Below are 230,686 nucleotides of genomic sequence, written 5' to 3'. Positions count from 1 at the left end.
TCGAGTACCGCAAATAACAGTTTTGGTTTCATCGACATTTCGAGATTTTGCGACCATGACCTTTTCCATCATGGCTTTTGAAATACCCATCGCATTGATAGGGTATACAGCTTTATCCGTGCTCAAGCACACAACACGCTTCACTTCATTTTGAATCGAAGCTTCAAGCACGTTATCAGTGCCTATAACATTGGTTTTAACTGCCTCCATAGGATGAAACTCGCAGGAAGGCACCTGCTTTAACGCTGCCGCATGGAAAATATAGTCCACACCACGAGTTGCGTTCAGAACACTCTGATAGTCACGAACATCGCCTATATAGAATTTCAGTTTCGAACTGGCATAGCGCTTGCGCATATCATCTTGTTTTTTCTCATCCCGGCTAAAAATCCGGATCTCTTTGATCTCTGTAGACAGGAATCTTTTTAATACGGCATTCCCAAAGGAACCCGTCCCTCCAGTGATAAGCAGTGTTTTATTTTCGAACATCGCCAAGCCCTTATAAAGTCAAAAAATATGTTCTTGCACAATCATAGCCCATTAGGGACAACCGTTCCATTGTCACTCCTATCGGGTAATGACTCCTGGAGGGTCGCCGACGACTCAAATGCAATGGCCGCAGTCGCAAACCAATAAAAAGCATCCCATTTGAAGAAAAAATGTAGGGATTGATTGCAGACATTGCCGAATATAGGAATATTGAAGGAGCAATCCATGGATACTCGACTTAGCTACTTTTCCGCTGAGCGACAGGAATGCAAGCAAAAAGACCAGCATTGCGCTACCAGACAGACCAAATACTCTAAGCAGTTCCACATAAGTCAGTTCTGTTTTACTGGCGCCCTCTGGCAACATATTCTGCAAAACAGGTGACCACGCATCCGATCACCGCTCAGAAAGCAATAATCTTAGCTCAATGGCAAGAATGATCCAGCAATTTCTGCAGGTATTGTCCATAACCTGTTTTCTTTAATGATTCTGCCTGGGCGCCTAATTGCTCGGCGGTGATCCAACCGCTGTTGTAAGCTATTTCTTCCAGGCAAGCGACTTTCAGACCCTGCCGTTGCTCAATGGTATGAACGAAGTGGCTTGCTTCCAGCAGCGAATCATGAGTGCCAGTATCCAACCAGGCAAAACCCCGGCCAAGCATTTCAACATTCAGGGCGTTTTTTGCTAGGTAGGCGCGGTTCACATCGGTAATTTCCAGTTCACCACGCTCAGAGGGTTTAATGCTCTTTGCAATTTCCACGACTTGGTTGTCGTAGAAGTACAAACCCGTGACCGCGTAGCTGGATTTTGGCTTAAGCGGCTTCTCTTCGATGCTCAAAGCGCGGCCAGATTTATCAAACTCGACAACACCAAAACGTTCCGGATCGGAAACATGGTAACCAAACACCGTAGCGCCCTGTTGTTGGGAGGCGGCGGAGCGCAAATTGTCGGAGAAGTGCTGACCGTAAAAAATATTGTCGCCCAGGATCAGGCAGCATGGATCGTTGCCAATAAATTCCTCACCGATGATAAATGCTTGCGCAAGACCATCAGGGCTCGGTTGCTCTGCGTATGTGAGCTTGATGCCGTAAAGGCTGCCATCACCCAACAGCTTGCGGAAGCATGGCAGATCTTCCGGAGTGGAGATGATTAGAATTTCACGCATCCCGGCAAGCATCAATACGGACAACGGGTAGAAGATCATCGGTTTGTCGTAGATCGGCAGCATCTGCTTCGATACACCAAGCGTCAACGGATGTAAACGAGTGCCCGAACCGCCAGCGAGAATGATGCCTTTACGATTTGTCGTAGTCATTTATTCAGAAATTCCATAAGCATTCGGGTTACGCCACTTTGCCAGTCCGGCAACTGCAGAGAAAAATTGTCACGCAGTTTACGAGTATTCAGTCTCGAATTCAGAGGACGGCGTGCGGGCGTTGGGTACGCCGTGGTTTCTATGGGATCGACAGCTGTGACGGCCAGCTGTTCGGCATTGGCCTTGGCGAATTCGATCACGTAACTCGCGTAGCCATGCCAGGAAACTTCACCGCTGGCCGCCAGGTGGTAAAGGCCGGACAACTCTGGGCGCTGCACCGCTTGCTGAATAGCCAAGGCCGTAACATCCGCAATCAGGTCGGCGCCTGTCGGTGCGCCGATCTGGTCCGCAATGACGTTCAATGTCTCGCGATCCTTGGCGAGTCGCAGCATGGTCTTGGCGAAGTTGTTACCACGAGCGCCGTATACCCAGCTGGTACGGAAAATCAGGTGCTTGCATCCGGAGGCAATTATCGCCTGCTCGCCCGCCAATTTACTGGAGCCGTAATGATTCACGGGAGCGACAGCATCTGTTTCCTGCCATGGGGTTGTGCCCTGCCCGTTAAAGACGTAATCGGTGGAATAGTGAATCAGCCAGGCACTCATGGCCGCGGCTTCTTCAGCCATGACCTGGGTCGCCCGACCGTTCACTGTATCCGCCAATTCGGTTTCCGACTCGGCCTTGTCCACGGCGGTGTAGGCAGCCGCATTGACGATGATGTCAGGGTTGACCTGACGAATCGTCGCGCGCAATGCGTCGAGATCAGACAAGTCGCCGGACAACCCGTCATGCGTTTGCCGATCCAGTGCGATCAGTTCGCCTAATGGCGCCAGGGAACGTTGAAGCTCCCATCCTACCTGGCCATTTTTACCCAATAGAAGGATTTTCATGCTTTGCTCGAGCGATCCGTGTAGTTCTGGTCGATCCACTGCTGGTAGCTGCCGCTCTTGACGTGTTCTACCCATTCGGTATTGCCCAGGTACCATTCAACCGTCTTGCGGATGCCGGTTTCGAAGGTCTCTTCCGGAGTCCAGCCCAGCTCGCGCTGGATTTTTCCGGCATCGATCGCGTAGCGCTGGTCATGCCCGGGACGATCCTGGACGTAGGTGATCAGGCTGGCGTGCGGACGATGCGCGGAAGCTGGACGCAGTTCATCAAGCAATGCGCACAAGATGTGCACCACTTCAATATTTTGCTTTTCGTTATGGCCGCCGATGTTGTACGTCTCACCAATCACGCCTTCGGTAACGACTTTGTACAGTGCGCGGGCATGATCCTCGACGTAAAGCCAGTCACGCACCTGATTGCCTTTACCGTACACAGGGAGCGGTTTGCCTTCCAACGCATTCAGGATGATCAGCGGAATCAATTTCTCTGGGAAATGGCAAGGGCCGTAGTTGTTTGAGCAGTTGGTTACCAGCGTCGGCAAACCGTAGGTGCGCGCCCATGCACGAACCAGGTGATCGGAACTGGCCTTGCTGGCGGAGTACGGTGAACTTGGCTGGTAGGGCGTCGCTTCGGTAAAGAGATCTTCGGGACCTTCCAGATCTCCATACACTTCATCAGTCGAAATGTGATGGAAACGGAAACTGGCTTTACGCGTATCTTCGAGCGCCATCCAGTAGTGCCGCGCGGCTTCCAGCAAGGTGTATGTGCCGATGATATTGGTCTGGATGAACTCGGACGGACCGGAGATGGAACGATCGACATGAGACTCTGCGGCCAGGTGCATGATGGCGTCCGGCTGATGCTCGCGCAAAACCCTATCGACTTGGTCACGGTCACATATATCAACGCGCTCGAACACATACCGGGAGTCTTGGCTGACTCCTGCCAAAGACTCAAGGTTGCCCGCATAAGTGAGCTTATCGACGTTCACGACAGAATCGGAAGTGTTGGAAATGATATGACGGATTACCGCCGAACCAATGAATCCGGCGCCGCCGGTTACTAGAATTTTCACGCGAAAACATACCCTTGAGTTACCGACAGGGCCGCCAACCGAGCACTGTCTAATCCATGAATGCAAAAGCCAGCAATGACCTGAGGCTACTTGCGGAGTCAGTCCGCCCGACCTCGGAACCAGCCGCTTTCGGACAATCGAAGCATTTTACAGCTTAATGACGCTTTTACTAATGGATGTAGACAAGCAGTGGTTAAAGGAAAACACATTTTTCGACATGCGCTGCAGTCAACCAGGATACGTGGAACGCATGGATGTGCGCTTGATAAACCATCCCAGGAAGGGGCCAATCAACATTCCAAGCAGAAGCGCAGAAAGCACCGCCAGTGAAACGGGTACCTGCGGTCCTGACCAGCCAAGGAATAGCAAGGAAATAGACTGCTGGTTCTCGAGCACGAACGCGAGAATCGCCAAGACCAGCAACAGGACGAAGACAGCGAGCACTACACGCTTCAAGTTACGCATTGCCAACTCCTAGAAAAGCAAAGGTTGTCAAACCCCCTCCTCCTCATCCTCATTCACCCGATCCCGCAGCTCCTTCCCCGGCTTGAAATGCGGTACGAACTTGCCATCCAGGCTAACAGACTGACCGGTCTTCGGATTACGCCCTACCCGCGGCGCTCGGTAGTGCAGTGAGAAGCTGCCGAACCCACGGATCTCGATACGATCGCCGGTGGCCAGGCATTGGGACATTTGCTCAAGCATGGTCTTGATGGCCAGCTCCACATCCTTTGATGAGAGCAGCCCTTGATGGGTGACAATTCGTTCGATCAACTCCGACTTCGTCATATTTTTCCCTTCTTTTTCAAGCAGCTAGGTCAGCGCTTCAAAGGTTTTAGCACGCCCGGGCGAATTTGAACAGCCCCATCCTGTACCCTGTTTTTTCTCCTTTATCTGCAGATCACCAGCATCGTCCGCGTGAGAAAGCCCGCAGGATTGAAGCCGAAGAGAAATTCTTCCTCTTCCCTGGCGTCATCGGACCTTGCCACGACTTTGTAGCCTGCACCTTTGCATTCTTTAACTGCGCGCTTTTGACACCTCTCCCATCCCGACCCCAGCCCTGAGCAATCGATCTCGATACCACTGACCCCACGCACGGCATGCGTTCTTGCATGAGTGGTACAACCCGCCAATGCCAGTACCGCCATCACGACAACGAGCCTTTTCATTCACATCCTTATGCCGGGCGCGATGCCCGACCGTCGTTTACCCCAAGCTAAGACTAGCTGCAAATAAGCGATTGATCCTGCTAAGGAAAGAGACAGTTTAACGAGGTAATGTTTCGTGGCTCGAGCGCAGAAGATCACGCCTAAGGGACATGGACCAAATTTCATACACAAAAAAGGGCGACCGAAGTCGCCCTTTTTTTTACAGAAAGTCAGAACTTAGTTCTGTTTTTCCGCTTGTGCAGCACGCAGCAGGTCACCCAGGGTGGTGGCTACTGGAGCGTCACCAGCTACTGGCTTGTCGCGCAGGCTCTGGATAGCTTCTTTCTCGTCTTCAACGTCTTTCGACTTGATCGAGAGCTGGATTACGCGGCTCTTGCGATCAACGCTGATGATCTTGGCTTCTACTTCTTCGCCTTCTTTCAGAACGTTGCGCGCGTCTTCAACGCGGTCACGGCTGATTTCGGAGGCTTTCAGAGTCGCTTCGATATCGTCGGCCAGGGTGATGATGGCGCCTTTGGCGTCAACTTCTTTCACGATGCCCTTAACGATTGCGCCTTTGTCGTTCTCTTGAACGTACTCGGAGAACGGATCGCTTTCCAGTTGCTTGATACCCAGGGAGATGCGCTCGCGCTCTGGGTCAACCGACAGGATAACGGTGTCCAGCTCGTCGCCCTTCTTGAAACGACGAACGGCTTCTTCGCCCACTTCGTTCCAGGAGATGTCGGACAGGTGAACCAGGCCGTCGATGCCGCCGTCCAGACCAATGAAGATACCGAAATCGGTGATCGACTTGATGGTGCCGGAGATTTTATCGCCCTTGTTGAACTGGCCAGAGAAATCTTCCCATGGGTTAGATTTGCACTGCTTGATGCCCAGGGAGATACGACGACGCTCTTCGTCGATGTCCAGAACCATAACTTCCACTTCGTCGCCGACTTGTACGACTTTCGAAGGGTGGATGTTCTTGTTGGTCCAGTCCATTTCGGAAACGTGTACCAGGCCTTCAACGCCTTCTTCCAGCTCAGCGAAGCAGCCGTAGTCGGTCAGGTTGGTTACACGAGCGGTAACGCGAGTGCTTTCTGGGTAACGGGCTTTGATAGCAACCCATGGATCTTCGCCCAGTTGCTTGAGGCCCAGGGAAACACGATTGCGCTCGCGATCGTACTTCAGAACCTTGACATCGATCTCGTCGCCAACGTTGACGATTTCGGAAGGATGCTTGATACGCTTCCAAGCCATGTCGGTAATGTGCAGCAGGCCATCGACGCCACCCAGATCGACGAATGCGCCGTAATCGGTGAGGTTCTTGACGATACCTTTGACTTGTTGGCCTTCCTGCAGGGATTCCAGCAGAGCTTCGCGCTCGGCGGAGTTCTCGGCTTCCAGGACGCTACGACGGGAAACGACAACGTTGTTGCGCTTCTGGTCCAGCTTGATGACCTTGAATTCCAGCTCTTTGCCTTCCAGGTGCGTGGTGTCGCGCACTGGACGGACGTCAACCAGAGAACCTGGCAGGAACGCACGGATGCCGTTAACGTCGACAGTGAAGCCGCCTTTAACCTTACCGTTGATAACGCCCTTGACCACTTCTTCGGCTGCGAAGGCAGCTTCCAGAACAATCCAGCATTCAGCGCGCTTGGCTTTTTCACGGGACAGCTTGGTTTCGCCAAAGCCGTCTTCTACCGAGTCCAGCGCAACGTGAACTTCGTCACCGACGTTGATAGTCAGGTCGCCAGCGTCGTTGTAGAACTGCTCAAGCGGGATGAGTGCTTCAGACTTCAGGCCAGCGTGAACGGTTACCCAGCGAGCTTGGTAATCGATATCAACGATAACACCGGTGATGATGGAGCCTGCCTGAAGGTTCAGGGTTTTTAGGCTTTCTTCAAAGAGTTCCGCAAAGCTTTCGCTCATTTTAATTCCTGTTGATGAGGGCGAAGAATACGCCCATCTCCACACCCCAGACGGTGTGGGTTAGTTTCATTTAAAAGAAGCGCCACAGGACTATGACTGGTCCCCTACGGCCTTCTTTATCACCCGGCGATATCGCGGATGGCGATCTCGCTCATGATGCGTTCCAGCACCTGGTCGATGGATAATTCCGTGGAATCCAGCTGTATGGCGTCAGCCGCCGGCTTGAGCGGGGCTACCGCTCGCTGGGTGTCACGCTCATCGCGTTCACGTATCTCATCTAGCAGACTCGACAGACTAACACCCTCGACTTTGCCCTTCAACTGCAAATATCGACGACGTGCCCGTTCCTCGGCACTGGCGGTCAGGAAAATCTTTAGCGGCGCATCCGGAAAAACCACGGTGCCCATGTCGCGACCATCGGCCACCAGGCCTGGCGCTTCCTGGAAAGCGCGCTGGCGCTGCAGCAGCGCCTCGCGCACCGCGGGCAATGCAGCCACCTGGGAGGCACCCGAGCCGACGCTTTCGGTACGGATCACATCGCTGACTTCGTCACCTTCCAGGATGATGCGCTGCAGCTGACCTTCGGTCGCCGCGATGAACTGCACATCCAGATGAGCGGCCAGTTTCTTCAGCAGCTCTTCATTGGTCAGGTCGACGCCGTGGTTGTGGGCGGCGAATGCCAGCAGGCGGTACAACGCACCGGAATCCAGCAGGTTCCAGCCCAGGCGCCTGGCCAGGATCCCGGCTATGGTGCCTTTGCCCGAGCCGCTTGGCCCATCGATGGTGATGACCGGTGCAATGCTCTTCACGACTGAGCCTCTTGGGCAACGCTGATACCCACCTGCGCGCACAGCGCGAGGAAGTTGGGGAACGAGGTGGCGACGTTGGCGCAGTCATGGATGCGAATCGGTGCAGTGGCGCGCAGTGAGGCAACGCTGAAGGCCATGGCAATCCGGTGGTCGCCGTGACCGTGCACTTCACCGCCACCGATCGAGCCGCCATCGATGATGATGCCATCCGGGGTCGGCTCACACTTGACGCCAAGCGCCAGCAAGCCATCGGCCATGACCTGGATACGGTCCGACTCCTTGACCCGCAGCTCTTCGGCGCCACGCAAAATGGTACGACCCTCGGCGCAGGCAGCCGCGACGAACAATACCGGGAACTCGTCGATCGCCAATGGAACCAGCGCCTCGGGAATCTCGATACCCTTGAGTTTAGCTGCACGTACACGCAGGTCAGCCACCGGCTCACCGCCGACTTCACGCTGGTTTTCCAGGGTGATGTCAGCGCCCATCAGGCGCAGGATGTCGATCACACCGGTGCGGGTCGGGTTGATGCCGACATGCTCCAGTACCAGCTCCGATCCTTCAGCGATGGATGCGGCCACCAGGAAGAACGCCGACGACGAGATGTCGCCCGGCACTTCGATGTGGGTCGCCGTCAGCTTGCTGCCGGACTCGACCGATGCGGTTGCACCGTTGACGCTGACCGGGTAGCCGAAGCCGCGCAGCATGCGCTCGGTATGGTCGCGAGTCGGTGCAGGCTCGGTGACGGTGGTCTTGCCTTCGGCGTACAGACCCGCCAGCAGCAGGCAGGATTTAACCTGGGCACTGGCCATCGGCATGGTGTAGGTCAGGCCCTTGAGCTTGTTGCCACCACGAATGATCATCGGCGGACGGCCTTCAGCGGCGGTCTCGATCACGGCGCCCATTTCACGCAGCGGATTGGCCACGCGATTCATCGGGCGCTTGGACAGCGAAGCGTCGCCGGTCAGCGTGCTGTCGAAGTTCTGCGCCGCCAGCAGGCCGGACAACAGGCGCATCGAGGTGCCGGAGTTGCCCAGGTAGATCGGGCCCGGTGCTGGCTTGAGGCCATGCAGGCCGACACCGTGAATGGTCACACGACCATGGTGCGGGCCTTCGATGACCACGCCCATGTCACGGAACGCCTGCAGGGTCGCCAGGGCGTCTTCACCCTCGAGGAAGCCTTCGACTTCGGTGACGCCTTCGGCCAGGGAGCCCAGCATGATCGAACGGTGGGAAATCGACTTGTCACCTGGTACGCGAATCCGACCGGACAGGCGGCCACCAGGTTGAGCCAGGAAAATCAGATCGTTGGAATTCATAGCGTCCACATAGGCCCGACGGGCCAGGATTTTACTGAAATGCTCGCGGGCAACCCGGGCGCGCGTGAAAACGCCCAACAATTGGTGCCCATCCCCTGCATCGACCGCGTCGCGCAAGGCGTCGAGGTCGCTGCGAAATGTATCGAGTGTGCGCAGGACAGCTTCGCGGTTAGCGAGGAAGATGTCATGCCACATGACCGGGTCGCTCCCGGCGATTCTTGTGAAATCGCGGAAACCGCCCGCAGCGTAACGGAAGATCTCAAGATTTTCATTGCGCTTGGCCAGCGAATCGACCAGGCCGAATGCCAGCAAGTGCGGCAGATGGCTGGTGGCCGCCAACACTTCGTCGTGCCGTTCGACCTGCATGTGCTCGACATCGGCGCCCAGTTCGCGCCACAGGCGATCGACCACGGCCAAGGCTTGCGGATCGGTCTGCTCCAGCGGTGTCAGGATCACTTTGTGACGACGGAACAGGTCGGCATTGGAGGCTTCCACCCCGCTCTGCTCGGAACCGGCGATCGGATGCCCCGGCACGAAACGCGCCGGCATGCCACCAAAGGCTTCGCTCGCCGCGCGTACGACATTGCCCTTGGCGCTGCCGACGTCAGTCAGAATCGCTTGCCCCAGATCCATGCCGGCCAAACGGCCAAGCATTTTTTCCATGGCGAGGATCGGTACGGCCAGCTGGATCACGTCGGCACCCTGGCAAGCAACTGCCAGGTCCTCTTCGCAGCGATCCACCACACCCAGGTCAACCGCCAGCTTGCGCGATTGCGGGTCGAGGTCGACCCCAACCACTTCGCGGCACAGGCCACTTTCGCGCAAACCCTTGGCAAACGAACCGCCGATCAACCCCAGACCGACCACCACCAGGCGTCCGATCATAGGTTCAGCAGATTGCAGTGCAGTGACATCAACCACGGGCCAGAACCTTGGTCAGCGCCTCGAGGAAGCGGCTGTTTTCCGCCGGCAGACCGATGGTGATGCGCAAGTGGTTCGGCATGCCGTAGTTGGCCACCGGACGCACGATCACGCCTTCGCGCAGCAAACCCTGGAACACCGAAGCCGCTTCGCGCCCCAGATCAACGCAGATGAAATTGCCTTTGGACGGAATCCAGCTCAGCCCCAGCTCGCGGAAACCCGCTTCCAGTTGCTGCATGCCCGACTCGTTCAGACGACGACTTTCAGCCAGGTATTCGGCGTCTTGCAGCGCAGCACAAGCAGCGGCCAAGGCCAGGCTGTTGACGTTGAACGGTTGGCGCACGCGGTTCAGCACATCGGCGACCACCGCGGTAGACAAGCCATAGCCAACGCGCAATGCCGCCAAGCCGTAAGCCTTGGAGAACGTGCGCGACACCAGCAGGTTCGGGTAAGCCGCCAGGAAGTCCAGACCGTCCGGCAAGTCGCTGCCTTCGGCGTATTCGATGTAGGCCTCGTCCAGCACCACCAGCACGTGCTCCGGCACATCCTGGAGGAATTCGTCCAGCGCCTCGGTATCGAACCAGGTTCCGGTCGGGTTGTTCGGGTTGGCGATGAACACGACGCGGGTATTGGCGTCGATGGCCGCCAGCATCGCAGGCAGGTCATGCCCCCAATTCTTGGCCGGAATGACTTTGGCCTGGGCGCCGACGGCCTGGGTCACGATCGGGTAGACCGCAAACGCATGCTCGCTGAACACCGCATTCAGGCCCGGTGCCAGGTAGGCGCGGGCGACCAGTTCCAGAATGTCGTTGGAACCATTGCCCAACGTCACCTGGTTCAGCTCGACGCGACACTGTTCGGCCAGCAGGGTCTTGAGTGCAAAGCCGTTGCCGTCGGGATAACGGGTCAGTTCGGCCAGCGCATCACGGATGGCGGCCAGGGCCTTGGGGCTCGCGCCCAGCGGGTTTTCGTTGCTTGCCAGCTTGACGATGCTGGCTGGATCGAGATTCAACTCACGCGCCAGTTCGTCCACGGGCTTGCCCGGAACGTAAGGCGAAAGTTGTTGCACGCCCGGCTGTGCCAGAGCGAGAAAATTGCCACTCATTTGCTACCGCCCCTTAGAGAACTGCTTTCGGGTAGGAACCCAGCACTTTGAGTGCTACTGCTTCCTGACTGATCTTTTCCAGCACACCCTTGATCAGCGGATCACGGTGGTGGCCGACGAAGTCGATGAAGAACACGTAGGTCCATTTACCGCTGCGCGACGGACGGGTCTCGATTCGCGTCAGGTCGATGCCGTTGTCGTGGAACGGCACCAGCAATTCGTGCAGCGCGCCCGGCTTGTTGCTCATCGAGACGATGATCGAGGTCTTGTCGTCGCCGGTCGGCGGCACCTCCTGGTTACCGATCATGAGGAAGCGCGTGGAGTTATCCGGACGGTCCTCGATTTTCTCGGCCAGGCGGGTCAGCCCGTAGAGGCCGGCCGCCATGTCGCCGGCAATCGCCGCCGAGTTCCACTCACCCTTGACCCGCTTGGCCGCTTCGGCGTTGCTGGACACCGCCACGCGCTCGACATTCGGGTAATGGGCGTCCAGCCACTTGCGGCACTGGGCCAGGGACTGGGCGTGGGAGTAGATGCGGCTGATGCTGTCGGTCTTGGTGTTTTCACCGACCAACAGGTGATGGTGAATTCGCAGCTCGACTTCACCACAGATCACCATGTCGTGCTCAAGGAAGCTGTCGAGGGTGTGGTTGACCGCGCCTTCGGTGGAGTTTTCCACCGGGACCACGCCAAAGTTCACCGCACCGGCCGCCACTTCGCGGAACACTTCGTCGATGGCCGCCATCGGCTTGCTGATCACGGCGTGACCGAAGTGCTTCATCGCAGCGGCTTGAGTAAAGGTGCCTTCAGGGCCGAGGTACGCCACTTTCAGCGGCTGCTCGAGGGCCAGGCACGAGGACATGATTTCGCGGAACAGCCGCGCCATCTCTTCGTTGCCCAGCGGCCCCTGGTTGCGCTCCATGACACGCTTGAGCACCTGAGCTTCGCGCTCAGGACGATAGAACACCGGCACTTCGCCTTCGGCCAGCGAGGCCATCTTTACTCGCGCAACTTCCTGGGCGCAGCGTGCACGCTCGCTGATCAGCTCCATGACCTTGGTGTCCAGGGCGTCAATGCGAACGCGCAGTGCCTTGAGTTCTTGCTCAGACATTAGCCGTGTTCCTTCTCGAACTCTGCCATGTACGAAACCAGTGCGTTGACCGCAACGATGTCGACGGCGTTATAGATGGAGGCGCGCATGCCACCCACAGAACGGTGGCCCTTGAGGTTCAGCAAGCCACGCTCGTCGGCGCCAGCCAGGAACGGCTTGTCCAGACGGTCGTCCGCCAGGCGGAACGGTACGTTCATCCACGAGCGGTCCGACTTGTTGATCGGGTTGCTGTAGAGGCCGCTGGCGTCGATGAAGTCGTACAGCGTGCGCTGCTTGACGTCATTGAGTTTGCCGATGGCCTCGACACCGCCCTGCTCCTTGAGCCACTCGAACACCAGGCCGGACAGGTACCAGGCCAGGGTCGGCGGGGTGTTGTACATCGAACCGTTGTCGGCCGCGACCTTGTAGTTGAGCATGGTCGGGCACAGGGAACGGGCGTGACCCAGCAGGTCTTCACGCACGATGTTGACCACAATGCCGCTCGGGCCGATGTTCTTCTGGGCGCCGGCGTAGATCATGCCGAAGCGCGAGACATCCACCGGACGCGAGAGGATGTCCGAAGACATGTCGGCCACCAATGGCACATCACCGGTTTCAGGAATCCACTGGAATTCCAGGCCGCCGATGGTTTCGTTCGGCGCGTAGTGAACGTAGGCCGCGTCCTTGGACAGCTGCCATTCGTTCTGGCCAGGAATGGCGAAATAGTCGTAGGGCTTGGCGGTGGCGGCAACATTGACGTGGCCGAAGCGCGACGCTTCTTCGATGGCTTTCTGCGACCAGATACCGGTGTCGATATAGTCGGCGGTGCCGCTTTCAGGCAACAGGTTCAGAGGAATCTGAGCAAATTGCTGGCTGGCGCCACCTTGCAGGAACAGCACTTTATAGTTCGAGGGGATATTCAGCAGATCACGCAGATCCTGCTCGGCCTTGGTGGCGATGGACACGAACTCATCACTTCGATGGCTCATTTCCATGACCGACAGGCCCTTGCCGTGCCAGTCGAGGAGTTCACCCTGGGCGCGCTGCAGGACGGCTTCGGGAAGCGCCGCAGGACCGGCACAGAAGTTATAGGCTCTCTTGCTCACATCCAATCTCGCTCTGATTTGGTGGTAGTCACGCAATAAATCACAACATCAATCGACACCGGGTCCCTGCCGAAGCAGAAAACCTGTGGGAGCGAGCCTGCTCGCGAATGCATCACCGCGGTGTTTCAGAGGTACCGCGGCGCCTGCATTCGCGAGCAGGCTCGCTCCCACAAGGGATCTCCCTGGATATCGACATTTTCCGTTCGGACAAACAACAAGGGGGCGAATTTTCATCCGCCCCCTGCTTACCCGCTTATTCCTGTGGTTCTTCGTCAGCGGCGGCGTCGAGTTGCTGGTCCTCAACGATGTCGTCGATCACGACATTGCCTTCGAACACAGCACCTTCTTCACCTTCAAGCTCTTCACCCTCGACTTCCGACGGCTCCTGGACCCGCTCCAGACCGACCAGCGTTTCATCGTTGGCCAGCTTGATCAGGGTCACACCCTGGGTGTTACGACCCAGGCTCGACACTTCGTCGACACGGGTACGCACCAGGGTGCCCTGGTCGGAAATCAGCATGATTTCCTCGCCATCGAGCACCTGGACCGCACCGACCAGACGGCCGTTGCGCTCGTTGCTGACCATGGCAATAACGCCCTGGCCGCCACGCTTGTACTCCGGGAACTCGGTGATCGCGGTGCGTTTGCCGTAGCCACGCGCCGAAGCGGTGAGGATCTCGCTGCCTTCTTCCGGGATCAGCATGGAAATCAGCTTCTGCCCTTCCGGCAGACGCATGCCGCGCACACCGCGGGCGGTACGGCCCATGGCGCGAACGTCGGATTCCTTGAAGCGCGTGACCTTGCCACCGTCGGAGAACAGCATGACTTCGCGCTCGCCATCGGTAATGGCCGCGGAAATCAGCACGTCGCCTTCGTCCAGCTCCAGCGCGATCAGGCCGACGCTGCGTTGACGGCTGAAGGATTCCAGCGGGGTCTTCTTCACGGTGCCGTTGGCGGTGGCCATGAAGATAAAGTGACCTTCGGTGTATTCCTCGACCGGCAGCATGGTAGTGATGTATTCACCGTCATCCAGCGGCAACAGGTTGACCAGCGGACGACCACGGGCGGCACGGGACGCTTCCGGGATTTCGTAGGTTTTCAGCCAGTAGACCTTGCCCTTGCTGGAGAACAGCAGCAGCGTGGTGTGACTGTTGGCAACCAGCAGGTGAGCGATGTAGTCCTCATCCTTGACGCCGGTCGCCGATTTGCCTTTACCGCCACGACGCTGAGCCTGGTACGCAGCCAGCGGCTGGGTCTTGGCGTAGCCACCGTGGGAAATGGTCACGACGCGCTCTTCCTCCGGGATCATGTCACCCAGGGTCAGGTCGAGACGGGCATCGAGGATTTCGGTACGACGCACGTCGCCGTATTCGGCACGGATCACTTCCAGCTCTTCGCGGATCACTTCCATCAGGCGCGTGGCGCTGTTGAGGATGCGGATCAGCTCGCCGATCTGGTTGAGGATCTCTTGATACTCGGCCAGCAGTTTTTCGTGTTCCAGACCGGTCAGGCGGTGCAGACGCAGTTCCAGGATGGCTTGCGCCTGTTCTGGCGACAGGAAGTACTTGCCGTCGCGCAGACCGTATTGCGGATCGAGGTTTTCCGGACGGCACGAGTCGGCACCGGCACGCTCCACCATCGCCACCACCGCCGAGGACTCCCAAGGGGTGCTGACCAGCGCTTCCTTGGCTTCCGACGGGGTCGGCGAGGCCTTGATCAGGGCGATGACCGGGTCGATGTTCGACAGGGCAACCGCTTGACCTTCGAGGATGTGTCCACGCTCGCGCGCCTTGCGCAGTTCGAACACGGTACGGCGGGTGACGACTTCGCGACGGTGACGGACGAAGGCTTCCAGCAGGTCCTTGAGGTTCAGGATCCGTGGACGGCCGTCGATCAGCGCGACGATGTTGATGCCGAACACCGCTTGCAGCTGGGTCTGGGCGTAGAGGTTGTTGAGGATCACCTCAGGCACTTCGCCGCGACGGAGTTCGATCACGACGCGCATACCGTCCTTGTCGGACTCGTCGCGCAGCTCGGTGATGCCTTCGAGCTTCTTCTCTTTGACCAGCTCGGCGATCTTCTCGATCAGACGAGCCTTGTTCAGCTGGTAAGGGAGTTCGGTGATGACGATCTGCTGGCGACCACCTACCTTGTCGATGTCTTCGATCATCGAGCGGGCGCGCATGTAAATGCGTCCGCGACCGGTGCGGTAGGCTTCGATGATGCCGGCACGACCATTGATGATCGCGGCGGTCGGGAAGTCCGGACCGGGGATGTACTGCATCAGCTCGTCGACGGTCAGCTCGGGGTTGTCGATGAGCGCCAGGCAACCGTCGATGACTTCACCGAGGTTGTGCGGCGGAATGTTGGTGGCCATGCCCACGGCGATACCGCTGGAGCCGTTGACCAGCAGGTTGGGAATACGGGTCGGCATGACCGCCGGGATCATTTCGGTGCCGTCGTAGTTCGGCACCCAGTCCACGGTTTCTTTATGCAGGTCAGCCAGCAGCTCGTGCGCCAGCTTGGTCATGCGCACTTCGGTGTATCGCATGGCCGCGGCGTTGTCGCCGTCCACCGAACCGAAGTTGCCCTGGCCGTCTACCAGCAGGTAGCGCAGGGAGAATGGCTGCGCCATCCGAACGATGGTGTCGTACACCGCGGTATCACCGTGCGGGTGATACTTACCGATTACGTCACCGACAACACGGGCAGATTTCTTGTACGGCTTGTTGAAGTCGTTGCCCAGCTCGCTCATCGCGAACAGCACGCGCCGGTGCACGGGCTTCAAGCCATCGCGCGCATCCGGCAGTGCCCGCCCGACAATTACGCTCATCGCGTAGTCGAGATAGGACTGCTTCAGCTCGTCTTCGATATTGACCGGGAGGATTTCTTTGGCCAGTTCGCCCATGAGAAGCCTGATTCCTTTTTCTGGTGAAACTTCGTCACATCCATATGGGACGAACGAAGCTCGCCGCTGCAGGCTGAGTGCCGTGCACCGACTTACGACAAATCAACGAGTTATGCCATGGATCTGCGCAGTGAAGGTCGCCCCGCGAGGCAACCTTGGAAACCGCCGAATGTTATCACAAGAGCCGCCACGCACCTATCCCCCTGATGCGCATGGAGCATAGTTAGTTGACCGATGACAGGCTTGAAGGGGGCGAGAGGGGCTTAGAGCCGTGTTGAATGGAGAACCAGGGTCAGATTCGAGCTGTTTTACTGCTTTCAGGACCCCTTCGCGAGCAGGCTCGCTCCCACAGTGGTTCTTCATTGCGCAGCCAATTGCGGTCACACCTCGATTACTGTGGGAGCGAGCCTGCTCGCGAAGGCGATTTAACAGACACCAGAGGTCATCAATGCAGGCGCTTGCGGCACATCAACTGGGTCATCTTCGCCGTATCCGGACGTTCAACGATGCCTTTTTCGGTGACGATCGCATCGATCAGGTCCGCCGGGGTCACATCGAACACCGGGTTGAACGCATCGACATCGGCCCCGAGCCGCTGGCCACCCACCTCCAGTAACTCGCGCCCATCTCGCTCCTCGAGCACAATGTCGTCGCCACTGGCCAGGTTCATGTCGATGGTCGAACTCGGCGCCACCACCATGAAGCGCACGCCATGGTGCATGGCATTGACGGCCAGCTGATAGGTGCCGATCTTGTTGGCCACGTCGCCATTGGCGGTGATGCGGTCCGCGCCGACGATGACCCAGGTGACACCCTTGATCTTCATGATGTGCGCAGCGGCGGAGTCGGCATGAAGGGTCACCGGAATGCCTTCGTTGGCCAGTTCCCATGCCGTCAGTCGCGAGCCTTGCAGCCATGGACGGGTTTCGCCGGCATACACGCGCTCGACCATGCCCTCGATGAAGGCGCCGCGAATCACGCCCAGCGCCGTGCCGAAGCCACCGGTGGCCAGCGCGCCGGTGTTGCAGTGGGTCAGGATCGCCTGGGCGTTGCCCTGGTGCTTGCGGATCAGGTCGACGCCCAGTTGCGCCATGGTCAGGTTGGCTTCGCGGTCGCTTTCGTGAATGGCAAGGGCCTCGGCTTCCAGCACGGACAAGGGGTCCGCGTGCTTTTTCAGGCGCGCCAGGCGCTCGCGCATGCGACCCAGCGCCCAGAACAGGTTGACCGCGGTCGGACGGGAGTCGGCGAGCAGCGCGAAATCCTCTTCCAGCGCTGCCTGCCAGTGGCCGCCCTCGGCAAACCGCGCGCGCGCTGCCAGCACAACGCCATAGGCGGCACTGATACCAATGGCCGGCGCGCCGCGCACCACCATTGAGCGAATGGCCTCGGCCACGCTCGCCGCGCTGGTGCAGGCGATCCAGGTTTCCTCGAACGGCAAAACACGCTGATCCAGCAGGTACAGGGCGCCATCACGCCAATCGATGGCCTTTACCTTCTCAGCAGCCAACAGTCGATCGCGCATCCCACACCCCGCAGTCAGAAACAAAAGCCGCCGATTATAGCGATCCCCCGGCGAAGACGCTCGGGTATACTTCGCCATCCTTTACAAAAGCCCTGGAACCGATCCTCGATGCCGAACACTGCCGTTGCGCTCGATCTGTTGTTGCTGCCGACCTGGCTGGTACCCGTCGAACCCGCTGGCGTCGTGCTCAAGGATCATGGCCTGGGCATCCGTGACGGGCGCATCGCGTTCATCGGTCCTCGCAGCGCCGCCCTGCAGTTTAACGCAACCGAAGTGCGCGAATTGCCGGACACCCTGCTCAGCCCCGGCCTGATCAATGCCCATGGGCATGCGGCAATGACTCTGTTCCGTGGCCTGGCCGACGATCTGCCGCTGATGACCTGGCTGGAAAACCACATCTGGCCGGCCGAAGCCAAGTGGGTCGACGAGGATTTCGTCCGCGACGGCACCGACCTGGCCATCGCCGAGCAGCTCAAGGGCGGCATCACCTGCTTCTCTGACATGTATTTCTTCCCGAAGGTTGTCAGCGAGCGCGTGCACAACAGCGGCATTCGCGCACAAATCGCGATTCCGATCCTCGACTTCCCGATCCCGGGCGCCAGCACGGCGGACGAGGCGATTCGCCAGGGTGTCGAGCTGTTTGGCGACCTCAAGCATCACGAACGCATCAAAATCACCTTCGGCCCCCATGCACCCTACACCGTGGGCGATGAAAACCTGGAAAAAATCCGGGTGATCGCCGAAGAGCTGGACGCGTCGATCCACATGCACGTACATGAAACCGCCTTCGAAGTGCAGCAAGCGCTCGAACAGCAGGGTGAACGGCCGCTGGCCCGCCTGGCGCGCCTGGGCCTGCTGGGGCCGCGCTTCCAGGCGGTGCATATGACCCAGATCAGCGAGGAAGACCTGGCGCTGCTGGTAGAAAGCAACACCCATGTCATTCACTGCCCGGAGTCAAACCTGAAGCTGGCCAGCGGTTTCTGCCCGGTGGAGCGCTTGTGGCAGGCAGGGGTCAACGTGGCCATCGGCACCGACGGCGCCGCCAGCAACAATGACCTGGACCTGCTCGGCGAAACCCGCACCGCCGCCCTGCTGGCCAAGGCCGTCGCGGGCTCGGCCACCGCGCTGGACGCCCACAGTGCCCTGCGCATGGCCACCCTCAACGGTGCCCGCGCACTGGGGATCGAAGCCGAGGTGGGCTCGCTGGAATTGGGCAAGGCCGCCGACATCGTGGCGTTCGACCTCTCGGGCCTGGCCCAGCAACCGATCTACGATCCGGTTTCGCAGCTTATATATGCGTCCAGCCGCGATTGCGTGAAACACCTTTGGGTCGCGGGCAAGCAACTGCTCGACGACCGTCGCCTGACGCGCCTGGATGAACAGCAACTCGTCGCCACCGCCAAGGCCTGGGGCCAGCGCATCAGCGGCCGCAAAGAATCGTAAGCCCCCCGGACCCGACACCGGGGCTACAGGATTTTTCAAGTTTTAGAGGACTTAAACCATGAGCAACGTCGACTACGCCGAAATCGCCAAATTCGAAGCCCTGGCCCATCGCTGGTGGGACCGCGAAAGCGAATTCAAACCGCTGCACGACATCAATCCGCTGCGCGTCAACTGGATTGACGAGCGCGTCAACCTGGCCGGCAAGAAAGTCCTCGACGTCGGTTGCGGCGGCGGCATCCTCAGTGAAGCCATGGCCCAGCGCGGCGCAACCGTGACCGGCATCGACATGGGTGAAGCGCCACTGGCGGTGGCACAACTGCATCAGCTGGAATCGGGCGTGAACGTCGAGTACCGGCAGATCACCGCCGAGGCCCTGGCCGAGGAAATGCCGGAACAGTTCGACGTGGTCACCTGCCTGGAAATGCTCGAGCACGTACCGGACCCGTCCTCGGTGATCCGCGCCTGCTTTCGCATGGTCAAGCCGGGCGGCCAGGTGTTCTTCTCCACTATCAACCGCAACCCGAAGGCTTACCTGTTCGCCATCGTCGGTGCCGAATACATCATGAAGCTGTTGCCACGCGGCACCCATGACTTCAAGAAGTTCATCCGCCCTTCCGAGCTCGGCGCCTGGAGCCGCATGGCCGGCCTGACCGTCAAGGACATCATCGGCCTGACCTACAATCCGTTGACCAAGCATTACAAACTGGCGTCCGACGTGGACGTCAACTACATGATCCAGACCCTGCGCGAGGAGTAAGCCGATGCGTATCAGAGCGGTTCTTTTCGACATGGACGGCACCCTGCTCGACACCGCGCCGGACTTCATTGCGATTTGCCAGGCGATGCGTGCCGACCGTGGTCTGCCGCCGATCAACGACAAGCACATCCGCGACGAAATCTCCGGCGGCGCCAAGGCGATGGTCGCGGCGACCTTCTCCATGGACCCGGAATCACCAGGTTTCGAGGCGTTGCGCCTGGAGTTCCTCGAGCGCTACCTGGTGGGCTGCGCGGTTCACAGCAAACTGTTCGACGGCATGGGCGAACTGCTGGCCGACATCGAGAAGGCCAACCTGATCTGGGGCGTGGTCACCAACAAGCCGCTGCGTTTCGCCGAGCCGATCATGCAGCAGCTGGGGCTGGCCAAGCGCTCGGCACTGCTGATCTGCCCGGATCACGTGAAGAACAGCAAGCCCGACCCGGAGCCATTGATCCTCGCCTGCAAGATGCTCGACCTCGACCCGGCCAGCGTGCTGTTCGTGGGCGATGACCTGCGCGATATCGAATCGGGGCGCGATGCCGGCACCAGGACGGCCGCCGTGACGTTCGGCTACATCCACCCGGACGATAATCCGCGGCATTGGGGGGCGGATGTGGTAGTCGATCATCCGCTGGAGTTGCGCAAGGTGCTTGATAGCGCCCTGTGTGGCTGCTGACCGCTTTTGTAGGAGCGAGCCTGCTCGCGAAAAACGCCCGGACAACGCGATCACTCAGGCAGCACGCGTTATCGTTGACGTCCATCGCGAGCATGCTCGCTCCTACAGGGATCGCGCTTGACCTGAAGAATTTTCGTTGAGGTTTTTTATGTTTGATTATTCCGCCCGCCCCGATCTGCTCAAGGACCGGGTCATCCTGATCACCGGCGCTGGTCGTGGCATTGGTGCTGCCGCCGCCAAAACCTATGCCGCCCATGGCGCCACCGTCCTGTTGCTGGGCAAGACCGAAGCCAACCTGACCCAGGTCTACGACGACATCGAAGCCGCCGGCCATCCGCAACCGGCCGTGATCCCATTCAACCTGGAAACCGCCCTGCCCCATCAATACGATGAGCTGGCTGCAATGATCGAAAGCGAATTCGGCCACCTGGATGGCTTGCTGCACAACGCGTCGATCATCGGTCCGCGCACCCCGATCGAACAGCTGTCCGGCGAAAACTTCATGCGCGTCATGCAGGTCAACGTCAACGCCATGTTCATGTTGACCAGCACCCTGTTACCACTGCTCAAGCTGTCCCAGGATGCCTCGGTGGTGTTCACCTCCAGCAGCGTCGGGCGCAAGGGTCGCGCGTATTGGGGCGCCTACGGTGTCTCGAAATTCGCCACCGAAGGCCTGATGCAAACCCTGGCCGACGAAGTCGACAGCGTTGCGCCGGTCCGCTCCAACAGCATCAACCCGGGGGCCACTCGCACCAGCATGCGCGCGCAGGCATACCCAGGAGAAAACCCGCTGAACAATCCAACGCCAGAGGAGATCATGCCGGCCTACCTCTACCTGATGGGCCCGGACAGTACCGGTATCAACGGCCAGGCATTCAACGCCCAGTAGTACCGTACGTCGCTTTTGTGCCGCGTCGACTTCCCGACGCGGCACTGCAACGAGAGCGCACTTTTAGTCAAACAACCGTCGCACTTTTTCTCTCGCCAATCTTGTCGCTTATCAACATATTGATTCAGAACGATTTTTACTAAAAATCAGGTAAGTGGCACGACTTTCGCTCAGCATTTTCCCGGACTAGCTGTGCAAAAGCGAAGGGTGCGAGGCCAAATTGCAGATTACTAATCTGCGATAAAGCAGATTAAGCTTGTACGAAATGTCCTATGGGACTGACGGACCAGTATGACGCGCAGCCTAGAGCCGCTCGCACCCAGCTTGTAAGACAGCCTTACTGCTCAAGGGCGCACGCCATATGAAATCACCTTCCCAGACCAACGCAATTGACTTTGATAGCGCCAAATTGCAACGCCTGGGCTTTGGTCAGCAGCCACCGATTCTGGAGAGGCCTGTCAGCCTTGCGCAGCTGCGCCAGCAATTGAACCTGCAGCTGCAAACCAGCCTTGAACCGCAACGGATACTTGGGCTGTTCTACCGCGAAATCCAGCGACTCGTACCGCTTGATGCCTTGAGTTACCAGCACAAGAGCAGTGACTTGCGCCTGGAATTCGGCCTGCGAGGCCACCACTCGATCAGCTACAGCCTGAGCCACGAAGGCGAACACCTGGGCGAACTGATCTTTCGCCGCAACCAGCGTTTCAGCGAACAGGAACAGGCCAACCTCGAGTCTCTACTGGCCGCGCTGCTCTACCCGATGCGCAATACCCTGCTGTACCGAGCTGCCACCCAAAGTGCGTTGCGTGATCCGCTGACGGACACCGGCAATCGCATCGCCATGGACCAGACGCTGCGGCGGGAAATCGAGTTGGCACGACGTCACATGCAACCCTTGTCCTTGTTGATGCTGGACATCGATCACTTCAAGCGGATCAACGACACCCATGGCCACAGCGCCGGCGATGACGTGCTCAAGGCGGTAGCCGCCTCGATCAAGAACCAGTTGCGCAACGTCGACATGGTGTTTCGCTACGGTGGCGAAGAGTTCCTGATCCTGCTGTCGAACACCAGCCGGGAAGCGGCGGCCCTGGTCGGCGAACGCCTGCGCAGCGCAGCGCAGACCGAGGATTACCCAGCCGATGGCTGCACGGTTGAGCTGACAGTCAGCCTCGGCTGCTCGACCCTGCTACCCGGAGAATCCGCCGAGAGCCTGTTGCGCAGGGCCGACAGCGCCCTGTACGTCGCCAAGCGCGAGGGGCGTAACCGCTTGACGATGGCGGGGTGATATCCCGATACGCCTTGTAGGAGCCAGAGGTGCGGCGATCCGATTTGCCAGCGAAGGCGGTCTTGAACATTGCGTTGGTCTTTCGGGCCCCATCGTCGGAACGCCGCCCGCAACAAGCCGGCTCCTACAGGGGGAAATGCGTACGGCTCCCGATCAGGCCGGCCGTTAGGCCGCCTCGCTTTTGCTTTGGCTTTTGATTTTCTTGCCATATCGAGAGGCTTCGTTCCGGTTCTGCGCAGTGGGTAACCCGGCATGGATCCCGGGTTAGCCGCGCTGGGCCAAGGATGGCCCATCGCGGCGTGCCCTGTAGGAGCGAGCATGCTCGCGAAAAACCTGAGAGCACCACGGGGTGTCAGGCTCCCCGCGTCATCGTTGACCTCCATCGCGAGCAGGCTCGCTCCTACAGGCTTTTCCAAGTGACTCGCCGTAAGGGTGAAACCATAAGTGGACGTTACCGCAGGAATGGATATGTACGCGGTCAACAAACAACAGGTCGGCTGTCAGGCCGCCATCGCGAGCAGGCTCGCTCCCACAGGGGATCGGGTACATCCGGTGGCGACTGGTCGGCTTTAAGGCCGCCATCGCTGCGACGCGGCGACCCGACAAGCCAGCTTCAGGATTTTCTCTTCGACCTACCGCACCACGCCGCGCAACTCACTCACCATGGCCTGCAACCTGGCCGGCTGCGCCGCTTCAACGGCCACCACCGGCCCCGCCACCAGCGTCACCCGCGACCACAACCGGCGAAACAGCCCCTTGCCCGGATCGCGGCTGAAGAAGCTCCCCCACAACCCCTGCAATGCCAGGGGAATGACCGGCACCGGGGTTTCTTCGAGAATGCGCTTGAGCCCGCCCTTGAACTCGTTGATCTCACCATCGGCGGTCAATTTGCCCTCGGGGAAGATGCACACCAACTCTCCGTTCTTCAGATATTGCGCGATGCGCGTGAAGGCCTTTTCGTAGATCTGGATGTCTTCCTGACGACCCGCGATCGGAATCGTCCCCGCGGTGCGAAAGATGAAATTGAGCACCGGCAAGTCATAGATCTTGTAGTACATCACGAAGCGGATCGGCCGACGCACCGCACCGCCAATCAGCAACGCATCGACGAACGACACGTGATTGCACACCAGCAACGCCGCCCCCTCATCGGGAATCATGTCCAGGTTGCGATGCTCCACGCGGTACATGGAATGGCTGAGCAGCCAGATCATGAAACGCATGGTGAACTCGGGAACGATCCTGAAGATGTAGGTGTTGACGCCGATGTTTAGCAACGACACCACCAGGAACAACTGCGGGATCGAAAGTTTGGCCATGCTCAGCAGGATGATCGAGACGACCGCCGACACCACCATGAACAGCGCGTTGAGAATGTTGTTGGCGGCGATCACCCGGGCCCGTTCGTTCTCGGCGGTGCGTGACTGGATCAGGGCATACAGCGGCACAATGTAGAAACCGCCGAACACCCCCAGGCCGAGGATGTCGAGCAACACCAGCCAGGCGTGGCCAAAACCGAGGATCTCGAGCCAGCCATGGCCCAGGGCATTGTCTGGAATCCCGCCGGAATGCCACCACAGCAACAGGCCGAAAACCGTGAGGCCGAACGAGCCGAACGGCACCAGACCGATTTCGACTTTACGCCCGGAGAGCTTTTCGCAGAGCATCGAACCCACGGCGATACCAACCGAGAACACCGTCAGGATCAAGGTCACGACGGTTTCGTCGCCGTGCATCCATTCCTTGGCATAGGCGGGGATCTGCGTGAGGTAAATCGCCCCGACAAACCAGAACCATGAGTTGCCGACAATCGAACGCGACACCGCCGGGGTCTGTCCAAGGCCCAGTTTCAGCGTGGCCAAGGACTGGCTGAAAATGTTCCAGTTCAGACGCATCTCCGGCGAGGCCGCCGCCGCCCGCGGAATGCTGCGGCTGGCCAGGTAACCGAGTACGGCGATAGCGATGATCGCGGTGGAAACGACCGGCGCGTAATGACTGGAAGACATCATGATGCCGGCGCCGATGGTCCCGGCCAGAATCGCCAGGAAGGTGCCCATTTCCACCAGTCCGTTGCCACCCACCAGTTCGTCTTCATGCAGGGCCTGGGGCAGGATCGAGTACTTCACCGGCCCGAACAGCGCCGAGTGCGTCCCCATGGCGAACAGCGCCAGCAACATCAACCACAGGTGATCGAACAGGAAGCCCACCGCGCCCACCGCCATGATGGCGATCTCCCCGAGCTTGATCAGGCGAATCAGCGCGTCCTTGGCGAACTTCTCGCCGAACTGCCCGGCCAGCGCCGAGAACAGGAAAAACGGCAGGATGAACAGCAGCGCACACAGGTTGACCCAGATCGAACGGTCGCCTTCGATCGACAGCTTGTACAAGATGGCGAGGATCAACGACTGCTTGAAGATGTTGTCGTTGAACGCCCCGAGGGACTGGGTCACGAAGAACGGCAGGAAACGCCGGGTGCGCAGCAAGGTGAACTGTGAAGGGTGACTCATCTTCCATGTGTCCCTGAAGCTTATGAGTGGGTAGCGAGTGGCGTGGATACAGTGCTTGGAATGTCGCACGTCGATCCAGGCCACACATTACCTAATCTTTGCCGGTTATTTCTTTAATCCTGCAATGCACGGCGAGACAAACAGCTCGCCGCGCCAGGCACCTTGCACCGTACGCTTGGCGACGATCAGCCACATCACGATCAGCAGGCTCACCAGCACACAACCAAGGACACTGAAAAACGTCAGGTGCAGTGTGCTGGCCAGTTTCAACGTTGCCAGAGAATAGACGCCCAACGGAAAGGTAAAACCCCACCAGCCGAGATTGAAAGGAATGCCGGCGCGCAGATAACGCAGGGTGATCAGCACGGCCATCAACATCCACCACAGGCCAAAGCCCCATAGCGTGATCCCGGCGACCAGACCCAGCCCCGCAGCAATTTCACCGACGCCCGACAAACCGTTGGCGGCAAAAATGACCGGCGCATCGGCGCCCAACAGCAACATGCCGAGTGCACCGGTACCAATCGGCCCGAGTGCCAGCCAGCTCGAAGCGGCCATGTTTTCGTGGGGCAGTTTATGCAGTGCCATGCGCAGCAGCAGAATCGTCAGGATGCTGAACGCCACCGGCAGGGAAAAGGCCCAGAGCACGTAGCTGGTCACCAGCACCACCAATTGCCCATGGGCATCGGTGAGATGCGGCGCCAGCAAGCCACCGCTGGCGGCCGCCACTTCCGCCGCCACCACCGGCAGCAGCCATACCGCGGTCATCTGATCGATGCTGTGCTCCTGGCGAGTGAACATCAGGAAGGGAATCAGCACCCCGCACGCCACAGACATCGCCACATCCAGCCACCACAAGGCCTCGGCCAGGTGAATCACGCCGTCGCCCCAGCGCGGCAAGCCGAACAGCACAAAGCCGTTGATGATGGTCGCCAGACCCATGGGGATCGTGCCGAAAAACATCGAAACCGTGGAGTGGCCGAAAATCCGCCGCGCCTCATCGAAAAACATCGCCCAGCGCGCCGTGTACAGCACCGTGAACAACAGGAATAGAAAGATATTGAACAGCCAAAGGGCTTCGGCAATGGCGTGCAGAACAGGATTGGCAACGGGCAATTGCACCAGCGCCAGGGCCAGCACCCCGGTGCCCATGGTGGCGGCGAACCAGTTAGGGGTGAACTGGCGGATGACCTCGCGCGGGTGCTGCAAATGGCTGAACGGTTTGAGACCGGGTTTGATGGTGTTGGGGCATGTCATGGCGAACTCCTGTCCTCAAGTGAGGTAGAGCCCATGTTAGATCCGGATCGAATATCGATATAACGGGTAATATCTCTAACTGTTATCTATTTTACAGATGACAACCACGACACCGGAAAGTGTCAATGCGGCGACGGTCGCGCCGCCTATCAGGTTCGAGGTCGAGCCGGTGGCCGTGCGCACCAACGAAGGCGCCAGGGACGCGTAAAAACCACCGAGCGCACAGATCGGGGTGTTGAGGGACAGTGCTCGCCACAAGGTCGAGCGCGCTTGAAGCGGCACGTGCAGTCGCCATGCCGGTGGCAAAGCCTTGCAAGACACCCCGCCACGCCACGACCTTGGTCGACACTGACTAACCCCTGCCATCGTGCGAGACTGTCTGTCCGGGCGGGAGGCCCGGGTGTCTTTGGTTGCCTGGAGTTCCCATGTCGCTGTCCAGCGGGCTGATTGCCGTCGTCGCCCTGGCCTATATGGCCATCATGTTCGCCATCGCCTTTTACGGTGACCATCGCAGCGCGCCCTTGCCGCCGCGGGTGCGAGCCTGGGTGTACAGCCTGTCGCTGGCGGTCTACTGCACCAGCTGGACATTCTTCGGCGCGGTGGGCCAGGCGGCCGAGCAGCTCTGGTCCTTCCTGCCGATCTACCTCGGGCCGATCCTGTTGTTGATCGGCGCGCCGTGGGTCCTGCAAAAAATGGTGATGATCAGCAAGCAGGAGAACATCACCTCCATTGCCGACTTCATTGCCGCCCGCTATGGCAAATCGCAATCCCTGGCGGTGGTGGTGGCACTGATCTGCCTGGTCGGCGTGCTGCCCTACATCGCGTTGCAGCTCAAGGGCATCGTGCTCGGGGTGAACCTGCTGATCGGTGCCGGCGCCGATGCCACGGGGGTTCGCGCGCAAGACACCGCACTGGTGGTGTCCCTGGTACTGGCGCTGTTCACCATCGTCTTCGGCACGCGCAACCTCGACGCCACGGAACACCACCGCGGCATGGTATTGGCGATTGCGTTCGAATCGCTGGTCAAGCTGTTCGCTTTCCTGGCGGTTGGCGCCTACGTGACCTTCGGCCTGTACGACGGCTTCGACGACCTGTTCGACCAGGCCATGCTCGCCCCGCGCCTCGAAGAATACTGGAAGGAAACCATCAACTGGCCATCCATGGTGGTGCAAACCGGCGTGGCGATGATGGCGATCATCTGCCTGCCGCGGCAGTTCCACGTGACCGTGGTCGAGAACATCGACCCGCAGGATCTGCGCCTGGCCAAATGGGTGTTTCCGGCCTACCTCGCCCTGGCGGCCTTGTTCGTCGTGCCGATCGCGCTGGCGGGCCAGATGTTGCTGCCCAGTTCGGTGCTGCCGGACTCCTTCGTCATCAGCCTGCCGTTGGCCCAGGCTCATCCTGCGCTGGCGTTGCTGGCCTTTATCGGCGGCGCATCGGCGGCCACCGGCATGGTAATCGTGGCCAGCGTGGCGCTGTCGACCATGGTCTCCAACGACATGCTGCTGCCCTGGCTGCTGCGCCGCAACAATGCCGAGCGTCCGTTCGAGGTGTTCCGCCAGTGGATGCTGTCGGTGCGCCGGGTCAGCATCGTGGTCATCCTGCTGCTGGCCTACGTCAGTTATCGCCTGCTGGGGTCGACCGCCAGCCTGGCGACCATCGGCCAGATCGCCTTCGCCGCCGTGACGCAACTGGCACCGGCGATGCTCGGCGCGCTGTACTGGAAACAGGCCAACCGCCGCGGCGTGTTCGCCGGCCTCGCCGCCGGTACATTCCTGTGGTTCTACACGCTGATCCTGCCGATTGCCGCCCACAGCCTCGGCTTGTCCCTGAGCAGTTTCCCGGGCCTGGCCTGGCTGCACAGCAACCCTTTGAACCTGCCGATCACCCCGCTGACCCAGGGCGTGGTGCTGTCGCTGGCGGGCAACTTCACGCTGTTCGCCTGGGTCTCGGTACTGTCTCGCACGCGAGTGTCGGAGCACTGGCAGGCCGGTCGCTTCATCGGCCAGGAAATCAGTGCCCGGCCCAGCGCCCGCTCGATGCTCTCGGTACAGATCGACGATCTGCTGCAACTGGCCGCACGCTTTGTCGGTGAAGAACGCGCACGGCAGAGCTTCATCCGTTTTGCCTACCGCCAGGGCAAAGGCTTCAATCCGACCCAGAACGCCGACGATGAGTGGATTGCCCACACCGAACGATTGCTCGCTGGTGTGCTGGGCGCCTCATCGACTCGCGCCGTGGTAAAAGCCGCCATTGAAGGCCGGGAAATGCAGCTGGAGGACGTCGTTCGCATCGCCGACGAGGCCTCGGAAGTCCTGCAATTCAACCGCGCGCTGCTGCAAGGCGCGATCGAGAACATCACCCAGGGCATCAGCGTGGTCGACCAATCGCTGAAACTGGTGGCCTGGAACCGTCGCTACCTGGAGTTGTTCGACTACCCGGACGGCCTGATCAGCGTCGGCCGGCCCATTGCCGACATCATCCGCTACAACGCCGAACGCGGCCTGTGCGGCCCCGGTGAAGCCGAAGTGCACGTCGCGCGTCGCCTGCACTGGATGCGCCAGGGCCGGGCGCATACGTCCGAACGGCTGTTCCCCAACGGCCGGGTGATCGAACTGATCGGCAACCCGATGCCCGGTGGCGGCTTCGTCATGAGTTTCACCGACATCACCGCGTTCCGCGAAGCCGAGCAGGCGTTGACCGAGGCCAACGAGGGCCTGGAACAGCGCGTCACCGAACGCACCCACGAGCTGTCGCAACTCAACGTGGCCCTGACCGAAGCCAAGGGCACCGCCGAGGCCGCGAACCAGTCGAAAACCAGGTTCCTGGCGGCCGTCAGCCATGACCTCATGCAACCGTTGAACGCCGCGCGCCTGTTCTCCGCCGCCCTTAATCACCAGGACGACGGCTTGTCCGCCGAGGCGCAAAAACTGGTCCACCACCTGGACAGTTCGCTACGTTCGGCCGAAGACCTGATCAGCGATTTGCTGGATATTTCCCGCCTGGAAAACGGCAAGATCAACCCGGATGCCAAGCCGTTTGCGCTCAATGAGTTGTTCGCCACCCTGGGTGCCGAATTCAAGGCGCTGGCGCGGGACCAGGGGCTGGAATTTCGCGTCAGGAGCAGTACGTTGCGCATCGACAGCGACATAAAGCTGTTGCGCCGCATCCTGCAGAATTTCCTGACCAACGCTTTCCGCTATGCCAAAGGGCCGGTGCTGCTGGGCGTGCGCCGTCGCCAGGGTGAGGTGTGCCTGGAAGTGTGGGACCGTGGGCCAGGCATTCCGGAAGACAAGCAACAGGTGATCTTCGAAGAATTCAAACGCCTCGACAGCCATCAGACCCGCGCCGAGAAAGGCCTTGGGCTGGGGCTGGCGATCGCCGACGGATTATGTCGCGTGCTGGGGCACAAATTGCGCGTGCGCTCGTGGCCGGGGCGCGGCAGCGTGTTCAGCGTCAGCGTACCCCTGGCCCGCGCGCAAGCCGCGCTGCCGACCAAGGCGGCCGAACTCAATGGCAAGTTGCCCAGCGGCGCCCAGGTACTGTGCATCGACAATGAAGACAGCATCCTGATCGGCATGAACAGTTTGCTCACCCGCTGGGGCTGCCAGGTCTGGACCGCGCGCAACCGCCAGGAATGCATGGCCCTGCTCAGCGATGGGTTGCGCCCGCAATTGGCGCTGGTGGATTACCACCTGGACGATGGCGAAACCGGGACCGAGCTGATGGCCTGGCTGCGCACCCGTCTGGGCGAGCCGGTGCCCGGCGTGGTGATCAGCGCTGACGGTCGACCCGAGACGATGGCCCAGGTGCATGCGGCGGGGTTGGATTATTTGGCTAAGCCGGTGAAACCGGCGGCGTTACGGGCGTTGTTGAGTCGGCATTTGCCGTTGTAATGGTTTGATTTTCGCGGTGGCAGCTATGACGCCATCGCGAGCAAGCTTTGCTCCTACGGGATTGATGTGTGCCGCGAGATCGGCGCGCAGCCTGTAGGAGCAAAGCTTGCTCGCGATGCTTTTCCGGTTATTCCGGCAACTCGACCAGACCATCCACATCCGTCATCGCCCGCTCCAGCAGATCCGCCGGCAAGCTTTTGCTGGCCCTCGCCCCCAGCAACTTGAGCTGCTCGCTGCGGCTGACCAGGTTGCCGCGCCCTTCTGTCAGCTTGTTGCGCGCCGAGCTGTAGGCCTTGTCCAGTTGCTGCAAGCGATTGCCGACTTCGTCCAGATCCTGGATGAACAGCACGAACTTGTCGTACAGCCACCCGGCCCGCTCGGCAATTTCCCGGGCGTTCTGGCTTTGCCGCTCCTGTTTCCACAGGCTGTCGATGACACGCAGGGTCGCCAGCAGCGTGGTCGGGCTGACGATCACGATGTTGCGGTCGAAGGCTTCCTGGAACAGCGTGGGCTCAGCCTGCAACGCGGCGGAAAAAGCCGCTTCGATCGGCACGAACAACAGGACGAAGTCCAGGCTGTGCAAGCCGTCGAGACGTTTGTAGTCCTTGCCGGCCAGGCCCTTGACGTGATTGCGCAACGACAGCACGTGCTGCTTGATGGCGATCTGGCCGATGGCTTCGTCTTCGGCTGCCACGTACTGCTGATAGGCCGTCAGGCTCACCTTGGAATCGACCACCACCTGCTTGTCGCCCGGCAGGTAGATGACCACGTCCGGCTGGAAACGCTCGCCGTCCGGGCCCTTGAGATTGACCTGGGTCTGATACTCGCGCCCCTTCTCAAGCCCCGCATGCTCAAGCACGCGCTCCAGAATCAATTCGCCCCAGTTGCCCTGGGTTTTCTGTCCTTTCAAGGCGCGGGTCAGGTTGGTGGCTTCGTCGCTCAGGCGCAGGTTGAGCTGTTGCAGGCGCTCCAGTTCCTTGGCCAGGGAGAAGCGCTCCCGGGCTTCAGCCTGATAGCTTTCTTCGACGCGCTTTTCAAAAGACTGGATGCGCTCCTTCAATGGATCGAGCAATTGCCCCAGGCGCTGCTGACTGGTTTCGGCAAAACGCTGCTCGCGCTCATCGAAGATTTTCCCCGCCAGCTCGGCGAACTGCGCACGCAGCTCGTCTCGCGAGCTCTGCAGGTCGTTGAGGCGCTGCTGATGGCTTTCCTGTTGCTCACGCAGCTCGGCGTTGAGGGACGCGGCCTGGGCGTCGAGGCGACGCAATTCGGCTTCTTTGCCGGCGCGTTCGATATTCCAGGCGTGGGCAGCATCGCGGGCATCGTCACGCTCGATTTGCAGCAGCTCGACCTCACGGCGCACGGCGGCGAGGTCCGCCTGTTTGGCGGCGTTAGCCTGACCCAGATCAGCGATTTCATCGCGACAGGCCTCGAGCTGCGCATTCAAGCCATCCTGCGCCAGATGCGCCGTGGCCAGGCGCTCTTCCAGCAGCGACGCCTGAGCCTGAGCGGTGCTCGCCCGGCGCTGCAGTTGCCAGGCCAACACCAGCAACGGCAGCGCCGCGCCCGCCAGCCCCAGCAATGCGCTGGTCAAGTCCATAGCCATAGCCACTCCTGCCGTTGAAATAAAGCCTGAAGGTTAACCAAGGCGTCAGGTCTTGGACAGCTCAGTCTTCGATCAAGCCCAGTTCCTGTTGCGCGCGCAAGTCCCCTGCCCGCGCGGCCTGACGCAAGAGATCCTGGCCAATCCGGCGATCCCGGGCATTGCCGCATTCACGGCACATCAGTTGCCCCAGCCGGCTCTGCGCAGCGACGACGCCTTCACGGGCCGGTTGCTTGAGCAAACGTCCGGCGATGTGTTTGACGTTCGGGTTTTCGCCCAGGCGCGGGCTGTCCAGCAACCACTCGGCCACCCGCATCGAAAAGCGCTTGGGTGCGGCAACCGTGGACGATTTGGCGGAGGAGGAAGGAGGTGGTGTACGAAACTTCATAAAGCACTGTGGCAGATCGGAAGGCGCGCCACTCTACTCTCTTTTTCTTACAGGTAAAGCCGAAAAAAACGCGGCACGCCCGTCCTAGAGCAAACGCTCGGGACAATCCACAGAAGCTGTGGATAACTCAGTGGACAACCGCCATTGAACTCGCGCAAAGGCTTGTGGAATGGGGCCTGCAGTCAAACTGACGATTTTTTCACCAGTTAAAAAAAGCGATGTTTTTCATTGACTTAAATTTTGGTTACAGGCACCCACTGCGTTTGAAGGCTGGATGACAGCGCCGTGACAGTCTGCGCAACTAATGTGCACAAGTACCTTCGTGACGGTTATATCACTGCGCTTTTTCGATGCATTTTTCTTGTTTGCTGGGGATAACCCCTCGTCAAACCCGCGCCCCAGGCAGCTTTTAGTGATGACCGCCGGTCGGATTCCGCGCGATGACCGGACAGCCCCCAGGCCGCGTCGAGCAGCTGGCGAACCATGGCCAAGCGAATATTCAATCTTTTTTGACAGCACACTTCCCTTTGCCTGTTCAATCCGTTAGTATCCGCGGCGTTAGTACCAAGCTGAAAGTCAATTCTGGTCGAACAAATCCCCCCGGAGTAGCCTTCCCACAGGAAGCCGCCACCGAAAAAGCGGGATCGACCACCTCGATGGTTTCCAGGTAAATCTTGCGTCGACACAGCCTTTGAATCGCAAAGGGTGTTGCCAGGTACGTTTACTCTGACCGAACCAGCCTGCAAATTGATCAGGATCTTCACCCCGGGCCCAGAACCTTTGCCCTTGATGTGTTGCCTGCCCTCCTAAGTACCTACCTGCCAGCCCAAGCGCGCCAATTATCAGCGCTTCAAACTGGCTGCTTTGTTCCAGTCGGGTTCTTCGTTCGACCAACGGTGGTCGTCGTCACTGGAACGTTTTAATTTTGCACGGCTCTTATCCGTGTCGCTTGTAGGAACACCCAATGACTATGTCTACTCAAATCCACACCCAGGATGCTATCCGCACCCTCACCAACGCTTTTGCACCGATGAACTGCCTGATCATGGCCGCTCGCAAAGGCTGTTTCAGCTTCACCCTGGTCAACGAACACGGCATCGCCCGTCACAGCGAACGCCTGTACCCCGATCAGTACTCCAGCGCCGAACCGCTGCAGGCGGTGATCGAGCGTACGCGTCAGGCACTGGTTGCCTGAGACGCCAGCACGACTGAAACACCAGAAGCCCCGCCCGAAAAGCGGGGCTTTTTGTTGCCCGACGTTTCACGATGCCTAAGTACGGATAGATATAAGGTTTATAACTGGCCGGCGGAAATATTTTAAAAACAGACCTTTACGCGGTGAATATGACACTAGACTTCAACTCAAGCGGCTTTGATCCGCTTCCGGCGAGCCTGAGTCGATTCACCGCTGCCAAAGCCTTTCAGGTTCGCCGCCAATTTGATGTATCGAGGGCTTTATGGGTATCGCTGCCAGCGAACTGTGCCGTTATGTGATCCGTCCGACTCTGATCTACCTTGGACGCCATAGCGCAACCGCCGAATCCCTGCTGCTAGGCATCGCCGCCAGCCAGTCAGCCCTTGGTTCCGCCCTGCACGACCGCCGTGGACACGGCCTGTACCGAATCGCCGAGCCCCGCCACCAGGCACTCTGGGACCACTACCTGGCACTTGATCCGGAACGCGCAAGCCTGGTGCGCGGCCTGGCCAGCCAGCACGCATTCCTCAGCGGCCCGCACGTCGAATTGACCGTCAACCTGCGTTACGCCACTGCCATCGCCTGGCTGCTGGTCGAAGAACAGAACACCCCGCTCCCCGAAGCAGACGACCTGCTGGGCATGGCTCGAATCTGGCGCCAGACCTTCCAGCCCCAAGGACGCCTGAGAGACTTCACCTATGCCTGGCAAACCTGTGTTGCACCGATGAATCTGGTCGCCTGCTGAAACCTCTTGATCCAAAGATCGCGCAACCGTGGCGAATCTGGTCGGATTGTCCTACAAAACCGCTCTAAATCAAGCATTACAGCCTATGGCGCCGGGACGAAAATGTTGGTAATTTTCGCCCCGGTGATCACCAGGAATTCTAACAATGAAAAAAGTAATGCTCAAAACCACCATTAGCCTCGCCGTTGCCTTGGCATCCACCCAGATCTTCGCAAGTGGTTTTGCCCTCAACGAACAAAGCATCAGCGGGATGGGGACAGGTTTTGCCGGGCGATCTTCTTCTGCCGACGATGCATCCACCGTTGTTGGCAACCCTGCCGGCATGTCGCGCCTCAAGCGTGAACAAGTGACCGGTGGTGTTGCATTCATCGACGCGCACACTGACATCAGTGATGCCAGCTCTACGAATGGCGGCACCAACAAGGGTGATATGGTCCCTTTCATGGGCGTACCGATGGGCTATTACGTCAAGCCAATCGATGACCAGTGGGCGGTCGGTTTCGGCGTCTATGCACCGTTCGGCCTGGTGACAGACTACGAGAACGGCTTCGCCGGCCGATACTTTGGCAGCAAGAGCGAAGTACGAATCATCACCCTCCAGCCAACCGTCAGCTACGCCTTCAACGACAAGGTGTCGATCGGTTTCGGCCCGACCATCAACCGTATCGACGGCAAGCTGGAGTCGAACCTGTCACTGAGCCCGAACCCAGCCGCACCGGACGGTGAAGTCAAAATCAAGGGTGACGACACTGCGCTGGGCTACAACATCGGTATTCTGGTTCAAGCCACCGACTCCACTCGCGTCGGCCTGACTTATCACTCGAAAGTGAAGTACAAGCTCGACGGTGACACCAAGGTCAACTACGTCGGTCTCGCTGCCCTGCGTCAGAGCCCGAACCAGAAGTACGACGCTTCGCTGGACATCACCACGCCTGAGTCGGTCGACTTCTCGGTCACTCATCAACTGGACGACCAGTGGACCCTCTACGCAGGCAGCACCTGGACTCGCTGGAGCCGCCTGAAAGAGATCACCGTCGAGAACAGTGGCGTACCTGCTACTTTGAACCCAGCATTCGGCACCATCACCGAAGAGCAGAACTGGCACGACACCTGGGCTCACGCCATCGGCGCCTCTTACCAGTTGAACAAGCAGTGGGTGCTGCGTACCGGCCTGTCGGTTGACCAGGCGCCAACCAACAACGAAAACCGCTCCCCGCGCATCCCGACGGGCGATCGCACGATCTTCAGCCTGGGCGCCGGCTGGAGCCCGACCGACGACCTGACCATCGACGTTGCGTATTCGTACCTGCGTGAAGAGTCGGTCAAGGTCAACGATGACAACGGCCGCCAGGCCTACAGCGCCAAGTATGAAAACTGGGCAAACGGTTTCGGTGTGGGTGCGACCTATCGCTTCTGATGACTTCGGGCGGGCCTGAACCCCTCGCCTGACGCAAAAAAGCCCCGCTCTCTGGCACAGAGGCGGGGTTTTTTTGTAAGCGCTTTTTTTTGGGAGCGAGCCTGCTCGCGATGGACGTCAACGATAACGCGTGAAGCGTGACACCCCGCGGCGCTCTCAAGTCCATCGCGAGCATGCTCGCTCCTACAGTACAGAGAGCGCGGCGCGGTCGGTTTTTCGCGAACGAGCCCCATCCCACAGGTCAGGGCGTGGAGGCCAATGGTGGCGAAGCCAGCGCTTTCTCCACCGCCTCGATGAATTGAGGATCATCGGGCGTTGTCAGGCTGGAGAAACTGGCGATCACCTTCCCTTGGCGATCGACCACGTACTTGTAGAAATTCCATTTCGGCGCACTGCTCTGTTTGGCAAGGACCTGGAACAGGTGCGTTGCATCGTCACCACGGACTTTCTGCGGCTCGGTCATGGTGAAGGTCACGCCGTAGTTCACGTAGCAGACCTTGGCCGTCTCGGCGCCGTCCTTGGACTCCTGCTTGAAGTCATTGGATGGCACACCGATCACCTCCAACCCCTGCTCCTTATAACGCTGATTGAGCGCCTCAAGGCTTTTGAACTGCGGGGCAAAACCACAGAAGCTTGCGGTATTGACCACCACCAGCGGCTTGCCAGCGAAACGCTGGCACAGATCGATGGATTCATTGGCACGCAACTTGGGCAACGAGCCTTGCAGCAGCGTCGGGCACTCTGCCGCCTGAGCCAATCCGGTAAACGCTACCAGTAACGCGGGAACCGCCAGCCAGCGCATCAGCATATCGGTGCTTCCTTGAAAGTTCGTGTGAGATTGAAGTTACTCGCCCTCAGTTGCTGCTAGCAAGCTTCGTTCTAGCACGCCCCCTTCCAGCATGCCGCCCTCTAGCACGCCCCCATGCCCAACTGCATCAACGCCAGGCCTCCCTGATGCCAGCCCCACCAAGCAACGGCCAGCAGCAAGGTGCAGACAGCGACGATCATGACCCGCGGCCAGAGGCTGTTCATGTCGCGCTCAACTGGCTTTGCAGGCGCGCCACCGGCCGCTCACGCACAGGCCAGTTCAGGGCGGCAGCCATCAGGCTCAAGAGAATTGCCACCTGCCAGATCAAGTCGTAGCTCCCGGTCCGGTCATACACCACCCCGCCCAGCCAGCCCCCGAGAAATGACCCGAGCTGGTGAAACAGGAAAACGATCCCACCGAGCATGGACAGATTTCGTACGCCGAACAAGGTGGCAACGGTGCCGTTGGTCAAGGGAACGGTCGACAACCACAGCAAGCCCATGGCCATCCCGAACAAGTAGGCGCTGGTCGTCGTCACCGGCGCCCACAGGAACAGCCCGATCACCACGGCGCGCAGCAGGTACAAAACAGTCAGCAAACGCGGTTTGGACATGCGCCCGCCGAGCCAGCCTGCGGTATAGGTGCCGAAGATGTTGAACAGGCCGATCAGCGCCAGCACCGTGGTGCCCACCGTCGCTGGCAGATGTTGATCCACCAGGTACGCCGGCAGGTGCACGCCAATAAACACCACCTGGAACCCACAGACAAAAAAGCCGAACGCCAGCAGCCAGAATCCCGAATGGGAACAGGCCTCGTGCAGCGCTTCAGAAAGGGTCTGTTCGTGGCCGAGTACCGGCAGCGGCTTGTCCTTGAGTATGCTCACCAATGGCACGATCAGCGCCACCAGCACACCCAGCGCCAGCAAGGCCGCCGACCAGCCGAGCCAGCCGATCAACCCGAGCGTGCCGGGCAGCATGGCGAACTGGCCGAATGAACCGGCGGCGCTGGCGATACCCATGCCCATGCTGCGTTTTTCCGGCGGCACCGCGCGCCCGACCACGCCGAGGATCACCGAGAAGGACGTGCCGGACAGGCCGAGCCCGATCAGCAGGCCGGCGCTCAGGGACAAGGTCACCGCCGAGTCGGAAAGCCCCATGCATACCAACCCCGCCGCGTACAGGACACCGCCGACCAGCACCACTTTCGCCGCGCCAAAGCGGTCGGCCAGGGCACCGGTGAACGGTTGCGCCAGGCCCCAGATCAGGTTCTGCAGGGCGATGGCGAAGGCGAAGACCTCACGCCCCCAGCCGAATTCGGCGCTCATCGGCGCCAGGAACAGCCCGAAGCCGTGTCGCACCCCCAGAGACAACGCCAGGATCAGCGCACTTCCCAGCAAAACCCAACCGCACGTACGCCACATCGAGGTCATTCTTGCTCTCCAGACGCGGGTATATACCCGCTTAAAATCGAACGAACCGGCTTCAAGCCAGTTCGTCCAGCAATTTCAATAACGTTTCACGCTTTTCCGCGCCCAGGCGATCGATCAATCGCTGTTGCGCCGCCTCCCAGGCCGGCAAGGCGGCATTCAGGCGCTCGGCGCCCGCTTCAGTCAGCACGACGATGCGATTGCGCATGTCCTCGCCCTCGACCAGCGTCACCAGGCCTTCACCTTCCAGCACCCGCAAATTGCGCCCAAGGGTGCTGCGATCCAGGCCCATGGCCTCGGCGAGGGTGGAAATACTCGGTTGATCCAGGCGCTGCAGATTGCACAGCAAAGAATACTGGGCAACGTTGATCCCGAAGCCATCGAGAGCGCCGTCGTAATGCCTGCTGACACCACGGGCGGCGCGACGCAGGTTGATGCATAAACATTGGGAATCGAGCATGATGCGTGTATATACCCGCGGTTAGAAGAATGCAAATTTATGTTACAGCAAACCCCTGTAGGAGCGAGCATGCTCGCGATGGAGGCACAAGCACCGAGGGGTATCAGGCAGCCAGCGTTTTCGTTGACGACCATCGCGAGCATGCTCGCTCCTACAGGACGAGCGCCACGCCCACCAGCACTGCCACCTCCAGCAATTCCAGCAACGCCCCCGCGGTGTCACCTGTGGTCCCGCCCAATCGCCGCATCATCACCTGCCTTAACCAGACGAATAGCAGGACCGCCAGCACCACGGCAATAACACCGCCAAGGCCCGCAACCAGGATGCACACCAAGGCACTGGCCGCCAACACCTGCTTGCCCGCCAATCGCGGAAGATGATCGGCCAGGGCCTGACCCAAACCGCCGGAACGCACATAAGGCGTGGTCAGGAACAACCCCAGCAACGCACTGCGGCCGATCAGGGGAACGATGATCAGGGCCAGCGCATGCTGCTGTTCGATCAGCGCAACCAGTGCGGCAAATTTCAGCAGCAATACCAATACCAGCGTGACCACCGCGATCGGCCCGCTGCGCGGATCCTTCATGATCGACAGCGTACGCTCGCGGTCACCGAATCCGCCCAGCCAGGCGTCGGCGCTGTCGGCCAGGCCGTCCAGATGCAGCGCGCCGCTGAGCACGACCCAAACGCTCAGCAGCAGTGCGGCGTGAAGCAATAATGGCGTGCCCAGCAACAGCCCGTTCAGCCCCCACAAAATGCCGCCGAACAGCACACCCACCAGCGGATAAAACAGCAGCGAGCGTCCCAGTTCCTCAGGCGTTGGCATGCCCGGCAGATGAATCGGCAGACTGCTGAGGAATTGCAGGGCGATCCAGAATGGCAACATGCTCAGCGCACTTCCCTTAAGACGCCACCGGGCTCGACCGACAGCGAGAACAGCGCGCCATGAGCCACTTCGACATTGAGCAGCTGCTCGCGTGGCAAGCCCCGGGCGTGAGCCAGCAATAAACGCATGACCCCGCCATGACTGATCAGCAGCACACGTTCTCCGGCGTACGCCCCATGCAAGCGCGCCACCGCCGTCAGCACCCGCGCGGAAAAGTCCGCGACCGGTTCGCCCTCAGGTGGGGTAAACGAGTAAGGATCAGCCCAGAACAAACCCAGGGCCTGGGCGTCGGTTTCCATCAGCGCCGCGGCACTCTGCCCTTCCCAGGCACCGAAGTGCAGTTCCTGCAGGTTTTTGTCCAGCTCGATTGGCAGCCCTGATTGCACCGCCAGTTCTTCGGCGAAGCGCGCACAGCGCTGCAACGGCGAACTGACCAGGCGATCCCAAGGCCCCTGCTCCACCACCGCTTCGCGCATCTGCGCCCAGCCCTTGTCGGTCAACGCGTCGTCGAGGCTGCCGCGCAAGCCCCCGCCGAGTTCGGTTTCACCGTGGCGCAACAGATCCAGATGCAAGATCATGCCGGACGATCCGCCACCGCCGCTTCGGCGAACGTCGCCATCTGCCCGTGCAGGTCGCAGGCCAGACGCAGTAAGGGCACGGCCAACGCGGCGCCACTGCCCTCGCCCAGACGCAACCCGAGGTCCAGCAACGGTTCGGCATTCAGGGTTTCCAGAACATGGCAATGACCCGGCTCGGCACCGCGATGAGCGAACAACAGCCATTGCCGGCACGGCGGATTCAATCGCACCGCCACCAACGCCGCGACACTGCAGATGAACCCGTCCACCAGCACCGCAATGCCTTGCTGGGCGCACGCCAGGTAGGCGCCGACCAATGCCGCGATTTCAAAACCACCGAGATTGAACAGGGTGTGCAGCGCATCGTCACGTTGAGCGCCGTGCAGTGCCAGCGCCCGCTCGATCACTTGCGCTTTATGACTGATACCCGCCGCATCCAGCCCCGTGCCCGGCCCGGTCAGATGCGCCACCGGGCAATCGAGCAAGGCACAGGCCAGGGCGCTGGCCGCCGTGGTGTTGCCGATGCCCATTTCGCCACCGATGAACAGTTGCGCTCCCATCGCGATGGCACGCTGCACGCTGTCGCGACCGGCCTGCAACGCACGTTCGCCTTGCGCCACGGTCATCGCCGGACCCTGGGCAAAATTCGCCGTGCCGGGACCGATGTTCAGGTGTCGCACACCCGCCAGGTTCAACGACGGTGTGATGGTGCCGAGATCGACCACTTCCAGGGAGGCGCCCAATTGCCGCGCCAACACGCTGATTGCCGCACCGCCGCTGACGAAGTTGTGCAGCATCTGCCCGGTGACTTCCTGGGGATAGGCCGATACCCCCTCGGCCACCACACCATGATCACCGGCAAAAATCGCGATCCACAACCGATCAAGACTTGGTTTGACCTGCCCCTGGAGTCCGGCCAGCTGCACCGCCACCGACTCAAGCTGACCGAGGGAGCCGGCCGGTTTGGTCAGTTGCTGTTGACGGGCTTGCGCCTGCTCGACAGCCTGGGCGTCGATCGGTTGGCACGGGGTCAGCCACCAGGATGGGCTCATAACGCAGTTCCTTTCAAAGTCAGGGGCAGGCCGGCGACGGTCAGGATGACGCGCTGACAACGCTCGGCCAGGGCTTGATGCAGCCAACCGGCTTCATCGACATAGCGGCGAGTCAATTCGCCCAGCGGCACGACACCCATTCCGGTCTCGTTGCTGACAAAAATGATTTCACCCGGCAGCGACGCCAGGCATTCGAGCAAGGCTTCGCGCTCGGCGTTCAGGCGTTCGGCATCTTCGAGCATCAGCAGGTTGGTCAGCCACAGCGTCAGGCAATCCACCAGAAGGCAGCGTTCCGCGCTGGCGCTTTCGCGCAGGACGCGGGCCAGTTCCAGCGGCTCTTCGATCAATGCCCAGTCGGCCGGGCGGCGGGCGCGGTGATGGGCGACCCGCTCGTTCATTTCGCCGTCCAGGGGTTGGCTGGTGGCGATGTAGGTCACTTGAAGCTGGCTGTCTGTTGCCAGTTTTTCAGCCAGGCGACTCTTGCCGGAGCGGGCGCCGCCGAGGATCAGTTGGAGCATGGTTCATTCCTTAAAATCTTCAGTGAGACAGCTGGCCTCATCGCGGGCAAGCCTTGCTCCTACAGATGCGGTGGCGTCCTTGTAGGAGCAAGCGGTGCGGCGATCCGACTTGCCCGCGATGACGCCGGAACAGCCACCTCAGAAACCGCAGAGTTCGCGCAACAGCCGGGTATCCAGATGCTTCTCCACCAGATCCGCCAGCCGCTCGATATCCCGCTCGCGCAACCCGTGATAATCCACATCCTGCACCTCCTGCAAACCCGCCCAACGCAACAGCGCACTACACGCTGCCGGGGATTCAAACAGGCCATGCAGATAGGTGCCGAAAATCTGCCCATCAACACTTTTCGCGCCATCGCAGCGGCCATCGTCCAACTGTACCGCGGCGTTTTCCAACGCCGGCCCGGTGGTGACGCCGGCGTGAATTTCATAGCCGCTGACCGGCGCGTCTTCCAGCGCCAGGCGCCCGCGCACATTGCGCAATTGCTTCTCTTCTTCGAGTTGCGTCTCGAACGCCAACAAGCCCAGGCCAGTGCTGGAACCCGGCGCGCCTTCAAGGCCCAACGGATCATGCACCTGCTCACCGAGCATCTGCAGGCCGCCACAAATGCCCAGCACTTTCCCGCCATAGCGCAGGTGTCGCGAGATCGCGGTTTCCCAGCCATTGGCGCGCAGATAGGCCAGATCGCTGCGCACGCTTTTCGAGCCTGGCAGAATGATCAGGTCGGCCGCTGGAATCGCCTGGCCGGGGCCTATGAATTGCAGGTCCACTTGCGGGTGCAGGCGCAGTGGATCGAAATCGGTGTGGTTGCTTATGCGCGGCAACACCGGCACCACCACTTTGAGCACCTGCTCGGCCTTGTCGGCCTGGCGCTGATCGATGCCGTCCTCGGCCTCCAGGTGCAAGTCCATCACGTACGGCAGCACGCCGATCACCGGTTTGCCAGTGCGCGCTTCAAGCCAGTCGAGACCGGGTTGCAGCAGGGCGATGTCACCACGAAAACGGTTGATGATGAAGCCTTTGACCCGCGCCTGCTCTGTGGGCGACAGCAGTTCCAGGGTGCCCACCAGGTGTGCGAAAACCCCGCCCCGATTGATGTCGGCGATCAGCACCACCGGGCAATCCACCGCTTCGGCGAAGCCCATGTTGGCGATGTCGCCAGCGCGCAGATTGATCTCGGCCGGTGAGCCCGCGCCCTCGACCATCACCAGCGGATACGCAGCGCTCAAGCGTTCATGGGAGGCCAGCACCGCTTGCATCGCGATGGTTTTGTAGTCGTGATAGGCCACGGCGTTCATCGTGGTGACCGCACGACCATGGATAATCACCTGGGCGCCGGTATCGCTGTTGGGCTTGAGCAGCACCGGGTTCATGTCGGTGTGGGGTTCAAGAAAGGCAGCCTGGGCTTGCACCGCTTGCGCGCGACCAATTTCGCCACCGTCGGCAGTCACCGCGCTGTTGAGCGCCATGTTCTGCGGCTTGAACGGCACCACGCTGACACCCTGGCGTGTCACCCAGCGGCACAGTGCCGTCACCAGCGTGCTTTTACCCGCGTCGGATGTGGTGCCCTGCACCATCAACGTGGTCATTGGCTTTCCCTGGCGAAGGCGTCGAACGCTGAATCGAGGCGTGTCCAGTCGGCTTCATCGCCAGGCAGGCCGAAACGCAGACTGCTGTTGTGGGTGAACAGGCGCAACAGAATACCGCGCCGGGCCATGAACTCGTGTAGCACTTCGGCGCGCTCGGTGATCAACCATTGGAACAAGGCGCAACCGCCCTGGGGTTCAAAGCCGTACCGCGCCAACAAGGTTGCCAGCCGCTCGCTGGCCTCATCGGCGCGCTCGCGCTGTCGCACATGCCCTTCGGTGTCGCGCAGGCACGCCTGACCCAGCACCCGGGTCGGTCCGCTGACCGCCCACGGCCCCACCTGCTCGGCGAGCAACTTGAGCAACCTGCGCTCAGCCAGGACAAAACCCAGGCGCACCCCGGCCAGGCCGAAAAACTTGCCAAAGGAGCGCAGCACGATCAAACCGACCTGATGGGCAAACGGCGCCACACTCAGGTGCGGCGTGTTGTCCATGAAGGCCTCGTCCACCACCAGCCAGCCACCGCGCTGGGCCAGGCGCGAATGCCAGTCGAGCAGACGGGCGGGCGTCAAGTTCAACCCGGTCGGATTGTTCGGGTTAACCACCACCAGCACGTCGAGGCTATCGACGAAGAAGTCGACCTCCTGCTCCAGCACCTCGCGTACGATGTAGCCATTGCGGCGCCACGCCTCGGCATGTTCGGCATAACAGGGCGACAGTACGCCGACCTTGCCCGCCCGCCGCAAGCGTGGCAGCAACTGGATGGCCATCTGCGAACCGGCTACCGGCAGTGCCTGCAGGGTACCGTAGTAGTCGCAGGCCGCCTGCTCCAGACCGTCATCGGTTTCAGGCAACCGTGCCCAGGCCCGCAGCGGGATGTCCGGCACCGGAAACGGCCAGGGCGCCAGGCCGCTGGACAGGTCAAGCCAATCGGCTTCGTCGATGCCGTATTCGTGCGCCGCCTTGCGCAATCGTCCGCCGTGCTCAAGCATAAAATTCAGACCCCACGCACAGAATCAGCAGCCACAACCATACCCCACGCTGCACCAGTTGCCAGCCGCGGTCGATGGCGTCGGCATCCGCCGGCACGCCCTCGCCCAGCGTCGGGCGCTGATGCAGTTCACCGTGATAAATCGCCGCCCCGCCCAGCTCGACGCCCAACGCACCGGCACCCGCCGCCATCACCGGGCCGGCATTCGGGCTATCCCAGGTCGGCCCCTGGGTGCGCCAACACTTCAACGCCAGCCGGGTTTTGCCCAGTAGCGCATAGGTCAGCGCCACCAGGCGCGCAGGAATGTAATTGAGCACGTCGTCGATCTTCGCCGCCGCCCAGCCGAAACGCTCGAAGCGTTCGTTGCGATAGCCCCACATCGCGTCCAGGGTGTTGCTCAAACGGTAGAGCACCACGCCCGGCGCACCGGCCACGGCAAACCAGAACAGCGCGGCAAACACCGCGTCGCTGCCGTTTTCCAGCACCGATTCGGTGGCGGCACGGGCCACGGCGGTCTCATCCAGATCACTGGTTTTACGGCTGACCAGATAACTCACGCGTTGGCGTGCTTCTTCAAGATTATCGCTGCGCAAGGCCTTGGCCACAGGCGTGACATGCTCGCCGAGGCTGCGCATGCCCAGGGCGCAATAGAGCGCGAGAATCTCGACGATCCAGCCGACGTAAGGTGCCCATGAGAAAGCCGTGGCCAACAGGGTCAGCGGCAATACGGCGATCACCCACGCGGTGACCCCATGGCTGCGCCAGCCGCGGCCGCCGCCATTGAAACGTTGCTCGATGCGCTCGGCAAAACGGCCGAACGCCACCAGCGGATGCCAGCGTTTGGGTTCACCCAGCAGCGCATCCAGCGCCACCGCGGCGACACTCAATAACGCCACACTCATTGACTCACTCCCCAATAATTTTCATACAACAGCTCACTCAGCGGACGCGCCTGCGCCCAGCCTTCGAGTACCAGCATCGGCGCCGGATAGAAGGCCTTGACCGGTCCCAGGCAGAGAATGGCCAAGGGCTTGGCGCCAGGTGGCAGGCCCAGCAGGTCCGCCAGGGCTTGCGGTTCGAACAGCGAGACCCAACCCATGCCCAGCCCTTCGGCGCGGGACGCCAGCCAGAGGTTCTGGATCGCGCAGGACAACGAGGCCAGGTCCATTTCCGGCAGGGTACGACGACCGAAGATATGCCGTTCGCGATCGTCCATCAGCGCGGCGACCAGCACCTCGGCGCAATCGTTGATGCCCTCGACCTTGAGCTGCATGAACTCGTCGGTGCGCTCACCGAGGGCCTCGGCGGTGCGGATGCGTTCTTGCTCCACCAGCAGCTGGATCTGGCTGCGCAAGGCTCGATCGCTGATGCGGATGAAGCGCCAGGGCTGCATCAGGCCCACACTCGGTGCCTGATGCGCGGCTTCGAGCAGGCGCCGCAGCAACTCGGGCTCGACCGCGCCGCCAGCGAAGTGACGCATATCGCGGCGTTCGCCTATGGCGCGGTAGACCGCTGCGCGTTCGGCGTCGGAGAAGGCGTTGTCGGTCATGGCCTCTTCGCGAGCAGGCTCGCTCCCACAGTGGACCGCATTTCTTCAGGCAATTCACTTACCAATGTGGGAGCGAGCCTGCTCGCGAAGGCGTCCGAACGGTCAGGCGCAAACAGCGCGGCAATCGCCGACGGATTGGACGGAAAATAGAAGTGCACATAAGAGGCTGTCATCCGCCCCTCACGATATACCGCCTCTGCCCCTCGCCCGCCGTTAGGACTCAGACCACGGGCAATCGGCTCAAGCTCGGTACTGGTCAGCGAATGATGATAAGTGTGCCCGCGCAATGAGCCTTCCGGCAGCTCCACCGCTTGCAGAGCCAATGCAGCAAGGCGCTTCTGCATTACCGCATCGCCCTTCAACAAGCCCACCAGCTCTGCACGCGTGCCCTCGACATCGGTCAGCGAATCGAGCAAATAAAGCATGCCGCCGCATTCGGCCAGCAAGGGTTTGCCGGCGGCGTGGTGAGCGCGGATTGCAGTCAGCATCGAGGTGTTCTGCGACAGCGCCACGTGGTGCAATTCCGGGTAACCGCCCGGCAGATAGAGGCTATCAGCGTGTGGCAGCGCGGCGTCACGGATCGGCGAGAAAAACCGCAGTTCGGCCCCCATCGCCCGCAACAAATCCAGGCTCGCGCCATAGGTAAAGGCAAACGCTTCATCACGGGCCACGGCAATGCGCACGCCAGCCAGCAAGGGTTCAACAGTCACCACATCTGGCGCGGCGAATTCCACCGCCGGCGGGAGCGCGACCTCACAACTGCTGGCCAGGGCGTCGGCCGCTGCATCGAGGCGCACATCCAGGTCATTCAACTCACTGGCCTGCACCAGGCCAAGGTGGCGGCTCGGCAATTCGATCCCGATCTCCCGGGACAACGCGCCGTACCAGCGCAGGCCTTCGGTCAGGCTGCCTTCGAGCAGTTGTGCGTGGCGCAGGGTGCCCACGCGGTTGGCCAGCACGCCGGCAAACGGCAAGTCCGGCTGATAGCGCGCCAGGCCCAGGGCCAGTGCACCAAAGGTCTGGGCCATGGCGGTGCCGTCGATCACACCGAGCACCGGCACGCCGAAATGCCGCGCCAGATCAGCACTGGACGGCGTACCATCGAACAGCCCCATGACGCCTTCGATCAGGATCAGGTCGGCGTCGCTGGCAGCCTCCCACAACAGGCGGCGACTGTCCTGCTCGCCGACCATCCACATGTCCAGCTGATACACCGGCGCACCGCTGGCGCGTTCGAGGATCATCGGGTCGAGAAAATCCGGGCCGCACTTGAACACGCGAACCTTGCGTCCCTGGTTACGATGCAACCGGGCCAGCGCGGCGGTCACGGTGGTCTTGCCCTGACCGGACGCCGGCGCGGCAATCAGTACTGCCGGGCAATGAAGAGGTTGATTCACAGCTCGACGCCTTTTTGCGCTTTGATACCGGCCTGGAAGGCGTGCTTGATCATGCCCATTTCGGTGACGGTGTCAGCCAGCTCGACCATCTCCGGCTTGGCGCCGCGACCGGTGACCACCACGTGCTGCATGGGCGGGCGCGCCTGCAAATCGCTGAGCACCTGATCGAGATCGAGGTAGCCGTGCTTGAGGGCGATGTTCAGTTCGTCCAGCACCACCAGGCCGATCGATGGATCGCGCAGCAGTTGCTGCGACACCGCCCAGGCCGCTTCGGCAGCCGCGATGTCGCGCTGGCGATCCTGGGTCTCCCAGGTGAAGCCCTCGCCCATCACATGAAAACGCACCTGCTCGGGGACGCGTCGGAAGAACAACTCTTCGCCGGTGCTGTTGCGCCCCTTGATGAACTGCACCACTCCGCACTGCATGCCATGCCCCATGGCGCGCGCGAGCATGCCGAACGCCGAGCTGCTCTTGCCTTTGCCGTTGCCGGTGAGCACCAGCAGCAGTCCGCATTCGTTCGGGGAATTGGCGATGCGTTCGTCGATCACGGCCTTTTTGCGCAGCATGCGCGCCAGATGACGTTCGTCACGATCAGGGGTATCAGACATGGGGAGCTCTCCGTTGAGGCAGGATTAACGGCGGGCAGGCACAAGAATAGATGGCAAGAAGCCTGGCATCGCCCACCGTGATGCCGCTTGGATGGATCAGGCCGGTCTCCGGGCTCATGAGCGGCGTGATGCCGGACTGCGCGCCTTCCCGCGTCACAGATCGACGCAGTGGCTTCAGACGCAGTTTTCACTCATTTACCGTTGCGGGGGCAGCGCCGGGATCGCAGGGCTTCATCGACTGAAGCGCTCACTCACCGGCTTCCCTGTTTCACTCTGTCGACCCAAGTCACAGAGCACCTGAAACAAGCGGCGAAGGTTAGAGGGTTGGGGGTGGAGCGTCAATTGAAGACGCGGTACCGGAACGAATAACTACCACCCATCCATAAAATGACGTCAATCTTGTGTCACACTCACAGCGGCGATATCAAATAGCCACAACCCCACAATACAAGAACAAGGGTGAGTCCCATGCAAGGCATGATCATCAGCAATCCGAAGCTGGAATTCCTGCGTCGGGTACTGGAACGCTGGTTCGTCTGTATCGACCGCTATAACGCCGTGCGCGGCGACAGCGAGACACCCTACTGGCTCGACGAAAAAGCCAACCTCGGCCTGCTTTCCGCCGCCGCATGGATGGCCGAGATGATCACGCTGCAACAATCGCCCACGCGCAAACAGACCGAAGAAGGCGAACGCAACGGCCGCGCCGATCTGTTTATCGCCACGACCGAAGCACGCGCCTGGCTGCAGACCACCCAACGCTGGCCACGGGTCAACAGCCTGAACCTGACCCAGGCCCTGCAAGACATCACCAGCGACGCGAAAAAAATCAGCTACGCCAGCGACCTGAAAATCGGCTGCCTGTTCGTCGCACCGCACAAGAGCCAACAAGGGACCACCCCCGAAGAACTCCAGGACATGGTCGATGACCTGCAAAAGGAGCACTGCTGCGCCGTGGCCTGGTATTTCCCTTATGCCTACCGCAAACTGCGCAATGAAGCCGGCCACTATCACCCCGGTATCGCCGTGCTGCTCAAGGAAGCTCGCGGCTAGGGTTGAACCATCGGGCTGTCACGCTTCTCTATGATTTAAGTCACTTCATTCATAGGGAATGTCAGCAATGCGCACGTCTCAGCTGGTTTTCGTCATCGCGTTAGCGGGAGGGCTCGCCGCCTGTGGCGAAACCGCCCGCTTGCAAGTCAACGACGGCACCGGGCCGTCCCCCAAGCTCCCGGAACCGAACAAGACACTGTTCCCGACGATGAACATCGCCCCGGCCATCGGCTGGGCGGACGGCGCAAAACCCGTCGCGGCCAGCGGCACTCAGGTCGGCGCATTTGCCGAGAACCTCGATCATCCGCGCTGGCTATACGTGCTGCCCAATGGCGACGTGCTGGTCGCCGAAACCAATGCCCCGCCCAAACCCGATGACAACAAAGGCATCAAGGGCTGGATCACCAAGAAAGTCATGGGGCGCGCCGGTGCCGCCGTGCCGAGCCCGAACCGCATCACACTGCTGCGCGACACCAACCACGATGGCATCGCCGAAACCCGCACGGTATTCCTGGAAAACCTCAACTCGCCCTTTGGCATGACCCTGGTCGGCAGTGACCTGTACGTTGCCGACACCGACCGGCTGTTGCGCTTCCACTATGAAAACGGTGACACGGCAATCAAGTCACAACCGATCAAAGTCGTCGACCTGCCGGGGGGCACCCTGAATCACCACTGGACCAAAAACGTCATCGCCAGCAAGGACGGCAGCAAGCTGTACGTCACGGTGGGCTCCAACAGTAACGTCGGCGAAAACGGCATGGACCAGGAGCAAGGGCGCGCGGCGATCTGGGAAGTGGATCGCGCTACCGGTAACCACCGGATCTTCGCTTCAGGCCTGCGCAACCCCAACGGCATGGCCTGGGAGCCACAAAGCGGGGCGCTGTGGACGGCCGTCAACGAGCGAGACGAAATCGGCAGCGACCTCGTGCCGGACTACATCACCTCGGTCAAAGATGGCGGCTTCTATGGCTGGCCATTCAGCTATTACGGCCAGCACATCGACATTCGGGTCGAACCGCAAAACCCCGACCTGGTGGCCAAGGCGATTGCCCCGGACTACGCGGTGGGCCCCCACACCGCCTCACTGGGCCTGACATTCGCCGAAGGCAACAGGTTGCCGGCGCAGTTCAAGGAAGGCGCATTCATCGGCCAACATGGCTCATGGAACCGCAAGCCGCACAGCGGTTACAAAGTGATTTTCGTGCCCTTTAGCAGCGGCAAACCGAGCGGGCAACCGGTGGATGTGCTCACCGGATTCCTCAATGACGAGGAAAAAGCCATGGGCCGGCCGGTGGGTGTGGTGATCGATCAGCAAGGGGATTTGCTGGTGGCCGATGATGTGGGGAACAAGGTGTGGCGGGTGTCGGCGGTTAAATATTGACAACACACCTGTGGGAGCGAGCCTGCTCGCGAAAAGGGCGTGTCAGCCGACATTAATGTGACTGACCCACCGCATTCGCGAGCAGGCTCGCTCCCACAAGGGATTAGCGTTTACGGCAGAGCGTAAGCCCATCCCCCAACGGCAACAGCGACAAATCCACCCGCGCGTCATCCTTCAGGGCAAGATTGAGCGCCTGGATCGCACGGGTATCGGCGCTCTCGGGATTGTCCTCAAGCACCCGACCACTCCACAGCGTGTTATCGAATACCGCCAGGCCACCGGTACGCAACAGGCGTAGTGCGTGTTCCAGGTAGGCCGGGTAATTGGCCTTGTCAGCATCAATGAACACCAGATCGAACTGGCCTGAGTCGTCCAGCCTGCCGAGGGTTTCCAGCGCCGGTGCCAAACGCAGATCGATTCGCCCCGACAGGCCGGCCTCCTGCCAATAGCGGCGCGCGATGGCGTTGTAGTCCCCGGGAATGTCACAGCAGATCAGCGAGCCGTCATCCGGCAATGCCGCTGCCATGCACAGGGCGCTGTAACCGGTGAAGGTGCCGACTTCCAGCACACGTCGGGCACCGGTGAGTTTTACCAGCAAGGCGAGAAACTGCCCCTGCTCCGGTGCCACCTGCCAGCGCGCCATGGGCAGCGCCTGGGTTTCGTCGCGCAAGCGCTTGAGCACCGGCATTTCGCGCAGGGAGACGTCGAGCAGGTACTGATAGAGCGAATCGTCGAGGTTGAGCGTGCGGGCGGTCATGACAACACCCTCTGGCTGCTATGGATTACGCGCCAAATGCTCGGGTTGCAGGACGCGCTTGGCACTCAGGTAGGCTCTCTGCCAATAAGCCTTGGACAAGCTGTCGAGCTTGACCGTGCCACCGGTAGCCGGCGCATGCACGAAGCGCCCTTCACCGACATAAATGCCGGCATGGCTGACCTGGGAACCGCCATTGGTGGCGAAGAAGAGCAGGTCACCGGTTTGCAGGCCTTCCTTGCCGACACTGGCCGCTTGCATGGAAATCATTTCGCGTGTGGTGCGGGGCAGAGCAATACCGGCAACATCACGGTAGACGTAGCCAATCAGCCCACTGCAATCAAAACCGGAGTCCGGCGTGTTGCCGCCCCAGCGATAAGGCGTGCCGACCAGCCCCAACGCGCGAAACAGCACGTCTTGCGCTTCAGGAGAAAATTCCTGGGAGGAACTGAATACGATGGGCGCGCGAACCACCGGCGCAGGTGGCGGTGTACGGCTGGCACAAGCACTGAGCAGCGCTGCGAACAGCATGATTGCGAGGCGGGCCGACATCGTCATAAGCAGAGCATCCTGATCAGGCTGCGGCTTTTCCTGCGGGAGCGCAGAAAAGAAAACCGCCTGCGGTTTACGCAGGCGGTTTGCCATCATTCATTGATCAGAATTTTAGCGCTTATCAGGCAAACTTCAAGTAAGACTTTAAGTTCGCCTTACGAAATGTGCGCTTACTTGCGAGCAGTGACGATTGGCGTCGCTGCGGGAGCCATGGCGAGAGCACGCTTGGCTTCGATGAAGGTCTTGCTCCAGTAGCTGTCACCGAGGTTATCGATGCGCACACCACCGCTTTTGCGGCTGCTGGAATGGATGAACTGGTTGTCACCCAGGTAGATGCCGGCATGACTGACGCGACCGCGACGACCGTTGGTGGCGAAGAACAGCAGATCACCTGGCTCAAGCTTGCTGCGTGAAACCAGCGGCGCGTCGACGTTGATCATTTCGCGAGTGGAGCGTGGCAAGTTCATGCCCGCTTCTTCACGAAACAGATAACCGATGAAACCGCTGCAATCGAAACCGGCTTCGGAGGTACCGCCGAAACGGTAACGGGTACCGATCAGGGACATGCCGCGTTCGAGGATGCTGTCGGCCAGAACCGGAAGCTGGTACGACTTGCCGTCGGCGAAGCTGGCCAGTTCTTTCTCAGTGGCCGCTTCTTCAAGCTCAAGCGCTTGCTTATAGAGAGCGGAAGACTGGACGGTAACGGAATGTTGAACCTGCTGTTGTTGCGCTTGCTCGGACACTGGCGTGTGGGCAGCGCAACCGAACAACAGGGTAACGAGTGCGAGGGGCACGAGGGGTGCAAAGCGATTTAGCATGGGCACGACCGTGGCTGGATAGTTGTCAAGAGCCGAGACTATGCCCGCTATCATCCTCATTTGCAAATTCAATCGAACTTTTTGTGACTTCTTTGTTCCTCGATAACATCTAAGCGCTAAAGCCCATTCTAGACACTTGCGCAGTTTGCGCCCTGCAGGAAAGCGGATTTTCTGACGCTTGAAATATGTCGAACATCGCTGCAGGCCTTGAATTTACAGGGCCTGGCTACCAGCCCAGCGTCTCTTTGAGGAACGGAATGGTCAGCTTGCGCTGCGCTTGAAGAGAGGCCTGGTCGAGTTGTTCGAGCAGTTCGAACAACGCGCTCATGCTGCGGGTACCGCGGGTCAGGATAAAATGCCCGACTTCGTCGGTCAGGTGCAGGCCGCGACGGGAAGCACGCAGTTGCAGGGCGCGCAACTTGTCTTCGTCGGAGAGTGGGCGCATCTGGAATATCAGCGCCAGGGTCAGGCGCGACTTGAGGTCCGCCAGCTTTACCGGCAGCTCGCGTGGCGAAGTCGAGGCGGCAATCAGCAGACGCCGGCCACTGTCACGCAGTCGGTTGAACAGGTGGAACAACGCTTCTTCCCAGTCAGCCTTGCCTGCCACCGCCTGCAAGTCGTCCAGGCAGACCAGTTCGTATTGCTCGAGGTTGTCGAGAATTTCGATACCGCGATCCATCAACTCGGCCAGCGGCAGGTACACCGCCGTTTCGCCCATCTGTTCGAAACGCAGGCATGCGGCCTGCAACAAATGCGTGCGCCCTACCCCGTGCTTGCCCCAAAGATAAATCAGGCTTTCGGTCCAACCGGCGTCGGCTTCGCACAGCCGCTCGACATAGCCGAGTGCAGCGGCATTGGCGCCTGGGTAGTAGTTGATGAAGGTGGCGTCGTCACGCAGACGCACACCTAGGGGCAGCTGAATCGGTTTCATGCTGACTGAACAGTTCCAAAGGAACCGTTAGTGGCCTCTGTGTAAAGTTTGCGAAGTTTATACCCGTGAAGCCGACCGCACAATGCGACAGACCACAAGCAAAATCAAAGGTTTGCGTTAGCGCACCGGTTTTATGGCAGATTCTTTGGCGCCATGGGCAGCCACCGGGTGTCGATCCGGGCTGCCCGTGCCCCCTTCCTAGGGCTCTGGTTCGTCCACGCCACTGTACATACCGGAATCCTTATACAAATCATGCACATGGCGCAGCAGCACCATGATCACCGCCGCCACTGGCAGTGCCAGCAAAACGCCGGTAAAACCAAACAGTTCGCCCCCGGCCAGAATCGCAAAGATCACCGCCACCGGGTGCAGGCCGATGCGGTCCCCCACCAGCAATGGCGTGAGCACCATACCCTCCAGCGCCTGACCGACCATGAATACCGCAACAATACCCATCATGGGATACAAATCGCCGCCAAACTGGAACAGGCCGGCAATCAGTGCCGCGCCGATACCAACGATAAAGCCCATGTACGGCACAATCGCCGCCAGACCGGCAATCATCCCGATCAACAGCCCCAACTCCAGGCCCACCAGCATCAGACCCGCGGCATAAATCACGCCCAACGCGACCATCACCAGCAATTGCCCGCGGACGAAGGCGCCAAGCACCTCATGGCACTCTTCAGCCAGTGACACTGCGCGCTCTTCACGATCGCGCGGCAGCAGGCTGCGGATCTTGGCCATCATCAGGTCCCAGTCCCGCAGCAAATAGAAACTCACCACCGGAATCAGCACCAGGTTCGCCAGCCAGCCAATCAACGCCAGGCCCGACGCCGTCGCCTGACTCAGCACCACGCCAACGATGTCGGTGGTCTGCCCCATGTGCTCGCTGATCGCGGCCTTGAGCTTGTCGAACTTCCAGAAACCCTCCGACAAGCCAAACTTCGATTGCGCCCATGGCAATGCGGTGTGCTGCAGCCAATCGAGCATCTGCGGCGCCAGCTCATACAAACGGAACAACTGCTTGGCAAGCATCGGCACCAACACTAGCAACAGTGTGGTGAAGATCAAGGTGAACAGGGCAAATACCGCAATCACGCCCCAGGTCCGTGATAGCCCGGCCTTTTCCAGCCGATCCACCAAGGGGTCAAACAGATAGGCCAACAGCAACGCCACCAGGAACGGCGTGAGAATTGGATGCAACAGCCAGACAAACGCGCAGAGCAGGAGCACTCCACCCAACCAGAACCAACGCCGCGTATCGGCCATGAACCACTCCATTGCTTCTATATAAAGAGAGAAATCCTACCAGCGGAAACGCAATTGCGGCGTCGGTGCCGGCGCAGGCACAGGCACAGGCGCTATCGCGGGGACCGTACCACCGACTACAGGCTGGACCGGTACCGCTGGCACCGGTGCGGGCGCCGGCTCCACCGCGACCTCCTGCAACCTGGCCAGCGACAATTGCGCGCGCAATTGATCGGTACTGCCGTTGACCCGATAAAGAATCCGGTCGCCGTCGACACTTTTAGGACGACCGCCGAAAGGCTCCAGCAGACGCCCAAGGGTTGCATAGCGCTCCAGATTCATGCCCTGGACTTCCAGCAACTGCGCGGCCGAACCCCCAGGCTTGGCGACAAATCGCGGTGCCAGTCGCTGGTTGACCGCCAGCATCACCGCGTCCGCCAAAGCGGCTTGATCAGCGCCTTGGGCGGTGCCGGCCTCTTTCTGATCGCCCAGCCACAACTGCCACTTGGCTTGCCACTGTCCGCCCTCTTCACGGGCATGGACCGCCAGCAAGGCATCGGCATTGTAACGCTGCGATGCGCTGCGCAGTGCCGACGGATCGGAACTTTCCAGATTCGGCGCGGTGCCGACGATTTGTTCGTTCAGGTCCGCCAGCGGCAAACGCAGGGGCAAACCACGGTGTTGCGCGGCGCGGCGCAGTGGTGTCGCACCGGCCTGACCATCGCCCACCAGGCTCGCGCCCTCGGTGTAGTCGTTCAACCACCAGCCCAGTATCGACGGCCGATTGGCCCCCCACATCGACAACCCGGCCCGGCGCAAGGCCTGCTCGGTGGTGCCCGGGTCGAAATCGACTTTCAACACTTCCGGGGGGCCTGCCTCGAAGCCATACTGGCTGATGATTTGCTGCGGGTCTTTGCGAATCGCCGCCAGCCCGGGATTCTGTGGCGCCTTGGGATCGCCGGTCAGGCGCAATACCAGCGTATCGAGTGCCCGCTGTGTCGCTTCCTCACGCTCTTGCGGTGACTGGCCGTTGACCGGCTCGCGCACTTTATAAAGGCCTTTGACGGTTTCGGCGTGGCTTACCAGGCTGGCCAGGCTGACCAGTGACAAGCAACCCACAAACAAGAATTTACAAAAACCCATGGAAGATTCCTGAGGACAAAAGCGGCTGGAACAGACCGCATGAAGACGATCGGGCAAGGCTGTGACCATCGCCCGACGCAAAACATTCACACGCCCTGGGTAAGTTTTCGCACTGTGATAACGATAGACGGTTAATGACGACAACCTGTGCAGGCGAGCAGGATGTCATTCACATAGGGCAATGGCGGTTTTTTTCGGCCGATATGCCCCCTGCCGTCGGCCTGAGGATGGCCGCTGCCCTTCAAGCCTGATAAAATCGCGCGCCTTCGCAGACCGGCAACAGCCGGGCACCCTCGAATATCGCGTGAGGCAATCACCTTCGTCGATTTCGGCGGTCCCGCTGGACTCGGTCGTTACCCAGAAATCCCCCCTAAAGGCCTGGATCATGAGCAAGCAACCCTCCCTGAGCTACAAGGACGCCGGTGTAGACATCGACGCCGGTGAAGCATTGGTCGAACGCATCAAGAGCGTCGCCAAGCGCACTGCGCGCCCGGAAGTCATGGGCGGCCTGGGCGGTTTCGGCGCCCTCTGCGAAATCCCGGCTGGCTACAAGCAGCCCGTGCTGGTTTCCGGTACTGACGGCGTCGGCACCAAGCTGCGCCTGGCATTGAACCTGAACAAGCACGACAGCATCGGCATCGACCTGGTTGCCATGTGCGTCAACGACCTGGTGGTGTGCGGCGCCGAGCCGCTGTTCTTCCTCGACTACTACGCCACCGGCAAACTCAACGTCGAAACCGCGACCCAGGTCGTGACCGGCATCGGCGCTGGCTGCGAACTGTCCGGCTGCTCCCTGGTGGGCGGCGAAACTGCTGAAATGCCTGGCATGTACGAAGGCGAAGACTACGACCTGGCCGGCTTCTGCGTCGGCGTCGTGGAAAAAGCCGAGATCATCGACGGTTCCAAGGTCGCTGCCGGCGATGCCCTGCTCGCCCTGCCGTCTTCCGGCCCGCACTCCAACGGCTACTCGCTGATCCGCAAGATCATCGAAGTGTCCGGCGCCGACATCGAGAACATCCAGCTCGACGGCAAGCCGCTGACCGACCTGCTGATGGCCCCGACCCGTATCTACGTGAAGCCGCTGCTCAAGCTGATCAAGGACACCGGCGCCGTCAAAGCCATGGCCCACATCACCGGTGGTGGCCTGCTGGACAACATCCCGCGCGTTCTGCCAAAAGGCGCACAAGCGGTGGTTGACGTGGCGAGCTGGACCCGTCCGGCCGTGTTCGACTGGCTGCAAGAGAAAGGCAACGTCGACGAAAACGAAATGCACCGCGTACTGAACTGCGGCGTCGGCATGGTCATCTGCGTCGCTCAAGAGCACGTCGAAACCGCGCTGAACGTGCTGCGCGAAGCCGGCGAGCAGCCTTGGGTCATCGGTCAGATCGCCACCGCTGCCGAAGGCGCAGCGGCGGTTGAACTGAAGAACCTCAAGGCACACTGATGCAAGAGCAGATGTCCCAGACCTGTGATGTCGTGGTGCTGTTGTCCGGCACCGGAAGTAACTTGCAGGCCTTGATCGACAGCACGCGGACCGGCGACAGCCCGGCCCGCGTCGCTGCGGTGATTTCCAACCGCGCCGACGCTTATGGCCTGCAACGCGCCAGGGACGCGGGTATCGACACCCGCACCCTGGATCACAAGGCTTTCGAAGGCCGCGAGGCCTTCGACGCCGCGCTGATCGAACTCATCGACGCCTTCAATCCCAAACTCGTGGTACTGGCCGGATTCATGCGCATTCTCAGCGCCGACTTCGTACGCCACTACGCGGGTCGCCTGCTCAATATCCATCCCTCGCTGCTACCCAAATACAAAGGGTTACACACTCATCAGCGCGCGCTGGAGGCCGGTGACGCCGAACACGGCTGCTCCGTGCACTTCGTCACCGAGGAACTCGATGGCGGACCACTGGTCGTACAAGCAGTAATACCGGTAGAGTTGCACGACTCGCCGCAGAGCCTGGCGCAGCGGGTCCATGTGCAGGAACACCTGATCTACCCCATGGCCGTACGCTGGTTTGCCGAAGGCCGGCTATCCCTCGGCGAACAAGGTGCTTTACTGGATGGACAGTTGCTTGCGCCCAGCGGCCACTTGATTCGAACCTAGGAGATTTTATGCGTCGCGCCCTGCTCTTCGCTTGTGCTCTGCTCGCCGTGCCCTTCGCACAGGCTGCAGACCTTCAACCTTTCTCCGCCAGCTACACCGCCGACTGGAAGCAGTTGCCCATGAGCGGCACGGCTGAACGCAGCCTGACCAAGGAAGCCAACGGCGTCTGGAAGCTCAACTTCAAGGCTTCGATGATGATCGCCAGCCTGTCCGAAGAAAGCACCCTGACCGTCGACAAGGACACTTTGCTGCCACAGTCCTACCACTTCGAGCGTGGCGGCCTGGGCAAAGCCAAGAAAGCCGACCTGGACTTCGACTGGACCGCCAAGAAGGTTACCGGTACCGATCGTGGTGACGCGGTCAATATCCCGCTCAACCGCGGCATGCTCGACAAATCCACCTATCAGCTGGCGCTGCAGCATGACGTGGCCGCCGGCAAGAAAAGCATGAGCTATCAGGTTGTCGATGATGGCGAAGTCGATACCTATGACTTCCGCGTGCTGGGTTCGGAAAAAGTCGACACCAAGGCTGGCCAGATCGACGCGATCAAGGTCGAACGCGTGCGCGACCCGACACAAAGCAAGCGCATCACCGTGCTGTGGTTCGCCAAGGATTGGGATTATCTGCTGGTTCGCCTGCAACAGGTCGAAACCGACGGTAAGGAGTACAACATCATGCTCCTCGACGGCAAGGTCAACGGCAAGCCTGTCAAAGGCAGCTGATCAGCCACCGCCCATGCGGCAATGCTGTTCACTTAAGCATGGGGTTGTAGTTAAGAACTGGATTGGGGGGATATCCATTCCTGCGGTAACGGCCACTTAGGGTTTCGCCCTTACGGCGAGTCCCTTTTTCAAACGCCAAAAAGGGAACCAAAAGGCTTTGCCCCACCACTCGGTGCCTCGCTGTGGCTCGGCATGCCCTCTCTCCGGCATTGCTCCGTGGGTCGCCGCGATGGGCCATCCCTGGCCCAGCGCGGCTAAACCGGCGTCCTGCCGGTTTACCCACTACGCAATGCCTGCGTTCGGCCATCGTGGTTTAACGGGGCGCTCGCGATCAAAAGCAAAGCGAGGCGGCCTGAGAGCCGACCTGACTTCAAGTGAACACGTTTCCCTGTAGGAGCGATGCTTGCTCGCGATGGACGTCAACGATGACGCGGGGTGTCTGAATACCTGCGTTGCCCATACGTTTTTCGCGAGCAGGCTCGCTCCTACAGGGGGAATACGTGCCCCCAATTAGGTCGGCTGTCAGGCCGCCTCGCGTTTGCTTTGGCTTTTGATTTTCTTGCCCCCTCGAGAGGCTTCGTTCCGGTTCTGCGCAGTGGGTAAACCGCCATGGATGCCGGTTTAGCCGCGCTGGGCCAAGGATGGCCCATCGCGGCGGGCTCTGTAGGAGCGAGCATGCTCGCGAAAAACCTGAGAGCACCGCGGGGTGTCAGGCTCCCCGCGTCATCGTTGACCTCCATCGCGAGCCTGCTCGCTCCTTGTATGTTGACCTTGATTCCATGAGAGAGGTTACGCTCAAGGATTCATTCAACAGCAAGTACGTTTCTGGGGGAGGCCGATCGCTCCTGAAGGCAGGATTTGCTCCTGACCTTGTCTGTAGAGAGGCCCCCCCGCCTCATTGCCCACCACGAAGAGTATCGAGAAGCCGACAAGTCGGACTTCGCATTACAAGGTTGCAGTGGCATGAAGTTCGAGGTCGGGGGAACCAGGTGCAATCTTACCTAAAGCCAAGGAAGTGAAAAGCAATGAATGCGCATGTCGGCATAGATATCAGTGCTCGCAGTTCAGCCATGGGATGGCGGCAGAACGGCAAAGCAGCAGGCAATGGAGACATTCTGCACACGCCCAAAGGTCGCAAGGCCGCTGTGGAAAAGCTGCTACGTCTCAAGCCGCTGAGCGTTGTCATGGAGGCTACCGGTATTTACTACCTGGATCTTGCGATGGAACCCCCGGGAATTGCACGCCGCCGGCTTGCCGGTCTCGGTGATCAACCCCAAAAGCTTCCACAACTTTGCCAAGCTGATGTTGCAAAACAGCAAGACTGACCAGATCGATGCCCAACTGCTGGCCGAATACGGCGAGCGTATGGAGCCTAGGCTGTGGGTCCCGCCCACTGCGGAACAGATGATGCTGCGTGCGATTGGTCGCCACATCAACCGACTGATTGGCCATCGGACGCGAGCCAAGAACGAGCTGCATGCGCTACAAGCGACAGAAACGAGCATCGCACTGCTGATCGAGGATGAGAAAGACGCGATAAGCGCGTTGGACGCTCGAATCGATCGATTAAAACAGGCTGCGCGCGACGCCATCGCCAAATGCCCTGATCTGAGCCTGCAATTTCGCTGCATGATGGCGGCGCCCGGCGTTGGAGAGGCCTCGGCCATCGCCGCACTGGCTGAGCTGACGACCCTTCCAGTGACGCTTAAATCGGCACAGGTAAGCCGCTATGCAGGCCTGGATGTCAGACTGACCCAGTCAGGCACCAGCGTGAACCGGCCAGGACGAATGTCCAAGTGCGGTAATGCTTACTTGCGTGCAGCGATGTTCATGCCGGCGATGACGGCAATCCGTTGTGATGAGAATGTGAAGGCCTTCTACGAGGCACTGGTAGCGCGCGGCAAGAAGAAAATGCAGGCCATCGGCGCGGTCATGCGCAAATACCTAACCGGGTTATGGGCATGCATGCGCTCTGGAGAAGAATTTAATACGGCCAAGCTTTTTAGCAAAAAACATCTCGCGAAAGCTTGACCGTGAACAGAGTATCTACAGGCTTTTCCAAGTGACTCGCTGTAAGAGCGAAACCGCCAGTGGCCCTTACCGCAGCAACGGATATTCACCCAAGCCAAATATGCACCTGCAGCCGCCAACCTAAAGTGAACAGCATTACGTAAATGCGGGGCTTTTTTTGATCTTCAGATTCCCACCGAAAAAAACAGGAACGCACAACAGGCGCAGTGCTCTATACCTTCAAGGTCTTTTTTGATCGAATGACTTTTCCCGTCGCTTGCGAGGTTACCCATGACCGTTACCGTCAACACCGTTTCCGCCGAAGGTTTTCGCCATACCGTGCAGATCGATGACCACGAACTCTTTGCCGATGCCCCGCTATCCGCTGGCGGCGAAGGTTCGGCCCCGGAACCACACGATTACTTCGATGCCGCACTGGGCGCCTGCAAGGCCCTGACCTTGAAGATGTACGCGAAGAAAAAGGACATTCCGCTGACAGGTGTTGGCGTGGAGGTCAAACGCGACAACAGTGAAGAACAGAAAGGTAAATATGTCCTGCATGTGAAACTGACCCTCAAGGGCGTGCTCACCGACGCCCAGCGCGATGAGTTGCACCGTGTAGCCGACCGCTGCCCGGTTCACAAGCTGATGACCAGCAGTGAAGTCAGCATCGAAACCCATCTCTCCGAAGGCGCGTTCAGCCAATAGCGGCAAGGGCTGCGCAAGCGGGTTATGCTCGACCGCATCACCCGCCCAGCCTGGAACGCACCATGAACACTCCGCTCGTGATCCGCCCCCGCGCCGAAGATGTCGAAGGCCAGCCGATTCTTCGCCCGTTGCCATCAGCCAAATGCCGCAATGTCGGGCCCTTCGTGTTTTTCGACCACATGCTGCAAACCCGCTACGCCGCGGGAGAAGGCATGAACATTCGCCAGCATCCGCACATCGGTCTCTCCACCCTCACCTACCTCTTTGAAGGCCAGTTGCAGCACAAGGACAGCCTCGGCTCGGATCAGGTGGTCAATGCCGGTGATGTCAGCTGGATGACCGCTGGTAGCGCGATCGCCCATGTCGAGCGCACACCCGCAGCGCTAAAAGAAAGCGGCTTCACGATGCACGGCTTGCAGATCTGGCTGGCGTCGCCAAAAGACCAGGAACAGGGCCCAGGTCACTACAGTCACCACCCGGCGACCACCTTGCCGGTCAGCGAAAACCTCGGGGTGAAGATCCGCATGATCGCAGGCTCAGGCTTTTGCCTGGAATCGCCAGTGCCGGTACTGTCTGCGACGCTGTATGCCGAATTGAACCTGCAAACGGCGACGACCTTGCTGATCCCCACCGAGCATGAAGAGCGCGCGCTGTATGTGTTGAGCGGTGAAGTGCAGCTGGATGGCGAGGCGGTAGAACCGCATTCGCTGGTGGTGTTGCCGCCCGGGGAAGAGATGACATTGTTCGCCGAGAGCGACTGTCATGCGGTGTTGTTCGGTGGCGCGCCGCTGGATGGACCGCGACGGATCAACTGGAATTTCGTGGCCAGCGACCCGGCATTGATTGACGAAGCGCGCAGGCGCTGGGCGGCCGGGGATTGGCCGACGGTGCCCGGGGAAGTTGAGAGGATTGAATTGCCAAGTGGACGAAACGAGCCAACCCCGCTGTGATGATGATCGTTCCCACGCTCTGCGTGGGAATGCAGCCCGGGACGCTCCGCGTCCCTGCCGAAGCGGACGCAGAGCGTCCAATGAGGCATTCCCACGCAGAGCGTGGGAACGATCGGACTTCGGGGCAATCAGCCCTTGAACACTTCATCCAGCAGGTTGTGCATCGACGTGAACGCCCTGGCGGCAACCTTGGCGTCATACATCATCATCCCCGGCACATTGGCGTGCGGATCTGTGAACGAATGGAACGCGCCGCCGTAGCTCAGCAGCTGCCAATCCACACCGGCGGCATTCATTTCATCTTCAAACGCCGGCAGTTGCTCTTTGGGCACCAATGGATCCGAACCGCCATGCAGCACCAGCACCGAACCCTTGATGTTTTTCGCATCGTTGACGTCTGGCGTATCAAGGGTGCCGTGGAACGACACCGCCGCCTTCACTGGCGCACCCGTTCGGGCGAACTCCAGTGCGCAGCAACCACCGAAACAGAAACCGAAGGTGGCCAGCTTCGACGTATCGACGGCTGCCTCACCCTGGCTTTGCAACTGCTCGAACGCCACTTGCATGCGCTTGCGCAGCAACGGCCGGTCATTCTTCAGCGGCATCATTGCCGCACCTGCCTCATCGTTGTTCTGCGGACGCACCGATTGGCCGTAGAGGTCCGCGATCAGCACCACATAGCCCTTGGCCGCGACCGACTTGGCGATCTCCTCGGCACCGGCACCCACGCCCATCCAGTTCGGTGCCATCAACAAACCCGGACGCGGGCCCTTGTGGTCAGCGTCGAAGGCCACGCGGCTTTCGTAGGGCTGGCCGTCAATCTGATAGGCAACAGAACGTACAGTGATTTGGCTCATTTCTGACTCCTGATTTTTAAACACCAGAATGAAAAAACCCGCCGAAGCGGGTTTTTCTACAACGCCGTTAAGCCGACAGCTCAACCAGCAGCTTGTTCAGACGGCGCACATAGGCCGCCGGGTCTTTCAAGCTGTCGCCGGCCGCCAGGGCCGCCTGATCGAAGAGGATGTGCGACAGATCGCCGAAGCGCTCGTCGCTCTGCTCGTTGTCGAGCTTCTCGATCAGTGGGTGAGCCGGGTTGAATTCGAAGATCGGTTTCGAATCCGGAACCTTCTGCCCGCTGGCTTCGAGGATCTGACGCATCTGCAAGCCCAGGTCCTGCTCGCCGATGGCCAGGATCGCCGGGGAATCGGTCAAGCGATGGGAAACCCGCACTTCAGCAACGGATTCGCCCAGCGCAGTCTTCAGACGCTCGACCAGACCTTCTTTGGACTTGGCGACTTCTTCCGCGGCTTTCTTGTCCTCTTCCGAGTCCAGGTTGCCCAGGTCCAGATCACCGCGCGCCACGTCGACAAAGCTCTTGCCGTCGAAATCGCTGAGGTAGCTCATCAGCCATTCGTCGATACGGTCAGTCAACAGCAGCACTTCGATGCCTTTCTTGCGGAAGACTTCCAGGTGCGGGCTGTTCTTGACCTGCGCGTAGGTTTCGCCGGTCAGGTAGTAAATCTTGTCCTGACCTTCCTTGGCGCGTGCCAGGTACTCGGCCAGGCCGACAACCTGTTCGCCGTCATCACCATTGGTCGATGCGAAACGCAACAGGCCGGCGATTTTCTCTTTGTTGGCGAAGTCTTCTGCCGGGCCTTCTTTCATGACCTGGCCGAAGTTTTTCCAGAAGCCTTGGTATTGCTCTGGCTCGTTCTTCGCCAGTTTTTCCAGCATGTCCAGAACGCGCTTGGTAAGCGCCGACTTCATGGAGTCGATAATCGGGTCTTTCTGCAGGATTTCCCGCGACACGTTCAGCGACAGGTCGTTGGAATCGACCACGCCTTTGATGAAGCGCAGGTACAGCGGCAGGAACGATTCGGCCTGATCCATGACGAATACGCGCTGTACGTACAGCTTCAGGCCTTTCGGCGCTTCACGCTGGTACAGGTCGAATGGAGCACGGGCCGGCACGTACAGCAGCGAGCTGTATTCCAGCTTGCCTTCGACCTTGTTGTGGCTCCAGCTCAGCGGGTTTTCGAAATCGTGGGCGATGTGCTTGTAGAACTCCTGGTATTCCTCGTCCTTGATTTCGGTACGCGGACGCGTCCACAGAGCGCTGGCGCGGTTGACGGTTTCCCACTCAACGGCTGGCTTCTCCTCGCCTTCAACGGCTGCCATTTCTTTCGGCAACTCGATCGGCAAAGCGATGTGGTCGGAGTACTTCTTGATGATGTTGCGCAGGCGCCAGCCATCGGCGAACTCGTCTTCACCGGATTTCAGGTGCAGGACGATACGCGTGCCTCGATCGGCCTTCTCGATGGTTGCGACTTCGAAATCGCCCTCACCTTTGGACGACCAATGCACGCCTTCGCTGGTATCGCTGCCGGCACGACGGCTGAACACGTCGACTTTGTCGGCGACGATGAAGGCAGAGTAGAAACCAACACCGAACTGACCGATCAGGTGCGAGTCCTTCTTCTGGTCGCCCGTCAGGTGCTTCATGAAATCGGCGGTACCGGATTTGGCGATGGTGCCCAGGTGGGTGATCGCGTCTTCACGGCTCATGCCGATGCCGTTGTCTTCGAGGGTGACGGTTTTAGCGTCCTTGTCGAAGCTCACACGGATTTTCAGTTCGGCGCCACCTTCCAGCAATTCAGGCCTGGACAGCGCTTCGAAGCGTAATTTGTCTACAGCGTCAGAGGCGTTCGAGATCAGTTCGCGAAGGAAAATTTCCTTGTTGGAATACAGCGAATGGATCATGAGGTGCAGCAGTTGCTTCACCTCGGTCTGGAAGCCCAGGGTTTCCTTTTGAGTTTCCACACTCATGGTCATCAAACTCCAATCAGATGGCATAAGCCACGACCTTGAGGGTCGGCGGCGGGTTGTCATCAGAGTTGGGGGCTCCATTCAGGATTTCAAGGGCTCATCGAGTTTGAAATGCGCCCGGGCCGTGGCAATGGGTTCGGCTTCAGTGCTTTGCCACGCGGTAATCGCCACGTTGGCGACCCGGCGACCCTGGCGACATACCTGGCAGCGAGCCCAGGTATCACGAAACTGCCCGGCGCGCAGGTAATCGAGGGAGAAGTCGATGATCTTCGGTATGCCCGGCGAACCGGTAGCCACCAGCAGGTGCAGCGCGGCGGACAACTCCATGAAACCGGCAATCACGCCGCCATGGATGGCCGGCAATAAAGGGTTGCCAATGTTGTCCTTGTTGGCCGGCAGGCGAAACAGCAACTCATCCCCCACCCGCGAGCATTCCACGCCAATCAATCTGGCGTAGGGGATCAAGTTCAACAGCGGGGCGTACTCGCCCTGCTCATGGGCCTGTTGCAGTTGTTCCTTGAACGACTCGCTCATTTCGCACCTCCGGCGATGGCGCCGCCAAAACCTTTGGTGCCTTTGATGCCTTTGCCCATGCGCATAAACGTGCCCACGACATGGGCTATGGGCTGCTCGGGATCATCCTGATAGGCAAAGCCGCGGGCAAAGATCACGTCGGTGGTCACCCGGTAGCACTGGGCAAAACCGTAGACATCCTTATGCGGTTCGGCAGCGTGCATGTAGTCGATGCGCAAGTCGAGGGTCGGGCAGACTTCGAACTCCGGCAGCACGCAGAGGGTAGACATGCCACAAGCGGTGTCCATCAATGTGGTCAGCACGCCGCCGTGAATCACGCCAGTCTGGGGGTTGCCGACGATCTGCGGGCTGTAGGGCAGCACCACCGTGAGCCCTTCGGCACTGGCGCTGTGAACTCGCAAACCGAGCACCTGACAATGTCGCAGTGCCGACAGAAATCGGGTCGCACGCTCAAAAACGGGGTTTTCGGCCATTTGATAAAGACTCTTGTTTATAGTTATTCAATGTAGTCGAGGTGCGGGTAAAAGTTCCGCGTTAGAACAAACTTATATATCTGACGGATTTGTGGAACTTAACCCTGATGGCTGTGCTCTTAAGGCCAGTAGATAATTTTCCATAAGGAGAAACACCCCATGCGTAAGACTTTAGCTATTGCCTTGATGTTGACCGCTTCCCTCGGTCTCGCTGCCTGCGATAAAAAATCCGAGGACAAAGCTCAAGATGCTACCCAACATGCTGAGCAAGCACAGGAAAAAATGAGCGAAGCTCAGGATAAAGTGAACGAAGCGGCGAAAGAAAACGCCGAAGCTGCCAAAGCTCAGGCTGAATCGAACGAAGCAGCAGCAAAAGAAGCCGCACCTAAAAACTGATTCGGTTTTTAGCGTGAAAAAGAAAACCCGCCAAGTGCGGGTTTTCTTTTATCTGCGATTTACTCCCTAGAGCAAAATCGTTCGAAAAGTCGGACTAATCATCAGCAACAACGAGCAGATTAAACCCACCAGCCAAACCAGGCTGCGCTGCCAGGCCAGATCCTTCCAATAACACACCAGGTAGATAACGCGCGCGATCAAAAAGATGATCGCCAGCAAGTCGATGAGCCATCCCGCCGTTTGCGTGGTGTGGGCCATCAAAACACCCACTGCAAACAATATGAAGGCTTCGAAGCTGTTCTGATGGGCCCCGACCGCGCGCGCGCCCAGACCTGTAAGTTGCGCCTGCTGTTGGCGCGGCAGGTGATTGTTGTAACCGCCCTGCTCTTTCATGGCCGTGGTCACGGGCATGCGCGCCACGTAAATCAGCACGGCACTGATAAACACACACCAGAATGGAATACTCATCAAGCGGCCTCTTTATTCACCTCGGGCAATGGCGCCTCTGTAGGGGTATAGACCATCACGTCAAGAACGTCGGAGTGAAACTCGCGGCGGTACAACACGAACACGACACCGGCACTCATCAACATGAACAACCAGGGGCTGACGAACCAGGCCAGCATGGTCATGCCGAAATAGTAAGAACGCAGACCGAAGTTGAACTGGTTGGCGGCCATGGAAATAACCCGGGCTGCACGGTTGGCAAAGGCTTTGCGCTCCTGCTCCGACACATGACGCTCACCGACCATGGGAGCCGAGCCCACCAGAATGGCCGCGAAGTTGTACTGACGCATGCACCAGCTGAACGTGAAGAACGCATAGACGAATACCAGTGCCAGGCACAACAACTTGATTTCCGACATACCCTGGGACGCCTGTTGCACCATCGGGATATCCGCCAGCAACGACACCGCCCTTTCCGACGCCCCGAGCACCGTGAGAATGCCGGCCAGGATAATCAGGGTGCTGGAGGCAAAGAACGACGCATTGCGCTCCAGGTTGCCGATCACGCTGGCATCGGCTATGCGGTTGTCACGCAGCAGCATGCGGCGCATCCAGTCTTCGCGGTACAGATGCAGCACGCTGGCCAGGCAGGCTGTGTCACGGCCCTTCCAGGTCGCATAGCGGGTGTAACCGCCCCAGCAGATGACGAACCAGATGGCAGCGAGGATGTGGATCAGGTTGGCTTGGATGAACGACATGCAATTCCCTGTGAGACGTTGGCATAGATGATCCCTGTAGGAGCAAGGCTTGCCCGCGATGGGGGTGTGTCAGTCAACAAACATACCGAATGCTATACCGCCATCGCGGGCAAGCCTTGCTCCTACAGGTAGTGGTTCGACGTTAGCTCAACGGAAAAGACACCGCATCTCTCACAAAAAAATGCCCCGTATCGATTGATACGGGGCATTTCGGTATTGCTCACTGGCCCGCTTGTGACGGGCCGGTAAAGCTTAAGCCAGCGCTTCTTCGCGCTTGCCCAGCATACGGTCGCAAACCACGGCGACCACCAGGGTCATCACCGAGGGCACCAGCCATGCCAGACCCTGCTCACTCAACGGCAAGTGGGCCAGTTGCGACGGCATCCACTCCGCCAGACCAGCGCCCTTGAGAGCATCGATCAGGCCGAAGATGAACGACACCAGCATTACCGGGCCGACAATGCGCCCCTGTTCATGCCAGAAGTCCTTGCAGAAGCTCAGGGCCACCAGGGCGATGCACGGCGGGTAGATCGCGGTCAGTACCGGGATCGAGAACGCGATCAGATTGGTCAGGCCCAGGTTGGACACCAGCAGGGAGAATGCCGCGAGGATGATCACCAGCGTCTTGTAGGACAGTGGCAGCACACGGCTGAAGTACTCGGCGCAGGCGCAGGTCAGGCCGACCGCAGTCACCAGGCACGCCAGGGAAATCAGCACCGCAAGGAATCCGCTGCCCAGGGAACCGAAGGTGTGCTGTACGTAGGCGTGCAAGACCGCCGCGCCGTTGGTAGCGCCAGCCGCCACTTCATGGCTGCCCGAACCCAGGCGGAACAGGCTGACGTAGACCAGTGCCAGGCCGACACCGGCGATCAAACCGGCGATGATCGCGTAACGAGTGATCAGCGCTGGCGACTCGACGCCGCGGGAGCGAATGGCATTGACGATGACGATGCCGAACACCAGTGCACCGAGGGTATCCATGGTCAGGTAACCATTGATGAAGCCTTGGGAGAACGGCGCCGCCACGTATTCGGGCGTGGCATGGCCAATGTCACCCGCTGGCAAAGCGAAAGCGGCGATGCCGAGAGCGGCCAGGGCGATGATCTTCAACGGTGCGAGGAAACGTCCTACGGTATCCAGCAAACGGCCCGGGTACAGCGAGATGAAGAACACCACCAGGAAGTACACCGAACTGTAGAGGAACAACGCCAGCGGGCTTTCGCCGGTCAATGGCGCCAGGCCGACTTCGAACGACACGGTAGCGGTACGCGGCGTCGCGAACAGCGGGCCAACGGCGAGGTAGCACGCCGCTGCCAGCAAGCCACCGGCAATTTTGCCGATCGGACTGCTCAACGCATCCATGGCACCGCCGACCTTGGCCAGGGCCACGACGGTGACCACGGGCAGACCGACTGCAGTGATCAGAAAGCCCAGCGCCGCCATCCAGACGTGAGGCCCGGACTGCAAACCGACGATAGGCGGGAAGATGATGTTGCCAGCCCCGACGAACAGGGCAAACGTCATAAAACCAAGTGCCAGGATGTCCTGGCCTTTCAACACTTTCATTAAGGAAATACCACACTACTGAATCGGAATTTAGAGAGGGATTTCCCTATGGGTGAGGGAAATGCTGTCGGTCCGTATGGGACCAACCCTTTTAGCGCGTTGCAGCCTTGTGGGCCGCGGACGCAAAAATGGCGCGTAGCCTAACGAATTTGGGCGACAAACGCACTGTTTGAGGGCGAACTATCCGATACACGCCATATCCATGTCGCGTTTACATATCTAATTTACTAGCACTAACCCCTGTGGCGAGGGGATTTATCCCCGCTCGGCTGCGCAGCAGTCGTCAAACCAGTAATGCTGGTATACCTGATGTACCACATGTGATGGTTCTGAGGCCGCTTCGCGACCCAACGGGGATAAATCCCCTCGCCACAAAAGCCCTGCATTTCTCATACGCCGGAAATGACAAAGGCCACCCGAAGGTGGCCTTTGTTTGGTGAAGCGTCAGCTAAGCGCGAGGCTTACTTGACAGCCCAACCAGTCAGCTCGGACAAAGCCTTGCCGATGTCTGCCAGCGAACGCACGGTTTTAACGCCTGCGTCTTCCAGGGCAGCAAACTTCTCGTCTGCAGTGCCTTTACCGCCAGAGATGATTGCGCCAGCATGGCCCATGCGCTTGCCCGGAGGAGCAGTCACACCAGCGATGTAGGAAACAACCGGCTTGGTCACGTGTGCCTTGATGTAGGCAGCCGCTTCTTCTTCAGCCGAACCGCCGATCTCACCGATCATCACGATCGCTTCGGTCTTCGGGTCTTCCTGGAACAGCTTCAGGATGTCGATGAAGTTCGAACCCGGGATCGGGTCACCACCGATGCCGACGCAAGTCGACTGACCGAAACCGGCGTCAGTAGTCTGCTTCACAGCTTCGTAGGTCAGGGTGCCGGAACGGGAAACGATACCGACCTTGCCTGGCAAGTGAATGTGACCTGGCATGATGCCGATCTTGCATTCGCCTGGGGTGATAACGCCTGGGCAGTTAGGGCCGATCAGGATTACACCCAGCTCGTCGCACTTAACTTTAGCGTCCAGCATGTCCAGGGTAGGAATGCCTTCGGTGATGCACACGATCAGCTTGATGCCGCCGAAAGCCGCTTCCAGGATCGAATCTTTGCAGAAAGGAGCCGGAACGTAGATCACGCTGGCGGTGGCGCCAGTGGCAGCTACTGCGTCTTTAACGGTGTTGAACACTGGCAGGCCCAGGTGCTCGGTGCCGCCTTTACCAGGAGTTACACCACCAACCATCTTGGTGCCGTACTCGATGGCTTGCTGGGTGTGGAAACTACCTTGCGAACCGGTAATACCCTGGCAGATAACTTTGGTGTCTTTATTGATCAGGACGCTCATTATTTGCCCTCCGCAGCTTTGACAACTTGTTGAGCAGCGTCGGTCAGGCTGGTAGCAGCGATGATGTTCAAACCGCTTTCTGCCAGTACTTTAGCGCCCAGCTCAGCGTTGTTGCCTTCAAGGCGAACAACAACCGGGATTTTCACGCCGACTTCTTTCACTGCACCGATGATGCCTTCGGCAATCATGTCGCAACGAACGATGCCGCCGAAGATGTTAACCAGTACTGCAGCGACGTTGGTGTCGGACAGAATGATCTTGAACGCTTCGGTAACGCGTTCTTTGGTAGCACCGCCGCCCACGTCGAGGAAGTTGGCTGGTTTGCCGCCATGCAGGTTGACGATGTCCATGGTACCCATGGCCAGGCCAGCACCGTTGACCATGCAACCGATGTTGCCTTCCAGCGCTACGTAGTTCAGTTCGAACTTGGCAGCGTGCGCTTCGCGCGGATCGTCTTGCGACGGATCGTGGAAAGTCTTCAGCTTAGGCTGACGGTACATGGCGTTGGCGTCGATGTTGATCTTGGCATCGAGGCAATGCAGATCGCCGTCAGCCTTGATCACCAGCGGGTTCACTTCCAGCAGGGCCAGGTCGTGATCCTTGAACAGCTTGGCCAGACCTACGAAGATCTTGGCGAACTGAGCAACTTGCTTACCTTCCAGACCCAGCTGGAATGCCAGCTCGCGACCCTGGAATGGCTGAGCGCCAACCAGTGGATCGATAGTGGCTTTCAGAATTTTTTCTGGAGTGTCGTGAGCGATTTTCTCGATGTCCACGCCACCTTCGGTGGAAGCCATGAACACGATACGACGGCTCGAACGGTCAACGACAGCGCCCAGGTACAGCTCTTTAGCGATATCAGTGCACGATTCAACCAGGATCTTGGTGACTGGCTGACCATTGGCATCAGTCTGGTAAGTCACCAGACGCTTGCCCAGCCACTGCTGTGCGAATGCCTTGGCGTCTTCTTTGCTGCGAACCAGCTTGACGCCGCCCGCTTTACCGCGACCACCGGCGTGGACCTGGGCTTTGACAACCCACTCGCTGCCGCCGATTTTGTCGCAAGCTTCTGCTGCTGCTTCCGGGGTGTCTACCGCGTAACCAGTGGAAACTGGCAGGCCGTACTCAGCGAACAGCTGCTTACCCTGATACTCGTGAAGATTCATGCTTATTACCGTCTTCGTTAGGTACTGCGCATTCGGTGCTGCACTCATTCAAGTGCCGCACCACCTGTGACTGCTGCTTGCATAGCCTTTCCGGACAACCGGTGCAGCTATGCAAGACTGCGTCCAGCGGATATTCCGCGGTGAGTCTTGCATGCAAGGCTCACGACGGGCCATTCCGCCGTGGTTTCTTATTGTCTTAACGCTTCTTGCGGTTGGCGATGTGGATGGCGCCGCCATTCACTGCCAAAGCAGCTTCGTGCAAGGCTTCAGACAGGGTCGGATGGGAGAAAACCATCATGCCCAGGTCTTCAGCGCTGGTGCCGAATTCCATACCGATTGCGCCCTGTTGAACCAGTTCCGCAGCGCTTGGGCCAATCACGTGGACGCCCAGTACGCGGTCTGTCTTGGCATCTGCGATGACCTTGACGAAACCACCGGTGTCATTGGCAGCCATGGCACGGCCGGAGGCTGCAAACGGGAAGGTGCCGACGTTAACTTCAACGCCTTCAGCTTTCAAGGCCTGCTCGGTTTTACCAACCCACGCGATTTCCGGGTGAGTATAAATAACCGAAGGGATCAAATCATAGTTCATCTGGGCCTTGTGGCCCTTGATGCGCTCGACAACCATGATGCCCTCTTCCGACGCTTTGTGCGCCAGCATCATGCCGCGAACCACGTCACCAATGGCGTAGACGCCCGGCACAGTGGTGGCGCAGTGATCATCGACGTGCACGAAACCGCGCTCGTCCAGGGTCACGCCGCAGTCGGCAGCCAACAGATCAGTGGTCACAGGTCGGCGACCAACGGCTACGATCAGCTTGTCGAAAGTGATGTTCTGTTCGCCCTTGGCATCGGTGTAGTTCACCACGACTTCGTCGCCGTTCACTTTGGAACCGGTCACGCGAGCGCCCAGCTTGATGTCCAGGCCCTGTTTGGTCAGGGTTTTCAGCGCTTCCTTGGAAACAGCGGCGTCAGCTGCCATCAGGAAAGTGTCCAGGGCTTCCAGGACAGTCACTTCTGCACCCAGACGCGACCAGACCGAACCCAGTTCCAGACCGATCACGCCAGCGCCGATCACGCCCAGACGTTTTGGTACCGATTGGAATTCCAGGGCGCCAGTCGAATCGACGATCACATTCTGGTCGACCGGAGCCGGTGGAATGTCGATCGGACGCGAACCTGGAGCCAGGATCACGTTTTCGGCTTCGATGATTTCTACCGAACCGTCAGGCTTGGTGACTTCGACTTTCTTGCCGGCCAGCAGCTTGCCGTGACCCTGAATGGAAGTCACACCGTTGGCTTTGAACAGGGTTGCAACACCGGAGGTCAGGCCTTTGACGATGGTGGCTTTACGGCCGACCATTGCTGGCACGTCCATGGTCACGCCAGCGTGGTTGATACCGTGGATCGCGAAGCCTTCTTTGGCTTCCTTGTACTTCCAGGAGCTGTCCAGCAGCGCCTTGGACGGAATGCAGCCGACGTTCAGGCAAGTACCGCCCAGAGCCAGTTTGTCATCCTTGTCGGTGTACTTCTCGATGCAGGCGGTCGAAAGACCCAGCTGTGCGGCCTTGATGGCAGCCACATAGCCGCCAGGGCCAGCGCCGATCACTACTACGTCAAATTTCTGCGACATTCAAAAAATCCTCTTTAGCGAAAAGCTTGAAGCCGCAAGCTGCAAGCCAGGCCGCGGGTTTTCCGACAGCCCGGTTTGCAGCTCGTGGCTGCTTCGATCAGATATCCAGCAACAGACGAGCCGGATCTTCCAGCAGGTTCTTGATGGTCACCAGGAAAGTCACAGCTTCTTTGCCATCGATCAGACGGTGATCGTAGGACAGTGCCAGGTACATCATCGGACGGATAACGACCTGACCGTTGATGGCCATCGGACGCTGGATGATGTTGTGCATGCCCAGGATGGCTGCTTGTGGCGGGTTGACGATCGGGGTCGACATCATCGAACCGAAGGTACCGCCGTTGGTGATGGTGAAGGTACCACCGGTCATTTCGTCCATCGACAGTTTGCCGTCGCGGGCTTTCTTGCCGAAGGTGGCGATGCCGCCTTCGATTTCAGCCAGGCTCATCAGTTCGGCGTTACGCAGAACCGGTACAACCAGGCCGCGATCGCTGGAAACTGCAACGCCGACGTCAGCGTAGCCGTGGTAAACGATGTCGCCGCCGTCGATCGAGGCGTTGACAGCCGGGAAGCGTTTCAGCGCTTCGGTGGCCGCTTTCACGAAGAACGACATGAAGCCCAGGCGCACGCCGTTGTGGGACTTCTCGAACAGGTCTTTGTACTTCGAACGCAGGGCCATGACTTCGGTCATGTCGACTTCGTTGAAAGTGGTCAGCATCGCCATGTTCGACTGAGCTTCGACCAGACGCTTGGCAACGGTGGCCCGCACGCGGGTCATCGGTACGCGCTTCTCGATGCGATCGCCAGCAGCGAACACCGGAGCAGCAGCGGCAGGTGCGGCGGCCTTGGCAGGCGCAGCAGCCGGGGCGGCTTTCTTGGCAGCAACGGCTGCAACCACGTCTTCCTTGGTCACGCGACCGCCTTTGCCGGTGCCGGCAACGGAAGCGATGTTGATGCCGTTTTCTTCAGCCAGCTTGCGCGCAGCCGGTGCAGCAACAGGATCGTCTTCGCCTTCGGCAGCAGGGGCACCAGCCTGAGCAGCGGCGGCGGGAGCAGCAGCGGCTGGAGCGGCAGCAGCGCCGCCCTCAACGATCGAGCCCAGCACTTCGTCGGACAGAACGGTGTCGCCTTCGTTCTTGACGATAGCGCCCAGCACGCCGTCAGCGGTAGCCAACACTTCGAGTACGACTTTATCGGTTTCGATGTCGACGATCAGTTCGTCGCGCTTGACCGCGTCGCCCGGTTGCTTGTGCCAGGTGGCAACGGTGCCATCGGCAACCGATTCCGGGAAAGTGGGGGCTTTGATTTCGATAGCCATTATCTGTGGGTCCTTAAATTCGGTTTCAGGTGCGCGAAGGCGTTAAACAGTAAAGGCGTCTTGCAGCAGTTTTTCCTGCTGCTCAGCGTGCATCGATGCGTAACCGCATGCCGGTGCAGCAGAAGCCTCACGGCCCGCGTACTCGAGTACGAGAGACTTGTTGAGGTTGCTGATGCTGCGACGCATGTGGTGTTGGCTGCAGTACCACGCGCCCTGGTTCATCGGCTCTTCCTGGCACCAGACGGCATGCTTGGCGTTGGTGTAAGGCGCCAGGACTTCTTTCAAGTCGTCCTCAGGGAATGGGTACAGCTGCTCGATACGCACGATGGCGATGTCTTCACGACCTTCGGCACGGCGTTTTTCCAGCAGGTCGTAGTAGACCTTGCCGCTACACAGGACAACGCGATCGACCTTTGTCGGGTCTTGGACGTCGATTTCCGGGATTACGGTCTGGAACGAACCTTCGGCCAGATCTTCCAGGGTCGAGATGGCCAGTTTGTGACGCAGCAGCGACTTCGGAGTCAGAACGATCAATGGCTTGCGCAGCGGGCGAATCACCTGACGACGCAGCAAGTGGTAGATCTGGGCCGGCGTAGTCGGTACCGCTACCTGAATGTTGTGCTCGGCGCACAGCTGCAGGTAACGCTCCAGACGAGCCGAGGAGTGCTCCGGCCCCTGACCTTCATAACCGTGCGGCAGCAGCATGGTCAGACCGCAAAGACGGCCCCACTTGTGCTCGCCACTGGTGATGAACTGGTCGATAACCACCTGGGCACCGTTGGCGAAGTCGCCGAACTGGGCTTCCCAGATCACCAGCGCATCAGGCGTGGTGGTCGAGTAACCGTATTCGAACGCCAGTACGGCTTCTTCGGACAGGAACGAATCGTACATGTCGAAACGTGGCTGACCGTCGTACAGGTTTTGCAACGGGATGTAGGTGCCCGCGTCTTTCTGGTTGTGCAACACGGCATGACGGTGCGAGAACGTACCGCGGCCGATGTCCTGGCCGGTCATGCGGATCGGGTGACCTTCGAACGCCAGGGTCGCGTACGCCATGGTTTCGGCGTAACCCCAGTTTATCGGCAGGCCGCCGGCTTGCATCTTCTGACGGTCTTCGTAGATCTTCGCAACCTGGCGCTGAACCACGAAGCCATCCGGGATTTCCAGCAGCTTGGCGGACAGTTCCTGCAAGGTTTTCAGATCGAAGCGAGTGTCGTGACGCGCGGTCCAGGCGTGGCCCAGATACGGGCGCCAGTCCACGAACAACTCTTTGTTCGGCTCTTTGACCAGGCTTTTCACGACGTGCAGACCGTTGTCCAGCGCGCTGCGATATTCGTCGACCTTGGCCTGAACACGCTCTGCGTCGAGTACACCGCCCTGGGTCAGACGATCGGCATACAGCTCACGGGTGGTGCGCTGCTTGGTGATCTGCTGGTACATCAGGGGCTGGGTGCCGCTTGGCTCGTCGGCCTCGTTGTGGCCGCGACGACGGTAGCAGACCAGATCGATCACTACGTCGCGCTTGAACTGCATGCGGTAGTCGATGGCCAGCTGGGTCACGAACAACACGGCTTCCGGATCATCACCATTCACATGGAGGATCGGCGCCTGGATCATCTTCGCGACGTCGGTGGCGTACTCGGTGGAACGCGAGTCCAACGGGTTGCTGATGGTGAAACCGACCTGGTTGTTGATCACGATGTGCACGGTACCGCCGGTCTTGAAACCGCGGGTCTGCGACATCTGGAAGGTTTCCATCACCACGCCTTGACCGGCGAATGCCGCGTCACCGTGGATGGAGATCGGCAGGACCTTCTCACCAGTCAGGTCGTTACGACGATCCTGACGGGCGCGAACCGAACCCTCGACCACCGGGGAAACGATTTCCAGGTGGGACGGGTTGAACGCCATGGCCAGGTGAACTTCACCGCCGGTGGTCATTACGTTGGACGAGAAGCCCTGGTGGTATTTAACGTCACCGGAACCCAGCTCGACCTTCTTCTTGCCTTCGAACTCGTCGAACAGCTCGCGCGGGTTCTTGCCGAAGGTGTTGACCAGCACGTTGAGACGACCACGGTGGGCCATGCCGATGACGATTTCCTTGGTGCCGTAGGAACCGGAACGCTGGATCAGCTCGTCGAGCATCGGAATCAGGCTCTCGCCGCCTTCCAGGCCGAAACGCTTGGTACCCGGGTATTTGGTGCCCAGGTATTTTTCCAGGCCTTCACCGGCGGTCACGCGCTCGAGCAGGTGGCTCTTGATGTCGGCGGAGTACGTCGGACGGCCACGCACGCTTTCCAGACGCTGCTGGAACCACTGGCGCTGCTCGGAATCGGTGATATGCGTAAACTCAGCGCCGATGGTGCGGCAATATGTCTGCTGCAACGCTTCGTGAATTTCGCGTAGGCTCGCTTCCTCTTTGCCGATGAACAGGTCGCCGGCACGGAAGGTCGTATCAAGATCGGCATTGGTCAAGCCGTAATGATTGATCGACAGGTCTGCAGGTGCAGGACGCTGCCACAGCCCCAGCGGGTCAAGCTGGGCTGCCTGGTGGCCACGCATACGGTAGGCCTGGATCAATCGCAGCACTTCAACTTGCTTCTTCTCGTGCTCACTGCTCACGCTGCCGGCGGAAACCGGTTGGGCGCGGCGCTGGTTCTTTGCCAGCAAGACGAAATGATCGCGAATTGTGGAGTGCGAAACATCGGTGGCAGAGTTGCCGTCAGCAGGCAACTTCTGGAAGTAGGTGCGCCACTCTTCTGGCACAGCGTTAGGGTCGTGCAGGTAGAGCTCGTAGAGCTCTTCCACATAGGCAGCGTTACTACCGGATAGGTAGGCGCTGTTCCACATGCGCTGCATCACGCTTTCTTGCATGCTTGGTCACCCTCGGTTAGGGGAACACCACCGGTGTCGACACCGAGCAAACTTGCAGAAGTCCGAATGCAGCGACCAAAACAAGCCACTAGGATCACACTGATAGTCCGGGTACCAGCCCGGATGCCCCTGCTTGTCTCATTTCTTCAAAATAAGAGCCGCAGCCTTTTAAGCTACTGCTCAGGTTAAAACTACGGCGCCGGTTGAAGCCTGCGCCGTAGCATCTACGGGTACAGCGGGTACAGCAGCTGAATCACACGCCGCTGGAGAGCAGCATGTTACGGATGTGACCAATGGCTTTAGTCGGGTTCAGGCCTTTGGGACATACGTTGACGCAGTTCATGATCCCGCGGCAGCGGAATACGCTGAACGGGTCATCCAGCGAAGCCAGACGCTCGGACGTCTTGGTATCACGGCTGTCTGCCAGGAAGCGGTACGCTTGCAGCAGTGCAGCGGGACCCAGGAACTTGTCCGGGTTCCACCAGAAGGACGGGCACGAGGTCGAGCAGCAGGCGCACAGGATGCACTCGTACAGACCGTCGAGCTTTTCACGCTCTTCAGGGGACTGCAGACGCTCGATGGCCGGAGCCGGCGTGTCGTTCTGCAGGTAAGGCTTAACCTTTTCGTATTGCTTGTAGAAGATGCTCATATCGACGACCAGGTCACGGATAACCGGCAAACCTGGCAGAGGACGAACGATCAACTTGTTACCTTTTACGACGGCAGACAGCGGCGTGACGCACGCCAGGCCGTTTTTGCCGTTGATGTTCATGCCGTCGGAACCGCAAACACCTTCACGGCAAGAGCGACGATAGGAGAAACCTTCGTCCTGCTCTTTGATCAGGGCCAGCACGTCCAGCACCATCAGGTCTTTACCACCGGTATCAACCTGGAATTCCTGCATGAACGGCGCAGCGTCCTGATCAGGGTTGTAACGATAAACACTGACTTGCAACATGGCGGCCACCCTTAATAAGTCCGAATCTTAGGTTCAAAAGTCGGAACAGTCTTCGGCGAGAAGTTCACGGCACGCTTGGCAACGCGCTTCTCACCCGGGAAGTACAGGGTGTGGCACAGCCAGTTTTCGTCGTCACGATCTTCGAAGTCTTCACGGGCGTGAGCACCGCGGGACTCTTTACGTACTTCGGCAGCGATGGCGGTAGCTTCAGCCACTTCCAGCAGGTTCTGCAGTTCCAGAGCTTCGATACGCGCAGTGTTGAACGCCTGCGACTTGTCGTTGATCTTGACGTTGGCGATGCGCTTGCGCAGATCAGCCAGCTGGGCAATACCCTTCTGCATGTATTCGCCGGTACGGAATACACCGAAGTAGTTCTGCATGCAACTTTGCAGCTCGCGACGCAGGGTTGCCACGTCTTCGCCATCGGTACGCTCGTTCAGAGCGGACAGGCGCGACAGGGCCGCAGTGATGTCGGCCTCGGTGGCCTCGTCGTATTCGATACCGTCGGTCAGCGCTTTTTCCAGGTGCAGACCGGCCGCACGACCGAATACCACCAGGTCGAGCAACGAGTTGCCGCCCAGACGGTTGGCGCCGTGAACCGATACGCAAGCCACTTCGCCTACAGCGAACAGGCCAGGGATGATGGTGTCTACGCCATCGGCGTCCTGTGTGATCGCCTGACCGTGAATGTTGGTGGCAACGCCGCCCATCATATAGTGGCAGGTAGGAACAACCGGAACCGGAGCAACAACCGGGTCAACGTGAGCAAACGTCTTCGACAGTTCACAGATGCCTGGCAGACGGCTGTGCAACACTTCCTCGCCCAGGTGGTCGAGCTTAAGCATTACGTGGTCGCCGTTCGGGCCACAGCCGTTGCCAGCGATGATTTCTTTAACCATCGAACGGGCCACAACGTCACGACCAGCAAGGTCTTTGGCGTTCGGAGCATAACGCTCCATGAAACGCTCGCCGTGCTTGTTGATCAGGTAACCACCTTCACCACGGCAACCTTCGGTCACCAGTACACCGGCGCCGGCGATGCCGGTCGGGTGGAACTGCCACATTTCGATGTCTTGTACCGGTACGCCAGCACGCAGAGCCATGCCAACGCCGTCACCGGTGTTGATCAGGGCGTTGGTGGTGGACGCGTAGATGCGACCTGCACCGCCAGTTGCCAGAACAGTCGCCTTGGCACGGATGTAGGTGGTTTCGCCGGTTTCGATGCAGATGGCGATAACGCCGACGAATTCGCCGCTCTGGTTTTTCACCAGGTCAACGGCGTAGTACTCGTTGAGGAACACGGTACCGGCTTTCAGGTTGCCCTGATAAAGGGTGTGCAGCAGCGCGTGACCGGTACGGTCGGAAGCGGCGCAAGTACGGGCAGCCTGCCCGCCTTTACCGTAATCCTTCGACTGGCCGCCAAACGGACGCTGGTAGATACGGCCTTGCTCGGTACGCGAGAACGGCATACCCATGTGGTCCAGCTCGTAAACGGCGGCTGGGCCTTCCTGACACATGTATTCGATAGCGTCCTGGTCACCGATATAGTCGGAACCCTTGACGGTATCGTACATGTGCCAGCGCCAGTCATCGTTTGGATCGGCGGACGCGATGGCGCAGGTGATGCCGCCCTGGGCGGATACAGTGTGCGAACGGGTCGGGAAAACCTTGGTGATTACCGCAGTCTTGTGACCGCCTTGCGCCAGTTGCAGCGCTGCGCGCATGCCGGCACCGCCACCACCAATAATGATGGCGTCGAAAGAAATCGTTGGAATGTTAGCCATGAATCAGATACCCCAGAGAATCTGCACACCCCAGACGAAGTAAGCGAACATCGCAACGCCGCATACTGCCTGGAAGAGGAAACGTATAGCCGTCGCGGACTTGCCGAACGCCATTGGCGTCAGGTAGTCGGTCGCGATGGTCCACATGCCGACCCAGGCGTGAGCGCCCAGAGCAACAAGGGCCAGCAGGCTGAAAATACGCATCCAGTTGTTGGCGAAGAGCGCGTGCCATTGGTCATAGCCAAGGCCCGGGTTCGCCACGAGGTATCCGATCAGGAAAATGAAGTAAGCCGCGAGAACGACCGCAGAAACGCGTTGCGCCATCCAGTCATAGAGGCCCGAACGCGAGAGGTTCGTGACGTTAGTTACCATATCCAAACTCCTGCCAGAACGATTACCACCACGGAAACGGCGATAATGATTTTCGAGCCCAGCTTGCCGCCTTCCAGCGTCTCACCGATGCCCATGTCCATGATCAAGTGGCGCACACCGGCAACCAGGTGATACAGCAAGGCGGACAGGATGCCCCAAATCACTAGCTTGGCTAGCGGACTGGTCAGACACGCTTTCACCTCACCGAAGCCTTCCTCGGAGCTCAGCGACTTGTCCAATGCATAAAGCATGATGGCAAGGCACACGAAGAGGATGACACCGGAGATACGGTGAAGAATGGACGTGTAAGCAGTGACTGGGAGTTTGATGGTCCTTAGGTCTAGGTTTACAGGTCGTTGGCTTTTCACGGCTTTTTTTTCACACTGAAGAGCCCCTAACAATCAGGGCAAAGTTGTTGGGGAGTGCACTGGTCAGGTAACCACCACCCAGGGAGGCGACCCCCAATAACGCAAGCCCAAAAGCCCTTGGCGGTCGGCTGCCGAGTATAGACAGTTAGGCTACTAATGACAACGCAAAGACCTCACCCAAACAGCTGATTGCACAACTGACATAAAAGGCGTAAATGGCAGGCAATTTCGAGAAAAAAGTATGGTTAAAGCCTTCTGGAGCAAGACTTTAGGCAAATTGACATTCGAATTTATCTCACTATAGTGGTGCGGGCCCTGCGTGGGGGGTCTGTCTGATGATTTCAAGCATAAATAGGAGGCCACATGGCTGACAAAAAAGCGCAGTTGATCATCGAGGGCGCTGCCCCCGTCGAGCTGCCCATTTTAACCGGCACCGTTGGTCCCGATGTTATCGATGTTCGGGGCCTGACGGCCACGGGCCGTTTCACCTTTGACCCTGGTTTCATGTCGACCGCTTCTTGCGAGTCGAAGATCACCTATATCGACGGCGACAACGGCATTCTGCTGCACCGCGGCTACCCGATCGAACAGCTGGCTGAAAAGTCGGACTACTTGGAAACCTGCTATCTGCTGCTCAACGGCGAACTGCCGACCGCAGAGCAGAAGGCCCAGTTCGTCAGCACCGTGAAAAACCACACCATGGTTCACGAGCAGCTCAAGACCTTCTTCAACGGCTTCCGTCGCGACGCCCACCCGATGGCCGTCATGTGCGGCGTAGTCGGCGCCCTTTCGGCCTTCTACCACGACTCGCTCGACATCAATAACCCGCAGCATCGCGAAATCTCCGCGATCCGTCTGGTTGCCAAGATGCCGACCCTGGCAGCGATGGTTTACAAGTACTCCATGGGCCAACCCATGATGTACCCGCGCAACGACCTGTCGTACGCGGAAAACTTCCTGCACATGATGTTCAACACCCCGTGCGAGATCAAACCGATCAGCCCGGTACTCGCCAAGGCCATGGACCGGATCTTCATCCTCCATGCCGACCACGAGCAGAACGCATCGACTTCCACCGTACGCCTGGCAGGCTCCTCGGGTGCCAACCCGTTCGCCTGTATCGCTGCCGGTATCGCTGCACTGTGGGGCCCTGCCCACGGCGGCGCCAACGAAGCCGTTCTGTCCATGCTCGATGAAATTGGCGATGTGTCGAACATCGACAAGTTCATCGCCAAGGCCAAGGACAAGAACGATCCGTTCAAACTGATGGGCTTCGGTCACCGCGTTTACAAAAACCGCGACCCACGCGCCACCGTGATGAAGCAGACCTGCGACGAAGTGTTGAAGGAACTGGGCATCCAGAACGATCCGCAACTCGAACTGGCCATGCGCCTGGAAGAGATCGCCCTGACCGACCCGTACTTCATCGAACGCTCGCTGTACCCGAACGTCGACTTCTACTCGGGGATCATCCTCAAGGCGATCGGCATTCCAACCAGCATGTTCACCGTGATCTTCGCCCTGGCGCGGACTGTCGGCTGGATCTCCCACTGGAAAGAAATGCTCTCCAGCCCGTACAAGATCGGCCGTCCGCGCCAGTTGTACACCGGCTACGAGTCGCGTGACATCACCAAGCTGGAAGACCGCAAGTAAGATCTGTCTTGCGATAGCGTGTTGAGTTATACCGGGAACGGCCTCTATTTATATGGAGGCCGTTTTTGTTTGTGCGCATCGTTCCCCTGCTCCGCGTGGGAATGCCGCCAGGGACGCTCCGCGTTCCGCTGTCGACGTAAGGCTTGAGTCCTGCGCAATGGTGACGCGGAGCGTCACGGGATGCATTCCCACGCAGAGCGTGGGAACGATCAACGATACAGGGCGATCAGCGAACAAAAAAAATGCCCCAATCTCTCGACCGGGGCATTTATGTTTAACCCAACTTACACAAACAAACCCAAAGCCTTAGTGCGAAACCGCGCCACTCGCGCCCAATCCGGTCTGCGAACGCACAAACTGCGGGAAGAACAGCGCCCGCTCATTGTCAGCCGCCGCCGATTTATCGGTAATCGAGAAGAACCAGATCCCGACAAAAGCAATGATCATCGAGAACAGTGCCGGGTACTCATACGGGAAGATCGCCTTCTCGTGATGCAGGATTTGCACCCAGATGGTTGGCCCAAGGATCATCAAACCTACAGCACTGATCAGACCCAACCAGCCGCCGATCATCGCGCCACGGGTGGTCAGCTTTTTCCAGTACATGGAAAGCAGCAGGACCGGGAAGTTGCAGCTCGCCGCGATGGAGAACGCCAGGCCCACCATGAACGCGATGTTCTGGCTTTCGAACAGGATGCCCAGCCCGATCGCCAATACCGCCAGAGCGATGGTGGTGATTTTCGAGACGCGGATTTCATCCTTCTCGTTGGCCTTGCCCTTCTTGATCACGCTGGCGTACAGGTCGTGGGACACCGCCGAAGCACCGGCCAGGGTCAGACCGGCCACTACTGCCAGAATGGTCGCGAACGCTACCGCCGAGATGAAGCCCAGGAAGATGCTGCCACCGACCGCGTTGGCCAGGTGCACCGCCGCCATGTTGTTACCGCCCAACAGCGCGCCAGCCGCATCCTTGAAGGCTGGGTTGGTGCTGACCAGCAGGATCGCGCCGAAGCCGATGATGAAGGTCAGGATGTAGAAGTAGCCAATGAAGCCAGTGGCGTACAGCACGCTCTTGCGAGCTTCCTTCGCGTCACTCACGGTGAAGAAGCGCATCAGGATGTGCGGCAGGCCAGCGGTACCAAACATCAGAGCCAGGCCCAGGGAGAACGCCGAGATCGGATCTTTCACCAGACCGCCCGGGCTCATGATCGCTTCACCTTTCGGGTGAACCTTGATCGCCTCGGAGAACAGTGCGTTGAAGTCGAAGTTGACGTGCTTCATGACCATCAGCGCCATGAAGGAAGCGCCGGACAGCAGCAGGACAGCCTTGATGATCTGCACCCAGGTGGTCGCCAGCATGCCGCCGAACAGCACATACATGCACATCAGAATGCCGACCAGGATCACCGCAACGTGGTAATCGAGACCGAACAGCAGCTGGATCAGCTTGCCGGCACCGACCATTTGCGCGATCAGGTAGAACGCCACCACCACCAGCGAACCGCAAGCGGACAGCGAGCGGATCTGGGTTTGCCCCAGGCGATAGGACGCCACGTCGGCAAAGGTGTATTTACCCAGGTTACGCAGGCGCTCGGCGATCAGGAACAGAATGATCGGCCAGCCCACCAGGAAGCCGATCGAGTAGATCAGCCCGTCGTAACCAGAGGTGAATACCAGCGCGGAAATACCCAGGAAGGACGCCGCCGACATGTAGTCACCGGCAATCGCCAGACCGTTCTGGAAACCGGTGATCTTGCCACCTGCGGCATAGTAGTCGGAGGCCGACTTGTTTTTCTTGGAAGCCCAGTAGGTGATGCACAGGGTCGCGCCGACGAAAGCGACGAACATCAGAATCGCGGACACGTTAAGCGGTTGTTTCTGTACGGCCCAGGTCAGGGCGTCAGCCGCCCAGGCGCCCGGTGCGAAGGCTGCGATGCTCAAAAGAGCCATTAGACGCCGGATCATTGCTGAGCCTCCTTGAGAATCAGATTGTTCAGGTCGTCGAATTCGCCATTGGCGCGTCGTACGTAAATACCCGTCAGGACGAAGGCTGAAACGATCAGCCCGACACCGATCGGTATACCCCAGGTGATCGATGACTCAGGGCTGATTTTCGCCCCCAGTACATGCGGACCGTAAGCAATCAACAGGATGAATCCGGAGTAAAGCCCTAGCATGATCGCCGAAAGAATCCAGGCGAATCGTTCCCTCTTGCTAACCAGCTCCTTGAATCGCGGGCTGTTTTGAATCGAGAGGTAAATGCTGTCGTTCATTGTTTTTATCCTCGCAGCACAGATTTAGTTGGAACGGTATCCACTCTATGCGGCTGCGGGGCAGGTTCCAGACGACCTTAGTCTTAGAACCACGTGACAAATCTGCCAATTGTAGGAGCGAGCCTGCTCGCGATGGTCTTGAACGATAACGAGCACACCCAGATACGCCGCGGAGCCCTTGCGTTTTTCGCGAGCAGGCTCGCTTCTACAGTTTTTTGTCCAATGCAGAAATGCAAAGACCCCCAGGGCATTCCTGCCTGGGGGTCTTTGAACAACAGAACAGATGCTTTACTTGCTGTTACTTGATCCAGTCAGCCACACGCTCCGGATGCTTGGCTACCCAATCCTTCGCCGCTGCTTCAGGCTTGGCACCTTCCTGAATCGCCAGCATGACTTCGCCGATCTCATCTTTCGAAGCCCACTGGAAGTTCTTCAGGAACTTGACCACTTCCGGTGCCTTGGTCGCCAGCTCTTTGCTGCCGATGCTGTTCACGGTTTCAGCCGCGCCATACACGCCTTTCGGGTCTTCCAGGAAACGCAGTTTCCACTTGGCGAACATCCAGTGCGGCACCCAACCGGTGACGGCAATGGATTCGTTTTTCTTCTCGGCACGGGTCAGCTCGGCAATCATGCCGGCGCCGGAACTGGCCTTGAGTTGATAGCCGGTCAGGTCGTAATCCTTGATCGCCTGCTCGGTCTTGAGCATCACGCCTGAACCGGCGTCGATGCCGACGATGCGTTTTTTGAAGCTGTCATCGGTTTTCAGGTCTTCAAGTGACTTGGCCTTGACGTACTCCGGCACGATCAAGCCGATTTTGGCGTCCTTGAAGTTCGGGCCGTAGTCGACGACCTGGTCCTTGTTCTTGGCCCAGTAATCGCCGTGGGTCACTGGTAGCCAGGCCGACAGCATGGCGTCGAGTTTGCCGGTGGCCACGCCCTGCCACATGATCCCGGTAGCGACGGCTTGCAGCTTCACGTCATAACCCAGCTTCTGCTTGATCACTTCAGCGGCCACGTGAGTGGTCGCGACGCTGTCGGACCAGCCGTCAACGTAACCGATGCTCAGGGTCTTGCTCTCGGCATTGGCGAATGTGGAGCCCATCGCAAGCACCAGAGCGGCACCTGCGCCTAAAAGTCGTCGCATCTTCATCGTTACTTCCCCGAAAGTGCTGCGCTCGACGGATGCCGAGTCGCGTCAACGTATAGTTATAGTGCACAGCGCCCCCATCACGCCCCACCGCAAACTCGTTCGATCATCAGCGCGATTTATCAACGAGGGTACTGACGCCTGCGATAATCAACCTGACGCTATCAGCGACCTGCTCTGCCAGCGACCTCAAGGCACCGAGAAACGACATCAGAACGCCATTAATGCTGAGCGCGTCAAACGTACCGGCCATTCCGCCCGAACTTTGCATGTCAAAATCATGCAGGGCACCAAGCACGCGATAAATGCAGGTAACATGCGCCGCTTTGCTCCCAGACGGCCTGACCATGCCCGCGACATCGCGCTTTCCTTTTTTTGCTTATCTATTCGCTTGCCTGCTGGGGCTGTTTGCCCTGGGTGGCTTCTGGTACGGTCTCGGCAAACCGGTGATCCTGCCGGACGTCGCCAGCGCGACGCACAAGTTGCAATGCGCCTCCTACACCCCGTTCGACAAGGACCAGTCGCCGTTCGACGTGCCGTTCAATCTTCGTCCCGACCGCATGGATGCCGACCTCGCATTGCTGGCAACTCGCTTCGAATGCATTCGAACCTACTCGATGACAGGGCTCGAAGCCCTGCCGGATCTGGCACGAAAACACGGGCTGAAAATGATGATCGGCGCCTGGGTCAACAGCAACCCGGTGGATACCGCCAATGAAGTAGAGCTACTGATCGCCGAAGCCAATGCCAACCCGGACGTGGTGACCGCGGTAATCGTCGGCAACGAGGCTCTGTTGCGCAAGGAAGTCACCAGTACACAGCTGGTAAAACTGATTGATCGGGTCAAAAGCCAGGTCAAGCAGCCCGTCACCTATGCCGACGTCTGGGAGTTCTGGCAAAAGCACCCGGAAATCGCCCCAGCGGTGGACTTCGTGACCATTCATTTGCTGCCGTACTGGGCCGATTACCCTTGGGATGTCGAGGTCTCGCTGTCGCAACTTGCCATGATTCGCGAGTCGTTCGCCAGCATGTTCGCCCCGAAAGAAGTGTTCATTGGAGAAACCGGCTGGCCCAGTGAGGGCCGTCAACGCAGAATTGCCGTACCAAGCCGGGTCGACGAAGCCAGGTTCATTCGCGGTTTTGTCGCCATGGCTGAGCAGCGTGGTTGGCACTACAACCTCATCGAGGCCTTCGACCAGCCGTGGAAACGTGCCAGCGAAGGCGCGGTCGGCGGTTATTGGGGGCTGTTCGATGCGGATCGCCAGGACAAGGGCGTGCTCGCAGGGCCGGTGACCAACGTGCCGTACTGGTCGCACTGGCTGGCGGTCGGCGGCTTCATCTTTCTTGGCACACTGATTCTCGGTGGACGCGTTCGCAGCACGCGCGCCGCGCTTATTCTGCCATTGTTGGGTGCACTGGCCGCGTGCTCGATTGGTGCGTGGGGCGATCTGGCACGGGTCACCACGCGCTTTGCCAGTGAGTGGTTGTGGGTTGCCTTGCTGACCGCGTTGAATGTGCTGGTGCTGGCCCATGCCGCGCTGACACTGAGTCCTCGCACCGGTTGGCGTGGCCGGGCGTTCAATGCGCTGGAACGTCGGGCCGGCTGGTTGGTTGCGGTGGCCGGCTTCGCCGCAGCGGTGACGATGCTGGAGCTGGTATTTGACCCGCGCTATCGCAGCTTCCCGAGCGTCGCGTTCATCGTGCCGGCACTGGTCTACCTGTGCCGCCCGGTGAGTGTGCCGCGTCGGGAGATTGCCTTGCTGACCTTCATTATTGGCGCCGGCATTGCGCCGCAACTGTACCGTGAGGGGTTGCAGAACCAGCAGGCCTGGGGTTGGGCGCTGGTGAGTGTGTTGATGGTGGCGGCGTTGTGGCGCAGCTTGCGGGTTCGCGAGATCTGATCTTCGGCGCTGCATCCGGCCTCTTCGCGAGCAGGCTCGCTCCCACAGGTTGATCTTCGTCGCACATAAAATCAGTGCTCACCGAAGATCCATTGTGGGAGCGAGCCTGCTCGCGAAGGCTATCTATCAGGCGCTACGGGAGACCCTGACCAACCGCAACCCCGCAATCACCACCGCAAACACCGCCATCGTCGTGTTGTACAACGCCAGCGCCGGAAACCCGAGCGCCAGCGCCAGTACCGCCAACCACCACCCTGCCCGCCCGGGCAACACAAAGCCGATCACGGCGGCAGCCAACGCCCCCCAGCCCAATACCTGAAAGTGAATCATCAGGCCCAGGCTCGAACGCACCTGGCATTCCCAACGGCTTGCCTCATCCACGCAGATGCCGACCCATTGCGCATCTTCCATGAAGCCATAACGCGCGCCATAACTGGCGGCCAACCAGAGGGGCAGCAGGACAAGCAGCAGAATCACGGGCAGACGGCGGGACATGAAGCACTCCAATACGCGAAAACGGCGGCCAGCTTAATCGCCCGACAGCCTGACGCAAGCAATAACAACTGTTAACTGGTCATTCAATCACTGAAAAGTGTATCGTCGAGCTACTATTACTCGGAATTAAGGCCTGTTTGGTGCCGATGCGTGGCACTTGGCGCAGATCCAGTGGTCATAGCCTGCGAACTTCATTCGGCACCTTCTCTAGGGATCTAGTCATGCTCCGTTCCTTGCACTTCGCCGCCCTGTTTGGCGGCCTTATCTTGAGTGCGTCCGCACTGGCGGTCGATATTGACGCCGCCAGTTATGGCTACCCCTTGACCAACCCGTTTGAGGCGACGATTGCCACAACGCCGCCGGACTTGCGTCCCGAGCTGCCGCTGGACGAGGACATCGATCAGGCGGATCGCAGCGTCACCTTGCGCCCGGAACGCGCGTTCGAACTGCCGGACAACTTCTGGCCAGTGAAGAAACTCACCTATCGCATTGCCACCCAGGATAAAGCCGCGCCGTTGATTTTCCTGATCGCCGGCACCGGTGCGCGCTACGACAGCAGCCTCAACGAATACCTGAAAAAACTCTATTACAAGGCCGGCTATCACGTGGTGCAATTGTCGTCGCCCACCAGCTTCGACTTCATGAGCGCCGCCTCACGCTTTGCCACGCCCGGCATCACCAAGGATGACGCCGAAGACATGTACCGGGTGATGCAGGCCGTGCGGGCGCAAAACCCGAAACTGCCGGTCACCGATTACTACCTGACGGGCTACAGCCTGGGCGCACTGGAAGCGGCATTCGTCGCGCACCTGGACGAAACCCGCCGCAGCTTCAACTTCAAGAAAGTGCTGCTGCTCAATCCTCCGGTCAATCTGTACACCTCGATCACCAACCTGGACAGACTGGTCCAGACCGAGGTCAAGGGCATCAACAACACCACCACCTTCTATGAGCTGGTGCTGGACAAACTGACCCGTTACTTCCAGCAGAAGGGCTACATCGATCTCAACGACGCACTGCTCTACGACTTCCAGCAGTCCAAGCAGCACCTGAGCAACGAACAGATGGCCATGCTCATCGGCACCTCGTTCCGTTTTTCGGCCGCCGACATCGCCTTCACCTCGGACCTGATCAACCGTCGCGGCCTGATCACTCCACCGAAAACGCCCATTACAGAAGGCACCAGCCTCACGCCGTACCTCAAGCGTGCGCTGCAGTGCGACTTCGACTGCTACCTCGCCGAACAATTGATCCCGATGTGGCGCGCCCGCACCGACGGCGGCAGCCTGCTGCAATTGATCGACCAGGTGAGCTTGTATGCACTGAAGGATTACCTGCACGACAGCCCGAAAATCGCCGTGATGCACAACGCCGACGACGTGATTCTCAGCCCTGGAGACCTCGGTTTCCTGCGCAAGACGTTTGGTGATCGCCTGACCGTTTACCCGCTGGGCGGCCATTGCGGCAACCTTAACTACCGCGTCAACAGCGACGCCATGCTGGAGTTTTTCCGTGGCTAAATACCTCCTGCTTATCGCCGCGTTACTCAGTGCAGGCATTGCCAATGCGGACAACAGCAAAGCCAACGCCCCTGTCGTCGTCGACAGTGACGGTTTCAAGAACCCCCTGAGCAAACTCAAGTTCAACCCGGGCCTGGACCAGCGCGAATTCGAACGTTCGACGCTCAGCGCTTTGAACGTCTACGACCCGCTGGAAGAGTGGAACCGCCGCGTCTACCACTTCAACTACCGGTTCGACCAATGGGTGTTCCTGCCGGTGATCGACGGCTATCGCTACATCACGCCGAGCTTCTTGCGCACCGGCGTCAGCAATTTCTTCAACAACCTCGGCGACGTACCGAACCTGCTCAACAGCCTGTTGCAGTTCAAGGGCCAGCGTTCGATGGAAACCACCGGTCGGCTGCTGCTCAACACCACCATCGGCATCGCTGGCCTGTGGGACCCGGCTACGGCCATGGGCTTGCCGCGCCAGAACGAAGACTTCGGCCAGACCATGGGCTTCTATGGTGTTCCGGGCGGCGCTTACTTCGTACTGCCGATCCTCGGACCGTCCAACCTGCGTGACACGGGCGGGCTGGTGGTCGATTTCAGCGCCGAGAACGCCATCAACTTTCTCAACGTTGCCGAAGTCAGCTCCAACCATCCGGAAGTCTTGATCCTGCGCAGCATCGACAAGCGCTATCAGACCGGCTTCCGCTATGGCCAGCTGAACTCACCGTTCGAGTATGAAAAGGTGCGTTACGTGTACACCGAGTCGCGCAAATTGCAGATTGCCGAGTAATTGCGGCGAGCACAAATCACTGTGGGAGCGAGCCTGCTCGCGAAAGCGGTCTATCAGTCAATGTTGATGTCGACTGACACTCCGTCTTCGCGAGCAGGCTCGCTCCCACAGTTGTTATGTGTCGCTGTAAGTCCCTGGCCTTAGCCTTTCAGGGTCTTCCAGATTTTGCTAACAACCATCACCCCAACCAACACCACCGCCCCCGCCACAATCCCCGCCACCGCATTGAGCAGCGTCGGCACAATAAACCCGGCACCGCCCGCGCCTGCGCTGACACTTTCGATCCAGTGATGCACCACCGGAACACCGTGGGTAAGGATGCCGCCACCGACCAGGAACATTGCCGCCGTACCGATCACCGATAGGCTTTTCATCATGTACGGCGCCGCGCGCAGAATGCCGCCGCCTATGCTTTTGGCCATCTGCCCCGGCTTCTGGGTCAGCCACAGTCCCAGGTCATCGAGCTTGACGATGCCCGCTACCAACCCGTAAACGCCGACAGTCATGACGATGGCGATACCCGAGAGCACGATGACTTGCTGGGTCAGCGCCGAATCGGCCACGACGCCAAGGGTGATGGCGATGATTTCCGCCGAAAGAATGAAGTCGGTACGGATCGCGCCCTTGATCTTGTCCTTTTCGAACGCCACCAGATCGACCGCCGGATCCGCCACTGCCTCTACCAGGTCGGCATGTTCGGCCTGGTCTTCAGCCTTGCTGTGCAGGAACTTGTGAGCGAGCTTCTCGAACCCTTCGAAGCATAGGTAAGCGCCACCGACCATCAACAACGGCGTGACCAGCCACGGGATGAACGCGCTGATGGCCAATGCCGACGGCACCAGAATCAGTTTGTTGACGAACGAGCCTTTGGCGACCGCCCAAACCACCGGTATTTCCCGCTCGGCACGCACGCCGCTGACCTGCTGGGCATTGAGTGCCAGATCATCGCCCAGTACCCCGGCGGTCTTCTTGGCGGCCATTTTGGTCATCAACGCCACATCGTCCAGCACGGCGGCGATGTCGTCGATCAACACGAGCAAACTGCTTCCTGCCATGAATCGGCTTTCCTTCTTGAATGAATGCCGTGCAGCATAGCGCGGCCTGACGCCGCACGGAGCATTCTTGAGCGTCGCCGAAGGCCGGTGCTACCATGCGCAACCGCCAGTACAGGCAAGGAACCCCCTGGTTTATGAGCACCATACGCGAGCGCAACAAACAACTGATCCTGCGTGCCGCCAGTGAAGAATTTGCCGACAAGGGCTTCGCTGCGACCAAAACCAGTGACATCGCAGCCAAGGCGGGATTACCCAAGCCCAACGTCTACTACTACTTCAAATCCAAGGAAAACCTCTATCGCGAGGTCCTGGAAAGCATCATCGAGCCGATTCTGCAGGCCTCGACGCCGTTCAACCCCGACGGGGTGCCCAGTGAAGTGCTGAGCGGCTACATCCGCTCGAAAATCCGCATCTCTCGCGACCTGCCCTTCGCCTCCAAGGTGTTCGCCAGTGAAATCATGCACGGCGCCCCGCACCTGAGCCCCGATCTGGTCGAACAGCTCAATGGCCAAGCCAAGCACAATATCGACTGCATCCAGACCTGGATCGACCGTGGCCAGATAGCGCCAATCGACCCCAATCACCTGATGTTCAGCATCTGGGCCGCGACCCAGACCTACGCCGACTTCGACTGGCAAATCACCGCCATCACCGGCAAGGCCAAGCTGGATGAAGAGGATTATGAAGCGGCGGCGCAGACGATTATTCGGTTGGTGCTCAAGGGGTGCGAGCCGGACTGATACTCCGCGGCGTAGCCATCGCGAGCAGGCTCACTCCCACAGCGAGTTTGCTTGCACACCACCATTGTGGGAGCGAGCCTGCTCGCGAAGAAGGCAACTCGGTTCCAGCTCAAACCCAAATCGCATCCCACAGCGGATAGTCGCCAAGCCGCTCGACTAACCCTGCCCTTAGCGGGTTGGCCACAATGTACCGAGCCATTTTTACCAAATCTTCATCACGGCGCAGTGCTCGGTCATGAAAGCCTTGCTGCCACAGACTGATCTGACGGCCAGTGGACAGATTGATCGCCTTGGTGCTTAAGGATTTGGTCCTTTGCATCAGCTCACTCAATGATCCCCGCTGCAGATCGATTAGCCAGTGAAAATGATCCGGCATGACTACCCATGCCAGAGAGTCCACTAGTCCTGAGTTTTGTGCTTGGCGAAATTGATGAACAAAACCTGCCCAAAGTGAAATCGGCAAAAATTGGTTCTCGATCAAGTGTGTTGGTGGTGAGTAGATAGATTCGATTGGGCTCGGTAAAGCGGCCCGCTCTCAAGCGATGTGAAGCGGCTAAATCAGGCATTCCTTTGCCTCTCTCATGATGGGGTCATGAAAAGGCTAGTCCTGGAAATGCCGGATCGTCATGCAGACTTTTAGCTTGATGTGTCTGGAAGAATGCCTTCGCGAGCAGGCTCGCTCCCACAGTGGATCTACTGTGCAAGTAAATCTCTTGCTCGCGAAAGCGATGGATCAATCACCAAAGATTAAGCAGTAGCCCCCGCATCCGCCCTCAACCCCAACGCCTCGATCGCATTGATCGCGCACTGCTCATCAACATCCGACAGATCCCCGCTGATCCCCACCGCCCCCAGCACGTTCCCCTCCTGATCCCTAATCAACACACCACCCGGTGCCGGCACGACGCTGCCCTGCCCCAGGCTATTCAATGCGGCGATAAACGCCGGGCGCTGTTGGGCGTCCAGGGCCAGCAGGCGTGAGCCTTTGCCCAGCGCGATGGCGCCCCAGGCTTTGCCAATGGCGACTTGCGGGCGCAGCAGGCTGGCGCCGTCCTCGCGTTGCAAGGTAATCAGATGCCCGCCAGCATCCAGTACCGCGATGGCCAGGGGCGCGGCTGAGATTGCCCGTGCAGCTGTGATGGCCTCGTTGACCAGGGTGACTGCGACTTTCAAGGTTAAAGCGCTCATGGTGCCGTCCTCATTTTGTTTTTCGGAAAGTCGGTGGACTGCTTCGTTGTGCCGCAGGCCGATGCAACAAATAGAACACAATGAATTATTTTTTTGTATACAATAATTATCGAAAAGCGTCACATGCGACGAAAAGCCACAGTAGACCGGGCTTCCGACGAATGAAACAACCGCTTGAGAAAATGGATTGACCTGCGCCGTCCGCCGTGAATACACTCTGCGCAAAGCCACTTGTATACAATTACAAAACGTAAAGAGGCACAAAACCATGAGCAAAATGAGAGCAATCGAAGCCGCCGTTCTGGTGATGCGCCGTGAAGGGGTTGATACCGCTTTTGGCATCCCCGGTGCCGCCATCAACCCGCTGTACTCCGCCCTGCAAAAGGTCGGCGGCATCGATCACGTACTCGCTCGCCACGTTGAAGGCGCCTCGCACATGGCCGAGGGCTACACCCGCACCAAGGCCGGCAACATCGGCGTGTGCATCGGCACTTCGGGACCTGCCGGTACCGACATGGTCACCGGGCTGTACAGCGCCTCGGCCGACTCGATTCCCATCCTCTGCATCACTGGCCAGGCACCCCGCGCCCGTCTGCACAAGGAAGACTTCCAGGCTGTCGACATCACCAGCATCGTCAAGCCAGTGACCAAGTGGGCGACCACCGTGCTCGAACCGGGCCAAGTGCCTTACGCGTTCCAGAAAGCGTTCTTTGAGATGCGCTCCGGCCGCCCAGGCCCAGTGCTGATCGACCTGCCGTTCGACGTACAGATGGCCGAGATCGAATTCGACATCGATGCCTACCAGCCGCTGCCGCTGGCCAAGCCAACCGCGACCCGCATTCAGGTGGAAAAAGCCCTGGCTCTGTTGGATCAGGCCGAGCGCCCATTGCTGGTGGCCGGTGGCGGCATCATCAATGCCGATGCCAGCGACCTGCTGGTGGAATTCGCCGAGCTGACCGGCATCCCGGTCATCCCGACCCTGATGGGCTGGGGCACCATCCCCGACGATCACCCGTTGATGGTCGGCATGGTTGGCCTGCAAACCTCGCACCGTTATGGCAACGCCACGATGCTCAAATCCGACGTGGTGCTGGGCATCGGTAACCGTTGGGCCAACCGCCACACCGGTTCGGTTGACGTATACACCGAAGGCCGCAAGTTCATTCACGTCGACATCGAAGGCACGCAGATCGGCCGCGTATTCACCCCGGACCTGGGCATCGTGTCCGATGCCGCCGCCGCGCTGACCGTTTTCATCGAAGTCGCTCGCGAGTGGCAAGCTGCCGGCAAGCTGAAAAACCGCAGCGCCTGGCTGCAAGACTGCCAGCAGCGCAAAGCCAGCCTGCAGCGCAAGACTCACTTCGACAATGTGCCGGTCAAGCCGCAGCGCGTCTACGAAGAGATGAACCAGGTGTTCGGCAAGGACACTTGCTACGTCAGCACCATCGGTCTGTCGCAGATTGCCGGCGCGCAGTTCCTGCACGTCTACAAGCCGCGCCACTGGATCAACTGCGGTCAGGCAGGCCCTCTGGGCTGGACCATTCCTGCCGCGCTGGGCGTGGTCAAGGCTGACCCGAACCGCAAAGTCGTGGCCCTTTCGGGGGACTATGACTTCCAGTTCATGATCGAAGAATTGGCAGTGGGCGCGCAGTTCAAGCTGCCGTACATTCATGTGGTGGTAAACAACTCGTACCTGGGTCTGATCCGTCAGGCGCAGCGCGGCTTCGACATGGATTACTGCGTACAGCTGTCGTTCGACAACCTGAACGCTCCGGAGCTCAACGGTTATGGTGTCGACCACGTCGCGGTTGCCGAAGGTCTCGGCTGCAAGGCGCTGCGAGTCTTCGAACCGGCTCAGATCCAGCCTGCCCTGCGCAAAGCCCAGGAGCTGATCGAAGAGTTCAAGGTGCCGGTGATCGTCGAGATTATCCTGGAGCGCGTAACCAACATTTCCATGGGCACCGAGATCAACGCCGTCAACGAATTCGAAGACCTGGCGCTGGTCGGTAACGATGCACCGACTGCGATTTCGTTGCTCGATTAATGATCGTTACCCCTGTGGGAGCGAGCCTGCTCGCGAAGGGGGCGGCACAGTCAGCATCGATGTTGTCTGACACACCGCTTTCGCGAGCAGGCTCGCTCCCACACGGGGCCCTCACAAATTTACGGGAGACCACCATGCCGCGTTTCGCAGCCAACTTGTCCATGCTGTTCACCGAACAGGACTTTCTCGCCCGTTTCGAAGCGGCCGCCAAGGCCGGTTTCAGTGGTGTCGAGTACCTGTTCCCGTACGACTTCAGCTCTGCCGAAATCAAGGCCAAGCTCGACGTCAACGGTCTGACCCAAGTGCTGTTCAACCTGCCGGCCGGCGACTGGGCCAAGGGCGAGCGCGGTATCGCCTGCCTGCCGGATCGGGTTGAAGAGTTCCGCGCCGGTGTCGACCTGGCGATCGCCTACGCACAAGTGCTGGGCAACACCCAGGTCAACTGCCTGGCCGGCATCCGCCCACAAGGCGTTGACGATGCCACCGTGGAAAAAACCTTCGTCGCCAACCTCAAGTACGCGGCCGACAAGCTGCAAGCGGCAGGTATCAAACTGGTGATGGAGGCGATCAACACCCGCGATATCCCGGGTTTCTACCTCAACAACACGGCGCAAGCCCTGTCGATCCGCGAGCAGGTCGGCAGCGCCAACCTGTTCCTGCAATACGACATCTATCACATGCAAATCATGGAGGGCGACCTGGCCCGCACCCTGCAATCGCACTTGGGCGAAATCAACCATGTGCAGTTGGCAGACAACCCAGGGCGCAACGAACCGGGTACCGGTGAAATCAACTACCGCTTCCTGTTCGAACACCTGGACCGCATCGGGTATCAGGGCTGGGTCGGTTGCGAATACAAGCCGCTGACCACTACGGAAGCGGGTTTGGGCTGGTTGAAAACCCATAACGCAATCTGAGATTGAGTTGGGCCCTTGTGGCGAGGGGATTTATCCCCGTTCGGCTGCGCAGCAGTCGTAAAACCTGCACATGCGGACTGACTGATTCACAACAAAAGGCAGCTTCGCTGCCCCACGGGGATAAATCCCCTCGCCACAAAATGCTCATCGGCCAGAGCCGGGAGCAAGACAAAAACAAGAGGATTTTCTCATGGCTAAAATCGGATTTATCGGCACCGGCATCATGGGCCACCCAATGGCGGCGAACCTGCAAAAAGCCGGTCACAGCCTGTTCCTGTCGGCGCACCACGACGCCGCCCCCGCCGACCTGGTCGCCGCCGGCGCCGTCGCCCTGGCGAACCCGAAAGAAGTCGCCCAGGAAGCCGAATTCATCATCGTCATGGTCCCGGACACCCCGCAGGTCGATGACGTGCTGTTCCGTGCCGACGGCGTGGCTGCCGGTATCGGCAAAGGCAAAGTGGTGATCGACATGAGCTCGATCTCGCCGACCGCCACCAAGGCCTTCGCCGCCAAGATCAACGAAAAAGGCGCCCAGTACCTCGACGCACCAGTGTCCGGCGGTGAAGTCGGTGCCAAGGCGGCGTCCCTGAGCATCATGGTCGGCGGCGATGCCGATGCCTTCGAACGCGCGCTGCCGCTGTTCCAGGCCATGGGCAAGAACATCACCCTGGTCGGCGGCAACGGTGACGGTCAAACCGCCAAAGTGGCGAACCAGATCATTGTCGCGCTGAACATCCAGGCGGTGGCCGAAGCCCTGCTGTTCGCTGCCAAGAACGGTGCCGATCCAGCCAAGGTGCGTGAAGCACTGATGGGCGGTTTCGCTTCGTCGAAGATCCTCGAAGTACACGGCGAGCGCATGATCAAGGGCACCTTCGATCCAGGCTTCCGCATCAGCCTGCACCAGAAGGACCTGAACCTGGCACTGCAAGGCGCCAAGGAGCTGAACATCAACCTGCCGAACACTGCCAACGCCCAGCAAGTGTTCAGCACTTGCGCGGCCATCGGTGGCAGCAACTGGGACCACTCGGCACTGATCAAGGGCCTGGAACACATGGCGAATTTCTCGATTCGCGATAAGAACTAAGCCCTGCCCGGTATTGATCGTTCCCACGCTCTGCGTGGGAACGCATCCCGGGACGCTCCGCGTCCCTGCCGAAGCGGACGCGGAGCGTCCATTGAGGCATTCCCACGCAGAGCGTGGGAACGATAACCCAAATAACAAGAATTCCGGGAGCCCGCCATGTCGGTCGATCCGCAACAATTCCTGCGCCAGCTGTTCGCCACAGCCATCGACGCGGCCCATCCGCAGCAAGTCCTCGAAGCCCATCTGCCTGCCGACCGCAGCGGTCGGGTGATCGTCATCGGCGCCGGTAAAGCCGCAGCCGCCATGGCCCAGGTGGTCGAGCGTTGCTGGCAGGGTGAAGTATCCGGTCTGGTGGTGACGCGTTACGGTCATGGCGCCCCCTGCGAAAAAATCGAAGTGGTCGAAGCCGCGCATCCGGTTCCGGACGCAGCCGGTCTGGCCGTGGCCAAACGCGTGCTGGAACTGGTCAGCGACCTCAACGAAGAAGACCGCGTGATCTTCCTGCTTTCCGGCGGTGGCTCTGCGCTGCTCGCACTTCCAGCCGAAGGCATCACCCTGGCCGACAAGCAATCGATCAACAAAGCCCTGCTCAAATCCGGCGCGACCATTGGCGAGATGAATTGCGTACGCAAACATCTCTCGGCGATCAAGGGCGGCCGCCTCGGCAAGGCTTGCTGGCCCGCCACTGTTTATACCTATGCGATTTCCGATGTGCCGGGCGACCTCGCCACGGTCATCGCCTCCGGCCCCACTGTGGCCGACCCGAGCACTTCGGCCGAAGCGCTGGCGATCCTCAAGCGCTACGCCATCGACGTGCCAGCCTCCGTGCGTAGCTGGCTGCAAAGCCCGGAATCAGAGACGGTAAAACCCGGCGATCCGAGCGTGGCCCGCAGTCACTTCCAGCTGGTCGCCCGCCCGCAGCAATCCCTGGAAGCCGCCGCGGTGAAGTGCCGTCAGGCCGGTTACAGTCCGTTGATCCTGGGTGACCTGGAAGGTGAGTCCCGGGAAGTGGCGAAAGTCCACGCTGGCATCGCCCGGCAGATCGTCCAGCACGGTCAGCCGCTGGCCGCGCCCTGCGTGATTCTCTCTGGTGGCGAAACCACGGTCACCGTTCGCGGCAACGGCCGTGGCGGGCGCAACGCCGAGTTCCTGCTCAGCCTGACCGACAGCCTCAAGGGCTTGCCCGGCGTCTATGCCCTGGCCGGTGACACCGATGGCATCGACGGTTCCGAAGACAACGCCGGGGCAATCATGACCCCGGACAGTTACGCCCGCGCCGCCGCCCTCGGTTTGAGCGCCAGCGACGAGTTGGACAACAACAATGGTTACGGCTATTTCGAGGCGCTGGACGCACTGATCGTCACCGAGCCGACCCGCACCAACGTCAACGACTTCCGCGCCATTCTGATCCTTGAGAGCCCTAAACATGACGCCTGACAAAAAGGTCAAGATCCTCGCCACCCTCGGCCCCGCCACCAACGGGATCGATGACATTCGTGAACTGGTGCAGGCCGGGGTCAATATCTTTCGCCTGAACTTCAGCCACGGCGATCACGCGGACCACGCCAAGCGCTATCAGTGGATTCGTGAAGTCGAGCGCCAGCTGAATTATCCGCTGGGCATTCTGATGGACCTGCAAGGGCCGAAATTGCGGGTGGGCAAGTTCGCCGAGGGCAAAGTGCAGCTGCATCGCGGTCAGGCCCTGCGCCTGGACCTCGATGCCACGCCGGGCGATGAACGCCGGGTCAACCTGCCGCACCCGGAAATCATCGCTGCGCTGGAGCCGGGCATGGACCTGCTGCTGGACGACGGCAAGCTGCGCCTGCGGGTGGTCACCCAGTACGCCGACGCCATCGACACCACCGTGCTCAATGGCGGCGAACTGTCGGACCGCAAGGGCGTAAACGTGCCGCAAGCGGTGCTCGACCTGAGCCCGCTGACCGCCAAGGATCGCCGCGACTTGAGCTTTGGCCTCGAACTGGGGGTGGACTGGGTGGCGCTGTCGTTCGTTCAGCGTCCGGAGGACATTCGCGAAGCCCGTGCCCTGATCGGCGACAAGGCGTTCCTGATGGCCAAGATCGAGAAGCCGTCAGCGGTCACGCAATTGCGCGAAATCGCCGAATTGAGCGACGCGATCATGGTCGCCCGCGGTGACCTGGGTGTGGAAGTGCCGGCCGAAAGCGTGCCGCAGATCCAGAAAAACATCATCAGCACCTGTCGCCAGCTGGGCAAGCCGGTGGTGGTGGCGACGCAGATGCTCGAATCGATGCGTTTCTCCCCGGCGCCAACCCGCGCCGAAGTCACCGATGTCGCCAATGCGGTGGCCGAAGGTGCCGACGCGGTGATGCTGTCGGCGGAAACCGCCTCCGGCGAATACCCGCTCGAAGCCGTGCAGATGATGAGCAAGATCATCCGCCAGGTGGAAAACGGCCCGGACTATCAGACCCAGCTGGACGTCAGCCGACCGAAAGCCGAAGCCACTGTTTCCGATGCGATCAGCTGCGCGATTCGTCGTATCAGTAATGTGTTGCCGGTGGCGGTATTGGTTAACTACAGCGAATCAGGCACCTCGAGTTTGCGCGCTGCACGGGAACGGCCGACGGTGCCGATCCTCAACCTGACGCCGAACCGGCAAACCGCTCGTCGCCTGACCGTGGCGTGGGGTGTGCACTCGGTGGTCAACGATCGCCTGCGCCAGGTGGATGAAGTGTGCTCTACGGCGCTGGAAATTGCCCAGGCCCAGGGCATGGCGCAGCGTGGCGATACGTTATTGATCACCGCGGGTGTGCCGTTTGGGCAGCCGGGGTCGACTAACTCTTTGCGTATCGAGACGTTGATCTAGAGCGCCCATACCGGCCTCATCGCGAGCAGGCTCGCTCCCACAGTTGATTTGTGTTCACCACAAATTCAATGACTGAACAGAGATTCAATGTGGGAGCGAGCTTGCTCGCGATGCAGGCAACTCGGTCCCACTGACTTTCAGACCTGCCATGCCTGCCAACCACTTCAACACCCACTGCCCCGACTGGGCCGAAGCTTTGCTCAACGGCTTCAGCCAGATCTTCCTCCAGCGCCATCCGCTGTTTGGTCTGCTGTGCCTGCTCGCCATTCTGTTTACCGCGCCAGCCTTGCTCGGCGGTGCGTTGCTCGGCGGCGTCGCCGGGTTGCTCACCGCGCAACGTCGCGGCTACGCCAAGGCCGATCGCCAGGCCGGACTCTTCAGTTACAACGGTGTCTTGCTAGGCTTGCTGCTTAGCCTGTATTTCCCATGGTCGGCGATGTTGCCGCCGCTGATCATCGCCGCTGGCGGCCTGAGTGCCATGCTCACGCAACAGTGGCTAAAACGCGTGCGGGTCAGCCAATACCTCCCCGCCTACACCACGCCATTCGTAGTGTTGAGCTGGTTGCTGCTGTGCTTCGCCACGCCCTCGACCGAGGCGAATCTGATCGAGGTCAGCACGCTGAACATGCTCGCCGCCCCCCTCAAAGGCCTCGGCCAAGTGATGTTCCTCGGTCATCCGCTGGCCGGTGCAATGATTGCCGCCGGTTTGCTGATCGCTGATCGTCGCGCCTTCTGCTGGGCGTTGTTGGCGTCTGTTGCGGGCATGGGCTGGAGCCTGCTGCACCACGATTTCTACACCGCACTGCTGGGCCTGGGTGGCTATAACGCCGTGCTCGCCGCCCTCGCCTTCAGCGCGCAGCGCCAGCAGCCGTGGCTGCCACTGGTCGGTATTGGATTCGCGCTGCTACTGACGCCGATGTTTGCCGCTATCGGCCTGCCCACGCTGACCGCGCCATTCATCCTCGCCTGCTGGCTGATCCGCTCGGCTGCTCAAGTGCTCGGCAAAGCCATGGGCGCTAGTGCGCCTTGCGCTCCTGGGGAGAATCAACCTAGGCTGCGCTGATCATTGAGTCAGGCGTTATCCATGGACAGCAACAAGAACTGGCGTGAAGACCTTTACGTCATGATTTTCCAGAGCGACACCAAGGCTGGTCGGCGTTTCGACGGCATATTGCTGTTGATCATCTTCGCCAGCCTGGTGATCGTGATGCTCGACAGCATCGATACCGTTCACCGAAACTACGCCGACGTGCTGGCGTATATCGAGTGGGGCTTCACCGTCATCTTCGCCATCGAATATGGCCTGCGTCTGTACTGTTCGCCCAAGCCCCTGCGCTACGCCTTCAGCTTCTATGGGCTGGTGGATTTGCTGGCGATCGTGCCCGGCATCCTTGCGCTGTATTACGCCGATGCGCAGTACCTGTTGATTATCCGGGTCATCCGGATGCTGCGGATTTTCCGCGTGTTCAAGCTCAGCCCTTACCTGAAACAAGCCAACTACCTGATGTCCGCACTGCGCGGCAGCAAGCAGAAAATCGTGGTGTTTCTGGTGAGTGTCTGCACCCTGGTGACAGTGTTCGGCACGCTGATGTACGTGATCGAAGGCCCGGAGCACGGCTTTACCAGCATCCCCAAAGGCATCTACTGGGCCATCGTGACGCTGACCACCGTGGGCTTCGGCGACATCGTGCCGAAAACGCCATTGGGCCAGGTGGTTTCCTCGCTGGTCATGATCACCGGTTACTCGATCATCGCCGTGCCGACCGGTATTTTCACCGCCGAACTGGCCAACGCCATGCGTGGCGAACAGCTGCAACACGATTGCCCGGTTTGCCGCAAAAGCAACCACGAACACGGCGCCGCGTTCTGTTCCCGTTGCGGCAATGCACTTTTCAAGAAACTGGAATAAGCAAAGTGCTTTTTAATCTTTAAAGGCCTATGCAAGCCCGGCTATAGTCGCTGGCAAATTGCCCCACTTTTCAATAAAAACTCTTACGAACAAGGAATGCGCAGTGAAAAAAATCTTTGGCGCCTCACTTTTGGCCGCTGGCCTGGCACTGTCCAGCATGGCTCAGGCCGCACCGACCCTGCTCAACGTTTCCTACGACGTGATGCGCGATTTCTACAAGGACTACAACACTGCGTTCCAGAAACACTGGCAAGCCGAACACAACGAAAACATCACCCTGCAGATGTCCTTCGGTGGTTCCAGCAAACAGGCGCGTTCGGTCATCGATGGCCTGCCCGCTGACGTGATCACCATGAACATGGCTACCGACATCAACGCCCTGGCCGACAACGGTAAACTGGTCCCGGACAACTGGGTCACCCGCCTGCCGAACAACAGCGCGCCGTTCACTTCGGCCACCGTGTTCATCGTCCGCAAAGGCAACCCGAAAGCCCTGAAAGACTGGCCGGACCTGCTCAAGGACGGTGTGCAAGTCATCGTGCCAAACCCGAAAACTTCAGGTAACGGCCGCTACACCTACCTCTCGGCTTGGGGCTACGTGCTGAAAAACGGCGGCGACGAGAACAAGGCCAAAGACTTCGTCGGCAAACTGTTCAAGCAAGCCCCGGTGCTGGATACCGGTGGCCGCGCCGCTACGACGACCTTCATGACCAACCAGATCGGCGACGTGCTGGTGACCTTCGAAAATGAAGCGGAAATGATCGCCCGCGAGTTTGGCCGCGATCAGTTCGAAGTCATCTACCCAAGCGTCTCCGCCGAAGCCGAGCCACCGGTGTCGGTGGTTGACAAGACCGTCGACAAGAAAGGCACCCGCACCGCCGCCGAGGAATACCTGAAGTACCTGTGGTCACCGCAAGGCCAGGAAATCGCCGCCGCCAACTACCTGCGTCCGCGTGACCCGGCCGTTCTGGCCAAGTACACCGACCGCTTCCCGAAAGTGGACTTCCTGTCGGTCGAGAAAACCTTCGGTGACTGGCGCACCGTGCAGAAAACCCACTTCAATGATGGCGGGATTTTCGACCAGATTTACGCCCAGTAAAACCTGAACGCCACCCTGTGGGAGCGAGCCTGCTCGCGAAAAACGCCGGGACGACGCGGGCATTCAGACAGCCCGCGTCTTCGTTGACGTCCATCGCGAGCAGGCTCGCTCCTACAGTGTTCCGAGTGTTTCAGCTCAAATTCCCGCAAAAGATCGCCTGATGACCATCGGCCGGGCTTTCACGCACTACCAGGGCATAGCCGCCCGCTCGGAGCGTTTCCACGGCGACCGGGGCGCTTTTCCAGAAATACTGGTGTGACGCCGCCGAATAGAACCGCGCATTCGGACCGTCGTTCATGTCATAGGCCGGTTTCGCACCCAGGCTCGCACAGCTTCCCGGATAGATATAGGCCTGCAAACGGCCGGGCAAAGCACTGCCCATGGGTTCGCCACTGACCGCGAACCAGAACACCGTTGAATGACCGTCGGACATCATGATGGGCCGGGCGATGTTCCCGGCATTGATGGAAGTAGCGTTCAGGGGAACGTTGGTGACCTGTCGATCAGGCACTGTTGAGCACCCAGAGATCGACCCAACCGCTACCACCAACGCCAGCGAAGATACGATTTTCATCGTGGTACTCCCGCTATGTAAGGACGCGTTGAAGTGATCCCCCTGTAGATTCTAGCTGTCACGGGAGAATGGGCTGTTCTTCGGATGGCCGGTGGTCTTGCATCGGCGGTGTCACTTACCCATTGCGCAATGAAATAATTACTATCACTCCAATTACCCTTCCGTTGCCTCAATCAGCCCTTTAGCCTGCGCGCATTCCCTACTTTGCAACGAGACACGTCATGAATCCAGCGACTCAGGTGCCCCATGGCACCGCGACAATGACCCGAGGCATGGTGCTGCTTTTCGCCTTCTGCTGCGGTGCGATCGTCGCCAACATCTACTACGCGCAACCGATCATCGGCCTGATCGCACCGGACATCGGCCTGACCAACACCATGGCCAGCCTGATCGTTTCGCTGACCCAGATCGGCTATGCCCTGGGCCTGTTCTTCCTCGTGCCCTTGGGTGATCTGCTGGAAAACCGCCGGCTGATGATCATCACCACCGTGTTGGCGATTGTCAGTCTGCTGGGTGCGGCGTTCACCGACCAACCGAACGTGTTTTTGCTGATTTCACTGCTGGTAGGCTTCAGCTCGGTGTCGGTGCAGATCCTGATTCCGCTGGCCGCGCACCTCGCGCCGGAAGAATCTCGCGGCCGCGTGGTCGGCGGGATCATGGGCGGTTTGTTGCTGGGCATTTTGCTGGCGCGACCAGTGTCCAGCGTGGTGGCGGATCATTTCGGCTGGCGGGCAATGTTTGTGATTGCCGCGGTATTGATGGCAGCGATCAGCATCGTGCTGGCGGTGACCATCCCCAAGCGCCAGCCTGACCACAGCGCGTCCTATGGTCAATTGCTGGGTTCGCTATGGACGCTGCTGCGCCAACAACCGGTATTGCGCCAGCGGGCGTTTTACCAAGGGTGCATGTTCGCCACGTTCAGCCTGTTCTGGACCGCCGTGCCGCTGGAACTGGCGCGCAATCATGGTCTGTCGCAAAGCCAGATCGCGATTTTCGCCCTTGTCGGCGCAATCGGCGCCATTGCCGCGCCTATCGCCGGACGCCTGGCCGACTCCGGTCACACCCGCATCGCTTCACTGCTGGCTTTGCTGTGCGCCAGCCTGAGCTTCCTGCCCGCCTTCATCCATCCCGTCTACAGTGTGATCGGTTTGGCAGTGACCGGCGTGGTCCTGGACTTCTGTGTGCAAATGAACATGGTCCTCGGCCAACGCGCGGTCTACGCCCTGGACGCCAAAAGCCGTAGCCGCCTGAATGCGCTGTACATGACCAGCATTTTCATTGGCGGCGCGTTTGGCTCATCGGTGGCCAGTGCGGTGTATGAGCACGGCGGCTGGTTGTGGATCGTGATGGTCGGCAGTGCGTTTCCACTGTTGGCGTTGTTGCGGTTCCTGTGTGTTTCGCAGAAGGCTTCATTGGCGACGGCGTAAACATTCAAGCGCCTGGCGGGCAAGTCGGATCGCCCGCCAAGACAATGTTACGAGTACCACTCAATTGCGCACCAGTTTCTCCATCGCCGCGTCCGCCAGGAACGACGAACGGCTTTTGACATTGTGCTCGCGCACATAGCGGTCAATGCGCTGGATCACGTAGCCAGGCAACGTCACATTGACCTTCTCGGTCTTGCCCAGGTAGGGCGAGATGTCCAGCTCCAGCATGCCCCAGCCCATGTCGGCGAACTCCGGATTACTGCGATGCAGCGTCGCCGAAGTCGGCATCGGAATCGTCTCGCCATCCGCCGCCAACTCTTGCAGCATGATGTGGGCAATTTCGATGGCTGCGTTGTAGGCCTCTTCAAAGCTATCCCCAGCGGTTACTGCACCTGGGATATCGGGGATCTGGATACCGATGGCGGTGGTCTCGTCGCCCCATTCGATACAGATTGGATATTGCATTATGGATCTCCTGCGTAACTGGCTGGCGGGCAGTACAGCCCGGCTCGCCTCCTGATGCTCTTGAGCGTCCCGACCGGTAAATCCTTTTTCGGATGGGGAACGGGAATGGTGTACGGGTTGTAACGGTGGGTGAAGATGTGATGACTGCCAGTGACCCGGTCCAGGGCCCAACCCGCTTCCATCAATTCCTTGATCAATAGCCTGCTCTGCACCACCAGCCTCCTTGCTTCGGCCTCAATAAAAATAACCCTAGAGTTATCTTTACTCAAGCACAAAAACTGAAAGCATGACGTTCGGTTGTATTGCGGGGTGTGATGGGAGAAGGTCTCATACCAGCGTGTTATTCAGTTGGATGAAGGGCTAGTTGAGAAAAGAGGTCGGCTCGTCGAGGCAGGCCAAGAGTCGCTCGACGGTGCGCTCCAGCGGCCCGGAGTTGTCGAGCACATGCGCTGTCGGATCATCGGCCAGCAGGCGCTCACTGAAACGGGTATTGCGCGCCAGGCGCTGATCGATCTCGGCCACGGACTCACGCCCACGTGCCAGCAAGCGCTGGCGCAACACCGCCTGGTCCACGGTCAGCAAAAATACCAACACCTGCGGATAACGCTCGCGAGTATTATGCAAATGCGCCCGAGAGCCGTTCACCAACACGTCCTGTCCGGCGGCCAGCCAGTCGTCGATTTCCCGTGGGATGCCGTAGTACAGACCGTTGGCGCGCCAGCTAAGGGCAAACACGCCCTGGGCCTCCATCTCGACGAACTGCTGCGTGCTGACGCCCAGCGCCGCCTCGCCCAAGGCTTCGGCCGAACGCGTGATGACCCGGCGCACGATACGGCAGCCACGCTCGGCCAACCGCGCTCGCGCGGAATCGAGCAGGCTGTCCTTGCCCGAACCCGAAGGCCCGATGAGATAGATCAACCTGCCTGCCATCATTCCCCCTCCTTTACGCTTGTCGCCCTGCTCGTCAGCTAAGAATGAGGAACATTAATTACCTAGAGGTTTAGCACCGTTACTGACTGGCAGTCCCCCCGAAGGTCGCCTTTTGCATCACTGCCCGAATTGCCGCCCCAACCCACCGGGCACTCCGTGGATATCCGTCTCTTCCCACGGCCCTTTCGGGCTGATCGAACGGCTCCAGCCGTTATCCCAACGGTAGTAAGTGCGCTGGCGATAGAACGTGTTCGGCTGATCGTCGAGCACATACACACCCAGTTTCGGGTCCCAATGACTATTGCCCCCCGGTGGCGGCGCAAAGCTCGCCGAGGTGCGCGGCAGCGGCTTGGCCGGTTTGGCGGGAGTAGTCGGCTTGCTCGGCACCGTCGACGGCGCCGGTTTGGTACTCGGCTGCGACGGCGGGATCGGTGGCGGGGTCGTCTGTTCAGGTGGCCGTTGGACCGCACAAGCGCTCAGCCCCAAAACAACGCTGAGCAGGGTGATACGAGCAATGGCGGTCATGGTGGCGTTTCCTGTTATTTATCCGGGCTGTCGATGGTCAGTTTTTGCGGCGCGGTGGTGCTGCTGGCCAGGGGCTGGCTGCGACCGATCCACTCGCCTGCCGTCGGTTGACCGGCGCGGGAGATGCGCGCAACCAGTTGGACTTCAGGGAAGTTCGACAGTTTCAACTGCGGCATCATTGCATCGGCATCTCCCAGCTCCACAGTTGCCGGCAGATCAGCCACGGTCAGGCGTTTGGCCGCCAGCGGTGCGGGAGGGCCCGAGGTGGCACGAGCGAAAATGAACACGCTGTCCCCTGGCTGGACCTTGGCCTTCAGATCCGCCGCCAGATCCACCCGGACCTTGAGCAGCGCTGCCGGTTTGGCCGCTGGCGCCTCGGCCACTTTGCCACCGCTGGCCACCAGTTTCTCGCTGGCGCGGGCAATACCGCCCTGCAGCGCGATACGGGATTGGTCCTCGGGCGGCAGTTGCTCCAGCAGGCGATTCCAGTAATCGATCGCTTCCTGATAACGCTGGCCTTCGAAGGCGGCGATGCCCAGCAGGCCAAGGCTGGTGACTTCTTTCGGATCGGCTTTGAGCGCTTCGTCAGTCAGGGCCTGGACCTTGTCCGACCACTTCTTGCCATCGGCGAAATACTGGGCCTGGGCCCATTGTCCCAACAGTTCAGGTTGGCGTCCGGCCAGGTTGACGGTTCGCTCGAAGACCTTCGCCGCGTCACCCGGACGATCCTGGGTCATGTAGGTGCGACCGAGGAAGTACAGCGCTTCGGCGGAATCCGGCTGCGCCGCGACCGCGCGCTCCAGACGCCGGGTCATCTCTTCCATCGACTGTGGCGCCTGGGAGAATTCCCGGGTCAGCTCGACTTTGTCGCTGGCACCGAAATGCAGGTACAGACCCAGGCCCAGCACCGGGACCAGGATGGCTGCCAGCAACGGTGCCGCTTTGCCCAGGCGCGACACCCGCGGCGCGGCCACGCCTTCGGTGTCGGCGAGCAATTCACGTGCGGCTTCGGCGCGACCGGCGTCCATTTGCGCGGCATCGAGAACGCCCTCTTCCTGCTGAACCTGCAGCTCAGCCACGCGCTCCTGATACAGCGCCACGTTCAGGGCAGTACGATCCTCTTCGAGCTGGGCGCGACGGCTACGCAGAACGGGGATCAGCAGAAAACTCAGGGCCACCAGAAGCAGCAGACCTGCAGCGAGCCAGAAATCAATCATTCTTGGTTTTATCCAACAGTTGGTCGAGGCGCTCGCGCTCCTCGGCAGAAAGCGAGCCCGGGGTCTCGGCGCGTTGCACCCGACGACGGCGGACGATCACCGCGATGATCACGAAACCACCGAGCAGCAGGCCGACGGGGCCAAACCAGAGCAGCGCGGTCTTGGCGTTCAGGGCCGGTTTATAGCGGACGAAATCACCGTAGCGATCAACCATGAAGTCGATGATCTGCTGGTTGTCCTTGCCCTCGCCGAGCATGCGGAAAATTTCTTTGCGCAGGTCGGCCGCGATCGGGGCGTTGGAGTCGGCGATGTCCTGGTTCTGGCACTTGGGGCAACGCAATTCCTTGGTCAATTCGCGAAAACGCTCGCGATCGCCTTCCTTGGCAAACTCGTAGGTGTCGATGGCGGCGTGAGCCACACCGGCCAGGCTCAAGCCCAGGACAACAGCGGCGATCCAGCGCTTCATGGCTTGGCCTCGTCGACCAGCGCCTGGTACTTGGCCGCCAGTTTTTCGCGCCAGACCTGTTCGTCGATCACGCCGACGAACTTGTCGCGGATGATGCCCTTGGCGTCGATGAAGAAGGTTTCCGGCGCGCCATACACACCGAGGTTCAGACCCAGGGTGCCTGCATCGTCACGGATGTCCAGTTGATAGGGGTTGTGGAAGTCCGCCAGCCACTTCAAGGCGTCGGCGTTGATATCCTTGTAGTTGATGCCGTAGATCACCACGCCCTTCTCGGCCAGTTTGTTCAACACCGGGTGCTCGACCCGGCAGGAAATGCACCAGGTACCCCAAACGTTGACCAATGCCGGTTTGCCGAGGATGTCAGCGCGAGTCAGGGTCTTGTCGCCCTGCACCGCAGGCAGGGAAAACTCCGGGAAGGGTTTGCCGATCATCGCCGAGGGCAACTCGGCCGGGTCCAGGTACAGACCGCGATACAGGAAAACAGCCACCACCAGAAAAATCGCCAGTGGCAACAGCATCAACCAACGTCTCATGCAGTCGCTCCCGTCATGCCCAGCGCTTCACGCACGCGGCTTTTCACCTTGACCCGATAACGCTGGTCCAGCGCTGCCAGCAACCCGCCGAGACCTGTGAGCAGGCCACCGAACCAGATCCAGCGCACGAACGGCTTGACGTGCACACGCACCGCCCAGGCGCCATCCCCCAGGGGCTCGCCCAGTGCGACGTAGAGGTCACGGGTGAAACCGGCGTCGATCCCGGCTTCGGTCATCACCGAGTTCTGCACGGTGTAGAGGCGTTTTTCCGGGTGCAGCACGCTGACTTCCTTGCCATCGCGGATCACCCGTATGGTGCCCTTGTCGGAGGTGAAGTTCGGGCCTTCAAAGTGCTTTGCGCCTTCGAACACGAACTGGTAGCCGCCCAGGGCCATGGATTCTCCAGGTGCCAGGCGCAAGTCGCGCTCGGCACTGTTCTGGCTCGACAACACCACGCCGAGGGCGCAGACGGCGATGCCCAGGTGTGCAACCTGCATGCCCCAGTAGCTACGGGTCAGGGTCGGCAGGCCTTTGATCAGGCCTTTATGGCGAGTCTTGTCGACAATGTCACGCGCACCGGCCAACAACACCCAGGCCGCGAGCATGAAGGTCGCCAGCACCGCCCAGTTGAAATCGCCGTAGGCGAGGCCAGCCACCACCGCCAACGCGGCGCTGCCGAGCAGCACCGGGGTGAGCATGCCCAGCAGCCATTTCACCGGGGTGTCTTTCCAGCGCACGATCACGCCGACCGCCATCACCAGCATCAACAAGGCCATCAACGGAATGAACAGCGCGTTGAAGTACGGCGGGCCGACCGACAGCTTGGCACCGGTCATGGCATCGAGAATCAACGGATACAAGGTGCCCAGCAGGATCATCGAAGCCGCCACCACCAGCACCAGGTTGTTGCCCAGCAACAGGGTTTCCCGGGACCAGAGGTTGAAGCCGACCTGGCTCTTGACCACCGGAGCGCGCAAGGCGAACAGCGTCAGCGAACCACCGACCACGAACAGTAGGAAGATCAGGATGAACACGCCGCGCTCGGGGTCCGAGGCAAAGGCGTGCACCGAGGTCAGCACGCCGGAACGCACGAGGAATGTGCCCAGCAGGCTCAACGAAAAGGCAGCGATGGCCAGCAACACGGTCCAGCTCTTGAACACCCCACGTTTTTCCGTGACCGCCAACGAGTGAATCAGCGCGGTGCCCACCAGCCAGGGCATGAACGAGGCGTTTTCCACCGGGTCCCAGAACCACCAGCCGCCCCACCCGAGTTCATAGTAGGCCCACCACGAGCCGAGGGTGATGCCGATACCGAGGAAGGCCCAGGCGACGATGGTCCACGGACGTGACCAACGCGCCCACGCGGCATCAAGACGACCGCCCATCAACGCGGCGATGGCGAATGCGAACGCCACCGAGAAACCGACGTAACCCATGTACAGCATCGGTGGGTGAACGATCAGGCCGATATCCTGCAGCAATGGATTGAGGTCGGCGCCATTGCTGGGTATTTGCGGCAGGATGCGTTTGAACGGGTTCGAGGTGAGGATCAGGAACAGCAGGAAACCGGTGCTGATCATGCCCATCACTGCCAGCACCCGTGCCAGCATCACTTGCGGCAACTGCCGGGAGAACACCGACACCGCAAAGGTCCAGCCGCCGAGGATCAACGCCCACAACAGCAACGAACCTTCGTGCGCGCCCCACACGGCGCTGAATTTGTAGTACCAGGGCAATGCAGTGTTGGAGTTGCTGGCAACATAGGCGACGGAGAAGTCGTCAGCCATGAACGCGTAGGTCAGGCAGCCGAAGGCGAACAGCAGAAAGGCGAACTGCCCCCACGCAGCCGGCTGGGCCAGACTCATCCAGAAGCGGTCACCGCGCCATGCACCGAGCAACGGCACCACCGCCTGAAACAGCGCGAAGCACAGCGACAGGATCATCGCCAGGTGGCCCAGCTCCGGGATAAAAATTCCAGATGTCATCAGTTAGCCCTCTTTCGCGGGAGTGGGTGCCGACTGGCCACTGTCTTTCAGGGCCTTGGTCACTTCCGGCGGCATGTACTTCTCATCGTGCTTGGCCAGCACTTCATCGGCCACCACCACACCGTCGGCATTCAGTTTGCCCAAAGCGACGATGCCTTGCCCTTCGCGGAACAGGTCCGGGAGGATACCGCGATAGCTGATGGTCACGGATTTGTTGAAGTCGGTAACGACGAACTTCACGTCCAGCGAGTCGCCGGAGCGCTGCAGGGAACCGGCCTCGACCATGCCCCCGGCGCGGATGCGCGTGTCCTGCGGGGCTTCGCCATTGGCGATCTGGGTCGGCGTGTAAAACAGGTTTATGTTCTGCTGCAGGGCGCTCAGGGCCAGGCCCACGGCGGCGCCGACCCCGACCAGGATCGCCAGAATGATGATAAGACGCTTTTTACGCAGCGGATTCACTTGCCGTTCTCCCGGCGCAGACGACGCGCCTCTTGTTGCAGATACCGCTTGCGGGCCAGGATCGGCGCCGCCACGTTGAGGGCCAGCACCGCCAGGCAGATGCCATAGGCCGACCAGACATACAGGCCATGATGGCCCATGGCGAGGAAGTCGCCGAATGACGCAAAACTCATCGAGCGACCTCCAGGCTGCTTTCCACTTCGGCTTTCACCCAACTGGCCCGCGCCTCGCGCTTGAGCACTTCGAGGCGCATGCGCAGCAGCAACACCGCGCCGAAGAAACAATAGAAACCCAGCGCCGTCAGCAGCAACGGCAGCCACATCTCGGCAGGCATCGCCGGTTTTTCCGTGAGGGTGAACGTCGCGCCCTGGTGCAGGGTGTTCCACCACTCCACCGAGTACTTGATGATCGGGATGTTGATCACGCCGACAATCGCCAGCACCGCGCAAGCCTTGGCCGCGCTGTCACGATTGCTGATGGCGTTACCCAGCGCAATAAGACCGAAGTACAGGAAAAGCAGAATCAGCATGGACGTCAGTCGTGCATCCCAGACCCACCACGAGCCCCAGGTCGGCTTGCCCCAGATCGCCCCGGTGACCAGCGCCACGGCGGTCATCCAGGCACCGATGGGCGCCGCGCACTGCAGGGCGACGTCGGCCAGCTTCATCTTCCACACCAGCCCGACGATGCCGCACACCGCCAGCATCACGTAGATGGACTGTGCCAGCATGGCGGCCGGGACGTGGATGTAGATGATGCGAAAGCTGTTGCCCTGCTGGTAGTCCGGTGGCGCGAAGGCCAGGCCCCAGACCACGCCAACGCCGATCAGCAGCAACGCCGCGACGCTCAGCCATGGCAGCATTTTGCCGCTGATGCCGTAAAACCATTTGGGCGAGCCGAGCTTATGAAACCACGTCCAGTTCATACTGTTTCCATCACGGTTGCTGTGCGTTATCACGCTCAGCCAGGGTCTGCCTTTTCTTCAAAAAGAAGTGGTTAAATTTTAACCAGGCCTCATTATTATTCGCCGACGCTGATCTTCAGGCCAGCAGCTATTGCAAAGGGTGTCAGGGTTATCGCCAGGGCGGTCAGGCTACCAAGCCACAACAGATAACCGGTCGCCGGCATGCCCTGCAAGGCTGCCTGCAAGGCGCCACTGCCAAGAATCAACACCGGGATATACAACGGCAGAATCAGCAACGCCAGCAACAGGCCGCCGCGCTTCAAACCGACCGTCAACGCCGCGCCCACCGCACCGAGCAGGCTCAGTACCGGTGTACCCAGCAATAAAGAAAGCAGCAACACCGGCAGACAGGCGGCAGGCAAACCGAGCATCAACGCCAGTAAAGGCGCGAGCAAAACCAGTGCCAGGCCGGAAAACGCCCAGTGTGCCAGCACCTTGGCCAAAACCAGAAGAGCCAGGGGGTGCGGCGAAAGGACCCACTGTTCCAGCGAACCGTCTTCGAAATCACTGCGGAAAAGCCCGTCCAGCGAGAGCAGGACCGACAAAAGGGCCGCCACCCACACCAGTCCCGGAGACAAGGTTTGCAACAATTGAGACTCGGGACCGACCGCCAGCGGGAACAGCGAAACGACGATGGCGAAGAACACCAGCGGATTGGCCAGTTCAGCCGGACGACGGAACAGCAAACGGGCCTCGCGGGCGACCAACAGGCCGAAAACACTCATACGGCCCAGTTCCCCAGATCAATGTCGCGATAAGCGGCCGGCATCCGGCTCAGGGTATGGTGAGTGGTCAAGACCACCATGCCACCGCGCTCGCAGTGGCCGGCCAAGTGTTCTTCGAGCTGCGCCACGCCTTGCTTGTCGAGGGCCGTGAACGGCTCATCGAGTATCCACAGCGGCGGGCTGTCCAGATAGAGCCGCGCCAGTGCCACGCGGCGCTGTTGGCCCGCGGACAGCGTGTGACAGGGAACATCCTCGAAACCACGCAACCCAACGGCCGCCAGGGCATGCCAGATCGCCTCAAAGGAAGCCGGTTGATGCAAGGCGCAAAGCCAGCTCAGGTTCTCTTGCGGGGTCAGCAAGTCCTTGATGCCAGCGGCATGGCCGATCCACAAAAGATTGCGTGCAAGCTCCGTGCGTTGCTCGCTCAGCGGCTGTCCGTTGAGCAGCACTTGACCGGCGGTCGGGAGCATCAGGCCGGATAACAGGCGCAACAGGCTGGTCTTGCCACTGCCGTTGGGGCCACTGATCTGTACCATTTCGCCACTGGCCATTCTCAAATCGAGATTTTCGAAGAGCAGCCGAAGGTCTCGCTCACAGGCAAGGGCAACGGTTTGCAGGACTGGACTGGTCAAGGGTTCACGGGCCTTATACGGTTCAAGTCGGCGCTGGCGCGGCCGTTAAAGAGATGCAGAATAAAGGTATTGGCGGCCCGAACGAGAGAGCTGCGTCAATTAACTGCGAAATTTACCGCACTCTGTATACAACGGGGCGGCATTATACATGCCATTTCCTACTCTAAAGCGTGCAATTTCCCTAGGTTGTGACCGCGTATGACAGGCGAAATGAACATCCTCCCGCTACCGCAGGCCACCCCGGCGACCACGCGTCCACTGGCGGTCAGTGGCGAGCTGCTCAAGCTGCTGACGCCCATGGAGGGTCTGATCACCGCCGGCCAGACCGCCAAGGCTGAAGTGCTGTCACTCAAGCAGGCAGATCAGGCTTTTCAACTGCTGCTCAAGCTCACCCTCGAAAACGGCCGGCAGACCACGCTCCAGGCCACCAGCAATCAACCCTTGGCCCAAGGCACCAGCATCGCGGTCACCCAGCCTTCGGCGGGCAACCTGGCAGTCACCGTGCAGCAAGCCATCGCCGCCAGCGTCGCCACCCTCACCCGCATCGATACTGCGCAAATGCCGGTGGGCACCCTGCTGCAGGGAAAAGTGCTGACCTCCCAGGTGTTGCCGCCTGTGCCGGGGCAAGCCACGGTGTTTCGCTCGATGGTCAGCCTGCTCAACACAGCGCTGAGCGGCAGCACGCTTAGCATCGACAGCTCGCAGCCGTTGCGCATCGGCACCTTGCTCAGCGTACAGGTGCAGGACGGCCAGACCTTGAAGTTCGTGCCCTTGAGCAGCCGTCAGGAACAATTGGCCGTGTCTCAGCAACTGGCCAGCCAACAAAGCCGCCAGGGCTCACTGGACGGGTTGCTCAAACTGCTGCAAAACCTGCCGGCCTCGGATCAGACCTCCAGCGACCTGCGCACGGCCGTGGACAGATTGCTCGCGGGCCTGCCGGACATCCAGCAATTGAGCAGCGCGAAAGGCCTGGCCCAGGCCCTGGCCAGCAGCGGTGCATTCCTCGAATCGAAACTGCTGGGCGGTCAGAACCTGGCGCCCGACATGAAAGGCGACCTGCTCAAACTGATCGGCCAATTGTCATCCGGCCTGCCGGCCAGCACCCATCTCAGCGCGATCATCGCCGCCAACACCTTGGCCCAGGCCATGCCGAGTTTCGTGCGCAATGCCCTGGGCATGCTTGGACAGGTCAGCGCCAAGCCGTCGCCAACCGGTTTTCCGCTGCCTGAGCGGGTGTTGCAAAGCGCCGAAGGCGAAGACGATCTGGAACACCTGCTACGCCTGGCCGCAGCGGCAGTTTCACGCCTGCAGAGCCACCAGCTGTCCAGCCTGGAGCAGACCGGCGTCACGCCGGACGGGCGACTGATGAGTACCTGGCAACTGGAAATTCCGATGCGCAACCTGCAGGACATCGTGCCGTTGCAGATCAAGTTCCAGCGCGAGGAAGCACCGGAAAGAGAACAATCCAAAGAACGCCCTGAAGAACGCGCGCCCAGGCAACAACTCTGGCGCATCGAACTGGCGTTCGACATGGAACCGCTCGGGCCGTTGCAGGTTCAGGCACAGCTGATCCAGGGCAGCCTCAGCAGCCAGCTTTGGGCCGAACGCGCCTACACCGCCAGCCTGATCGAGAGCAACCTGGCGGCATTGCGCCAACAAATGCTGGCAGCAGGGTTGAACGTCGGCGATCTCGACTGCCACCTCGGCAAACCACCCCAAGGCCCGCAAACCCGCCTCGAACAACGCTGGGTCGACGAAAACGCATGAATAACCCCAACGCCCCACGCCAGGCTATCGCCCTCAAGTACGACGGCACCCACGCCCCTACCCTCACTGCCAAGGGCGACGAAGAACTGGCGGAAGAAATCCTGCGCATTGCTCGCGACTACGAAGTGCCGATCTATGAGAACGCCGAACTGGTGAGTCTGCTGGCGCGAATGGAGTTGGGGGACAGTATTCCGCAGGAGCTCTATCTAACGATTGCCGAGATCATTGCGTTTGCGTGGAATTTGAAGGGTAAGTTTCCGGTGCGACAGGATCCGGAGGAGCCGATGGCTGAGAAAGACATTACCGAACGCGGGGATGATTACTAAGGCCTTGAAAGCAACAGATCGCATCCTTCAGCAGCTCCAGGTGAATGTAAACCCATGTAGCTGCCGAAGGCTGCGATCTTCTGCTTCTGCTTCTGCTTCTGCTTGAAGCTTGCCGCTTGAAGCTTCTAGCTGCTCTTATGCACCTTGCTCATCAACTCCGCCTCGGCCTGGGTCAGGCCGCAAGACTGGGTCAGTTCGTCGACACTGGCGCCCATCCCGACCAGTTTCGCCGCCTGGGCAAACGACAGGCTCTTGGGATCGCGCTGTTCCAGCCGGGTCAGTTGGTCCGGCAATGGCGCGACGAGCGTGCGCAATTCATGCAGGTCTTCGCCCATGCGCACATTGCCGTCCTGGTAATTGTCGACGCGCCTGCCCAGGTCCTTGATGCGCTGGTCGCGCTGCGCATCGCCCTGGGCCTGTTGCGCAGCGATGAGCTTTTGACCGCGGATGTAGGCCAAAAACATTGCCAGCGTGCCTGCCCAGAACAGGAACAGGACAATGACCGCCACCTCGAGAATCAATCAGATGTTCTCCAGGTCCGACCATTCTTCTTCGCTCATCATCTTGTCCAGTTCGACCAGGATCAGCAGTTCGTTGTTCTTGTTGCACACGCCCTGAATGAACTTGGCGGACTCTTCGTTACCGACGTTCGGCGCTGTCTCGATTTCCGACTGACGCAGGTAAACCACTTCGGCCACGCTGTCGACCATGATCCCGACCACTTGCTTGTCGGCTTCTATGATGACGATGCGGGTGTTGTCGCTGATTTCGGCATTCATCAGGCCGAAGCGCTGACGGGTGTCGATCACCGTGACCACGTTGCCGCGCAGATTGATGATGCCCAGCACATAACTCGGAGCGCCCGGTACCGGGGCGATTTCGGTGTAGCGCAGGACTTCCTGGACGCGCATCACGTTGATGCCGTAGGTCTCGTTGTCCAGCTTGAAGGTGACCCATTGCAGGATCGGATCTTCGGAACCCTTTGCCGCCGTCGCCTTGTCATTCATACCCTGATCCCCTCAAGAAACCGCCCTGGCGGTGTTGTTCTGTTATGTAGGTTTATGGGCTGGCTTGGTGCCGCCCATGTGCCTGGCCCCACCGCTGGCGATCAACTCGGCCAGTTCGGATACATCGAGCAATGCACACATGTGTTCAATCACCGTGCCCGCCAGCCACGGCCGCTGGCCACGGTGGCTGCGCCATTTGATTTCGTTCGGGTCCAGGCGCAACGAGCGACTGACCTGATGCACCGCCAGCCCCCACTCATACCCCTGGACGGAAATCACGTATTGCAAGCCCTGCTTGAAGTCCTCGCGGTAACGATCGGGCATGACCCATCGTGCCGTGTCCAGTACCTTCAGATTGCCTGCCTGGCTCGGCAGGATGCCGAGGAACCACTCCGGTTGACCGAACAACGACGTCAGCTCATGTCCGGCCAGTGGATAGATCGAACCCAGGCACACCAGCGGTACCGCCAGGGTCAACCCGGCGACGTCGAACAACAGGCATTCGAAGGGTTCGGCCGCCCAGGCAGGACGACCGTCGGTTTCTACCGGTGGCGGCGTGCTGGCGGGTGGTAGATGTACTTCGACGACCGGAGGCACCAAGACTTGATGCACTTCGACGGGCGGCGGTACCAGGGCTTGCAGCAACGGAGCGATGGTTGATACCGGCGCCAGAATGGGTGCAGAAGTTTCGACCACTGCAACGGGCGCCGTCGCAACCGGAGCTACTACAGGTGCGGTAGTCACTATGGCATCGCGGGCCTGCTCTTCAAACACCGCGGCCTGGAACTCGTCTAGCGCGGTCTCCGTCTCTACCACCTCGGGAAGCGTTTCGATTTGCGCTTCGAGTTCTTCGGTGACGTCCTGCAGCAGGCTGTCCAGATAGGACTGCAGAGCCAGTTGCGGGCGCGATGTGATCTTTAATGGCCGGTTCACTGGCTCACCCCTACTGTAGGAGCGAGCATGCTCGCGAAGAACCTGAGAGCGCCGCGGGGTGCCAAGTTTCCAGCGTTATCGTTGACGACCATCGCGAGCAAGCTTGCTCCTACAGGAGCGAGCATGCTCGCGAAGAACCCGAGAGCGCCGAGGGGTGCCAGGTTTCCAGCGTTATCGTTAACGACCATCGCGAGCAAGCTTGCTCCTACAGGAGCGAGCATGCTCGCGAAGAACCTGAGAGCGCCGCGGGGTGCCAGGTTTCCAGCGTTATCGTTGACGACCATCGCGAGCAAGCTTGCTCCTACAGGGATCGGGCTCATTTTCATGCCACCCCTTCTGTAGGAGCGAGCATGCTCGCGAAGAACCCGAGAGCGCCGCGGGGTGCCAGGTTTCCAGCGTTATCGTTGACGACCATCGCGAGCAAGCTTGCTCCTACAGGGATCGGGCTCATTCTCATGCCACCTGCGCAACGAGTTGCGCCGCCAGCAGATGCTTGAGCAGCGCGCGGTAGGCGACGACGCCACGGCTCTTGCCGTCGAACTGCGAAGGCGTCAGCCCCGCCCGGCTGGCATCGCGCAAGCGCGTGTCCACCGGGATGTAGCCCTGCCAGATTTCTTGCGGAAACTTGTCACGCACCACGCGCAGCGTACCGAGGGACGCCTGCGTGCGGCGATCGAACAGAGTCGGCACGATGGTGAACGGCAAGGCCTGCTTGCGCGAACGATTGATCATCGCCAGGGTGTTGACCATGCGCTCCAGGCCTTTGACCGCCAAGTGTTCGGTCTGCACCGGGATCACCAGTTGCTGGCTCGCCGCCAAGGCATTGACCATCAGTACCCCGAGCAACGGCGGGCTGTCGATCACGGCGTAATCGAAGTCCTGCCACAACTGCGCCAGGCTCTTGGCAATCACCAGGCCCAGGCCACTCTGGCCCGGCGACTGGCGTTCAAGGGTGGCCAGCGCGGTGCTCGATGGCAACAGGGAAATGGATTCGTGACTGGTGGGCAGCAACAGCTGACCGGGCAGGCCCTGGGGCACGCTGCCTTTATGCAGGAACAGGTCGTAGCTGCTGTGTTCCAGGCTGTCTGGGTCGTAACCGAAATAGCTGGTCATGGAGCCGTGGGGGTCGAGATCGACCACGACCACGCGCTTGCCCGCCTCGGCCAGCAACCCGGCTAAAGCGATGGAGGAAGTGGTTTTACCGACACCACCCTTTTGATTGGCGACTGCCCAGACTCTCATTCGATTGTTCCTCCCGGCCGGGTCGACCGGGAATTAGCTCAACGTGTTAATGCGGGCGACGGAGAATTGACGGCGCTCTCTCGTACCGGCGACATAACCTTGGTCGGTGCAGTTTGTGTGCCAGCACGCTTCAAGGCGGCATCGGGTTGTGCATTCGCCGCTCCGGTAGCGGTGATGCTGCGACGCACGTCCAGGTTGCGTGACACCACCAGCACCACTCGACGATTGCGCGCCCGGCCCTCGGCCGTGGCGTTATTGGCCACCGGCTGGAATTCGCCATAACCCACCGACGCCAGACGACCAGGGTTTACCCCTTGCATAGCGAGCATGCGCACGATGCTGGCCGAGCGGGCCGAAGACAGCTCCCAGTTGGTGGGATACTGCGCGGTACGGATAGGTTGATCGTCGGTGAAGCCTTCGACGTGGATCGGGTTGTCGAACGGTTTCAGGATCGCCGCGACCTTGTCGATGATGTTGAAGGCAATGTCGCTGGGCATGGCATCGCCGCTGCCGAACAACAGGCTGGAATTGAGTTCGATCTCGACCCACAACTCGTTGCCGCGCACGGTCATCTGTTTGGAGCTGATCAGGTCGCCGAAAGCCGCGCTGATGTCATCGGCGATGCTTTTGAGCGGATCGCTGGCACCAGAGACACCGGCATCGACCTGGTCACTGTCCTTGACCAACGGCTTGGCCGGGGTCACGGTCTTCGGCCGCTCGTCACCGATGGGGATCGGCTTGAGCGCGCGATCGGTATCAGTGAAGACGCCGATCAATGCCTCGGAAATGACTTTGTACTTGCCTTCGTTGATCGACGAAATCGAGTACATCACCACGAAAAACGCGAACAGCAAAGTGATGAAGTCGGCGTAGGAAACGAGCCAACGCTCATGGTTTACATGTTCATCATGTTGACGACGACGAGCCATAGTCCATTGCCCCCATCAATCCATGAAGCCCTGGAGCTTCAACTCGATAGAGCGCGGGTTTTCACCTTCGGCGATCGACAGGATCCCTTCCAGCAACATTTCGCGATAACGCGATTGGCGCAACGCGATGGACTTGAGCTTGGCGGCAATCGGCAACAACACCAGGTTGGCACTGGCCACGCCATAGATGGTGGCGACGAAGGCCACGGCGATGCCATTGCCCAGCTGGGACGGATCGCCCAGGTTACCCATGACATGAATCAGGCCCATCACCGCACCGATGATGCCGATGGTCGGCGCATAACCGCCCATGCTTTCGAAGACCTTGGCGGCTTCGATGTCGCGGCTTTCCTGGGTGTAGAAATCTACCTCGAGAATGCTCCGGATCGCTTCCGGCTCGACGCCATCGACCAGCAACTGCAGGCCTTTGCGCGAGTAGCTGTCGGGTTCGGCATCGGCCACCCCTTCCAGCCCGAGCAGGCCTTCCTTGCGGGCGGTCAGGCTCCAGTTGACGACGCGATCGATGCCACCGGCCAGGTCGACCCGCGGAGGAAACAGGATCCACGCCAGGGTCTGCATGGCACGCTTGAAGGCGCTCATGGGTGATTGCAGCAATGCCGCGCCAATGGTCCCGCCCAGCACGATCAACGCGGCCGGACCGTTGGCCAGCGCACCGATATGTCCGCCTTCGAGGTAGTTGCCGCCAATGATGGCGACGAACGCCATGATGATGCCGATGAGACTTAAAACGTCCATCAGACACAGGCCTCGACGATGTGTCGGCCGATGTCGTCCAGTGCATACACCGCGTCGGCCAGTTCGGCCTTGACGATGGCCATGGGCATGCCATAGATCACGCAGCTGGCTTCATCCTGGGCCCAGATCGAACTGCCGCTTTGCTTGAGCAGGCGCGCGCCTTCGCGACCGTCGGCGCCCATGCCGGTCAGTACCACCGCCAGAACTTTGTCGCCGTAGGACTTGGCCGCCGAACCGAAGGTGATGTCCACGCATGGCTTGTAGTTCAAGCGCTCGTCGCCCGGGAGGATTTTCACCGCGCCCCGGCCATCGATCATCATCTGCTTGCCACCTGGCGCCAACAACGCCAGGCCCGGGCGCAGGATGTCGCCGTCCTCGGCTTCCTTGACGCTGATCCGGCAGAGCTTGTCCAGGCGTTCGGCGAACGCCTTGGTGAAGGCTGCCGGCATGTGCTGGACCAACACGATGGGGGCCGGGAAGTTGGCTGGCAGCTGGGTCAATACCCGCTGCAAGGCCACCGGACCGCCGGTGGACGTACCGATGGCCACCAGTTTGTAGGCTTTACGCTTGGGAGCAGGTGACGACGGGGCGTGCACTGGCGCACGGGTCGGGATCGGAGCGGGGGCCGGGCGCACAGGCGCGCTACTGCCATAACCGAGGGTGCTCGAAGGCGTTGGCATTGGCGTCGGAGCCGGTGCGGCCACAGGCGCCGGCGCGCTGTAGCTGCTGACACGACGATTACTGCGCGAGATGCTGAGAATCTTCTCGCACAGCAGTTGCTTGACCTTCTCGGGGTTGCGCGAGATGTCTTCGAAGTTCTTCGGCAGGAAGTCCACCGCGCCGGCGTCCAGCGCGTCCAGGGTAACCCGGGCGCCTTCATGGGTCAGCGAGGAAAACATCAAGACCGGGGTCGGGCAGCGCTGCATGATGTGCCGTACCGCGGTGATGCCGTCCATCATCGGCATCTCATAGTCCATGGTGATCACGTCCGGCTTGAGGGCCAACGCCTGATCAATCGCCTCTTTGCCGTTTGTCGCCGTGCCGACGACCTGGATATTCGGATCCGCTGAAAGAATTTCCGAGACGCGGCGGCGGAAAAACCCCGAATCGTCCACCACCAGGACCTTGACTGCCATAAACACTCCATTAGACGCAGCGGGGCATCAGTCGCCCCGCCCCGCCAGAATCAAATACGCCGTGCGGCGTAACGCTTGAGCATGCTCGGAACATCGAGAATCAGCGCGATGCGGCCGTCACCGGTAATGGTGGCGCCCGACATGCCCGGGGTTCCCTGGAGCATTTTGCCCAATGGCTTGATGACCACTTCCTCCTGGCCCACCAGCTGGTCGACGACAAAGCCGATCCGCTGGGTGCCCACCGAAAGGATCACCACGTGGCCTTCGCGCTGCTCTTCGTGAGCGGCGGAGCTGACCAGCCAGCGCTTGAGGTAGAACAACGGCAGTGCCTTGTCCCGCACGATCACCACTTCCTGGCCGTCCACCACGTTGGTGCGCGACAGGTCGAGGTGGAAGATCTCGTTGACGTTCACCAGCGGGAAGGCAAACGCCTGGTTGCCGAGCATGACCATCAGGGTCGGCATGATCGCCAGGGTCAGCGGCACCTTGATGACGATCTTCGATCCCTGGCCTTTGGCCGAGTAGATGTTGATCGAACCGTTGAGCTGGGAAATCTTGGTTTTCACCACGTCCATGCCCACGCCACGACCCGACACGTCGGAGATCTCGGTCTTGGTCGAGAAGCCCGGGGCGAAGATCAGGTTGTAGCACTCGGTATCGCTCAGGCGATCGGCAGCGTCCTTGTCCATCACACCGCGTTTAACCGCGATGGCACGCAGGACATGCGGGTCCATGCCCTTGCCGTCGTCGGAGATCGACAGCAGGATATGGTCACCTTCCTGCTCCGCTGCGAGAATGACCTTGCCGCCACGGGACTTGCCCGAGGCTTCGCGTTCTTCCGGCGATTCGATGCCGTGGTCGACGGCGTTGCGCACCAAGTGGACCAGCGGGTCGGCCAGGGCCTCGACGAGGTTCTTGTCGAGGTCGGTTTCTTCGCCGACCAGTTCCAGGATGATCTCTTTCTTGAGCTGGCGAGCCAGGTCTCGAACCAGGCGCGGGAAACGCCCGAAGACTTTCTTGATCGGTTGCATCCGGGTCTTCATGACCGCGGTTTGCAGGTCGGCCGTGACCACGTCGAGGTTCGACACGGCCTTGGACATGGCTTCGTCGGCGCTGTTGGCGCCCAGGCGCACCAGGCGGTTACGCACCAGCACCAATTCGCCGACCATGTTCATGATCTCGTCGAGCCGCGCGGTATCGACCCGCACGGTGGTCTCGGCTTCGCTGGCCGGCTTTTCCGCTGGCGGCGCGGCCGGGGCACGGGCCGCAGCCGGTACCGCGGCGGCAGCGGGTGCCGGCGCTTCGGCTTTCGGTTCGGGCGCCTTGGCCACGGGCTTGTGTGCGACAACCTTGGCGGTCGGCGCCGCCACCGAGGCGTTCGAGCCGCTCGCCGCTGTCGCGGTGCCCACTTCGCTGAACTTGCCTTTGCCGTGCAATTCGTCGAGCAGTGCCTCGAATTCATGATCGGTGATCAGATCACTGCCGGCCGCCGCTGCGGTGGGAGCTGCCGGTGCAGACACCGATGCGATGGCCGACTCCAGCGCCTCGACCGCAAAGTTGCCTTTGCCGTGCAGTTGGTCGAGCAAGGCTTCAAATTCTTCGTCGGTGATGTCGGAGCTATCGCCGGCGGCTTTCGGCGCTGGCGGCGCGACTGGCGCCGGGGCCACTGCATCGACGGCGAACTTGCCCTTGCCGTGCAGTTGATCGAGCAACGACTCGAACTCGGCATCGGTGATTTCGTCGCTGCCAGCCGCATCGCTGGCAGGTGCGGGAGCCGCCGCCGGCGCCTCGGCCTGGGCCTTGACGGCGTTCAGCGAGTCCAGCAGTTGTTCGAACTCATTGTCGGTGATGTCGCCCGAGTCGCTTTGCGCAACCGGCGTTTCAACCACTTCGGTCACCGGCGCAGGCGCAGCCTCCGCAGCGGCTTGCGGCTCGGCCAGACGAGCCAGTGCCGCCAGCAGCTCAGGTGTTGCAGCCGTAATCGGACTACGCTCGCGCACTTCGCTGAACATGCCGTTCACCGCATCCAGCGCTTCGAGGACCACGTCCATCAATTCCGAGTCGACGCGACGTTCACCCTTGCGCAGGATGTCGAACACGTTTTCGGCGATGTGGCAGCACTCCACCAACTCGTTGAGCTGGAGGAAGCCGGCGCCCCCTTTTACAGTGTGAAAACCGCGAAAAATTGCATTGAGCAAGTCCGCGTCATCCGGACGGCTTTCCAGCTCGACCAGTTGCTCGGACAGTTGCTCTAGAATCTCGCCGGCCTCAACCAGGAAATCCTGAAGGATCTCTTCATCGGCGCCGAAGCTCATCAGGGGGTGCTCCTAAAGGTCTAAAAACCCAAAAACCTAAAATGCTAAAATTCTAGAAGCCTAGGCTGGATAACAAATCGTCCACATCGTCCTGACCGGACATAACGTCTTCTCTTTTATCGGCATGAATCTGCGGACCTTCACCCTGAGAGAGATGTTTTTGTGGATCTTTTTCTGCAAGCATCAAAGCACGGTCATGTTCGATGCCCGCAAAGCGGTCCACCTGACTGGCCATCAGCACGAGCTTGAGCAGGTTGCTTTCTACTTCGGTGACCAGTTGGGTCACGCGCTTGATCACCTGGCCGGTGAGGTCCTGGTAATCCTGGGCGAGCAGAATGTCGTTGAGGTTGCTCGACACGGCGCGGTTGTCTGCGCTGCTGCGCGTCAGGAAGCCGTCGACGCGCCGGGCCAGCTCACGAAACTCTTCCGCCCCGACTTCGCGCCGCATGAACCGCCCCCAGTCGGTGCTCAAGCCCTGGGCTTCGTCAGCCAGACTGTTGACCAGCGGCGTGGCGTTTTCCACCAGGTCCATGGTGCGGTTGGCGGCGGCTTCGGTCAGCTTGACCACATACCCCAGCCGCTCGGTGGCGTCGGTGATCTGTGACACTTCCTCGGCTTGCGGCATGTGCGGGTCAATCTGGAAATTGACGATCGCGCTATGCAACTCGCGGGTGAGCTTGCCCACTTCCTGATACAGGCCACGGTCACGAGTCTGGTTGAGCTCATGGATCAATTGCACAGCATCGCCGAACCTGCCCTTTTCAAGGCTCGCGACCAATTCGACGGCGTGTTTTTTCAGGGTCGATTCAAAATCGCCCTGGGATGATTCGTTATGCCCCATAGCTCCCCCGTGGCGCAGTTCAACCGATGCGTTCGAAAATCTTCTCGATTTTTTCTTTCAACGCCTGGGCCGTGAAGGGTTTGACCACATAGCCGTTTACGCCGGCCTGGGCCGCTTCGATGATCTGCTCGCGCTTGGCTTCGGCAGTCACCATCAGCACTGGCAGGTGCTTGAGCTTTTCATCGGCGCGCACGTGGCGCAGCAGATCGATACCGGTCATGCCAGGCATGTTCCAGTCCGTCACCAGAAAGTCGATGCTCCCGCTGTTGAGTACTGGAATGGCGGTAGTGCCATCGTCGGCCTCGACCGTGTTGGTGAACCCAAGGTCACGCAACAGGTTTTTTATGATCCGCCGCATCGTTGAGAAGTCATCAACGATGAGGATTTTCATGTTCTTGTCCAATTCGACCTCCAAGCAGACTAAAACGCGCCCAGCACCTGGACGCGCCATTTCAATCAATCTGGCAAAACACTCGATGACTGTCTGGAGTACAACGGATCGAGACCGGCGCGGTTCATCACCCCACCCGCCGCGTCGCAGTGCCCCCACACTGCCTTCAGCGCGCTCGCCACTCTCCCAGACGCCCCCGCAAACGGGCCGCGCACTGGCTGTGTAACTGGCTGACCCGGGATTCGCTGACTCCCAGGACCTCGCCGATTTCCTTGAGATTCAACTCTTCGTCGTAGTACAGCGCCAACACCAATCGCTCACGCTCCGGCAAATTGGCGATCGCGTCCGCCAGCGCCGCCTGGAAGCGTTCATCTTCCAGATCGCGAGACGGTTCAAGATGAGCACTGGCGCCATCCTCGTGCAGCCCTTCGTGTTCGCCGTCCTGCAACAGGTCGTCGAAACTGAACAGCCGGCTGCCCAGGGTGTCGTTCAAAATCCCGTAGTAATCGTCAAGACTCAATTGGAGTTCGGCCGCAACTTCGTGATCTTTAGCGTCACGGCCGGTTTTCGCTTCAATCGAGCGAATGGCGTCGCTGACCATCCGCGTATTGCGGTGGACCGAACGTGGCGCCCAGTCCCCCTTGCGCACTTCATCGAGCATGGCGCCGCGGATGCGGATGCCCGCGTAAGTCTCGAAACTCGCGCCTTTGCTGGCGTCGTATTTGGTCGATACTTCCAGCAGGCCGATCATCCCGGCCTGGATCAGGTCTTCGACCTGGACACTGGCCGGCAAACGCGCCAGCAAGTGATAGGCAATGCGTTTAACCAGCGGCGCGTAACGCTCGATCAGCTCGTACTGCGCGTCACGCGCCGATGCCTTGTAGAGGTTGTAACCGCTGGCTGTCATAGCACCGGTCCTGCCGTTTGTTGCACGAGGCGCTCGACGAAAAATTCCAGGTGCCCGCGCGGGTTGGCGGGCAGCGGCCAGGTGTCGACCTTCTGCGCGATCGCCTTGAACGCCAGCGAGCACTTGGAGCGCGGGAAGGCCTCGTAGACGGCGCGCTGCTTCTGCACGGCCTTGCGCACGCTTTCGTCGTAAGGCACCGCGCCGACATATTGTAAGGCGACGTCGAGGAAGCGGTCGGTGACCTTGGTCAACTTGGCGAACAGGTTGCGCCCTTCCTGAGGGCTCTGCGCCATGTTGGCCAGGACACGGAAACGGTTCATGCCGTAATCGCGGTTGAGCAATTTGATCAACGCATAGGCGTCAGTGATCGAAGTCGGCTCGTCACAGACCACCAGCAACACTTCCTGGGCCGCGCGCACGAAACTGACCACCGACTCACCAATGCCTGCAGCGGTGTCGATCACCAGCACGTCGAGATTGTCGCCGATGTCACTGAAAGCCTGGATCAGGCCGGCGTGCTGGGCCGGGCTCAAATGGACCATGCTCTGAGTGCCGGACGCCGCCGGAACGATGCGGATGCCGCCGGGGCCCTGCAACAGTACGTCGCGCAATTCACAGCGGCCTTCGATCACGTCGGCCAGGGTACGTTTGGGTGTCAGGCCCAACAGAACGTCGACGTTCGCCAGGCCCAGGTCAGCGTCCAGCAGCATGACGCGCCGGCCAAGCTCAGCCAAAGCCAGGGACAAGTTCACTGACACGTTAGTTTTGCCGACGCCACCTTTGCCGCCGGTCACCGCGATCACCTGTACAGGATGCATGCTGCCCATGTTATTTCTTTACCTTGTTCTGCATAGACGGGGCCACATAACTGGCTGCGCGTTCACAATCGGAACAATGCATGGCAGGCCATCGATGTAGGTACAAAAACTATTCATTGTTACCTCAGCCAACCTGCTTGGTCGGACTGTGGTAGATATCAGCGAACATGTCAGCCATGGCCTCTTCGCTGGGTTCTTCCTGCATTTGCACGCTGACGGCCCGACTGACCAGTTGATGACGACGCGGCAGATGCAGATCATCTGGAATCCGCGGGCCATCGGTCAGGTAGGCCACCGGCAACTCATGGCTGATGGCCAGACTCAACACCTCGCCCAGGCTCGCCGTTTCATCCAGTTTAGTCAGGATGCAGCCAGCGAGCCCACAACGCTTGTAACTGTGATAAGCGGCGGTTAGAACTTGTTTCTGGCTGGTGGTTGCCAGGACCAGATAATTCTTTGACCTGATGCCTCGAGCGGCCAGGCTTTCGAGCTGCATGCGCAGGGCCGGATCGCTGGCTTGCAGGCCGGCGGTATCGATCAGCACCACGCGCTTGCGCAACAAGGGATCCAGCGCCTGGACCAGCGACTGGCCCGGATCGACGTGGGTCACCGGCACATTGAGGATCCGCCCGAGGGTCTTGAGTTGCTCCTGGGCACCGATGCGAAAGCTGTCCATGCTCACCAGGGCAATGTTCTGCGCGCCGTACTTGAGCACATAACGGGCCGCCAGCTTGGCCAGGGTGGTGGTCTTGCCCATGCCGGCCGGGCCGACCATGGCAATCACGCCGCCCTCTTCCAGCGGTTCCATTTCCGGCGTGGCGATCATCCGCGCCAGATGCGCCAGCAACATGCGCCAGGCCTGGCGGGGTTCTTCAATTTCGCTGACCAGTGTCAGCAAATCCCGCGACAACGGGCCGGACAGGCCAATGCGTTGCAGGCGGCGCCACAGGTTCGCCTGGTCCGGGCGGGCGCCCTGCAGCTGGTTCCAGGCGAGGGAACCGAGTTGTACTTCCATGAGTTCGCGCAGGCTGCTGAGTTCCGAACGCATCGAGTCGAAGGCCCGCGTATCGAGAGCGGCCGCCGGGGCAGGTGCCGGCGCAGGACGGCGCGGCTCGGCCAGGGTCGGTTCGATCAGCGGTTCGGCAGCCGTCAGCGGCAGGCCGGCAAACAACTGTTGATTGGTGCTCTTGTCGCTGTCGCTGTCGCCCTCGCCTCGCAGGCTCAATTCGGCCTGGGCGGTGACGATCCGTGACTGAGTCTTGCGCAGTTCGTCCTCGAGTTCCATGTTCGGGACGCGCGGGGCCAGCGCCGACAGTTGGTAATCAAGGGCAGCCGTCAGCTCGACACCACCGGCGATGCGGCGGTTGCCAATGATCGCGGCATCGGCGCCCAGCTCCTCACGAACCAGCTTCATGGCCTGACGCATATCGGCGGCGAAAAAACGCTTAACTTGCATAAACCACTACCTCAGCCGTTGGGCCCTACTGTCGCAACGATGGTCACTTGCTTGTTGTCAGGAATTTCCTGATAAGCCAACACATGCAAACCCGGGACTGCGAGCCGGCCAAATCGCGAGAGCATCGCGCGAATCGGACCGGCTACCAGCAGAATCACCGGTTGACCTTGCATCTCCTGCCGCTGCGCCGCATCGATCAACGAGCGCTGCAGCTTCTCAGCCATGCTTGGCTCCAGCAGAACGCCCTCTTCCGAGCCCTGTCCTGCCTTCTGCAGACTATTGAGCAATATTTGTTCCAACCTTGGCTCCAGCGTGATCACTGGCAGCTCGGAGTCAGTGCCTACAATGCTTTGCACGATTGCACGGGATACGCCGACGCGCACCGCGGCCACCAGTGCGGCGGTATCTTGACTCTTGTTGGCATTGTTCGCGATGGCTTCGGCAATGCTGCGAATGTCGCGTACCGGCACCTGTTCAGCCAACAGCGCTTGCAAGACTTTGAGCAATTGCGACAGCGACAGCACACCCGGCACCAGCTCTTCGGCCAACTTCGGCGAGTTTTTCGCCAGCAATTGCATGAGTTGCTGGACTTCTTCGTGGCCGATCAGCTCACTGGAGTGCTTGTACAGGATCTGGTTCAGGTGGGTAGCCACCACGGTACTGGCATCGACCACGGTGTAGCCAAGCGATTGCGCCTGGGCGCGCTGGCTGATTTCGATCCACACCGCCTCCAGGCCAAAAGCCGGATCTTTGGCGGTAATGCCGTTGAGCGTGCCGTATACCTGCCCCGGGTTGATCGCCAGTTCGCGATCCGGGTAAATCTCCGCCTCGGCCAGGATCACCCCCATCAGGGTCAGGCGATAGGCGCTCGGTGCCAGGTCGAGGTTGTCGCGGATGTGCACTGTGGGCATGAGAAAACCCAGGTCCTGGGACAGCTTCTTGCGCACGCCCTTGATCCGCGCCAGCAATTGACCACCCTGGTTGCGATCCACCAGCGGAATCAGGCGATAGCCCACTTCCAGGCCGATCATGTCGATCGGCGTCACGTCATCCCAGCCCAGCTCCTTGGTTTCCTGGGCGCGGGCCGGCGATGGCAGCAGTTCCTGCTGACGCTTGACCTCTTGCTGGGCCTGCACCTTGGCGCCGTTCTGCTTTTTCCAGAACAGGTACGCACCACCCGCGGCCAGGGCGGCCATGGACAGGAAGGAGAAGTGCGGCATGCCAGGCACCAGCCCCATCACCGCCATCAAGCCCGCCGACACCGCCAACGCCTTGGGCGACGCAAACATCTGTCGATTGATCTGCTTGCCCATGTCTTCGGAGCCCGAAGCACGGGTCACCATGATCGCCGCAGCTGTGGATAACAACAGTGATGGCAATTGCGCCACCAAACCGTCACCGATGGTCAGCAGGGCGTATACCTTGCCGGCATCAGCGAATGCCATGTTGTGCTGGAAGATACCGACCGCCATGCCGCCGATCAGGTTGATGAACAGAATCAGCAGACCGGCAATGGCGTCACCGCGCACGAACTTGCTGGCACCGTCCATGGAGCCATAGAACTCTGCCTCCTGCGCCACTTCCGAACGCCGGGCCTTGGCCTGGGCCTGATCGATCAGGCCGGCGTTGAGGTCGGCGTCGATGGCCATCTGCTTGCCAGGCATCGCATCGAGGGTGAAACGCGCGCTCACCTCGGAAATACGCCCGGCGCCCTTGGTCACCACGACGAAGTTGATGATCATCAAGATCGCGAAAACCACGATACCAACCACGTAGTTACCGCCGATCACCACCTCGCCGAAGGCCTGGATCACCTTGCCCGCGGCGGCATGACCATCCTGGCCGTGGAGCATCACTACCCGGGTGGACGCCACGTTCAAGGCCAGGCGCAACAGCGTCGCCACCAGCAGAATGGTCGGGAACACCGCAAAATCCAGCGGCCGCAAGGCGTAGACGCAGACCAGCAGCACAACGATCGACAGGGCAATGTTGAAGGTGAAGAACACGTCGAGCAGGAACGGCGGCATCGGCAACATCATCATCGCCAGCATGACCAGCAGCAACAGCGGCACGCCCAGATTGCCTCGACTGAGGTCTGCCATGTTCGTGCGGGCACTGTTGATTAACTGAGAGCGATCCACCGGTATTCCCCGTTCCTTTGAAGCAAAACTTTTGACGCCAGAAGCTGGCGCAAAGCGGCTATTGCAAGAAGCCTTCCAACTTTTGCGGGGGGTTGAAATAGAGAGATTGACCGGGAAATTTCAAGTTGCCTGGGCGGGCCTCTTCGCGAGCAGGCTCGCTCCCACAGGGGATCTGCTCCGGCCACATATCCTGTGTACAACACAGATCAAATGTGGGAGCGAGCCTGCTCGCGAAGAGGCCGGTACTGCCAGCGATTTTCTCGGAAAACACCCTGCTGACCAGAAAATCGAACGCGAAAACCCAGGGCACCTATCAGTTCTGCTAGTACCCAACCCTCGAAGCCGCCAATACTGAGCTCCCGCTCTTCGGACCTTCGGAGCAACCACCCATGACATCGCCAGGCAAAACCGTGCTCTGCCACTACCGCTACGATCCCCTTGATCGCCTGATCAATCACGCACTGCCAGACATCCCCGAGCGCCAGCGTTATTACTGCAAAAGCAGGCTGGCCACCGAGATACAGGGTGCGATGCGCTTTTCGATCGTCCAGCATGGTGACCAGTTGTTGGCGCAACAACGAAGTGAGGGTGACGTACCTGATATCACGCTGATGGCCACCGATCAGCAGCGTTCGGTATTGCAGACGGTCAAGGCCAATCAAATTTAAAGTACTGGGGCGTCGAGCGAGAATCAAAACCTTTGAAAAAACCCGATCATTCAATGGTCGCGCGGCCAATCCTGAATTAACACCAAACGAGGCAATAAACCTAAACGATCAAATAAATAAAACAAACTCAATGATAGACGAGATAACCAACCAAAGAGACATCTTAATTAGATCCGATTACAACGCTCGCAATTCGCCAAATTTGCAAAATAGTGCATCCACTGCAATAACCAATCACAAACTCGCGACAGACAAACTCCCACGACCATTACAAGACTTTGCCAGCCCCCCCCCTGTACCACCTAACTCCAGCGACTTGCTTGAGTTGATCAATACCCCCGGAAAATCCCCCTCTACAATCTAGCCAACACAACAGATGTTAGTCCAATTTCACTTCCATCTGGCCGCAATATAGATCCCAACACTGTTAAAGCGTATAAATCCAGAGTGCGCAGCATACGAAACCCTGAACTCCAAGAACATCTGAACAGAAGTATGAGTCTTTTTAACAAACTACACCCTAACCTATGAGCAGGCGGTAACAATGGTAAAAGGGACACCCATTAGCATTAATTTTAGATCGACTAATGAGCGCCTCTTTTCAGTCATTTTTGGTCATTTTTGGTCTCAATGGGGTCGGGTGCAAACGCAGATGTTGCGCCCCCCCCCCTGCAGAACCCAGTACAACTCACTCTTTACCTAAATTATGCCCCCATCGATAGTTGTTGCGAATAACACTGTCGATCAGCGAATCACCCGGGAAATCCGCCATAACGATACCTACTGTTCTTACCTGCGTAGACTGATCATTCAACGTCTTCAAATCGTCCCGTGTCAGTATGTTGGTGCCTTCAAAGGAAATAAAACACATCGGCCCTGTACACGCTGTTCTTGGAAACTTTGGATAGAGATCGCCATGTCCAAAATCAATCAGACCTGTCCACAATCTAGCTGCCTCCGTTCCCGGAGACACATGGCCACTGGCAACAAAGTAGGGAAACGAACGATGACTGGCCGACAGGTAGTTCACATAAAACGTATCCCGGCTGCCCGCTGCGGCAGTGTGCAATTGTTGTTTGATTTTGATGTACTTGTCATGCAGAGCCCAGTTCGAGCCCATGAAGTAATCATCCTGAATATTGAAAATACTCTCATCCCTGTAACTGAGCCCAAATTTATTGAGCCTGGCATCCGCAGATAACACCACAAACTTGCCTCGAGCCTCGCCCAGCGTAAGCTTTGGGTTTTGGTTTTTCAGATATATACGCGAAAAGAGCTGCATGTATTGGTCGAACACTTGCTCCAGACTCTGGCTAACGTTCGAGTCTGTTTCGTACTCATCACTCACCCGAATCAGTACCGTTTCACTGGGATTATCTCGAAGGAACCGCTTGATCGCCTCCAGCGCCGAGCCCAACATCCTGTCCAGAAACACTGCACCGTGGTGCAGTGCCAAAGCATCGCCAGTGCGACGAATCCGCAGGTCGAATACCCGTACTCCGTACTCCAACTGCTTGTCGAAACCGAGGGTTTGAGTTTCCACGATATCCTTGAAAATCGGATACCAGGTGACTTGGAAAGTAGCCGAATCATGAGTACCCGGCAGCGCCATTTCACTGAGCTGGACATCGTCCCGGATCGTTTTCATCCACTGCGATCTATCGGTGAACGGATCATCCGGATCATGCGAGTACGCGCCGTCGAGATGGCCGTAAGCTGGCCATGCCAGGCAGTAGAGTAGCCCCAGGAAAAATCTTGCAGTCATTCCAAGCTTCATTGTCACGCCCTCCTTGGCTGCTAATGAACGCCCTTTCATGCTAACTGGATTGACTTGGAGAATGCCCTACATAGATATTTTTTGCGGTGACGCTTAATTAAGAATCCCGGCGCAAATCCGGCGGGATAGGTAGATCGTCCTTGAGCGGATCCGGCCGTTTGCCCTTGCCAGCGCGGTACTGGCGAATCTGATAGACGTAGGCCAGTACCTGGGCGACCGCGAGGTACAGGCCTCCAGGAATTTCCTGCTCAAGCTCCGTGGAGTAATAAATCGACCGCGCCAACGCCGGGGACTCCAGCAACAAAATTTCATTGGCCGCCGCGATCTCACGAATCTTCAGCGCCAGGAAGTCGCTACCCTTGGCGATCAGCATCGGCGCCCCGCTCTTGTCCGGGTCGTACTTGAGGGCCACGGCATAGTGGGTCGGGTTGGTGATGACCACGTCGGCATCAGGCACCGCTGCCATCATCCGGCGCTGGGACATCTCGCGTTGCAGCTGGCGAATCCGTTGCTTGACCTCCGGCCGCCCCTCCTGGTCCTTGTGCTCGTCGCGGATTTCCTGCTTGGTCATCTTCAGCTTCTTGATGCTTTCCCAAAGCTGGATCGGCACGTCGACGGCGGCGATGATGATCAGCCCGCAGGCCATCCACAAGGTGCTCCAGCCGACCACTTGCAGGCTGTGGGTGATGGCGCGATCCAGCGGTTCGTGGGCGATGCGCAGCAGGTCGTCGATGTCCGCCGACAACACCGCCAAAGCCACGAACAGGACGATGAAGAACTTTGCCAGGGCCTTGAGCAGTTCGGTCAGGGCCTTGGCCGAGAACATGCGCTTGAGACCCGCACCGGGGTTCATGCGGCTGAACTTGGGCGCCATGGTGCCGGCGGAGAACAACCAGCCGCCGAGGGAAATCGGGCCGATCACCGCCGCCAGCAGCAAGGTGATCATCACCGGCTGAATCGCCAGCAAGGCGATCTGCCCCGAGTGCAGCAGGTAAGTGCCCATCGCGCGCGGGTCCAGCACTACGTCCCGCGACAGGGAAAAATTCAGGCGCATCAGGTCCATCATGTCCTGGGCCAGGGCGCCACCGAAGACCAGCAGCGCACCGGCTCCGGCGAGCATGACAGCCAGGGTATTGAGCTCCTTGGAACGGGCAATCTCACCCTTCTCACGGGCGTCCTTTTTCTTTTTCTCCGTGGGGTCTTCTGTCTTGTCCTGACCGCTTTCGCTCTCAGACATATCTCAGCGCGCCTGTGCCAGTTCGCGTAAAAACTGCAGGGCCTCGGTGGCCAGCGGTTGATACTGGTTGAGAATGTCCGCCAGCCCGACCCAGAGGATAAACATCCCGAGTACCAGGGTCAGCGGGAAGCCGATGGAGAAGATATTCAATTGCGGCGCCGCCCGGGTCATCACGCCAAACGCGATGTTGACCACCAGTAAGGCGGTGATCGCCGGCAGCACCAGCAGCAGCGCCGCGCCGAGCACCCAGCCGAGCTTGCCGGCCAGCTCCCAGTAATGGTTGACCATCAGACCGCTGCCGACCGGCAACGTGGTGAAGCTCTCGGTCAGCACCTCGAACACCACCAGATGGCCGTTCATGGAGAGGAACATCAGTGTCACCAGCATGGTGAAGAACTGCCCGATCACCGCCACCGACACGCCGTTGGTGGGGTCGACCATCGAGGCGAAACCCATGCCCATCTGGATCGCGACAATCTGTCCCGCCACGACGAAGGCCTGGAAGAACAGTTGCAGGGAGAAACCCAGGATCGCGCCGACGAGGATCTGCTCGGCAATCAGCAGCAGCCCACTCAGGTCCAGCGCATTCACCGGCGGCATCGGCGGCAGGCCCGGGGCGATGACCACGGTGATGGCCAGGGCGAAGTACAGGCGGATGCGCGTTGACACCAGGGCGGTGCCGAACACCGGCATGACCATCAGCAAGGCGCCGACGCGAAACAGCGGCAACATGAACGTCGCCACCCAGGTGCTGATCTGGGTATCGGTCAGCTGGAGCAGCGACGACATGGTTTAGCCGATGACCTGCGGAATACTGCCGTACAACTGCAGGATGTACTCCATGAAGGTCTGCACCAGCCATGGGCCGGCCACGATCAGCGTCACCAGCATCACCAGCAGGCGCGGCAGGAAACTCAAGGTCTGTTCGTTGATCTGGGTCGCGGCCTGGAACATCGCCACAATCAGGCCGACCAGCAAGCTCGGAATCACCAGTACCGCGACCATCAGGGTGGTCAGCCACAACGCTTCGCGAAAGATGTCTACGGCGACTTCCGGCGTCATGGCGACACACCGCCGAAGCTGCTGGCCAAGGTGCCGATAATCAGGGCCCAGCCATCGACCAGCACGAACAGCATGATCTTGAACGGCAGGGAAATGATCAGCGGCGAGAGCATCATCATACCCATGGCCATCAGCACACTGGCCACGACCAGGTCGATGATCAGGAACGGGATGAAGATCATGAAGCCGATCTGGAACGCGGTCTTGAGCTCCGAAGTGACGAACGCCGGCACCAGGATGGTCAGCGGCGCCTGATCCGGCGTGGCGATGTCGGTGCGCTTGGACAGGCGCATGAACAGCTCCAGGTCACTGGTGCGCGTCTGGGCCAGCATGAAGTCCTTGATCGGTACCTGGGCCTTGGCCACGGCATCCTGGGCGGTCATTTTTTCCGCCAGGTAGGGCTGCAAGGCATCCTGGTTCACCCGGTCGAACACCGGCGCCATGATGAACAGGGTCAGGAACAGCGCCATGCCGGTGAGGATCTGGTTCGACGGTGTCTGTTGCAAGCCAAGGGCCTGGCGCAGGATCGAGAAGACGATGATGATGCGGGTGAAACTGGTCATCAGCATGACGAACGCCGGGATGAAACTCAGCGCGGTCATGATCAGCAGGATCTGCAGGCTGACCGAGTATTCCTGGGCGCCTTCGGCGTTGGTGCCCAAGGTGATGGCCGGGATCGACAATGGATCGGCGGCGAACGCCAGCGGCGCAGCCAGCATCAGGGCCAGCGTCAAGATGATGCGCAGCGCACCCATTACTTTTTATCCTTCTGATCCTTGCCCATCAGCTCCATCAGGCGCTGGGCAAACTCGGGGGTGGCTTTTTCAGTCGCGCTCGGCACCTGCACCGGTTCCTTGAGCACATGCAGCGCCGTGATGGTGCCCGGGCTCAGGCCGAGCAAGATCTGCTCGTTGCCGACCTGCACGAGCATCAAGCGATCACGGGGCCCCAGCGCGCGGGAGCCGATCAGCTCGATCACCTGCCCCTTGCCGGCCGGCCCGGCCTGCTGCACCCGGCGCAATAGCCAGGCGAGGAAGAAAATCAGCCCCAGCACCAGCAACAAACCCAGCACAAGCTGCGTCAACTGCCCGGCCACGCCGCTGCTGACCACAGGCGCGGCGGCGGCATTGGCGACGGGCTCGGCGGCCAGCACACGGCACGGTAACGCCAGCGCCAACCCCAAGAAAAAACCCAGAAGCCTTTTCACTCAGCGCAGCTTCTTGATGCGTTCGCTTGGGCTGATCACGTCAGTCAGGCGGATGCCGAACTTCTCGTTGACCACCACCACTTCGCCATGGGCGATGAGGGTGCCGTTGACCAGCACGTCCAGCGGCTCACCGGCCAGGCGATCGAGCTCGATGACCGAGCCCTGGTTGAGCTGCAACAGGTTGCGGATGTTGATGTCGGTGCTGCCGACTTCCATGGAGATCGACACCGGGATATCGAGGATAACGTCCAGGTTCGGGCCTTCCAGGCTCACCGGATCGTTGTTCCTCGGCACGCTGCCGAATTCTTCCATGGGCAGGCGGTTGGACGAAGAACGGCCAGCATCGGCGGCCAGCAAGGCGTCGATATCGGCCTGCCCGGCGTCGCCGGTTTCTTCCAGGGCCGCAGCCCACTCATCAGCCAGCGCCTGGTCGTCCAGGGTATTCATATCGTCAGCCATCATTTGTCCTCGGCGGGCAACCCTTCAAATTAGAAGCAGTCAGTAAAAAACAATGTGTATTGCGAAGATCAACGACGCTCGATCGGCTCGATCACTTGCAGCGCAAGGTTGCCCTTGTGCGAGCCCATCTTTACCTTGAAGGCCGGCACGCCGTTGGCGCGCATGACCAGTTCTTCCTGCATGTCCACCGGGATCACATCCCCCGGCTGCATGTGCAGGATGTCGCGCAGCTTCAACTGGCGACGGGCAACCGTGGCGTTGATCGGTACGTCGACATCCAACACATCCTGGCGCAAGGCGTTGACCCAACGCTCGTCCTGGTCGTCAAGATCGGACTGGAAGCCGGCATCGAGCATTTCGCGGACCGGTTCGATCATCGAATAAGGCATGGTCACGTGCAGGTCACCGCCACCGCCATCGAGCTCGATGTGGAAGGTCGACACCACAATGGCTTCGCTCGGGCCGACGATGTTGGCCATGGCCGGGTTCACTTCCGAGTTGATGTACTCGAAGTTCACTTCCATGATCGCCTGCCAGGCCTCTTTCAAGTCGACGAAGGCTTGCTCCAGGACCATGCGCACCACACGCAACTCGGTCGGGGTGAACTCACGCCCTTCGATCTTGGCGTGCCGGCCGTCGCCGCCGAAGAAGTTGTCCACCAGCTTGAAAACCAGTTTGGCGTCGAGGATGAACAGTGCGGTGCCGCGCAGCGGCTTGATCTTGACCAGGTTGAGACTGGTCGGCACGTACAGCGAGTGCACGTATTCGCCGAACTTCATCACCTGCACGCCACCGACTGCCACGTCTGCCGAGCGGCGCAGCATGTTGAACATGCTGATGCGTGTGTAGCGGGCAAAACGCTCGTTGATCATTTCCAGGGTCGGCATGCGCCCACGGACGATGCGATCCTGGCTGGTCAGGTCGTAGCTTTTGACGGTGCCGGGTTCGGCAGCGATGTCGGTCTGTACCAGACCATCGTCGACGCCATGCAGCAGCGCGTCGATCTCATCCTGGGACAGCAGGTCCTGCACGGCCATGTCGTGTTCCTACTGCAGTACGAAATTAGTGAAAAGCAACTGTTCGATCACCACTTTGCCGAGCTCTTTCTGCGCCACTTCCTGGACGCTGGCGGTGGCCCTCTGACGCAACATTTCCTGGCCGACCGGCGAGGCGAGGGTCGCAAAATCCTGACCGGAGAACAGCATCACCAGGTTGTTGCGGATCACCGGCATGTGCACCTTGAGCGCGTCCAGATCCGCCTGGTTGCGCGCGATCATGGTGATGCTCACTTGCATGTAGCGCTGGCGACCGTTCTGGTTGTAGTTGGCCACGAACGCCGGGGTCATCGGCTCGAAAACGGCGGGCTGCTTGCCCACAGGGGCGGTTTCAACCACGACGGCAGGCTTGCTCTGGGCGCTGTGCATGAAGTACCAGGTCGCCCCCACGGACAAGCCAATCGCCAGCAGCAGCGCCACCACGATCAAGATGATCAGCTTGAGTTTGCCTTTGGTTGCGGGGTCTTTTACTGCTGCGTCGCTCTTCGCCATGCCAATAATCCGTCACTATTCGGTTTTTTACAGTCGCGCGGCAAGGCAAGAGCAAGTGTTATGCCAACGATCGGATCTGAAAGCCCCACAAACCAATGTGGGAGCGAGCCTGCTCGCGAAAGCGGCGTAACAGTCGATGAAGATGTTGACTGTTACGGCCCTTTCGCGAGCAGGCTCGCTCCCACAGAGTTAGTGCGGCCCTTGATCAGGCGTAGTAGTCGACGGCGCTGGAGCCAATCACATGAGTGGCCGTTGCAGCCACTTCGGCAATGCTCGGGGCGATTTCGTCATCCATGGCCTGGCGACTACCGCTGGCACTGGCACGCCCACTCTGCGCCTGCTGATGCTGCCCCTGATCCTGCGACCCCCGGGACTGGTCGGAGACGTTGACGTCAACCTGGCCCATGCCCTGCTGGGTGAACATGTCGCGCAAACGCTGCATCTGGCCGTCCAGCGCTTCACGCACCCCCGGATGCGCGCTCATGAACGTCACCTGGGTCTGCTGATCGGGCACCATGTTCACCCGAATGTCGAGGCGGCCGAGCTCGGCCGGCTGCAACTGGATATCGGCCGCCTTGAGATTGGCGCTGGACAGGTACATGACCCGGTTCACCACTTCTTCGGTCCAGCCGCTCTGATGCATCGCGATAGGCTGGTTGACCGGCAGTGCGTTGGCGGTTTTTGGCGTGGCCGCCTGGGTCAGGGCCGCCAGGCGGTTGGCGAAATCGTCGACCCGGGTATCGCTGCTGGCAGACTTGAGGTCCTTGAGCCCCTCATCGATCAGGCCGCTGAAGGCACTGTCGCCATCCTGGCCGGTACTGTCCTTGTCGGCTTGCACATCGAGCATGTTCGCCATGCCGGCGGCAAAGGTCTGCGCCGCGGTCCGCTCGCCGTCGGCCTCTGTCGGTGCTGCCTTGGGTTGCGCCTGGCTTGAGGCCGAGACATGCCCGCTCTGCTCCATGGCCATACGCAGGGCCGGCAGGGCGTCGAGCGGGTCGGCTTCGGGATCGAAACCGGTGTCCGTGGCGGGGACGGCCGGCGGGACGACCGACGCAACGATCGCTTCGATGGGATCAGCCACCGCAGGCGGCGTCGCCGGGGCAGGCGCCGCGACTACAGGCAACGAGGCAGGGTCAACAGGCGCAGCATCGGCAACCTCCGCCTGCCCGGCGTCCGTCGTATCGCTGGCCTGCTTGTCGTCGGCTTGCGCCGGTTTATCGGCGGGCAAGCTTTTGCCGCTATCGGCAACGGCGGGCTCCTCGGCGGCAGCGTTATCCTCGCCGACATCCTTTTTACCGGCGCTGTCCGCAGCCTTGTCACGTGGCGGTTTCGAAGATCCGTCAACGGCCGCTGCAGATGTGTTCCGGCCTTGTGTGGCGTAGACCTGAGAGAAGCTGGACGCCTTGTCCCCGGGCTCGGCGGCAACCTTCATGGCAGGGGCGGCGGCGGCCTGACTCTTGGCCTGAGCGGTGGCCTGGAGGAGAGAATTGGGGGTAACAGGCATTTAACGGTCTCCGCTGCACTGGGGTCGTAGGTACAGTTGAAAGAGTTGATTGCAAGGGGCGGGCCAGTTTCGCCCGATGACGAAGAAAAGCGCCGTACGCCTCAACTTTCCGCCAGGGAGCGCTGCCGCTCGGCTTCGTAAAGAGGTCGAACGATCGCGAACTCAACGTCGATTGCAGCGATCCGCTCTTGGATTTCGGAGGGCGAAAGCTTTTCAGCATTCTTCTCAAGCTCGCCACACAGCTCTACGAGCTTGACGGCCCCCATATTGCTGCTGCTGCCTTTGAAACTGTGAGCCACGTCTACCAGCTGCGCAGCCTTCCCTGCCTGTCGCAACGATTGCAGGCGCTCTTCGGAATCGGCGAGAAAGGTATCCAGCAACTGCGGATACGCGTCCTCCATGACCTCGCGCAACGCGCTCAGCGCGTCCAGGTCCAGATGTTCATCAGTCACTTGTTCGCTCCCTGATCAAGAATTTACGGATTATGCCAGAGCCTTCCAGAAAAACTCCACGCGGGCACTTCGACCATCGTCGGACCAGCTTGCATTATGACCCAGCTGACGGATCAGACTGACGCCGCGTCCCGACAGACGGACAGGATCGACGGGCCGCTCCAGCACCCGCCCGACATCAAATCCCTTGCCGCTGTCCTCGACGCGAATCACCAGGCAACCACCCTCGCCGTCCGGCGTGACCTGCAAATGAACCCGGACATGACCGTCCTCCAGCTCGTCCAAGCGCGCATTGCGTTGCTGATAATAACGGGTAAAACCCGACACATCGCACTTGAGGTTGGAGTCCAGGCCTAGCACTCCATGCTCCAGGGCGTTGGAATACAGCTCCGCCAGAACACTGTAGAGCGCCCCGCTTTGAGCCCGCAGACCGTGCACTTCCTGGAGCAATTGCAAAAGGTAGGGCAACGGATTGAAGCGTTTGAGCGTTGCGGCGCGAAATTCGAAACTGGCCGACCAGTCCAGCGGGCAGGACTGGCCGCTGTCGGAATAGACCGGCACCGGCGGACTCGCATGCGCGGGCGCAGACAGGATGACCTCGACCATGCTGACGTCGTCGCGCGCCTCACCGCGAAAGTCTCGAAGCGCCTGCTCAATGTCCTGGAACAAGGTGTCGGGCTGACGATTGGCGGCAAATACCTGCTGCAACCGCTGCACACCAAACAGCTGGTCATCGGCATCGCAGGTATCGATCACCCCGTCGGACAACAGGAATACCCGATCACCCACGTCCATCGGCAACACTTCGGTGCGATCATCGAAGGTTTGCGGGCTCAGCACACCCAGCGGCAAATGCCGCGACGTCAGTGGCGTTCGCGCCCCGCTGGCGACGCTGTGCAGGTAGCCGTCCGGCATGCCGCCGTTCCAGACCTCCACCGAGCGGTTCTGGAAACTCAGGCACAACATCGTGGCGCAGCAGAACATGTCCACCGGCAGGATGCGCTTGAGCTTGGCATTCATCTCGCGCAGGGTTTCGGCGAGGCCATAACCCTTGGCGGTCATACCGTAGAAGACTTCGGCCAAGGGCATGGCGCCAACGGCGGCGGGCAGGCCATGGCCGGTGAAATCTCCGAGCAAGACATGCATGTCCCCTGCCGGGGTGAATGCGGCCAACAGCAAGTCGCCGTTGAACAATGCATAAGGCGATTGCAGGTAGCGGATATTGGGCGCATTCAGGCAGCCGGAATGAGCCACCTTGTCGAACACCGCCTTGGCCACCCGCTGCTCGTTGAGCAAATATTCATGGTGCCTGGCGATCTGGTCGCGCTGCTGCACAACGGTGGCCTGCAAGCGCCGCAAGCGGTCCATCGCCTTGATTTTGGCGGCGAGGATCACCTGGTTGTAGGGCTTTGCCAGAAAATCGTCACCTCCGACCTCCAGGCAGCGGGCCAGCGCCTGGCTTTCCGACAGCGAGGTGAGGAAGATGATCGGCACCAGGGTGTCCCCGGACAATTCCTTTATTTGCGCGGCCGCCTCGAAGCCGTCCATCACCGGCATCATCGCGTCCATCAACACCAGTTGCGGGCGTTGCTGGCGAAACACTTCAACCGCCTCGGCGCCATTGGCGGCCGTCAGCACTTGATGCCCCTGGCGGCGGACGATGCTCGACAACAGCATGCGGTCGGCCGCGCTGTCTTCGGCGATCAGGATCGTCAGCGATTCGAGTGCCGATTGCACGATGGTCAACTGATGTCGAACAGCTTGTCGAAGTTGGAAATGGCGAGGATTTTCTTCACGTCCGAACTGCTGTTGACCACGCGGATATCGGAATCGTCGCCGCCGGCGTGATCACGCAACAGCAGCAGCATACCCAGGGCGGAACTGTCGAGGTAGGTGGCTTCTTTCAAGTCGACCACGACTGAACTCGGCACTTTGGCGCCAGAGCGCTCATAGGATTCACGAAATTCCTGATGCTTGGCGAAATCGAACCGCCCCTTGATTGATATCGTCAGCTTTTGCCCGTCCGGGGAGATTTCTGTAACGACTGACATGTCATGGCTTCCTTGTCATTGGTAAACCTGCTTGTACAAGGTTTAGCAGTTGGTAGAGGTTGGGGCAAGGCGGGATGTTTGTGGAGGTCTTGAGCCCCCTTCGCGAGCAGGCTCGCTCCCACAGATTGACCGCATTCCAATGTAAGAACGCGACCTCCTGTGGGAGCGAGCCTGCTCGCGAAGAACGATAAAGCGGACCACCTGATTCAATACCGATCATGGCGCGGCAAGCGCTGGGACAATTCATCCAGGAGTTTCTGCTCGCGCTTGTCTTCCAGCGTCTGCGCTTCGTCCCTGTAGCGCTGGACCAGTTTACGCAAGCCTTCTACCCGGGCGAACGCCTGTTGCCAGGTGTCCCGCGCCTTGTTCAGGTTGTTCTGATGCCAGGCCAGGCTTTGTCGCTGTTGATCGATGGCCGTGCCCAATTGGGCGAGAAAGCCCTGGTACCCCAGCAGCCATTGGCCGGAAACGCCTGCGCTGCCGCGTACGATCCACTGTTCCTGATAGTCGAGCCGAAAGGCTTCGAGGTCGGCCAGTTTGCTTTCGGCCAGACGCACTTGCCCCTGGAAGTGCCCCAGACGCTGGACTGCGGTTTTCTCGGCCTTCTCGGCCATTTCCACCACGGGGGCCAGACGGCCCGCCCGACTCTGGGCCATGGCCGGTTAACCGCCCGCCGCGGGCGCGAAGATCGAGGCGAGATACGCTTCGCTTTCGCCCAGGCTGATGCTGTCGTTGAGGCCCTGGCGCAGGTATTTGACCAGTTGCGGCTGCAGGGAAATCGCCAGATCGGTCTCGCGGTCACCGCCGGCGACGTAGGCGCCGACGCTAATCAGGTCGCGGCTCTGTTGATAGCGCGACCACAACTGTTTGAAGTACTGCGCCCGGGCCATGTGTTCCGGCGACACCACCGCCGGCATGACCCGACTGATGGAGGCCTCGATATCGATCGCCGGGTAATGGCCTTCCTCGGCCAGTCGCCGCGACAGCACGATGTGCCCGTCAAGCACGCCCCGCGCCGAGTCGGCAATCGGGTCCTGCTGGTCGTCACCTTCGGACAGCACGGTATAGAACGCCGTGATCGAGCCACCACCCTTCTCGGCATTGCCCGCGCGCTCCACCAGTTTCGGCAACTTGGCGAACACCGAGGGCGGATAACCCTTGGTCGCCGGTGGCTCGCCGATGGCCAGGGCAATTTCTCGCTGGGCCTGGGCGAAACGTGTCAGCGAATCCATCAGCAGCAAGACGTTCTTGCCCTTGTCGCGGAAATACTCGGCGATTCGCGTGCAGTACATGGCGGCGCGCAGACGCATCAGCGGCGCATCGTCCGCGGGCGACGCCACTACCACCGAACGCTTGAGCCCTTCTTCACCGAGGATGTGCTCGATAAACTCCTTGACCTCACGGCCGCGCTCGCCGATCAGGCCGACGACAATAATGTCGGCCTCGGTAAAGCGCGTCATCATGCCCAGCAGTACGGATTTACCGACGCCGGTACCGGCGAACAACCCGAGCCGCTGACCGCGCCCGACCGTCAACATGCCGTTGATGCAACGAATGCCCACGTCCAACGGCTCGCTGATCGGCTCGCGCTTGAGCGGGTTGATGGTCGGTCCGTCCATGGGCACCCAGTCTTCGGCCTTCATCCCGCCCTTGCCGTCCAGGGCGCGGCCGGCACCATCGAGCACGCGCCCGAGCATGCTCATGCCCATCGGCAAGCGACCGCTGTCGGACAGGGGAACCACCCGGGCACCGGGTGCGATGCCGGCCACGCTGCCAACCGGCATCAGAAAGACCTTGCTGCCGGAAAAGCCCATGACTTCGGCTTCGACCTGCACCGGATGGTAGCTGTCATCGTTGATGACCATGCAGCGACTGCCCATGGCCGCGCGCAAGCCCTCGGCCTCGAGGGTCAGGCCGACCATGCGCAGCAGGCGGCCTTCGAGGATCGGTGCGCCAGCCAGTACCGTGGCCTCGGCGTAACTGCCCAGGCGCTTGGCGAAACTGGTGCGTTCAAGGCGCATCGGGGGCAGCCACTGGTTTGCTTGCGCTTGACAACTCAACGCTCAGATCCGGCGCGGCCGGGTGCAAGGCCTGTTCGTGAAGCTGGTCGAACAGCTTGTCCATCACCTGCGTAACACGGGTTTCGACCGTGGCATCGATACGGCTGTGTTCCGTTTCGACCCGGCAACCGCCCGGCAACAACGATTCATCCTCGACAATGCGCCAGGTTTCTTCATGACGCTCGCGCAGGGCTTTGACCTGCGCGAAATCCTGCGGATTGATGTACAGCCGCACGTTGTCAACGCCTAACGGCAACAGCTTGAGAGCCTCGCGCATGACATGTTCGAGCTGCGTCGAGTCAATGGCCAGTTCGCGCTGGATCACCTGTTTGGTCATGTGCCGCACGAGGTCGACCAGGGACTTTTCAATCTGGGTGTCTTGTTCGGCGATGGGTTCGAACAGATGCGCCATCAATTTTTCAAGCGCGGCAATCTTGGCTGCCAACGCCACTTCAGCTTCCTGACGAACCCTGAGCGTGGTGCTGTGGAATCCTTCTTTCTCGCCCACCGCGAAGCCTTCGTTGTAGGCTTCCTGGCGAATGCTCTCGAGCTCTTCGAGGGTCAATGGCTGGACTTCCTCCAGCGGCACTTCCTCCATTTCCGGCGGCTCGGGTTCGGGCTCTGGCTCAGGCTCGGGGGCCGGCGGATCGAAGCTGGGCAGCGCCCAGGTATCGAAACCACCGACATCCCTGGCCCGGATCAGGTCAGAGGACAGCTCATCATTCTTGGCCATGGTGTCAGATCATTTCCTCGCCGCCCTTGCCGCCGAGCACGATTTCGCCCGCTTCGGCCATGCGACGGGCAATGGTGAGGATTTCTTTCTGCGCGGTTTCCACATCGCTGACGCGCACCGGGCCCTTGGCCTCGAGATCGTCGCGCAACAGTTCGGCCGCCCGCTTGGACATGTTCTTGAAGATCTTCTCCTTGACGTTTTCATCCGAGCCCTTGAGGGCCAGCACCAGCACGTCGGAGGACACTTCACGCAGCAACGCCTGGATACCGCGGTCGTCGACATCGGCCAGGTTGTTGAACACGAACATGAGGTCTTCGATCTGACCGGACAGGTCTTCATCGACTTCGCGGATCGAGTCCATGAGCTGGCCTTCGATCGAGCTGTCGAGGAAGTTCATGATGTCTGCCGCGCGCTTGATACCGCCCAGGTTGGTGCGCGAAGCATTGGAATTGCCGGAGAACTGCTTCTCGAGAATCTGGTTGAGTTCCTTGAGGGCCGCGGGCTGCACGGTGTTCAGCGAGGAAACCCGCAGGATGATATCCAGGCGCACCTTGTGGTCGAAGTTGCCCAGCACTTCACCGGCTTGATCCGGATCGAGATACGCCACCACGATCGCCTGGATCTGTGGGTGCTCGTATCGAATCACGTCGGCGACCGCGCGCGGCTCCATCCACTTCAGGCTGTCCAGGCCGCTGGTATTGCCGCCCAGCAGGATGCGATCGATCAGGCCGTTGGCCTTGTCTTCGCCCAGGGCCTGGGTGAGCATTTTGCGCACATAGTCATCGGAACCAACGCCCAGGCTGGTCTGGTCGCCGACGGTTTCGACGAACTCGCTCATCACCTGCTCGACCTGCTCGCGGTGCACGTTACCCATCTGCGCCATGGCCACGCCGACACGCTGGACCTCTTTGGGCCCCATGTGGCGCAGCACCTGGGCAGCATCGGTTGAGCCCAGCGACAGCAGCAGGATCGCGGCTTTGTCGACCTTGCTCAGTTTGGCGGCAATGGCTCGGTTATCACTCATCTGCGTTAATCCACTCTTTCACGACCTGGGCGACACGACCCGGGTCTTCTGCCACCAGACTCTTGATGGCGTTCAACTGCGCGTCATAGCCTTCGCTCGGGCTCGGCAGCAAGATGCTGGTCGGGCCACCGAGGCTGATCCGGTCGTTGGCCAGCTCGCCGTCCAGGCCGCCCATGCCACCCAGCTCGGCGTCGCTGCCGATGCCTGCCAGTTGCTTGCCTTTGCCGCCCCCAGTGATGTTGTTGAGCACGGGACGCAGCACACCGAACACCAGCACCAGAATGAACAGGACGCCCAACAGCTGCTTGACGATGTCCCAGAACCACGGCTGGGAGTAGAACGCAATATCGGCAATCACTTCACCGCGCTCGGCGGAGAACGGCATGTTGATCACGCTGACGCTGTCGCCACGGCTGGCGTCGAAACCGACCGCATCCTGAACCAGGCGGGTAAAACGTGCCAACTCATCGGCGCTCCACGGCGCACGCGTGGTTTCACCGTTGGCCGGGTTGATCTTGACCTGATCATCGACCACCACCGATACCGACAGGCGATTCAATCGGCCCTGCTGTTGCTTGGTGTGGCTGATGGAGCGGTCCAGCTCGAAGTTCTTGGTCGATTGCTGACGCTTGTCCGCAGGATACGGTGCGAGCATTGGCTGGCCGGTGGCCGGGTCCATGACTTGCTGGCCGTTGGCGTCGAGCAATGGCTGACCGGGCTGCACCATACCGGCCGATGCGGTGGCGCCACCGGTGGTTTGCGGCGCCGAGGCTGGCGACGGTGGCTGGTTGCTCAGGGCACCCGGCACACCTTGCGGGCCGTTGCTGGTGGTACGTTGTTCGTTGACCGACTGCTCGCTGCGCAACGCCGGCTGATCCGGGTTGAATTGCTCCGAGGTGGACTCGACGGCGCTGAAGTCGACATCGGCCGAGACTTCGGCTTTGTAGCGGTCGTTGCCCAGCACCGGTTGCAGAATGTTGTGCACGCGCTGGGTGAGCATGCTCTCCATGCGGCGGCTGTAATCGAATTGCTTGCCGGCCATGGTCAGTTCGGAATTTTCCGCCTGATCGGAGAGCAGGTTGCCTTTCTGGTCGACGACGGTGATCTGCGATTTGCTGAGTTCGGGAACACTGGTGGCCACCAGATTGATGATGGCCACGACCTGGCCCGGCTCCAGCGAACGTCCGGAATACAGCTCTACCAACACCGAAGCACTCGGCTTGCGCTCGTCGCGCACGAACACCGAACTTTTCGGGATCGCCAGGTGCACCCGGGCACCCTTGACATTGTTCAGGCTGGAAATGGTGCGCGCCAGCTCGCCTTCCAGGCCGCGACGATAACGAGTCGCTTCCATAAACTGACTGGTGCCCAGGCCCTGTTCCTTGTCGAGGATTTCAAAACCGATATTGCCATCGCTGGGAGTGACACCAGCGCCCGCGAGCTTGAGACGCGCACGGGACAGGTCTTCGGCCTTGACCAGCAAGGCTCCGGAATTGGGTTCGACGGTATAGGCAATATCGGCGGCGGCCAGGGTATCCATGACCTGCTTGGCGTCCATGCCGGCAAGGCTGCCGTACAGCGGACGGTAGTCCGGCTGCTGGGACCACAACACCACGGCAAAGCCAATCGCCACACTCGCGGCCAGGCCGACCAACAGGCCCACCTGACGCAACATGGTCATCTCGGAGAGGTTTTCCAGGAAGGACAATCCGAACAGCGGTGGCTTGCCGTCTATGGAATTGGCCTTGGCCGGAACATTGTCAGCATCTGCCATGACTCAATCTCGTCCTTAAACCGGCATCTGCATGATGTCTTGGTAAGCCTGAACCAGCTTGTTGCGCACCTGGGTCAGTGCCTGGAAAGACACGCTGGCCTTTTGCGAGGAAATCATCACGTCCGTCAGGTCGACGCCGCTCTTGCCGATCTCGAAGGCATTGGCCAACGCCGATGAAGCCTGCTGGGTATCGTTGACCTTGTTGACGGCCTGACCGAGCATGTCGGCAAAGCTGCTGCCATTCAGTTCAGGGACGGCGGCAGTCGATTTCGGCGCAGACATGGCGTCCATTTGCATGGCGCGCATATCCAGCATCAATCGATTGAATTCAATACCTTGGCTCATGCTCTACTCTCTCTGGCGGCCCGCAATTTTTTGACGCTCACTCAGCGGGTAACGAGGTGTTAGCAACAAGGGTGCCAGCTCCATGACCACCTCAGACAAAAGCTCTCTGATCCCGACGCAATCCCGTAGGAGCGAGCATGCTCCGGGCGGCGTTCCGACGATGGTCGTCAACGAAAACGCTGGCTGTCTGACTTCCCGCGGCGCTTGTGCCTCCATCGCGAGCATGCTCGCTCCTACAAGGGCCAGGTGCAGGCCAGCGGTCAGGTGGCAAACAAAAAGGCTTCCACGTCCATTCCGGCATCGCGCATCTGCGCCAGCTTGTAGCGCAAGGTGCGCGGGCTGATGCCCAGGCGCTCGGCGGCCTCTTTGCGGCGACCGCGCTCGGTGCGCAAGGTGTCGATGATCATCTGGAACTCACGGCGCCGCAGATCGTCGCCCAGCGCCCCGCCAGACTCGGCCTCGACCACCCGCACTGGTGCCGGTGCGGGCGCCAATGGCGGCAACGGCGCGCAAGCGATCGGCCCGCTCAGGCAGAAATCCTGCGGCTCGATCATGCCGCCCTGCTGCAGGATCAGCGCGCGCTGCAGCGCATTGTCCAGCTCACGCACATTGCCCGGCCACGGATAGGCGATCAGGCACGCCTGGGCCGCGGGGGACAGTCTCGCCGCGGCATGCTTCATTTTATTGACGTGCCTGGCCAAGAGTCGCTCGGCCAGCGGCAGGATATCGGCGGTGCGCTCGCGCAAGGGCCGCCAGGCCAGCGGGAAAACCGACAGGCGATAGTACAGGTCTTCACGAAAACGCCCCGCTGCCACCTCACCCGCCAGATCCCGGTTGGTGGTCGCGACCACGCGGATATCCAGGGCTATCGGCCTGCGCGCACCGACTCGCTCAACCTCGCGCTCTTGCAGCACCCGCAGCAATTTGGCCTGCAGACCCAGGGGCATTTCGGAAATTTCATCGAGCAGGATCGTCCCGCCATCGGCCTGTTCGAACTTGCCGGGCTGCGCCGCGATGGCACCGGTGAACGAGCCCTTTTCGTGACCAAAGAGCGTGGCCTCCAGCATGTTGTCCGGAATCGCCGCGCAGTTGATCGCAATGAAAGGCTGACTGGCGCGGTGGGAGTGCTGGTGAATGTAGCGCGCCAGCACTTCCTTGCCCGTGCCGGATTCCCCGGAGATCAGCACCGTGGAATCACTGCGCGCCACCCGCGCGGCCAATTCCAGCAACTGCGCACTGGCCGGCTCGAACGCCACGGGCCCTTCGCGATCGGTGCTGCCGACACTGCCCAGCGCATGCCGCGCGACCAGGTCGAGCAGCGCCTTGGGCTCGAACGGTTTGACCAGATAATCCACGGCCCCTTGGCGCATCGCATCCACCGCGCGCTCGACGGCACCGTGCGCCGTCATCAGCAACACTGGCAGTTGCGGCTGTCGCACCCGCAGCAAACCGAGCAATTGATGACCATCCATGCCCGGCATGTTGACGTCGCTCACCACCAGATTGAACGCCTCGGTTCCCGCAACCTCCAGGGCTTCCTGCGCCGAAGCCACGGCCTTGTAATCGTGGCCGGCAAGCAACAGCGTGTCTGCCAGCGCTTCGCGCAAAGCGCGATCATCCTCGACCAGTAGAACCTTGATAGCCATGACCTTCACTCCACTCCCTGGGCGCTGCTTTTGTCACTGACAAAAAGCGGCAACAGCACCTGCGCACAGGTGCCGCGACCGATCCGCGAGCGCAAGCGCAACTCGCCTTGGTGTGCCCTCGCGACAGCCTTGACCACGGTCAGGCCGAGACCGGTGCCGGTGGTCTTGGTGGTAAAGAACGGCTCCCCCAGACGCGCCAGCACAGCGCCGTCGATACCGCTGCCGCTATCGCTGACGCACAACCGCAGGTGATTGCCACGGGTATACAGATGCACCTTCAAGCGCACATCAGCGGCACTGGCCTGAATGGCGTTCTCGATCAGATTGAGGATCGCACCGACCAGGGTGTCGCGATTGCACAGGAGTTCACCGACATGACTGTCGCATTGCCAGCGAATCGGCAGGTCCTGCACATGCGTTAGCGCCGCCGCTTGCAGTGATTGCATCAGCTGCGCCGGCGTCACGCGGTCGGTCAATGGCAGCTCGCCGCGCGCAAACACCAGCATGTCGCGCACTTGATGTTCCAGCTCATGCAAGCGTTCCTTGAGCCGGCCGGCGAAACGTTGCTGGGTGGCAACCGGCAGCGCCTGCTCGGTCAAGTGACTGGCGTAGAGCAAGGCCGCGGATAATGGCGTGCGAATCTGATGCGCCAACGACGCCACCATGCGCCCCAGGGAAGACAGGCGTTCGTGGCGTGCCAGTTGATCTTGCAGGTGTCGGGTTTCGGTCAGGTCGTTGAGCAGCACCAGTTGCCCAGGTTCCGCATCCAGCGAACGCGTGGCAATCGACAGGCGCCGACCATCCTTGAGGGAGACTTCATGACCGTCGTCTTCACGGGGGGCAAAGCAACGGGCAATGACCTGCCGCCACAGTTCACCTTCGAGAGGTAGGCCAAGCATTTCGCACGCCGCCGGGTTGGCTTCGCGCACGATACCCTGGGCGTCGATGACGATGACGCCACCGGGCAAAAGGTCGAGCAGATGTTGCAGGCGATTGGCCAGGCGTTCTTTCTCCGCCAGCTCCTGCATGCGCTGAGCGCTGACCACCGCCAACTCACCCTTGAGCTCGGTTACCCGGGCTTCAAGCATGCTGTGAGACATCTGGGCGGATGGGGGCATGGTGCTCTCTCGCTTGGCTGACCGTCAGTTAAACGGAACGTTGCGAGGGCTATAGCAATACCCGTGCCTAAAAAAAACTACTTGAAAATGAAGAGGTTGAAAAACAGGCGTCAATCATCCGCCTGTTCATCTCCATCACGACGACTCATACCGTACTTGCGCATTTTTTCCACCAGCGTGGTGCGGCGGATCCGCAGGCGTTCGGCGGCGCGCGCGACAATGCCATTGGCATCATCCAGCGCTTGCTGGATCAGGCCTTGCTCCAGGCCACCAAGGTAATCCTTCAGGTCCAGGCCTTCAGGTGGCAGCATGGCATGGGTGGTGAAGTCCGGGGTATGGCCATTGATTGCCACACGCTCTTCGAGATCGCTGCGCAGGGTGTCGACCAGTTGCTCGTCTTCATCGTCGACGTAGCGAAATTTCTTCGGCAGCTCGACCACGCCGATCACCCCGTACGGATGCATGATCGCCATGCGCTCCACCAGGTTGGCCAGCTCACGGACGTTGCCCGGCCAGCCGTGACGGCACAGCGACATGATGGCCGCGGAGTTGAAGCGGATCGAGCCGCGCTTCTCGTGCTCCATGCGCGAGATCAACTCGTTCATCAGCAACGGAATGTCTTCGACACGCTCACGCAGGGGCGCCATCTCGATCGGGAACACGTTCAGGCGGTAGTACAGGTCTTCGCGGAAGGTGCCGATCTCGATCATGCTCTCGAGATTCTTGTGGGTCGCCGCGATGATGCGCACATCGACGCTCTGGGTCTTGTTGCTGCCCACGCGCTCGAACGTACGCTCTTGCAATACGCGCAGCAGTTTGACCTGCATCGGCAGCGGCATGTCGCCGATTTCGTCGAGGAACAGCGTGCCGCCATTGGCCAGCTCGAAACGCCCGGCGCGACTGGTGATCGCCCCGGTGAACGCGCCCTTCTCATGGCCGAACAATTCGCTTTCCAGCAGCTCGGCCGGAATCGCTCCGCAATTGACCGGCACGAACGGTGCCTCGCGGCGCTTGGAGTGGTAATGCAGGTTACGCGCGACCACTTCCTTGCCTGTCCCGGACTCACCGAGGATCAGCACGCTGGCATCGGTGTCGGCCACCTGCTGCATCATCTGGCGCACATGCTGGATCGCCCGGCTGGTGCCGACGAGGCTGCGGAACAGATTAGGTTCGCGATGCCGACCGCGCTCACGGGCCTGGTCGTACATCTCGCGATAGACCTGGGCACGGTGCAGCGAATCGAGCAACTTGCTGTAGCTGGGTGGCATTTCGAGGGTCGAAAGTACTCGGCGACGCTGGTCTTCCGGCAGGTCGATGGAAGAATTATCGCCCATCAGCAAAATCGGAAGGAACTCATCCCATGTCGAGAGTGTCTTTAACAAGCCCTGAAGCGAACCCGGAGCATTGACCGTCCCGATGAGGACGCAGATCACTTCACGACTAGACGACAGAGAGACGACAGCCTGCTGCCAGTCGTGGCTACCGCAGGGTAAATTTTCTTCACCGAGAAAATTTAAAATCACCGCCAGGTCGCGGCGGCGAACGCTATCGTCATCGATCAGCAGAATTTTGGTTTCACGCCACATGCAATCGTAACTTCCCTAGTCAACCCGGTGCCCGAAATGAGTGGGCAAGCTAGACGCTTGCAGACTGTTAATGCCTGTAGACGCCTGAAATCTGGAAACAGCCACTAGTAAAGTCAAAAAACCGTTCACAGTCAAATTTATGGCGCAATAAGCTCGGATTAACCAGATATTAATTAACCAAACAGATGGTAAACCTTTGCCGCGCTCTTCGCTTGGTTGATCTGCGACATCTCATCGACTATTGCCTGACGCTCGCCCATCGTTACCGTCAATAAATCTTTGTACACCGCCAGCAGACTTTCCAGATTGGTGCGCAGCGCTTCTTCGTCGATGGGTGCTTCGGTGAGCACCTCGTCGACGCATTCGCGGCAGGCTGAATCCAGTTCACCGATCGCGTCCCAGTTACGCTCCGCCAGTGCATCGATGAGCGCTTCGCGGGTTTGTTCAATCCGTTGCAGTGCTTGACTCATGGCGTCATCCTCAAACTAGACAGCTTGTTGATCGGCAATCGCATCCCAACCGCTTTTGACGGTAACCAACAGCCCCATCACTTCGTCGATTATCTGCGGGTCATTCTTCAGATTGGCGTTGGTCAAACGTTGAATCATATAGCCATAGAGGCTATCAAGCTGCTGCAGGGACTCATCTTCCTTGGCCCTTTCGGCATCGATGCCTTCGCGCAAACCACCGATGATATCGACAGCCTTGCCGATCATCAGGCCCTTTTGCGCAATGTCGCCACGCTCCAGAGCACCCTTGGCCTGGGCCATACGATCGAGACCGCCCTCCATCAGCATTTGCACCAGACGATGGGGACTTGCTTCGGAAATCTGCGCGTGCGAGTTGACACTTTGGTACTGGCGAAGGGCTCTCATGGGGTTCATGTCTGACTCCTTGAAAAAACGATTATCTGGCATTCATCTGCTATGACGGGCTATCGACCTGGCTGGAAAAAACTTTAATCAGCACCAGCCTTACAAAATGAAAAAAACCCGGAGCGCAGGATAAAGACGCCCGGGTTTTTCCACCTTGCTAGCGTCAATCGTCGCTTGTCTTGTTCAATGCATTGAGCGTGGTCATGATGCTCTTGGACGAGGCGTTCAACTGCGCCACCAGGGTATCCATGGCCGTGTACTTGGCGGTCAACGTGGTTTGCAGGTTGGCAATTCGACGATTCAAGTCTTCCTGATCTACCTTAAGTGAATTCAGGCTATCGGTCAGGCTCGTCTGGCGCTGAGCCAGCACACCACCGGATTTCGCGTAAATATCGGTCGCGCTGGTCATGCGCTTGATGATGCCGTCCTTGCCGGTGAACAACTCGGCTACTTCGGAACCAAAAGCCTTCACCCCCTTATCCCACTTCGCATCGTCAATCGCCAGCAGGCCCGTACTTTTGTCGGTGTTGATACCTAGCTGGGACAGCATGCTCAGCCCACTGGCTCCTGAGCCTGCCTCTCCTCCCACCAATTCATTGCGCACGGAAGTCACCAGGCTGCGCATCGTGGCATCACCGGTGAGCGCACCGCCCGTGGTCGCAGCGCCGCCGGTCGCGGTCGCGGTGGAAGTGACCTTGGTCTGGGCATTGATAGCGGTCATCAGTGCGTTATAAGCCGTGACGAATGCTTGTGCAGACGTCTTCAACTGCGCGGTACTGGTCGACACAGTGATGGTGGATTTGCCCTCTGTAATCAGCTCCAGATTGACCCCGCTGAGCACTGAAGAGATTGAGTTGGAGGCCGACTCCATCTTCACATTATCCAGTGTGTATTCGGCGTTCTGCGGAACCGTGGTGACTATGTAGTCCTTGGTCAGCTCCTCAGCACCACTGAGGGTCAAATCCGTGCCCTTGCCGGTCGTCCCGGAACTCAATACCAGCCGGGAACCATTGGCATCGGTCAGTATGTTGGCGCTGATGTTTTTCGACTTGAGCTGGGAATTAATGGCGTCACGGGTCTCTTGCAGAGTCGCACCAGGTTCGATGCTGACACTATATTCAGAATTTGACTGGGAAATGGTCAGCGTCGTCGATTCCGTACCGCTATTGACCACGCTCGACGCCCCTCCCGCAAATACGGCGGTAGAAACCTTTGATGCCGTGGCCAGCTTGGTGACTTCGAGGGCATAAGTACCATTGGTAGCCGTATCAGTGACCGTTGTCTTGGCGATTTTATCATCGGAAGACGCACCGGAAATGCTACCGAAAGCGGAGGCCGTGTTGAGCTTGGCAATCGCTGCGCGGTAAGTGTCGAGCGCACTTTTAATCATCGAGAGACCAGACAGCGTGGTGCTGGTCGAAGTGGTCTGCTTGTCGATCTGAGCCTGCTTTGGCGCTTTTTCGGCATCTACCAAAGCCTTGACGATGCTCTGGGTATCGATTCCCGAGCCAATGCCACTTACCGTCGAACTTGCCATACCTTCTCTCCTTACCGGCCGGTCGCCATGTTCTTGACGAACAATTCACCCATAACAGCCATCATCAAAACACGTGCCAGATCAAACTCTTGCGTCAAATAGAAGACTGCTGGCATCACTCAAACTTGCTGCCAATTTCAAAGCCGCTTCTGAAGGCAGCTGGCGGATGACTTCACCGCTTTCTGTCGCGATCACCTTGACTACAACCCTGCCGGTCGAGTCATCAATCGAGAAATCCAGATTGCGCTTACTGGTCTGCACAAACTCTCGAATATCGGTCACCGCTTGCTCTAATTCTGCCCGCTTGGGCTGGTCCATCGGTGCCACTGCACTCGCATCGGCCGATTGCGGCGACGGTTTTGCGCTGGCTGCGCCCTGCTGCGTATTTACAGGCGGGGACTGATTCAAATTGACACTCATTTCCATTGCCATCACCTCAAATGAAAAATCAACGGAATGAATAAAAGGGCGCGTTAAACGCGCCCTTCTTTTTCACTGACCGGACGCTGGGATTACTGAAGCAGTTTCAGTACAGCCGATGGCAGTTGGTTGGCCTGGGACAGGATCGCGGTGGATGCCTGCTGCAGGGTTTGTTGCTTGGTCAGCTCTGCGGTTTCGGAAGCGAAGTCAGCATCTTGGACACGGCTACGAGCAGCGGAAGAGTTTTCCGAGATGCTTTGCAGGTTGGAAACGGTACTGTCGAAACGGTTTTGTACAGCACCAAGCTGAGCACGCTGGCTATCAACTTGCTGGATTGCACCGTCCAAAGCCTGGATCGCCTGTTGAGCGGTCGAAGGATCCAGGATGCTGAGGTCAGCAACGGTGGTTTCCATGGTAGTTGCTTCGGTGACTGCAGTAGCGGCGGCAGTGAGGCCCAGAGTCGCCAAACCAACACCACCACTACCCTCAGCAATAGTAATGTCGGAATCAGAGAACAGCTGCAGAGTGTTGTCAGCATTTTTGCTGGCAGACACGCCAGTGCTTGCGCTATTGATGGTCGAAACGATGTCTTCCATGGTCGAGCCAGCGCTGAATTTAACTTCCGAGCCATTGATGCTGATAGAGGTCGCGTCGATCAACTTCGCTTGAGTTGTTCCGCTGGAAAGGCCAAGTTTAGCCAAACCACCTGCACCACCGGTGCCAGTACCATTAGCAAGTTGGATCGCTTTACCATCAGTCGAATTCAACTCAATACGACCATTGGCGATGGTAGCAGTCACACCAGTATTTTGGGCAGTGTTGGCTAGATCGATCGCAGCTTTGATATCTGCCAAATCATCAGTAGCGGTGAAATTAACGTTCTGACCATTAATGTTAATTTGAGTAACTGCGCCCAACTCTGTGCCCGTACTTGCAGGCACCGCTGGGCTGCCTACAGTGGTAGTAGACAGAGTAAGACCGTAGGATGCGTCAGGGGTACCGCCAATAACAACGTCAGTACCCGCTGTATCGGTAAAAACAAGAGAGCCGGAGCTACCATCTGCAGTAAGCGTGGTGTTGCCATCAGCCAAGAGAGTCGAATTGATTAAGGTGGCCGCAGCATCAGCATCTGCTTCAGTACCCAACAATGTCACCGTTGTACCGTTAACGTCAAAACTACCGGCGGTACCGCCAGTGAACGCAGTACCTGTTTCAACGCGAGAAACAGCAGGAGTGGCGGCGGCAACAGGAGGAAACTGAACAACGTTACTGGTTACCGATGCTGACAGGTCAGTCAAGTCGCTCTTGATATTCGCTTCACTGTAAGTACCCTTCAATCCAGTGGCGCTCACATTCCCCATACCGAAAGAAATGGTTTCGTTAGCGCTCGAACCGATCTGGAACGACGTATTCGAGAAGGAACCGTCCAGCAGGTTACGACCACCGAAAGTGGTGCTGGTGGAAATACGGGTCAGTTCTCCCGACAGAGCAGTGAATTCTTGCTGCAGAGAAGTACGGTCATCGTCGCTGTTCGAACCGTTCGCCGACTGCAGGGCCAGTTCGCGCATACGCTGCAGAATACTGGTCGATTCTTGCATTGCGCCTTCAGCGGTCTGAGCGATGGAAATACCGTCGTTGGCGTTTTTGACAGCAACCGACAGACCTTTGATCTGGCTGGTCAGACGGTTGGCGATTTGCAGGCCGGCAGCGTCGTCTTTGGCGCTGTTGATTTTCAGGCCGGAAGACAGACGGCTCATCGAGGTGCTCAGAGCGTCGGAAGCCTTGTTCAGGTTTTTCTGAACGCCCAGGGAGGTGATGTTAGTGTTTACGGATAACGACATGACGAATTCCTCGTTGGTTGGGTGCTGCGGCTTCCGGCCCTGGCAACCGCCGGGTGTGGCCTAGAGAACCTTCGTAATAGTTATCGTCGTGAAAGCAGGTTGCTTGAGCGCTTTTTTGAATATTTTTACTAGCACCGTGCCATCCCTTGCATTTCAAGGCGTTGAGTCCACGCCCAAAATGCAAAAACGCCCATGACCTTGCGGCCATGGGCGTTTTTTTGGCGTTACTAAACTGACGCGTCAGGTGCGATGGATCAGCGCCGAGGCCCAAGACAGGCCCACACCAAATCCACTGATCGCTACACGCTTCCAGCTGGAGTCGAACATGTGCTTTTCCAGCAACAGCGGGATGCTCGACGACACGGTATTGCCGGTCTCGACCATGTCCTTGATGAACTTCTCCGGCTCGCTTTCAAAGCGGCGCGCCACTGCATCGACGATGGCCGCACTGCCTTGGTGAATGCAGAAGGCATCGATGTCCTGGGACGTGAGGCCTGACTGATTGAGCAATTCGTGCAAATGCGCCGGCACTTTGAGCAGGGCGAAGTTGAACACCTGACGCCCGTTCATGAAGAACACGCCGTCAGTCACCTTCAGATGCGGAGCACCGGAGCCGTCGGTGCCGAACTTGGCCTTGCCCAGCTGCCAGATGGCGTCTTCGCCCATCCAGGTGGCGGTGGCGGCATCGCCGAACAGCATGGTGGTGTTGCGATCTTCCGGGTCGACGATTTTCGAATACGGGTCTGCGGTGATCAGCAGGCCATTTTTCAGCCCGGCAGCTTCCATGAAGCCCTTGATTGCATAGATACCGTAGACGTAACCGGAGCAACCCAGGGAGATGTCGAAAGCGGCGACGTTGGTCGACAGGCCAAGTTTGTCCTGGACGATAGCCGAAGTGTGCGGCAGGCCCTCTTCGTCACCGTTCTGGGTGACGACGATCAGCACGTCGATGGATTGACGGTCGAGCTGAGGGTTGTTGGCGAACAACGCATTGGCCGCTTCGACACACAGGTCTGAGGTTTCCTGTTCTGCGTCCTTGCGCGGCAGGAACGCCGAACCGATTTTCCCGAGGATGAATTCTTCATCCTTCTCGAATTTTGCGCCCTGAGCATAGTTATCCAGCCCACTCGCTGGCACGTAGCTGGCAATGCTTTTTATGCCAATCATTGTGGCTTCCCAATACTAAATAGCTGGAGATCACCGCTCGCATGACCGAGAGGTACGACAATACTGGATTTCACCGAGCGAAAAAAATACGGCACTGACGCTCCAGAAACCCTGAAAACACGCCCGGCAAGGGTGCAGCCCCTGCCCATCCTTTTTGACACAATACAGTGAAGATGCGCTTTATGACTCGCAGGTCACGCATTATGCGTGGCTGGCAGCAAACATCCACCCACAAACAAGCGATCAGCCGCCCACAGGATGACGAAAAAAATATTTGAGTGAGTCAAGAAACACGATTGCAGGCAAACGAGACACTGCCGGCATCGCAGATACCGGCAGTCGAGAGGGGATCAGAGTTTGTTGAACAAGCTCAGCTGGGCAATTTTCACAAAGGCCAGTTGCGAGGCCTGCAACAGCGATTGCTGGAACGCCAGGTCGATAGATGCCTTTGAGACATCAGTATCACCAATAGCCGCCTGGGTACTGGTGTTAGCCAGGCCCATGCTGACGTTTTCGGCGCTCTGGATATCAATGGCGTTCAATCGCGCACCTATTGTGCCGCGAACGATATCGACCTGCTCACTGGCATTGGAAAGGTTACTGATCGCCGCATTCACCGAGTCCTTCAGCTTGACCTGTGCCAGAACATTGCCATCGGCGGGTGTTTCCAACGCTTGGCGTAACTGACTCAAAGTGTCCAGGGCACTTTGCGTCTGGTGGCTACTGGCCCCCACCACGAACTGATCGTCCGCTTGCGGGGCACCGGTAAAATCAAGCTTCACGCCCGCGAACGTGATCGAGCCACCGGCCATTGCGCCCCCACCGATTGCCTTGCTGTCTGCGCCCATTGGCTGGGCATAGATCTGATAATTGCTGGCATCGGTGAATTTGATAACCACGCCGCTGTTGGGAAACCCGTTGACGTAGTCTGCCTGGTTATCGACGCCGGACCCGGTGATCTGAGCCGTCGAACCGTTGCTCGGTGTGCGTGATGCGTTGAAGCTGTCAGGCTTGGTGCCCAGGGAAAAGATGTGATCCTTGACCTCTTGATCAGGGGTCATTGGCAGCGTGGTCACCGGATCCACCGGCGCCTTGAGTCGCAAAGAAATGTCGAACTCCACCCCCCGCAGACTGATAGTCGAGCCACCCTCTTTACTCGAATCGAATGTGCCATTTCCAGACACCTCGCTCGTGACATCGTTACCGTCCTTGTCGGCGATGGTGTAATGAGTGCTGTCTACAAACTTCAGTTCGTAGGGCTCTCCAGCGGCAAATTTCTTGATGTAGGCCGCATTCGACTGCACCAGGCCAGCAGACACGGAAACGGTACCGTCATTGGGCTTCGACGGATCGAGGACCGCCTGGGTGCGCCCCGAGTTCGTCGCCGATTCAAGAATGCTTTTACCGGTATCGTTGGTGGCCATGGACAAGGTGTCCGACACCTGCAGGCTCAACTGCGTGTCGTCACCCTGATAGGTGTAGGTGCCGTCGTTGTTACGCACATAGGGCGGTATAGAGGTTTTCGAGCCAGCAAACATGTAGTTGCCCGACGAGTCCTTGCTGTTGAGCAAACCCAGGACTTGCTGTTCAATCTCGCCTATCTCGCTGGCGATGGATTTTCGATCAGCATCATTGATACCACCATTACCCGCCTGAAGCGCCAACTCACGAGCACGCTGCAACGCAGTGTTGACGCTGTCCAGCACGCTTTCCTGGTTGGTCAGCGAACTCTTGATACTGCCCATGTTGGTGCTGTACTGCCCCAGCAAGTCTTTCTGCTGTTGCAACATCAGCAACTTTGCAGCGCCAACAGGATCATCACCGGCACTCTGAATACGCACGCCCGAAGTGATCTGCTCCTGAGTCTTGACGATCGAGGAAAAATTATTCTGATACTTGGCCGCACTCGTCTCAAAGTACTGGGCTGTAGAAATTCGCATCGTCGAAGACTCCCTTAAAGACTGTTGATCAGCGTGCTGAAGGTTTCTTGCGCGGCCTTGATAATCTGCGACGACGCGGTGTAGTACTGCTGGAACTTGACCAGGTCGGCGGCTTCGTCGTCCAGGTTGACTTGGGAGACCGACGCGACTTCGGATTTGGCCCGGGACAGAATCGCGCCACTGGCCGTACTGTCACCCAGGGCCTGGCTGGCCTTGGCGCCCACCTGTTCGACCAGACGGCTGTAGGCGGTGGTCATGCTCATCCCGGCGTTGCCGCCCGTCACACCCACCGTTGCCTTGGTTTGCAAAGCCAACAGCTGATTGGCGTTGCTGTTGTCCTTCTTGCCGTCCGCGTTGAACGCGACTTCGTACTTGTCATTCTTCGACGGCGAGCCACTGACCGTCGTATTGAACGAAAACGACTTGCCGGGGATCGGAGCGCCTGACGCGTCAAGCATCGGCACATTGATGGTCAGGTCATTGCTTTGGCCGGGGACGATGGTGCCCGTGCCGATGCTCTGCCCTTTCGCGTTGAACACTTCATAGGCTTGACTACCACCGGCCGCATCCTTGAAGGCCAGGGTCACCGGCATCGAGTCCTTGATGCCTGCCTGCAGCGCGGCCAGATCGGCACCACCATAGATATCCAACGGGGTGGACAGCACCGGAGGGGTCAATGCGCCGGTTCCGCCATTGCTCGTGCTGCTGGTCGCAACCAGCGGGCCGGCAAAAGCGAGCTTGTTCGAGTCGGTCATCTGGGTCTTGATGGAACTCGCGGCGTTGCGAGTCGGGATCACCTTGAACGAATCACCCGCGCTAAGACCGCCGCCGTTCAGATCAAGCTTGAAACCATCGATTTCTGCTGCCGGCGACAGGTCGAAAGAGCCCATGTCCTTGCCGTCGGAACGCTTGACCGTGTACTTGTCGGCCGCAGTGAAGGTCACCGCGTAATCGAACGTGGTCAGCGCACTGGAATTGGTAATCGTGACATCCAGATTGCCTGAACCTGCACTGTTGTTCGACGACCCCAGGCTGCGCTGGCTGATCGCGGCGGCACTGTTGATGTTGGAGAACAGCGAAGCGCCAAACTCGCCGTTGGCGTCGAGCCCTTGGCCCAATTGGCTATTGATCTTGTCAGCCATCACCAGGGCGGTGCGGCCCAGGTCATTCTGCGCCGGTACCAGCACATCGTCGCGATAACGCAACAGGCCACCGATCTTGCCGCCGCTGATGACAGAGGTGACGTCACTGCTTTTAGACGGCGAGTTGAGCTGAATATTCAGCTGGCTTTTGTCGATGCCGGTGCGGGCGGTCGAGAGGGTGTTCGATGTGTTGCCCAACACCAGGGGCTGGCCGTTCCCCAAAGAGACGTTGTAACTGCCGTTCTGCTCCTGGACCGTGACACCCACCAATTCGTTGAGCGAGCGGACCGCTTCATTGCGGGCATCGAGCAAGTTGTTCGGGCCACTGCCGGAAGAACTGCTGGCCTGGGCAATCTGCTGGTTCAACGAAGCAATTGACGACGTCAGCTGGTTGACCTGCCCGGTCAATGTCGTCAACTGACTGTTGATCCCCTCGTTCTGTTGCGCCATTTGCGTCGCCAGGGCGTTGAAGCGGTTACTCAGGGTTTGCGCGTTAGTCAGCAGCAGTTGCCGGGCGGCGGTGTCGCTCGGTGTACCGGCGGCCGTCTGGACCGAAGAGAAGAAGCTGCTCAACACCGCACTGATCCCCGTGGTCTTGTCGGAGAAAAGCTTGTCGAGCGGGTTTACCTGATCGAGGTAGGCGTTGGCGTCACTGCTCAGCGATGTGGAGGTTTGCAACTGGTTATCGAGATAGGCGTTATAGACCCGACGCACATCGGCCAGGGTTGTACCGCTGCCGATGAAAACGCCGCCATACGGGTTCGACGCATTGCTCACCTGATTGGTCTGCTGACGTGAATAGCCGGCCGTGTTGGCATTGGCAATGTTGTTGCCGACGGTCGCCAGTGAAACCTGGCTGGCATTGAGCCCCGACATCCCGATGTTGAGCAAACTCATGGTTCAGACCCTTATGTCTATATAGGCGTGGTGGAAACGCCCGCCGCAGCGTAGTTCTGATAACTCGTCATCTGCTTGGCTATCTGCGAAATCTTGCTGGCGTAGTTCGGGTCGGTTGCGTAACCGGCCTTTTGCAACTCGCGTACAAACTGTTCGGGGTTATCGGCCGACTTCACGACATCTTGATAGCGATTGTTCGATTGCAGCAGCGTTACAAGGTCATGAAAGCTGTCCTTGTAGGAGTCGTAGGAACGGAACTCGGCCGTCTCCTTGACCATCTCGCCATTCCTGAATTCGCTGGTGATCGCCCGCGCCGAATCGCCCTTCCAGCTGCTGCCGGCCTTGATGCCGAACAGGTTGTGGCTGCTGCTGCCGTCCTGGGCACGCATGACCGACTTGCCCCAACCGGTTTCCAGGGCGGCCTGGGCCACCAGGTAACGCGGATCGACACCAATGCGATCGGCCGCTTCCTTGGCCATCGGCAGCATGGTGTTGACGAATTCGTCGGCGGAGCTGAAGGCTTTCTTCGCTGGCGCCAAGGGGATTTGCGCAATGGCGCGACCATGAATCTGCAAGGACCCGCTCTCTGCTGCCTGGGCATTCGCCAGCCAGTCGCCGTTGTACAAGGGCCCGGAACCGGTGCTCGCGACGCGCTCGGGCAATGGCGCCTTGTTGACCGCGCCAGCGCTGCTCAGCGTGGCGGAAGGCACCAGGCCCGCAAGCAAGCGGTCGGCCAGTTTCGGCGGCAAGGCCAGGCGCCGCTGATTGATCAGCGCCATGTCATTGCGATGCGCGCCCTCGCCTGTCGGCGCACTGACCGCACGCGAAGCCCACAATGGACGCTCGCCATTGACCCGCGACAGTGGCCCGTTGATCGCCACCGTGCCAGCGGCCACCGGTGTCTGCGCGGCCGCTTTCGCCGCCTCCTGCTTGGCCGCCGACAGCGTTGCCGCTTCACCCGGCGCCAGCGGCTTGTTCTTCGACATCTGCCGCATCAGCACATCCGCCAGGCCGATACCGCCGCCCTCGCGGGACATCGAAACCGCCAGCTGCTGGTCGTACATTTCCTGGTATTGCTTGGCCTCCGCGGTGTTCATCGGATTGTCCTTGCCCAGCGACTCGGTGGCCGAACGCATCGACTTGAGCATCTCGCCGAGGAACAGCGACTCGAATTCCTGCGCCACCTTGCGCATGTTGGCGTCGCTGTTCTTGTCGCCGACCTTGAGCTGGTTCAGCCGGTTCAGGTCGGAAAACGCACCTGAATCGCTGCTGCTGACCCGACCGCTCTTGTTCATGTCCATGGTCGCCGTCCTCAGATCACAATCAGGTCGGCTTGCAAGGCGCCGGCCTGTTTCAGTGCTTCAAGGATGGCCATCAGGTCGCCCGGTGCCGCGCCGACCTGGTTCACCGCACGCACGATTTCGTCGAGGGTGGTACCCGGGCCGAACTTGAACATCGGCTTGGCTTCCTGCTCGGCGTTAACCCGCGAGCGCGGTACGACCGCCGTCTGACCATTGGAGAGAGCGCCAGGCTGGCTGACGATCGGGTCTTCGGTGATGGTCACGGTCAGGCTGCCGTGGGTGACGGCGGCCGGGGAAACCTTGACGTTCTGGCCGATCACGATGGTGCCGGTGCGCGAGTTGATAATGACTTTGGCCACCGCCTGCCCCGGATCGATTTCGAGGTTTTCCAGGATCGACAGATAATCGACACGCTGGCTCGGATCCAGCGGCGCCGTGACGCGCACCGATCCGCCGTCGATGGCCTGGGCCACGCCAGGACCGAGCATGTCGTTGATCTTGTCGACGATGCGCTTGGCCGTGGTGAAGTCGGAACGGTTGAGGTTCAGGGTCAGGCTGTTGCCCTGGTTGAAACCGCTCGGCACTGCTCGCTCGACCGAGGCACCGCCCGGGATGCGGCCGGCCGAAGGAACGTTGACCGTGATCTTCGAGCCGTCGCGACCCTCGGCATCGAAACCGCCGACCACCAGGTTGCCCTGGGCCACCGCATAGACGTTGCCGTCGATACCCTTGAGTGGCGTCAGCAGCAAGGTGCCGCCGCGCAGGCTCTTGGAGTTACCGATGGACGAAACGGTGATGTCGACCTGCTGCCCCGGCTTGGCGAACGCCGGCAAGTCGGCACTGATCGAGACCGCCGCGACGTTCTTCAACTGCACGTTGCCCGAGCCCGGCGGCACCTTGATGCCGAACTGCGAGAGCATGTTGTTGAAGGTCTGCAGGGTGAACGGGGTTTGCGTCGTCTGGTCGCCGGTGCCATTGAGCCCGACCACCAAGCCGTAGCCGATCAATTGGTTGGAGCGCACGCCGGAAATACTGGCGATGTCCTTCAGGCGCTCGGCTTGAGCGTTGAAGGCTGCCGACATCAAAAACGCGGCCACCATGAGGTGTTTGAAATTCAACATGCTCAACTGGAAAGCCACCTAGAAAGGGAACAGCGGGCTGAGGAAGAAACGGTCGAACCAGCCTGGCTGACTCGCATCGGCAAAGGAACCTGTGCCCGAGTAGGTGATGCGCGCATCGGCGACCCGGGTCGACGACACGGTGTTATCGGTGGAGATATCGTCAGCCCGCACCATGCCGGCAATCCGTACCAGTTCGTCGCCGGTATTGAGGGTCAGCCACTTCTCGCCGCGCACGGCGATGATGCCATTGGGCAAGACATCGGCCACCGTCACGGTAATCGAACCGGTGAGGCTGTTGCCCTGCCCGGCCTTGCTGTCGCCCTTGGTCGCGCGGTCGCCTTCATAGCTGGCGCTCAGGCTCAGGTCATTGCTGCCAAACGGGTTGTTGGTGGTCGCGCTGCTACCGAACAGCGAGGTCAGGCCGATGCCGGTCTTGCTGGTCTTGTCGATTTGCGAGTTGGCGTTCTTGCTGGCCTGGGTCTTCTCGTTCAGGGTGATGGTGATGATGTCACCGACCCGGAACGCCTTGCGGTCGCTGTACAGGTTCTGCTCGAAACCGGCCTGGTAGATCGAGCCGTTGTTGGCGGCAGCCGGCAGCGGTGTGCGCGGCAACACCGGGGCGTAGTAAGGGTCATTGGGCTTGGGCGGCACAGGCACGCAGCCTGCGAGCGCGGTAATCCCACTCAATGCCAGAACAGAGACGAAGCGCTTCATGACCCTACCTCACGGTGTTGCAGGCGACCTCATGGCCGCCCCAAAGACTTGATTACAGATTCTGCGTTACGAACGAGAGCATCTGGTCCGCGGTGGAGATCACCTTGGAGTTCATCTCGTAGGCGCGCTGAGTGGTGATCATGTTGACCATCTCTTCAACGGTGCTGACGTTGGAGGTTTCCAGGGTGTTCTGCAGCGTGGTACCGAAACCGGCCAGGCCCGGCGTACCGACTTGCGGCGCGCCACTGGCAGCGGTTTCCAGGAACAGGTTGTTGCCCACGGCCTGCAGGCCGGCCGGGTTGATGAAGTCGGCGGTCTGCAGGTTGCCGATCACCTGGGAAGCCGGGTTGCCGGCGACGGTGATGGACACGGTGCCATCCTTGCCCACGGTGAAGGTCTGGGCGTCGTTCGGAATGACGATCGCCGGTTCCAGGGCAAAGCCGCTGGCGTTGACGATCTGGCCGTTGGAGTCCAGGTGGAAGGTACCGTCACGGGTGTAGGAGGTGGTGCCGTCCGGCTGCAGGATCTGGAAGAAGCCGCGACCGTCGATGGCCATGTCCAGGGGTTGCTCGGTGGTTTGCAGGCTGCCGGCGTTGAAGTTTTTCTGGGTGCCGACAATGCGCACACCGGTACCCAGTTGCAGGCCCGACGGCAGTTCGCTGTCCTGGGTCGACTGGGCGCCTGGCTGACGCTTGATCTGGTACAGCAAGTCCTGGAACTCGGCGCGGTCACGCTTGAAACCCGTGGTCGAGACGTTGGCCAGGTTGTTGGAAATAGTGGTCAGGTTGGTGTCCTGGGCGGACAGACCGGTTTTGGCAACCCATAGAGCCGGAAGCATTCGATTCTCCTCGTGCGCCTGTTTTACGGCGCGACGTTCTGATAATTAGCTGATCTGCAAGACCCGAGCCATGGCCTGGTCGTCTTCTTTGGCGGTATTCATCATCTTGATGTGCAGCTCGAACTGCTTCGACAGGGCCAGCACCTGAGTCATCTCGTCCACCGCATTGACGTTGCTCGACTCGAGGAAACCGGACACCAGCTTGACGTTGGCATCGGCTTGCGCCGGTTGCCCGTCCTTGGTGTGGATCGAACCGTCCAGGCCCTTGGTCATGTTCTTGATGTCCGGGTTGACCAGCTTGATGCGGTCGACTTCGGCCATGACGCGCGGGCCTTCGCCCATCGCGCGAATGCTGATGGTGCCATCCTCGCCCACTTCGATCTGCTGCTCGGGCGGCACGGCAATCGGTCCGCCATTGCCGATCACCGGCATGCCGTTGCCAGCCCGCAGCACGCCCAGGGCGTCCACCACCAGGCTGCCGGTACGCACGTAGCTTTCGCCGCCATCAGGGTTCTGCACCGCCAGCCAGCCGTTACCTTGCACGGCGACATCGAGATCGCGACCGGTCTGTACCAACGAGCCTGGGGAAAAATCGGTGGCCGGGCGTTCGGACAGGGCAAACGCACGCGCCGGAAAGCTGTCGCCGAACACCGGCATCGAGCGGGCCTGCTCCAGGTCTTTCTGGAAGCCGCTGGTAGAGATGTTCGCCAGGTTGTTGGCATGAGCCTTTTGCGCCAGTGCATTCTGGCTGGCACCGGTCATTGCCACATAAAGGTACTTGTCCACGCGCTTTCCTCTGCCTGCCGGACGTTTGCCGCCCGATGCTGTACTGATGTGGCATAAGCAATTTGCAGACCAAGTTGTTTTTGGCGGCGCGAGGGCCGGTAAACAAAGGACTTGGAGGGAATTACAGGGGAATGGGGGATTGTGTCAGAGACGAAAAACCGGCGGTGTCATGCCGTTTGGTGGCAAGGGTTGACCTTGGGCAATGGCCACCACCGCCTTCGCGAGCAGGCTCGCTCCCACATTGGATCTGTGCCGCACTGAAGATCCCTGTGGGAGCGAGCCTGCTCGCGAAGAGGCCTGCACGATCACCGCTAATGTCAGCTAAGACTCAGTCTTGCCCACCTCATAGTCCCGCAACTTATTGGCAATGGTGGTATGCGAAACCCCCAGCCGCTTGCCCAGTTGCCGACTGCTCGGATGCTCGGAATACAACCGCTCCAGCACCGCTTTCTCAAAGCGCCCGACAATCTCGTCCAGCCCACCCTCCAGCGAAAAATCGCCAAGTGGCTGACGCACACCATAGTCCGGCAGGCGAATATGCTCGGCCTTGACCGTGCCGCCGTCGCACAGGGAAACCGCCTGGAACAGCACGTTTTCCAGCTGCCGTACGTTGCCCGGCCAATGGTAATGACTGAGCCGGTCCATGGCCGCTGGCGCAAGTTTGGGCAGCGGGCAACCGATCTGCCGACTGGCCTGATCGAGGAAGTGCTCCACCAGCGGCGTCAAGCCGTCGAGGCATTCGCGCAGTGGCGGGATGTGCAACGACAGCACGTTCAAACGGTGATACAAGTCCTGGCGAAACTCCCCACGGGCACAGAGTTCGGACAGGTCGACCTGGGTCGCGCAGATCACCCGCACATCGAGGTAAACCTCTTCATCGCTGCCTACGCGACGGAAGCAGCCATCCTGCAGGAAGCGCAGCAGTTTCACCTGCAGGCGCGGGCTCATTTCCCCGACACCATCGAGAAACAGCGTACCGCCCGCCGTCAATTCCAACAGCCCCAGCTTACCCTCGGCCCGGGCTCCCTCGAAGGCACCAGGGCCATAGCCGAACAACTCGGTCTCGGCCATGGATTCCGGCAGACCCGCGCAGTTGAGCGCCATCAGCGGCGATTGCCCGCGTGGGCTGGCCAAATGGCAGGCGCGTGCCAACAACTCTTTACCGGTACCGGTTTCGCCTTCTATCAATAGCGGTGCATCGAGCGGGGCCATGCGCCGTGCTTCGCGCACCACCGCCGCCATCACCTTGGAGCTTTGGAAGATGCTGTCGAAGCCGCGCAACTCCTGCTTGCGTACGTTATAGATGCGCTCGCCCACCCGGTCGGCGCGATGCAGGGTCAACACCGCCCCGGCCATGGCTTCGCTGTCGTCATGCTCCGATTGCAGTGGTGCGATGTCGGCCAGGAACACATCGCCCTTGACCTTGACCCGCAGCCCGTTGATCCGCGATTTGTTGGCGCGCACCAGCTCCGGCAAGTCGAAATCTTCGGCATAGCGCGACAAGGGAATCCCCGGCACTTCATCCACCCGCACGCCCAGCAACTGCGCCGCCGCGCGATTGGCCGCGACGATCGAGCCACCCATATCGATCGACAGCACCGGAAACTCTAGCGCGCCGAGCAACGCATTGAGTTCCATGTGCCGCCGCTCACTGGGCATCAGCCCTACGCGCTTGACGCCGAACACCCCGGCAATCGCCTCGAATTTCGGACGCAACGCCTGGAACTGAATGTTGATCAGGTTCGGACAGTGCAGGTAAATGGCATTGCCATGCTCACCCCCCACCTCGCCTCGAGCGACGTTGATGCCGTACTCGACCAACAGGTTGAGAATGTCGCGCAGGATGCCGATGCGGTTCTGGCAGTGGACTTTGATACGCATATAGACGTCCGAACAGTAATGAAGAGGCCCTTGGCAGGATTTTTTCTGCAGGAGCGCTCAGTTAGTCGTCAAGATTATGTGACAGACGAAGGGCTTTTCCCACCCGCCAATCTCAACATCTGCGCGATGACGCTTATTACGTAACGAAAACTTTACGATTATGCAGCGATTTTCCCGCGCAAGACGCGGTTCACCGGCTGCAACGATGCAATTGATGGGGTATTTCTAGGTCCATAGCAGTACATAACAAGAACGAATCCCCTAGCAGGAGAGCAGCATGAAGCAGACGCAATACGTGGCTCGCGAGCCCGATGCGCAAGGTTTTATCGACTACACCGCCGAAGAACACGCGGTGTGGAACACGCTGATCACTCGCCAACTGAAAGTGATCGAAGGGCGTGCGTGCCAGGAATACCTGGACGGTATCGAAAAACTCGGCCTGCCCCACGACCGCATTCCGCAACTGGGCGAGATCAACAAGGTCCTCGGTGAAACCACCGGCTGGCAAGTCGCCCGCGTTCCGGCGCTGATCCCCTTCCAGACCTTTTTTGAATTGCTCGCCAGCAAGCAGTTTCCAGTGGCTACATTCATTCGTACCCGCGAAGAACTGGATTACCTGCAAGAGCCGGACATTTTCCACGAGATTTTCGGCCACTGCCCATTGCTGACCAACCCCTGGTTCGCTGAATTCACCCACACCTACGGCAAACTTGGCCTGCAGGCTTCCAAGGAAGAACGCGTGTACCTGGCGCGCCTGTACTGGATGACCATCGAATTCGGCCTGCTCGACACCCCGCAAGGCCAGCGCATCTACGGTGGCGGTATCCTGTCTTCACCTAAAGAAACGGTGTACTGCCTGTCGGACGAACCTGAGCATCAGGCTTTCAATCCGCTGGAATGCATGCGCACGCCATACCGCATCGACATCCTGCAACCGCTGTATTTCGTTCTGCCGAACCTCAAGCGCCTGTTCGACCTGGCCCACGAAGACATCATGGGCATGGTCAAGCAAGCGATGCAGATGGGTCTGCACGCACCGAAATTTCCGCCAAAACCAAAAGCTGCCTGAACCGCTGCTTTTACGATCAAGTGAGTCTGTCAGGAATCTGCGCTTTGCTTTAGCGTAAGAACACTGGCGACCGATTTCCATTTTTTCGATTTCAGGAATTCAACATGTCCACATTGAACCAAGCTCACTGCGAAGCCTGCCAAGCCGGCGCCCCACAAGTCAGCGACGAAGAGTTGCCGATCCTGATCAAGCAGATCCCGGACTGGAACATCGAAGTGCGCGACAGCATCATGCAGCTGGAAAAAGTATTCCTGTTCAAGAACTTCAAACACGCCCTGGCGTTCACAAACGCTGTCGGCGAAATCTCCGAGGCCGAAGGTCACCACCCAGGCCTGCTGACCGAGTGGGGCAAAGTCACCGTGACCTGGTGGAGCCACTCGATCAAGGGTTTGCACCGCAACGACTTCATCATGGCCGCGCGCACGGACGTTGTGGCCAAGGACGCCGAGGGCCGCAAATAATGCATTTCGACGCCATCGGCCGGGTGCCCGGCGACCCGATCCTCGGCCTGATGGAGGCCTATGCGCAGGACCCCAACCCGCGCAAATTCGACCTCGGCGTGGGTGTCTATAAAGACGCCCAGGGCCTGACCTCGATTCCCCAGGCCGTGAAACTCGCCGAGGCGCGACTGGTGGATCGTCAGACCACCAAGACCTACATCGGCGGCCATGGCGACCCGGCCTTCGGCAAGGTCATCAACGAGTTGGTGCTCGGCGCCGACTCGAAACTGATCGCCGAACAACGCGCTGGCGCCACCCAGACGCCGGGGGGCACCGGTGCGTTGCGCTTGAGCGCGGACTTCATCGCCCAGTGCCTGCCGGGCCGTGGCGTCTGGCTGAGCAATCCGACCTGGCCGATCCACGAAACCATTTTCGCCGCGGCCAAGGTCAAGGTCAGCCATTACCCGTACGTGGGCAGCGACAACCGTCTCGACGTCGATGCCATGCTCGCCGTGCTCAATGAAGCCCCCAAGGGCGACGTGGTGCTGCTGCACGCCTGCTGCCACAACCCGACCGGCTTCGATCTGTCCCATGATGACTGGCGCCGGGTGCTGGACGTGGTGCGTCGGCGCGAGTTGCTGCCGCTGATCGATTTCGCCTACCAGGGCTTCGGCGATGGTCTGGAACAGGACGCCTGGTCGACTCGACTGTTTGCCGCCGAGTTGCCGGAAGTCTTGATCACCAGCTCCTGCTCGAAGAACTTCGGCCTGTACCGCGACCGCACCGGCGCGCTGATTGTCTGCGCGAAATCCGCGGACAAGCTGACCGACATCCGCAGCCAACTGGCCAACATCGCCCGCAACCTGTGGTCGACGCCGCCGGATCACGGCGCTGCCGTGGTGGCGACCATCCTCGGCGACCCGGAACTGAAAAACCTCTGGGCCGACGAAGTGGAAACCATGCGCTTACGTATCGCGCAACTGCGCAGCGGTTTGCTCGAAGCGCTGGAGGCTTACGGTTTGCGTGAGCGCTTTGCGCACATTGGCGTGCAGCGTGGGATGTTTTCCTATACCGGTTTGTCGCCTGAGCAAGTCAAACAGCTGCGTGATCATCACAGTGTTTACATGGTGGGCACCGGCCGAGCGAACGTGGCGGGAATTGATGCAACGCGCCTGGATCTGCTGGCGGAAGCTATCGCCAAGGTCTGCAAATAATCTCCCCTTTCAACTGATCGTTCCCACGCTCTGCGTGGGAATGCAGCCCGGGACGCTCTGCGTCCCATCAAAAGCCGAACGCGGAGCGTCCGTAGAGGCATTCCCACGCAGAGCGTGGGAACGATCGACACATGCAAACCTGTCTAGACAACCCCATTCGTCGAAACAAATAGATATAAAAGTCTATTTGTCATTTCTTGTGCTGTATCCTGCCCAGGCTTTTTTGAAAGCGCGGATCTACCAGATCTATCAACAGACTTAGCGAGGAGCGCGACCATGCACGAGATTCCTAATCTCCCCTTCCCAAGCCTGCACGTACCTGAGCAGACGACCACGCAACAAGCCGGCGCCCAACAGCCCGAGCAGCAAGAAGCCACTGACCGCCGCCAGGCAGACAGCGAAGACTGAAACACCCGCCGTACAGACTGTGTGGAAAGCGCTAACATGCGCTTTCCACACCGCCTGAACAGTGAGCCCTCGCCATGACCGACGAATTTTCCGAAGCCCAAGCCAGCGTCCTGATCGGCACCGCCGAGAAAATGATCGAGATCTGGAATCGTCTCTCTCCCGAAAAACAAGCCGCTCTGCTCGCCCGCTTCGGCAGCGAAGAAAATGCCCTGGCCGCCCTGGTCACCACGCAACTGGTAGCGCCTGCCAAGCCCTGACTGATCCCGTCCGGCAAATAGTTTTACTTTTTCCACGACCCGCGGCCGCTCGCGCCGCTATCATAAGCAGCCTATCTATCCTGCTTTCCCGTGGACCTTTACCCATGCCTGAAAACCAGCGCCCCCTGGCGGTCACGCTGCAAGTCGTTTCCATCGTTCTGTTCACCTTCATCGGCTACCTCAATATCGGCATTCCATTGGCGGTACTGCCGGGCTATGTCCATAGTGACCTGGGCTTTGGCGCCGTGATCGCCGGGCTGGTGATCAGCGTGCAGTACCTGGCCACCCTGCTCAGCCGCCCCTACGCCGGGAAAATCATCGACAACAAGGGCAGCAAACTGGCGGTCATGTATGGCCTGGCCGGCTGTGGCTTGAGCGGCGTGTTCATGTTGCTATCGGCCTGGACCCAAAGCCTGCCCATGCTCAGCCTGATCAGCCTGTTGATCGGTCGCCTGGTGCTCGGCAGCGCCGAAAGCCTGGTGGGTTCCGGCTCGATTGGCTGGGGAATCGGCCGGGTTGGCGCCGCGAACACCGCCAAGGTCATCTCATGGAACGGCATCGCCAGTTACGGCGCATTGGCCGTGGGTGCCCCCTTGGGTGTGCTGCTGGTCAGTCAGATTGGTTTGTGGAGCATGGGCGTAAGCATTGTGCTTCTGGCGGTGCTTGGCCTGCTGCTGGCCTGGCCGAAAACCGCCGCGCCCATTGTTGCCGGTGAACGCTTGCCGTTCATGCACGTGCTCGGTCGGGTCTTGCCCCACGGTTGCGGCCTCGCCCTGGGCTCTATCGGCTTTGGCACCATCGCCACCTTCATCACCCTGTATTACGCCACTCAACACTGGGACAACGCCGTGCTGTGCCTGAGCCTGTTCGGTGCGAGCTTCATCGGTGCGCGACTGCTCTTCGGCAACCTGATCAATCGTCTCGGCGGTTTTCGTGTGGCGATTGCCTGCCTGTCCGTGGAAACCCTGGGCCTGTTGCTGCTGTGGCTGGCACCCGACGCGCATTGGGCATTGGCCGGCGCTGCATTGAGCGGTTTCGGTTTCTCGCTGGTGTTTCCGGCGCTAGGTGTCGAAGCGGTCAACCTGGTACCGGCCTCCAGTCGTGGTGCGGCGGTCGGGGCCTACTCGCTGTTCATCGACTTGTCGCTGGGGATCACCGGGCCAGTGGCCGGTGCGGTAGCGGCAGGGTTCGGTTTTGCGTCGATCTTCCTGTTCGCCGCACTGGCAGCAATCAGCAGTTTGATGCTCTGCATTTACCTGTACCGGCAGGCGCCGAAGAACCGTGAGGCTCGGGTAAACCGCTAGAAATCCACCTTGCCCCGCCCGGCCTTGATATTGCCACGTTTGCTTTTGGATTCCAGTCGCCGCGTTTTGGAACCGAGGGTCGGCTTGGTCGGCCGGCGTTTCTTCTCGACCTTGGTGGCGCTCTGGATCAACTCGATCAAACGCTCCAACGCATCGGCGCGGTTCTGCTCCTGGGTCCGGTATTGCTGGGCCTTGATGATCAACACGCCTTCGCTGGTGATGCGACTGTCGCGCAGCGCCAGCAGCCGCTCCTTGTAGAACTCGGGCAAGGACGAGGCCGGAATGTCGAAGCGCAGGTGCACGGCGCTGGAAACCTTGTTGACGTTCTGCCCACCGGCGCCCTGGGCGCGAATGGCGGTCAGCTCGATCTCGGCATCCGGCAGATGCACGTTGTTGGAAATCACCAGCATGGAAAAGCGTCCGTATTCAGAGCGTGCAGGATACCGCGAATAGGTGGGAGGATTACGGACCTTGTGGGAGCGAGCCTGCTCGCGAAGGCGGCGTGCCAGGCAACAGTGATGTCAACTGACAGGCCCCTTCGCGAGCAGGCTCGCTCCCACAGGGCTTTGTGTGAACCCTGAAAACAACAAACCCGGCACATGGCCGGGTTTTTTGTTTCTACGCGGAGTTACTCCACTGCTGGCTGCAAGGCGCGCTGTGCACTGCGCTTGTTCTTGATGCCGTAGCAGACCCACATGAACACCAGCCACACCGGAATCGCGTACACCGATGTCTGGATCCCCGGAATCAACAACATCACACCGAGAACGAACAACACGAACGCCAGGCAGATGTAGTTGCCGTACGGATACCAAAAGGCCTTGAACAGCGGCGTTTGTTTGGTCTTGTTCATGTGCTGGCGGAATTTGAAGTGCGAGTAGCTGATCATCGCCCAGTTGATCACCAGGGTGGCTACCACTAGCGACATCAGCAGTTCCAGCGCGTTTTGCGGGATCAGGTAGTTCAGCAGTACCGCGATCAGGGTCACGGCGGCCGAAGCCAGGATCGAACGCACCGGCACGCCGCGCTTGTCGATCTTCGCCAATGCTTTCGGCGCATCGCCCTGCTCGGCCATGCCCAGCAGCATGCGGCTGTTGCAGTAGGTGCCGCTGTTGTACACCGACAACGCCGCGGTCAGGACCACGAAGTTGAGGATGTGCGCAGCGGTGTTGCTGCCCAGCATCGAGAACACTTGCACGAACGGGCTGCCGCTGTAGGAATCACCGGAGGCGTTCAGGGTGGTCAGCAAGCTGTCCCACGGGGTCAACGACAGCAGGATGACCAGCGCACCGATGTAGAAAATCAGGATCCGGTAGATCACCTGGTTGATCGCTTTCGGGATCACGGTTTTCGGCTTGTCAGCTTCGGCTGCGGTGAAACCGAGCATTTCCAGGCCGCCGAAGGAAAACATGATGAACGCCATGGCCATCACCAGACCGCTGACACCGTTCGGGAAGAAGCCGCCGTGGGACCACAGGTTACTGACCGCCGCTTGCGGGCCGCCATTGCCGCTGACCAGCAGGTAGCTGCCCAAGGCAATCATGCCGACGATCGCCACGACCTTGATGATCGCGAACCAGAACTCGGCCTCGCCAAACACTTTGACGTTGGCCAGGTTGATGGCGTTGATCAGCACAAAGAAAGCAGCCGCGGAGACCCAGGTCGGGATGTCCGGTGCCCAGTAGTGGATGTATTTGCCGACCGCCGTCAGCTCCGACATGCCTACCAGAATGTACAGAATCCAGCAGTTCCAGCCCGACAGGAAGCCGGCAAAGCCGCCCCAGTACTTGTGCGCGAAGTGGCTAAAGGAGCCGGCCACCGGATCTTCGACGATCATTTCGCCCAGCTGGCGCATGATCATGAAGGCAATGAAGCCGCAGATGGCATAGCCGAGGATCATCGACGGCCCGGCGGATTTCAGCACCCCGGCCGAGCCGAGGAACAGACCGGTACCGATCGCGCCACCGAGGGCAATCAGTTGAATGTGGCGATTTTTCAGGCCGCGTTTCAGCTCGCCTGAATGCGAGTTTTGTCCACTCATGAAAAGGGTCTCACGCAAGGTTTGATGATGTTCAGTTGACGTTGCTACTCAGGAAAGACGTTAAGCAGCGTCGATCAAACCCCAGCGCAGGCACCAGGAGTTCAGCGTATTTACAACGGTCATGCGTCACCTGTTTGTTTTTATCTGTGACGAAATCGAACCCGACACGCTTGTGACGCGGCGGAGTGAACAAGGCGGATAGCCTTGAGGTTTGCGCAGATGCGCAGGAGGTCACAGGTAAAACGCGGCGCATTGTACACCTGTAACCCCCTGCTGCCAGACCCCGCTGGATCAGCGTGTCGGTTGCCGGGATTGCGTGTGTCCGCCTCGAGTAATTCGGGCGGCGGCCAAAAGGAGGTCAGACCTTTGCAGGTCTAGGACGGGGACGGCGGAAAAACCGGCCCGCGATGAGAGCTGGAACTGGATTGCGGCGTTCATTGCGCCTCCTTTTTGTTATGCACCTGCACGACAGGCATGGCGCGCATAACACCTTGCATGGGACGGGGAAACAAGCGGGATAGAGCGGCGAAAGAAGGAAATAAGAGAATGGAGCGTAAGCATTTTCTTACGGTATCCCGGGAGCGGCGATTTCATGGGGTTGATCTGTGGATTTCGTCATGAATTCTTTACAGCATGTAATTTTGGCTTTCCACTTCGGAGATCCAGGTACGGCGACTGGCGCCTTCGCGAGCAGGCTCGCTCCCACAGGAGACCGAGTTGTTTCGCAGAATGCGATCCCTTGTGGGAGCGAGCCTGCTCGCGAAGACGGCCTCAAAAACGACAAAGAGATAAAGTCAGGCGAAAAAAAACACCAACCCGAAGGTTGGCGTTTTCACTTGCAGCTTGCCGCTTGAAGCTTACCGCTGCTTCACTCCGGCTTACGACGACCAAACCCCGGACGCTGGCCGGAACCCGCCGGCGCGCCACGGCGCTTGCCCGACGGCGTATCACCGTCTACCAGCTTGATCCCCGGACGCTTCGGCGCAGGCTTGGCCGGGCGCTTGGTGTCGGCTGGACGATCCGCCACCGGCGTACCACGGCCTTCACCACGCTCGGTACGGCCGTTGGCCGGACGTGGCGTGCGTGGACCGCGTTCGCCGTCCTGACGGGCAGCAGGCTTGCGTGCTGGACGCTCGCCTTCGATCTGCGGCTCGCGGCTGGCACGAGGCGCGGCAGGTGCGGCGGCTGCGCCAGTGGCTGGACGCAGGGTCCGCACGCGCTCGGTCTTGGCCATCGGGCGCGATGATTTACGCTGCATCCGATCGAGCTTGTCTTTGCTCTTGGCATTCATTTGCGGCATCGCCACCGGCGTCAGGCCAACTTCAGCACTGAGAATATCGACTTCGTACTGACTCATTTCGCGCCAGCGACCCATCGGCAGGTCCGAGTTGAGGAACACCGGACCGAAACGCACGCGCTTCAGACGGCTGACCACCAGGCCCTGGGATTCCCACAGACGACGTACTTCGCGGTTGCGACCTTCCATCACCACGCAGTGATACCAGTGGTTGAAACCTTCGCCGCCCGGCGCCTGCTTGATATCGGTGAACTTGGCCGGGCCGTCTTCGAGGACCACGCCGGCTTTCAGACGCTCGATCATCTCGTCGTCGACTTCGCCACGCACACGTACCGCGTATTCACGGTCCATTTCGTAGGATGGGTGCATCAGGCGGTTTGCCAGCTCACCGTCGGTGGTGAACATCAGCAGGCCAGTGGTGTTGATGTCCAGGCGACCGATGTTGATCCAGCGACCTTCTTTCGGACGCGGCATCTTGTCGAACACGGTCGGACGGCCTTCCGGGTCGACGCGGGTGCAGATTTCGCCATCGGGCTTGTTGTACATGATCACGCGGCGGACCGACTCGGCGGCCTCTTCACGCTTGATCACCTTGCCATCGATGGTGATGGCGTCGTGCATGTCGACACGCTGGCCAAGGGTGGCGTCTTTGCCGTTGACCTTGATCCGGCCGTGGCTGATCCAGGCTTCCACGTCACGGCGCGAGCCGACGCCGATACGGGCGAGGACTTTCTGCAGTTTTTCGCCTGCTGGGCCGATTTCCTGGTCGTCTTTCTGGTCTTTGATACTCATCTGGGCACCTCCCGGTGTGTTCTGAAAACTGGGTACTTTGGCGAAGGGATCGCCGAAGGGTCGCGAATCATACGCGCATGTGGGCGTTTGCGCATCAGAGACTAGCTGATCAAGGCGAGGTTATTGGTTTTTCCGCCGACCGGTGGCGCAACGCAAATCCCTGTAGGAGCGAGCAGGCTCGCGATGAACTCAAGGTCACCGCGGGGCATCTGGTTTCCCGCGTTATCGTTAACGACCATCGCGAGCTTGCTCGCTCCTACAGGGGCTTGTGTCAGTCTTCGAAATCGCGGCGTTCGGCTTCGATGGCTTCGGCAAGGGCCAGGGCTTCGGCTTCTTCGTCGGACAACTCCGGCTCAGGCTTCGGCTGTTCCAGGGCAGCAACGGCGGCCAGGAGTTTTTCACGGGCCTGGGCAACGCCGAGGATGTCGTCTTCTTGCTCGGGCTCAGGTTCAGGTTCAACCCGCAGTTCCACCTGTTCCGTTTCGATGTCGGGTGCCTCTGGATCAATCTCCGGCACCTCTCCATCACGCAACAGATCATCGAAATCAGTCTTGATCCCCTCCTCCATGCTATCCAGCTCCAGCAACAGCGTATGGAAACTGGTCTCTTCCTTGGGTTCTTCCGGCTCGGCGCTGGCGTCGGCCAGTTCCTGCAGCCCGGCGGGCACTGGCGCGTCGTCGAAATCGAGCACCGGATCAGGCTCCAGTTCGCGCACCTCAGCCAGCGGCGGCAGGTCATCAAGGTTCTTCAGGTTGAAGTGATCGAGAAACGCCTTGGTGGTGGCGAACATCGCCGGCTTACCCGGTACGTCGCGGTAACCGACGATGCGGATCCACTCGCGTTCCATCAGCGTTTTGACAATTTGGCTGTTGACCGCCACGCCCCGCACATCTTCGATCTCGCCCCGGGTAATCGGTTGGCGATAGGCGATCAAGGCAATGGTTTCGAGCATGGCGCGCGAGTAACGCTGCGGCCGCTCTTCCCATAAACGCCCGACCCACGGCGAAAACTTTTCACGGATTTGCAGGCGATAGCCGGAAGCAACCTCCTTCAACTCGTACGCGCGGCCATCGCAGGACTTGCCCAGAATGGTCAGGGCTTTCTTGAATACCGCCGGTTCAGGGCGCTCGGCCTCTTCGAAGAGCTCGAACAGGCGCTCCAGCGATTGCGGTTTTCCGGAGGCCAACAGAAAGGCTTCGAGCAGTGGAGCCAGCTCGCGGGGTTCACTCAGGTTCATGATTGGACTCGTTATTCGGCTCGTGCTCGGACGTGGATCGCGGCGAACGGCTCATTCTGCACCAGCTCGACCAAGGATTCCTTGACCAGTTCGAGGATCGCCATGAAGGTCACGACAACCCCCAGGCGCCCTTCCTCGGCGGTGAACAGCTCGACAAACGGCACGAAACCGCCGCCCTTGAGCCGTTCCAGCACATCGCTCATACGTTCGCGGGTGGACAGCGCCTCGCGGCTGACCTGATGGCTTTCAAACATGTCGCCCCGGCGCAGTACCTCGGCCATGGACAGCAACAACTCTGATAAACGCACATCCGGCAACAGTTTGCGCGCCCGCGCCTCCGGTGCATCGAGCTTGGGCACCACCACGTCGCGACCGACCCGGCTCAGGCCGTCGATACCTTCGGCGGCGGCCTTGAAACGCTCATACTCCTGCAAGCGGCGGATCAGTTCGGCGCGCGGGTCTTCTTCCTCGTCCTCGACGGTTTCGGCCCGCGGCAGCAACATCCGCGACTTGATCTCGGCCAGCATCGCGGCCATCACCAGGTATTCGGCGGCCAGCTCCAGGCGCACCGACTGCATCAACTCGACATAGCCCATGTACTGCCGGGTAATTTCCGCCACCGGGATGTCGAGGATGTTGATGTTCTGTTTGCGGATCAGGTACAGGAGCAGGTCGAGCGGGCCTTCGAAGGCTTCGAGAAAGACTTCCAGCGCATTTGGCGGGATGTACAGGTCCAGCGGCATTTCCATGACCGCCTGGCCATAGACCATGGCGAAAGGCAGCTCCTGCTGGGCTCCGGCCTGACTGTCGACGGGTTCTACTGCGGACATCTAGGCCTCGACCATGAACGGCGCAGGGTCGCCGCAACCGACCCGGATCACTTCCGGCTCGCCATCGGCGAGGTTGATCACGGTGGAAGCCTTGATCCCGCCGAAACCGCCATCGATGATCAGGTCGACCTGATGCTCAAGCAATTGGCGCATTTCGTAAGGATCGGTCATCGGATCCTCATCGCCCGGCATGATCAGCGTCACGCTCATCAGTGGTTCACCCAGCTCTTCCAGCAGCGCCAGGGCAATCGGATGGCTCGGCACCCGCAGGCCGATGGTGCGCTTCTTCGGATGCAACAGCAGGCGCGGGACTTCGCGGGTGGCGTTGAGGATGAAGGTGTATGGTCCCGGAAGATGGGCCTTGAGAAGACGGAAGGTGCCCGTGTCGATCTTGGCGAACAGCCCCAGTTGTGACAGATCGCTGCATATCAGCGCAAAGTTGTGCTTTTCGTCGAGCTGGCGCAGACGGCGAACGCGCTCCACGGCGACCTTGTCGCCGATCTGGCAACCGATTGCGTAGGAGGAGTCCGTGGGATAAATCACCACCCCGCCCTTGCGAATGATCTCGACAGCCTGCTTGATCAGGCGCGCCTGCGGGTTTTCCGGATGAATCTGGAAAAATTGACTCACATTCTCTACCTGTTCAGACGGCGGCAATATTTGGGTCATGTTTGAATCGACACCACAGTGGTGGCAGATCCTCCGGAAGCGGGCGGTATTCACCGATCTCGGACCAGCCTCCAGGGCCATGAAAATCACTGCCGGCGCTGACCAGCAGACCGAACTCGCGGGCCAGGATGGCCAGGCTGCCCACTTGCTCGGCAGGCTGATGGCCATTGACCACTTCGATCGCGTGGCCCCCTGCTTGAATATAGTCGGCAATCAGGCGACGACGTTTGCTGCGAGTGAATTCGTAATGCCAAGGGTGAGCCAGACTGACCCAGGCCTTGGCCGCGCGCAGGGTTTCGACGGTTTCTTCCAGGGTCGGCCAGTGTTGCTTGACGTCTCCCAGCTTGCCGGCGCCCAGCCATTTGCGGAACGCTTCGGCGCGATCCTTGACGAAACCTTCGCGCACCATCCAGTCGGCGAAGTGCGGGCGGGCCGGTGCGTTGCCGCTGTCGCCCAGGGTCTGCTGGACTTCCCGGGCGCCTTCCAGCGCGCCCGGCATGCCTTTCAACGCCAGTTTGCGGCTGATTTCCTCGGACCGTAGCCAGCGGCCATCGTGCAATTTTGCAATCGCCTCGACCAACGGCGCGGCATTGACGTCGAAGCCATAGCCCAGCACATGAATGGTCGCGCCGCCCCAGGTGCAGGACAATTCGACGCCGTTGACCAGTTGCATCCCCAGCGCATTCGCTGCACAGCGGGCCTCGTCGAGGCCTTCAAGGGTGTCGTGATCGGTCAGGGCCAGGACCCGCACGCCTTTCTCGAACGCACGCGCAACCAGAACCGCAGGCGCCAGGGCGCCATCGGAGGCCGTGCTATGGCAGTGCAAATCAACATTCACAGGGCTTTGTAACCTCAAATCAGCTGGCGCTATCGCGCGCCCATATGTTTGTTATTATGCCGCCACATCCTGCTTCTGGCTGCCACTGTGAAACAATTCATCGATTTCATCCCGCTCCTGCTGTTTTTCATCGTCTTCAAAATCGATCCACGGGTCGTCGACATTGCCGGCCACGAGGTCACTGTAGGCGGTATCTACAGCGCCACCGCGATGCTGATCATCAGCTCCCTGGTGGTCTACGGCACGCTGTTCATCAAACAGCGCAAGCTGGAGAAGAGCCAGTGGCTGACCCTCATCGCCTGCCTGGTCTTCGGCAGCCTGACCCTGGCCTTCCACAGCGAGACCTTCCTGAAATGGAAAGCCCCGGTGGTCAACTGGCTGTTCGCTCTCGCTTTTATCGGCAGCCACTTCATCGGTGATCAACTGCTGATCAAACGCATCATGGGCCACGCTCTGAGCCTGCCGGAGCCGGTCTGGACGCGCCTGAACATCGCCTGGATCGCGTTTTTCCTGATTTGCGGTGCCGCCAACCTGTTCGTCGCGTTCACTTTCCAGAGCTACTGGGTCGACTTCAAGGTCTTCGGCAGCCTGGGCATGACTTTGCTGTTCCTGGTCGGCCAGGGCATCTACCTGTCCCGCCACCTGCACGACGCCGATACCACAACGCCGAAAACCGAGGACTGACATGCTTTACGCAATCATTGCCACAGACGTCGCCAACTCCCTGGAAGCCCGCCTGGCCGCACGGCCTGCGCACATTGAGCGCCTGCAAGTGCTCAAGGGCGAAGGTCGCATCGTATTGGCCGGCCCACATCCGGCGGTCGACAGCAATGATCCGGGGGCAGCGGGTTTCACCGGCAGCCTGATCGTCGCCGAATTCGACTCCCTGAGCGCCGCACAGGCCTGGGCCGACGCCGATCCGTACATCGCCGCAGGCGTCTACGCCAACGTTTTGGTCAAGCCGTTCAAGCAAGTCCTGCCGTAACGCCCCTTTTGCGCGGTGAACCTTATCGGTTCATCGCGTTCTCAACCGCTCATTATTCCCGTTTGCCTGCCGACAAACTCCCCAATATCCGTATTGGAATCAGGAGTCGCGATGCGCAAAGGTCCGTTGTGTCTGATGTTGGTCACGTTGTCGATGGTGGCGCCCGCCCACGGTGAAGAAACCGCCGAGGACGCGAACTCCACGCCGCTGTCCTTGAGCGCCGGCAGCCAGATCAGCGAACTGCAGCAACGCTTGAAGGAAAGCGAGCGGCAACGAGAAGAACTGAGCAAACAATTGAACAATGCCGATGGCGAACGCGAAAGCGTCCAGCTGGTCCGGTTGCGCCAGGAGAATCAGCGACTCAAGCTGCAACTTCGGGAAGTACAGGCCGGCAGTTCGATCCCGCGCTTGTTGACCGATCAGCAACAGTGGTTCGTCGTCGGGGCCGGAGTTGCGCTATTGGCCCTGCTCTGCGGTATCTTCGCCAGTGGTGCGAGTCGAAAACGTCGACAATGGCTAAATTGAGTGATCCATGAGCGAGCTGTTACTTATTGATGATGACCAGGAGCTGTGCGAGCTCCTGAGCAGCTGGCTGAGCCAGGAAGGGTTTCAGGTGCGCGCCTGTCACGATGGCCAGAGCGCCCGCCGCGCGCTGGCCGAAACCTCACCGGCGGCCGTGGTGCTGGACGTGATGTTGCCGGACGGCAGTGGCCTGGAACTGCTCAAGCAATTGCGCAGCGATCACCCGGACTTGCCGGTGCTGATGCTTTCAGCCCGCGGCGAACCCCTGGACCGTATCCTTGGCCTGGAGCTCGGCGCCGACGACTACCTGGCCAAACCCTGCGACCCACGGGAACTGACAGCCCGCCTGCGCGCCGTGTTGCGCCGCAGCCATCCCGCGTCGGTATCCAGCCAGATGGAGTTGGGCGACCTGTGTTTCAGCCCGGTGCGCGGCGTGGTCAGCATCGATGAACAGGAGTTCACCCTTACGGTATCCGAAAGCCGCCTGCTCGAAGCCCTGCTCAAGCAGCCCGGCGAGCCGCTGGATAAACAGGAACTGGCGCAAATCGCCCTCGGCCGCAAGCTGACCCTGTACGACCGCAGCCTCGACATGCATGTCAGTAACCTGCGCAAGAAGATAGGCCCGCATCCCGATGGCCGCCCGCGCATCGTGGCCCTGCGTAGCCGTGGTTACTATTACAGTCTCTGAATCGAGCACGGCTTGCCGGCGATGACGATCTCAAGGACGCCTTCGCCGGCAAGCCGTGCTCCTACACAGCCTGTAAATTCTGTCAGGTCGGCAAGAAATCGTCTTTACCCAACCTTTACCTACCGCTGACCGCCGCTGACCTTGAACTCCGTAATCTGCACACATCCGGAACGTACCGGGAATGAGACAAGGAGATTCACCATGCGCAAGACTCTTATCGCTCTGATGTTCGCCGCCGCCCTGCCGACCGTTGCCATGGCCATGCCTGAAGGCGCAGGCCCGATGGGTGGCCCGATGGACGGTTCGCGCCACGGCGGTCAGATGCACGGCATGCACGGTAAAGGCCCGTACAGCCAACTGGACCTGAGCCGCGAACAGCGCGAGCAGATCCGCAAGATCATGGGCGAGCAGATGCATGAGCGTAAGCAAGTGGTCGACAAGTACCTGGAAAAACTCTCGCCAGCCGACCAGAAAGCCATGAAAGATGAAATGGCCGCCAACCACAAGAAAGCCGAAGCCGACGTGCGTGCCTTGCTGAAACCGGATCAACAGAAGCAATTCGACGAGATCCAGAAAAAACAGGCTGAACGTCGCGCCGAGTGGGCCGAATTCAAGGCCTGGAAAGCGCAACAGGCGCAAAAAGCGCAATAATGCGCTAACCCGGACCCAACGACTGAACATCGTTGGGTCTGATGCTTTTACTGTAGGAGCGAGCCTTGTGGCGAGGGGATTTATCCCCGCTGGGCTGCGAAGCGGCCCCTGCCTTTTATTAGCCACACTGAGTTGTCGGGATTTACGACTGCTTCGCAGCCGAACGGGGATAAATCCCCTCACCACAAAGCTCGCTCTCACATGGATTTGCATCGTTTTTGAGGATTTTCTGTGCGCTCATTGTTCTGGCGGATCCTGGCCAGCTTCTGGCTGGCCATCGCTCTGGTTGCAGGGCTCTCCATTCTGCTCGGGCACATGCTCAATCAGGATGCGTGGATTCTCAGTCGCCATCCGGGCCTCAATACCCTGGCCGAGCAATGGACGCAGACCTACGAATCCCAAGGCGAAGACGCGGCCCAAGACATTCTGCAGCAGCGCAAGCGCCAATATCACATCGACGTCCAGGTGCTCAACGAGAGCGGCGACCCGGTGGTGCGCGGTACCTTCCCGCGGCGTGCGGCTGCATTTGAGGCACGGCAGAACAACGATGACCGTCGCCTGCCATGGCGACGCCTGACCGATGAGTTCACCAGCGACAAAAGCGGTGACACCTACCTGTTCATCTACCGCATCCCCCACCCGGAACTGGACGCCTGGCACCGTGGAAGTCTGCTCTGGCCGTTGAGTGCGTTGGGGATCGCCTTGGTGGTACTGACCCTGTTCAGCCTGCTGGTGACCTTTTCCATCACCCGCCCGCTCAGCCGTTTACGCGGTGCGGTGCATGATCTGGGACAAACCACCTACCAACAGAACAGCCTGGTCAAACTGGCCAACCGCCGCGACGAATTCGGCGTGCTGGCCAACGACTTCAATCGCATGGGCGCGCGCCTGCAAAGCCTGATCGGCAGCCAACGACAGTTACTGCGCGATGTGTCTCACGAGCTGCGGTCGCCCCTCGCTCGCCTGCGCATTGCGCTGGCATTAGCCGAGAGGGCCACGCCGCCAGAACGGGAAAAACTCTGGCCGCGCCTCACCCGCGAATGCGATCGCCTCGAAGCGTTGATCAGCGAAATCCTCGTGCTGGCACGGGTCGACGCCGATAACGCCAGTGCCGAAGAAGTGGACCTCAACGCGCTGCTCAATACCCTGCAAAAGGATGCACAACTGGCTTCACCCGATCAGCTCGTGCACCTTGAAGCCGAGACGCAGCTGACCCTCAAGGGTTGGCCTACCATGATCGAACGCGCCGTGGACAATCTGCTGCGCAACGCCCAGCGCTTCAACCCGGTAGGCGGCCTGCCGATTGAAATGCAGGCGTTGCGTCAAGGGGAACGGATTGTGGTGACTGTGCGCGATCATGGGCCGGGGGTAGAAGCTGAACATTTGAGTCAGCTGGGTGAGCCGTTTTATCGGGCGCCGGGACAGACCGCGGCAGGCCACGGTTTGGGATTAGCCATTGCGCGCCGCGCGGCGGAACGGCATGGCGGGAGCCTGGTGCTGGCCAATCATCCGGAAGGCGGATTCATTGCCAGCTTGGAATTACCGTTGGTGCCAGGGGCCGTCGTCCAACCCTAAAATCCTGTGGGAGCGAGCCTGCTCGCGATGACGGCAGCACATTCAACATTGATGTGCCTGTCAGATCGCTATCGCGAGCAGGCTCGCTCCCACATTTGATCGGGGTCGTCAGGCTTTACCGGGCCAGGCGCTGACGAACTCAGCCAGATCAACCTTCTCCGCAACGCGTGGTTCCTTCTGCGGCGTACCGAGGTACAGGAAGGCAATGACCTCCTCCCCTTCCGCCAGTCCTAACCCTTTGGCCACATGCGGCGAATACGCCAGGTCACCGGTACGCCAGACCGCACCAATGCCTTGCGCATAGGCAGCCAGCAAAATCCCGTGGGCCGCACAGCCTGCCGCCAACAGTTGTTCCGACTTCGGATACTTGGCGTGATCCTGCACCCGCGCGATCACGACCACCACCAAGGGTGCCCGCAGCGGTCCGTTTCGCGCCTTGTCGATGGCCGCTTCGGTGACTTCAGTGTCCTGCAACTTCGCCGCTTCGACCAGCAACTCGCCCATTTGCTCGCGCGCCGCGCCTTCGACCGTCAGGAAACGCCAAGGCTGCAAATGGCCGTGATCCGGGGCGCGCATGGCCGCGGCAAACAGCGTTTCGCGTTGCGCCTGGGTAGGTGCCGGTTCGATCAGGCGCGGGACGGAAACACGGTTGAGCAAAACGTCGAGAGCCTGCATCGGCCACCTCCAGAAAAAATTATGCGGCTATTCTAGCTGTAACTACCGAGGCAGTGCGGTTTACATGCCCCGCCCCACAGGTAGAATGGCGCCCTCCTTACTTCAGCTGAGCGGATTTCATGGCGTTGCCGACCTTACGTCTCATTGGTTTCATCATCGGCATCTTCCTGATAACCCTGGCCATCGCCATGGTCGTGCCCATGGGCACGCTGGTGATCTTTGATCGCACCGGCGACCTGCCGTCGTTCCTCTGGGCCAGCATGATCACCTTTGTCGCCGGCCTCGCCCTGGTCATTCCCGGGCGCCCCGAGCATATCCATCTGCGACCACGGGACATGTACTTGCTGACCGTCAGCAGTTGGCTGGTGGTGTGTATCTTCGCCGCGCTGCCCTTCCTGCTGACCCAGCGCATCAGCTACACCGATTCGTTCTTCGAAAGCATGTCCGGGATCACCGCCACCGGTGCGACGGTGCTCAACCACCTGGACGACATGTCCCCCGGCATCCTGATTTGGCGCTCGCTGCTGCACTGGATCGGCGGCATCGGGTTTATCGGCATGGCGGTAGCGATCCTGCCGCTGCTACGCATCGGTGGCATGCGGCTGTTTCAGACCGAGTCGTCAGACCGCTCCGAAAAAGTCATGCCCCGTTCACACATGGTGGCGCGCCTGATCGTGGCGGCTTATGTCGGCATCACCATTTTCGGCAGCCTGGCGTTCTGGTGGGCCGGAATGAGTCCGTTCGACGCGATCAACCATGCGATGTCGGCGATCTCCACCGGTGGCTTCTCCACCTCGGACCAGTCCCTGGCCAAGTGGACGCAGCCGGCAGTGCATTGGGTGGCCATCGTCATCATGATTCTCGGCAGCCTGCCGTTCACCCTGTACGTGGCGACCCTGCGCGGTAACCGCCGGGCGCTGATCAAGGACCAACAGGTCCAGGGTTTGCTCGGCATGCTGCTGGTGACCTGGCTGATACTCGGCACCTGGTACTGGTGGACCACCCAGCTGCATTGGCTGGAAGCGTTGCGGCATGTGGCGCTGAACGTGACGTCGGTGGTCACCACCACCGGTTTCGCGCTGGGGGACTACAGCCTGTGGGGCAACTTCTCGCTGATGCTGTTCTTCTATCTGGGCTTTGTTGGCGGCTGCTCCGGTTCTACCGCCGGCGGGATCAAGATTTTCCGCTTCCAGGTCGCCTACATCCTGCTCAAGGCCAACCTTAACCAGCTGATTCACCCGCGCGCGGTGATCAAGCAGAAGTACAACGGCCACCGCCTCGATGAAGAGATTGTGCGGTCGATCCTGACTTTTTCGTTCTTCTTCGCCATCACCATCTGCGTGATCGCGCTGTTGCTGTCTCTGCTCGGGGTGGACTGGATGACCGCCCTGACCGGCGCCGCCAGCACCGTGTCCGGCGTCGGCCCGGGGCTGGGCGAGACCATCGGCCCGGCCGGCAACTTCGCCTCGCTGCCGGACGCCGCCAAGTGGATTCTCTCGTTCGGCATGCTCCTGGGCCGACTGGAGATCATTACGGTGTTTGTACTGTGTATTCCGGCGTTCTGGCGTCACTGACCAGCGCAGGCGCTTCCGTCAGCCGCGCCCGGTACTCGCCGGGCGTGGTGTCGAACCAGCGGCGGAAGGCACGGAAGAAATTGCTCGGATCAGCGAACCCCAGCAGGTAGGCAATTTCCAGCAGGGTCATGGTCGGTTGCGCCAGATACTGCTCGGCCAGCTCACGACGAGTGTCGTCGAGCAACGTCTGAAAACTCGTGCCCTCCTCCTGTAACCGCCGTTGCAAGGTGCGTTGCGACAGGTGCAGCGTCTGCGCCACCGCATCGCGTTTGGGTTCGCCCTGTGGCAGCAATCGGCACAACACCTGCCGCGCCTTGTGCGTTACCCGACTCTCGGAAAACCGCGCCAGGTATTCGCCGGCAAAGCGGTCATGCAACAACGCCATGGCCTCGTTGGCCGTCGGCAGCGGCGCTTCCATGTCCGCACGTTCGAAAATCAGCGCATCGTAAGGCGCGTTGAACACCAGCGGCGCATGGAAGGCTTGTTTGTAGGGTTCGAGATCGGCCGGTTGATCGCCCTGCACCAGCACCTTGCGCGGCTGCAGCGTGCGTCCGGTCAGCCAGCCGCACAGCGCCAGGGCGCAAGCAAGCGAAGCTTCGGCGCTTTGACGGGTCGGCGGCAAATGGTCGCCATGCACCGTCAGAATCAGCGCATACCCCTCATCCAGCAGGCGGAAACTCAGGTCGGCGCTTTCGGCAATGATCCGCTGGTAACGCACCAGTCGCTTGAAACCTTCGGCCAGGGTCTGGCTGGACATCAAGGCGTAGCCGGTCACATGAAACTGCGCAGGTCGCACCACCTTGCCCATGTTCAGGCCAATCGCCGGGTTGCCGGACAGTTCAACCGCCCGTTGCCACAGTCGTGTCATGGAATCTTGCGGGAAGCGCGCATCCGGATCATCCAGTGCCGCGTAGTCGAGCCCCAGCTGCTTGAACAGAACCCGGCAATCCAGGCCGTCCATTTCCAGTGCTTTGACAATCCCCATCGCCCAGCTTGCAGAAGTCGTTCGTTCGCTCATGGCGTTTACTGTCTTGGTGAGCCGTCTGTCGCGGCAAATTTTCCGAAGGATACTAAAGTGGCGCCCATTGTCACTGGCTGATGCCATTGATCACTCTAGACTCAAATAAGCTACCCGCCGAACAACTTGCAGTCCGAACAATAACCACAGAGATCGCAGTCGTGGAAAACATCAAGCGTTTCAACAGTTTCGCTGAGTTTTACCCGTATTACCTCAGCGAACACAGCAACAGTACTTGCCGACGATTGCACTTCATCGGCACGACGCTGGTTATTTTCATTTTGGCGCTGACCATCGGTCGGGGCGCCTGGATGCTGCTGTGGGTATTGCCGGTGGCGGGTTACAGCTTCGCCTGGGTCGGGCATTTTTTCTTCGAGAAGAATCGTCCTGCAACCTTTCAACACCCTTTCTACAGCCTTCTCGGCGATTTCGTCATGTATCGCGACATGATTCTGGGACGCGTGCCGTTCTAGATCACCAGAGGATTGCCGATGAATGCCAATGCCCGTTTCACCCACATGAAGGATGGTACGCAGGAAGACTGGGCGATCATTGCCGCAGACTTCAGCGCCTACGCTCGTCAATTACCGATACGGATCGTGGCACACCTGAAGTTACTGGAAGGTGACTTCGGCGGTTTCCCCGTGGACCGTCTGACCCACTCGCTGCAAACCGCCACCCGCGCCTGGCGCGATGGCCGCGACGAAGAGTACGTGGTCTGCGCCCTGCTCCACGACATTGGCGACACCCTGGGCTCCTATAACCATCCGGACATCGCCGCCGCGATCCTCAAGCCTTTCGTCAGCGCCGAGAATCTGTGGATGGTGGAGAAACACGGAATTTTCCAGGGCTACTACTTCTTCCATCACCTGGGCATGGATCGGCACTTGCGCGAACAATTCAGCGGTCATCCGCAGTATCAGGCGACCATCGAATTCTGCGCCAAATACGATGCTGCGGCGTTTGATCCGGCGTATGACACACTGCCGCTGAGTTTCTTCGAGCCGATGATGGAGCGGCTGTTTGCGCACCCGAAGAACTCGATCTACAAGGCGGCAATGCAAGAGTATTCACCTGCCTGATCAATCGAGCGGGACCGATGTGGCGAGGGGGTTTACCCCCGTTCGGCGGCGAAGCCGTCGCAATCTAGAAAAATACTATTCACCTGTAAAAACGCGGTGAATTGTTTTGGGGCCGCTTCGCAGCCCAACGGGGGTAAACCCCCTCGCCACAAAGAGCATACAAGCCAGGTCAAGCTGGCGCGGCAACTTTCACAGCCTTCAACTGCGCCTCCCGCGCCTGGGCATCGGCCAACCGATACAACTCGATCGTGCCATCCCAATGCTCGATCAGCGCCGTGCACGACTCCACCCAGTCGCCACAATTGAGGTAATCCACCTCGCCAACCTTGCGAATCTCGGCATGGTGAATGTGCCCGCACACCACCCCATGCAACTCGCGCTTGACGCACTCATGGGCAATGGCTTCTTCAAAATCGCTGATGAAACTGACCGCGGTCTTTACCTTGTGCTTGAGGTAGGCCGACAGCGACCAGTAGCCGTAGCCATAACGCGCGCGCCAATGGTTGAGCCAGCGGTTGAGGGTCAGGGTGAATTCGTACGCCGAGTCGCCGAGAAACGCCAGCCAGCGGTGATAGCGGGTAATCACATCGAACTGGTCGCCGTGAATCACCAGCAAGTGCCGGCCATCGGCGGTCACGTGCACCGCTTCGTCCACCAACTGGATGTTACCCAGGATCAGCTTCGAATAGCGGCGCAGGAATTCGTCGTGGTTGCCGGTGACGTAGATCACCTCGGTGCCGCGCTTGCTCATGGTCAACAGGCGCCGGATCACATTGGTGTGTGCCTGGGGCCAGTACATGCCGCCGCGCAGTTTCCAGCCGTCGATGATATCGCCGACCAGGTAGATCTTGTCCGCGTGATAGCCCTTGAGAAACTGCGACAGGTGCTCGGCCTGGCAATCGCGGGTGCCCAGGTGCACATCGGAAATCCACAAGGTCCGCACACGTTGCTTACGACTGGGTTTGGCGAGCTCGGCGCTGGTCATGGGCAACCCTCAGGACAAGTTTTGGCAAGCTTGACCCGATCGGGTTAATGGCCCATGACAGCAGCAAGTCAGTCCTGTGACAGCGCGCACAAGCCGTGTCGGTGTAGACTGCGACCTGACTCATCAACCCTGCAATGAGAGCCTGTAACGAGAACCGCGATGAGACCGATCCTTACCCTGCGCCAGTACACCCAAGACCTGATCGTCCACAGCCATGAGCACGCACAACTGGTGTTCGGGCTGTCGGGCGCGCTGGATTTCGAAGTCGACGGGCGTGGCAGTCAGGTGGTTCAGCAAAGCTTCGTGGTGATTCCCTCCGGTTTTCATCATGCCTGCGGCAGCCCCAACGGCAGCCGTTGCCTGGTTCTGGACGTGCCCGGCGATCAATGGCTTGGCCAGTCCCTGGGCGATCATGCCGATGCCAGTCGACGCTTGCTCGACAACGCGGGTCGCGTGTCGCTGGATGCTGGACAGAGCCAATTGGTCGAGTGGCTGGCCAACAGCCAGGTCGATGACCCGGTGATTGCGCAACAGGGTGCGGTGCTGTTGCTGGCCAGCCTCAACAATGCCAGGCCCGACCCTGTCGGCGGCCGGCGCCTGCCCTACGCCGCCCTCAATGCGCACATTGACCAATACGCCGCCTACCCGCTGCAAGTCGCCGATCTGGCCCGGGTGGCCGGTCTTTCCAGCGCACGTTTGCATGCACGGTTCGTGGCCGAATGCCGGCAGACGCCGATGGATTACATCCGCAGCCGACGCTTGCACAAGGCCGTGGGGTTGCTGCGCAATTCGGCGCTGCCCATAGGCGAGATTGCCTGTCGGGTCGGTTACAGCTCCCAGAGCGCCTTTGCCGCCGCGGTGCTGCGCGAGTTCGGCGCATCGCCAGGTAAACTGCGGCGCGAGGCTGGCGACAAATAACGCGAGTCTGGCGACAGACACGGCGGCAGCGGGCGCGGTTAAATGACCGGGCTCACTACCTTTATCAAGGATTGCCATGACTCCCCGTACCGCCCTGGGCGCCCTGCATATCGGCGCATTGATGTTCGGCCTGACTGGCGTGTTCGGCAAACTCGCCGCCGCTTCTCCTGCGATCATCGTCTTCGGCCGGGCGGCGTTCGCGGTGCTGGCGCTGGCGTTCTTTGCACGCTTTGCCAGCCAGACCCGCTGGCAGAAACTTCAAGCCGAGGATGTGCGCAGACTGTTGCTCAGCGGTTTGCTGCTGGCCGGGCACTGGGTGAGTTTCTTCATTTCGGTGAAGGTCGCCGGCGTGGCCATCGCCACCCTGGGCTTTGCCAGTTTCCCGGCCTTTACCGTGATCCTTGAAGGGCTGATTTTCCGTGAGCGGATCCGCGCCAATGAAATCCTCCTGGTGGCGCTGGTCAGTGTCGGGCTGGTGCTGGTCACGCCTGAGTTCGATCTGGGTAGCGGCGCCACAACCGGTCTGCTCTGGTCGATCGCCTCGGGCCTGCTGTTTTCCCTACTGTCGCTGACCAACCGCGCCAGCTCCACGCGCATCCCGCCGGTGCAGGCGGCGTTGTGCCAGAACGTGGTGGTCGGATTGTGTCTGCTGCCGGCGGCGGCCCCGCACCTGAGCGAAGTGCGTGCCATCGACTGGCTGTGGATCGGCCTGCTCGGGGTGTTCTGCACCGGCGTTGCCCACAGCCTGTTTGTCGCCAGCCTGGCGGTGATCAAGGCGCGGACCGCCGCCGTGGTCTTCGCCCTGGAGCCGGTTTACGGGATCACCATGGCCTGGCTGCTATTCGATGAAAACCCGACCCTGCGCATGCTCCTCGGCGGTGCATTGATCATCGTCGCAATCGTGGTGTCCAGCAGGCTTTCAAGCGGTTCGAGCAAGAAAACCGTTGCCGCGGAGGCGGTGTCTCACTGAGTGCGATCGTTGTGCCCCAGGTCGCGGTCTGGATCAATTTGGTCGCGGACTCGCTGCTTGAGCACCTTGGCCTCGGGGAAACCGCCGTCAGCCTTGCGCTCCCAGAGCTGCACCTGGTCACAGAAAATGTGAAAGACCCCGCCCGTGCCGGGCACCAGGGACACCTTGCCCAGGTCATCGCCAAAGGTGCTGAGTAGTTCCTGGGCGAGCCATGCTGCACGCAACAACCACTGGCATTGGGTGCAATAGGTGATGACGATTTCCGGTTTGCTGGCGGTCATGATTGGCGAAATTCCTGAGACAAGGGCGCGACCATGATAACGGTCTTTATTGCCTGTAGGAGCGCGGTTCGGCAGGTTTCAGAGGCTCCAGCTCAAGCGACGGACCTGGCTCGCTGTACTCATCAAGAAAGCTGTCGTCCAGGGCATGGGAAGCGGGTTCGATTACCCATTCAATCTCAGGCTCGGGCAGCGCTGGCTCTCTCGGCGGCTGGTCGGAGGAAGGAGCATTGTCCATCGGCCCCAGATCCCAACTTGTATCCATCGACAAGTCGTCCAGATTCAACTGGAACTCATCCTCGGGTGACGCCTGCGAGGCAATAGCCAAGGACGAAAGCACCGATGTTGCCAGCGCAACCGGCGCAAGGGAGTCCAATTGCGGAGGGTGGGCGCGGACTTCCTGAAGTGTCTGCCCATCGTGCGCTGCTGCTCGACCGGGCTGCGGGTCAGCTCGCGATGGCTCGAACGATGCCTGATCCTGCTGTCGTTGACGACGAACCCACGCAACCAGCAACGCCAACGCCACCAGCGCCAGCAACCCACCTATCCATAGCCAGTTCGCCCCAGGCTCCTCAACCACGACCGGCGCTGGCGTCACGGCAATCGGCGCAACCGGCTCCGTCGGTGCCTGCTTGACCTCGGCCAATCGGTTTTGCAGTTCGGTCACCTGCTTTTTCTCAACGGCGATCTGCTCGTCCTGTGCCTGAAGCTTCCCGTTGAGTTCATCGATGGTCGCCTGCAACTGCTGGTTGTTCAGGACGCTGGCGGCCAGTTGTTCAGCCAGAGGATCCATTACCGGGGCTGCGATAGGCGTTGCTGGCGATTCCCTGTTTGCAGGTAAGGGTGCGACTGCCGGCGGAACACTCGGGAATGCAGAAGAAGGACGGTTCACCGGTGGTTCATCACTGATGGGTGCAATGTCCTCGGCACCCGGAGGATCGATGAGTACGGTGTACTCGCGCAACACGCGGCCATTGGGCTGGTCGAGCTGAACAAGAAAATCCAGGTAGGGTTCCTTGACCGGTTTGTTGGAGTTGACCCGGATCAGGCTACGATCGCCCGAAAGGATGGGCGTGAACGTCAGGTCGTTGAGGAATAACACCCGCTCAACCCCGGCGCGGCTGAACTCGTCCGCTGTCGCCAGGCTGACCGACAGCTCGCCTTCCGCCAGTCCGGCAGCATCCACCAGCGCGATGTCGGCGCGCAGCGGTTGATTCAATGCCGAGTGCAGGGTGATTTCACCCAGGCCCAACGCCGGCACCCATGCCGAGTAAGTGACAGCGGCACTGGCCAGCAACAGCCTGGCGCCATACCGTACAACCAATAGCCAACTCTCGAGCATGAGCATCCCTTAGGTAACCAAAAACCAATCTGCACGTGTTCGCACATCCGTTACGAACACGATATTGCCGACTAGTTCTTATAGTCTGCCCAATGCGCTAACTCAAAAGCCAGGCGTGAGGTTTTGTCTCAGGATTTTTCGAGGTTGGCCAGAATGTGCCCGTGAACCCGCATGCAGACCTTTACATCCGCCTCATCGACACCCTCGAAGAGTTCATGACGTAGTTGCGTGGCAATGGTTTCGATTTGTTCGATCAGGGGACGCGCCGGGGCACACAGCACGATTTTTTTTGCCCGACGGTCTTCTACCACCGCCTGACGTTGCACCAGGCCCTGGCTTTCCAGGCTGTCGAGCAGCCGAGCCAGGGTCGGCCCCTCGACACCGACGCTTTGCGCCAGCTCACGCTGGGTCGGGGCTTGCTCGAAGCGCGCCAGGTGCAGCAGCACCAGCCAGCGGGCCTGGGACAATCCGAGTCCGGCAAGGCGGCGGTCGAGCTCGGCACGCCAGCCACGCGACATCTGGGCCAGTTGCATGCCAAAACGGTGTTGATCGGTCAACGACATAAAACACTCATGATTAGACTGAAATAAGGGAAATACTAATAATTAGTCAGCTAAGCATGAGCCTTGGCTGGAGGCAAGGCTTGTTCTGTACTGAATCGTTACATCAGTGCGGCCGGTCACTCAAAGTTCGAATTCGGACTGCAAAGCGGCCCGAATACAGTACAAAACCCCTTCCGGCACCCGACCGGCAAACAGCGAGGAAATTTCCGACACGGGCGGCAGTTCGCCCTCACCGTCGAGGAACGCATCCTGGACTTCGCCCATCAAGTCCTCCGGCAGATCCAGCGCCTGCTCCAGTGACAGCTGCTGCTTGCCGATCGCCTCGGCGAGCAGGGTGTAGACGTTCTTTTCCGAGCATTGCAACTGCCCGGCGATCTGCAACGGCGTCATGCCGGCACGCGCCAGGGTGATCAGCTCGTGGCGTAGGTCCGCCACGACTTTCGGTGCTTCGACCTGACCACCGAGGACTTCGAGGAAAGCCTCGCCATAACGCTCCAGCTTGCGGGCGCCGACGCCGCTGACCCGGGCCATTTGCGCCAGCGAGGTCGGTTGGCTGCGCAGCATCTCCAGCAAGGTCGAGTCGGGAAAAATGACGTACGGCGGTACGCCATGCTCTTCGGCCAGCTTGCGGCGCAGGGCACGCAGGGCTTCCCACTGTTCGCGCTCTTCGCCCCGGACCAGCTGGCTCGCCTGGCTCTTGCTGCTCTTGGCAGTCGTTTGTGCCTTCAGATCGCGACGCAGTTCCAGGGTCACTTCGCCTTTGAGCAACGGCCGGCACGTGTCGCTCAGGCGCAGGCCCCCGTAGCCTTCCAGATCGATGTCGGCCAGACCACGGGCCACCAACTGGCGAAACAACGAACGCCACTCGCCTTCGGCCATCGCCTTGCCGACCCCGTACACCGAGAGGCGCTGATGCCCGAAGTTGCGCACCTTTTCATTGTCCTTGCCCAGCAAGACATCCACCAGGTGCCCGACACCGTAGCGCTGGCCTGTCCGGTAGATCGCCGACAGCGCCTGACGGGCGGGCTCGGTGGCGTCCCAGGTTTGCACGCCGTCGACACAGTTGTCGCAATGACCGCAGGGCTCGGGCATGTCTTCGTCAAAGTAAGCCAACAATGTCTGGCGACGGCAGCGGGTTTCCTCGCACAGGGAGAGCATGGCATCGAGCTTGTGTTGCTCCAGACGCTTGTGGCGTTCGTCGCCTTCGGAGTTCTGCAGCATCTGCTTGAGCATCACCACGTCCTGCAGGCCATAGGCCATCCAGGCATCGGCCGGCAGACCATCACGGCCGCCGCGACCGGTTTCCTGGTAATAGGCCTCAAGTGACTTCGGCAAGTCGAGGTGAGCGACAAAGCGCACGTTGGGCTTGTCGATGCCCATGCCAAAGGCCACGGTGGCGACCATGATCAGGCCTTCCTCGTTGAGGAAGCGTTTCTGGTGGTGAGCACGCAGATCGTTGGGCAGGCCGGCGTGATACGGCAGCGCCGGGAAACCTTGTTCGGTGAGGAACGTGGCCACTTCCTCGACCTTCTTTCGCGACAGGCAATAGACGATGCCGGCATCGCTACGACGCTCGGCGAGGAACGCCAGCAGCTGCTTGCGTGGCTGCTCCTTGGACACGATGCGATAAAAGATGTTCGGCCGGTCGAAGCTCGACAGGAAGCGCTCGGCATCCTGCAGGTGCAGGCGCGTGACGATCTCTTCGCGGGTACGTTTGTCGGCGGTGGCGGTCAGGGCGATACGCGGTACGTCGGGGAACAGTTCCGCCAACTGGCCCAGTTGCAGGTATTCCGGGCGAAAGTCATGGCCCCATTGGGACACGCAATGGGCTTCGTCGATGGCGAACAGCGAGATATTCAACCCTTGCAGGAAGCTCAGCATGCGTGGCTGGACCAGACGCTCGGGCGCGAGGTAGAGCATTTTCACCTCACCACGCCGGATCCTTGCCGCCAGGTCACGCTGTTGTTCGGCATTGAGCGTGGAGTTCAATGCCGCGGCGGCCACACCCAGTTCTTCCAGGGTCGCGACCTGATCGTCCATCAGCGCGATCAGCGGCGATACCACGACCGCCAGGCCATCGCGCAGCAGCGCCGGCACCTGGAAGCACAGGGATTTACCACCACCGGTAGGCATCAGGACCAGGGCATCGCCGCCACTGGCCACGCGCTCAATGATTGCACCCTGGCGGCCACGGAAACTGTCGTAGCCGAAGATGTCCTTGAGGACGCGCTGAGCCTGTTCGAGCATAAAAACTCCAAAAATCACCAAAACATCCCTGCAAGGCTGGTGCAGAATCCGCAACTTTGCACTGACAAATCGTAAGTGCAGATTGCATGACGCTGTGCATTTGAGCCGCGAAACCGGCAGGGCATCACAAAACGCGCGAGTATACCCGACCCCTCCCTCGCGCAGGGCACCGCTGATAAGACGCATTAAGACGATGCGATACAAATCCTGTGGGAGCGAGCTTGCTCCGGGCGGCGTTCCGACGATGGCAGCGTTACATTCAAAATCAATGTTGTCTGGCGGCACCGCTATCGCGAGCAAGCTCGCTCCCACAGGAAATGTGGTGTTCTTTATCCCTGCGAAGGGGGCAAATATGCCGTGCGGCTGGCCCAAGCGCTCAAGAAGGCCTAGAATTCCCGCATCGAATATTCCCCAAGGTAGCCCTTTAATGTCCTTCGCTGAGCAACTAACCCGCCTGCAAGTCTTCCTCGACGCCGATGAACTGCATGACGAGGCGCTGGACTACGTGGCCGCCCACGGCTACCTCACCGCGCTGTCGATCTGTTCGGAAGTCGTTCCCGATCGTGAATGGATCGATGCCCTGTTCGCCGAAGAGCCGCATTACGCCGATGACACCGAGCGTGAAGCGATCGAATCCACCCTGTTGGCCCTCAAGGCCCACATCGCCCGTCAACTGGCCTCCGATGAAGAGTTCGAGCTGCCGTGCGACCTGGACCTGGGCGAAGACCCGGACGATTCCGACCTGCGCGGCTGGTGCATCGGCTTCATGGAAGGCGTATTCCTGCGCGAAGAAGCCTGGTTCGAAACCGCCGAAGACGAAGTCAGCGAAATGCTGCTGCCGATCATGGTCGGTTCGGGCCTGTTCGACGAGCAACCGGAGTTCTCCGACATTGCTGCCGACGCCAACCTGATGGACGACATGATCGTGCAGATCCCGGAAGCCCTGACTGCGCTGTACCTGCTGTGCAATGCACCAGACGAAAAACCGGCGATCCTCAAGCCACGCCACCACTAAGGTCCTGCCTATGGACAACCCCATAGGCAACCGCTCCCTGATGTTGCGCTACGTGCTGCTCGCCATCGGCTGGCTGAGCGTAGCGCTGGGGGTGCTCGGGATTTTCCTGCCGGTGTTGCCCACCACACCCTTCCTGTTGCTGGCGGCTGCCTGTTTCGCCCGCAGTTCGCCGCGTTTCTATCAATGGCTGGTCGAGCACCCGCGGCTCGGGCCATGGATTCGTGACTACCTCGAGGGTAACGGCATTCCGCTCAAGGGCAAGGTCTACGCCATCGGCCTGATGTGGACCAGTATCCTGTTCTCCTGCTACCTGGTGCCGATGCCTTGGGCACGGGGGATCATGCTGACCAGTGCGGTGCTGGTGACCCTTTACATCCTTCGGCAGAAAACCCTGCGTAAATAGTGACAGCTGTTCCCCCGCCTGCGGGTCGACGCTGACGCGACGACCACCTAGACTCCACATCTCTGCACTCGAGCAGCCAGACATGCCGCAAAGTCCGGGTAGTCCAGGATGGCCAACACTCCGACTTCGATTTGGCGGATGGCTGTTGCTGGCCAGTTTTCCGCTGGCCGTGCCTGGCAGTGCCTGGCCCGCCTGGGATTTCGCGCAGATTTCGCAAACCGCCGAAAAACGCTATGCCAGCCTGGGGCCGACGCAGGGACGTATCCAGTCCTGGAGTGAAATGCTGCAAGGCGAACGCAACCTGCCCGAGCAGGAGCAATTGAATGCGGTCAATCGCTACTTCAACCAGCAGCTGGATTTCCAGGACGACGCCCGCATCTGGCGCCAGAGCGATTACTGGGCCACGCCCGTCGAATCGCTGATCAAGGCCGCCGGTGATTGCGAAGACTATGCCCTGGCGAAATATTTCAGCCTTCGCCAGCTGGGAATTCCCAGCGACAAGCTGCGCATTACCTACGTGAAGGCCCTGACCCAGAACCAGGCGCACATGGTACTGACCTATTACAGCAGCCCTGGTGCCGAACCGCTGGTGCTCGACAATCTGATCGGCGACATCCGCCCCGCCTCGCAGCGCAAGGACCTGCTGCCGGTGTATGCATTCAACGCCGAAGGCCTGTACCTGCCCGGCAAGCCTGGCAACCAGCGCAGCGGTGACTCGAAAAAACTGTCGCGCTGGCAAGACGTTTTGAAAAAAATGCAAACCGAAGGGTTCGCCGTGGGCGACGGTTAGCCGCCACGCCAAGGAGCGTTCGATGAAACTGCGCAACCAGTTGTTTCTCGCCATCTGCCTGTTCTTGCTGGTGGCGTTCAGCGGCAGTTTTTATGCCAGCCTGGAAAGCTCTCGCGAGCAGACGCTTGGGCAGTTGCGCGCCCATGCCCAGGACGCCGCGACCGCGCTGGGCCTGACCTTGACCACTCAGGTCGACGACCCGGCCATGATGGAGTTGCTGGTCAGCTCGATTTTCGACAGCGGCTATTTCAGCGACATCCGCGTCACCCACCTCGAGAATCGGCAGGTGTTGGTGCAGCGCAGCATCCCCGAGCAAATCGACGGCGTACCTGGCTGGTTCGTCGATCTGGTGAATTTGCGCCCCGAGGGTGGCGATGCACTGATCACCCGTGGCTGGCAACAGGTGGCGCGGGTCGAAGTGCTGAGCAATCCACAATTCGCCCTGGCCAAACTCTGGGACAGCACACTGGGCAGCCTCGTCTGGTTGCTGCTCTGTGGGCTGCTCAGTGCGGTGTTCGGCGGCTGGCTGCTGCGTCGACAATTTCGTCCGCTCGACACCATGGTCCGGCAGGCCGAAGCCATCAGCAAACGCGAGTTTCTCAGCTTGCCGACGCTGCCGCGCACACCGGAATTGAAACGTGTGGTGTTGGCGATGAACCAGATGGTCGAGAAGCTCAAGACGCTGTTCGCCGAAGAGGCTGCGCGCAGCGAAAAACTGCTCAACGAGTCCTATCAGGACAGCCTGACAGGGCTGGCCAACCGGCGATTGCTCGATGAACAACTGGCCGATCAATTGCTGGTTGCCGAGCAAAATGGCGACGGTCACCTGCTGATGCTTCGGCTCAACGACCTGGCCGGGCTCAATCAACGCCTTGGCGGGCAACGCACCGATGCGTTGATTGGCGCGGTCGGCGAATTGCTCAAGCGCCTGACTCAGGTTCCGGAACGTCGCACCTGGCTGGCAGCGCGCAATCGCGGTGGCGAATTCAGCCTGCTGGCACCAGATCTCGATACCGAGGATGTGACGCACCTGGCCGCCGAGCTCAGCGCCAGCCTGGAGAACCTGCGCCTGACCGGTGACAGTGATTGCATGCCCGTCGCCCATCTGGGCATCGTCGCCTTCCACCCCGGCGACCCGGCAAGCCACGTTCTGCATCAACTTGACCAGGCACTGAACGAAGCCCGGCAACATCCCGAGCGCCCCTGGGCCGTGTTGGGCCGCAGCGACAGCGCGCCAAAGCAGGCACAACAGCACTGGCACACCTGGATCGACGATGCCCTGACCGAGGGCAAACTGCAGTTGTATTTTCAACCGGTGGTGCAATGCGCCGACACCCGCCAGGTGTTGCATCACAAAGTCCTCGCACGCCTGCTCGATCCACAGGGCGAAGCGATTGCCGCCGGCCAGTTCTTGCCGTGGATCGAGCGTTTTGGCTGGTCGGCGCGATTCGACCTGGCGATGCTCGAAGCCACCCTCGAATACCTCGTCATCAACCGTTTGCCCCTGGCATTGAGCCTGTCCGGCAGCACCTTGCGCGATCTGGCGCAGCTGCAACTGATCCTCGACATGCTGGAATCCCTGCCGGAACTGGCGCCCCTGCTGACCCTGGAAATCGACGAGCGCCAACTGCGACCACCGGACCGATTGCAACGCTTGAGCCACAGCCTGCTCGATACCGGTTACCGTATCGGGCTGCAGCATTTTGGCGGTCACTTCAGCCAGATTGGCAACCTCACTCAACTGGGGCTGGCTTACCTTAAAATCGACGGTGCCTACATCCGTGGTATCGATGAGGAGCGTGACAAACGGCTGTTCATCGAGGCGGTTTGCCGCACGACCCACAGCATCGACTTACCCTTGATAGCGGAGAGAGTAGAAACCCAAGGAGAGTTGGAAACGATCAGGGCACTGGGGGTGTTTGGCGTGATGGGGCGTTTGATCGGACAGCCGCAGCCGATGTGATTTGCGAACGATCGAACACAAACGCTTTTGTCGCAGGCAAAAAAAACCGCCCTCCCTTTCACAGGGATGGCGGTTTTTTCGTTGCGGTTTCAGGTCACACGGTATCCACCTTCAGCGAATGGTCATTGAGCATGCCGTTGATGATGGTTGCCGTGTCCGCTCCGCCAATGACCCCGCCCGCCCCCGGCGTAACCCCATAGTGACTGGCCAGGTTGACACCCGCCAGGTCGATGGTCTGGTTCGGCGCCGCGGCGGCCATGGCACTGACGTCGATGCTGGTCACCAGTGAAGCGCCGCTGCCGCTGACGGTGAAGTGCAGGTAGCCATCCAGTGAGGCCGCGGTGCTGTTCTCCCCTTGCAGCAGTTGCGACAGGTCGAGCTTGTCGGCACCCGGTGTAAAGTCGGTGATGACGTCGTGGCCGCTGTTGCCGTTGAGCCATTGGAAGGTGTCGGAACCACCGCCGCCTGTGAGGGTGTTGTTGCCCAATCCGCCGATCAGGAAGTCGTCGCCGCCTTCGCCGTTGAGCACGTCGTTGCCCAGGCCGCCGGTGATGATGTTGCTATTGTTGTCTCCCGTGAGTGCGTCATTGAAGTTGGAGCCCGTCAGGTTTTCGATGGCGGTCAGGGTGTCGCTGCCCGCACCGAAGGTGTTCTGTGCGCCGGCCTCGCCGAGATTGACCGTGACACCGGCAGTGGCGTGGGCATAGCTTGCGGTGTCGATGCCCGTACCACCATCGAGCAAGTCGTTGCCCGGTCCGCTGTAGAGCGAGTCATTGCCGGCATCACCGTGCAGCTCGTTGTTGCCGGTGCCTGCGGTAAGAACGTCGTTACCGTCACCGGCATTGATGATGTTGTCGCCATTGCCGGCTACCAGTGTGTCATCCCCAGTCGTCCCGGTGAGGGTGTGGCCATCCTGGTAGCTGATGGTCATATTGGCGCTGTCGCTGCCGCCATGGTTGTCGCTGGCGGTGTAGGTGTGGTCCGGCGCGATGTCGTGGGCCCCGGAGTAATCGACGGTCATCTTCAACTGGTAGTTTTCAGCGCCGTTTGCGCCGTCGTCGGGGATGGTGGTGATGTGGATGTGATAGGTCGCATCCGACTTCGCCGTAATGGTCTGGTCATCCGCGATGGCGATGTAAGCGCCATCGTTGATCGAATATTCCATGCTGACTTGGCCGGCTGTCAGGTTGTGATCCAGGTTGAGGGTTTCCCCCTGCTTGAGATTGACGGTGATCAGGTTATCGTTGTGATGGCCGTTGACCGAACCCAGCGCTCCGCTGACCACCAGGACCGCGGTCATGGCCGCCGTGTTGGCGACGAAGGTGCTACGGGCAATGGCGACATTGCTGCCGGAGAAACTGTAGGTCTGTTTGGTTCCGGTGAAGTCCGCCCCTTTTGCTATCAGCTCCTGGCCGTCCTGGTTCAGGGCTTTTTCGTAGACGGTCATGTCGCTGTCGCAGGCCGGGACCAGGGAGCTGTTGTGCACGTCGATGGTCACCGTGGTGGTGCTTTCGTCACCGTCACCATCGCGCAGGGTGTAGGTGAACAAGTCGCTCGCGCCCGGGCCGCTTACCGAATTCGGGTAGCTGTGGTACAGCGCGGTGCCCGCCGCATCCAAAGTCAGGTAGCCGTAGGTGCCATTGATCTGGCTGTTCAAGCCGCCATGCACCGGGGTCAAGGTATCGGAACCGGCGCGTACGCCGACCACGCCACCGCCAGCGAACTGGCCATCGGCACCCGCGTTATCGTTCCACAACACATTGCCGCCGATGTAGCCGCCTTCTCCCACCGAGGCTATGTCCGGGGTAGCGGTCGGCACGTCATCGACAATGTTGACCACGATGGTGCTGGTGGCGACGTTGCCCAGGGCATCGGTGGCCTGGTAGGTAAAGCTTTCATGCAGGGTGTTGGCGCCATCGTTGGCAGGCGGCGTGGTGCTGGCTGGCGAGGTCAGGGTGTAGGTGTAGCTGCCGTCGGCATGTAGCAGCAGTTGGCCGTAGGTGCCGATGGCGTTGCTGACCAGGCTGTAGATGATGGCCCCGCTGCCGCCGTGGACCGCGCCGACCAGGGTGCCGCTGGCGGTTTCGCCGGTGTTGCACGGCTGGTCCAGGGCATTTTCGTAGACGGTCACGTCGTGGTCGCTGGCCGCGACCAGGCAACTGTTATGTACGTCGATGGTGACGGTGGTGGTGCTCTCATCACCGTCGGCATCGCGCAGGGTGTAGGTAAACACGTCGCTCGCACCCGGGCCGCTCACCGAGTTCGGGTAGCTGTGGTACAGCGCGGTGCCCGCCGCATCCAGCGTCAGGTAGCCGTAGGTGCCGTTGATCTGGCTGTTCAGGCCGCCATGTACCGGGGTCGAGGTGTCGGCGCCGGCGCGCACGCCGACCACGCCGCCGCCGGCGAACTGGCCATCGGCCCCCGCGTTGTCGTTCCACAACACATTGCCGCCGATGTAGCCGCCCTCTCCCACCGTGGCAATATCAGGAATTGCGGTGGGCACGTCATCGACGATGTTGATCACGATGGTGCTGGTAGCGACATTGCCCTGGGCGTCAGTGGCCTGGTAGGTAAAGCTTTCATGCAGGGTGTTGGCGCCATCGTTGGCAGGCGGCGTGGTGCTGGCTGGCGAGGTCAGGGTGTAGGTGTAGCTGCCGTCGGCATGTAGCAGCAGTTGGCCGTAGGTGCCGATGGCGTTGCTGACCAGGCTGTAGGTGATGGCGCCGCTGCCGCCATGGACTGCGCCGACCAGGGTGCCGCTGGCGGTTTCGCCGGTGTTGCACGGCTGGCTGCCATTCACGCTGCCGGGGGCCAGGTCTTGGCCGTCCCGGTACAGGTCCAGGGCATTTTCGTAGACGGTCACGTCGTGGTCGCTGGCCGCGACCAGGCAACTGTTATGCACGTCGATGGTGACGGTTGTGGTGCTCTCATCACCGTCGGCATCGCGCAGGGTGTAGGTAAACACGTCGCTCGCACCCGGCCCGCTCACCGAGTTCGGGTAGCTGTGGTACAGCGCGTTGCCCGCCGCATCCAAAGTCAGGTAGCCGTAGGTGCCATTGATCTGGCTGTTCAAGCCGCCATGCACCGGGGTCAAGGTATCGGAACCGGCGCGTACGCCGACCACGCCACCGCCAGCGAACTGGCCATCGGCCCCCGCGTTGTCGTTCCACAACACATTGCCGCCGATGTAGCCGCCTTCTCCCACCGTGGCAATATCAGGAATTGCGGTCGGCACGTCATCGACGATGTTGATCACGATGGTGCTGGTAGCGACATTGCCCTGGGCGTCAGTGGCCTTGTAGGTGAAGCTTTCATGCAGGGTGTTGGCGCCGTCGTTGGCCTGCGGCGCGGTGCTGGCTGGCGAGGTCAGGGTGTAGGTGTAGCTGCCGTCGGCATGTAGCAGCAGTTGGCCGTAGGTGCCGATGGCGTTGCTGACCAGGCTGTAGGTGATGGCGCCGCTGCCGCCATGGACTGCGCCGACCAGGGTGCCGCTGGCGGTTTCGCCGGTGTTGCACGGCTGGCTGCCATTCACGCTGCCGGGGGCCAGGTCCTGGCCGTCCCGGTACAGGTCCAGGGCATTTTCGTAGACGGTCACGTCGTGGTCGCTGGCCGCGACCAGGCAACTGTTATGTACGTCGATGGTGACGGTGGTGGTGCTCTCATCACCGTCGGCATCGCGCAGGGTGTAGGTAAACACGTCGCTCGCACCCGGGCCGCTCACCGAGTTCGGGTAGCTGTGGTACAGCGCGGTGCCCGCCGCATCCAGCGTCAGGTAGCCGTAGGTGCCGTTGATCTGGCTGTTCAGGCCGCCATGTACCGGGGTCGAGGTGTCGGCGCCGGCGCGCACGCCGACCACGCCACCGCCGGAGCCATCGGCGCCGCCGACGTCGTTCCACAGCACGTTGCCGGTGACGGTGCCGCCCTCTCCCACCGAGGTCGCATCGGAGTTGGCGGTCGGCAGGTCGTCGACGACCTTGACGTTGATTTCCCCACGCGCCTCGCTGCCGTCGGCATCGATGGCGATGACTTCGAAGTTCTCGGTGATGCTGTTGGCGCCGTCGGCGTTGGGGTGGGTGTCGGTGTAGTTCAGGGTGTAGCTGTAACTCACCACGCCGGTGGCCGGGTCAAAACCGGTGACGGTCAGGGTGCTGCCCAGCCAGGTGCTGCCGGAGATCGGCAAGCCCTGCACCACGCCACCACTGATGATCTCGACGCCGGAAATGCTCAGGCTCTGCAGGCCGTCCGGGGCGTTGACGGTGAAGGTCCCGTGCTGAGTCAGCGCCGGGGCGTCGGGGTCGCTGCCGTAGGTGAGGTTTTTCTCGTAGACGGTCAGTTCGCCGCCTTCGACGTCCAGGCCGCCGAGGGTCACCCCGTCATCGTTATTGTGCACGTTCAGCACCAGGTTGGCGGTGCTGCTGTCGCCGTCGGCATCGGTCAGGGTGTAGGTGAAGGTCTCGGTGCCGTTGCCGCCGGCGTGCAAGGCCTTGAAGTCGGCGTCGCCAGGGTTGAGGGTGTAGGTGTAGGTGCCGTTGGCATTGAGCACCAGGGTGCCGTAGGTGCCGATGAAGGTGCCGGGAGTGATCGGGCCGCTGTTGGGGCCGGTTGCTACGCGGTCGGCGCCTTGCAGGTCGTTGCCGAGGACGTTGCCTTCGAGGGTGTGCAGGGTTTCCGAGGCGGTGTTGAGGTTGTTGTCATCGATTGCCTTGGGCACGTCGTCGACGATGTTGACGTCCAGGGAACCGGTGGCGGTGTCGCCGTTGCTGTCACCGGCAACCACGGTGAAGTGTTCGCTGAGTTGGGTGCCGTCACCGGTCGAATGGGTTTCGCTGCCGTTGAGGGTGTAGCTGTAACTCACCACGCCCGTGGTCGGGTTGTACCCGGTGATGGTCAGGGTGCTGCCCAGCGGCGTGGTGATCGACTGCGGAAAACCGTTGGCCACGCCAGCGCTGATCACGTTGATCCCGCCGATGCTCAGGCTGCTCAGCCCATCAGGCGCCGTGACGGTGAAGGTGCCGTTCTGGGTCAGCTCGCCGGGATTGCTCGCCGAACCTTCGGCAAGGTCGGCTTCGTTGATGGTCAGTTCACCGCCCTCCACCGACAGTCCGGTGAGGGTGACCGGATTATTCTCGGGCGGCGTGACAACAGGTGGTATGACTTCAGGCGGCGTGACAACAGGTGGTATGACTTCAGGCGGTGTGACGTCGGGAGGTGTGACTCCAGGTGGGGTGTCGGCGGGAGGTATGACTTCAGGTTGTGTGTCGGCGGGAGGCAGTGTGACGACTGGCGGCGTAATCAGCGGTGCAGTGACTCCGTCGTCGGGGTTGTGATTGCCGTCGTGCCGCGCCAGCGGGAACTCCGGAATGCCGTTAAACCCGGCGGTGGGGAAGCCAATGGTCGGATCGACATGCCCTCCCACTTCTTCGAGCATGACGAAACTGTGGCCCCCGCCGAGTGCTCCCCCGGCAGGTCCTGTCGAACCCGGGCCGGCCGCCGTGGCTTCAGCGGTCTGGGTCGGGTCGTCACCGGCGGCAATGGCTTTTTGCAGTTGCTCGACATCAGTCAGCTGCGCCTGGCTCGGGGTCGACGCTTGCGCCGTATCCACATGGGGCGATGAGTGCTCCAGCAACTGGGCAGTCATTTGCAGGCTACTGTCGCGGCCCAGCGTCAGTTCCTGGCCGTTTTGCAGATGCACCGCCACCGCGCCTTCGGCCCCGGTCACCAGTTGATCGCCGGCAAACAACCGGTCCCCTTCGATCAGCACTCGACGGGTGCCATCACCCGCCACCGCGAAGACCTGACCGATAACCTTGCTGACGATACCGATGAGCGTAGCCATGTGCATTCCCTCCGCTGCCAACGCTTTGTCGGCACCCTGGTTTATGCGGAGAACATGCACATGGCTCAGTGGGTTATCTGGCGGATCGCCTGCCGGTCAATACGGGTTACACGAAGTAAGCCGTTGCCCTGACGTGGATCTCGTCCAGCGTATTGCTCGCGGCCCGTGTCCGCGACCTGGGTAACCCCTTTGCAATCAATGGCATTGGGCTACCTGTCGAAAACAACGTAATCCGCCAGCGATGCGTAACAGTCCTGAATCACCTCAGCGACAAAAAACCGTCACCCCAGTCTGCGCCGCGTCCCTCCCCTCCAGCACTTCTCCGCTCTTTGTTGATAAGTGAATTTGAACTTTCCGAAAGCCCAGATGTGCGCCATAAGGCGCATAAATCAAGGGCTTTCGCAGTGAACAATGTGCTGGATTTTGCAGAGTACATAAGTTTTTTTTGGCATAAATCTTATGAGAAAAACTTCTTAGGTGCGCCTGAAAATGTTCTTAGCTCTCTTGTTACAAGCATGAAACAGTTTTACCTATAAATGTCGTCAAATAATTGGCGACGCATAAAGCACCATCAGGATTCAGGGAGATGCACGATGCGCCTATTAACCCCCCTTTCCAGCGCGGTTTTGCTGGCAATTGCCTGCAGTTCACAAGCGCAAGCCATGTCACTGACTGAAGCGATTCAGAGCACTATCGCGACCCACCCGGAGCTGGCATCGCGGGTGGACAGCCGTCTGTCGGCTGACGAAGACGTGAAAGTCGCCAAGGGGGGCTTTTATCCATCGGTGGACCTGAATGCCGCGTACGGGCGCGGGTACAGCGACAACACCAACACCCGGGCGCTGGGCAATCACCACACCGAAATTCTCAATTACACCCAGTCAGAACTGCGTCTGCGGCAGATGCTCTTCGATGGGTTCAACACCGCCAACGAAGTCGAGCGTACCAAGGGCGTCGTCAACTCCCGGGCGTATTACGCCCAGGGCACCGCCCAGGACCTGGCCTTGCGCACCACCGAGGTCTACCTCGAAGTGCTCAAGCGTCGCGAGCTGGTGACGCTGGCCAAGAACAACCTGCAAGCGCACTTGCGGGTCAACGACCAGATCGGCCTGCGCACCGAACGTGGGATCGGCAGCAACGCTGACGCCGATCAGTCCACGGCTCGCCGGGCACTGGCGGAAAACAACCTCGACACCGCCGAAGTCGATCTGGCCGACGCCGAGTCGAACTTCGCCGCCGTCGTCGGGCGGCTGCCCGATGAACTCGAAGCCCCGCCGTCGATCCGTGGCGAACTGCCAGCCTCCCTGACGGATGCCCAGCAAAGCATGGTGGACAACAACCCGTACCTGAAATCCGCCCAGGCCGACGTGCAATCGGCCGAGAGCCAGTACGAAGTCGCCAAGTCGCCGTTCTACCCGCGCTTCGACGCCGAAGCCGCGGTGGGCGCGAACAACAACATCGCGGGCGAAGAAGGCCATGACAACGAATGGCGGGTCGGTGTGGTGATGAACTACAACCTGTTCCGTGGCGGAAGTGACAAGGCGCGCCTGCAGTCCGATGCCCACAAGATCAATCAGGCGATGGACATCCGCAACAACGCCCTGCGCCAGCTCAACGAAAACATTAACCTGGCCTGGAACGCGATGGTCAACGCCAGGAAACAAACCCCGACCGCCCGTGAGTACGCCGATACCAGCGGACGCGTGCGCGTGGCGTATCAGGATCAGTTCGGCCTCGGCCAACGTACCCTGCTCGACCTGCTGGACAGCGAAAACGAGCTTTACAACGCCAACCGCCGCTACACCGAAGTACGCTACACCGAGGAGTATTCGATGTACCGTGTGCTGGCGAACATGGGCCAATTGCTGAACAAGCAACGCGTGGTGCTGCCCGCCGACGCAATCGCCCAGGCCGAAGTGAAGAGTGAAGCTCGCCTGCCTGAACTCAAATGAACACCCCTGTAGGAGCTGCCGCAGGCTGCGATCTTTTGATTTTGCTTTTAAAAACAAGATCAAAAGATCGCAGCCTGCGGCAGCTCCTACAGGGGGAGAGATACCCATGCCATTTGCCGTAGCGCAACGGGAGCGATCACTGTGACCAGCATGGAAACCGCCAACACCGGTGTCGATCCACGCTTGAGCTTCGATGACCCGCTTCTGGACGGTCTGTTGATCCTCTGCAAACTCCACGGCGCGACGGTCAGTCGCGCCAGCCTGAGTGCCGGGCTGCCTATGGCACACCAACGCCTGAGCCTGGACCTGCTGCCCCGCGCAGCGGCCCGGGCGGGATTGCAGGCGCGCCTGCTGCGCCGCGACCTCAAAGACATCTCTGCCCTGAACCTGCCGGTGCTGCTGTTGCTCAACAACGGCCGTACCACTGTGCTGCGCCGCTATGGCGAGGATGGCCGGGTCCTGGTGCTGCCCAGCGAAGCCGATGGCGGCGAACAATGGACCACTACACAAGAGCTTGCCGGGCATTACAGTGGCCAGGCGCTGTTCGCCCGGCCACGGCATGAACTCGAAGACCTTCGTTCACCGCTGGTACCGCGCGTAGAGGCGTGGTTTCGCGACACCCTGAAGCTGTCGAAATGGTTGTACAGCGATGCGATCCTGGCGAGTTTCCTGATCAATCTGCTGGGGCTGATGGTGCCGCTGTTCGTGATGCAGACCTACGACCGCGTAGTGCCGAACCAGGCCACCTCGACCTTGTGGGTGCTGTCCATCGGCTTGCTGATCGGCACCGGGTTCGAACTGGTGCTGCGGGTGGTGCGCGCGCATTTACTGGACACCGCCGGCAAGAAGACCGACGTGATTCTCTCGGCGACCCTGTTCGAGCGCATCACCGGCATGGCGATGAAAGCCAAGCCTGCGACCATCGGTGGCTTTGCCCAGAGCATTCACGATTTTCAGGGCCTGCGCGAATTCCTTACCGCCGTGACCCTCACCAGCCTGATCGACCTGCCCTTTGCCCTGCTGATGCTGGTAGTGATCGGTCTGTTGGGCGGCTGGCTGGTGGTAATTCCGGTCCTGGCGTTTCCGATCACGATCATTTTCGCCATGATCATTCAGGCGCGCTTGCGCGACACCGTGCAGAAAAGCCTGAGCCTGGGCGCCGAACGCCAGGCCCTGCTGATCGAAACCATCGGCGGCCTGGAAACCCTCAAGGCCTGCAGCGCCGAAAGCGAGCGCCAGCACAAATGGGAAAGCACCCACGGCGCCCTCACCCGCCTCGACAGCCATGCGCGTAACCTCTCGGCGCTGGCCACTAATGGCACGTTGTTCATCCAGCAGTTTTCCGGCATGGCGACCATCGTTGCCGGGGTCTACAGCATCATCGCGGGCAACCTCAGCGTCGGCGCGCTGGTGGCGACCTACATGCTCGGCAGCCGGGTACTGGCGCCGCTGGGACAAATCGCCGGCCTGATCACGCGCTACCAGCAAGCGCAAATGACCATGAAAAGCACCGACGCGCTGATGTCCCTGCCCCAGGAGCGCGATGCCAAACAACGGCCGCTGGAACGCACACAACTGCAAGGCGCCCTGGATGTGGTCGGCGTGACCTTCCACTACAACGGCCAGAACGCCCCGGCGCTGGCCAATGTCAGTTTCAGCGTGAAACCCGGCGAACGGATCGGCATCATCGGTCGCAGCGGCTCGGGCAAAAGCACCCTGGCGCGCCTGGTGATGGGGTTCTACGAACCGGCCCAAGGCCAATTGCTGCTCGATGGCCTGGACCTGCGCCAACTGGACGTCGCGGACCTGCGACATCAGATCGGCTACGTAGCCCATGACCTGCCGCTGCTGGCCGGCAGCCTGCGTGACAACCTGACCCTGGGCGCGCGCTACATCAGTGACTCGCGCATGCTCGAAGTGGCCGAACTGACCGGCGTCACCGAATTGGCCAGGCAACACCCGCAAGGCTTCGACCGCCCTGTCGGTGAGCGCGGGCAGTTGCTGTCCGGTGGTCAACGCCAAGCGGTATTGCTGGCCCGGGCGTTGTTACTCGACCCGCCGATCATGCTGCTCGACGAGCCCACCAGTGCCATGGACAACAGCAGCGAAGACGCCTTGCGGCAAAAACTCCACACCTGGGTCCAGGGCAAGACCGTGTTGCTGGTGACCCATCGCACCTCGATGCTCAGCCTGGTCGATCGCCTGGTGGTGCTGGACAACGGACGGATCGTCGCCGACGGCCCGAAAGAAGCGGTCATCGATGCATTGCGCAAGGGCCGTGTCGGCTCTGCGGCCGTCTAGGAGTTGCCTATGTCTGCTTCATCGGATTCTTCGAAAGCACGTGGCTACTTCGACAGCTTCGGCAAAAGTGCCGAAGCCGAGTTCATGCCGGAAACGGCTGGCGCCGCGTTGCAGGACTCCCCACGCTGGTCGCGGATCACCGTGTGGCTGACCGCCGCGTTGCTGATCAGCGCGTTGGCCTGGGCCAAGTTCGCGGTGCTGCAGGAAGTCACCATGGGCGAAGGCAAGGCGATTCCGTCGAGCAAGGTTCAGGTGATCCAGAACCTTGAGGGCGGCATCGTCACCGAGATCTTCGTGCGTGAAGGGCAAATGGTGAACAAGGGCGACACCTTGCTGCGCCTGGATGACACGCGCTACCTGTCGAACAAGGGCGAAAGCGAGGTCGATCGCTACGCGCTGACTGCACAGGTCGAACGCCTGTCGGCCGAAGCCGAAGGCCGGCCATTCAAGCTGTCAGAAGAGGTGATCGCCAAGGCGCCACAAGTCGCCGAAGACGAACGCTCGCTGTACGAACAGCGGCAACGTCGACTGGCCAGCGAACAACGCACGCTGACCGAACAACTGCGGCAAAAAACCCAGGAATTGGCGGAGTTTCGCTCGAAAGCGGGGCAATACGGCTCCAGTCTGGCGCTGGTCAACCAGGAGATGAACATGTCCGAGCCACTGGTCAAGACCGGCGCCGTGTCGCCGGTGGAGATCCTGCGGCTCAAGCGCAGCGCGGTGGAAATCCGTGGTTCGCTGAACGCCACCACCCTGGCCATTCCCCGGGCGGAATCGGCGATTGCCGAGATCAGGAGCAAGATCGACGAGTCCGAACAGTCGTTCCGCTCGGACGCGGCGAAAGAGCTGAATGAGAAACGCACCGACCTGTCGAAAATCACAGCCTCAAGCATTGCCATCGACGACCGCGTGACCCGCACCACGGTGCTCTCGCCGGTCAAGGGCATCATCAAGATGCTGAAGGTCAATACCATCGGCGGCGTGGTCCAGCCGGGCAGTGACATGGTGGAAATCGTGCCGCTGGAAGACAACCTGCTGATCGAGGCCAAGGTCCGGCCACAGGACGTGGCGTTCCTGCATCCTGGCCAGAAAGCCATGGTCAAGTTCAGTGCCTACGACTACACGATCTACGGCGGCTTGAGTGCCAAGCTGGAGCTGATCGGCGCGGACACCATCACCGATGACAAGGGCAACAGCTTCTACCTGATCCAGGTGCGCACCGATAAAAACCACCTCGGCGGGGACGCGAAACCATTGCTGATCATTCCGGGGATGGTGGCGACGGTGGATATCATTACCGGGGAAAAGACGGTGCTGGATTATCTGCTTAAGCCGGTGTTGAAAGCCCGGACGGAGGCGATGCGCGAGCGTTAACCACCGATCATTCCCACGCTCCGCGTGGGAATGCAGCCCGGGACGCTCCGCGTCCCTTTTACAAGCGTGACGCAGAGCGTCACAGGATGAATTCCCACGCAGAGCGTGGGAACTATCAGTGGGTGTGATTGCGTAAAAAAACCTCCTCCCCCATCGCCGCAATCTGCCCCTCGATCAACGCCTCGAACGGGCGCAACAGCGGTTCGAACGTTGTAGGCGCTTCAAGGGTTTCCAATGCCTGCACAATCGCCTCCACCGTCGACAACGCCCCCGGCCCCGGTGCCTTGCGCAATCGATAACGGGACACCCCGCCCTCGGTCAGCGTCACCCTCGGCAACGCTGCCAGCAACGGATTGAGATGCAGCATCTTGCGCGCCTTGCGCCAGGTGCCGTCGGGGACGACCAGCCACAGCGGCTCATCGGATGCGGCATACGTCTGCATCGGCTGCGCGTCCTCCCCGGGAAACAGCAACCGCGCCTGATAGCCCGGCTGATTCAACAACCTCGGCAGATCCTCGAACACCTCGCCGACGATCAACTCGGCATTCCTCAACCCAAGCGCCGCCAACCGCGCGGTATTCAGTGCATGGTTCACTTCGCTCGGGTGTTGCAACAGCAATACTCGGGTGCGGCTGTCGAGGCTGGGGATCAGCGGGCACAGGCAATGGCTTTGCGGGCGCAGACAGCGGGGACATTGAATTCTCGGCATCTTCTTCAAGCCTGGTTGAGTTGTGCTTTGAGCAGGTCGCGAAAGGTCTGGATCAGCGGCTCACGGCTGCGGCCACGGCGCACGATCATCGAGAACGGCGCCTGATAACCGAAGGTGGCCGGCAGCAACACCCGCAGGTCGCCCTTGTCGGCCCACGCCTGGGCGTAGTGTTCCGGCAAGTAACCGATGTAGGCGCCGGACAGCACCAGAATCAGCTGCGCCTCCATACTTTCCACGGTCGCGGCGCTGTGCTTGAAGCCGTGACGGGCCAGTTCGGCCTGGCTCCAGTAGCCGCGACCGACCATGCGTTGCTGGGTGATGACTTGCTCGGGGATGCGCCGCTCATTGAACAGCGGATGCCGTGTGCTGCAATACAACCAGTGTTGTTCGCGGTACAGCGGCATGTACACCAGACCGCTCATACGAGTGGAAAAAGCACCGATGGCCAGGTCGAGGCGGTTGTCCTGCACGCCCAGTTGCAGTTCGTAGGGGCTCATCACCGACAGGTGCAAGTGCACCGCCGGGTGCTCCTGGCTATAGGCGCCGATGGCTTCGGCGAACGGCAAGGCCTTGTCGCTGACCGTGGAGTCGATCACCCCCAGGTTCAGCGTGCCGCGTAATTCGCCCTTGAGGGCAGCGGCATATTGTTCGAAACCTTCTAGCTCGCCCAACAGACGCAGGGTCTCCTGATGAAACAGTTCACCCTTGCTGGTCAGGCTGAACCCGCCACGGCCGCGATGGCACAGCACCAGCCCCAGGGCGGATTCGAGCTGGCTCATGTAAGTGCTGATGGCCGACGTCGAGAGGTTGAGCTCTTGCTGGGCGTTGGCGAAGCCCTGATGACGCACCACGCTCACGAAAATGCGCAATAGTTTCAGGTCGGGTAAAGCGTTGGCCATGGGGGCTCCGATTGCATGGTCAGTTGTGGCGAGGGGATTTATCCCCGTTGGGTGGCGAAGCCGCCCCAGATCCTCAGATGTACCGCATGCACTGGGTTTACGACTGCTGCGCAGCCGAACGGGGCGGTGCGACGTTTCGCTGAATCCCCTCGCCACAGATAAATCCTCACCACAGGAGGTGCGGCACATGGCCGCAAGTCTATCTCCACCTTCGTCATTAGTTTAGAAAAATCTGAACTAAGTATTTGCCCGTAGCGATTCTTCCCGGCCACTACATTTCGCAGAATCGGCACCTACTCGTGGTACCCGTACTTCCGTGAACGGCGTAACCCAATAAATAAAACAACGACGATGAGGCCCTACCCGTGGACAAGATTCTTCACCAACCACTGGGCGGTAACGAAATGCCGCGCTTCGGCGGCATCGCCACCATGATGCGACTCCCCCATGTACCGACCGCTGCAGGTCTGGACGCTGCTTTTGTCGGCGTGCCGCTGGACATCGGTACCTCCCTGCGCCCTGGCACCCGTTTCGGGCCTCGTGAAATCCGCGCTGAATCGGTAATGATCCGCCCGTACAACATGGCCACCGGTGCCGCGCCGTTCGACTCGCTGTCGGTTGCCGACATCGGCGACGTGGCGATCAACACCTTCAACCTGCTGGATGCCGTACGGATCATCGAAGAATCCTACGACAACATCCTCGAACACGATGTGATCCCCCTGACCCTGGGTGGCGACCACACCATCACCCTGCCAATCCTGCGTGCCATCCATAAAAAGCACGGCAAGGTCGGCCTGGTGCACATCGACGCCCACGCCGATGTGAACGATCACATGTTCGGCGAGAAAATCGCCCACGGCACCACCTTCCGTCGCGCCGTCGAAGAAGGCCTTATCGACCCGGACCGTGTGGTCCAGATCGGTCTGCGCGCCCAGGGCTACACCGCTGACGACTTCAACTGGAGCCGCAACCAGGGCTTCCGTGTGGTTCAGGCCGAAGAGTGCTGGCACAAATCCCTGGCGCCACTGATGGCCGAAGTGCGCGAGAAAGTCGGCGGCGGTCCGGTGTACCTGAGCTTCGACATCGACGGTATCGATCCGGCCTGGGCACCTGGCACCGGCACCCCGGAAATCGGTGGCCTGACGACCATTCAGGCGATTGAAATCGTTCGCGGCTGCCAAGGCCTCGACTTGGTGGGTTGCGATCTGGTAGAAGTCTCGCCCGCTTACGACACAACCGGCAACACCTCGCTGCTGGCCGCCAACCTGCTGTACGAAATGCTCTGCGTACTGCCTGGCGTGGTCCATCGCTGAGGATCGGTCATGAATGAACGCGATCAGGTTTTGAAAGCAGCTGCCGATCTGGTATCCGCCTTCGCCCGCAACGATCGCGAAGCCTACTTCGGCGCATTCAGCGCCGACGCCAGCTTCGTCTTCTACACCCTCGAACAGCCGCTGCTGTCGCGCGATGCCTACCAGGCATTGTGGGACAGCTGGCGTGCCGAGGATGGCTTCGAAGTGCTTTCGTGCACCTCGAGCAACGCCTTCGTCAGCCTGCAAGGTGACGTGGCGATTTTCATCCATGACGTGGCCACCGAGCTGCGCATGCAAGGGGAGCAGCACTTTAGCCAGGAGCGCGAGACGATTGTTTTCAAGAAACAAGCGTCTGGCCAAGAACAACACGGCCTATGGCTGGCCTGCCACGAACATTTGTCCGCGATGCCGGAAGGGCTGCCACCCCCTTAGCCAAACAGGTGACGCTCACACACGATGGGCGCGCCTTTATGATCGGAGCAGATCATGAATAACAAAAACAACGAAAACAGCCTTAGCATCGAAACAAACGGGGTCGAACAGATCCCGGACAATGAGCGCACCGCCCGGCCCAGCGACCTGTTTCGCTTGATCTTCGGTGGCGCCAACACCTTTGCAACCGCCGTGCTCGGCAGTTTCCCGGTACTGTTCGGCCTGTCTTTCCAGGCGGGCGTCTGGGCGATTGTGCTGGGTGTGGTGCTCGGTGCATTGATCCTCGCGCCTATGGGCCTGTTCGGTCCGATCAACGGCACCAACAACGCCGTGTCTTCCGGCGCTCACTTCGGTGTGCACGGGCGCATCGTCGGTTCCTTCTTGTCGCTGTTGACCGCCATCGCGTTCTTCTCGCTCTCCGTCTGGAGTTCGGGCGACGCACTGGTAGGCGGCGCCAAACGCCTGATCGACCTGCCGGAAACCGACCTGACCCTGGGCCTGGCCTACGGTTTGTTCGCGCTGCTGGTGTTGACGGTGTGCATCTACGGGTTCCGCTTCATGCTGTGGGTCAACCGCATCGCGGTGTGGGCGGCCAGCCTGTTGTTCCTGCTGGGCATCTTCGCTTTTGCCCCGGCGTTCGACAGCCAGTACGCCGGCACTGTGGCCATGGGTCAGGCCGGTTTCTGGGCTGCGTTCATCGGCGCTGCGTTGGTAGCCATGAGCAACCCGATTTCCTTCGGCGCGTTCCTCGGCGACTGGTCGCGCTACATCCCGCGTGAAACGCCGAAAGGCCGGATCATGGTTTCGGTGATCGCTGCGCAACTGGCCACGCTGATTCCGTTCCTGTTCGGCCTCGCCACCGCCACCATCGTAGCGATCAAGGCACCGGACTACATCGCGGCCAACAACTATGTCGGCGGCCTGCTGGCGGTATCGCCGAGCTGGTTCTTCCTGCCGGTGTGCCTGATTGCGGTGATCGGCGGCATGTCCACCGGCACCACGTCGCTGTACGGCACCGGCCTGGACATGTCCAGCGTGTTCCCTCGGGTGCTGTCGCGGGTCAAGGCCACCCTGCTGATCGGTGTGATGTCGATTGCCTTCATCTTCATCGGTCGCTTTGCGGCGAACCTGGTGCAGAGCGTGTCGACCTTCGCCGTGCTGATCATCACCTGCACCACCCCGTGGATGGTGATCATGATCATCGGTCTGCTGGTGCGTCGCGGTTTCTACTGCCCGGATGACCTGCAGGTGTTCACCCGCGGCGAAAAAGGTGGCCGCTACTGGTTCACCCACGGCTGGAACTGGCGTGGCCTGGGTGCCTGGATCCCGAGCGCGGCCGTCGGCCTGTGCTTCGTGAACCTGCCGGGGCAGTTCGTCGGACCACTGGGCGAAATGGCCGGCGGTATCGACATCAGCCTGCCGGTAACCCTGGGCCTGGCCTCGCTGGTGTACCTGGCGCTGCTGAGTCTGTTCCCGGAATCGAGCGCGGTGTTCGGCCCAAATGATTCACGTAGCAAGAGCACAAGCATTACGACAAAACCTGAACTGCGTCAGCCGACCTGATGCAGATCCACCTGTGGGAGCGAGCCTGCTCGCGAAGATGGCGGCACATCCAACATAGATGTAGCTGACAGAACGCTTTCGCGAGCAGGCTCGCTCCCACAGAAAGCAGCCCCACAGAAACGACTTTGTTTCACATAAAAAAGACAATCGGAGACACGCCACAATGGCTTTGGATTTATTCGTCGTACTCATCTACGCCGCCGCGATGCTGATACTCGGCTACTACGGCATGCGCAAGGCCAAGACCAACGAAGACTTTTTGGTCGCCGGTCGTAACCTCGGCCCGAGCCTGTACATGGGCACCATGGCTGCCACCGTCCTCGGCGGCGCGTCCACCGTGCGTCTGGGCTACGTACATGGCATCTCCGGTTTCTGGCTGTGCGCCGCACTGGGTTGCGGGATCGTGGCGCTGAACCTGTTCCTCGCCAAACCGCTGTTGAAACTGAAGATCTACACCGTTACCCAGGTCCTGGAAAAACGCTACAACCCGATGGCCCGCTCCGCGAGCGCGGCGATCATGCTGGCGTACGCGCTGATGATCGGCGTGACCTCGATCCTGGCCATCGGCACTGTACTGCAAGTGCTGTTCGGCTTGCCATTCTGGGTCTCGGTACTGCTCGGTGGTGGCGTGGTGGTGATCTATTCGGCCATTGGCGGCATGTGGTCGCTGACCCTGACCGACATCGTCCAGTTCGTCATCAAGACCGTAGGCCTGATGTTCATCCTGTTGCCAATCTGCCTGTACCGCGTCGGCGGTTGGGATGAACTGGTGTTGAAACTGCCGGCGGCAAGCTTCAGCTTCACCACCATCGGTTGGGACACCATCATCACCTACTTCATGATCTACTTCTTCGGCATCCTGATCGGTCAGGACATCTGGCAACGGGTGTTCACCGTCAAGACCGCCAAAGTGGCCCAGGTCGCCGGTACGGTCGCCGGTGTCTACTGCATCCTCTACGGTCTGGCCTGCGCCCTGATCGGCATGGCTGCTCACGTACTGATCCCGGATCTGGACAACGTCAACAACGCTTTCGCCGCCATCGTCAAACTGTCCCTGCCGGACGGTATCCGTGGCCTGGTGATCGCTGCCGCACTGGCCGCCATGATGTCCACCGCCAGCGCCGGCCTGCTCGCCGCCGCCACCACCCTGACCGAAGACCTGCTGCCAAAACTGCGCGGCGGTAAACAGTCGAGCCTGGGGATGAACCGTCTGGTCACCATGCTGACCGGTATCGTGGTGCTGGGTATCGCCCTGGTGGTGAACGACGTGATCAGCGCCCTGACCCTGGCCTACAACCTGTTGGTGGGCGGCATGCTGATCCCGCTGATGGGCGCCATTTTCTGGAAGCGCGCCACTACCGCCGGCGCCATCGCCAGCATGGGCATGGGCTTCGCCACTGCGCTGCTGTTCATGTTCAAGGACGGCCTGGACGCCAACACGCCGATCTACTACAGCCTCGCCGTAGGCCTGGTGAGCTTCGTGGTGGTCAGCCTGCTGTCCCGTCGCCCGGCGATGCAGGCAAGCGCCGCCTAAGCTGAATATAACGACTTGATGCTTTCTTCGACGAGTGTGGCGTCGGTTGCCACACTCGTTTTTTTTCGTCTGGAGGAAACTGCCCATGAAGATCGTCGGTCGCGATCAGTGGTTCGAAGTCAAACAGCTCAGTGATGGCATCCGCCTGATTCACGAGCCCTATATTCGCCCCTTCTATCGCTGCAACCTTTGGCACATTCAAGGCCGCGACAAAGACCTGTTGCTGGACAGCGGCTCGGGGCTGGTCAGCCTGCGCGAACAACTGCCGTGGATCACCGAGCGGCCCTTGGTGGCGGTGGCCAGTCACTGCCATTTCGACCACATTGCCGGGCACCACGAATTCGCGCAGCGCCTGGTGCACCCGGCCGAAGCGGATATCCTTGCCGCACCGGACGGCAATAACGACTTGAGCAAAGCCTTTGTCGGCGACGACATGTTTGAAGCGCACCCCGATTGCCCATTGTGCTACGCCGAGTATCGGGTCAAGGCCGCACCGGCCACCGGCACGATCGACGAAGGCGATGTACTGGACCTGGGTAACCGGGTGCTGCAAGTGCTGCACACGCCGGGGCACTCGCCGGGCGGCATCAGCCTGTACGAAGCGGCAACCGAGACCCTGTTCAGCGGCGACATCATCTACGACGGGCCGTTGATCGAAGACGCCTACCACTCCAACCTCGATGATTACGCACGCAGCCTGCAGCGCTTGCGCGCCCTGCCGATCCATACGGTACATGGCGGGCATTTCGGCAGTTTTTCCGGGGTGCACCTGCGCCACATGATTGACCAGTGGCAACGCTCGCATGCCTGAAGCCTGCTGTACTCAACCTCAGGAACAACAGCAGGGACGATCACAACAACGCCGTCGAAGACCTTCCATGAAAAGAGCTGCCGTGCGCGCCGCCGTACATCACTTCATCAGCCGCCTGCTTGAAGGTCGGGATGACTTCGACGACAACGCCAGCCTGGCGCAATTGGGATTGGATAAAGCGGATATCGAAGACCTGATCTTCCATCTGGAAGACGAACTCGGCTTGACGGCGTTCACCGCCGAGGAAGACCGGATGCTCAAGACCGCCAGGACGGCGAACGACTTGAGCCGGTTCTTGATGGAGATCGGGCGGCATTGACCTGGCCGATCTCCCTGGAAGCACTCATTACTCATCAAGCAGCAGCCCTTGGCTGCTGCTGCAAAAACGGCGTTGCGCTTACCGGCGACGCTGCTGGCGTCGGCGCTGTTCGTCGTCGGTGCGAATTGGCACAGGTTGCAGAGGCGGTTCGATCAAACCGAGTGCAACACCCAGGTCGTGCAGCCAGTTTTGGATTTTCTCTTTCATGATGCCCCCTTCAGGGTAGTGCCGGGCGACCGGAATTCTGTAGTCGCTTCGCACTGATAATAGTCCGAAGTGCCGAGCAATGCTCGTCGAACATAGCAGCGATCTGTTACTGAATGGATCACAATCCGACGACATGAACTCAGCAAAGCGCTTTACCGATGGAGGGCAGCTTGCCTTGCAGCCCACTCAAGGCTGCCCAAGCGCTCTGCGCAAACGGCGACGCACCCACTGTTCAGCGCTGACAAAGGTAATCCCCAGCAACACCAGCACGGCACCGATGACGAAATTGAGGCTCAGCGCCTCCCCCAGCAGGACAACCCCAAACGTGACGCCGAACAAGGGCGTCATGAATGAAAACACCGCGAGGTTGGCCGCCAGATAACGGCGCAGCAACCAGAACCAGACCAGGTAGCTGAAGAACGACACCACGATGCCCTGGAACAGCACGCTGCCCACCGCCACGCTGGTCAGGCTGACATGGCTGATCTGGCCGCTGAGCAACGCAATCAGCAGCAGGCCGACGAAACCGACGATCAACTGGTAAAACAATGTCAGGGTCACCGGCGCCTCCGACAGACGCGAAGCGCGCACCACCACGGTGGTCGCCCCCCAGCAAGCCCCCGCCAGAACGCCCAACGCATCGCCCAGCAACATGCGGCGATCGAGGTTATCCCAGGACAACCCTGCGGCAAATGCAATACCGATCCCGATGAAGGCCAGGAAAATGCCCAGCCATTGCACAGGCCGCAAGCGCTCGCTCGGCAACAACCAGTGCACGCCCAACGCGGTGAAAATCGGCGCGGTGTAGAGGAACACCGACATGTGCGCCGCCGTGGTCAATTGCAGGCCTTCGGAAATGAACAGGAACTCCAGGCCAAACAAGGCCCCGGCCAACAGCCCGCCGCGCCAGGTGGCGCCCACCTGATCCCAGCCCCCCTTCCAGCAGATCAACAAGCCCACCAGCAGCGCGGACATGCCCGAACGCCCGGCTGCCTGCATGACCGGCGCAATATCGGGTGCCGCCCACTTGATCATCACCTGCTGAATGCCCCAGACCAGGCACAACGCCACCATCACTTGCAGGGCAAATCCATCGGCGCTGCGCCGGGTGGCGATCATCCTGATACCTCGACATCACAGAACATCGGCGACTCAGCTTAGTTCGATGCGATCGGCATGAATCACGATCTGGCCGTTCTTGTACAACGCGCCGATGGCCTTTTTGAAGTTGCCCTTGCTGACGCCAAACATGCTGCTGATCAGGGTCGGATCGCTTTTGTCGCTGACTGCCAGGCTGCCGTTGTTCTCGCGCAACTTGGCGAGGATCTTCGAGTTCAGGCTGCTGGCCGCTTCGACGCCCACCGGTTGCAGGCTCAGGCTGATCTTGCCGTCGCTACGAACTTCCTTGATGAAACCCTTCTCTTCCTTGCCGGCGCGCATGAACTTGAAGATTTCGTTCTTGTGGATCAGGCCCCAGTGCTTGTTGTTGATGATTGCCTTGAAACCCATGTCGGTGGCTTCGGCCACCAGCAAGTCAACTTCCTGCCCCGGGGTGTAGTTGGCGGGCGTCTTGTCCAGGTACCGATCCAGGCGCGCGGTCGCGGTAATGCGGCGGGTATGCTTGTCGAGGTAGACATGCACCACGGCGTATTCACCGGCCGTCATCTGGCGCTTTTCTTCCGAATACGGCAGCAACAGGTCTTTGGGCAGCCCCCAATCCAGGAACACGCCAATGCTGTTGACTTCAACAACTTTCAAACTGGCGAATTCACCGACTTGAACTTTCGGCTTTTCAGTAGTTGCGATGAGTTTGTCATCGCTATCCAGATAAACAAAAACGTTGAGCCAGTCTTCATCTTCGCTGGGAATATCCTTGGGAATATAACGATTAGGCAAGAGGATTTCGCCATCCGCGCCACCGTCCAGATATAAACCGAAGTTAGTGTGTTTAACCACTTGCAAACTGTTGTAACGCCCGACTAAAGCCATGTCCAATACCCTCATTACGTGGCGGCATTCTACCCGGTTTTAGCGGTCAGGTTCGCCAGTCAGCCCGGTGGCGTCAGAAATTCCCCGCAAAGCCTTAATTTTTCTCGGTTTTGCCATACTCGGGCCGCCGCTCGTCAGACCGGGCCGGCGATCATCCCGCCGCCTACCCTAGGCGAAACGCGGCTTTCCCAGCCACGTTCTTAGTTAAAACAGCGGCTTAGGGCAATATTGCAAATAACAACTTGCAATTTGTGGCGTCCCCACTCAATGTCCCCCAGCGGATATTTGCCAAGCAAATATGAAGTCAATCCTGTACGATGCCTGGCCAAGTTAATTTTCTACAGGTTAATGGCCGCCATGCGCGTAAAAGCATCCAACAGCAAAGCAAAGCCAGCTCCAGCCGTCGAAACCAGCGAGTCGATCAACAGCCAGATCGCTGCGTTCCTCAAATCCGGGGGTGAAATCCAGCAAATTGCCAAAGGTGTCAGCGGCCAGACATTCGGCCCATCCAAGCAGATCACCCTGGGCAAGAAGTAACACCCTGCGCTGCACCTGGTCCCTAAGCGCTTTGAGCATCGAAGCGCTTGGACTGGAACCTTGCAACACCCTCGCTTCAAACCCTCCAATCTTGTAGAAATCGACGAACGGCCCACCCGGCCTGTCATTCGTCGGTATCCTTGCACGCGTCTAGATCAAGCGTTTCAGCAGGCCCAAGCCTGCCCTCGCTGTTCATGGAGCGACGCATGCGCACACCCTCTTGTTTATCCTTGCTGCTCGGCGGCCTGCTGGCGTGTCCGGGGGTGCACGGGCAAATCTTTAAACGCGAGCTGGGGAATTTCGACCTCAAGCTCGGGACCAGCCCCAGCCGCAGCATGGCCCAGGGCCTCGTCAAGCCATCAGCCGTCGGTTCGTTTCATGGTGGCCTGGACCTGACCCATGACAGCGGTTTCTACGTCGGCCAATGGTCGCCGAGCATGGGCATCAGCCCGGGGAAAAACCTCGAAATCGACTCTTACGCGGGCTTCAAGCAACCCTTTGACCAGATTCTCGGCTACGAAGTGGGCATCATCCATTACAGCTACCCCGAAGTTGACACCCTCGACAGTCAGGAAGTGTTCGGTGGCCTGACCCTGCTGGGCAGCCGTTTCGGCGCAGCCTTGAGCAACGACCCAGACAAACAGAACAGCACGCTGTTTGCCGACCTGCGCGGCAACCAGCCGTTCGGCATCGGGGTCAGTATGAAATATACCACCCACCAGTTGAACACGCCGGTGGCGGTGGACGGCGGTCATGTCGGCAGCTTCACCGATTGGTCGGTGAAACTGTCCCGACCGTTCATGGGCATCGACCTCGATCTGATCTACAGCGATTCCAGCCTCAGTGGCAGCTATTGTTCAGCCTATACCGGGCAAAATAGCCAGTGCGACGCACTACTGACCCTCAAGGCCGAACGCGCGTTCTATTGATGGGCTGAACTGCCGGGTTCACTTTGCGTTCAGATGAGAATCAGCTCCAGAAGCCAGGCTTTTTTCGCAAGGATTCGCCCATGTCTCGCTGGATCAAACACATCGCCTTTGTGCTCATGTTCTCCCTTGCCCTCGGCGCGTGCAGCCGCATGGGCCTGGCCTATCGCAACCTCGACGTGATCATTCCCTGGACGCTCAGCGATTACCTGGACATGAACGGTGAGCAGAAAAGCTGGCTCAACGAACGCCTGAAGGAACACCTGAGCTGGCATTGCACAACACAAATGCCGGGGTATCTCGACTGGCTGGACCGCTTGCAGACCATGATCGCGACCAATCAGGTAACCGATGCCGCGCTGCAGGCTCGCAAGGCGGAAGCCGAAGCAGCGATTGCCGAGACGGCACGGGAAATTACGCCATCAGCCATCGAATTGCTGCAAGGCCTGGATGACAACCAGGTCGCAGAAATGAACGAGGCCTTCGCCAAGGACCAGCGCAAGCGTCAGGAGCGATACCTGAAACCGTCGCTGGACCAGCAGATCAAACAGCGTGGCGCGCGTATGGAGAAACGCCTGAATGAATGGCTCGGGCCACTCAGCGTCTCTCAACAACAGCGAGTCATGGCCTGGTCGAATGCCTTGGGCGACCAGAATACGCAATGGATCGCCAACCGCATCCACTGGCAAAAACAGTTCAGTGCCGCCGTGGCGCAGCGCCAGACGCCTCAATTCCCACAGCGAATCGAGACGCTTCTGGTCAACCGCGAGAGCTTATGGACACCGGCCTACCGCCAGGCCTTCGCCGAGACCGAAGCCCAGGCGCGGGCGCTGTTTGTGGATTTGATGGCGGAAAGTACGCCGCAACAACGTCAGCGCTTGTTGACGAAGATCGAGGGTGTGAAGAAGGACTTCAGTGATTTGAAGTGTCTCAAATCAGCCAAACAGGGTTGAATGCAACGAATACCCTGTGGGAGCGAGCCTGCTCGCGAAGACGGACTAACAGCCAACATCATCATTGAATGTTAAATCGCTTTCGCGAGCAGGCTCGTTCCCACAAGGGCATCATATAAGATCAGGCAATTTGCGCCTTCGAAGCCACTTCATCGAACGTCACTTCGTCCAGTGCATCTTCCTGGTCATCCAGCACCTGCCGCGGATGGTCATTGCCCGGAATGCCGCTGTCGATCAGGCTCAACAACCTCGAACCACGCATCGTCAAAATGTAATTCGAACCGGTGCCTCCCTGCTCCTCGGGCCGAGGCTCGATATAACCGCGCTGGAGCAGTAACTTTTCATACTCGCCGGCCACCGCTTTCAAGTGGTCCAGGTTCTCAGTCTGCTCACCTTCCGATGCTTTCTGCGCGGCGTACTGCTCAGCGTAGGGCCGTGGCGTAAAGCTGCTCGCACCGTTCTGCACTTCATGCAGCAAGCGCTCAATCAAATCCCAGTTGTAAGTTGTCATCCTGATTCAACCTCCGGTGGCCGTGAGTGAGAGGGCCTTCATAGGTTGTGACAGAAGTGTACGGCAGCCGTTCAGCCCGCGTTTTTACCGCTACCGACCGGCGGTATGTCGAATTACCGGCAGGTCAAACGACTAGGCTGTGTAAGTCACTTCCCCGCATCACGCAGGAGAAAGCCCAATGAATATTCAGAATCACCCGGTCGTGTCCCGGGAAGAATGGCTCGCCGCCCGCAAGCAACACCTCGTCCACGAAAAGGCTTTCACCAAGGAACGAGACAGGCTCAGTGCCGAGCGCCGCGGCCTGCCCTGGGTGAAAATCGACAAGGACTACCACTTCCAGGGACCTGACGGCGAACTGAAGCTTGCCGACCTGTTCGGTGGCCGCAGTCAGTTGGTCATTTACCATTTCATGTTCGCTGACGGCTGGGACGAAGGCTGTCCCGGTTGCTCCTTCCTCTCCGACCACATCGACGGAGCCAACCAGCACCTGGCGCACCACGACGTCGCGGTGGTGGCGGTGTCCCACGCGCCGTTCGCCGAATTCCAGGCGTTCAAGCAGCGCATGGGGTGGAAATTCGACTGGGTGTCGTCCGAAGGCTGCGATTTCAACTACGACTTCGGTGTGACGGCCCGCCCCGAAGACGTCGCCGCCGGAAAGGCCACTTACAACTACGAAAAAACCGACGGATCAGAAGAAGAATTGCCCGGCCTCAGTGTGTTTTATCGCAACGAAGCCGGCGAGATTTTCCACACCTACTCGACTTATGCACGCGGCCTGGATCTATTGGTTGGTACTTACAACTATCTCGACCTGATGCCCAAGGGGCGCAACGAAGAAGAAATCATGGATTGGGTGCGGCATCATGATCGGTATGAGGAGAAGGCGCCGACGAGCTGCTGCCATGGTGGATAGACCTCAAAACCGAGTCGTGACCCTCAGGGGATGGCGGTGAACTTTTTCCCTCCAGCAGCCCTCAACCGGTTAACCCGCCTTAACCGGAACTGAGGCCCGACAGATGAAAATCCTGCTGAAACTCACCCTCGCAACCACCCTCGCCTGCGCCCTGCCCGTTTGGGCCTGCACGCCAGAGGAGGCCACCCTCAAACGCGAGCAGCTGGCCAAGGAAGTCACCAAGCTCACTGAACAGAACCCGGCCAAGGCCAAGGAGATCAACGACGAGTTGCAGAAGATGGACCTGGGCACTGCCTCCAAGGATTTGCCGGATAAGTGCCAGTTGATCGATCAGCGGCTCAAGGAATTGGATACGGCCGAGAAGAAAACCGAGAGTTAAAGACCTGTAAAAAAACCCTGACAGTGTCCGTAATACTGTTCACTTAAGCGTGGGATTGTATAAGAACTGGATTGGGGGGATATCCATTGCTGCGGTAACGGCCTCTTATGGTTTCGCCCTTACGGCGACTCACTTTTCCAAACGCCGAAAAGTAAGCAAAAGGCTTTGCCCCACCACTCGGTGCCTCGCTGTGGCTCGGCATGCCCTCTCTCCGGCATTACTCCGTGGGTCGCCGCGATGGGCCATCCATGGCCCAGCGCGGCTAAACCGGCGTCCTGCCGGTTTACCCACTGCGCAATGCCTGCGTTCGGCCATCGTGGTTTAACGGGGCGCCCAAATCTAAAGCAAAAGCGAGGCGGCCTGACAGCCGACCTGACTTTTGCAGATACCCCAATCCCCTGTGGGAGCGAGCCTGCTCGCGATGGACGTCAACGATTACGCGCCCTGTCTGGATGATCGCGTTGTCCGGACGTTTTTCGCGAGCAGGCTCGCTCCCACAATGGGATCGCGGACAGACCTGCAATCAGGTCGGCTATAAGGCCGCCTCGCTGTTGCTGTTGCTTTGGTTTTTGATTTTCTTGCCACATCACGCCCTGAGCCTGTCCGTCAACCTGAGACTACCTCCATCGGCGCCTCTACCAACGTTGATCCGCGCTGGGCCATGGATAGCCCAACGCGGCGGGCCCTGTAGGAGCGAGCCTGCTCGCGATGGTCGTCAACGATGACGCTGGGCACCTGACACCCCACGGTGCTCTCAGGTTCATCGCGAGCAGGCTCCCTCCTACAGGGCTCTTCCAAGTGACTCGCAGTAAAAGCGAAACCCTAAGTGGCCGTTACCGCAGCAACGGATATACACCCAATCCAAATATGCACCTGCAGCCCCCAACCTAAAGTGAACAGCATTAGGACCTGTCCGGGTTTCTATTGGGCTAGCCGAGGCGCTTATTCAGCCGCCGGCGCTTCCGGCTTGCGGCGCTTGAGCGGGGCCATGCCGTCTTTGCTGACCAGTGAGTCGCTCTTGGGGCGGTTGACGCTCTTGCGTTTGGTCGGGGTCTTGGCGGTGACTTTTTTCTTGTCGCCCTTGGCGTCGGTTTTTTTCTTCTTCACCCCGACGGCCTTGCCGGAGGCCTTGACCTTTTTCGGTCCGCCGTAAGTGCCCTTCACTTCCTTGATGGTGCGTCGCTCGAAGCTCTGCTTGAGGTAGCGCTCGATGCTCGACATCAGGTTCCAGTCGCCGTGGCAAATCAGCGAGATGGCCAGGCCATCGTTGCCGGCACGACCGGTACGGCCAATGCGGTGCACGTACTCGTCACCACTGCGCGGCATGTCGAAGTTGATCACCAGGTCCAGGCCGTCCACATCCAGGCCGCGAGCGGCGACATCAGTGGCCACCAGGATTTTCACCCCGCCCTGCTTCAGACGGTCGATCGCCAGTTTGCGATCCTTCTGGTCTTTCTCGCCGTGCAGGACGAACGCTTTGTATTCCTGCGCCACCAGGCGGCCGTAGATGCGGTCGGCCATGGCCCGGGTGTTGGTGAAGACGATGGCCTTCTGATATGTCTCGTTGGCCAGCAGCCAGTTGACGATCTGTTCTTTGTGCTGGTTGTGGTCAGCGGTGATGATTTGCTGACGGGTCGTTTCGTTGAGCTGGCTGACCGCATTGAGCTGCAGGTGCTCAGGGTTGTTCAGGACCTTGGCGATCATCTCGCGCAGACCGGAACCACCGGTGGTGGCGGAGAACAGCATGGTTTGCTGACGGTTGGTGCACTCGTCCACCAGACGCTGCACGTCTTCGGCGAAACCCATGTCGAGCATGCGGTCGGCTTCGTCGAGCACCAGCACTTCGACTTCCTTGAGGTCAAGGTTGCCGGCATTCAGTTGCTCGATCATCCGCCCCGGTGTACCGATCAGGATGTCCGGCACCTTGCGCAGCATGGCCGCCTGGACCTTGAAGTCTTCACCGCCGGTGATCAGGCCAGACTTGATGAAGGTGAACTGCGCGAAGCGTTCAACTTCTTTCAAGGTTTGCTGGGCCAGCTCGCGGGTTGGCAACAGGATCAGGGTCTTGATGCTGACGCGGACTTTGGCCGGGCCGATCAAGCGATTGAGGATCGGCAAAACAAATGCAGCGGTCTTGCCGCTACCGGTTTGCGCTGTCACCCGCAGGTCACGCCCTTGGAGCGCCAGCGGAATAGCCGCTGCTTGCACAGGCGTTGGCTCGACAAATTTCAGCTCGGCCACGGCTTTGAGCAGGCGTTCGTGCAAGGCGAATTCGGAAAACACGGGTGCTACCTCGAAGAAATGCAAAAAAACAGCTGCATAGGGTACCGGTTTCGAGCGCGTAGGCCGAGTTTCTTTGTGAAAATGTTGCCTCAGGGTCGGAATCGACTGGCTCCAACCGCCCTTCAAAGCAACACCTACTATACCTTCCCTGTGATTATTGACATGTTTTGTGGAGCATAACGAGACTATGGCATTGAAACAATAGAATATAGCAAGTAGAAACTTCCAGCTCTGACTATCAAGGTTTTTGTCAGCATCAGAAAAAAAACAACAACTAGCAAATACAAAACCGCATGGGAGTGGTTCAAAAGCTCAAATTGAACTCACCCCC

215 protein-coding genes, 5 pseudogenes and 1 riboswitch (1 of these 221 running past the window's edge) are annotated in these 230,686 nt (G+C 60.0%); of the genes and pseudogenes, 71 read left to right on the top strand and 149 right to left on the bottom strand.

All coding sequences use genetic code 11. The annotated features are described in order from the left end of the window. From ACA058_RS08405 to mtnA, 15 genes are all read right to left on the bottom strand, one after another. Positions 1–489: the 5' portion of a polysaccharide biosynthesis protein gene (locus ACA058_RS08405; RefSeq protein WP_497638671.1), read on the bottom strand. The gene continues 546 nt to the left of window position 1, outside the view; only the first 489 of its 1,035 coding nucleotides appear in the window; it begins with the start codon at positions 487–489; its stop codon lies off the left edge, out of view. 424 nt (positions 490–913) lie between these two features. Next, positions 914–1,804, bottom strand: a complete 891-nt coding sequence (rfbA, locus tag ACA058_RS08400) for a glucose-1-phosphate thymidylyltransferase RfbA (RefSeq protein ID WP_497638670.1) — start codon at positions 1,802–1,804, stop codon at positions 914–916. Beyond that, positions 1,801–2,694, bottom strand: a complete 894-nt coding sequence (gene rfbD / locus ACA058_RS08395; protein ID WP_497639881.1) for a dTDP-4-dehydrorhamnose reductase — start codon at positions 2,692–2,694, stop codon at positions 1,801–1,803. The genes rfbA and rfbD overlap by 4 nt, the downstream gene beginning before the upstream one ends. Further along, positions 2,691–3,767 (bottom strand): dTDP-glucose 4,6-dehydratase, encoded by a 1,077-nt coding sequence (gene rfbB, locus ACA058_RS08390; protein WP_497638669.1) that lies wholly within the window; start codon positions 3,765–3,767, stop codon positions 2,691–2,693. The genes rfbD and rfbB overlap by 4 nt, the downstream gene beginning before the upstream one ends. A gap of 228 nt (positions 3,768–3,995) precedes the next feature. Continuing rightward, on the bottom strand, positions 3,996–4,232 hold the full coding sequence (locus tag ACA058_RS08385) for a lipopolysaccharide assembly protein LapA domain-containing protein (RefSeq protein WP_497638668.1): 237 nt from the start codon (positions 4,230–4,232) through the stop codon (positions 3,996–3,998). Positions 4,233–4,259: 27 nt separating this feature from the next. Continuing rightward, positions 4,260–4,556: an integration host factor subunit beta gene (ihfB, locus tag ACA058_RS08380; protein WP_003218804.1), complete on the bottom strand. Its 297-nt coding sequence runs from the start codon at positions 4,554–4,556 to the stop codon at positions 4,260–4,262. Between the two features lie 101 nt (positions 4,557–4,657). Further along, the gene (locus tag ACA058_RS08375; RefSeq protein ID WP_497638667.1) at positions 4,658–4,936 is read right to left on the bottom strand and encodes a hypothetical protein; all 279 of its coding nucleotides are present in this window, start codon (positions 4,934–4,936) and stop codon (positions 4,658–4,660) included. A 216-nt stretch (positions 4,937–5,152) separates the two neighbouring features. After that, complete coding sequence (gene rpsA, locus ACA058_RS08370; RefSeq protein ID WP_008065216.1) at positions 5,153–6,847, bottom strand: 30S ribosomal protein S1; 1,695 nt, start codon at positions 6,845–6,847, stop codon at positions 5,153–5,155. 119 nt (positions 6,848–6,966) lie between these two features. Continuing rightward, positions 6,967–7,656: a (d)CMP kinase gene (gene cmk / locus ACA058_RS08365; protein WP_497638666.1), complete on the bottom strand. Its 690-nt coding sequence runs from the start codon at positions 7,654–7,656 to the stop codon at positions 6,967–6,969. Then, on the bottom strand, positions 7,653–9,860 hold the full coding sequence (locus ACA058_RS08360; RefSeq protein ID WP_497639880.1) for a bifunctional prephenate dehydrogenase/3-phosphoshikimate 1-carboxyvinyltransferase: 2,208 nt from the start codon (positions 9,858–9,860) through the stop codon (positions 7,653–7,655). The genes cmk and ACA058_RS08360 overlap by 4 nt, the downstream gene beginning before the upstream one ends. 28 nt (positions 9,861–9,888) lie before the next feature. After that, a complete protein-coding gene (gene hisC, locus ACA058_RS08355) occupies positions 9,889–11,001 on the bottom strand; it encodes a histidinol-phosphate transaminase (protein WP_497638665.1) in 1,113 nt (370 codons plus the stop codon). Between the two features lie 13 nt (positions 11,002–11,014). Then, positions 11,015–12,109, bottom strand: a complete 1,095-nt coding sequence (gene pheA / locus ACA058_RS08350; protein WP_007908404.1) for a prephenate dehydratase — start codon at positions 12,107–12,109, stop codon at positions 11,015–11,017. After that, positions 12,109–13,194 carry a 3-phosphoserine/phosphohydroxythreonine transaminase gene (serC, locus tag ACA058_RS08345; protein WP_497638664.1) on the bottom strand — a complete coding sequence of 362 codons (1,086 nt, stop codon included), beginning with the start codon at positions 13,192–13,194 and terminating at the stop codon, positions 12,109–12,111. The genes pheA and serC overlap by 1 nt, the downstream gene beginning before the upstream one ends. Before the next feature lie 253 nt (positions 13,195–13,447). Next, positions 13,448–16,102 carry a DNA gyrase subunit A gene (gene gyrA, locus ACA058_RS08340; RefSeq protein WP_497638663.1) on the bottom strand — a complete coding sequence of 885 codons (2,655 nt, stop codon included), beginning with the start codon at positions 16,100–16,102 and terminating at the stop codon, positions 13,448–13,450. 445 nt (positions 16,103–16,547) lie between these two features. Then, the gene (mtnA, locus tag ACA058_RS08335; protein ID WP_497638662.1) at positions 16,548–17,624 is read right to left on the bottom strand and encodes an S-methyl-5-thioribose-1-phosphate isomerase; all 1,077 of its coding nucleotides are present in this window, start codon (positions 17,622–17,624) and stop codon (positions 16,548–16,550) included. Positions 17,625–17,732: 108 nt separating this feature from the next. Here mtnA and ACA058_RS08330 point away from each other — a divergent pair, with 108 nt between their 5' ends. The 5 genes from ACA058_RS08330 to ACA058_RS08310 all read left to right on the top strand — a co-directional run bounded on the left by ACA058_RS08330 (position 17,733) and on the right by ACA058_RS08310 (position 22,677). Beyond that, positions 17,733–19,067, top strand: coding sequence for a TRZ/ATZ family hydrolase (locus ACA058_RS08330; protein ID WP_497638661.1), 1,335 nt, complete (start codon positions 17,733–17,735; stop codon positions 19,065–19,067). A gap of 58 nt (positions 19,068–19,125) precedes the next feature. Further along, entirely contained in the window at positions 19,126–19,824 is a 699-nt protein-coding gene (ubiG, locus tag ACA058_RS08325) for a bifunctional 2-polyprenyl-6-hydroxyphenol methylase/3-demethylubiquinol 3-O-methyltransferase UbiG (RefSeq protein WP_008065228.1), read from the top strand. Between the two features lie 4 nt (positions 19,825–19,828). Continuing rightward, positions 19,829–20,500, top strand: a complete 672-nt coding sequence (gene mupP / locus ACA058_RS08320; RefSeq protein WP_497638660.1) for an N-acetylmuramic acid 6-phosphate phosphatase MupP — start codon at positions 19,829–19,831, stop codon at positions 20,498–20,500. A gap of 148 nt (positions 20,501–20,648) precedes the next feature. Further along, on the top strand, positions 20,649–21,389 hold the full coding sequence (locus ACA058_RS08315; RefSeq protein WP_497638659.1) for a YciK family oxidoreductase: 741 nt from the start codon (positions 20,649–20,651) through the stop codon (positions 21,387–21,389). A 361-nt stretch (positions 21,390–21,750) separates the two neighbouring features. Further along, positions 21,751–22,677: a GGDEF domain-containing protein gene (locus ACA058_RS08310; RefSeq protein WP_497638658.1), complete on the top strand. Its 927-nt coding sequence runs from the start codon at positions 21,751–21,753 to the stop codon at positions 22,675–22,677. Between the two features lie 632 nt (positions 22,678–23,309). Here ACA058_RS08310 and ACA058_RS08305 read toward each other — a convergent pair. The 3 genes and pseudogenes from ACA058_RS08305 to ACA058_RS08295 all read right to left on the bottom strand — a co-directional run. Beyond that, the gene (locus tag ACA058_RS08305; protein WP_497638657.1) at positions 23,310–25,184 is read right to left on the bottom strand and encodes an MFS transporter; all 1,875 of its coding nucleotides are present in this window, start codon (positions 25,182–25,184) and stop codon (positions 23,310–23,312) included. Between the two features lie 105 nt (positions 25,185–25,289). Continuing rightward, a complete protein-coding gene (locus tag ACA058_RS08300; RefSeq protein ID WP_497638656.1) occupies positions 25,290–26,441 on the bottom strand; it encodes a TDT family transporter in 1,152 nt (383 codons plus the stop codon). A gap of 99 nt (positions 26,442–26,540) precedes the next feature. Further along, positions 26,541–26,732 (bottom strand): annotated as a pseudogene (locus tag ACA058_RS08295) (MFS transporter); the annotation flags it as partial. A 134-nt stretch (positions 26,733–26,866) separates the two neighbouring features. On the opposite strand from ACA058_RS08295, the gene ACA058_RS08290 reads away from it, so the two are divergent. Then, a complete protein-coding gene (locus ACA058_RS08290) occupies positions 26,867–30,337 on the top strand; it encodes a hybrid sensor histidine kinase/response regulator (RefSeq protein ID WP_497638655.1) in 3,471 nt (1,156 codons plus the stop codon). A gap of 127 nt (positions 30,338–30,464) precedes the next feature. Here ACA058_RS08290 and ACA058_RS08285 read toward each other — a convergent pair whose 3' ends face one another. Together ACA058_RS08285 and ACA058_RS08280 are read right to left on the bottom strand one after the other, a co-directional pair. Then, on the bottom strand, positions 30,465–31,829 hold the full coding sequence (locus ACA058_RS08285; protein ID WP_497639879.1) for a DNA recombination protein RmuC: 1,365 nt from the start codon (positions 31,827–31,829) through the stop codon (positions 30,465–30,467). A gap of 175 nt (positions 31,830–32,004) precedes the next feature. Then, entirely contained in the window at positions 32,005–32,328 is a 324-nt protein-coding gene (locus tag ACA058_RS08280) for a sel1 repeat family protein (RefSeq protein WP_497638654.1), read from the bottom strand. A 970-nt stretch (positions 32,329–33,298) separates the two neighbouring features. On the opposite strand from ACA058_RS08280, the gene ACA058_RS08275 reads away from it, so the two are divergent. The 3 genes from ACA058_RS08275 (at position 33,299) to ACA058_RS08265 (ending at position 35,685) form a co-directional block, all read left to right on the top strand. After that, positions 33,299–33,523, top strand: coding sequence for a hypothetical protein (locus tag ACA058_RS08275; protein WP_007898912.1), 225 nt, complete (start codon positions 33,299–33,301; stop codon positions 33,521–33,523). 262 nt (positions 33,524–33,785) lie between these two features. Continuing rightward, on the top strand, positions 33,786–34,268 hold the full coding sequence (locus tag ACA058_RS08270; protein ID WP_497638653.1) for a hypothetical protein: 483 nt from the start codon (positions 33,786–33,788) through the stop codon (positions 34,266–34,268). Between the two features lie 145 nt (positions 34,269–34,413). Further along, positions 34,414–35,685 carry an OmpP1/FadL family transporter gene (locus ACA058_RS08265; RefSeq protein ID WP_497638652.1) on the top strand — a complete coding sequence of 424 codons (1,272 nt, stop codon included), beginning with the start codon at positions 34,414–34,416 and terminating at the stop codon, positions 35,683–35,685. Between the two features lie 241 nt (positions 35,686–35,926). Here ACA058_RS08265 and ACA058_RS08260 read toward each other — a convergent pair whose 3' ends face one another. The 14 genes from ACA058_RS08260 to cobO form a co-directional block, all read right to left on the bottom strand. Further along, a complete protein-coding gene (locus ACA058_RS08260) occupies positions 35,927–36,493 on the bottom strand; it encodes a glutathione peroxidase (RefSeq protein WP_497638651.1) in 567 nt (188 codons plus the stop codon). 101 nt (positions 36,494–36,594) lie between these two features. Beyond that, a complete protein-coding gene (locus ACA058_RS08255; RefSeq protein ID WP_497638650.1) occupies positions 36,595–36,717 on the bottom strand; it encodes a hypothetical protein in 123 nt (40 codons plus the stop codon). Further along, positions 36,714–37,922, bottom strand: a complete 1,209-nt coding sequence (locus ACA058_RS08250; protein WP_497638649.1) for an MFS transporter — start codon at positions 37,920–37,922, stop codon at positions 36,714–36,716. The genes ACA058_RS08255 and ACA058_RS08250 overlap by 4 nt, the downstream gene beginning before the upstream one ends. A gap of 52 nt (positions 37,923–37,974) precedes the next feature. Further along, positions 37,975–38,379, bottom strand: a complete 405-nt coding sequence (locus tag ACA058_RS08245) for a MarR family winged helix-turn-helix transcriptional regulator (protein WP_497638648.1) — start codon at positions 38,377–38,379, stop codon at positions 37,975–37,977. Positions 38,380–38,530: 151 nt separating this feature from the next. Continuing rightward, positions 38,531–39,265 carry an adenosylcobinamide-GDP ribazoletransferase gene (locus tag ACA058_RS08240; protein ID WP_497638647.1) on the bottom strand — a complete coding sequence of 245 codons (735 nt, stop codon included), beginning with the start codon at positions 39,263–39,265 and terminating at the stop codon, positions 38,531–38,533. 2 nt (positions 39,266–39,267) lie between these two features. Then, positions 39,268–39,843, bottom strand: a complete 576-nt coding sequence (gene cobC, locus ACA058_RS08235) for an alpha-ribazole phosphatase family protein (protein WP_497638646.1) — start codon at positions 39,841–39,843, stop codon at positions 39,268–39,270. Further along, complete coding sequence (cobT, locus tag ACA058_RS08230) at positions 39,840–40,895, bottom strand: nicotinate-nucleotide--dimethylbenzimidazole phosphoribosyltransferase (RefSeq protein WP_497638645.1); 1,056 nt, start codon at positions 40,893–40,895, stop codon at positions 39,840–39,842. Before cobT ends, cobC begins: the two co-directional genes overlap by 4 nt. Beyond that, a complete protein-coding gene (cobU, locus tag ACA058_RS08225; protein WP_497638644.1) occupies positions 40,892–41,413 on the bottom strand; it encodes a bifunctional adenosylcobinamide kinase/adenosylcobinamide-phosphate guanylyltransferase in 522 nt (173 codons plus the stop codon). The genes cobT and cobU overlap by 4 nt, the downstream gene beginning before the upstream one ends. Before the next feature lie 138 nt (positions 41,414–41,551). Then, a complete protein-coding gene (locus ACA058_RS08220) occupies positions 41,552–43,003 on the bottom strand; it encodes a cobyric acid synthase (RefSeq protein ID WP_497638643.1) in 1,452 nt (483 codons plus the stop codon). After that, complete coding sequence (gene cobD, locus ACA058_RS08215) at positions 43,000–43,992, bottom strand: threonine-phosphate decarboxylase CobD (RefSeq protein WP_497638642.1); 993 nt, start codon at positions 43,990–43,992, stop codon at positions 43,000–43,002. Before cobD ends, ACA058_RS08220 begins: the two co-directional genes overlap by 4 nt. Then, positions 43,985–44,893, bottom strand: coding sequence for an adenosylcobinamide-phosphate synthase CbiB (gene cbiB / locus ACA058_RS08210; protein ID WP_497638641.1), 909 nt, complete (start codon positions 44,891–44,893; stop codon positions 43,985–43,987). The genes cobD and cbiB overlap by 8 nt, the downstream gene beginning before the upstream one ends. Next, positions 44,890–45,540, bottom strand: coding sequence for a 5,6-dimethylbenzimidazole synthase (bluB, locus tag ACA058_RS08205; RefSeq protein WP_497638640.1), 651 nt, complete (start codon positions 45,538–45,540; stop codon positions 44,890–44,892). Before bluB ends, cbiB begins: the two co-directional genes overlap by 4 nt. Beyond that, positions 45,537–46,937 carry a cobyrinic acid a,c-diamide synthase CobB gene (locus ACA058_RS08200; protein WP_497638639.1) on the bottom strand — a complete coding sequence of 467 codons (1,401 nt, stop codon included), beginning with the start codon at positions 46,935–46,937 and terminating at the stop codon, positions 45,537–45,539. The genes bluB and ACA058_RS08200 overlap by 4 nt, the downstream gene beginning before the upstream one ends. Next, the gene (cobO, locus tag ACA058_RS08195; RefSeq protein ID WP_497638638.1) at positions 46,934–47,545 is read right to left on the bottom strand and encodes a cob(I)yrinic acid a,c-diamide adenosyltransferase; all 612 of its coding nucleotides are present in this window, start codon (positions 47,543–47,545) and stop codon (positions 46,934–46,936) included. Before cobO ends, ACA058_RS08200 begins: the two co-directional genes overlap by 4 nt. 82 nt (positions 47,546–47,627) lie before the next feature. After that, positions 47,628–47,861, bottom strand: a riboswitch (cobalamin riboswitch). Between the two features lie 152 nt (positions 47,862–48,013). Between cobO and ACA058_RS08190 the strand changes: the two genes are divergently transcribed. Together ACA058_RS08190 and ACA058_RS08185 are read left to right on the top strand one after the other, a co-directional pair. Then, entirely contained in the window at positions 48,014–48,598 is a 585-nt protein-coding gene (locus ACA058_RS08190; RefSeq protein WP_497638637.1) for a hypothetical protein, read from the top strand. Between the two features lie 67 nt (positions 48,599–48,665). Beyond that, a complete protein-coding gene (locus tag ACA058_RS08185; RefSeq protein ID WP_497638636.1) occupies positions 48,666–49,982 on the top strand; it encodes a PQQ-dependent sugar dehydrogenase in 1,317 nt (438 codons plus the stop codon). Between the two features lie 103 nt (positions 49,983–50,085). Here ACA058_RS08185 and ACA058_RS08180 read toward each other — a convergent pair whose 3' ends face one another. The 6 genes from ACA058_RS08180 to ACA058_RS08155 form a co-directional block, all read right to left on the bottom strand. Continuing rightward, positions 50,086–50,739, bottom strand: a complete 654-nt coding sequence (locus ACA058_RS08180) for an O-methyltransferase (protein ID WP_497638635.1) — start codon at positions 50,737–50,739, stop codon at positions 50,086–50,088. 18 nt (positions 50,740–50,757) lie between these two features. Further along, entirely contained in the window at positions 50,758–51,294 is a 537-nt protein-coding gene (locus ACA058_RS08175) for a C40 family peptidase (RefSeq protein WP_497638634.1), read from the bottom strand. A 164-nt stretch (positions 51,295–51,458) separates the two neighbouring features. Continuing rightward, the gene (locus tag ACA058_RS08170) at positions 51,459–52,106 is read right to left on the bottom strand and encodes a C40 family peptidase (RefSeq protein WP_497638633.1); all 648 of its coding nucleotides are present in this window, start codon (positions 52,104–52,106) and stop codon (positions 51,459–51,461) included. A 226-nt stretch (positions 52,107–52,332) separates the two neighbouring features. Further along, positions 52,333–53,037 (bottom strand): DnaA regulatory inactivator Hda, encoded by a 705-nt coding sequence (hda, locus tag ACA058_RS08165; protein ID WP_497638632.1) that lies wholly within the window; start codon positions 53,035–53,037, stop codon positions 52,333–52,335. A 198-nt stretch (positions 53,038–53,235) separates the two neighbouring features. After that, positions 53,236–54,309, bottom strand: a complete 1,074-nt coding sequence (locus ACA058_RS08160) for an AI-2E family transporter (RefSeq protein WP_497638631.1) — start codon at positions 54,307–54,309, stop codon at positions 53,236–53,238. 36 nt (positions 54,310–54,345) lie between these two features. Next, a complete protein-coding gene (locus ACA058_RS08155; RefSeq protein ID WP_497638630.1) occupies positions 54,346–55,431 on the bottom strand; it encodes a DUF2066 domain-containing protein in 1,086 nt (361 codons plus the stop codon). Between the two features lie 385 nt (positions 55,432–55,816). On the opposite strand from ACA058_RS08155, the gene purM reads away from it, so the two are divergent. The 6 genes and pseudogenes from purM to ACA058_RS08125 all read left to right on the top strand — a co-directional run bounded on the left by purM (position 55,817) and on the right by ACA058_RS08125 (position 61,927). Next, positions 55,817–56,875, top strand: a complete 1,059-nt coding sequence (gene purM, locus ACA058_RS08150) for a phosphoribosylformylglycinamidine cyclo-ligase (RefSeq protein ID WP_497638629.1) — start codon at positions 55,817–55,819, stop codon at positions 56,873–56,875. Positions 56,876–56,886: 11 nt separating this feature from the next. Next, positions 56,887–57,537 carry a phosphoribosylglycinamide formyltransferase gene (purN, locus tag ACA058_RS08145; RefSeq protein ID WP_497639878.1) on the top strand — a complete coding sequence of 217 codons (651 nt, stop codon included), beginning with the start codon at positions 56,887–56,889 and terminating at the stop codon, positions 57,535–57,537. Between the two features lie 8 nt (positions 57,538–57,545). Continuing rightward, positions 57,546–58,259, top strand: a complete 714-nt coding sequence (locus tag ACA058_RS08140) for a DUF3108 domain-containing protein (protein ID WP_497638628.1) — start codon at positions 57,546–57,548, stop codon at positions 58,257–58,259. 1,025 nt (positions 58,260–59,284) lie between these two features. After that, positions 59,285–60,290: pseudogene (locus tag ACA058_RS08135) on the top strand (IS110 family RNA-guided transposase). Positions 60,291–60,560: 270 nt separating this feature from the next. Further along, positions 60,561–60,977, top strand: coding sequence for an OsmC family protein (locus tag ACA058_RS08130; RefSeq protein WP_497638627.1), 417 nt, complete (start codon positions 60,561–60,563; stop codon positions 60,975–60,977). Positions 60,978–61,039: 62 nt separating this feature from the next. After that, positions 61,040–61,927 (top strand): pirin family protein, encoded by an 888-nt coding sequence (locus tag ACA058_RS08125; RefSeq protein ID WP_497638626.1) that lies wholly within the window; start codon positions 61,040–61,042, stop codon positions 61,925–61,927. Between the two features lie 128 nt (positions 61,928–62,055). Here the strand turns inward: ACA058_RS08125 and ACA058_RS08120 are convergent, their stop codons facing one another. From ACA058_RS08120 to ACA058_RS08105, 4 genes are all read right to left on the bottom strand, one after another. Continuing rightward, positions 62,056–62,784, bottom strand: coding sequence for a dienelactone hydrolase family protein (locus ACA058_RS08120; RefSeq protein WP_497638625.1), 729 nt, complete (start codon positions 62,782–62,784; stop codon positions 62,056–62,058). Positions 62,785–62,851: 67 nt separating this feature from the next. Then, complete coding sequence (htpG, locus tag ACA058_RS08115) at positions 62,852–64,756, bottom strand: molecular chaperone HtpG (RefSeq protein ID WP_497638624.1); 1,905 nt, start codon at positions 64,754–64,756, stop codon at positions 62,852–62,854. Positions 64,757–64,837: 81 nt separating this feature from the next. Beyond that, a complete protein-coding gene (locus ACA058_RS08110) occupies positions 64,838–65,290 on the bottom strand; it encodes a PaaI family thioesterase (protein WP_497638623.1) in 453 nt (150 codons plus the stop codon). Further along, positions 65,287–65,763 (bottom strand): PaaI family thioesterase, encoded by a 477-nt coding sequence (locus tag ACA058_RS08105; protein WP_497638622.1) that lies wholly within the window; start codon positions 65,761–65,763, stop codon positions 65,287–65,289. The genes ACA058_RS08110 and ACA058_RS08105 overlap by 4 nt, the downstream gene beginning before the upstream one ends. A gap of 159 nt (positions 65,764–65,922) precedes the next feature. Here ACA058_RS08105 and ACA058_RS08100 point away from each other — a divergent pair, with 159 nt between their 5' ends. Next, entirely contained in the window at positions 65,923–66,159 is a 237-nt protein-coding gene (locus ACA058_RS08100; RefSeq protein WP_497638621.1) for a hypothetical protein, read from the top strand. A gap of 66 nt (positions 66,160–66,225) precedes the next feature. Here the strand turns inward: ACA058_RS08100 and ACA058_RS08095 are convergent, their stop codons facing one another. The 12 genes from ACA058_RS08095 to sdhC form a co-directional block, all read right to left on the bottom strand. Beyond that, positions 66,226–66,627: an MAPEG family protein gene (locus ACA058_RS08095; protein WP_497638620.1), complete on the bottom strand. Its 402-nt coding sequence runs from the start codon at positions 66,625–66,627 to the stop codon at positions 66,226–66,228. Beyond that, positions 66,627–67,364 carry a DUF599 domain-containing protein gene (locus ACA058_RS08090; RefSeq protein WP_180202787.1) on the bottom strand — a complete coding sequence of 246 codons (738 nt, stop codon included), beginning with the start codon at positions 67,362–67,364 and terminating at the stop codon, positions 66,627–66,629. The genes ACA058_RS08095 and ACA058_RS08090 overlap by 1 nt, the downstream gene beginning before the upstream one ends. Before the next feature lie 252 nt (positions 67,365–67,616). Further along, entirely contained in the window at positions 67,617–68,930 is a 1,314-nt protein-coding gene (gene brnQ, locus ACA058_RS08085) for a branched-chain amino acid transport system II carrier protein (RefSeq protein WP_497638619.1), read from the bottom strand. A 461-nt stretch (positions 68,931–69,391) separates the two neighbouring features. After that, positions 69,392–70,273, bottom strand: coding sequence for a succinate--CoA ligase subunit alpha (gene sucD / locus ACA058_RS08080; RefSeq protein ID WP_095060813.1), 882 nt, complete (start codon positions 70,271–70,273; stop codon positions 69,392–69,394). Continuing rightward, on the bottom strand, positions 70,273–71,439 hold the full coding sequence (gene sucC, locus ACA058_RS08075) for an ADP-forming succinate--CoA ligase subunit beta (RefSeq protein WP_007919879.1): 1,167 nt from the start codon (positions 71,437–71,439) through the stop codon (positions 70,273–70,275). Before sucC ends, sucD begins: the two co-directional genes overlap by 1 nt. A 196-nt stretch (positions 71,440–71,635) precedes the next feature. Continuing rightward, positions 71,636–73,072 (bottom strand): dihydrolipoyl dehydrogenase, encoded by a 1,437-nt coding sequence (lpdA, locus tag ACA058_RS08070; protein WP_497638618.1) that lies wholly within the window; start codon positions 73,070–73,072, stop codon positions 71,636–71,638. A 97-nt stretch (positions 73,073–73,169) separates the two neighbouring features. Then, entirely contained in the window at positions 73,170–74,390 is a 1,221-nt protein-coding gene (odhB, locus tag ACA058_RS08065; protein WP_497638617.1) for a 2-oxoglutarate dehydrogenase complex dihydrolipoyllysine-residue succinyltransferase, read from the bottom strand. 42 nt (positions 74,391–74,432) lie between these two features. Then, complete coding sequence (locus ACA058_RS08060) at positions 74,433–77,264, bottom strand: 2-oxoglutarate dehydrogenase E1 component (protein WP_497638616.1); 2,832 nt, start codon at positions 77,262–77,264, stop codon at positions 74,433–74,435. Positions 77,265–77,517: 253 nt separating this feature from the next. Beyond that, positions 77,518–78,222 carry a succinate dehydrogenase iron-sulfur subunit gene (locus tag ACA058_RS08055; protein WP_008063297.1) on the bottom strand — a complete coding sequence of 235 codons (705 nt, stop codon included), beginning with the start codon at positions 78,220–78,222 and terminating at the stop codon, positions 77,518–77,520. An 11-nt stretch (positions 78,223–78,233) separates the two neighbouring features. Beyond that, a complete protein-coding gene (gene sdhA / locus ACA058_RS08050; RefSeq protein WP_497638615.1) occupies positions 78,234–80,006 on the bottom strand; it encodes a succinate dehydrogenase flavoprotein subunit in 1,773 nt (590 codons plus the stop codon). Positions 80,007–80,009: 3 nt separating this feature from the next. Then, a complete protein-coding gene (gene sdhD, locus ACA058_RS08045) occupies positions 80,010–80,378 on the bottom strand; it encodes a succinate dehydrogenase, hydrophobic membrane anchor protein (RefSeq protein WP_008063295.1) in 369 nt (122 codons plus the stop codon). After that, complete coding sequence (sdhC, locus tag ACA058_RS08040) at positions 80,372–80,746, bottom strand: succinate dehydrogenase, cytochrome b556 subunit (protein WP_032831904.1); 375 nt, start codon at positions 80,744–80,746, stop codon at positions 80,372–80,374. The genes sdhD and sdhC overlap by 7 nt, the downstream gene beginning before the upstream one ends. 363 nt (positions 80,747–81,109) lie before the next feature. Here sdhC and gltA point away from each other — a divergent pair, with 363 nt between their 5' ends. Further along, positions 81,110–82,399, top strand: a complete 1,290-nt coding sequence (gene gltA / locus ACA058_RS08035) for a citrate synthase (RefSeq protein ID WP_497638614.1) — start codon at positions 81,110–81,112, stop codon at positions 82,397–82,399. Positions 82,400–82,705: 306 nt separating this feature from the next. Here the strand turns inward: gltA and ACA058_RS08030 are convergent, their stop codons facing one another. The 3 genes from ACA058_RS08030 to ACA058_RS08020 all read right to left on the bottom strand — a co-directional run bounded on the left by ACA058_RS08030 (position 82,706) and on the right by ACA058_RS08020 (position 85,822). Then, on the bottom strand, positions 82,706–84,364 hold the full coding sequence (locus tag ACA058_RS08030) for a cation acetate symporter (protein WP_497638613.1): 1,659 nt from the start codon (positions 84,362–84,364) through the stop codon (positions 82,706–82,708). Continuing rightward, positions 84,361–84,672, bottom strand: coding sequence for a DUF485 domain-containing protein (locus tag ACA058_RS08025; protein ID WP_497638612.1), 312 nt, complete (start codon positions 84,670–84,672; stop codon positions 84,361–84,363). The genes ACA058_RS08030 and ACA058_RS08025 overlap by 4 nt, the downstream gene beginning before the upstream one ends. A 298-nt stretch (positions 84,673–84,970) precedes the next feature. Beyond that, positions 84,971–85,822 carry a glycine betaine ABC transporter substrate-binding protein gene (locus ACA058_RS08020; protein ID WP_497638611.1) on the bottom strand — a complete coding sequence of 284 codons (852 nt, stop codon included), beginning with the start codon at positions 85,820–85,822 and terminating at the stop codon, positions 84,971–84,973. A 302-nt stretch (positions 85,823–86,124) separates the two neighbouring features. On the opposite strand from ACA058_RS08020, the gene ACA058_RS08015 reads away from it, so the two are divergent. After that, positions 86,125–87,720 carry a glycoside hydrolase family 17 protein gene (locus tag ACA058_RS08015; RefSeq protein ID WP_497638610.1) on the top strand — a complete coding sequence of 532 codons (1,596 nt, stop codon included), beginning with the start codon at positions 86,125–86,127 and terminating at the stop codon, positions 87,718–87,720. Between the two features lie 126 nt (positions 87,721–87,846). Here ACA058_RS08015 and ACA058_RS08010 read toward each other — a convergent pair whose 3' ends face one another. After that, entirely contained in the window at positions 87,847–88,215 is a 369-nt protein-coding gene (locus tag ACA058_RS08010) for a hypothetical protein (RefSeq protein WP_497638609.1), read from the bottom strand. 221 nt (positions 88,216–88,436) lie between these two features. Here ACA058_RS08010 and ACA058_RS08005 point away from each other — a divergent pair, with 221 nt between their 5' ends. Together ACA058_RS08005 and ACA058_RS08000 are read left to right on the top strand one after the other, a co-directional pair. Next, positions 88,437–89,735 carry a serine/threonine protein kinase gene (locus tag ACA058_RS08005; protein ID WP_497638608.1) on the top strand — a complete coding sequence of 433 codons (1,299 nt, stop codon included), beginning with the start codon at positions 88,437–88,439 and terminating at the stop codon, positions 89,733–89,735. Then, the gene (locus tag ACA058_RS08000) at positions 89,728–90,516 is read left to right on the top strand and encodes an MlaA family lipoprotein (RefSeq protein WP_497638607.1); all 789 of its coding nucleotides are present in this window, start codon (positions 89,728–89,730) and stop codon (positions 90,514–90,516) included. Before ACA058_RS08005 ends, ACA058_RS08000 begins: the two co-directional genes overlap by 8 nt. Positions 90,517–90,656: 140 nt before the next feature. Here the strand turns inward: ACA058_RS08000 and ACA058_RS07995 are convergent, their stop codons facing one another. Next, a complete protein-coding gene (locus tag ACA058_RS07995; RefSeq protein ID WP_497638606.1) occupies positions 90,657–91,571 on the bottom strand; it encodes a DUF808 domain-containing protein in 915 nt (304 codons plus the stop codon). 134 nt (positions 91,572–91,705) lie between these two features. Here ACA058_RS07995 and ACA058_RS07990 point away from each other — a divergent pair, with 134 nt between their 5' ends. Next, positions 91,706–92,311, top strand: a complete 606-nt coding sequence (locus tag ACA058_RS07990; protein WP_497638605.1) for a TetR/AcrR family transcriptional regulator — start codon at positions 91,706–91,708, stop codon at positions 92,309–92,311. Positions 92,312–92,420: 109 nt separating this feature from the next. Here ACA058_RS07990 and ACA058_RS07985 read toward each other — a convergent pair. Next, positions 92,421–92,877, bottom strand: a pseudogene (locus ACA058_RS07985) (REP-associated tyrosine transposase). A gap of 181 nt (positions 92,878–93,058) precedes the next feature. Beyond that, positions 93,059–93,499: a GlcG/HbpS family heme-binding protein gene (locus ACA058_RS07980; protein ID WP_497638604.1), complete on the bottom strand. Its 441-nt coding sequence runs from the start codon at positions 93,497–93,499 to the stop codon at positions 93,059–93,061. Between the two features lie 268 nt (positions 93,500–93,767). Between ACA058_RS07980 and gcl the strand changes: the two genes are divergently transcribed. The 8 genes from gcl to ACA058_RS07940 all read left to right on the top strand — a co-directional run bounded on the left by gcl (position 93,768) and on the right by ACA058_RS07940 (position 103,394). After that, positions 93,768–95,543, top strand: coding sequence for a glyoxylate carboligase (gcl, locus tag ACA058_RS07975; RefSeq protein WP_497638603.1), 1,776 nt, complete (start codon positions 93,768–93,770; stop codon positions 95,541–95,543). A gap of 134 nt (positions 95,544–95,677) precedes the next feature. Then, positions 95,678–96,460 (top strand): hydroxypyruvate isomerase, encoded by a 783-nt coding sequence (hyi, locus tag ACA058_RS07970; RefSeq protein WP_497638602.1) that lies wholly within the window; start codon positions 95,678–95,680, stop codon positions 96,458–96,460. A gap of 190 nt (positions 96,461–96,650) precedes the next feature. Further along, positions 96,651–97,544 carry a 2-hydroxy-3-oxopropionate reductase gene (locus ACA058_RS07965; RefSeq protein WP_497638601.1) on the top strand — a complete coding sequence of 298 codons (894 nt, stop codon included), beginning with the start codon at positions 96,651–96,653 and terminating at the stop codon, positions 97,542–97,544. Between the two features lie 156 nt (positions 97,545–97,700). Next, the gene (locus tag ACA058_RS07960) at positions 97,701–98,981 is read left to right on the top strand and encodes a glycerate kinase type-2 family protein (protein WP_497638600.1); all 1,281 of its coding nucleotides are present in this window, start codon (positions 97,701–97,703) and stop codon (positions 98,979–98,981) included. Beyond that, positions 98,971–100,386 (top strand): pyruvate kinase, encoded by a 1,416-nt coding sequence (pyk, locus tag ACA058_RS07955; protein WP_497638599.1) that lies wholly within the window; start codon positions 98,971–98,973, stop codon positions 100,384–100,386. Before ACA058_RS07960 ends, pyk begins: the two co-directional genes overlap by 11 nt. Before the next feature lie 148 nt (positions 100,387–100,534). Continuing rightward, positions 100,535–101,449, top strand: coding sequence for an urea transporter (locus ACA058_RS07950; RefSeq protein WP_497638598.1), 915 nt, complete (start codon positions 100,535–100,537; stop codon positions 101,447–101,449). A gap of 21 nt (positions 101,450–101,470) precedes the next feature. Beyond that, entirely contained in the window at positions 101,471–102,295 is an 825-nt protein-coding gene (locus tag ACA058_RS07945) for an ion transporter (protein ID WP_497638597.1), read from the top strand. A gap of 103 nt (positions 102,296–102,398) precedes the next feature. Continuing rightward, entirely contained in the window at positions 102,399–103,394 is a 996-nt protein-coding gene (locus tag ACA058_RS07940) for a sulfate ABC transporter substrate-binding protein (protein WP_497638596.1), read from the top strand. Between the two features lie 130 nt (positions 103,395–103,524). On the opposite strand, the gene ACA058_RS07935 is transcribed toward ACA058_RS07940, so the two are convergent. Continuing rightward, on the bottom strand, positions 103,525–103,968 hold the full coding sequence (locus tag ACA058_RS07935) for a hypothetical protein (RefSeq protein ID WP_497638595.1): 444 nt from the start codon (positions 103,966–103,968) through the stop codon (positions 103,525–103,527). Positions 103,969–104,189: 221 nt separating this feature from the next. On the opposite strand from ACA058_RS07935, the gene ACA058_RS07930 reads away from it, so the two are divergent. Then, on the top strand, positions 104,190–105,395 hold the full coding sequence (locus tag ACA058_RS07930; RefSeq protein WP_497638594.1) for an MFS transporter: 1,206 nt from the start codon (positions 104,190–104,192) through the stop codon (positions 105,393–105,395). A gap of 60 nt (positions 105,396–105,455) precedes the next feature. On the opposite strand, the gene ACA058_RS07925 is transcribed toward ACA058_RS07930, so the two are convergent. From ACA058_RS07925 to ccmA, 13 genes are all read right to left on the bottom strand, one after another. After that, positions 105,456–105,860, bottom strand: a complete 405-nt coding sequence (locus ACA058_RS07925; RefSeq protein ID WP_497638593.1) for a type II toxin-antitoxin system HicB family antitoxin — start codon at positions 105,858–105,860, stop codon at positions 105,456–105,458. After that, on the bottom strand, positions 105,860–106,072 hold the full coding sequence (locus ACA058_RS07920) for a type II toxin-antitoxin system HicA family toxin (RefSeq protein WP_497638592.1): 213 nt from the start codon (positions 106,070–106,072) through the stop codon (positions 105,860–105,862). The genes ACA058_RS07925 and ACA058_RS07920 overlap by 1 nt, the downstream gene beginning before the upstream one ends. A gap of 148 nt (positions 106,073–106,220) precedes the next feature. After that, a complete protein-coding gene (gene phnN, locus ACA058_RS07915) occupies positions 106,221–106,790 on the bottom strand; it encodes a phosphonate metabolism protein/1,5-bisphosphokinase (PRPP-forming) PhnN (protein ID WP_497638591.1) in 570 nt (189 codons plus the stop codon). Between the two features lie 117 nt (positions 106,791–106,907). Further along, entirely contained in the window at positions 106,908–107,315 is a 408-nt protein-coding gene (locus ACA058_RS07910) for a hypothetical protein (protein ID WP_497638590.1), read from the bottom strand. Positions 107,316–107,329: 14 nt separating this feature from the next. Then, complete coding sequence (gene ccmI / locus ACA058_RS07905) at positions 107,330–108,532, bottom strand: c-type cytochrome biogenesis protein CcmI (protein WP_497638589.1); 1,203 nt, start codon at positions 108,530–108,532, stop codon at positions 107,330–107,332. Beyond that, a complete protein-coding gene (locus ACA058_RS07900) occupies positions 108,525–108,998 on the bottom strand; it encodes a cytochrome c-type biogenesis protein (protein WP_497638588.1) in 474 nt (157 codons plus the stop codon). Before ACA058_RS07900 ends, ccmI begins: the two co-directional genes overlap by 8 nt. After that, on the bottom strand, positions 108,995–109,531 hold the full coding sequence (locus ACA058_RS07895; RefSeq protein ID WP_497638587.1) for a DsbE family thiol:disulfide interchange protein: 537 nt from the start codon (positions 109,529–109,531) through the stop codon (positions 108,995–108,997). Before ACA058_RS07895 ends, ACA058_RS07900 begins: the two co-directional genes overlap by 4 nt. Further along, positions 109,528–111,516: a heme lyase CcmF/NrfE family subunit gene (locus ACA058_RS07890; protein ID WP_497638586.1), complete on the bottom strand. Its 1,989-nt coding sequence runs from the start codon at positions 111,514–111,516 to the stop codon at positions 109,528–109,530. Before ACA058_RS07890 ends, ACA058_RS07895 begins: the two co-directional genes overlap by 4 nt. Before the next feature lie 3 nt (positions 111,517–111,519). Next, a complete protein-coding gene (gene ccmE / locus ACA058_RS07885; RefSeq protein WP_110746191.1) occupies positions 111,520–111,975 on the bottom strand; it encodes a cytochrome c maturation protein CcmE in 456 nt (151 codons plus the stop codon). Continuing rightward, positions 111,972–112,148, bottom strand: a complete 177-nt coding sequence (ccmD, locus tag ACA058_RS07880; RefSeq protein ID WP_008055370.1) for a heme exporter protein CcmD — start codon at positions 112,146–112,148, stop codon at positions 111,972–111,974. Before ccmD ends, ccmE begins: the two co-directional genes overlap by 4 nt. After that, positions 112,145–112,900 (bottom strand): heme ABC transporter permease, encoded by a 756-nt coding sequence (locus tag ACA058_RS07875; RefSeq protein ID WP_497638585.1) that lies wholly within the window; start codon positions 112,898–112,900, stop codon positions 112,145–112,147. The genes ccmD and ACA058_RS07875 overlap by 4 nt, the downstream gene beginning before the upstream one ends. A gap of 95 nt (positions 112,901–112,995) precedes the next feature. Then, entirely contained in the window at positions 112,996–113,664 is a 669-nt protein-coding gene (gene ccmB / locus ACA058_RS07870; protein ID WP_007980754.1) for a heme exporter protein CcmB, read from the bottom strand. After that, complete coding sequence (gene ccmA, locus ACA058_RS07865; RefSeq protein WP_497638584.1) at positions 113,661–114,296, bottom strand: cytochrome c biogenesis heme-transporting ATPase CcmA; 636 nt, start codon at positions 114,294–114,296, stop codon at positions 113,661–113,663. Before ccmA ends, ccmB begins: the two co-directional genes overlap by 4 nt. 198 nt (positions 114,297–114,494) lie before the next feature. Here ccmA and fliK point away from each other — a divergent pair, with 198 nt between their 5' ends. After that, positions 114,495–116,063 carry a flagellar hook-length control protein FliK gene (fliK, locus tag ACA058_RS07860; RefSeq protein WP_497638583.1) on the top strand — a complete coding sequence of 523 codons (1,569 nt, stop codon included), beginning with the start codon at positions 114,495–114,497 and terminating at the stop codon, positions 116,061–116,063. After that, complete coding sequence (locus ACA058_RS07855; RefSeq protein WP_497638582.1) at positions 116,060–116,389, top strand: EscU/YscU/HrcU family type III secretion system export apparatus switch protein; 330 nt, start codon at positions 116,060–116,062, stop codon at positions 116,387–116,389. The genes fliK and ACA058_RS07855 overlap by 4 nt, the downstream gene beginning before the upstream one ends. A 125-nt stretch (positions 116,390–116,514) precedes the next feature. Here ACA058_RS07855 and ACA058_RS07850 read toward each other — a convergent pair whose 3' ends face one another. From ACA058_RS07850 to flhA, 14 genes are all read right to left on the bottom strand, one after another. Further along, positions 116,515–116,910: a DUF2802 domain-containing protein gene (locus ACA058_RS07850; RefSeq protein WP_497638581.1), complete on the bottom strand. Its 396-nt coding sequence runs from the start codon at positions 116,908–116,910 to the stop codon at positions 116,515–116,517. Next, the gene (locus ACA058_RS07845) at positions 116,911–117,396 is read right to left on the bottom strand and encodes a chemotaxis protein CheW (protein ID WP_007946765.1); all 486 of its coding nucleotides are present in this window, start codon (positions 117,394–117,396) and stop codon (positions 116,911–116,913) included. It abuts the gene before it with no gap. A 42-nt stretch (positions 117,397–117,438) separates the two neighbouring features. Continuing rightward, on the bottom strand, positions 117,439–118,329 hold the full coding sequence (locus ACA058_RS07840) for a CheW domain-containing protein (protein ID WP_497638580.1): 891 nt from the start codon (positions 118,327–118,329) through the stop codon (positions 117,439–117,441). 453 nt (positions 118,330–118,782) lie between these two features. After that, positions 118,783–119,571: a ParA family protein gene (locus ACA058_RS07835; RefSeq protein WP_497638579.1), complete on the bottom strand. Its 789-nt coding sequence runs from the start codon at positions 119,569–119,571 to the stop codon at positions 118,783–118,785. Between the two features lie 38 nt (positions 119,572–119,609). Beyond that, complete coding sequence (gene motD / locus ACA058_RS07830; RefSeq protein ID WP_497638578.1) at positions 119,610–120,500, bottom strand: flagellar motor protein MotD; 891 nt, start codon at positions 120,498–120,500, stop codon at positions 119,610–119,612. A 15-nt stretch (positions 120,501–120,515) separates the two neighbouring features. Then, entirely contained in the window at positions 120,516–121,256 is a 741-nt protein-coding gene (locus tag ACA058_RS07825) for a flagellar motor protein (protein ID WP_497638577.1), read from the bottom strand. Then, positions 121,256–122,392: a protein-glutamate methylesterase/protein-glutamine glutaminase gene (locus ACA058_RS07820; RefSeq protein ID WP_497638576.1), complete on the bottom strand. Its 1,137-nt coding sequence runs from the start codon at positions 122,390–122,392 to the stop codon at positions 121,256–121,258. Before ACA058_RS07820 ends, ACA058_RS07825 begins: the two co-directional genes overlap by 1 nt. A gap of 50 nt (positions 122,393–122,442) precedes the next feature. After that, on the bottom strand, positions 122,443–124,707 hold the full coding sequence (locus tag ACA058_RS07815; protein WP_497638575.1) for a chemotaxis protein CheA: 2,265 nt from the start codon (positions 124,705–124,707) through the stop codon (positions 122,443–122,445). Positions 124,708–124,759: 52 nt separating this feature from the next. Continuing rightward, positions 124,760–125,548 carry a protein phosphatase CheZ gene (locus tag ACA058_RS07810; RefSeq protein ID WP_497638574.1) on the bottom strand — a complete coding sequence of 263 codons (789 nt, stop codon included), beginning with the start codon at positions 125,546–125,548 and terminating at the stop codon, positions 124,760–124,762. A gap of 19 nt (positions 125,549–125,567) precedes the next feature. Beyond that, on the bottom strand, positions 125,568–125,939 hold the full coding sequence (locus ACA058_RS07805; protein WP_003183998.1) for a chemotaxis response regulator CheY: 372 nt from the start codon (positions 125,937–125,939) through the stop codon (positions 125,568–125,570). A gap of 166 nt (positions 125,940–126,105) precedes the next feature. After that, the gene (gene fliA / locus ACA058_RS07800; RefSeq protein WP_008001745.1) at positions 126,106–126,846 is read right to left on the bottom strand and encodes an RNA polymerase sigma factor FliA; all 741 of its coding nucleotides are present in this window, start codon (positions 126,844–126,846) and stop codon (positions 126,106–126,108) included. Next, positions 126,843–127,673: a flagellar synthesis regulator FleN gene (fleN, locus tag ACA058_RS07795; protein ID WP_007975361.1), complete on the bottom strand. Its 831-nt coding sequence runs from the start codon at positions 127,671–127,673 to the stop codon at positions 126,843–126,845. Before fleN ends, fliA begins: the two co-directional genes overlap by 4 nt. A 115-nt stretch (positions 127,674–127,788) precedes the next feature. After that, the gene (flhF, locus tag ACA058_RS07790; protein WP_497638573.1) at positions 127,789–129,120 is read right to left on the bottom strand and encodes a flagellar biosynthesis GTPase FlhF; all 1,332 of its coding nucleotides are present in this window, start codon (positions 129,118–129,120) and stop codon (positions 127,789–127,791) included. Positions 129,121–129,131: 11 nt separating this feature from the next. Next, on the bottom strand, positions 129,132–131,261 hold the full coding sequence (gene flhA, locus ACA058_RS07785; protein ID WP_497638572.1) for a flagellar biosynthesis protein FlhA: 2,130 nt from the start codon (positions 131,259–131,261) through the stop codon (positions 129,132–129,134). Positions 131,262–131,650: 389 nt separating this feature from the next. On the opposite strand from flhA, the gene ACA058_RS07780 reads away from it, so the two are divergent. Continuing rightward, the gene (locus ACA058_RS07780) at positions 131,651–131,929 is read left to right on the top strand and encodes a hypothetical protein (RefSeq protein ID WP_497638571.1); all 279 of its coding nucleotides are present in this window, start codon (positions 131,651–131,653) and stop codon (positions 131,927–131,929) included. 688 nt (positions 131,930–132,617) lie between these two features. Here ACA058_RS07780 and ACA058_RS07775 read toward each other — a convergent pair. The 36 genes and pseudogenes from ACA058_RS07775 to ACA058_RS07600 form a co-directional block, all read right to left on the bottom strand. Further along, a complete protein-coding gene (locus ACA058_RS07775; protein WP_497638570.1) occupies positions 132,618–133,706 on the bottom strand; it encodes a phosphatidylinositol-specific phospholipase C in 1,089 nt (362 codons plus the stop codon). Between the two features lie 97 nt (positions 133,707–133,803). Beyond that, positions 133,804–134,943 (bottom strand): flagellar biosynthesis protein FlhB, encoded by a 1,140-nt coding sequence (gene flhB, locus ACA058_RS07770; protein WP_497638569.1) that lies wholly within the window; start codon positions 134,941–134,943, stop codon positions 133,804–133,806. A gap of 3 nt (positions 134,944–134,946) precedes the next feature. Continuing rightward, positions 134,947–135,732: a flagellar biosynthetic protein FliR gene (fliR, locus tag ACA058_RS07765; RefSeq protein WP_497638568.1), complete on the bottom strand. Its 786-nt coding sequence runs from the start codon at positions 135,730–135,732 to the stop codon at positions 134,947–134,949. Between the two features lie 3 nt (positions 135,733–135,735). Next, on the bottom strand, positions 135,736–136,005 hold the full coding sequence (gene fliQ, locus ACA058_RS07760; protein ID WP_008058625.1) for a flagellar biosynthesis protein FliQ: 270 nt from the start codon (positions 136,003–136,005) through the stop codon (positions 135,736–135,738). After that, complete coding sequence (gene fliP / locus ACA058_RS07755) at positions 136,002–136,760, bottom strand: flagellar type III secretion system pore protein FliP (RefSeq protein WP_008058623.1); 759 nt, start codon at positions 136,758–136,760, stop codon at positions 136,002–136,004. The genes fliQ and fliP overlap by 4 nt, the downstream gene beginning before the upstream one ends. Next, positions 136,760–137,212 carry a flagellar biosynthetic protein FliO gene (fliO, locus tag ACA058_RS07750; RefSeq protein WP_497638567.1) on the bottom strand — a complete coding sequence of 151 codons (453 nt, stop codon included), beginning with the start codon at positions 137,210–137,212 and terminating at the stop codon, positions 136,760–136,762. Before fliO ends, fliP begins: the two co-directional genes overlap by 1 nt. Next, positions 137,213–137,671, bottom strand: a complete 459-nt coding sequence (fliN, locus tag ACA058_RS07745) for a flagellar motor switch protein FliN (RefSeq protein WP_497638566.1) — start codon at positions 137,669–137,671, stop codon at positions 137,213–137,215. 68 nt (positions 137,672–137,739) lie between these two features. Next, positions 137,740–138,708 carry a flagellar motor switch protein FliM gene (gene fliM / locus ACA058_RS07740; RefSeq protein ID WP_272605157.1) on the bottom strand — a complete coding sequence of 323 codons (969 nt, stop codon included), beginning with the start codon at positions 138,706–138,708 and terminating at the stop codon, positions 137,740–137,742. A gap of 9 nt (positions 138,709–138,717) precedes the next feature. After that, positions 138,718–139,218: a flagellar basal body-associated protein FliL gene (gene fliL / locus ACA058_RS07735; protein ID WP_497638565.1), complete on the bottom strand. Its 501-nt coding sequence runs from the start codon at positions 139,216–139,218 to the stop codon at positions 138,718–138,720. A 205-nt stretch (positions 139,219–139,423) separates the two neighbouring features. Continuing rightward, on the bottom strand, positions 139,424–140,722 hold the full coding sequence (locus tag ACA058_RS07730) for a flagellar hook-length control protein FliK (RefSeq protein WP_497638564.1): 1,299 nt from the start codon (positions 140,720–140,722) through the stop codon (positions 139,424–139,426). Positions 140,723–140,823: 101 nt separating this feature from the next. Beyond that, positions 140,824–141,174, bottom strand: a complete 351-nt coding sequence (locus tag ACA058_RS07725) for an Hpt domain-containing protein (protein ID WP_497638563.1) — start codon at positions 141,172–141,174, stop codon at positions 140,824–140,826. A 30-nt stretch (positions 141,175–141,204) separates the two neighbouring features. After that, complete coding sequence (locus ACA058_RS07720; protein ID WP_497638562.1) at positions 141,205–142,920, bottom strand: ATP-binding SpoIIE family protein phosphatase; 1,716 nt, start codon at positions 142,918–142,920, stop codon at positions 141,205–141,207. Further along, positions 142,917–143,225, bottom strand: coding sequence for an STAS domain-containing protein (locus ACA058_RS07715; RefSeq protein ID WP_497638561.1), 309 nt, complete (start codon positions 143,223–143,225; stop codon positions 142,917–142,919). The genes ACA058_RS07720 and ACA058_RS07715 overlap by 4 nt, the downstream gene beginning before the upstream one ends. A 206-nt stretch (positions 143,226–143,431) precedes the next feature. After that, positions 143,432–143,881 carry a flagellar export protein FliJ gene (gene fliJ / locus ACA058_RS07710; protein WP_497638560.1) on the bottom strand — a complete coding sequence of 150 codons (450 nt, stop codon included), beginning with the start codon at positions 143,879–143,881 and terminating at the stop codon, positions 143,432–143,434. Between the two features lie 6 nt (positions 143,882–143,887). Beyond that, a complete protein-coding gene (fliI, locus tag ACA058_RS07705; RefSeq protein ID WP_497638559.1) occupies positions 143,888–145,246 on the bottom strand; it encodes a flagellar protein export ATPase FliI in 1,359 nt (452 codons plus the stop codon). Further along, positions 145,236–146,018, bottom strand: a complete 783-nt coding sequence (gene fliH / locus ACA058_RS07700) for a flagellar assembly protein FliH (protein ID WP_497638558.1) — start codon at positions 146,016–146,018, stop codon at positions 145,236–145,238. The genes fliI and fliH overlap by 11 nt, the downstream gene beginning before the upstream one ends. Positions 146,019–146,022: 4 nt before the next feature. Beyond that, positions 146,023–147,042 carry a flagellar motor switch protein FliG gene (gene fliG / locus ACA058_RS07695; protein ID WP_497638557.1) on the bottom strand — a complete coding sequence of 340 codons (1,020 nt, stop codon included), beginning with the start codon at positions 147,040–147,042 and terminating at the stop codon, positions 146,023–146,025. Further along, entirely contained in the window at positions 147,035–148,816 is a 1,782-nt protein-coding gene (fliF, locus tag ACA058_RS07690) for a flagellar basal-body MS-ring/collar protein FliF (RefSeq protein ID WP_497638556.1), read from the bottom strand. Before fliF ends, fliG begins: the two co-directional genes overlap by 8 nt. Before the next feature lie 15 nt (positions 148,817–148,831). After that, on the bottom strand, positions 148,832–149,161 hold the full coding sequence (gene fliE, locus ACA058_RS07685) for a flagellar hook-basal body complex protein FliE (RefSeq protein ID WP_401309156.1): 330 nt from the start codon (positions 149,159–149,161) through the stop codon (positions 148,832–148,834). A gap of 260 nt (positions 149,162–149,421) precedes the next feature. Beyond that, entirely contained in the window at positions 149,422–150,807 is a 1,386-nt protein-coding gene (locus tag ACA058_RS07680; protein ID WP_497638555.1) for a sigma-54-dependent transcriptional regulator, read from the bottom strand. A gap of 5 nt (positions 150,808–150,812) precedes the next feature. After that, positions 150,813–151,904: pseudogene (locus ACA058_RS07675) on the bottom strand (sensor histidine kinase); the annotation flags it as partial. A gap of 131 nt (positions 151,905–152,035) precedes the next feature. Next, a complete protein-coding gene (locus ACA058_RS07670) occupies positions 152,036–153,511 on the bottom strand; it encodes a sigma-54 dependent transcriptional regulator (protein WP_110746134.1) in 1,476 nt (491 codons plus the stop codon). Between the two features lie 173 nt (positions 153,512–153,684). After that, positions 153,685–153,981, bottom strand: coding sequence for a flagellar protein FliT (fliT, locus tag ACA058_RS07665; RefSeq protein WP_497638554.1), 297 nt, complete (start codon positions 153,979–153,981; stop codon positions 153,685–153,687). A gap of 15 nt (positions 153,982–153,996) precedes the next feature. Then, positions 153,997–154,395, bottom strand: coding sequence for a flagellar export chaperone FliS (gene fliS / locus ACA058_RS07660; protein WP_497638553.1), 399 nt, complete (start codon positions 154,393–154,395; stop codon positions 153,997–153,999). A 154-nt stretch (positions 154,396–154,549) separates the two neighbouring features. After that, positions 154,550–155,923, bottom strand: coding sequence for a flagellar filament capping protein FliD (gene fliD, locus ACA058_RS07655; protein ID WP_497638552.1), 1,374 nt, complete (start codon positions 155,921–155,923; stop codon positions 154,550–154,552). Positions 155,924–156,004: 81 nt separating this feature from the next. Further along, positions 156,005–156,349, bottom strand: a complete 345-nt coding sequence (locus ACA058_RS07650) for a flagellar protein FlaG (protein WP_497638551.1) — start codon at positions 156,347–156,349, stop codon at positions 156,005–156,007. Positions 156,350–156,435: 86 nt separating this feature from the next. After that, entirely contained in the window at positions 156,436–158,184 is a 1,749-nt protein-coding gene (locus ACA058_RS07645; protein ID WP_497638550.1) for a flagellin N-terminal helical domain-containing protein, read from the bottom strand. 240 nt (positions 158,185–158,424) lie between these two features. Continuing rightward, on the bottom strand, positions 158,425–159,351 hold the full coding sequence (locus ACA058_RS07640; RefSeq protein ID WP_497638549.1) for a ketoacyl-ACP synthase III: 927 nt from the start codon (positions 159,349–159,351) through the stop codon (positions 158,425–158,427). A gap of 350 nt (positions 159,352–159,701) precedes the next feature. Then, entirely contained in the window at positions 159,702–161,291 is a 1,590-nt protein-coding gene (locus ACA058_RS07635) for a flagellar hook-associated protein 3 (protein ID WP_497638548.1), read from the bottom strand. Positions 161,292–161,305: 14 nt separating this feature from the next. Then, the gene (flgK, locus tag ACA058_RS07630; protein ID WP_497638547.1) at positions 161,306–163,330 is read right to left on the bottom strand and encodes a flagellar hook-associated protein FlgK; all 2,025 of its coding nucleotides are present in this window, start codon (positions 163,328–163,330) and stop codon (positions 161,306–161,308) included. Positions 163,331–163,347: 17 nt separating this feature from the next. Then, positions 163,348–164,631 carry a flagellar assembly peptidoglycan hydrolase FlgJ gene (gene flgJ, locus ACA058_RS07625; protein WP_497638546.1) on the bottom strand — a complete coding sequence of 428 codons (1,284 nt, stop codon included), beginning with the start codon at positions 164,629–164,631 and terminating at the stop codon, positions 163,348–163,350. A gap of 11 nt (positions 164,632–164,642) precedes the next feature. Then, complete coding sequence (locus tag ACA058_RS07620) at positions 164,643–165,752, bottom strand: flagellar basal body P-ring protein FlgI (protein ID WP_497639877.1); 1,110 nt, start codon at positions 165,750–165,752, stop codon at positions 164,643–164,645. Between the two features lie 18 nt (positions 165,753–165,770). Further along, entirely contained in the window at positions 165,771–166,466 is a 696-nt protein-coding gene (gene flgH, locus ACA058_RS07615) for a flagellar basal body L-ring protein FlgH (RefSeq protein WP_497638545.1), read from the bottom strand. 52 nt (positions 166,467–166,518) lie between these two features. Beyond that, the gene (gene flgG, locus ACA058_RS07610; protein ID WP_008055493.1) at positions 166,519–167,304 is read right to left on the bottom strand and encodes a flagellar basal-body rod protein FlgG; all 786 of its coding nucleotides are present in this window, start codon (positions 167,302–167,304) and stop codon (positions 166,519–166,521) included. A 45-nt stretch (positions 167,305–167,349) separates the two neighbouring features. Beyond that, positions 167,350–168,090 (bottom strand): flagellar basal body rod protein FlgF, encoded by a 741-nt coding sequence (locus tag ACA058_RS07605; protein WP_274074833.1) that lies wholly within the window; start codon positions 168,088–168,090, stop codon positions 167,350–167,352. A 321-nt stretch (positions 168,091–168,411) separates the two neighbouring features. After that, on the bottom strand, positions 168,412–169,971 hold the full coding sequence (locus ACA058_RS07600; RefSeq protein ID WP_020796934.1) for a sigma-54-dependent phenylalanine hydroxylase transcriptional regulator PhhR: 1,560 nt from the start codon (positions 169,969–169,971) through the stop codon (positions 168,412–168,414). A 277-nt stretch (positions 169,972–170,248) separates the two neighbouring features. On the opposite strand from ACA058_RS07600, the gene phhA reads away from it, so the two are divergent. The 6 genes from phhA (at position 170,249) to ACA058_RS07570 (ending at position 174,663) form a co-directional block, all read left to right on the top strand. Next, positions 170,249–171,040, top strand: a complete 792-nt coding sequence (gene phhA / locus ACA058_RS07595) for a phenylalanine 4-monooxygenase (RefSeq protein WP_180202866.1) — start codon at positions 170,249–170,251, stop codon at positions 171,038–171,040. Positions 171,041–171,144: 104 nt separating this feature from the next. Next, positions 171,145–171,501 carry a 4a-hydroxytetrahydrobiopterin dehydratase gene (locus tag ACA058_RS07590; protein WP_497638544.1) on the top strand — a complete coding sequence of 119 codons (357 nt, stop codon included), beginning with the start codon at positions 171,145–171,147 and terminating at the stop codon, positions 171,499–171,501. After that, on the top strand, positions 171,501–172,694 hold the full coding sequence (locus ACA058_RS07585; RefSeq protein ID WP_497638543.1) for an amino acid aminotransferase: 1,194 nt from the start codon (positions 171,501–171,503) through the stop codon (positions 172,692–172,694). The genes ACA058_RS07590 and ACA058_RS07585 overlap by 1 nt, the downstream gene beginning before the upstream one ends. A gap of 276 nt (positions 172,695–172,970) precedes the next feature. Further along, positions 172,971–173,102, top strand: a complete 132-nt coding sequence (locus tag ACA058_RS07580) for a hypothetical protein (RefSeq protein ID WP_497638542.1) — start codon at positions 172,971–172,973, stop codon at positions 173,100–173,102. 74 nt (positions 173,103–173,176) lie between these two features. Continuing rightward, positions 173,177–173,359 carry a hypothetical protein gene (locus tag ACA058_RS07575; RefSeq protein WP_020796929.1) on the top strand — a complete coding sequence of 61 codons (183 nt, stop codon included), beginning with the start codon at positions 173,177–173,179 and terminating at the stop codon, positions 173,357–173,359. Positions 173,360–173,463: 104 nt separating this feature from the next. Beyond that, positions 173,464–174,663 carry an MFS transporter gene (locus ACA058_RS07570; RefSeq protein ID WP_497638541.1) on the top strand — a complete coding sequence of 400 codons (1,200 nt, stop codon included), beginning with the start codon at positions 173,464–173,466 and terminating at the stop codon, positions 174,661–174,663. Here ACA058_RS07570 and arfB read toward each other — a convergent pair. The 7 genes from arfB to ACA058_RS07535 all read right to left on the bottom strand — a co-directional run bounded on the left by arfB (position 174,660) and on the right by ACA058_RS07535 (position 182,367). Further along, positions 174,660–175,073, bottom strand: coding sequence for an alternative ribosome rescue aminoacyl-tRNA hydrolase ArfB (gene arfB / locus ACA058_RS07565; RefSeq protein ID WP_180202868.1), 414 nt, complete (start codon positions 175,071–175,073; stop codon positions 174,660–174,662). The genes ACA058_RS07570 and arfB overlap by 4 nt on opposite strands. Before the next feature lie 218 nt (positions 175,074–175,291). Continuing rightward, positions 175,292–176,704 carry an amino acid permease gene (locus tag ACA058_RS07560; protein WP_497638540.1) on the bottom strand — a complete coding sequence of 471 codons (1,413 nt, stop codon included), beginning with the start codon at positions 176,702–176,704 and terminating at the stop codon, positions 175,292–175,294. Positions 176,705–177,572: 868 nt separating this feature from the next. Beyond that, positions 177,573–178,793 (bottom strand): 23S rRNA pseudouridine(2605) synthase RluB, encoded by a 1,221-nt coding sequence (rluB, locus tag ACA058_RS07555; RefSeq protein WP_497638539.1) that lies wholly within the window; start codon positions 178,791–178,793, stop codon positions 177,573–177,575. 271 nt (positions 178,794–179,064) lie between these two features. Beyond that, positions 179,065–180,030 carry an SMC-Scp complex subunit ScpB gene (scpB, locus tag ACA058_RS07550; RefSeq protein ID WP_497638538.1) on the bottom strand — a complete coding sequence of 322 codons (966 nt, stop codon included), beginning with the start codon at positions 180,028–180,030 and terminating at the stop codon, positions 179,065–179,067. Between the two features lie 11 nt (positions 180,031–180,041). Then, positions 180,042–180,860 (bottom strand): segregation and condensation protein A, encoded by an 819-nt coding sequence (locus ACA058_RS07545; protein ID WP_497638537.1) that lies wholly within the window; start codon positions 180,858–180,860, stop codon positions 180,042–180,044. After that, positions 180,861–181,490, bottom strand: a complete 630-nt coding sequence (locus ACA058_RS07540; protein ID WP_272605128.1) for an L-threonylcarbamoyladenylate synthase — start codon at positions 181,488–181,490, stop codon at positions 180,861–180,863. A 13-nt stretch (positions 181,491–181,503) separates the two neighbouring features. Continuing rightward, positions 181,504–182,367: a PHP domain-containing protein gene (locus ACA058_RS07535; protein WP_497638536.1), complete on the bottom strand. Its 864-nt coding sequence runs from the start codon at positions 182,365–182,367 to the stop codon at positions 181,504–181,506. An 87-nt stretch (positions 182,368–182,454) separates the two neighbouring features. Here ACA058_RS07535 and ACA058_RS07530 point away from each other — a divergent pair, with 87 nt between their 5' ends. The 6 genes from ACA058_RS07530 to ACA058_RS07505 all read left to right on the top strand — a co-directional run bounded on the left by ACA058_RS07530 (position 182,455) and on the right by ACA058_RS07505 (position 186,788). After that, complete coding sequence (locus ACA058_RS07530; RefSeq protein WP_497638535.1) at positions 182,455–183,051, top strand: septation protein A; 597 nt, start codon at positions 182,455–182,457, stop codon at positions 183,049–183,051. A 1-nt stretch (position 183,052) separates the two neighbouring features. Further along, complete coding sequence (locus ACA058_RS07525) at positions 183,053–183,352, top strand: YciI family protein (protein WP_497638534.1); 300 nt, start codon at positions 183,053–183,055, stop codon at positions 183,350–183,352. 111 nt (positions 183,353–183,463) lie between these two features. Further along, entirely contained in the window at positions 183,464–183,877 is a 414-nt protein-coding gene (locus ACA058_RS07520) for an SH3 domain-containing protein (RefSeq protein ID WP_497638533.1), read from the top strand. A gap of 7 nt (positions 183,878–183,884) precedes the next feature. Then, a complete protein-coding gene (locus tag ACA058_RS07515) occupies positions 183,885–184,562 on the top strand; it encodes a response regulator transcription factor (RefSeq protein WP_497638532.1) in 678 nt (225 codons plus the stop codon). Between the two features lie 201 nt (positions 184,563–184,763). Next, positions 184,764–185,213: an LTXXQ domain protein gene (locus ACA058_RS07510; RefSeq protein ID WP_034146223.1), complete on the top strand. Its 450-nt coding sequence runs from the start codon at positions 184,764–184,766 to the stop codon at positions 185,211–185,213. A 231-nt stretch (positions 185,214–185,444) separates the two neighbouring features. Beyond that, a complete protein-coding gene (locus tag ACA058_RS07505) occupies positions 185,445–186,788 on the top strand; it encodes a sensor histidine kinase (RefSeq protein WP_497638531.1) in 1,344 nt (447 codons plus the stop codon). Positions 186,789–186,896: 108 nt separating this feature from the next. Here the strand turns inward: ACA058_RS07505 and ACA058_RS07500 are convergent, their stop codons facing one another. Next, a complete protein-coding gene (locus ACA058_RS07500) occupies positions 186,897–187,463 on the bottom strand; it encodes an NAD(P)H nitroreductase (RefSeq protein ID WP_497638530.1) in 567 nt (188 codons plus the stop codon). A gap of 119 nt (positions 187,464–187,582) precedes the next feature. On the opposite strand from ACA058_RS07500, the gene ACA058_RS07495 reads away from it, so the two are divergent. Further along, positions 187,583–189,037, top strand: coding sequence for a TrkH family potassium uptake protein (locus tag ACA058_RS07495; RefSeq protein WP_497638529.1), 1,455 nt, complete (start codon positions 187,583–187,585; stop codon positions 189,035–189,037). Here the strand turns inward: ACA058_RS07495 and ACA058_RS07490 are convergent. After that, entirely contained in the window at positions 188,994–190,055 is a 1,062-nt protein-coding gene (locus ACA058_RS07490) for an AraC family transcriptional regulator (protein WP_497638528.1), read from the bottom strand. The genes ACA058_RS07495 and ACA058_RS07490 overlap by 44 nt on opposite strands. A 161-nt stretch (positions 190,056–190,216) precedes the next feature. Here ACA058_RS07490 and ACA058_RS07485 point away from each other — a divergent pair, with 161 nt between their 5' ends. Both ACA058_RS07485 and ACA058_RS07480 read left to right on the top strand, forming a co-directional pair. Next, a complete protein-coding gene (locus tag ACA058_RS07485; protein ID WP_034146218.1) occupies positions 190,217–190,528 on the top strand; it encodes an Mpo1-like protein in 312 nt (103 codons plus the stop codon). Positions 190,529–190,546: 18 nt separating this feature from the next. Then, complete coding sequence (locus tag ACA058_RS07480; protein WP_497638527.1) at positions 190,547–191,137, top strand: HD domain-containing protein; 591 nt, start codon at positions 190,547–190,549, stop codon at positions 191,135–191,137. A 169-nt stretch (positions 191,138–191,306) separates the two neighbouring features. On the opposite strand, the gene ACA058_RS07475 is transcribed toward ACA058_RS07480, so the two are convergent. After that, positions 191,307–192,122: a UDP-2,3-diacylglucosamine diphosphatase gene (locus ACA058_RS07475; RefSeq protein WP_497638526.1), complete on the bottom strand. Its 816-nt coding sequence runs from the start codon at positions 192,120–192,122 to the stop codon at positions 191,307–191,309. 159 nt (positions 192,123–192,281) lie between these two features. Here ACA058_RS07475 and ACA058_RS07470 point away from each other — a divergent pair, with 159 nt between their 5' ends. Beyond that, complete coding sequence (locus tag ACA058_RS07470; RefSeq protein WP_497638525.1) at positions 192,282–193,040, top strand: helix-turn-helix transcriptional regulator; 759 nt, start codon at positions 192,282–192,284, stop codon at positions 193,038–193,040. Between the two features lie 76 nt (positions 193,041–193,116). Next, positions 193,117–194,010: a DMT family transporter gene (locus ACA058_RS07465; RefSeq protein ID WP_497638524.1), complete on the top strand. Its 894-nt coding sequence runs from the start codon at positions 193,117–193,119 to the stop codon at positions 194,008–194,010. Here the strand turns inward: ACA058_RS07465 and ACA058_RS07460 are convergent. From ACA058_RS07460 to recQ, 4 genes are all read right to left on the bottom strand, one after another. After that, positions 194,004–194,291: an Rdx family protein gene (locus ACA058_RS07460; RefSeq protein WP_046816858.1), complete on the bottom strand. Its 288-nt coding sequence runs from the start codon at positions 194,289–194,291 to the stop codon at positions 194,004–194,006. The two genes, ACA058_RS07465 and ACA058_RS07460, sit on opposite strands and share 7 nt — an antisense overlap. Positions 194,292–194,337: 46 nt before the next feature. Continuing rightward, positions 194,338–195,630, bottom strand: coding sequence for a type IV pilus assembly protein FimV (locus ACA058_RS07455; RefSeq protein WP_497638523.1), 1,293 nt, complete (start codon positions 195,628–195,630; stop codon positions 194,338–194,340). Between the two features lie 128 nt (positions 195,631–195,758). Continuing rightward, positions 195,759–196,193: a MarR family transcriptional regulator gene (locus tag ACA058_RS07450; RefSeq protein WP_401309005.1), complete on the bottom strand. Its 435-nt coding sequence runs from the start codon at positions 196,191–196,193 to the stop codon at positions 195,759–195,761. A gap of 120 nt (positions 196,194–196,313) precedes the next feature. Continuing rightward, on the bottom strand, positions 196,314–198,440 hold the full coding sequence (gene recQ, locus ACA058_RS07445) for a DNA helicase RecQ (protein WP_497638522.1): 2,127 nt from the start codon (positions 198,438–198,440) through the stop codon (positions 196,314–196,316). Positions 198,441–198,867: 427 nt separating this feature from the next. Between recQ and ACA058_RS07440 the strand changes: the two genes are divergently transcribed. The 4 genes from ACA058_RS07440 (at position 198,868) to lapD (ending at position 202,611) form a co-directional block, all read left to right on the top strand. Next, entirely contained in the window at positions 198,868–199,455 is a 588-nt protein-coding gene (locus tag ACA058_RS07440; RefSeq protein ID WP_034146211.1) for a UPF0149 family protein, read from the top strand. 10 nt (positions 199,456–199,465) lie between these two features. Further along, the gene (locus ACA058_RS07435; RefSeq protein ID WP_497638521.1) at positions 199,466–199,858 is read left to right on the top strand and encodes a YbaN family protein; all 393 of its coding nucleotides are present in this window, start codon (positions 199,466–199,468) and stop codon (positions 199,856–199,858) included. Between the two features lie 82 nt (positions 199,859–199,940). Then, positions 199,941–200,648, top strand: a complete 708-nt coding sequence (gene lapG, locus ACA058_RS07430; protein ID WP_497638520.1) for a cysteine protease LapG — start codon at positions 199,941–199,943, stop codon at positions 200,646–200,648. Between the two features lie 22 nt (positions 200,649–200,670). After that, on the top strand, positions 200,671–202,611 hold the full coding sequence (gene lapD / locus ACA058_RS07425) for a cyclic di-GMP receptor LapD (RefSeq protein WP_497638519.1): 1,941 nt from the start codon (positions 200,671–200,673) through the stop codon (positions 202,609–202,611). Between the two features lie 94 nt (positions 202,612–202,705). On the opposite strand, the gene ACA058_RS07420 is transcribed toward lapD, so the two are convergent. Continuing rightward, on the bottom strand, positions 202,706–208,447 hold the full coding sequence (locus ACA058_RS07420) for a retention module-containing protein (protein WP_497638518.1): 5,742 nt from the start codon (positions 208,445–208,447) through the stop codon (positions 202,706–202,708). Between the two features lie 593 nt (positions 208,448–209,040). Here ACA058_RS07420 and ACA058_RS07415 point away from each other — a divergent pair. The 3 genes from ACA058_RS07415 (at position 209,041) to ACA058_RS07405 (ending at position 214,074) form a co-directional block, all read left to right on the top strand. Further along, on the top strand, positions 209,041–210,399 hold the full coding sequence (locus ACA058_RS07415) for a TolC family outer membrane protein (RefSeq protein WP_497638517.1): 1,359 nt from the start codon (positions 209,041–209,043) through the stop codon (positions 210,397–210,399). Between the two features lie 141 nt (positions 210,400–210,540). Continuing rightward, the gene (locus ACA058_RS07410) at positions 210,541–212,700 is read left to right on the top strand and encodes a type I secretion system permease/ATPase (protein ID WP_497638516.1); all 2,160 of its coding nucleotides are present in this window, start codon (positions 210,541–210,543) and stop codon (positions 212,698–212,700) included. 9 nt (positions 212,701–212,709) lie between these two features. Then, positions 212,710–214,074, top strand: a complete 1,365-nt coding sequence (locus ACA058_RS07405; protein ID WP_497638515.1) for an HlyD family type I secretion periplasmic adaptor subunit — start codon at positions 212,710–212,712, stop codon at positions 214,072–214,074. A 115-nt stretch (positions 214,075–214,189) separates the two neighbouring features. Here the strand turns inward: ACA058_RS07405 and ACA058_RS07400 are convergent, their stop codons facing one another. After that, a complete protein-coding gene (locus tag ACA058_RS07400) occupies positions 214,190–214,783 on the bottom strand; it encodes a tRNA-uridine aminocarboxypropyltransferase (protein ID WP_497638514.1) in 594 nt (197 codons plus the stop codon). A 5-nt stretch (positions 214,784–214,788) separates the two neighbouring features. Continuing rightward, positions 214,789–215,682 (bottom strand): LysR family transcriptional regulator, encoded by an 894-nt coding sequence (locus ACA058_RS07395; protein ID WP_007984914.1) that lies wholly within the window; start codon positions 215,680–215,682, stop codon positions 214,789–214,791. Positions 215,683–216,047: 365 nt separating this feature from the next. On the opposite strand from ACA058_RS07395, the gene speB reads away from it, so the two are divergent. The 6 genes from speB to ACA058_RS07365 all read left to right on the top strand — a co-directional run bounded on the left by speB (position 216,048) and on the right by ACA058_RS07365 (position 221,657). Further along, entirely contained in the window at positions 216,048–216,998 is a 951-nt protein-coding gene (gene speB, locus ACA058_RS07390) for an agmatinase (protein ID WP_008060136.1), read from the top strand. A 9-nt stretch (positions 216,999–217,007) separates the two neighbouring features. Next, positions 217,008–217,430 carry a YybH family protein gene (locus ACA058_RS07385; RefSeq protein WP_497638513.1) on the top strand — a complete coding sequence of 141 codons (423 nt, stop codon included), beginning with the start codon at positions 217,008–217,010 and terminating at the stop codon, positions 217,428–217,430. A 54-nt stretch (positions 217,431–217,484) separates the two neighbouring features. Then, positions 217,485–218,993 carry a purine-cytosine permease family protein gene (locus ACA058_RS07380; protein ID WP_497638512.1) on the top strand — a complete coding sequence of 503 codons (1,509 nt, stop codon included), beginning with the start codon at positions 217,485–217,487 and terminating at the stop codon, positions 218,991–218,993. A 163-nt stretch (positions 218,994–219,156) separates the two neighbouring features. Then, positions 219,157–220,527 carry a sodium:solute symporter family protein gene (locus ACA058_RS07375; RefSeq protein ID WP_497638511.1) on the top strand — a complete coding sequence of 457 codons (1,371 nt, stop codon included), beginning with the start codon at positions 219,157–219,159 and terminating at the stop codon, positions 220,525–220,527. 85 nt (positions 220,528–220,612) lie between these two features. Further along, on the top strand, positions 220,613–221,338 hold the full coding sequence (locus ACA058_RS07370; RefSeq protein ID WP_497638510.1) for an MBL fold metallo-hydrolase: 726 nt from the start codon (positions 220,613–220,615) through the stop codon (positions 221,336–221,338). A gap of 67 nt (positions 221,339–221,405) precedes the next feature. Continuing rightward, positions 221,406–221,657, top strand: a complete 252-nt coding sequence (locus ACA058_RS07365; protein ID WP_497638509.1) for an acyl carrier protein — start codon at positions 221,406–221,408, stop codon at positions 221,655–221,657. Between the two features lie 78 nt (positions 221,658–221,735). Here ACA058_RS07365 and ACA058_RS07360 read toward each other — a convergent pair whose 3' ends face one another. The 3 genes from ACA058_RS07360 to ACA058_RS07350 form a co-directional block, all read right to left on the bottom strand. Further along, positions 221,736–221,864, bottom strand: coding sequence for a PA1414 family protein (locus tag ACA058_RS07360; protein WP_007914492.1), 129 nt, complete (start codon positions 221,862–221,864; stop codon positions 221,736–221,738). A 186-nt stretch (positions 221,865–222,050) separates the two neighbouring features. Continuing rightward, on the bottom strand, positions 222,051–222,983 hold the full coding sequence (locus ACA058_RS07355; RefSeq protein WP_497638508.1) for a DMT family transporter: 933 nt from the start codon (positions 222,981–222,983) through the stop codon (positions 222,051–222,053). Positions 222,984–223,016: 33 nt separating this feature from the next. Beyond that, on the bottom strand, positions 223,017–223,853 hold the full coding sequence (locus ACA058_RS07350) for a CvfB family protein (RefSeq protein ID WP_020795405.1): 837 nt from the start codon (positions 223,851–223,853) through the stop codon (positions 223,017–223,019). 348 nt (positions 223,854–224,201) lie between these two features. Between ACA058_RS07350 and ACA058_RS07345 the strand changes: the two genes are divergently transcribed. The 3 genes from ACA058_RS07345 (at position 224,202) to ACA058_RS07335 (ending at position 226,269) form a co-directional block, all read left to right on the top strand. Next, positions 224,202–224,390, top strand: a complete 189-nt coding sequence (locus tag ACA058_RS07345) for a PFL_1563 family small protein (protein ID WP_172668627.1) — start codon at positions 224,202–224,204, stop codon at positions 224,388–224,390. Between the two features lie 206 nt (positions 224,391–224,596). Further along, positions 224,597–225,319 (top strand): TorF family putative porin, encoded by a 723-nt coding sequence (locus ACA058_RS07340; protein ID WP_497638507.1) that lies wholly within the window; start codon positions 224,597–224,599, stop codon positions 225,317–225,319. 80 nt (positions 225,320–225,399) lie between these two features. Next, positions 225,400–226,269: a DUF6279 family lipoprotein gene (locus tag ACA058_RS07335; RefSeq protein WP_497638506.1), complete on the top strand. Its 870-nt coding sequence runs from the start codon at positions 225,400–225,402 to the stop codon at positions 226,267–226,269. A gap of 121 nt (positions 226,270–226,390) precedes the next feature. On the opposite strand, the gene ACA058_RS07330 is transcribed toward ACA058_RS07335, so the two are convergent. Then, positions 226,391–226,780, bottom strand: coding sequence for a transcriptional regulator (locus tag ACA058_RS07330; RefSeq protein ID WP_497638505.1), 390 nt, complete (start codon positions 226,778–226,780; stop codon positions 226,391–226,393). A gap of 178 nt (positions 226,781–226,958) precedes the next feature. Between ACA058_RS07330 and ACA058_RS07325 the strand changes: the two genes are divergently transcribed. From ACA058_RS07325 to ACA058_RS07315, 3 genes and pseudogenes are all read left to right on the top strand, one after another. Next, positions 226,959–227,693 carry a DUF899 domain-containing protein gene (locus ACA058_RS07325; RefSeq protein WP_497638504.1) on the top strand — a complete coding sequence of 245 codons (735 nt, stop codon included), beginning with the start codon at positions 226,959–226,961 and terminating at the stop codon, positions 227,691–227,693. 103 nt (positions 227,694–227,796) lie between these two features. After that, positions 227,797–228,072, top strand: a complete 276-nt coding sequence (locus ACA058_RS07320) for a hypothetical protein (protein WP_497638503.1) — start codon at positions 227,797–227,799, stop codon at positions 228,070–228,072. A gap of 708 nt (positions 228,073–228,780) precedes the next feature. Next, positions 228,781–228,858 (top strand): annotated as a pseudogene (locus ACA058_RS07315) (outer membrane lipoprotein carrier protein LolA); the annotation flags it as partial. 156 nt (positions 228,859–229,014) lie between these two features. Here ACA058_RS07315 and ACA058_RS07310 read toward each other — a convergent pair. Next, positions 229,015–230,355, bottom strand: coding sequence for a DEAD/DEAH box helicase (locus ACA058_RS07310; RefSeq protein ID WP_497638502.1), 1,341 nt, complete (start codon positions 230,353–230,355; stop codon positions 229,015–229,017). Positions 230,356–230,686 lie beyond the last annotated feature (331 nt).

The sequence above is a fragment of the Pseudomonas sp. LBUM1649 genome (assembly GCF_059716155.1).
This window is presented reverse-complemented; position numbering and strand designations above follow the sequence as displayed.

Bases quoted from the DNA above. Each gene is read 5' to 3' on its own strand.
- rfbA (WP_497638670.1), bottom strand. From the start codon at position 1,804: ATGACTACGACAAATCGTAAAGGCATCATTCTCGCTGGCGGTTCGGGC.
- rfbD (WP_497639881.1), bottom strand. From the start codon at position 2,694: ATGAAAATCCTTCTATTGGGTAAAAATGGCCAGGTAGGATGGGAGCTT.
- ACA058_RS08385 (WP_497638668.1), bottom strand. From the start codon at position 4,232: ATGCGTAACTTGAAGCGTGTAGTGCTCGCTGTCTTCGTCCTGTTGCTG.
- ihfB (WP_003218804.1), bottom strand. From the start codon at position 4,556: ATGACGAAGTCGGAGTTGATCGAACGAATTGTCACCCATCAAGGGCTG.
- ACA058_RS08375 (WP_497638667.1), bottom strand. From the start codon at position 4,936: ATGAAAAGGCTCGTTGTCGTGATGGCGGTACTGGCATTGGCGGGTTGT.
- rpsA (WP_008065216.1), bottom strand. From the start codon at position 6,847: ATGAGCGAAAGCTTTGCGGAACTCTTTGAAGAAAGCCTAAAAACCCTG.
- ACA058_RS08360 (WP_497639880.1), bottom strand. From the start codon at position 9,860: ATGATCGGACGCCTGGTGGTGGTCGGTCTGGGGTTGATCGGCGGTTCG.
- hisC (WP_497638665.1), bottom strand. From the start codon at position 11,001: ATGAGTGGCAATTTTCTCGCTCTGGCACAGCCGGGCGTGCAACAACTT.
- pheA (WP_007908404.1), bottom strand. From the start codon at position 12,109: ATGTCTGAGCAAGAACTCAAGGCACTGCGCGTTCGCATTGACGCCCTG.
- gyrA (WP_497638663.1), bottom strand. From the start codon at position 16,102: ATGGGCGAACTGGCCAAAGAAATCCTCCCGGTCAATATCGAAGACGAG.
- mtnA (WP_497638662.1), bottom strand. From the start codon at position 17,624: ATGCGCGATCGACTGTTGGCTGCTGAGAAGGTAAAGGCCATCGATTGG.
- ACA058_RS08330 (WP_497638661.1), top strand. From the start codon at position 17,733: ATGCCGAACACTGCCGTTGCGCTCGATCTGTTGTTGCTGCCGACCTGG.
- ubiG (WP_008065228.1), top strand. From the start codon at position 19,126: ATGAGCAACGTCGACTACGCCGAAATCGCCAAATTCGAAGCCCTGGCC.
- mupP (WP_497638660.1), top strand. From the start codon at position 19,829: ATGCGTATCAGAGCGGTTCTTTTCGACATGGACGGCACCCTGCTCGAC.
- ACA058_RS08315 (WP_497638659.1), top strand. From the start codon at position 20,649: ATGTTTGATTATTCCGCCCGCCCCGATCTGCTCAAGGACCGGGTCATC.
- ACA058_RS08310 (WP_497638658.1), top strand. From the start codon at position 21,751: ATGAAATCACCTTCCCAGACCAACGCAATTGACTTTGATAGCGCCAAA.
- ACA058_RS08305 (WP_497638657.1), bottom strand. From the start codon at position 25,184: ATGAGTCACCCTTCACAGTTCACCTTGCTGCGCACCCGGCGTTTCCTG.
- ACA058_RS08300 (WP_497638656.1), bottom strand. From the start codon at position 26,441: ATGACATGCCCCAACACCATCAAACCCGGTCTCAAACCGTTCAGCCAT.
- ACA058_RS08290 (WP_497638655.1), top strand. From the start codon at position 26,867: ATGTCGCTGTCCAGCGGGCTGATTGCCGTCGTCGCCCTGGCCTATATG.
- ACA058_RS08280 (WP_497638654.1), bottom strand. From the start codon at position 32,328: ATGAAGTTTCGTACACCACCTCCTTCCTCCTCCGCCAAATCGTCCACG.
- ACA058_RS08275 (WP_007898912.1), top strand. From the start codon at position 33,299: ATGTCTACTCAAATCCACACCCAGGATGCTATCCGCACCCTCACCAAC.
- ACA058_RS08270 (WP_497638653.1), top strand. From the start codon at position 33,786: ATGGGTATCGCTGCCAGCGAACTGTGCCGTTATGTGATCCGTCCGACT.
- ACA058_RS08265 (WP_497638652.1), top strand. From the start codon at position 34,414: ATGAAAAAAGTAATGCTCAAAACCACCATTAGCCTCGCCGTTGCCTTG.
- ACA058_RS08260 (WP_497638651.1), bottom strand. From the start codon at position 36,493: ATGCTGATGCGCTGGCTGGCGGTTCCCGCGTTACTGGTAGCGTTTACC.
- ACA058_RS08255 (WP_497638650.1), bottom strand. From the start codon at position 36,717: ATGAACAGCCTCTGGCCGCGGGTCATGATCGTCGCTGTCTGCACCTTG.
- ACA058_RS08250 (WP_497638649.1), bottom strand. From the start codon at position 37,922: ATGACCTCGATGTGGCGTACGTGCGGTTGGGTTTTGCTGGGAAGTGCG.
- ACA058_RS08245 (WP_497638648.1), bottom strand. From the start codon at position 38,379: ATGCTCGATTCCCAATGTTTATGCATCAACCTGCGTCGCGCCGCCCGT.
- ACA058_RS08240 (WP_497638647.1), bottom strand. From the start codon at position 39,265: ATGTTGCCATTCTGGATCGCCCTGCAATTCCTCAGCAGTCTGCCGATT.
- cobC (WP_497638646.1), bottom strand. From the start codon at position 39,843: ATGATCTTGCATCTGGATCTGTTGCGCCACGGTGAAACCGAACTCGGC.
- cobT (WP_497638645.1), bottom strand. From the start codon at position 40,895: ATGAGCCCATCCTGGTGGCTGACCCCGTGCCAACCGATCGACGCCCAG.
- cobU (WP_497638644.1), bottom strand. From the start codon at position 41,413: ATGCTCCAACTGATCCTCGGCGGCGCCCGCTCCGGCAAGAGTCGCCTG.
- ACA058_RS08220 (WP_497638643.1), bottom strand. From the start codon at position 43,003: ATGACCACGTTGATGGTGCAGGGCACCACATCCGACGCGGGTAAAAGC.
- cobD (WP_497638642.1), bottom strand. From the start codon at position 43,992: ATGCTTGAGCACGGCGGACGATTGCGCAAGGCGGCGCACGAATACGGC.
- cbiB (WP_497638641.1), bottom strand. From the start codon at position 44,893: ATGAGTGTGGCGTTATTGAGTGTCGCCGCGGTGGCGCTGGATGCGCTG.
- bluB (WP_497638640.1), bottom strand. From the start codon at position 45,540: ATGACCGACAACGCCTTCTCCGACGCCGAACGCGCAGCGGTCTACCGC.
- cobO (WP_497638638.1), bottom strand. From the start codon at position 47,545: ATGTCTGATACCCCTGATCGTGACGAACGTCATCTGGCGCGCATGCTG.
- ACA058_RS08190 (WP_497638637.1), top strand. From the start codon at position 48,014: ATGCAAGGCATGATCATCAGCAATCCGAAGCTGGAATTCCTGCGTCGG.
- ACA058_RS08185 (WP_497638636.1), top strand. From the start codon at position 48,666: ATGCGCACGTCTCAGCTGGTTTTCGTCATCGCGTTAGCGGGAGGGCTC.
- ACA058_RS08180 (WP_497638635.1), bottom strand. From the start codon at position 50,739: ATGACCGCCCGCACGCTCAACCTCGACGATTCGCTCTATCAGTACCTG.
- ACA058_RS08175 (WP_497638634.1), bottom strand. From the start codon at position 51,294: ATGACGATGTCGGCCCGCCTCGCAATCATGCTGTTCGCAGCGCTGCTC.
- ACA058_RS08170 (WP_497638633.1), bottom strand. From the start codon at position 52,106: ATGCTAAATCGCTTTGCACCCCTCGTGCCCCTCGCACTCGTTACCCTG.
- hda (WP_497638632.1), bottom strand. From the start codon at position 53,037: ATGAAACCGATTCAGCTGCCCCTAGGTGTGCGTCTGCGTGACGACGCC.
- ACA058_RS08160 (WP_497638631.1), bottom strand. From the start codon at position 54,309: ATGGCCGATACGCGGCGTTGGTTCTGGTTGGGTGGAGTGCTCCTGCTC.
- ACA058_RS08155 (WP_497638630.1), bottom strand. From the start codon at position 55,431: ATGGGTTTTTGTAAATTCTTGTTTGTGGGTTGCTTGTCACTGGTCAGC.
- purM (WP_497638629.1), top strand. From the start codon at position 55,817: ATGAGCAAGCAACCCTCCCTGAGCTACAAGGACGCCGGTGTAGACATC.
- purN (WP_497639878.1), top strand. From the start codon at position 56,887: ATGTCCCAGACCTGTGATGTCGTGGTGCTGTTGTCCGGCACCGGAAGT.
- ACA058_RS08140 (WP_497638628.1), top strand. From the start codon at position 57,546: ATGCGTCGCGCCCTGCTCTTCGCTTGTGCTCTGCTCGCCGTGCCCTTC.
- ACA058_RS08130 (WP_497638627.1), top strand. From the start codon at position 60,561: ATGACCGTTACCGTCAACACCGTTTCCGCCGAAGGTTTTCGCCATACC.
- ACA058_RS08125 (WP_497638626.1), top strand. From the start codon at position 61,040: ATGAACACTCCGCTCGTGATCCGCCCCCGCGCCGAAGATGTCGAAGGC.
- ACA058_RS08120 (WP_497638625.1), bottom strand. From the start codon at position 62,784: ATGAGCCAAATCACTGTACGTTCTGTTGCCTATCAGATTGACGGCCAG.
- htpG (WP_497638624.1), bottom strand. From the start codon at position 64,756: ATGAGTGTGGAAACTCAAAAGGAAACCCTGGGCTTCCAGACCGAGGTG.
- ACA058_RS08110 (WP_497638623.1), bottom strand. From the start codon at position 65,290: ATGAGCGAGTCGTTCAAGGAACAACTGCAACAGGCCCATGAGCAGGGC.
- ACA058_RS08105 (WP_497638622.1), bottom strand. From the start codon at position 65,763: ATGGCCGAAAACCCCGTTTTTGAGCGTGCGACCCGATTTCTGTCGGCA.
- ACA058_RS08100 (WP_497638621.1), top strand. From the start codon at position 65,923: ATGCGTAAGACTTTAGCTATTGCCTTGATGTTGACCGCTTCCCTCGGT.
- ACA058_RS08095 (WP_497638620.1), bottom strand. From the start codon at position 66,627: ATGAGTATTCCATTCTGGTGTGTGTTTATCAGTGCCGTGCTGATTTAC.
- ACA058_RS08090 (WP_180202787.1), bottom strand. From the start codon at position 67,364: ATGTCGTTCATCCAAGCCAACCTGATCCACATCCTCGCTGCCATCTGG.
- brnQ (WP_497638619.1), bottom strand. From the start codon at position 68,930: ATGAAAGTGTTGAAAGGCCAGGACATCCTGGCACTTGGTTTTATGACG.
- sucD (WP_095060813.1), bottom strand. From the start codon at position 70,273: ATGAGCGTCCTGATCAATAAAGACACCAAAGTTATCTGCCAGGGTATT.
- sucC (WP_007919879.1), bottom strand. From the start codon at position 71,439: ATGAATCTTCACGAGTATCAGGGTAAGCAGCTGTTCGCTGAGTACGGC.
- lpdA (WP_497638618.1), bottom strand. From the start codon at position 73,072: ATGTCGCAGAAATTTGACGTAGTAGTGATCGGCGCTGGCCCTGGCGGC.
- odhB (WP_497638617.1), bottom strand. From the start codon at position 74,390: ATGGCTATCGAAATCAAAGCCCCCACTTTCCCGGAATCGGTTGCCGAT.
- ACA058_RS08060 (WP_497638616.1), bottom strand. From the start codon at position 77,264: ATGCAAGAAAGCGTGATGCAGCGCATGTGGAACAGCGCCTACCTATCC.
- ACA058_RS08055 (WP_008063297.1), bottom strand. From the start codon at position 78,222: ATGTTGCAAGTCAGTGTTTATCGTTACAACCCTGATCAGGACGCTGCG.
- sdhA (WP_497638615.1), bottom strand. From the start codon at position 80,006: ATGGCTAACATTCCAACGATTTCTTTCGACGCCATCATTATTGGTGGT.
- sdhD (WP_008063295.1), bottom strand. From the start codon at position 80,378: ATGGTAACTAACGTCACGAACCTCTCGCGTTCGGGCCTCTATGACTGG.
- gltA (WP_497638614.1), top strand. From the start codon at position 81,110: ATGGCTGACAAAAAAGCGCAGTTGATCATCGAGGGCGCTGCCCCCGTC.
- ACA058_RS08030 (WP_497638613.1), bottom strand. From the start codon at position 84,364: ATGATCCGGCGTCTAATGGCTCTTTTGAGCATCGCAGCCTTCGCACCG.
- ACA058_RS08025 (WP_497638612.1), bottom strand. From the start codon at position 84,672: ATGAACGACAGCATTTACCTCTCGATTCAAAACAGCCCGCGATTCAAG.
- ACA058_RS08020 (WP_497638611.1), bottom strand. From the start codon at position 85,822: ATGAAGATGCGACGACTTTTAGGCGCAGGTGCCGCTCTGGTGCTTGCG.
- ACA058_RS08015 (WP_497638610.1), top strand. From the start codon at position 86,125: ATGCAGGTAACATGCGCCGCTTTGCTCCCAGACGGCCTGACCATGCCC.
- ACA058_RS08010 (WP_497638609.1), bottom strand. From the start codon at position 88,215: ATGTCCCGCCGTCTGCCCGTGATTCTGCTGCTTGTCCTGCTGCCCCTC.
- ACA058_RS08005 (WP_497638608.1), top strand. From the start codon at position 88,437: ATGCTCCGTTCCTTGCACTTCGCCGCCCTGTTTGGCGGCCTTATCTTG.
- ACA058_RS07995 (WP_497638606.1), bottom strand. From the start codon at position 91,571: ATGGCAGGAAGCAGTTTGCTCGTGTTGATCGACGACATCGCCGCCGTG.
- ACA058_RS07990 (WP_497638605.1), top strand. From the start codon at position 91,706: ATGAGCACCATACGCGAGCGCAACAAACAACTGATCCTGCGTGCCGCC.
- ACA058_RS07980 (WP_497638604.1), bottom strand. From the start codon at position 93,499: ATGAGCGCTTTAACCTTGAAAGTCGCAGTCACCCTGGTCAACGAGGCC.
- gcl (WP_497638603.1), top strand. From the start codon at position 93,768: ATGAGCAAAATGAGAGCAATCGAAGCCGCCGTTCTGGTGATGCGCCGT.
- hyi (WP_497638602.1), top strand. From the start codon at position 95,678: ATGCCGCGTTTCGCAGCCAACTTGTCCATGCTGTTCACCGAACAGGAC.
- ACA058_RS07965 (WP_497638601.1), top strand. From the start codon at position 96,651: ATGGCTAAAATCGGATTTATCGGCACCGGCATCATGGGCCACCCAATG.
- ACA058_RS07960 (WP_497638600.1), top strand. From the start codon at position 97,701: ATGTCGGTCGATCCGCAACAATTCCTGCGCCAGCTGTTCGCCACAGCC.
- pyk (WP_497638599.1), top strand. From the start codon at position 98,971: ATGACGCCTGACAAAAAGGTCAAGATCCTCGCCACCCTCGGCCCCGCC.
- ACA058_RS07950 (WP_497638598.1), top strand. From the start codon at position 100,535: ATGCCTGCCAACCACTTCAACACCCACTGCCCCGACTGGGCCGAAGCT.
- ACA058_RS07945 (WP_497638597.1), top strand. From the start codon at position 101,471: ATGGACAGCAACAAGAACTGGCGTGAAGACCTTTACGTCATGATTTTC.
- ACA058_RS07935 (WP_497638595.1), bottom strand. From the start codon at position 103,968: ATGAAAATCGTATCTTCGCTGGCGTTGGTGGTAGCGGTTGGGTCGATC.
- ACA058_RS07930 (WP_497638594.1), top strand. From the start codon at position 104,190: ATGAATCCAGCGACTCAGGTGCCCCATGGCACCGCGACAATGACCCGA.
- ACA058_RS07925 (WP_497638593.1), bottom strand. From the start codon at position 105,860: ATGCAATATCCAATCTGTATCGAATGGGGCGACGAGACCACCGCCATC.
- phnN (WP_497638591.1), bottom strand. From the start codon at position 106,790: ATGGCAGGCAGGTTGATCTATCTCATCGGGCCTTCGGGTTCGGGCAAG.
- ACA058_RS07910 (WP_497638590.1), bottom strand. From the start codon at position 107,315: ATGACCGCCATTGCTCGTATCACCCTGCTCAGCGTTGTTTTGGGGCTG.
- ccmI (WP_497638589.1), bottom strand. From the start codon at position 108,532: ATGATTGATTTCTGGCTCGCTGCAGGTCTGCTGCTTCTGGTGGCCCTG.
- ACA058_RS07900 (WP_497638588.1), bottom strand. From the start codon at position 108,998: ATGAAGCGCTGGATCGCCGCTGTTGTCCTGGGCTTGAGCCTGGCCGGT.
- ACA058_RS07895 (WP_497638587.1), bottom strand. From the start codon at position 109,531: ATGAGACGTTGGTTGATGCTGTTGCCACTGGCGATTTTTCTGGTGGTG.
- ACA058_RS07890 (WP_497638586.1), bottom strand. From the start codon at position 111,516: ATGACATCTGGAATTTTTATCCCGGAGCTGGGCCACCTGGCGATGATC.
- ccmD (WP_008055370.1), bottom strand. From the start codon at position 112,148: ATGAGTTTTGCGTCATTCGGCGACTTCCTCGCCATGGGCCATCATGGC.
- ACA058_RS07875 (WP_497638585.1), bottom strand. From the start codon at position 112,900: ATGAACTGGACGTGGTTTCATAAGCTCGGCTCGCCCAAATGGTTTTAC.
- ccmB (WP_007980754.1), bottom strand. From the start codon at position 113,664: ATGAGTGTTTTCGGCCTGTTGGTCGCCCGCGAGGCCCGTTTGCTGTTC.
- fliK (WP_497638583.1), top strand. From the start codon at position 114,495: ATGACAGGCGAAATGAACATCCTCCCGCTACCGCAGGCCACCCCGGCG.
- ACA058_RS07855 (WP_497638582.1), top strand. From the start codon at position 116,060: ATGAATAACCCCAACGCCCCACGCCAGGCTATCGCCCTCAAGTACGAC.
- ACA058_RS07845 (WP_007946765.1), bottom strand. From the start codon at position 117,396: ATGAATGACAAGGCGACGGCGGCAAAGGGTTCCGAAGATCCGATCCTG.
- ACA058_RS07835 (WP_497638579.1), bottom strand. From the start codon at position 119,571: ATGAGAGTCTGGGCAGTCGCCAATCAAAAGGGTGGTGTCGGTAAAACC.
- motD (WP_497638578.1), bottom strand. From the start codon at position 120,500: ATGGCTCGTCGTCGTCAACATGATGAACATGTAAACCATGAGCGTTGG.
- ACA058_RS07825 (WP_497638577.1), bottom strand. From the start codon at position 121,256: ATGGACGTTTTAAGTCTCATCGGCATCATCATGGCGTTCGTCGCCATC.
- ACA058_RS07820 (WP_497638576.1), bottom strand. From the start codon at position 122,392: ATGGCAGTCAAGGTCCTGGTGGTGGACGATTCGGGGTTTTTCCGCCGC.
- ACA058_RS07815 (WP_497638575.1), bottom strand. From the start codon at position 124,707: ATGAGCTTCGGCGCCGATGAAGAGATCCTTCAGGATTTCCTGGTTGAG.
- ACA058_RS07810 (WP_497638574.1), bottom strand. From the start codon at position 125,548: ATGGGGCATAACGAATCATCCCAGGGCGATTTTGAATCGACCCTGAAA.
- ACA058_RS07805 (WP_003183998.1), bottom strand. From the start codon at position 125,939: ATGAAAATCCTCATCGTTGATGACTTCTCAACGATGCGGCGGATCATA.
- fliA (WP_008001745.1), bottom strand. From the start codon at position 126,846: ATGACAGCCAGCGGTTACAACCTCTACAAGGCATCGGCGCGTGACGCG.
- fleN (WP_007975361.1), bottom strand. From the start codon at position 127,673: ATGGGCAGCATGCATCCTGTACAGGTGATCGCGGTGACCGGCGGCAAA.
- flhF (WP_497638573.1), bottom strand. From the start codon at position 129,120: ATGCAAGTTAAGCGTTTTTTCGCCGCCGATATGCGTCAGGCCATGAAG.
- ACA058_RS07780 (WP_497638571.1), top strand. From the start codon at position 131,651: ATGACATCGCCAGGCAAAACCGTGCTCTGCCACTACCGCTACGATCCC.
- ACA058_RS07775 (WP_497638570.1), bottom strand. From the start codon at position 133,706: ATGAAGCTTGGAATGACTGCAAGATTTTTCCTGGGGCTACTCTACTGC.
- flhB (WP_497638569.1), bottom strand. From the start codon at position 134,943: ATGTCTGAGAGCGAAAGCGGTCAGGACAAGACAGAAGACCCCACGGAG.
- fliR (WP_497638568.1), bottom strand. From the start codon at position 135,732: ATGTCGTCGCTGCTCCAGCTGACCGATACCCAGATCAGCACCTGGGTG.
- fliQ (WP_008058625.1), bottom strand. From the start codon at position 136,005: ATGACGCCGGAAGTCGCCGTAGACATCTTTCGCGAAGCGTTGTGGCTG.
- fliP (WP_008058623.1), bottom strand. From the start codon at position 136,760: ATGGGTGCGCTGCGCATCATCTTGACGCTGGCCCTGATGCTGGCTGCG.
- fliN (WP_497638566.1), bottom strand. From the start codon at position 137,671: ATGGCTGACGATATGAATACCCTGGACGACCAGGCGCTGGCTGATGAG.
- fliM (WP_272605157.1), bottom strand. From the start codon at position 138,708: ATGGCCGTGCAGGACCTGCTGTCCCAGGATGAGATCGACGCGCTGCTG.
- fliL (WP_497638565.1), bottom strand. From the start codon at position 139,218: ATGGCGAAGAGCGACGCAGCAGTAAAAGACCCCGCAACCAAAGGCAAA.
- ACA058_RS07730 (WP_497638564.1), bottom strand. From the start codon at position 140,722: ATGCCTGTTACCCCCAATTCTCTCCTCCAGGCCACCGCTCAGGCCAAG.
- ACA058_RS07715 (WP_497638561.1), bottom strand. From the start codon at position 143,225: ATGTCAGTCGTTACAGAAATCTCCCCGGACGGGCAAAAGCTGACGATA.
- fliJ (WP_497638560.1), bottom strand. From the start codon at position 143,881: ATGGCCCAGAGTCGGGCGGGCCGTCTGGCCCCCGTGGTGGAAATGGCC.
- fliI (WP_497638559.1), bottom strand. From the start codon at position 145,246: ATGCGCCTTGAACGCACCAGTTTCGCCAAGCGCCTGGGCAGTTACGCC.
- fliH (WP_497638558.1), bottom strand. From the start codon at position 146,018: ATGGCCAAGAATGATGAGCTGTCCTCTGACCTGATCCGGGCCAGGGAT.
- fliG (WP_497638557.1), bottom strand. From the start codon at position 147,042: ATGAGTGATAACCGAGCCATTGCCGCCAAACTGAGCAAGGTCGACAAA.
- fliF (WP_497638556.1), bottom strand. From the start codon at position 148,816: ATGGCAGATGCTGACAATGTTCCGGCCAAGGCCAATTCCATAGACGGC.
- fliE (WP_401309156.1), bottom strand. From the start codon at position 149,161: ATGAGCCAAGGTATTGAATTCAATCGATTGATGCTGGATATGCGCGCC.
- ACA058_RS07680 (WP_497638555.1), bottom strand. From the start codon at position 150,807: ATGGCTATCAAGGTTCTACTGGTCGAGGATGATCGCGCTTTGCGCGAA.
- ACA058_RS07670 (WP_110746134.1), bottom strand. From the start codon at position 153,511: ATGTGGCGTGAAACCAAAATTCTGCTGATCGATGACGATAGCGTTCGC.
- fliT (WP_497638554.1), bottom strand. From the start codon at position 153,981: ATGAGTCAAGCACTGCAACGGATTGAACAAACCCGCGAAGCGCTCATC.
- fliS (WP_497638553.1), bottom strand. From the start codon at position 154,395: ATGAACCCCATGAGAGCCCTTCGCCAGTACCAAAGTGTCAACTCGCAC.
- fliD (WP_497638552.1), bottom strand. From the start codon at position 155,923: ATGGCAAGTTCGACGGTAAGTGGCATTGGCTCGGGAATCGATACCCAG.
- ACA058_RS07650 (WP_497638551.1), bottom strand. From the start codon at position 156,349: ATGGAAATGAGTGTCAATTTGAATCAGTCCCCGCCTGTAAATACGCAG.
- ACA058_RS07645 (WP_497638550.1), bottom strand. From the start codon at position 158,184: ATGTCGTTATCCGTAAACACTAACATCACCTCCCTGGGCGTTCAGAAA.
- ACA058_RS07640 (WP_497638549.1), bottom strand. From the start codon at position 159,351: ATGATTGGCATAAAAAGCATTGCCAGCTACGTGCCAGCGAGTGGGCTG.
- ACA058_RS07635 (WP_497638548.1), bottom strand. From the start codon at position 161,291: ATGCGAATTTCTACAGCCCAGTACTTTGAGACGAGTGCGGCCAAGTAT.
- flgK (WP_497638547.1), bottom strand. From the start codon at position 163,330: ATGAGTTTGCTCAACATCGGGATGTCGGGGCTCAATGCCAGCCAGGTT.
- flgJ (WP_497638546.1), bottom strand. From the start codon at position 164,631: ATGGACATGAACAAGAGCGGTCGGGTCAGCAGCAGCGATTCAGGTGCG.
- ACA058_RS07620 (WP_497639877.1), bottom strand. From the start codon at position 165,752: ATGTTGAATTTCAAACACCTCATGGTGGCCGCGTTTTTGATGTCGGCA.
- flgH (WP_497638545.1), bottom strand. From the start codon at position 166,466: ATGAAGCGCTTCGTCTCTGTTCTGGCATTGAGTGGGATTACCGCGCTC.
- flgG (WP_008055493.1), bottom strand. From the start codon at position 167,304: ATGCTTCCGGCTCTATGGGTTGCCAAAACCGGTCTGTCCGCCCAGGAC.
- ACA058_RS07600 (WP_020796934.1), bottom strand. From the start codon at position 169,971: ATGCGTATCAAAGTCCACTGCCAGAACCGCATCGGCATCCTGCGCGAC.
- phhA (WP_180202866.1), top strand. From the start codon at position 170,249: ATGAAGCAGACGCAATACGTGGCTCGCGAGCCCGATGCGCAAGGTTTT.
- ACA058_RS07590 (WP_497638544.1), top strand. From the start codon at position 171,145: ATGTCCACATTGAACCAAGCTCACTGCGAAGCCTGCCAAGCCGGCGCC.
- ACA058_RS07585 (WP_497638543.1), top strand. From the start codon at position 171,501: ATGCATTTCGACGCCATCGGCCGGGTGCCCGGCGACCCGATCCTCGGC.
- ACA058_RS07580 (WP_497638542.1), top strand. From the start codon at position 172,971: ATGCACGAGATTCCTAATCTCCCCTTCCCAAGCCTGCACGTACCTGAG.
- ACA058_RS07575 (WP_020796929.1), top strand. From the start codon at position 173,177: ATGACCGACGAATTTTCCGAAGCCCAAGCCAGCGTCCTGATCGGCACC.
- ACA058_RS07570 (WP_497638541.1), top strand. From the start codon at position 173,464: ATGCCTGAAAACCAGCGCCCCCTGGCGGTCACGCTGCAAGTCGTTTCC.
- arfB (WP_180202868.1), bottom strand. From the start codon at position 175,073: ATGCTGGTGATTTCCAACAACGTGCATCTGCCGGATGCCGAGATCGAG.
- ACA058_RS07560 (WP_497638540.1), bottom strand. From the start codon at position 176,704: ATGAGTGGACAAAACTCGCATTCAGGCGAGCTGAAACGCGGCCTGAAA.
- rluB (WP_497638539.1), bottom strand. From the start codon at position 178,793: ATGAGTATCAAAGACCAGAAAGACGACCAGGAAATCGGCCCAGCAGGC.
- scpB (WP_497638538.1), bottom strand. From the start codon at position 180,030: ATGAACCTGAGTGAACCCCGCGAGCTGGCTCCACTGCTCGAAGCCTTT.
- ACA058_RS07545 (WP_497638537.1), bottom strand. From the start codon at position 180,860: ATGTCCGCAGTAGAACCCGTCGACAGTCAGGCCGGAGCCCAGCAGGAG.
- ACA058_RS07525 (WP_497638534.1), top strand. From the start codon at position 183,053: ATGCTTTACGCAATCATTGCCACAGACGTCGCCAACTCCCTGGAAGCC.
- ACA058_RS07520 (WP_497638533.1), top strand. From the start codon at position 183,464: ATGCGCAAAGGTCCGTTGTGTCTGATGTTGGTCACGTTGTCGATGGTG.
- ACA058_RS07515 (WP_497638532.1), top strand. From the start codon at position 183,885: ATGAGCGAGCTGTTACTTATTGATGATGACCAGGAGCTGTGCGAGCTC.
- ACA058_RS07510 (WP_034146223.1), top strand. From the start codon at position 184,764: ATGCGCAAGACTCTTATCGCTCTGATGTTCGCCGCCGCCCTGCCGACC.
- ACA058_RS07500 (WP_497638530.1), bottom strand. From the start codon at position 187,463: ATGCAGGCTCTCGACGTTTTGCTCAACCGTGTTTCCGTCCCGCGCCTG.
- ACA058_RS07495 (WP_497638529.1), top strand. From the start codon at position 187,583: ATGGCGTTGCCGACCTTACGTCTCATTGGTTTCATCATCGGCATCTTC.
- ACA058_RS07490 (WP_497638528.1), bottom strand. From the start codon at position 190,055: ATGAGCGAACGAACGACTTCTGCAAGCTGGGCGATGGGGATTGTCAAA.
- ACA058_RS07480 (WP_497638527.1), top strand. From the start codon at position 190,547: ATGAATGCCAATGCCCGTTTCACCCACATGAAGGATGGTACGCAGGAA.
- ACA058_RS07475 (WP_497638526.1), bottom strand. From the start codon at position 192,122: ATGACCAGCGCCGAGCTCGCCAAACCCAGTCGTAAGCAACGTGTGCGG.
- ACA058_RS07470 (WP_497638525.1), top strand. From the start codon at position 192,282: ATGAGACCGATCCTTACCCTGCGCCAGTACACCCAAGACCTGATCGTC.
- ACA058_RS07465 (WP_497638524.1), top strand. From the start codon at position 193,117: ATGACTCCCCGTACCGCCCTGGGCGCCCTGCATATCGGCGCATTGATG.
- ACA058_RS07460 (WP_046816858.1), bottom strand. From the start codon at position 194,291: ATGACCGCCAGCAAACCGGAAATCGTCATCACCTATTGCACCCAATGC.
- ACA058_RS07455 (WP_497638523.1), bottom strand. From the start codon at position 195,630: ATGCTCGAGAGTTGGCTATTGGTTGTACGGTATGGCGCCAGGCTGTTG.
- ACA058_RS07450 (WP_401309005.1), bottom strand. From the start codon at position 196,193: ATGTCGTTGACCGATCAACACCGTTTTGGCATGCAACTGGCCCAGATG.
- recQ (WP_497638522.1), bottom strand. From the start codon at position 198,440: ATGCTCGAACAGGCTCAGCGCGTCCTCAAGGACATCTTCGGCTACGAC.
- ACA058_RS07440 (WP_034146211.1), top strand. From the start codon at position 198,868: ATGTCCTTCGCTGAGCAACTAACCCGCCTGCAAGTCTTCCTCGACGCC.
- ACA058_RS07435 (WP_497638521.1), top strand. From the start codon at position 199,466: ATGGACAACCCCATAGGCAACCGCTCCCTGATGTTGCGCTACGTGCTG.
- lapG (WP_497638520.1), top strand. From the start codon at position 199,941: ATGCCGCAAAGTCCGGGTAGTCCAGGATGGCCAACACTCCGACTTCGA.
- lapD (WP_497638519.1), top strand. From the start codon at position 200,671: ATGAAACTGCGCAACCAGTTGTTTCTCGCCATCTGCCTGTTCTTGCTG.
- ACA058_RS07420 (WP_497638518.1), bottom strand. From the start codon at position 208,447: ATGGCTACGCTCATCGGTATCGTCAGCAAGGTTATCGGTCAGGTCTTC.
- ACA058_RS07415 (WP_497638517.1), top strand. From the start codon at position 209,041: ATGCGCCTATTAACCCCCCTTTCCAGCGCGGTTTTGCTGGCAATTGCC.
- ACA058_RS07405 (WP_497638515.1), top strand. From the start codon at position 212,710: ATGTCTGCTTCATCGGATTCTTCGAAAGCACGTGGCTACTTCGACAGC.
- ACA058_RS07400 (WP_497638514.1), bottom strand. From the start codon at position 214,783: ATGCCGAGAATTCAATGTCCCCGCTGTCTGCGCCCGCAAAGCCATTGC.
- ACA058_RS07395 (WP_007984914.1), bottom strand. From the start codon at position 215,682: ATGGCCAACGCTTTACCCGACCTGAAACTATTGCGCATTTTCGTGAGC.
- ACA058_RS07385 (WP_497638513.1), top strand. From the start codon at position 217,008: ATGAATGAACGCGATCAGGTTTTGAAAGCAGCTGCCGATCTGGTATCC.
- ACA058_RS07380 (WP_497638512.1), top strand. From the start codon at position 217,485: ATGAATAACAAAAACAACGAAAACAGCCTTAGCATCGAAACAAACGGG.
- ACA058_RS07375 (WP_497638511.1), top strand. From the start codon at position 219,157: ATGGCTTTGGATTTATTCGTCGTACTCATCTACGCCGCCGCGATGCTG.
- ACA058_RS07370 (WP_497638510.1), top strand. From the start codon at position 220,613: ATGAAGATCGTCGGTCGCGATCAGTGGTTCGAAGTCAAACAGCTCAGT.
- ACA058_RS07365 (WP_497638509.1), top strand. From the start codon at position 221,406: ATGAAAAGAGCTGCCGTGCGCGCCGCCGTACATCACTTCATCAGCCGC.
- ACA058_RS07360 (WP_007914492.1), bottom strand. From the start codon at position 221,864: ATGAAAGAGAAAATCCAAAACTGGCTGCACGACCTGGGTGTTGCACTC.
- ACA058_RS07355 (WP_497638508.1), bottom strand. From the start codon at position 222,983: ATGATCGCCACCCGGCGCAGCGCCGATGGATTTGCCCTGCAAGTGATG.
- ACA058_RS07350 (WP_020795405.1), bottom strand. From the start codon at position 223,853: ATGGCTTTAGTCGGGCGTTACAACAGTTTGCAAGTGGTTAAACACACT.
- ACA058_RS07345 (WP_172668627.1), top strand. From the start codon at position 224,202: ATGGCCGCCATGCGCGTAAAAGCATCCAACAGCAAAGCAAAGCCAGCT.
- ACA058_RS07340 (WP_497638507.1), top strand. From the start codon at position 224,597: ATGCGCACACCCTCTTGTTTATCCTTGCTGCTCGGCGGCCTGCTGGCG.
- ACA058_RS07335 (WP_497638506.1), top strand. From the start codon at position 225,400: ATGTCTCGCTGGATCAAACACATCGCCTTTGTGCTCATGTTCTCCCTT.
- ACA058_RS07330 (WP_497638505.1), bottom strand. From the start codon at position 226,780: ATGACAACTTACAACTGGGATTTGATTGAGCGCTTGCTGCATGAAGTG.
- ACA058_RS07325 (WP_497638504.1), top strand. From the start codon at position 226,959: ATGAATATTCAGAATCACCCGGTCGTGTCCCGGGAAGAATGGCTCGCC.
- ACA058_RS07320 (WP_497638503.1), top strand. From the start codon at position 227,797: ATGAAAATCCTGCTGAAACTCACCCTCGCAACCACCCTCGCCTGCGCC.